The organism is Bacillus cereus group sp. MYBK79-1, from assembly GCF_051915365.1.
Taxonomy (GTDB): Bacteria; Bacillota; Bacilli; order Bacillales; family Bacillaceae_G; genus Bacillus_A.
This window is the reverse complement of the sequence record NZ_JBQAEO010000008.1, coordinates 1-210,106: the sequence shown is the minus strand read 5'-3', so window position 1 is coordinate 210,106 and position 210,106 is coordinate 1. Positions and strand designations below refer to the sequence as shown.

Genomic DNA, 210,106 nt, shown 5'->3' with positions numbered 1-210,106 from the left:
TAGGCATGAGGCAAAGTCTCCTTTCATTTTAGGTTCTGGATAAACCTAGGGGGTACTTTGCCTTATTTTTTTCCTAAAAATGTTTACACATACTTTTATACACCATCGATATCCCTTGTCGAATCGTCGATATATTCGAAAAATCGTTGATATATTGAAATTATCGTCGATATAATTTCATTTACCGTACTAATATATATTTTAAAAAGAGCAATTCAAAAAGAATTGCTCTTTTTGTGCTTATAAGTTGTGAATATTGAAAAAGATATGTTAATTTTTCATTATGAAGAGAAAAAAGGAGTGTTTTTCATGAATGAGATTATACATAAAATGGAGCAACACGTGTCAGTTCGTAAATATAAAGAAGAATCGATTCCGAAAGATGTAGTAGAAAGAATGGTGCAAGCTGCGCAGCATGCTGCTTCCTCGCATTTTGTACAGGCGTATTCTGTTATATATGTAACCGATCAAGATCTAAAGGCTAAACTAGCAGAGTTATCTGGAAATCGTCACGTGAAAGACTGCGCAGCATTCTTTGTTTGTTGTGCGGATTTAAAACGTCTTGAAATGGCATGTGAAAAACATGGTACAGAAATAAAGCATGAAGGAGTGGAAGACTTTATCGTTGCGACGGTAGATGCTTCACTTTTCACGCAAAACTTAACGCTAGCAGCAGAATCGTTAGGATACGGTATTTGTTACATTGGTGGTATTCGTAATAATCCAAGAGAAGTGAGTGAATTACTTCTTTTACCTGATAAAGTATATCCTGTATTCGGAATGACAGTCGGTGTACCAGATGAAAATCATGGAGTGAAACCACGTTTACCAGTAGCTGCAATCCTTCATGAAAATGGGTATGATGAAAAGAAATACGATGAATTATTAAACGAATACGATGAAACGATGAGTTCGTATTACAAAGAAAGATCATCAAATAAGAAGAACGTAACATGGACGGAATCAATGAGTTCGTTTATGGCTAAAGAAAAAAGAATGCATATGAAAGAATTTTTAAGTGAAAAAGGATTTAATAAGAAATGAGTAAAAGGCAGACCTGTATGCAGGTCTGCTTTTTTTGAGGTAGAAATGAAGTTTTATTGTAATACCTAAGTTCAGAAAGCCGTATATTCTTTCTGAACTTAGGTATTTTGTTTGTTATCATATACATAGAAATAAAAATTAAGAATTTTTTACAAAAGTGATAGAAAATGAGAATGAAATACCAATAGTAAGTAAAGGCAGCTGCTAAAGGGGAACTGAGGAAGGAAGATGCTTATGATTTTCAATTCTGAAGAGGATTTAATTATAGCTATGAAAAAACATGATCAAGATGCTTTGAAAGAAGTGATTGATCAATATGGAAAATTAATTTTGTACATTATTCATAAATCATTAAGTACCCCTATGGAGAAACAATATGTGGATGATTGTTATAACGATGTATTTACTGTCATTTGGTTTCATATCGACCAATTTGATACAGAAAAGGGAAACTTAAAATCTTGGATGATTGGTATTACTAAATTAAAGGCATTGGAATATAAAAAGAAAGTGTACAAAGAGAATAAAATTGATAAAGACGTAGAAATAGATGCAAGTGTCCATGATAGGTATGAAATAGAACAAGAAGAAATTATGGAAATAGTCCAAGATTTAAATAAGAAAGATCGATATATCTTTTTAAAGAGGTATATTGATGGATATTCCATTGACGATATTGCAAAAGAATTAAAAGTAACGGCGGATTATATATACAATCGAATTTCTCGTGGGAAGAAAAAACTTCAAAAACTGTGGAAAGGGAGTGTGTAATATGGATAAAAGATTATTATCGATGTTAAATGAGCTCCAATATTCAGAGGAAGAAATTGCACGCTTAGAGAAAGAAGCGAATGATTCTATAAATATAGATAAGTATTATGTCAGAAATGGAGAATTACTAAAAAAATTAACTTTACAAATGATAAAAGAATCCATTCGCAACGAATTACAAACAGGTGAAGAAATTGAGAAGGAACTGTTAGTAAATGAAGGGTATATGGCAAATAATAAAGTCATACCAAATATATATTACGTAGGAGCTACTTTTTATTATTATATCGTGTTAACAAATAAGAGAGTGATTATGAAAGGATTAGATTGCTATTTTAAAAAAACAAATGAACACAGCATGCCAATAGAAGATATACAATCCATTTCACAACATAAAAAAATGAAAAATGTCTTTGAGATTAAATATAATAACACTCATATACAATTTGGAAGTATTGAGGATGCACGTGAAGTTGCAATGATAGTTATGGAGTTAAAAAAACGAGGAGTAAAAGTAGAAAAGTATACAGATGTTGAAAAAGGTTTTTTCTTATTCTTTAATATATTTGTGATAGTAAGTGCAGGTCTTTGCTTTATAAAATATTTAATGTAAAAAGCGGCGCAATAGCCGCTTTTTATCGTTTTATTTAGTATCCGATTCAAAATATTTGTCTTATGAAAGAACGATTATTGCTAATTGTAAACTGGTAATAAAGTCATGTGAGTTTTGATATGGAATGCCCCGTCGCACTTAAAAATGCAGTAATAATTTCGTTTGAACCTATCTATTATTGCACTATCTAAAGCACCTTCTATAATAAATGCAAACTTTCAATAAGAAGATACATACCTGTACAACTCAAAAGGATGTACGTAAATATTTTAAAAATCCGTTGATTAAGCCATTTAAAAATAATTTGACCTATATACAAACCTAGAAATACGATTGGAATAGCATAAAAACTTGATTCCCAAATTGTTTTGTTTGTGCCAGTAAAGAGTATTTGAGTTAGTAGACTAATGAAATATATGAATAGATAAAAAGCTAAAGTAGTTGCTCTTAACTTCTCTTTTTTCGTATCAGTTCCTGTAAAATAAAGTAACAGTGGAGGACCTGGCATACCGATACTTGTCGTTAAAAGACCGGATAATCCGCCAACTATGAAATCTCTAGATTTTGTTGATTTAATTTTAAAGTTGCATATTAGCATCAACGTTAATAATAAGAGTAGGATGCTAATTGCTAATTTAAATGTGTTAATGTTAATGGAAATGAAAATTAAAATACCAAAAGGAACACCAACTATACTTCCGAAAATTAATCTTTTCAGTAGAATAAAATCAATGTCCATTCTTATTTTCCAGATGAGTGATATGGAAATAATTAATGATAAAATGATATTTATTTGTATAGCTTCTTGTGGTAGAAATAGCATGAGTAAGAAAGGTGTTGCCATAATAGAAAAGCCAAAACCTGTACTTGTTTGTAAAATAGAAGCTACTAAAATAATACATATGAAAATGAATGTGATTCCCAAAATAGTCCTCCTATTTAATCAAGTTTAACTAGTTGAAGTTTATCATTTAAGTGCAACCTTTCACAAGTTTATTTATATTTTAATATAAAGATTTAGTTTCTTTTCAAATAGTATTCACATATAGCGCCTTTTAACCAAATAATGAATGGAATCAAAATCTATCGACTATTAATAGATTCGTTATTGAAATCTCCGCGATAAAACAAGAACAGCCATATAAAACTAACAAAAATACAGCATATAGCTAGCAAGGTACCAATAACTTGCGGGGAAAGAATTTCTAAAAGCGCTCCTGTAAAAAACATGGATAACTGAATAAGAGATCCGTAAATGGAATAATGGAATGAAAAAACTTACCTATCATATTGTCCTTCGTGTAAGTTTGAAGTAATGTCGTATCAAGTGGAACGATGATTCCTCCTGCTATACGCATACAGAGCAATGTAATGATACCGATAATAAGTTGATCGGACAAAATGAATCCGAGAAAGAAAACTCCTTGTAGGAAGTAGGCCCAACCGAATATTTTTTTCATTTTTTCTTCATTTTTAGATATATAAAGATTAACGAGGAGGCTCCCAATCATAAGCCCACCCCCTTGAACTGTATATAAAATTCCAATATTCGTGTGGAAAATTCTTTCGGCATAGATCGTTAAAAGTAGCTGATAAGCGCCGCCAATCATGCCCCATGAAATGCCAACAAGAATTAACGTTAAAATGATTTTTGTTTGTAATATGTATGTATAACCATCTTTTATATCAGTAAAAAATGCTTTCTTTTCGTTACAAGTATCATGAGTAGGGACACTCATATTATAAATAAAATAGGCTGAAATAAAGTATGAAAGGCTATTTACTAAAAAAGCGGATTCAATATGTAAAGATTGTACAAGTATCCCGCCTAAAGAAGCCCCCATAATAGACATAAAACCATTCATTGTACTAGAAAGAGAGTTAGCGGTTACGAAATGATGTTGGTGTACGACATTTTTTAAGGTTGCTTGTTTAGCCGGCTCAAATAAGCAAGAAAGTATAGATAAACATATATTAGCAATGAAAATAATCTCAATTTTATAGCTTGCGAATAAATATGTAAGGATTAGAATGCCCCGTGTAATATCGGTAAAAATCATAATATTCTTTTTAGAAAAACGATCTACAACGCCTCCTATGAAAGGGCTAAGAAGAAGTTGGGGCAAACTTTTACTTATAAAGGTGAGTGCAATCATAAACGGAGATTCCGTTATGCTATAGACGAATGTTAATAAAGCTATTGTATGAAACCAATCTCCGAGTACACTTAACGTTTGCCCATAAAATAGTTTTTTGAAGTTAGTATTTGTTTTAAGAAGCGCGGAATAAGAAACTGACATAAAAAGATTAACCCTTATGTAATGATGATGCTTGAACTTGTTTTTTCCATTCGCTTAAATACACTTTCTCCTCTGTAGGGAGTCCAACAGGTAATTGTGCAATCAATTCTAAACTATTTCCATCAGGATCGTTAAAGTATACGGCGGCATGTGCTAATTCTGGAAAAACAATTGGCTCAATTGGTTCCATTCCAAAGTCTTTTCGTGCTGAAATTCCTTTTTGATTTAGCCAATGTATCGCATTTTCTAAATCATGTAAGCTTACTTGAAAGGCGATGTGTCGTAAAGAGGGATGATAATTAACTTTGTATTCTGTGCCTTCCCAAAGGCCGAGCCAACTTTCATTCTCTTTAATCCAAAAGAAAGCAATATCATCTCCTCTTTTATATAATTTCAGTCCGAGTGATTCATAAAAAGATATTGATATCCCTAAGTTACGGACAGGTAAATGTGCTTCGTAAAGACCTTTAATCATTGTAATCCTCCTCAGTAAAAATGTTTCTTATTTCATAGTAAACGTTTTTTTATGAGTTGAAATCACAAAAAAGAGGGATAATACTTCATACGAAAGTATGAAAAAACAGCTCAAATATGAGCTGTTTTCGTATAGTTTTTCGTTCATTTGTTAAGGATAGGATATATTAGTATCCGTATCCGCCGCCACCCCAACAGCTACATCCGATGATAATTAGAAGGATGAATAGTACGATAAGCAAAGCAAATCCACCGCCGAAACCAGCGCAACTTCCACCATAGCTCATATGTTTTCCTCCTTTTGAGTAAGTTAATCTATATAATTCATGGACTACTGTATACAGTATGTTTTTTGTATGGAAAAAGAGCCAGTCTTTTTTATAATTAGACAAACGCCTGTATGGTCATTTTGATTGTATGTTTAGCTAGGGATATGTGAATGAATCGTTACATATTTTGCGATTTGTTCATAAAAAAATATAAAAATTGTAAAAAAAACCATTTTTTTATGAGAGAATTTGTACTATAATTTTACAAGTAATATTATGGGAAAAGGGAGTTTTAGTAAAGAGATGGAGATGAGAAAATTACACAATAAAATAGAAAACAAAAAGAAAGAGCTAATCCAACTTGTTGCTAGACACGGATTGGAACATGATAAAGTTTTGTTATTTAGCAAAGATTTAGATATACTTATTAATAAGTTTATGAATGTAAAAGATAAAGTACATAAATAAATAATTTTTAGTTTTTTATATTAAGATATTTTGCGGAAAGGAGAGAAAAGTATTTGGAACATTTACAAGAAGAGCTATATAAACAAATAAAAGAAGAAAAAGGTATTGTTACAATTTTTTTAAAGAGTGGCGTTAGAATAGTAGGAGAAATTGTTGCGATAGACAAATTTACCGTTTTAATGTTAGTTGATGGAAAACAACAGCTTATTTACAAGCAGGCTATATCAACAATAATGAAATAAGACACTCATATTGAGTGTCTTTTCATTATCGTTTGCAAGCTTCAACGTCAATGCCGGCATCTAATAATTTCTTTTCTCCGTCTTGCTCGATGATTTTTTGTAATTTAGATAGGAAAGAATCAAAGTTTGTATGCTTTGCTACTTGGAATGTCATTTTATGCTCAATTGGTAGCCACGTATCAATATCAGCTTCGTTATGCTGAATTTTCACCTCAAGCTTATCAAGGGCGTTAGCTACTTTTGCTTCGTACGTTTCTTTCGCTTCAAACTCCATCCATAAATCATATAATTCCTGACCGAGAGAACCTTTTAATGTTCGTTTAATATTTAAAATGGCTTCTTGCTCATTTTTTTGTTTTTGTAATTGTAATTCATGACTATTCATTGTATCAAAAGCAGGAATATCACCAGCTTCAGCTTCGACTAGGTCGTGAATAATAACCATTTTAAGTAATTTTTCAATGTTTACTTTTTGATCTAAATAAGGCTCAACTAAAATGGCCATTAGAGACATGCGCCACGTATGTTCAGCAACACTTTCTTGACGTCCGTTAGAAAGCCAGCTATGTCGCATTTCATATTTTAGTTTTTCTGCTAGTGCAATGACTTGTAAAATGTTATGTTCCATCGTGATCCTCCTAGTATTTCCATACTATAATTCTAATATAGAAATGAAATGTGTCAATTTCATGAGTATATTGCGATAAATAGATGGTAAGCGTATAATAAACATTATATGTGAAAACGCATTATTAAAATAAAAAAATGTTTTGAAAAAATGAAAAGGGAAGGGCAGGAATATGGGAGACGAAAATCAAGGATTTGCTAGACCACACAGAAGAAAAAGGAAGTTTGACATTTCTAGCCCAGTTGGCATTATAGTAGGTTTTGCCATAGTAATAGCTGCAATTATGATTGGCGGCGGCGGAATAAAAGCTTTTAAAAACTTTTTAGATGTTTCATCTATTTTAATTGTCATAGGGGGAACTACAGCGACAATTGTTGTGGCGTATCGATTTGGAGAAATAAAAAAATATACGAAAAGTATTTTTACTGTTTTACATAGAAGAGAAGAAGATTTAGAACAGTTAACGGATTTGTTTGTTGATTTTTCGAAAAAGTCTAAAAAACACGGATTGCTTTCTTTGGAAGTTGATGGGGAGCAAGTAGACAATCCTTTTATTCAAAAAGGAATTCAACTTATGTTAAGTGGTTATGATGAAGAGGAATTAAAAGAAGTATTAATGAAAGATGTTGAAACGGAAGTGTATGAGTTAAGAAAGGGAGCGACATTATTAGATAAAATTGGTGATTTCGCTCCAGCTTGGGGCATGATAGGGACTTTAATCGGTCTTATTATTATGCTTCAAAACTTGCAAGACACATCGCAAATTGGTACAGGGATGGCAGTTGCGATGTTAACGACATTGTATGGATCAGTACTTGCAAATATGATTGCAATCCCTCTTGCTGAAAAAGTGTATCGTGGTATTGAAGATTTATATACAGAGAAGAAGTTTGTTATTGAAGCAATTTCAGAATTGTATCGTGGACAAATTCCTTCTAAATTAAAGTTGAAACTAGATACATATGTATATGAAACAAAGATGAAAAAAGTAAAACGAGCAGCCTAATATTGCAAGGAGTGTTATGGTTATGATGAAACGACCGCAAAAGGGATCGCCTCGTTGGATGACGACTTTTACAGATTTAACGATGTTATTATTAACTTTCTTTGTATTACTAGTTGCTACATCAAAGCAAGATACAGTAAAATTATCAAAGATGCTTGAAAAGTTTAGTGACGTGGAGCAAGTTGATGCAAAAGTAATGGAAAATACAATACCAGATATTTCACATGAAAAAAATGATGAAAAAATGATCTCAAAAAAGCGAATGGATGACTTGTACAAAAAGTTAAAAGCATATGTAGATAGTAAGGGTATTAGTCAAGTGAATGTATACCGAGAAGATACAGGAGTGAGCGTCGTTATAGTAGATAATTTAATATTTGATACGGGTGATGCGAACGTTAAACCTGAAGCAAAAGAGATCATTAGTCAATTAGTCGGATTTTTTCAATCTGTACCAAACCCGATTGTTGTGGAAGGGCATACAGATAGTAGGCCGATTCATAACGAGAAGTTCCCTTCTAATTGGGAATTATCTTCAGCGAGGGCGGCTAATATGATCCACCATTTAATTGAAGTGTATAATGTGGAGGATAAAAGGTTAGCTGCGGTCGGATATGCAGACACAAAACCAGTCGTACCAAATGATTCACCGCAAAATTGGGAGAAAAACCGTCGCGTTGTCATTTATATTAAAGAATAGTATATTTTTATTTTAGTAATAAAATAATAAAAATACAGAAATTCTTTTAAAAAAATATTAAATTTTATCGTTTTATTTTGTATAATGAGTGAGAATGATAAGGTGAAATATTAAGATATATTTATACATAGAAGGAGAGAACCAAATAGAATGGCACATAAAATTTTAGTTGTAGACGATGCAATGTTTATGCGAACGATGATTAAAAACTTATTAAAAAGTAATTCTGAATTTGAGGTTATCGGAGAAGCAGAGAATGGAGTAGAAGCGATTCAAAAATATAAAGAACTTCAACCTGATATTGTAACATTAGATATTACTATGCCAGAAATGGATGGACTTGAAGCGTTAAAAGAAATTATGAAAATTGATTCAAGTGCAAAGGTTGTTATTTGTTCAGCAATGGGACAACAAGGTATGGTATTAGATGCAATTAAGGGCGGAGCAAAAGACTTTATTGTAAAGCCATTCCAAGCAGATCGCGTAATCGAAGCTTTAACAAAAGTAGCAAATAGCTAATATAAAAGGGGTGCCACAAGGAATCAAAACAGTGATAACGGGTAGATGTGTGGCCCCCTTTTTTCTCGTTTTAAAACACTAAATTGTTATACATGAATGAAATGTTTGTTAGACAGGTAGGGGATGAAAATGCAAACAGATCTGTTAAATATATTTTTTGAAGAGTCGGAAGAACATTTACAGTCGCTAAATGAAAATGTGCTAATTTTAGAACAAAATCCTGCTGATATGGGTGTAGTAGGAGAGATATTCCGGTCAGCCCATACATTCAAAGGTATGTCTGCGAGTATGGAATTTACGGAAATGGCGGATTTAACGCATAAAATGGAAAACGTTTTAGATGAAATTCGTCATGGGAATATAGTAGTACATGCGGATATTATTGATGTGATTTTTGAGTGCATTGATAATTTAGAGAAAATGGTTGCAGATGTGCAGCAAGGCGGAATGGGTAATATTGATGTAGTCTCAACGAAAAATAAATTAGAAGCGCTATTGAACGGAAATGTAGAAACCAGTGCGGAACATGTAGAACAAGAGTCTATAAACAAAGATGATGCAGTTTCGCATGAAGTGCATATAACCGTTGAACAGCAAGCTATTTTAAAAGCAGTACGTGCCATTATGTGTATTGAAGCACTGCAAAATATAGGTGATATACAAAAAACGGTTCCTAGTATTGAAGAAATCGAAGCGGATGCTTTCGGATTTGAGTTCACAGTATTTATGAATACGGATTGTAGTGTAGAAGAATTAAAACAGGTAGTGCTTCACGTTTCTGAAATTGAGAAAGTAGTAGTGAAACAAGGAGAATCTTTACAGGAAGTAGATTCGAAGTTTGCTACAGAAGAAGTTGTGCAAGTAGAAGAAATGATCCAATCGGATGTAGTTACGCAGGTCGAAGCCCCTATTGAGGCAGCGAAGCAACCAGCAAGTGCTACGCCAACGAAAAGCGCTGCAAAAACGAAAAATGCTAAAGGTGAGAATCGTTCCATTCGTGTTCAATTAGAGAAAATTGAACGATTAATGAATATGTTTGAAGAAAGTGTAATTGAACGTGGGCGTATTGATGAATTGGCACAAACGATTCAAAACAAGGAGTTAATTGAGCATTTAAATCGATTAGGCGATATTTCAAAAGATATTCAAAATGTACTATTAAATATGCGTATGGTACCGATAGAAACTGTTTTCAATCGTTTCCCGCGTATGGTACGTATGTTAGCGAAAGATTTAGGGAAAAAAATCGATTTACAAATTACAGGTGAAGACACTGAAGTAGATAAAATTGTAATTGATGAAATCGGTGATCCACTCGTTCATTTAATTCGTAATGCGATTGATCATGGGGTAGAAACTGTTGAACAACGTCGTGATGCAGGAAAAAATGAGACAGGTACGATTAAATTAGAAGCGTTTCATAGTGGAAATCATGTCGTTATTCAAATTACGGATGACGGAAATGGTATTCATAAAGGAAAAGTATTAGAAAAAGCGATTAAAAATGGTGTTGTAACAGAATCTGAGGCAAATAAATTAACAGATCGTGAAGTGTATGATCTCATTTTCCAACCGGGATTCAGTACAGCTGAAGTAGTATCGGATCTTTCAGGGCGCGGGGTTGGATTAGATGTTGTAAAGCATACAATTCATAGTCTAGGTGGGCATTTAATTATTGATTCAGAGGAAGGAAAAGGAAGTACATTTAGAATTGAGCTTCCGTTAACATTATCTATTATTCAATCAATGCTTGTTCAAACAAATGACACGCGCTATGCTCTACCTCTTGGTAACATTGTCGAAGCGATTCGAATTAAGAGAGAAGACATCCAATCCGTACAAGGAAAAGACGTGTTAAACTATCGTGATCAAATTATTGAAGTGAAGCATTTAAGTACTGTATTTGGTGAAAAAACAGTAGATGAGGCGTTTGGGTCATATGATAGTCAAATGGTTCCTGTGTTAATTGTTCGTAATACACATCGTAGCTATGGACTTATTGTAAACACAATTATCGGTCAAAGAGAAATAGTTTTAAAGTCATTAGGCGACTTTTTTGCAGATAGTTCGAACTATTTCTCTGGCGCGACGATTCTCGGCGATGGACGAGTGGTCCTCATTTTAAACCCAGAAGGTTTATAATAGGAATGAAGGAAAGCTCCCCACTTGTATGCAATTGGGGAGCTTTTTGGTTAACTATACAAATATGAGAAAATTAATATATAAATGGAAACAAATGCATGTTCATGATAAGTGTAGGAAGTTTGTTAAAATTATAATGAGTTAAAGTGTATTCATTTGATAGAAAAACAAAAATGAGGAGGCAGGGAAAATGCCTGAGCAACACACAAAAGGGGATACGAGCACAATTGTGCTAGATAAAGAAAAGGAGCTTTTAACGCCTCAAGAATGTGATATTCTTGGCGAAATCGCAAATATATCATTTGGCTCAGCTTCGACAGTATTATCAACAATTTTAAATAGGCAAGTAAGTATAACTGCTCCTCATGTAGAGTTAGTGGACTTATATGATACAAGTGATGTTGAGGTTCCTCATGTTGTATTAAACATTCATTTTACAAAAGGGCTAGATATGGAGAACTTACTTGTCCTTCAGCAAGATGTTGCTTTATCGATTGCTGATTTAATGATGATGGGGACAGGTGAAGTGGAAGAAGGGAAAGAGCTTGGTGAATTAGAGTTAAGTGCTGTACAAGAAGCGATGAACCAAATGATGGGATTCGCAGCGACGTCTATGTCGGAATTCTTCCAAGATACAGTAGACATGTCTCCTCCGACAATTAAAGTTGTAAAGTTATCAGAAGAGATGGAGAAAATCTCTGGAATAACTGGAAATAATATGATTGTTAAAGTGTCGTTCGACCTTAAAATAGATAATCTTGTAAACTCTAAACTTGTACAAATTGTTTCAGTTGAACATACGAAACAGATGATAAATAAATTACTACAATTGTCTGGTGAAGTGGAAGAGCAAGAGCAAGAGCCAGCAGAAGTAGTGGAAGCTGAGATTGTAGGAAAACATGCCGAAAAAGAGCAGCTAACGCAAGAAGAGAAAGATGTACTCGGGGAAATTGCGAACATTTCAATCGGTTCAGCCTCAACGGTATTATCAACGCTTTTAAATCAACCAGTTTCGATTAGTACACCAAATGTAGAAGCAATTAATGTGCGTCATTATGACGGAGTACCGGTTCCTTTTGTTATTTTAAATGTTGATTTTGTTGAAGGTTTAAAGAATGAGAACGTATTCGTATTTACGAAAGATGTTGCTTTGACAATGGTAGATTTAATGATGATGGGAACAGGAGAGATTGACCCGGAGAAAGAGCTTAGTGAATTAGAGCTGAGCGGTATTAAAGAAATCATGAACCAAATGATGGGGCATGCTGCAACAGCGATGTCAGAAATGTTTAAAGAGAAGATGGATATGACGCCGCCAGACGTTAAATTTGTTACATTAAAAGAAGAAATGGAATATTTGGGAGAAGCGATGGAAGTGGACGAGCTTGTTCAAATTACGTTCAATCTTGAAATTGGCGACCTGCTTCAATCGAAAATGTATCAAATTTTACCGATTTCTGAAGCGAAGGAAATGGTAAGACGACTGTTATATCCAATGGTGGAAGCGGAAGAAGAGATTGCTGAGGAAGAAATAGAAGAAGAGATTGTAGAACCTGTTGTACAACCTATTGAATTTAAAGAAGTGAAACAAATTGAACCAGTGTACATGGATACATCCATCCTAAAAAATGTAGAAATGAATGTGAAATTTGTATTTGGAAGTACAGTGAAAACCATTCAAGATATATTAAGTTTACAAGAAAATGAAGCCGTTGTATTAGATGAAGACATTGATGAACCAATTCGAATTTATGTAAATGATGTATTGGTGGCGTATGGTGAACTTGTAAATGTAGATGGATTTTTCGGAGTAAAAGTGACGAAATCACTATAAGGCGTTGAAATAGTAGATGAAAAGCATAAAGTTTTTTCTAATTTGCTGGCTATGCATACATGTGTACTTGCTCTTCCCGCTGCAAAGTCAGGCGGAAGAGCAAAATGTGCCAGAGCAAAAAATAAATGAAGTGAATGTGCAAGAAGAAAACAAGGAAGTTCAAGAACAGCCAGAGCAAGTGGAAATGAAGCGAGATAAAGAGGAACAACAAGAAGCAAACAATGAACAAGAAACCGAAAAAAAGATAGAAACGGATCAAGGGGTTATTACAGTAAATAAGCCAGAATTACAGGTTGGCGAAGAAGTGCGGATTATTGTAGAGCCAAAAGAGAAAAATATTCAAAGTATAAAAGGTATGTTACGGTTGCCAAAAAACAGCAATCCGTATGAGCAAGAAAGAATGATATCTTTTAACTATGAAGAAGAAACGAAGCGATGGATTGCTAACTATAAGGTCGGGATTTTTGATTTACAAGGTGATTGGAACCTGCAGCTCGTTCAAAGTTATAAAGAAAATGAGAAAGAAGAGCTCTTAGAAAATGAAGTGAAAGTTCCTCTTATTCGTATAAATAATGAAACACCAACAATAGATACAGAGTTGCCGAAGTTGCATAAAGTTACTGTTGACGAGGCGAAGGATAACGTAATTGAACGAAAACAAGGCGATCCTATACATGTACGAGTGAAGGCGGTAGACGCAGAGTCGGTTGTGAAAGAAGTTCGAGTTACGTTAAAAGGGAAAGATAGTAAAGAGATTACAATTTTATTAGATTACAATAAGCGCGATATGGAATGGCAAAAGGTATTTGAAATAACGGATGTGTTGCCAATTGGGACATACGAACTATTTGTAGAGGTAGTAGATGCGGCCGGCAATAAATTGGTTGAGGAAAGTGGGTATATCATTTCTGTTTTGGAGCAAAAAACAGAAGAGGATAAAAAGGTAGAAGAACGAGAGAATGAAGATAAATTAGAAGATAAGAAAGAACCTGAGGAGCAGGAAGACTCCAAAGAAGAGATCCCGCTACAGGAAGAAAAACCTTCAGTTGTTCAAATTCCGAAGCAAGAGGAGAAAATAAACAATTTTATAAAAGAACCTCTAAAAGAGCCACTTGAGGACCAAAAGGAAGTAAGTGATGGGAAGGCTCAAATAGAGAAAAAAAGTAGAATTGACAATGGAGTCATTTCGAAAAAGAAAGAACAAATAGAAGAACCACAAAAGAAAAAAGAAGACAATAGCGAACAAGGAGTACAAGCTTCTAATGTGTTTGCGATTATGTCAGGGTTACTCGTACTGTTTTTAGTTTTAAAGAGTAATAAAGAATGGGGCTAATTATTTCACCGTAGTGGAGGCGCTTAAATGGAAATTAAACGTACGACAATTGAAAATAAGACGCTACAACCATTAAAACAGCCTGCAGCTATTTCCGAACATGAGATTCAGAAAGAACGAAAACGTAGTAATCTAGTGTTTACTGGGCATTCCAAAATCATTATGAAAAATAATGAAATCGGAATTTTACTTGCTAGTTTAGGTGACGGAAAGATTGTGAAAGAAATGCTTTCTAAAGAGATGGATACAGTGTTGCAACTTTTTAAAAAGTTACACACGTTATCTGGAGAAGGAAAGCAAACTGAAAAAATATATGAACAAATAATGAGAAGCTTGCAAGGGCTTGTGAAACAAGCGCATATAAAAGAACTGCCTTTGTTAGATGGAACGTATGATTTCGCTGAAGTACAACTATCATTTGGTAGAAAAGTGCAGATTCCGTTACTAGATGTAAGTGCACTCCTTTCTAGCGTGGAGAGTGATTCATCGGAAGGAAATATAAATTTAATGGTAACGGTTATTACTGCGTATATAACGAAATTGTCTAACGAAACCATTTTAATAAGCGTTACAGATCGTACGGCTAAAGAGCGGGATGTAAGTGTATGGAGAGCACTTGCAGAAATGAATATGACACAATTATCACAGGCGTTGAAACAAACGATGCAAGAACATAAATGGTCAATGACGTTTCTTTTTCTCTTTATATGGGTTGTTTGTATTATTTTAATTCGAGTTATATAAGAAAATGAACGGAACCCCGAATTGTGGACATGAAAAAAGTCACGTGATTCGGGGTTTTTATATGTTTATTAGAAAGTCATATTATTTATTTTTTTAGAACTGGTTTTAAACTATATGATAGTGTGCTCTTATAATTTTCCACTCATAGTGTAAAATTATACTATGAGTGGAATGTAATCAAAAAAGGGGGCGAAACTGTGAGGAAGTTAATCGTTACGATTCTAATAGTTTGTTTATACTGCTTTCCTTTTGTCTATTTTTCAATGTACCAAGACTTTACTAAAGGATCTATGCTCGGTTATGTAATCATGCTGATAGGGACTTCGATTCTTGCTTTTTTCTCTAAACTTTTTAGCAATACAATTCCTTTTATTATAGGGAATATACTATCTGTAATTATTTCATATTATTTTTTTATACAAGATGGAAAGTGAGTTTGGGATTAGATGGCACCGGGGGTATTTCAAACCATTTACGCCGTATCAATTATTACTATTAGTTAGTTTTTTGAATATAATCCCGCAATTCCTCATTATGATTTTGGTGAAAAAACACAAAAAAACAGGGTGAGTTCACCCTGTTTTTTCTATATTTTTTCATAAAAGAATGTATCAAAGCGCTGAAGATTGAATCGTTCGGGTGTTAAAATTTGTTCTGTGCTACCAACAAATAGTACACCGCCTTTTCGTAAAGAACGGCTAAACTTTTCATACAGTTTGACTCTTGCTTCTTCTGTGAAGTAAATCATTACATTACGACAAATAATCAAATCGTAATTTGTATCGAACGACTGCATTAACAGGTCATGTTGTTTGAACGTGACGTTTTGCTTCATGTTTTGATGCAATGAATATATATCATCCTCTTTTGTGAAATGACGCTCTTTCAAATCGCTAGGTAATTCTTTTAAAGAACGTTCCGTATATTGACCGCGTTTTGCAGTCTCTAAAATATGAAAATCAAGATCCGTTGCTAGTATTTCATAGCGAAATGGAGATAGATGTTTCGATAAGATTAAAGAGAGTGTATATGGTTCTTCACCAGCAGCGCAAGCGGCACTCCATACTTTTAATTTTCCGTTATTTTGTTCGAGTAATTTTGGAAGTGCTTTCGATTCTAACGTTTGCCAACGTTCTTTATTTCTAAAAAACTCTGAAACGTTAATTGTAATATAGTCAATAAAACTTAAAAATAAGATTTGATCGACACGTAAAGTACTTAAAAAGATAGTGTAGTTTTCAAAGCCTTTTCTTGAAATAAAAGCATCGATTCTACGGCGCATTCTATCTTGTTTATACGAAGCGATATCCATATTGAATTGTTGTTTAAAACTCGCGATAAAATGATCATAATCTTGTTCAATTATCATATTTACAATGGGCACAATAACGATATTGTGCCGCCCCCTTTACATCATACGAATTTTTTGTTCAAAGCTTTTTTTCATTTGCTTTTCATGTAAACCTGGTAAATCATAAATGACAGCATCAATCCCGGCTTCTTTTGCAATATCAACGGGAATGACAGATGTATGTTTGTCTCCGTTATAAAAACAGAGAACTAAATCGGTATCTTCAATAATTTGTTTAACAAAAAACATATAATCTGATCGGAAAATAGAGTCGGAAGGATGATCAAAAGCAACATACTCGGCTCCATGTGTTTTTAAATAATCGACGATTTCTTGAAATTCATCTGTTACAGCTTGTAACGGTTGTAGTGTGTAAAGGCATAAATTTTGAGCGAGTCGTTCGTTCTCGACGAAAAAACGAAGTACCTCATTTTCAATAGATTTGTAACATAATATGTAAATTTTATGTTTATGAGCATAGTCAGTTAAAAATTTTTTAATTTCCTCTTGATCTAATGCTGTTAGTTGATTTGAACCACAAAGAAAAATATTCATAGAATTGTGCCACCTCATGCTAAATTGTAACATATCTTCTATAAAAAATAACTGCAAAATATTAGTGTTCAGAGTATAATTATAAATAACTAGATTTTACGATTAACTTTAGGAAGAAATAAAAAAATAAATAGGTGATATATATGCTACGTTCTATCTCGCATAATCCAATTTTATCGCATATACCGCCTGCTACTCAAATGCCGAAAGAAGCAAATGTCAGGACAGGACTTGCATTTTCGGATAATTTGCATGCAGATCCGAAAAAAAATAAATTGTTAGAACAAATGGAAGCATTTGTGGATAATATTGGAGAAATTAAAGAGAAAATTGAAATGGAATTAACACTTGATAACGTAATGGAATACAAAAATACAGTAAAATCATTTTTGAATTTTTATGTTGATCATGTATTGCAATATAAAGATGTCATGTCTCGTCATCCGCGTTATGGATATTCCCAGAAAATGACGATTGTTAAACAGGCAGAAATGGGATTGAATGAGTTAGAAGATGTTATGAATTTAATTAATACAAAAACGGGACATTTAGAAATGTTAAATCAAATTGGAGAGATCCACGGTTTAATTGTAAATTTAGTCTTATAAAAGGGAAGGAATCCATATGTATATCCAATTATATGAAAAGCTCGTTATTATTCAAAAAGCATATGAAAATATTCAAATGCTTGGAGAACAAATATATGAGAATTTAAAGAATAAAAATGTAAATGCAGTTCAAAAACTGCAAGTAGAGCAATTGCAGTACATTGATGGTTTAAAGCAATTATCGAGTTCATTTGAAGAAATGGTTGTTCAGTTTTGTAAAGAACAGGGAGTGGAATCATTACGCGTAAGTGCCCTATTTTCGTATTTTTCTCAAGAAGAAATTAAAAAAATGGAAAAATTACAAAAAAACATAACTGAATTAGAAGGAAATGTAAAAATGATTCTTTTGCAAAATCAATATTACTTAAACGTACTATTAAAAACTACAGAAAGTATTGTGGATTCCGTTTCTGAATATAACTTAGAACGAAACAATAATTCGCAAATCTTTATGAACGAACTATTGTAAAGGGGAAGTGAAGCGTTATGAGATTATCTGATTATAATACCCCGTTATCGGGTATGTTAGCGGCACAAATGGGATTACAAACGACGAAACAAAACTTATCTAACATTCATACACCGGGCTATGTGCGTCAAGCAGTGAATTTCGGTTCTGTAGGAGCGAGTAATGGGCATACGCCAGGGCAGAGAATTGGTTATGGTGTACAAACGTTAGGTGTTGATCGTATTACAGATGAAGTGAAGACGAAGCAGTTTAACGACCAATTATCTCAGCTCGCTTACTATAATTATAAGAATTCAGTTTTATCACGAGTAGAGTCTATGGCAGGAACGACAGGGAAAAATTCACTATCTAGTTTAATGGACGGATTCTTTAATGCTTTTCGGGAAGTGGCAAAAAATCCGGATCAATCAAACTATTACGATACATTAATTTCTGAAACTGGGAAGTTTACAAGTCAGGTAAATAAACTTGCGAAAAATTTAGATTCAGTAGAAGCGCAGACGACAGAAGATATTGAAGCACATGTAAATGAATTTAATCGTCTTGCTGCTAGTTTAGCAGAAGCAAATAAAAAAATTGGACAAGCTGGTACACAAGTACCGAATCAACTTTTAGACGAACGTGACCGTATCATTACAGAAATGTCAAAGTACGCCAATATAGAAGTATCATACGAATCTATGAATCCTAATATGGCAAGTGTTAGAATGAATGGCGTTTTAACAGTAAATGGACAAGATGCATATCCGCTCCAATTAAATAAAACGAAAGAACCAATGTCTGTTGAAATTTACGGTTCAGAAATTTCTTTAACTAGTGGTGCAATAAAATCAGCAATTGATACGAAAGGGCAGATTGCTAGTTATAAGAAAAACTTGGAAGACTTAATGAATTCAGTGAAAAATCAAGTAAATACAGTGATGGGAAAAGATTTCTTCGTTGGAGAATATGCGAAAGAGTTGAAGTTAAATCCCCAATTTGCGAATGATTTTTCGAAAATGAAAATATCTGCTGAAACTGCAAATAAACTGGCAGGAATTACAGATGATGATTATAAAGAAGGTCTTTCATATAAAAAAGCATTAGACCAATTCATCGTTAAGGTAGCATCCGATAAAAGTGAAGTGAATGGTTATCAAAAAATTCATGGAGACTTATTAGAAGGTATTCAGCAAGAAAAGATGAGTGTCGAAGGCGTGAATATGGAAGAGGAAATGGTAAATTTAATGGCTTTCCAAAAATACTTCGTAGCAAACTCTAAAGCTATTTCTACGATGAATGAAGTGTTTGATAGTCTGTTTTCGATTATCCGATAGGGAATAGTAATTGATTGAAAATAAGTAAGGAGGAGATAGAAATGAGAGTATCTACATTTCAAAATGCAAACTGGGCAAAGAATCAGTTAATGGATTTAAATGTGCAACAGCAATATCATCGAAATCAAGTAACTTCAGGCAAGAAAAATCTTCTTATGAGTGAAGATCCACTTGCAGCAAGTAAATCATTCGCAATTCAACATTCATTGGCGAATATTGAACAAATGCAAAAAGATATAGCGGATTCTAGAAATGTGCTAAGTCAGACAGAAAATACATTGACAGGTATTGTGAAGTCTTTAACGAGAGTGGATCAATTAACAGTGCAAGCGTTAAATGGGACGAATGGTGAAAAAGAATTAAAGGCAATCGGTGCTGAAATCGATCAAATTTTAAAACAAGTTGTATATTTAGCGAATACGAAAGAGCAAGGTCGCTATCTTTTTGGTGGAGATAGTGCAGAGAAGCCTCCATTTGCGGACGATGGGACATACCAAGGTGGCGAAAAAGATGTAATGTGGAAGCTAAATGATGGTTATGAAATTAAAGCATTTCGTAATGGCGAGAACTTACTAACTCCTGCTATTCAAACGTTAGTTAAGATGAAAGACGTGATGCAAAGTGGTGATCAAAAGGCGTTACAACCGTTTTTAGCGGAAAATAAGAAAAACTTGGATAGTGTTATTAATCGTACAACAGAAGTAGGTGCAACGATGAACACTGTAGATACGTTTAAGACCATTTTAAGTGAACAAAATTTAGCTCTTCAAGAAAATCGTAAAGAAATTGAAGATGTTGATTTAGCGGTAGCAATTTCTGACTTGGCCTATATTAATGCGACGTATGAAGCGACGCTTAAAGCGGTTAGTACGATGAGTAAAACGAGTATTTTAGACTACATGTAAGTAATAAGGAGTGAGAAATATGGCAGGAACGTTAACAGGTATTGGCGGTAGACAACAGATTTGGAACCTCGGTAATAACATGATCGATACTTCTAATTTCGTTGAATTAGAAATGAATGCGCTAGATATGAGAAAAACGCCGTATACAAACGAAAAGAATAGCCTTTCACAAGATAAACTTTTATATACAAGTTTAAAATCAGAATTTAGTTCTTTCACGCAAACATTTAAAAACTTAGCGGCTTTTAAAGGGAATGAAAAAAAGGTAATAACATCACAAGACGGTTATATTAATGTAAAAGCTGATGGTGGTGCGATCGCTGGAACTTTCAATATGACGGTTACAAAGCTTGCGCAGCGTCATCAAATAGCTTCTGACCGAATTGAAAATATAGATGCCAAGATTAATAGTGATGAAACATTAAAACTAGGTGGTAAAGAACTAAAAGTAACATCTGATATGACATATAAAGATTTAATTAATAAAATTAATGATGGAGATTACGGCGTATCAGCATATACACTTGGGAATAAAATTTTTATGACCTCAAAAAAAGAAGGCGAAGATGGAGTAATTAATTTTGAGGGGAACAAATCTTCATTGTTTCAAAAAATAGGTTTAGCAAATGATGACGGCGTAGCGCTTCACGAAATCAATAGTGCGCAAAATGCTGAATATACGATTAATGGTATAGCAGGTAATAGTTCTACTAATACAATTGAAGCTCTTCCTGGTGTGAAAATCGAATTATTAAAAGTAACTGAGGAAAAAGTAGAAGAAAAGCCAGATGGAGAAAAGATAGAAATTGATCCAAAGACAACAGGGGCGAAAGCAAAAGGGATAGAACTGAAGTTTACAGTAAGTGACTCAAACGTAACAGATGCATCAAATGTTATTAAAAAGATGGTTGCGGATTATAATAAGGCTGTTTCTACAGTAGATATTTTTGCTGGGAAAGGTGGAGCTTTCCAAGGGCAAACGATTATGCAAAGTGTACGCCAAGCGATGAATAATGTCGTAACATTTTCTCAAGATGGTAATTACTTATTCTCATTCGGTATTCAGTTAAAGCAAGATGGAACGATGGAAGTTAATGACGAAAAATTAACGAAAGCGTTAAAAGAGCAACCGGATGCAGCGAAACAATTTTTCTTTGGATCGAACGGTATAGGCAAAATGATGGAAGAACCACTTGATAAATTATTCGGTGATAAAGGTATAGTTGGAGAACGTGTGAAGAACATAGATTCACGTGTAAGTGATTTAGATAAGAAGATAAAAGACATTGAGTCACAAAACTTACAAAAACAAGATGAAATCGTGAAGAAGTATCAAAAGCTAGAAAGTACATTAGCAGCGCTAGATAGCCAATTGAAAACAATTAAAGCAATGACAAAACAAAAAAGTGATGATTAATATTAATGAAAGTTGAGGAAGTGATCGTATGCAAGCATGGCAACGTTATATGCAAAATGATATTATGACGAGTAATCCGATTAAAAATACAATTTTTATTTATGAAAGATGCATTGTAGAGTTTCGTAATTTAGAAGAGCTTTTACATACTTTTAAACTACAAGAAGGTGATGCACTTCTTGAAAAGTTAGAACGTATTTTTGAAGAATTAAAGCTTCAATTAAACCCTGAGATTACGAAAGATTTATATGACAGTCTATTTGGTTTATATGATTGGATTAGTGTTCAAATTCAAACGATGAAAGTAACACGTGAAGCGAAAGATATTGATGCGATTGTGAAAGTGTTACAAGATTTAATAGACGGTTACCGCGGAGCGCTTGAAAATGAACAATGATATTTATCGAGCATTTGTCGACTGTTTTAATGAAATCGGTGAATTGCAAGTGTCAGATGGAGAGTTTGCTGAGAAAAGTGCGATGTTAAATCGCTGGATGATGACATTGGATGAAGAAACGCGCGCGAGAGTGGCGGCAGAAGTAAGCCCATTCATTATTAAGGCAGCACAGCATATTCGAGATAAGCAAAAGATTTTGGAAGAAATGATTATGACAAATGATGGGCGAATGAAAGCAAATTCATTTTACGGTAAATATTAATAATAAAGTGTGGGAACGGATTCCTCTTGTTAAAAGGGGGTCCATTCCTTCATGTAGATAAAGAGTTCCGCTGGTTGAGGTTTCATTTTATGACTGTAAAAAATATAAAAATAAGTTGCGGCTAGTCGTAAATATATTGAAATGTTATATAGATTACTACGCGTATACAGTTTTTTTATATTCTTTTTATATTTTTGTATTTTTCTAAAGACAACAATGTAAAAATGGAATAAAATATGTAAGGGTACATAATAGTTAATATTTTAATAAATACATATAAGAAATTAAATAATGAAGTGAAACTTCCATCAGTGGGTCATTATGTTCAAAATGATAAGTTAAAAAGGAAGGGTGTGGAGTATGCCAGATTTAGTGAGTGATGTAAGCCATTATATGAATTATTTAGTGACGAAACGAAATACAGTTTCTAGTAATATTGCAAATGCGAATACACCTGGCTATAAAGCACAAGACGTTACATTTGCTGAGAAAATGAATAAAAGTAGTGCATTATATAAGAGTAATGCTGCGGATTTAAAAAGCAATCCAGATTTATATCAAACGAATGAAATGCACTTACCGACAGTAAATACGAAAAATACTTATGCAAAGATTCAAACGAAATCAATGCAAACGAATAAAGATGGAAATAGTGTGGATGTAACGACAGAAATGCTAGATTTAATGAAAACAAATCAATTATATGGTGTTTCAATTAATGCGATTAATACACAATACGCAATTAACCAAGCAGCACGTGGACGTTAATAGTAGAAGGAGAGACAACGATGTTTCAGGCAATTAATGCAAGTGGATCAGGGCTAACGACAGCGAGAAAGTGGATGGAAGTTACTTCAAATAATATTGTAAATGCAAATACAACAGCAGCTCCGGGGGCAGATTTGTATGAGCGCCGTAGTGTAGTGCTTGAATCAAATAATAGTTTTGCAAATATGTTAGACAGTACACCTACTAACGGAGTGAAAATAAAAAGTATTGAAGCAGACAAAACTGAAAACTTAGTGTATGATCCGACGCATCCGCATGCAAATGAAGAAGGATATGTACGTTATCCGAATGTTGATGTGACTGCTGAAATGACGAATGTAATGGTTGCTCAAAAAATGTATGAAGCAAATGCAAGTGTATTAAATGCGAATAAAAAAATGCTGGATAAAGATTTAGAAATCGGCCGAGGATAGAGGGGGAATAGGGGAAGATGAAAATCCAACCAATGTTACATACACAGCCATTTGGCGCGATTCAGTCAATTGGTGCACCGAAAAACACGCAAACATCTGTAGTTGAGGGGAAAAAGTTTATTGATTTATTGGAAGATATGAATCAAACACAAAATAATGCGCAAACAGCGGTATATGATTTACTAACAAAAGGGGTAGGAGAAACACATGACGTTTTAATTCAGCAAAAGAAAGCTGAGTCTCAAATGAAAACGGCTGCTCTTGTACGCGATAATCTTATTGAAAATTATAAGTCACTAATTAATATGCAAATTTAGGAAAATGGACGGGTGTGTTTAAATGGAAAAGTTAAGAAATGTTTTCCAATCGTTAAAAACGTGGCATAAGTTAGTCATTGGTGCTGCGCTTTTAGCAATTGTAACAGGAGCACTTTTATACTTCACCTTGCCAGATAAATATGTTGTTGTATATCAAAATTTAAATGATGCAGACAAGCAAGAGATTACAGCAGAATTATCGAAGCTAGGTGTCGATTACCAATTAGCAGCTGATGGTTCGATTCGTGTGCAGAAGAATGATGCTCCATGGGTTCGAAAAGAAATGAATGGAATGGGCTTACCGTTTAATTCAAAAAGCGGTGAGGAAATTTTATTAGAAAGCTCGCTCGGTTCAAGTGAGCAAGATAAAAAAATGAAGCAAATTGTCGGTACGAAAAAGCAATTAGAGCAAGATATTGTAAGAAACTTCGCGGCGATAGAAACGGCAAATGTTCAAATTACATTACCTGAAAAAGAGACAATTTTTGATGAAGAGAAAGCAAAGGGGACAGCGGCGATTACGGTTGGTGTGAAACGTGGCCAACTATTAACGGCGGATCAAGTTGCGGGTATACAGCAAATGATTAGTGCGGCAGTTCCTGGTGTGAAAGCCGAAGAAGTGAGTGTTATAGATAGCAAAAAGGGTGTTATCTCAAAAGGAGCAAATGAAGCAAATTCTAGTAGTTCCTCTTCTTATGAGAAAGAAGTAGAGATGCAACACCAAATTGAAGGTAAATTAAAGCAGGACATCGATGCAACATTAATGACGATGTTTAAGCCAAATGAATATAAAGTGAATACGAAAGTATCTGTGAACTACGACGAAGTTACACGTCAGTCTGAAAAATATGGTGATAAAGGTGTACTTCGTAGTAAACAAGAGCAAGAGGAAAGCTCTACTGCGCAAGAAGGAGCAGATACGAAGCAAGGTGCTGGTATTACAGCAAACGGCGAAGTGCCAAACTACGGTACGAACAATAATCAAAATGGCAAAATCGTCTACGATAATAAAAATGGTAACAAAATCGAAAACTATGAAATAGATAAAACAGTTGAAACGATTAAGAAACACCCAGAATTAACGAAAACAAATGTTGTTGTATGGGTAGACAATGATACGTTAGTAAAACGAAGAATTGATATGACAACTTTCAAAGAAGCAATTGGTACAGCAGCTGGGCTTCAAGCTGATCCAAATGGCAACTTTACAAATGGTCAAGTTAATGTGGTAACTGTTCAGTTTGATCAACCGAAAGAAGAGAAGCCGAAGGAACCAGAAGAAAGTGGTATGAATTGGTGGTTAATCGGTGGAATTACAGGAGGCTTATTAGCGCTCACCTTGCTAATATGGTTCTTCTTAGCAAGGCGTAAGAGAAAGAAAGAAGAAGAGGAATATGAAGAATACTTAGCAGAAGATGAAGTTGCTGCAAGTAGTGAAAGTATTATGGAAATTCCTGAAGAGAAAATAGTATCAGAGCCAAAACCTGAACCAGAAAAACCGAAAGAACCGACGTTAGATGAACAAGTGCAGGATGCTACGAAGGAACATGTAGAAGGTACTGCAAAAGTAATTAAAAAATGGTTAAACGGACAGTAAGGGAGGAACAACGATGTTAGATGAAATCTCCTCCAAAGAAAAAGCTGCCATCCTCATTCGTACATTAGATGAAGAGGTGGCAGCAAAAGTCATTGAATATATGACGGCTGAGGAAAAAGAAGTATTACTTCGTGAAATCGCGAAGTTTCGTGTATATAAACCAGAAACGTTAGAGAATGTACTAGGGGAGTTCTTGTATGAACTAAATGTAAAAGAATTGAACTTAGTCACTCCAGATAAAGAGTACATTCGCCGCATATTTAAAAACATGCCAGAAGATGAGCTTGAAAAATTATTGGAAGACCTTTGGTATAACAAAGATAATCCATTTGAATTCTTAAATTCACTTACAGATTTAGAACCACTTCTTACAGTACTTAATGATGAATCACCGCAGACGATTGCAATTATTGCTTCTTATATTAAGCCACAGCTTGCTTCTCAATTAATTGAGAGATTACCAGATTATAAACGAGTAGAAACAGTAATGGGTATTGCAAAACTAGAACAAGTAGATGGCGAATTAATTAATCAAATTAGTGAATTATTAAAGGCGAAATTAAATAATATGGCATTTAGTGCGATTAATAAAACAGATGGCTTGAAAACAATTGTGAGCATTTTAAATAACGTTTCACGAGGTGTTGAAAAAACAGTCTTTCAAAAGCTGGATGAAATGGACTATGAACTATCTGAAAAGATTAAAGAAAACATGTTTGTCTTTGAAGACTTACTCGGTCTTGAAGATCTTGCGCTTCGCCGTGTGTTAGAGGAAATTACAGATAATGGTGTTATCGCAAAAGCTCTTAAAATTGCAAAAGAAGAAATTAAAGAGAAACTATTTACATGTATGTCTATGAATCGTAAAGAGATGATTTTAGAAGAATTAGATGGTTTAGGGCCACTTAAGATGACAGATGCTGAGAAAGCACAGCAAACAATTACAGGTACGGTGAAAAAGCTAGAGAAAGAAGGAAGAATTATCGTTCAAAGAGGTGAAGATGATGTCCTTATTTAAAAACAGAATTCCGAAGAATTCTGTTTCTTTTTCTGAAGAAACGTATGAATTACAATTTCCAAAACCAATATTAGCTCACGTAGAAGAAATCCAAGTAGATCATGAAGAACTTCTTGCACAGCAACAATCGTTACATGTTGAACTGAATCAACTAAGGCAAGAACAGCAAATGTTAGAACGAGAGCGTCAGCAGTTATTACATGATCAAGAACAATTTCAAATACATGTGCAGCAGCAGATGAAAGAGATAGAATCGGCACATATGCAGTTTCAAAAAGAGCAACAAGAAACAGCATACGAATGGACGGAATTATTATGGGATCAATCTTTTCAACTAGCAGAAAAAATTGTGAATCAAGCAGTAGATGCTAGATTGCTTGATGTGTTACCGATATTAACTGGCATCGTGCAAACATTGCCTACTTCGTTTGAAAAACTAGTCATTACTGTACATCCCGAAACGTTTGAACGTATTCAAGAAGAGAAGGAAAATACGAAAGAATATTGGTTACTACAATTAGTAGAATGGAAATATGATTTCTCCTTACAGTTCGGTGAATTTGTTCTAGAAGAAGAGAAAGAGTTCTTTGAATTTAAATTCGCACCTATATTTGCGAAACTTCGCCAGAAATGGGAAGAAGAGAAGTTATTCGAGGAGCAAAATGTATGAATCGACTGTTAATAAATGAAAACCAAAAATGGAATACGTTTATTGAAACGCCGTTTTATACGAAAGTCGGTAAAGTACATAGTGTACAAGAGCAGTTTTTCGTAGCGAAAGGGCCAAAGGCGAAAATTGGTGATGTTTGTATCGTTGGAGAACATAGCGTTTTATGTGAAGTAATTGCGATTGAAAAAGAAAATAATATGTTACTCCCATTTGAACAGACAGAAAAAGTATGTTATGGAGATTCCGTTACATTAATTGCAGAAGATGTCGTGATACCTCGAGGTAATCATTTACTCGGAAAAGTGTTAAGTGCAAATGGTGAAGTGCTAAATGAAAATGCTGAAAACATTCCGGTGCAAAAAATAAAGTTAGATGCTCCGCCTATTCATGCATTTGAACGGGAGGAGATTACCGATGTATTTGAAACGGGAATTAAATCTATTGATTCTATGCTAACAATTGGTATCGGTCAAAAGATTGGTATTTTCGCTGGATCAGGTGTTGGTAAATCTACTTTACTCGGAATGATTGCCAAAAACGCAAAAGCTGATATAAATGTTATTAGTTTAGTAGGAGAGCGTGGCCGGGAAGTAAAAGACTTTATTCGAAAAGAATTAGGTGAGGAAGGCATGAAGAAAAGCGTCGTTGTCGTAGCGACGTCAGATGAAAGTCACCTTATGCAACTTCGCGCAGCTAAGCTTGCAACATCTATTGCTGAATATTTCCGAGACCAAGGCAATAACGTACTACTTATGATGGATTCTGTTACTCGTTTTGCTGATGCACGTAGAAGTGTTGATATTGCCGTTAAAGAGTTACCAATCGGTGGTAAAACACTCTTAATGGAAAGTTATATGAAAAAGCTGTTAGAGCGATCCGGAAAAACGCAAAAGGGATCTATAACAGGTATTTATACTGTACTCGTTGATGGAGACGATTTAAACGGTCCTGTACCAGATTTAGCACGTGGTATTTTAGATGGACATATTGTATTAAAACGTGAGCTTGCAACGCTCAGTCATTACCCTGCTATTTCGGTGTTAGATTCAGTAAGTAGGATTATGGAAGAAATCGTGTCGCCAACGCATTGGGAACTGGCAAATGAAATGAGAAAAATTTTATCTATTTATAAAGAAAATGAATTATATTTCAAATTAGGAACGATTCAAGAAAATGAAGAAAATGCTTATGTTTTTGAATGCAAAAATAAAGTAGAAGGTATAAATTCATTCTTAAAACAAGGTCGATCAGATCGCTTCCAATTTGATGATATTGTTCAAGCGGTGCACCATATTGTATAAGACCTCGCGCCCTGCAGGTCTTATTTTTTTTGTTTTTTAATATTTCACAGATTTTTTTGTAAAAAAACTATATAATAGAAAAAGAGAGCGTTATAATAGGAAGGGGCTATGAAAACAGGTGGATAAGCAGCAGTACGACACGATAAAATTGCAAATAAATCAAGAAAAAGAACAGATTTTGAAAGAAGTATATAAATTAACAGCTGAAAAAAGAAAAATAGAACAAAAAAAAGAATATGATTTATATGTTGTGAAATCGCGTAGTAAAGTCGTACAAACTGGGCAACGTATTATGGCTGGTATGCTATCCTCACATACGTTTTCACCTGAAAGAATAGAAGAATGGAATCGAAAAATTAAAAAAACAGAAGATTTTATTCAAAAAAATGAAAGCCTTTTAGAACAAGTAAAAGAAAAAGAACGTGTCATTGATGAGATGTATCAAGAGGATTGTAGAAAGCTTGCAAAAGTACGAGAAAAGCAGGAAGAAAAAATGCTTCTTGATTTGAAAATGTGTATGAATGGATGAGGTGAATGTAGTGATACAGTCTGTATTACCGGTGCAACAAAGTTTACCTCCGCAAAAAGAAAAAGGGCTAGAAGTACAATCCAAAAGTGAAGATTCTTCATTCGATCGTGCGATGAGGATGGAAAATAAACAGCAGCCGAAAACGGAGAAAACAAAGCGAGAAGATGCACCAGAAGATAGAAAAGAACATATTCTTTCTAAAAAATCGGCAACGAAAGAAGAGCCTAGTGTAAAGAAAGAAGAAAAAAAAGAGACAGAACAGTTATTGTTAGCTGTATCTGAGCAAATGGTTGCAATTGAGCAATTACGTGTGCAGCCAGAATTGTTATATCAATACATACAAAAAATACAAGAGCTATATAAAGAATATGGAAATATAAAACTTAATGAATTACCTGCAGGTGAATTACAACAATTACAAGAACTTCTTTCCAATATGAATATCAAAAATGTTATATGTTTAGAAGATACAATGCAAATGGCATTAGACAAAGTGAAGATGCCGGAGCAAATGATGCAAGTATTGAAAGTTGTAGAAACAGAAACTTGTAATATTGCAAAGAAACAAGAAGAGTCTAAAGATGTAGACCTTCCGACAGCTGAGAGCGATGATGTAAAGATAGAGTTGCCAGAAGGCGATGTATTAAACGATTCAAATTCTGCGGGTGCGGAGTTATTAAATAAAACGACGAGTACCGATCAAATAGGAAAATCAAGTAGTGGTGCTGAGAAAATTTCATTGCCTGACTTAGGAAAGAAAATGGAAGCACAAGTAGAAGCACTGCAAAAGTTTGTAGTGAAACAAGAACGTGTTTTATTTCAGTTAAATCCAGAAAAACTTGGTACATTAACAGTGTTTATGAAAAAACATGGAGATCAAATTGATGTTCATGTGGAAATGGAAAAACACGATGCGAAAAAACGTGTGGAAATCATTTTTGATGAATTGAGACTGAAGTTAAAAGAAAAAGAAATTAATATTCAAATTAGCTATTCAGATAAAGATGAAAATCGTAAAGAGCAGCGAGAGCAAGAACAAAGGCAAAAGCAGCAATTAGCAAGTACGAAACATGAGAAACAAGAATCAAAAGAATTTGCGGGATTATTGGAGGAATAAAGCGTGCCAACAGTTGGATTAAATACAACGAGTACAAATCATATTCCGTTGCAAGCAGGAGCGCAGAATAGAAATCAATCTGTTAACGGTGCACAACCGGCAGTAGGGCAAATGAATGGAGTATCAGCAGGAGAACAAAAAACTCCTGGAGTAATGGGAAAAGATGATTTTTTGAAATTGTTTTTATCGAGTTTCCAGCACCAAGATCCATTTAATGCGATGGATATGAATCAAATGATGAACCAAACAGCGCAGTTATCTCTTATGGAACAAGTGCAGAATATGACAAAGGCAGTTGACTCTTTAAGAACGACAATGTATTCGACAGCGCTTGATGGCGGAATGAAGTTTTTAGGGAAGTACGTAAGAGGTATTGACGGTGACGGTAAAAAAGTAACTGGTCAAGTAGAGACAGTTCGCCTTGCAGAAAATAACGATGTACAGCTCGTTATTGATAATAAAATTGTATCCCTTCGTTTCGTTGAGAGAGTGTCTGATAAACCAATTGGAGAAACGAATCCAGAAGATGCGAAGAAAGACGATCAAAAAGTAACTGAAGAAGAAAAAACTACAAATTCATAAGGAGTGTCCATACAGTATGATTAAAGCGTTATATACAAGTATTACAGGAATGAATGCAACACAAAATGCATTGAGTGTAACTTCAAATAATATCGCCAATGCACAAACAGTTGGTTATAAAAAACAAAAAGCAATGTTCGATGATTTACTGTACAACAATTCAATTGGTGCGAAAGGCGACGATAGATACGCAGGGACGAATCCAAAAAGTATCGGTAACGGTGTGAAAATGAGCGGAACAGTGACTGATTATACCGATGGCACAATTACGTTAACTGGTGGTAAAACACAAGCTGCAATGGAAGGTAATGGTTTCTTCGTCGTAGGTGATTCAAAAGCAGGAAATATGGAATTTACACGTAAAGGGACATTTACAATATCTTCAGATTACTATATTACGAATATGGAAGGGCAATATGTATTCGCGTATCCAGCAGATCCATCAACTGGTAATGTTGATTTATCTGGTATCCCAGGACCATTGCAAGTTCCAATGGGATCAGCAATCGGTGGTATTCGAACGTCAAAAGGAGTAGTTGGAGGGAACATTCCAGCTGATGCAAAACAGATTACGCAAGAATTGCCTGTATACGATAATGCCGGTAATACATGGACAATGCGCGTGGAGTTTAAACAAGATGGTGAACATAATTATAAATATAAAGTATATATGCGTAACGACTCGAAAAAAGAAACAGCGTTTAACGAGGTTGATGGCGCAGGTGGTGAGGTGAAATTCGATGCGGTAGGGAAGCCGGATCCGGTAAACCCTGAAGCGAATATTCCATTTAATGGTGGAACAGTAAAAATAGATTTTAGTAAATTAACAAACCACCCGACAGAGAAAACATTAGCAGTAACAGATGTAGATGGTAGAGCAGCAGCGACTGTAAAAGATTGCTTTATTGCTGACGGTGGATATGTGATGGTAAAATACTCGGATGGAAGTATGAAAGCTGCGGGGCAATTAGCTGTTGCGATGTTCCCGAACGAAGGCGGCTTAATGAAAACTGGTAATGGTAACTATACAGCGACGAATACAACTGGTATTTTAGCAATGGGTGTATCTGGTCAAAATGGTGCAGGAAAAGTACGTGGTAGTGCACAAGAAGGTGCAAACGTAGATTTATCTGTGGAATTCGTTGACTTAATGCTATACCAACGCGGTTTCCAAGGAAATGCGAAAGTAATTAAAATTTCAGATGAAGTATTAAACGAAGTTGTAAACTTAATTCGATAATATATAATAAAGAAAAATTGTAATGTAGTAGAAAGGGTTTTATTCGTATGACAAGACAAGAACGTATTGTACAATTGCCTTTTTTCGAAAATAAACGTGAACTTGCCGAGCAAGTGTTAAAAATGGAACGAGAAGAGCATGTATATTTACCAGATCAATTTGAAATTAAGCAAGTACCTCCGTACTCATTCGGTGAAAAACAAGCAACCATTGGCCGTATTCACGAATTTTATTTCGTAAGTGTTGGTAGCGAAGGTGAGTGGAAGTATCAACTGTTTAAAGATGAGATGAAGTGTCGTGAGTTTTTTGTTACGTTGCCGGATATTGCGGATCAACAGATAGCGTTTTGGTTCAATAACATCGAGTTACTGAAAAAATCTTAAAAAAGATTTTAAAAGCTCTTTTTTAGGTTTTGAGAGAGGACCTGGCGGTGTGTGGTAGCGGTCAGTGCTTATGTGGATGCTCGACCAGTGTTTAAGACCAGGGATATGGAGAGTTACTAGGGTAGTTGAAGAAGAGGTAAGCGAAGTTTTTAAAAGCTCTTTTTTAGGTTTTGAGAGAGGACCTGGCGATGTGTGGTAGCGGTCAGTGCTTATGTGGATGCTCGACCAGTGTTTAAGACCAGGGATATGGAGAGTTACTAGGGTAGTTGAAGAAGTTGTAAGCGAAGTGTAGTTGCAAAAATGGATCTATGAAAGGTTACTGGGGTGGTTAATCTTTTTATGGTAGACCAGTGCTTTCTGGATCGTTTGTGACGATAGATTTTTATAAAAGGAGAGGTGAGGAGGATGGCGCAGAATAAGTATCGCGTTACATTCATTTCGCCGAGTGAGGTTGAGCAGCGGACTGTAATGGCAGCGAGTAGTTTGCCGGATTTAATTCGTAAAGTAGAGAGTATTATTGCAGATTCGAACGGTTATTTTGTAAATGATAAAAAAAATAATTGCTATTTTAAAGTGATTAAAGAAAATGTTACGTTTATTCAATATGAGTTACTATTTTCAGATAAAGAGATTCATATTGAAAAATTAAAACATATAGCACCGGCAGTATTAAAACGGTTATTTGAAAACATAAATGATCCGGAACTGTATGCTCTTGCGCTACTTGATGTTGATATAGCAACGAAGGATTATGTGCTAGAACAAATGAATCCTAAGCTAAGAATAAGAGTCGAAACGGAGCTTTCAAAAAAATGGGAAGCAATGCCGACAGAAATTGTAGGAGCGCAAGAAGTGTTACTAGAGGCACTTGCTTCGTTTATACAAGATTAATCGCCTTTATAAATAAAGAAATGAATCGTTCGACTATCTATATTTTTCATATAGATAGTTGACTTTTTCGTTTTAATAAAGCTTAATAATTAGATATACGGAAATAATGAAAGGGGAGCGACACCTTTATGTCACAAGCACAAAGTATTTTATTAGAAAGCGGAACAAATGAATTAGAGATTGTTACATATACTGTTGGTGAAAACCTATTTAGTATTAATGTAATGAAAGTACGTGAAATCATTAATCCATTCCCTGTTACAACTGTGCCAGAATCTCATCATGCAGTTGAAGGTGTTGTTCAAGTACGCGGTGAAATTTTACCTGTTATTAACTTAGCGACAGCTCTTAATTTAAAATCGATAAAGCCACTTGATCAAACGAAATTTATCATTTCAGAATTAAACCAAATGAAAGTTATTTTCCGTGTGGATGAAGTGCATCGTATTCAACGTATTTCTTGGGAACAAATTGATGAACCAGCTTCATTGTCTATGGGACTAGAAGAAACGACATCTGGTATTGTAAAACTAGATGGAAAAATCATCTTACTATTAGATTATGAAAAAATTGTTTGCGAAATTAGCAACACTGGTTATGACAATAAATCACTTGCAGGTTTAGAGCAAAAAACAGATCGAGCTGAAAAAGTTATTTATATTGCGGAAGATTCAGCAATGCTTCGTCAAATATTAGAAGAAACATTATCATCAGCTGGATATACGAAAATGAACTTCTTTAGCAATGGTGCAGAAGCATTAGCGCAAATTGAAAAGCTAGCAAAAGAGCAAGGAGAAAAAATGTTTGAACATATTCACTTGCTAATTACGGATATTGAAATGCCGAAAATGGATGGACACCATTTAACGAAAGTAATTAAAGATGGTGAAATAACGAATCGTTTACCAATCGTTATTTTCTCTTCATTAATTACAAATGAATTATTCCATAAAGGCGAAGCGGTAGGAGCAAATGCGCAAGTAAGTAAGCCAGATATTCAAGAGTTAATTGGCTTAGTAGATAAATTAGTGTTGTAAAAGAGTGTTAAAAGCGCTTTTTTTGCTTGAATAGAAGCTCTAGCTATGTGTGGTGGCGGTTAGTGCCTAAGAGATTCCTATGCGATGTAAGACCAGAAGTATGGAGTGATTTTAGGTATAGAGGAACTAGCCATGTGTGATGGCGGTCAGTGCTTCATAGAGCCCCATGCGATGTGAGACCAGAGGTATGGAGTAGTTTTAGGTAAATGAGGGAAGTAAATTTGCGGACTCTATTTACAACTCTATTCTTTTAGTGGAGAGAAGGGAACTAGCCATGTGTAGTATTGGTTAGTTCCTTTTTAGTGTTTTATACTCTGTACAGGTGGAAAGATGGAACGTTTTTGGAGTGTTTGTGGTTGTGTGTATGAAAAATCTTGATTTGAAGATTTTTGATTTGAAAATATAAGAAAAAGTATCTTTGGATTATTTTAGTAATTTTTTCGTGATAACGAAAACTTTTTCGGTGAAAATATATTCGGAATACCATATAATATAATTAAATGTGATTAATATGCAATTATACATATTAATCAAAAAAATACTTTTTCTATTTCTATACATTTTTGTATGTTTATTATTTGACAGACAATTTCGAAATGTTATAATATGGATATGTAAAAATTGCTATTTTCTGAGAAGACATGGGAGTCAGATGAGAATTGCGAAAGGATGAGGGGGAGTGACACAGATTATGTATCACCACACAGCAATCAATGTATTAAGTCTCTTACAAAACATGTCAAATAATAAAATGAACGATATGCAACTAGAAACGGAATTTAAAAAAATAGAGAAACAATTCCAAGTAAAGTATGAAGAACTAGTTGATTTACATAATAGAATGGTATTATTTCAAATAGATATAGAAAAACATGGCGGGATGCGAGCATATGAAAAATCAGCGATTACATGGCTGAAGTCTGAACTAGCGTTGCTATATGAAGTGTATCAATTTTGTCAACGTCACGGTTTAAACATTATTAATATTTCAAAATACGTTAGTAAAAACGAACTAAATCTTTTCCCGAAAACAGAAAGTCAATTACAAAATACGTATTACAAACTAAAAAAATGTGAAATACCTTTTGAAAATATTGAAAAACAAAAACCAGGACGAAAGCGAAAATATACACCTGTAAAAGAAACAATCATTGAAATGAAAAAAGAAAACAATTATGTATTAAAAGAGGAAGTACAACATAAAGAGAATGAAAAAAGTCTTGTAACAGTTATATCTGGTATCGTTGATAACTTTGAAACTATTAGTCAATGTAGTGAAAGAAAAGAAGACGAACTACATCAGTTTATGGAAGGTATTTATAAGCTTTCTAGCATGGCCGCAGGGCATTTTAAAGAAGAGTCAAATAGAAGTAGTCTAGAAAGTGAATTGCGAGCGTTACAATTGGAAAACGAAAGGTTAAAACGAGAAAAAGAAGAACTTGTGCAAGATGTGAAAGACATGACGCAACATTTAATTAATTTCATTAAAAGTTCGGATGTCAATCAAATTCGTAAATTACCAACCTTCGTACAAGAATGCAAAATAGAATTAAATAAACTAGGTTTATATAACGCACAAGACGGAAAAATGAAAATAAGGATCGACCGTAGAGGACAAGTTATGACGGTAGCGCCATAGAGCTATTGAGTGAAAAATAAAAGGGAAGTACATAGTTTATATGTATTTCCCTTTTGTTTTGTGTGGAAAGGTTTGAAGGAGAAAATAATAATTAGGATTTTGATCACTTTGGAAATTATTTAGGGATTTGATTAACTTGAGAAACGATATGAATCGCAATGTGAATCTCGCTTGCTTTCGTATAGAAACGAGTCATAATAGCCACATTTGCCGGAATATCTGAAACACCATTTAACCTCTCATCCGTCACAAAATACTCCATGGCGACGTGCATATACTTCTCATTCACACATAGAATGACTGCTTAGCATACATACTCAAAACACTCGTGTCAATATGCAAAATAATCACCCATATCTTAATGATTAACATATGATCTTAAAGTTAATAAATGGATATGAAAAGAAAAGGGACTTATACTTATTTTCTATTTAGGTTTTAACGCGAGAGGGGATAGAGACAGGCACTGACCGCTTCCACACATCGCGGATGCTCTCTCCTATCTAAAAAAGAAAGTTTTTACAAATAATTCATCTATATAGAAAAAATAAACCTCTCCGCTTGCGGAGAGGTTTATTAATCTCAAATGGATTATTGTAATAATTTAGAAACCATTTGTGGAGTTTGGTTTGCTTGAGAAAGCATGCTGATACCCGCTTCGTTCAAGATTTTGAACTTAGTCATTTCAGACATTTCTTTCGCCATGTCAGCGTCTTCTACTTGAGAAGCAGCAGATGCCATGCTTGATGCTTGGCTCTTCAGGTTGTTTACGTTAAAGTCTAGACGGTTTAATGTAGCACCTAAATCAGCTCGATTATTAGCAATTGTTTCAAGCGCAGCATCAATTTCTTTTACAGCAAGCAATGCATTAGGTTTTGCAGTACCAGCATTTGCTGTAGCTGCGGCAAGACCCGCATCAAAATCAGTGATTGCTGCTCCAGCATCTAGTGGATCGTAGGCTTTAATTTTATCATCAAGAGTCTTAGTGTTAGTGTAATCAGTTTTAGCTGTTGCCCAAGCATTTTTAAATGCAGTGAAGGCAGCAGTCTTTTCATCATCAGTTTTAGCAGCTGCGAAATCTTTTTTAAATGCAGCTTGAGCGTCTTGTGCTAGTTGTACACCTTTAGGTGCTGAAGTAGTTTGACCTTCAGCAATTGATAATGTATCAATTCCAAGTGCTTCACGTGTAGCACCATGTAAAGTAATAGTGATTTGTTTTTGATCGTCATCAGAGTCAAGAGTTTGAATTTTAATTTCGTTTGGTGTAGCTTTATCAGCATTTAATAAATCTTTGTCGTTGAATTGAGTATTATTTGCAATATAGTCAATTTGCTCTTTTAACGCATCAAATTCTTTGTTTAAAGCAGACTGGTTTTCTTTTGTATTTGTACCAGTTGCAGATTGGTTTGCAAGGTCACGCATACGAAGTAAGATGTTAGATACAGAACCTAATGCTGAATCAGCTGTACGGATTAAAGAAATACCGTTTTGCGTGTTATCAGCTGCAACACCTAATCCGCTTTCACGTGCACGCATACGAGTTGCGATTGCAAGACCTGCTGCATCGTCAGATGCGTTGTTGATACGTTTACCGCTTGATAAACGGTCCATAGCGTTACTCATTTTAGCTTGGTTTTGACGCATATATTCTTGCGTACGCATGCTATTAATGTTTGTATTAATTCTCATGTAAAGAACCCCCATTTTTTTATATTGATTTTTCTGCAAATTGAAAAACGGTAATATGCGAAAAAATCGATTTCGAATTTATTGTAAGCCTTGCTATAATGGGTGTCAACTGAAAATTTGAATTAATAAATATAAAAAAATAACAGTTTAACAATTTAGTCGTTTTTTTATTACAATATAATTGCAAAGGATTATTGCAAACTTTACAAAAAAACTCTAATATTAGATTATCTTTGTTTACCGAAAAGGTGATATTATGGTAGTTGGAAATATAGTAAAAGAAGTACTTGCATATAAAAAAGGACAGTTTCAACAAAAGTTGAGTAGTCCGCAGGCTTTTGTTAGTAGTAGGTTTCAAGAGAAGTTGCAAAGTGATCCTATGAAGGAGACGAAGGCTACTACGCCAACGGCAAAAGTAGAGGATATGAGTCAGCCGGTACAATCTACGAAAATAGAAGCGGTTGTGAATAAACCGGTAGAATCTATTCATAAAGTAGAGGAAGTAAGTAAGCCGGAAGAGAAGCCTGAAACGAAGAAAGTCGATGACGTACAAGTTGCACAAAAAGAGTTTGAACGACGTTTCCTGGAAACGAAAAATGAGGCTGTTGATACGTGGGGGTTAACGAAGAAGTATAATATTCAAAAAATACGTTCTTCAAATGAAGGGAAGTATGAGGATATTATTGATCGGGTGAGCCAATCTTACGGAATTCCGAAAACGTTAATTCAAAAAATGATTGAAGTAGAGTCTAATTTTAATCCGAAAACAGTGTCGCATGCAGGGGCGATGGGACTTATGCAGCTTATGCCAGCGAATGTGAAAGAGATGGGTATAAAAAATCCATTTTCACCAGCTGAAAGTATTGAAGGTGGCGTGAAAGAGTTAAGCGGTTATTTAAAGAAAAATAATGGCGACTTAGTATTAGCGCTTGCTTCTTATAATGCTGGTCCTGGTAATGTGAGAAAGTACGGAGGGGTACCTCCATTTAAAGAAACGCAAGGATATATTAAAAAAATATTAAATATCGACGTTTCGAAATAAGAAATTTCATTTATATATAGAGAGAAAATGGAATTTTCGTGAACATGATATGGGAGTGGGCTAGATTTGAAATTACAAGATGATATTCCGTTAACAATTTATTTTGAAATCGGAAATACGAAAAAGAAGATTGAAGATCTGCTTCATATTACGAAAGGTACATTGTATCGTCTTGAAAATTCAACGAAAAATACGGTGCTTATTATGCTTGAGAATGAAGAGATTGGAACCGGAAAGATTTTGACGAAGAATGGAAAGATGTACGTTGAAATCGTTGAATTGAAAAGGTAGGGAAGGGGATTTTCATGAGTGGCGATAAATTAAGCCAAGAGCAAATTGATGCCCTGCTGAAGGCGGTAAATGAAGGCGAGGAAATGCCAGCTTTCGCACAAGAAGCAGGGAAGCAAGATAAATTTCAAGAGTATGATTTTAATAGACCGGAGAAGTTCGGTGTTGAACATTTACGTAGTTTGCAAGCGATTGCTTCTACGTTTGGTAAACAGACGTCACAGTCATTGTCTGCGCGTATGCGTATTCCGATTGAATTAGAGCCTTCGACAGTGGAGCAGGTTCCATTTACGAGTGAGTATGTAGAGAAAATGCCAAAAGATTATTATTTATATTGCGTTATTGATCTCGGAATTCCAGAGCTTGGGGAAATTGTTATTGAGATTGATTTAGCCTTTGTTATTTACATTCATGAGTGCTGGCTTGGCGGAGATAGTAAACGTAATTTTACGATGCGTAGACCACTGACGGCGTTCGAGTTTTTAACGCTTGATAATATTTTTGCGCTTCTATGCAAAAATTTAGAGCAAGCATTTGAAAGTGTTGCGGCAATTAAACCGAAATTTGTAACGACAGAGACTGATCCGAATGCACTTAAGATTACGACAGCGAGTGATATTATTTCATTACTGAACGTAAATATGAAAACGGATTTTTGGAATACGACAGTTCGTATCGGTATTCCGTTCTTATCTGTGGAAGAAATTATGGATAAGTTAACGTCTGAGAATATTGTCGAACATTCTTCGGATAAGCGTAAAAAGTATACGTCTGAAGTGGAAGTGAAAGTGAATCAAGTGTTTAAACCTGTTCACGTTGCGATTGGTGAGCAGAAGATGACAATGGGTGACATTGAACAAATTGAAGAAGGCGATATTATTCCGCTTCATACGAAAGTTTCGGATGAATTACTTGGTTTTGTAGATGGAAAACATAAATTTAATTGTTTTATTGGAAAAGATGGAACGCGTAAGGCGCTCCTATTTAAAAGTTTTGTAGATTAGGAGGATCCATATGAAGCATGAAGTATCTCCTGTGTCATTAATGGGATTAGAAGAATTTGCAGGAAAGCGAAATGAAACAAGTAAAGCACATATTGATACTGTTTCGGATATTTCGATTGAACTTGGTGTAAAGCTTGGGAGATCATCTATTACGCTCGGTGATGTGAAACAGTTAAAAGTGGGCGATGTTCTTGAAGTAGAGAAAAACTTAGGACATAAAGTAGATGTGTATTTAAGTAATATGAAAGTCGGCATTGGGGAAGCGATCGTAATGGACGAGAAGTTCGGTATTATCATTTCTGAAATTGAAGCTGATAAGAAGCAAGCTGCGCTTATGAAAGCGCAAAGTCAAATGCTAGATAAAGAGTAGAGGAGGAGTCATATGTCGTATATGACGACCTTATTTCAAGTCGTTTTACTGTTTGGTGCGCTCGGCTACGGTGCATATTATATGACGAAAAAGACGCGCAAGCAGCAGTTTTTTAAACAAGGTGAAAATGGCCATATTCAAGTGAAGGACGGCGTTTATTTAAATCATCAAACGAGCGCTTTTTTATTTGAGGTTGATGGCAAGCAAGTGTTCACTGTTATTAGTAATAACGGTGTACAATCTGTGCAATTAACAGGAACAGGAAATCAGTTTCAACAAGCGCTAGAAGACGCGGTGAAGAGTGAAACGAAAAAAGTAGAGGATCCATCATGAGAATAAAGAAACAGTTATCATTATTAGCCGTTATTTTCGTATTTTCTATCGTTTTTTCAATTATTTTTGTAAATCCAGCGTATGCGGCCCAAAACGGTTTTATTAATTTCGAAAATGGAAAAGAGTTTACGAGTAATTCAAGTGTACAGCTATTTGCGCTCGTTACCCTTTTATCATTATCTTCTTCTATCGTTCTATTATTTACACATTTTACTTATTTTATGATCGTTCTCGGGATTACACGTCAAGGACTTGGAGTAATGAATTTACCACCGAACCAAGTGCTTGTTGGACTTGCATTGTTTTTATCACTCTTTACGATGCAGCCTGTACTTGGGCAACTGAAGAGCGATGTGTGGGATCCGATGACGAAAGAGAAAATAACAGTAAGCCAAGCTGCGGAGACGACAGCTCCGATTATGAAAGAGTATATGTCAAAGCATACGTATAAGCATGATTTGAAAATGATGCTGAAAGTGCGCGGAGAAGAGTTACCGAAAGATTTAAAAGATCTTTCTTTATTTACGCTCGTACCATCCTTTACGTTAACGCAAATTCAAAAAGGATTATTAACGGGGATGTTCATTTATTTAGCGTTTGTATTTATAGATTTGATTATTAGTACACTTTTAATGTACCTCGGGATGATGATGGTACCGCCGATGATTTTAAGTTTACCATTTAAAATACTCGTTTTCGTATATTTAGGTGGATATACAAAAATCGTCGATATTATGTTTAAAACGGTCGCCTGAAGCGTTTGATGCTATGTGATAGGAGTCATATAAATGAATACGTCACCAATTATAGATATTTTTCAAACCTTTTTTTATAAAGGGGTTATGATTTTAATGCCGGTTGCCGGCGTAAGTATGATTGTCGTTATTATCATCGCTGTCATTATGGCGATGATGCAAATTCAAGAGCAAACGCTGACGTTTTTACCGAAAATGGCGAGTATTGTGCTCGTTCTTATCATTTTAGGTCCGTGGATGTTTCAAGAGTTAACGATGCTTATTTTAGATTTATTTGATAAAATCCCATCGCTATTGCGTTCGTACTAAGATAGGTGGAATGAAATGAATATGGAATTATGGGCGGCGACGTTTTTTGCGTTTTGCCGTATTACTTCATTTTTATATTTTTTACCGTTTTTCTCAGGTCGATCCATTCCAGCAATGGCGAAGGTTACAGTTGGACTTGCTCTTTCCATTACAGTTGCCGATCAAGTGGATGTCTCTCACATAAAGACAGTTTGGGACGTGGCAGCTTATGCAGGTACGCAAATTGTAATTGGATTATCGCTTTCAAAAATTGTAGAAATGCTATGGAACATTCCAAAAATGGCCGGGCATATTTTAGACTTTGATATCGGTTTATCACAGGCAAGTTTGTTTGATGTAAATGCAGGCTCACAGTCTACTTTACTTTCAACCATTTTTGATATATTTTTTCTCATTATTTTTATTTCACTTGGCGGCATTAATTATTTCGTTGCCACGATTTTAAAGTCGTTTCAATATACAGAGGCGATTTCAAAATTGCTGACGACTAGTTTTTTAGATAGTCTACTCGCAACGTTATTATTTGCGATTACATCAGCGGTTGAAATTGCTCTTCCACTAATGGGGAGTTTGTTCATCATTAACTTTGTGTTGATTTTAATCGCAAAAAACGCTCCGCAATTAAATATTTTTATGAATGCATTTGTCATTAAAATTACGTGTGGTATTTTGTTTATTGCGATGAGTGTACCGATGCTCGGTTATGTGTTTAAAAATATGACGGACGTATTGCTTGAAGAATATACGAAACTATTTAACTTTTTCTTAACGAAGTAGGGGGACGCGCATGGCAAAGGATAATAAAACAGAAAAGGCCACCCCGCAGAAGCGTAAGAAATCGCGTGAAGAAGGGAATATTGCCCGAAGTAAAGATTTAAATAATTTATTTTCCATACTTGTATTAGCAGTTGTCGTTTACTTTTTCGGAGATTGGCTCGGTTATGAGATTGCAAACTCTGTAGCGGTGCTGTTTGATCAAATTGGAAAAAATACAGATTCAACTAAGTATTTTTATTTAATGGGGATTTTACTACTAAAAGTATCAGCTCCCATATTAATACTCGTATACGCTTTTCATTTATTCAATTATATGATTCAAGTCGGTTTCTTATTTTCTTCTAAAGTCATTAAGCCGAAAGCGTCACGTATTAATCCAAAAAACTATTTTACAAGATTGTTTAGTCGTAAAAGTTTAGTAGATATTTTGAAATCACTATTTTATATGGGATTAATCGGTTACGTCGCTTACATTCTCTTTAAAAAGAATTTAGAGAAAATCGTGAGTATGATTGGATTTAACTGGACTGCGTCACTTTCTGAAATTATTAGGCAAATTAAATTTATCTTTTTAGCTATTTTAATTATATTAATCGTTCTTTCTATTATTGATTTTATTTATCAAAAGTGGGAATACGAACAAGATATTAAGATGAAAAAAGAAGAAGTAAAACGAGAGCATAAAGATAATGAAGGGGACCCGCAAGTAAAGGGAAAACGAAAAAACTTTATGCATGCGATCTTGCAAGGGACAATTGCGAAAAAAATGGATGGTGCAACGTTTATTGTAAACAACCCGACTCATATTTCGGTCGTACTTCGGTACAATAAACAGGTTGATGCGGCACCAATTGTCGTTGCAAAAGGGGAAGATGAGCTCGCATTATATATACGAACGCTTGCCCGCGAACAAGAAATACCAATGGTGGAAAACCGTCCGCTTGCTCGTTCTTTATATTATCAAGTCGAGGAAGATGAGACGATTCCAGAAGATTTATACGTAGCTGTAATTGAAGTTATGCGCTATTTAATTCAAACGAATGAACTTGAAGTATAATAGCGCGGTTGGAGGAGATCTCTTGTGTTTAAGATAGATTCTGCAAGAACCTATTTTTCTATCTTTTTAGCAGCGTCATTCGTAGTGGCGCTCTTAATTCCACTTCCACCATTTATACTTGATATCGTTATCGTTTTTTTACTAAGTATGTCAGTGCTTATTTATATGCGAGCAACAAGTATTAACGAGTGGGATGAATTAAAGTCATTTCCAACGATGTTGTTATTAATCGGGATTTTCCGCGTATCGATTAACGTATCGACGACGCGAGCGATTTTGACAGACGGAAATGCGGGGCATGTTATTGAAGAGTTCGGTCAGTTTGTAATTGGCGGGAACTTATTAATTGGTATCGTTATTTTCATAGTATTAATCATATTCCAGTTTATCGTTGCAAACGGTGCATCTCGTACAGCTGAAGTTGCAGCTCGTTTCACACTTGATTCTTTACCCGGGAAACAAATGTCTATCGATGCGGATTTAAACCAGCGTATTATTACTGAAAAAGATGCACAGGCAAAACGAAAAAAATTAAATATGGAAACAGAGTTTTACGGGGCAATGGATGGTGCCGGGAAGTTCATCAAAGGGGACGTTATTTTCGGTATCGTCATTTTATTCGTAAACATTATTTTCGGTTTAATCGTCGGCATGATGCAGCAGGGCATGAGTTTTGCGGAAGCAGCTATTCACTATACACAGTTAACTGTCGGTGACGGAATCGTAAACCAAATTGGTTCGTTAATGCTTGCGATTTCAACAGGTATTATCGTAACGCGTGTATTTGATGGTTCATCTGACACAGTAACTGAAGGAATCTTTAAAGAGTTATTAGCGCATGAAGTCGTTGTATATGCGCTTGGTGGTTTATTTATTGCGATGGGTATTTTCACTCCGCTACCGTTTCTACCATTCGCGCTCGTTGGTGGAACAATTATTTTCTTAGGAATTCGTAATAAAAACCGAATAAAGAAAGAAAAAGAAGAAGAGCTTCAAAAAGAATTAGAAATGATTCAAGGCGAAGATGAGCAACTGCAACAAGTGGAAGATTCATTCGGAGTATTTACAGATAAATATCCAATTATTGTAGAACTCGGTTTAGATTTAGCGGCACTTGTAAAGCAGAAAATTAATGGGGAAACAGCTCGTGATAAAGTTGTTCTTATGAGGAAGTCGATTATTACCGACCTTGGTATTAATGTTCCTGGCATTAACTTTAAAGATAATACGAGTTTTAGACCACGCGGACGTTACATTATTCGTATTAAAGGTGCGAAGGCAGCTGAAGGTGTTTTAAAATCAGGGTACTTATTAGCACTGAAAACACCAAATGTAATGGCCGATTTAGATGCAGAACCAGCAAAAGATCCGATTTTCGGTGAAGATGGATATTGGATTTTAGAGCATATGGTACAAGATGCACAAATGAAAGGCTATCAAGTATTAGAGCCACTTAGCATATTAATTACACATTTAGATGTTGTCGTTAGACGTAATCTTCATGAGTTAATTCAGCGTCAACATGTAAAAGACTTAATTAACTCGCTTGAAAATGATAACGGTGTTTTATTAGAAGAGATTAAGAAGAAAGAAATCGACTTATCACTCGTTCAAAATGTTATTAAACAACTTCTAAAAGAAGGTATTTCTATTCGTGATTTACCAACTATTATTGAAGGTATTATTGACGGAAAAGAAATTTATCAAAACCACGTTGACGGTGTAACGTCATTCGTCCGTGAATGTATTTCAAAAGTGATTTGTGAAAATGCGAAAAATCCTGACGGTAAAATTTATGCGGCGCTCTTCTCAGATTCAATCGAGTTAGATGCGGACGTTGTAAACAATTCTTATCAAGGTTATTTATTAAACTGGGATTTAGATTTAGAATCACGAGTCGTTGAGCAAGTACAACGCGTATTTAAACAAGCACGCTTAATGGGAAGAGAACCAGTATTATTAACGCGTAGAAAAGATTTCAGATTTGCGATTGTAAGACTGCTAGAGCGGTATCAAATAGAAGCACAAGTACTTTGTATTAGTGAATTAGCTCCAGAAATTGTTGTAGATCAAATTGCTTACATTGAATAGTAGGGGGTGAAGTAATGGAAAATACAGAAAAGAAAGAAGCGTTAATGCGAATAAAAGCAGCTTCGAAAAATGAATTGTATCGAAAGTTATTTGACCAATATGGTACAGATTATTATTACGTTGTCGATGAAAGTGTAAAACGTAATATCCCGTTTTTTTGGAAAAAGAATTATGAAATGTTAGTTGCTTTTCCAGAGGAGAAACAAGAAGAAGTGAACGAGGGTACAGCTCAATTTCATGAACAATTAATGGATGTTGTGAACGATCCTTCAGAACAAATTGTGAAGGCAACCGGAATTCAATCGGTACTACACAATTTAGAAAACGTGACGACTGCTATGTCATACGCGGCGATGCAAACAGGAAATAGTGAAGAATGGACAAGAAAGAAAGAGAAACTATTAAAGTTGTTTGAAAAAGGTATCGTCGTTGTGAAACAGACGGAAGAAACGAAAAAGCAAAAAGCTGTGAAAAAAGTTGCTCCGGTTAAAAAAGAAGAAGTGGTTGTAAAGAAAGAAAAGCAAGAATCTGTACCGTTTATTATTCAAAAAGTAATTCGCATGCTAGAACAAAACGATGTAGAACAATACTTCATTCATGCATATGCTGAAAAGTTAAAAGTGAAGTTTGAGAATGCGACGATGATTACAGAAGAAGAAGTGATCGAATATATATTGGAAGATATGAGATCTCATTTCAACACAGAAAACGTATTTGAAAAAGAAGTGCAAACAATTGCATTAATCGGTCCAACTGGAGTTGGAAAAACAACGACACTTGCGAAAATGGCATGGCAGTTTCACGGTAAGAAAAAAACGGTCGGTTTTATTACGACAGATCATTCGCGCATTGGAACAGTACAGCAACTGCAAGATTACGTAAAAACAATGGGATTTGAAGTAATCGCTGTACGTGATGAAGCTGCAATGACAAGAGCGCTTACGTATTTTAAAGAAGAAGCGCGCGTCGATTATATTTTAATTGATACCGCCGGAAAAAATTATCGTGCGTCAGAAACAGTGGAAGAAATGATTGAAACGATGGGACAAGTAGAGCCAGATTATATTTGTTTAACGTTGTCAGCTTCGATGAAAAGTAAAGATATGATTGAAATCATTACGAATTTCAAAGATATTCATATTGATGGTATCGTATTTACGAAATTTGATGAAACAGCAAGTAGTGGTGAATTGTTGAAAATTCCAGCAGTATCATCGGCTCCAATTGTATTAATGACAGACGGACAAGACGTGAAGCAACATATACATATCGCTACAGCTGAACATTTAGCGAAACAAATGTTGCAAACATCATAGAAAAGAGGTGAAGGATAAGGCAACCGCCTTATTCAAACGAGTATGAACGGTCTTTATATAGGTTCTATGGGTATGATGAATTACATGCAGCGTATTAATATTCATTCGAATAATGTTGCAAATGCTCAAACGACAGGATTTAAAGCAGAAAATATGACTTCTAAAGTATTTGATGTACAAGACACATATCGCCGCGGAGATGGAGCTGTGACAAATATCGGTTCGACTGATTACGCTGTAGTACCAGCCGCAACGCATGTGAACTTAGTACAAGGAAATATACAAATGACAAATAGTGCTACAGATTTCTTTTTAGATGACGGTACGGTCGGCGCATCATCATTTTTCGTTACATCTAAAAACGATGAAACGTTTTTAACGAGAGATGGTAGTTTTACAATAAATAGTGATCGTTATCTGCAAACATCATCTGGTGCTTTTGTTATGGGAGAGAATAATGAACGTATTCGTATTCCTGAAGGAGCAAAGGTAGCTGTACAAGCAGATGGTACATTATATGATGAAGTAACACAAAATAATATTGCTCGCCTGCAAACAAAAACAGTAGATGCAGAAGCGAATGCTCGTCTCATGCAAAGAGAGAACAAAAGCTTTACACTAGCAGAAGGAAACATTGCTGATTTACCGAACGGAACAGGGATAGTAAAAAACCATATGCTAGAAAATTCAAATGTAGATTTGACGAAAGAGATGGCTGATCTTATGACAGATCAAAAAATGATTTCAGCGTCACAACGCGTTATGACTTCATTTGATAAAATTTATGAAAAAGAAGCGAATGAAATATTGAGATAAGAGACTTCCATTAGTGGGAGTCTTTTTTTTATTGCTTTTATTACAGTTACATCATAAAATGATAATGATTATCAATATCATTTTATTTATTTTCATAAGAATGGAAATTCATAATGATAGCAACATGTATTTCACTAAGTGAATTAAAAACAAGGGGATGGTGTGTATATGTCTACAAAAAAACAACTTTGCATTGGATTATGTTTAATTTCGAGAAAGAAAGAAGATTATATATTTGATTCGGGAATTGATGAACAAGTAGAGTTAGCGAAACGAGCAGAAAAATCGAAGTTAGATTTTGTTTTTAAAGCGGATTATTTAGTGGCGCACCCAGATTTAATTGCTCGTAATAAAGGAAACGTCATTTTAGATCCAACATTACTATTTACAGCTATTGCGTGTGCAACAGAAAAAATTGGAGTCGTTACGACTGCTTCAACTTCGTTTTATCCACCATATATATTAGCGAGGCAATTACAATCTTTACACTGGATTAGTAACGGCCGAGTAGGGTGGAATATTGTCACATCCATTGACGGTGCTGAAAACTTTGGTGAGGACGGGATGCCATCATCGGAGCAGCGATATGCGAAAGCGGCAGAATGTACAGCGTTAGTAAGAAAACTTTGGAGAAGTCACCCTAATGAAGTATTGAAAGTAGATAATCCTGATGTGATTAGAGAGATGGTAAAGCCTATTGAGCATAATGGTGAATACTTTAAGGTGAAAGGTCCACTTAATATTCCGCAGCATATTTCAGGAGAAATACCATTATTTCAAGCTGGTGCTTCAGAGTCAGGACGAAATTTTGCTGCTTCTGTTGCGGATGCAATTTTTGCTGCGACGCCGGATGTAGAGTCAGGGATGGAACTGCGTCAAGATTTAAGAAGAAGAGCAGAACAGCATGGCCGAAAGCAAGATGATATACGTGTATTGCCTGGGTTATATTTCTTTATAGGTGATACATATGAAGAAGCGTTAGAAATGCATAGGCAAGCACATCAACATCTCACAAAAGAGAAAAGATACTCGTTACTTGAAATGGTTCTCGGATTAGACGCTAGAGGAATTCCGCTAGAAAGTAAGATTATGGAAGAGATGTTGCCAAGCCGTGATCAAACTGTTCGCAGTAAAACACACGCTGAATTATTACGCAACTACATTATTAAAAATGAACCAACTGTTGAACAAATACTAGAACGACCAGAAGTTGTTGGTTCCGCTCATTGGGTTGCGGTTGGTACAGCGCAAGATGTTGCAAAGCAAATTATGGATAGGTTTGAGGCCGGAGCGTTAGATGGATTTATCGCTATTCCAGGAGGACCTCCAAAGTCACTAGATCTATTCTTTAGTGAAGTTATTCCTCTATTCGTGAAAGCTGGTGTATTTAGGGAAGAGTATACAGGTTCTACTTTACGGGAGCATTTGGAGGAGCATCTATCAAATACGTTGCAACTAAAATAAGTGAAATAGTATGTAGAAAAAGCCTTCTGATGAAAGGCTTTTTATTTTTGAGATTAAATTTCAGAATTATCAATTGACTTTATAGGTCTGTTTTTTTATATTAGTAGGTATACTAATAACTACTAACATACATGCATCGTTTTGAAATGAGAGTTATATAGATTGTGAGGGGTACTGATGGATGAAATTATAAAGGAATTACAAAAGTTAGGTTTTTCCCAGTATGAATGTAAAGCGTATATTGGACTACTAAAACATTCCCCAGTAACAGGCTATGAAGTGAGTAAGCAAACAGGGGTACCTCGTTCGATGATTTATGAAGTGCTCGGTAAATTGATGGATAAAGGAGCAGTGCATATCGTTCCTACTGAACCAGTAAAATATGTACCAGTACCAGCTACGGAGTTAATGAATCGAATGCGAAAAGACTTTGAGAAGTCCTTTGAATTTTTAGATGAGAAATTAAATTGTCTAGAACAAGAGCGACAAATAGATGTAATTTCGCATATTCGTTCAAATGATCGTGTTGTAAAAGAAATATGCAATATAATTAATAAGGCGAAGGAAGAGTTATGGATTTCTGTATGGGAAGATCAAGTGCATGAAATTGAGCCATATATTCATCAGAAAGAAAAGGAAGGTGTACATATATTTTCAATCTTATTTGGTGCTCCCAATACAAAAATAGGCGCGACGTTTCACCATAATTATATGACGCCCCACGTCGTTGAAAAGAGAATGGGTGGTCATTTAACTGTTATTGCGCGTGATGGAGAGGAAGTATTAATTGCAAACTTCTCAAATGATAACACTTCATGGGCCGTTACAACGTATGACCCAGCGCTAGTTCTCGTAGCTACAGAGTATGTCCGGCACGATATTATGGTTGAGGAAATCACGAAGGAGTTTGGAGCTGATAGGTTAGATACGTTATGGCGTGAAAATATAGATTTAGCTCATGTCGTGACAGGAAAACGAACGATGAAAGGAATGGAGGATGATAGGAATGAGTAAAGCTCAGGCCCATGTAGCTTTGCAGAGTGATGATACATTTCAGCAAGGAGTAAAAGATTGTTTACCAACTGTATTTGGTTATTTGAGCATCGGTATAGCAGCTGGTGTAATTGCAAAAACAGCAGGTTTCTCCATCATTGAAATTGCGTTTATGTCCACTTTAATTTATGCGGGTTCTGCCCAATTTATATTAGCTGGTATGTATGCAGCTGGTGCTCCTGCTTCGGCAATTATTTTTACCGTCTTTTTTGTTAATTTACGCCACCTTCTAATGAGTGCTGCGCTCGCGCCGTACTTTACGAAACTTCCCCTAGTAAAAAACGTAATAATCGGTTCTCAAATTACAGATGAAACGTTCGGCGTTGCAGTGCAGCATGCAGCGCAAAAAGGATATGTAGGCGAAAGGTGGATGATGGGCTTAAATGTCACAGCATATTTAAATTGGATTCTTGCTACTATTATTGGCGGGTTGTTTGGTGAGTGGATACCAGATCCGCATACGTACGGCATGGATTATGCATTACCAGCAATGTTTATCGGGTTATTTGTACTACAGCTCATAAGTAGTAAACCAAAACTAGCAATTCACCTTACTGTTGCAACTGTAGCAATTATAATTGCATACGTTTCACACTTATTTATGCCAGATAGTATAGCGGTTATTATCGCAACGTTACTAGCGGCGACGATTGGAGTTGTGATTGAAAAATGGAAATGAGATTGGACGTAATATTACTTTTACTAGCAGCTGGAGCTGTCACACTCGTGCCACGTATTTTACCTCTACTCGTATTTAGCAAACTACAAATTCCAGACTGGGGTTTAAAATGGTTAAATTACATACCAATTGCGATATTAGCAGCACTTTTAGCACAAGTATTATTTATGCATGAGACGATGCAGTGGGATTACCTTATCGCAGCAATTCCAACATTTCTTGTTGCAATATACACTCGTAGTTTATTAGGTACAGTGTTAACGGGAGTGATTGTGATTATTTTGTTACGTTTCTTTTTCTAAAAAGGATTACGCTCATATAATAGCGAAAGGTGTAATAACATGAAAGATATAGGGGTGGTGTTATGATACTTTTAACGATAGGAGCAATTTTGTTAACGTTGTTTATTTTCTTTATTATCGGCTTCATTACGTTTATGATGTTTGTTGATAAGGCGACACCTCAAATATATTATACACCTTGTGAATCAGTGACAGTGAAGACTAAAGGTAAACATAGAAGGAAGAAAAGTTGAATGTTGGCTTTTCTTCCTTTTGTTTTACATCCTCGAAAGAACTAACAACAATAACCCAAATAAAAAACTAATAAAGGAAAGAAAACCGATACATATTGAGAATACACAATTGTTTCTCCATTCGCGCCAGAAAACGATACATCCTAAAATACAAAGAAAAAACCAAATAGGCAGGAATATGAACTCGCTAACTTTCTCAGGGAGTAACGAATAAAAAGATGTTAAATATAAGATCCAATTGGTAAAAAATAAAATGCAAACGATAATAGATTGTAAGTAGGGGCGTTTGGAAAACTTCCCTTTTTTTACGGTTATAAAAATGATAGTTAGTGCTGAGAAAAAGGCAATGAATATGAAAATAAGTAAGAGTAATGTAAGTGTCATTTAGCTCTCCTCTATAAAATTGTTTTTTACAAGAAATGTATCTATTAGAGTGTATGCTTGCTTTGTAGAGTGCCTGTTATATTTTTCAATGTACGGATTTAGAAATCCATGTTCACCGCGTAGTTGTTTAATTTCTAATAAAGGATTTTTTTGTAGCTGCAACGATTGAATGAAAGAGGATACTGAAAAACTAGCTTCTTTTTCAGGGAAAATAAGTAGGGTAGCACATGTTGGTTTTATATGAATATAGTCACGTATACGGGAACCGTAACATCCGATAATAAAATCTATTTTTGGATTGTTACTGCATAGCCATGAGATGGTAGCACCAACACTAAAGCCGATAAGTCCAATATGTGTGTAACGACTAGAAAGACGAGTAATAAATTCTTCAATTTGCTTTTTTCCATCATCAAATCCAATATGATTCATAAAAAAATGATATGCTTTTTCTTCATCACTGTAATGAAATGCAGGTTGCGATTGTAGAAAATTAGGACAGAATACATCTATATGAGATGAAGTGAAGTGTTGGGTAACGTGATGCATATGGTCGTTCACACCATATATTTCATGAACAGCAACGAGAGCTAATTGTTTCTTCATCGTTACAATGTACCTCTATGAAACTTAAACTCTTTCTCAACACGGCAAATGCGTAGATGGAAGTTTTCATACCATTGCTCACGGCCCCTTTTTTTCGCTTCTTTATGTAAGGCGTTCTGTTTCCAATTTTCAATTGCCTCAAGTGATTCCCAATAAGAAATTGTGATTCCGAGTCCCGAATTACCGCGTGCACTTTCTACACCTAGAAAACCAGGTTGCTGCTTTGCAAGTTCCTCCATTTTGTCGGCAACGCTACTATAATCTGTTGTATTATTTGATAAATTAGAAGTGAATATAACTGCATAATAAGATTTGTTTTTTTCTAAATTAGATGCCATTATTTTTGCCCCCTTAATGTATAGTGTGAATAATTAATTCATAGTTTGTATTGTAGCAGGTCACAAAAAGAAAAGAAGTAGAAAATTCTTATTTTTTTAGCTCCTGTAAAATAGAAGAAATTTATAATAAGTAATCTAAAGGAAGAAAAATGCCACTTCAAAAGTCGAAGTGGCATTTTTTATATTTCCTCTAAGCTATTAACTGGAACTGTTAATTCGCGTCCTGGGTTTTTAACTTCATATATGCGGGCGGTTTCATTGCTTTCGTCGACGTGTTGAATCGTAACAGGCATGCCTTGAAAACTAACATTAGCTTGCTCCGCTGACACAGAAAGCTCTTTTGCACGTTCAATATTCATTTATATTCCTCCCATCATTATTATCTTTGCTAAAAAAGAGGGATAATATACCATTTCGAGACATTCTTAAAGTTTTTGTATTATTTGTAATGTTCCTTTAATAAATGAAGAGAAGATGGAATCAGGATAGCTATCTATCGCTTGAACTGCTTCTTTTGCTTCTTTGAGTGCAGCTGTTTTATCTTGAAGTTCTATATAGCAAAGAGCACGATAAGATCCAGCTGTTAATAACCACGATTGATCAAGTGGATGACTCATATAATCTGGTATAGTAGCGTGTTTTAATGTTTCCAAAGCGTCCTTATAACATTTTAAGCCATACAAAGATTTTCCTTTTTCAAGATAATACAGTCCATCGTCTTGAAAAATTGGTACATCTTTTAGTTTTTCTCGGAATTGTTCTAAATGTTCTAATGCAATTGTATATTCATTCGTAACGGTATTGTAGTAATAAGCTTTTAATATATGTATATTTGCAGCGGATAAAGTATCTTCTGTAAAAATGGCAAATTGCTCAGATTTTTTTATGTAATATAAATATTTTTCTTTATCAGTTGTAATGATTTTTTGATAAGATAAAATACGGTAAAATTCATCTGTTTTATAATACACTTGATGTTTTTTTGAAAATGCAAGTGCATCTAAAATGACTTTTTCACATTTTTCATAATTACCATATGCGAGTAAAATAATTGCTTCTTTTAAATATAATTGTATATGTGTAATAAGATCCATTTCTAAATTCTTCGTTTTATATTCATCGCGAATTTTGGTAATCAACTGTAAACATTCTTTATATTTTTTCCGTTTGTAGAGCATATAGTAAAAAAGTAGTTTCGTTTCAGTGCTTTCTCGATATAAAGTATATTTTTCAAATATAGAAACAGCGGTTTCAACGTAAGATTCAATATTATAATCGTTCATAATAGCTGCTCCTGTTAGGAACTGTTTATATAAACGAGCCGTATTTATAGTAGAAGGTAGCTCTTTTTGAACAATCGGTAGTAGAGTTTCATATACTTCATCACATTTATTTTCCTTTATGAGTTGCTCCATTTTTGTAATGAGTTCTACAATTTCATCATCGTCTTCCTCTAATAAAAAGCTCGTTTCACATTCAAGTTTTTCAGCAATATATTGTAATGTTTTCATGGAAGGTGTAGCTTTTCCATTTTCAATTTGACTAAGCATACTTTTTGTCAGTTCCGAACCTGCCAGCTCTGTTTGTGTAAGTTTTTTTTCTTTTCGTAATGCCTTAATTTTTTCGCCGAGAGTTGCCATATTATTGCTCCTTTATCATTAGAAAGTTAAATTGTATTTAACTTTTTGTTGTGAAAATTGGAAAGTTGATTATATAATAAGTTTAACACAATTTAACTTTTAAGGGGAGAGAGTCATTATGGGAGATATAAGTATAGGACAACATGATACAAGAATGAAAGTTGCAACGAGAAATATTATTTTGATGATGATTGGAAAGATGACGTCTTTATTAGGGGCAGGTATTTATACATTCGCAATGGGGTTATACGTATTAAAGACAACTGGTTCAGGGATGGGGTTTGCTATTACGCTCGTTTGCGGATCACTACCAAGGATGATCTGTGGTCCGATTGCAGGTGCTGTAGCTGATCGTGTGAATCGAAAATGGCTTGTCATTGGCACTGATTTATTAAGTAGTTTAACGATGCTTATTATGTTTATTATTGCTACTATATTTGGACCATCACTTCTTTTTATCTATATTTCAGCGGCATTATTATCAATTTGTGCAAGTTTTTATTCTGTTGCATTAACTTCGTCTATTCCTAATTTAGTAGATGAGGAGCGTATTCAAAAAGCGAGTGCTTTAAATCAAACCGCAGCTTCTTTATCAAATATTTTAGGGCCGATTATTGGTGGAGTTGTATTTGGTTTCTTTTCCATTAAGTCGTTCTTTTTGTTAAATAGTATTACGTTCTTTTTAGCGGTTATTGTGCAATTATTTATCGTATTTGATTTATATAAAAAAGAAATGTCTGAAAGTAAAGAGCATTTTTTGACGAGTATAAAAGAAGGTTTTTCATATGTGAAACGCCAGGATGAAATATATGGGCTAATGAAAATTGCACTATGGGTGAACTTTTTTGCGAGTGCACTGTTCGTTTCACTTCCATATATTATTGTTCAAAATTTGCATTTATCCTCGAAGCAACTCGGTGTTGTAGAGGGAATGTTAGCAGTCGGGATGCTAATGGGTGCAATTGTTTTATCAGTACGTAAAGAAGTGAATAATCCGTTTCGCTCTGTTTATATTGGGCTGTTTTTATTTGCGGGCTTGAGTTTATGTACAGTCTTTCCATTGTTAGTTACCATTCCGAAAGTAGTAAGTTTTATTTACTATATCGCTTTTATGATGTTAACGGGTATATCAATGATGATCGTAAATATACCGATGCAAGTACATATTCAAAAGACGACAGATCCAAACTATTTAGGACGTGTATTCGGTTTACTTGAAACAATTGCTACTGCAATCGCACCACTCGGTATGATTGTATATGGATTATTATTAGATATGTTGCCAACTAGTATTGTTATGATGACATTAGGCGGAGGTTTATTGTTAGTTGTAGTAGTTGGAGTAAAGCAACATATGGGGAAAAAACAAGTAGATGTGTCGGCGTGAACTACTCACCACTTAACGTCCTTACGGACTGTTTGAAGTGGGAGCTTCTTGGGAAGTAGATACTTTTATTAGCTATCTATATTTACCAAGCTATAAGGGTAGTACCTACCCCTAAAGAAAATACCAATTACATGGCTAATTTTAGTAAGTTTATACTTGCGTTTACATCTCTATCATGATGGCTATTGCATTCAGGGCAAGTCCACTCTCTAAGGCTTAGATTCTTGACTTCCTTATTTTTATAACCACAGCAAGAACACAATTGGCTACTCGCATAATTCTTAGGTGCGATTATCAAATCGCGACCTTTCCATATTGCTTTATAGTCAAGGTGCTCTCTGAATTTAGCCCAAGATACTTCACTGATTGCTTTTGCTAATTTGTGATTCTTTTGCATGTTCTTCACTTTCAAGTCCTCAATCACAATTACTTGGTTTTCGTTTGTGATTTCATTGCTTATCTTGTGAAGAAAATTATTGCGTTGATTCGCAATCTTCTCATGAAGTCTTGCAACTTGTAACCTGGCCTTGTTTCTATTGTTTGAACCTTTCTTTTTACGCGATAAAGAGCGCTGCAGAAGAGCTAATCTTCTTTCGGCTTTTCTCAACCATTTAGGGTTCTCATATTTCTTGCCATTAGACAATATTGCAAAGTCTTTTAGCCCAACATCAATACCAACTTTTGTATCAACTTTAGGAAACAATTGCTCATTTTCTTCTACTAAAATCGATACAAAGTATTTACCAGTAGGTGTTTGAGACACTGTAGTAGATTTAATTAATCCAAAGAATTGTCTGTGCTGTTTAATCTTTACCAAGGTCTTTAGTTTTGGCAGCTTGATATAACCACTCTCAATGTAGATCGTGCCTTTTTGGTTATTTGTTGTATAACTACGATGGTTATCTTTCTTGCTTTTGAATTTCGGGAATCCAACAGATTTATCACGAAAAAAGTTAGCGTATGCTTTATTCAAATTCATTTGAACATTCGCCAACGCAAGACTATCAACTTCCTTTAGGAATGGAAATTCAGCCTTATATTGTGCAGGCGTAGGATATTTAACAGATTTATCAAGTTTATCCTGTGATTCTTGATAAGATTTGATTCTATCTGCAAGCATCTTGTTGTATACAAATCGAACACATCCAAATGTTTTTGAGAAAAACATTTGTTGTTCTTTATTTGGATAGATACGATATTTGTATGATTTTAACATTTCCTACACCTCACTTTTTCCTTGATTTTCAATATATTTCTATACTACATCTATCGGTGAACCACCCGTAGTAATCAAGCAAAAGCTTCTTGACCAAAACATTTCTTTCCAAAGTTTCTTTCTCACATGGGTAAAGTCTCTCTTGATTAGTCGAGAACTTGCACTTTTATAAGCATTAATGAACTTTGTCATTTCTGTATTCGGATGTGCCTTGAATAAGATATGTACATGGTCTACATCATGATTCCATTCAACTAATGTGATGTTATAGTTTTCAGATAGTCGGACAAACATGTCTTTTGCATAGTCCGACATATCATCATCAAATACATTTCTTCTGTATTTCACGACCAATACAAGGTGATAATACAACAAGAATACTGAATGATTATTGCTATCTAACTTCATTGATATACCAACCTTTACCCTTTATAAGACTGATTATATCTGAGGTGAAAATAAAAGGTAAAGCCTTTTGGCTACGCCAAACCGAAATTCATCTCCCACCTATCGTTGGGCTACGCCCTTCACACGCTTGAGGAAGGAGAATTCTTTCGGGGGAATTCGTTAAAAATAATAAAAATTTGACTTATCATTGTAAAAATGACCGAATTAGTATTTTAGTTTTTGAAACTCTTTTTCATGTGTGTTACAGTATAGTGAGCAGACAAAGAAAAGGAGAAAACATCATGAAAAAATTAAGTTTTGTTATGCTTTTTCTGTTAGTCGTAATGGCTGGATGCAGTAATTATGACACGTATATTGATACAGGTATGCAATCATTGAAAGATGAAAAATATAGTGATGCAACGATGTGGTTTGAAAAAGCGGAAAAAGAAAAGTCAGGAAATGAAGCGAAATCATATAAAGAAGTTTCCGAGAAAATGGATCACGGAGCTACAGCATTAAAAGATGGTAAGTATTTAGAAGCGAAAGACATTGCAAATGAAGTGTTACAAATGAAAAAAGATGATGTACTTGCAACAGCAGTAACATCAAATGCAGAGAATATGCTTCAAAAAGCAAAAGATGTAGAAGAGAAAGTGAATGAAAGAGTAGCAAAGCGGAGAAAAGTAGAAGAAGAAGGAATCGATAAACTCATTAAAGCTGTCGATAGTATAGATGATGTGAAAGAAAAAGAGAAAAAAGTTTCAGAAGCATTAGATAAGGCTGAAGAGGCGCAAGCAAAAATTGAAGCGAAGAAAAATAAATAGAGTAATAGTTTAAAAGGCTGTCGTGTATAACGACAGCCTTTTAATTTTTTGTTGCATAAGAAGTGATGCTATGTAGTAAAAAAGAAATAATTTTAGAATTCCATCTGTCTTCATGATGAATTGTGTAAATGTTACGTTGAAATTCAAATCCAGGGATGGGTATGTAGCATAGTTCATTTCGTTGTACTTCTTGTTCGATAGCGAGTTTAGAAATAAAGGCAACTCCATTACCATATTTTAAAATTTGTTTCATCGTTTCTAATGAATCTAATTCAATTTCAGATTGGAACGTAATGTTATGTGCTAACGTCCATTGTGTAAGTAAATCTCTCGTTGTAGATGGATTACGATGCAATAGTATACGTTCCTTTTCGATATCTTGTAATGATACAGTTTCTTTTTTTGAAAAATGATGTTCTTTGGAGAAAGCAAGAACAAGTGTATCAGGTATTATTTTTGTTTCTTTTAAAAGTGATTCATCAAACGGTGCTGCGGAAATTACACCGAGATCAATTTCATGATTTTGTAGCATCGTTCGAATTTCAGGAGCTGTTTTTACCATGAGGGTTATTTTTATATTCGGAAATTCGCATTGAAATTGGTGAATAATTTCTGGTAAAAGATAAGTCGCTGGTACATAACTAGCGCCAATTGTTATAGCGCCTTTATGAAAATCTTTAAATTCTTGCGTGACCCGCCTAGCTTCTTTCATAAGTGCATCTATTTTACAAGCATAATGATGCAATGCCTCACCAGCCTCTGTTAGGAAATATCTTCCGGATCGTAATTCAAATAAAGAGACACCGAGTTCTTCTTCTAAGCTTTTTATATGGAATGTAATAGTAGGTTGTTTAACACCAAGTTTTTCTGCAACAATCGTAAGTTTTTTATATTTCTTAATAAGCACAACAATTTCTAATTTTAAGAGATTCATGGCAAGTTGCTCCTTTTTCTTTTAACTATAGAAAAAATCTATAGAAATAAATAGTTTATTAGAAGTTTTTTAATTTAATCTTTACAGTACATTAACATTCAGTATAAATCTTCCAGATAGAATGAAAGCAGGTTAAGAGTGAGGGGAGAGAGGTGAAACGATGGATATTAAAATTCATGGATTAGAAAAGACGTTTGGAAAAACGCAGGCGTTAAAACCGTTACAAATTGTGATGAAACAAGGTGAATTCACCACACTGTTAGGACCTTCCGGATGCGGAAAAACGACTTTACTTAGAATGATTGCAGGACTTGAAGAGCCAGATAAAGGTGAAATATATTTTGGAGATAAGTGCATGTATTCTGGTGCGAAAAAAATAAAAACATCTCCTCATGAACGGAATATCGGTATGGTCTTTCAAGATTTTGCTTTATGGCCACATATGACAGTGTTTGAAAATGTTGCATTTGGTTTAAGGGCTACAAAGCAAACGAATCAATTACGGGAAAAAGTAGAAGATGCAATAAAGCGAGTGCGCCTGCGAGGGATGGAGAAAAGATATCCGCATGAACTCTCTGGTGGACAGCAGCAACGTGTCGCATTTGCTAGAGCAATTGTAACAAAACCGCATTTTATTTTGTTTGATGAACCGCTGAGTGCACTCGATGCAATTTTACGAGAAGAAATGAGAATAGAGCTTATGGATATCGTTCGTTCAATCGGTTTAACGGCATTGTATGTCACTCACGATCAAACAGAAGCTATGTCAATGTCAGACCAAATTATTGTTATGAAACAAGGAGAAGTATTACAAAAAGGAACACCAGAAGACATTTATGTGAAGCCATCTCATGAATTTGTTGCAAAATTTGTTGGTAAAGCAAATTGGCTTGTAGAGGGGAAACAAATGGTTCGTCCAGAACATGTAAGCTGGACGAAAAATGAAGTGTGCGAAATGTATACAGGTGAAATTCAGCACGTTACATATGTAGGAGAACGGTATGAAATGAAAGTAAACATGGGGGCACTCGGAATATGGACAGCTTATCACAATAGTAAATTAAGCATCGGTAAGCCAGTATCGTTATATGTACCAAAAAAATGTATTCATCATATAGGGGGAGAATCGTATGAAGAAATTCAGTTCGCTTAAGTCTTTATTTGTATGTACTTTATTATTTTCGGCTGTAGTAACAGGGTGTAGTTCGAAGACAGGTAGTGCAGATGCCAAAAATAAAAATGCGAATGAAAAGAAAATTGTTGTATATAGTGCAGGACCAAAAGGATTAGCAGAAAAGATTCAAAAGGACTTTGAAAAGAAAACAGGTATAAAAGTAGAAATGTTTCAAGGAACAACAGGTAAGATTTTAGCGAGAATGGAAGCTGAAAAGAAAAATCCAGTTGTTGATGTAGTCGTACTTGCATCATTACCAGCGATGGAAGGATTAAAAAAGGATGGGCAAACGTTAGCTTATAAAGAAGCGAAACAAGCTGATAAGCTTCGTTCTGAATGGTCGGACGATAAAGGACATTATTTTGGATATAGTGCTTCAGCGTTAGGAATTGTGTATAACACAAAAAATGTGAAGACGGCGCCTGAAGATTGGAGTGATATAACGAAAGCGGAATGGAAAGGAAAAGTGAATCTTCCAGATCCAGCACTTTCAGGTTCAGCTTTAGACTTTGTAACAGGATATGTGAAAAAGAATGGAAAAGATGGATGGAATTTATTTGAACAGCTTAAGAAAAATGAAGTTACAGTAGCGGGGGCAAATCAAGAAGCATTAGATCCAGTAGTAACAGGTGCGAAAGACATGGTCATTGCTGGTGTTGATTATATGACGTACAGTGCAAAAGCAAAGGGTGAACCGGTTGATATTGTTTATCCAAAAAGCGGAACAGTTATTAGCCCACGAGCAGCAGGGATTATGAAAGATAGTAAAAATGTAGAAGGTGCAAAAGAGTTTATTAATTATTTATTATCAGATGATGTGCAAAAACAAGTTGCTAAAGCGTATTTATTGCCAGGTAGAACAGATATAAAAGCTGAAAATAGACCGAATGTAGAAGAGATTCCGGTATTAAATATTGATTGGAAAACAGTTGAGAAAGAACAAGATGAAATAGGAAAACAATTTAAGAAAGTATTTCAATAAGATGGTGATTACATGGTAAATCGATTCGTATCAGTAAGACAAGTTGGAATGACGGTAGCGTTGTTACTTGTGGCGATGTTAATCGTCATTCCGCTTTTTCTTATTTTATTTTCTAGTGTATATGAAAATAGTAGTTGGAATTTTTTAAAGCCTTTTGAAGTGATGCAGAGTGGTGGATTAGCTGGGATTTTTCTAAACTCGATGCTTTTAGGTGTACTCGTAGTAATAGGAGCAACCGTATTTGCATTTCCATTGGCATTCATTATGAGTAAAACAGATGTTGGAAAGTATAGTAAGTTAGATATTATTTTTATGATTCCATTTATGACACCGCCGTATATTGGATCGATGGGCTGGATTTTGTTCATGCAACCGAACGGCTATTTCGAACAATTTTTTCCGATGCTAAAGACGATTTCATCTTCGTTCTTTAGTTTAGGTGGTATGGTTTTAATTATGAGTCTGCATTTATTCCCATTCCTTTACTTTATGTTGAAAAATACGTTACTTCAAATTGGAAGTAGTAAAGAAGAAGCGGCAGCAGTTCATGGTGGAAACTTTTTCTATCGTTTAAGAAAAATAATATTGCCGTTATTAGTATCAAGTTATGTAATGGGTGCTTTACTCATTTTCGTAAAGACGATTGCTGAATTTGGAACACCGGCTACATTCGGACGAAGAATAGGATTTCATGTGTTAACATCAGAGATTCATAAATTTATTTCGAGTTGGCCGATTGATTTTAGTAGTGCAACAGCATTATCTTCTTTATTACTTAGTGCATGTATGCTCATTTGGTATATGCAAAATGTATTGAATCGAAAGTACTCATATGCAATGGTTAGTGGAAAAGGTGTGAAATCTAAAAGGTATACATTGTCTATATTTACACGGGTTATAGCATGGGCTTATGTAATTGGTTTACTTATAGTATCAATTGGAATCCCGTATTTTTCGATAATTATTGCTTCATTATCGAAATTAAGAGGCGGCGGCTTACAGTTAAACAACTTTACAACGAGCCATTATGAAGCATTATTTACAATTGGATCTCCAGGATTAGAAGCTTTATGGAACAGTTTTCTATTTTCACTTATAACAGCGATTATTGCGGTTATGATTGGAGTGTTTTTGGCGCTTATGATCCGAAAGGGGAAAAAGTCTTCTGAAAAATGGCTTGATATGTGCGGTATGTTACCGAATATGGTACCAGGAATCGTGATGGTTGTAGGGCTTATTTTATTTTGGAATTCACCCTATATGCCCCTGTCAATTTACAATACATCAGTCATGGTTATTGTAACGTACGTTGTTCTTTTTTTACCTTATACGGTGCAGTATGTAAAAGCATCGCTCGGGCAAATTGATGATTCTCTTGTACAGGCAGGAAGTATTTTTTCTGGGAATTATATTTATATTTTTAGAAAAATAATATTACCTCTTATTATCCCGGGAATTCTTGCTGGGTGGGCGATGACATTTACAATCTCGATAAGAGAGTTAGTAGCGTCGCTTCTCGTACTACCTCCATCAGTAGAAACGTCAGCAACATTTATTTTTGCTCAATTTGAACAAGGGGAAGTATCTATAGGAATGGCGATGGCTGTCGTTTCTGTTGGACTTACAACAATCTGCTTATTACTTTTGCAACATATGGAACAAAAACGAAAAGGGGTAGCATGATGAGGATGGAAGTATGGGGAGGAGCGGGAGAATACGGTCGTTCTTGCTACTTCGTAAACAATAAAGAGACGAAAATAGTATTTGATTGTGGCATTAATCGATCATATGAGGATAGTTATCCAAAAATAGAGAGGGAAGTTGTACCGTTTTTAGATGCAGTATTTTTATCGCATATTCATGAAGATCATACGATGGGTTTACCTTTATTAGCGAAGTATGGGTATAAGAAAAAAATTTGGACGACTTGTTATACGAAGGAGAAACTTCCCGCTTATTATGAAAAATGGAGAAACTACAATTTGGCACAAGGATGGAATGTACCTTATAACGACCAAAATGTTAAAGATTTAAATTATGTTTGTATTGATGAGATTAGTAATCCGAATGAATGGATACAGATTACTCCTACATTGCGGTTTCAATGGGGGTATAGTGGGCATGTATTAGGGGCTGTTTGGTTTTTAGTGGATATGAGTCATACATATGTATTTTATTCTGGTGATTATTCAGCAGAGTCTAACATATTGCGAGCTAATTTACCTGAGAAATTACGCGGCGATATAAAAGTTGCAATCGTAGATGCCGCTTATCATACTGATGATGTTTCGCAACATGAACGAGTAAACGAACTGTGTGAAGAAATTGAACGAGTTGCGCAAAAGAAAGGAATAGCGTTACTACCATTGCCACCGCTTGGTAGGGCACAAGATATCGTATTGTATTTATATGAAAAATATAAAGAACTTCCCATTATAGTAGATCAAGAAATTTTGGATGGATTTGAGGAGATGTTCGTATATAAAGATTGGATCAAAAATAATGAAGAACTTGAAGAGATTATGGAGAGTTTAAAAAGAAACATAATCGTTATGGAACATGACATCGGTACGCAAAATAGTTATGGAATAGTTGTAATGAGTGATGCGAATATGCAAACGAAGCGAGCGCAGTTATATTATGAACAACTGCGGCAGGAAGAACGAAATTCCATTATATTTACTGGACATATTGCTAAAGGAAGTTTTGCAGAAAAAGTTTTGAAAGAATGTGTAGATAAAGAATGTAGGGTGAAGCGAGTTCCATATAAAGTTCACCAAAGTATAAGAGATGTGAAAGAGATGCTAAATACATTATTACCAGAACATACGGTGTTAGTACACGCTTTGAAAGAGGATACGGACCGACTACAAGAAAAGCTTAGCATAGCAGGATATGAAAATGTGTATTCACTTGCTATGGAACGTATAGAAGTCATTTAAACTGTAAAGGAGATAGGTATATGAAAAAAGTATTTGTAGTCGTAAGCATTTTCTTTTGTTGTTTCCTTTATAACGTTAAGGAAGGGTTTACTGCCAGTCCGATGACACCTAGTTTTGAAGCGAAATTATTATTAAAACCAGAACAAGTATTAGGTTATAACAAAGAGATGAACGGAGAGGTACTAGAATATTTCAAGGCTGGTACAAATTATGAAAGAATACAAGTGCAATTTTTAGATACGGCAAATAAAAATTTAAGTAATGAAGGTTGGTTTGCGAGAATTCGAAAGAAAGAATTTAGTAAAGATTTTGAGCTAACATATAAAAAAAGATATCCTATTCAAAATGGTGTAATTCAAGATGCACTAGAAGTGGCTAAAAAGGATGGATTTGATAGTAAAACCGATAACTATGAGGCGGAAATAGATTGGGGATTTGAGAAGAAAACATTAAGTATTTCAAATAAGAAAAGCTACAGTGCTAAAGGATATGGAGTACTTGATTTACCAAAAGAACGAGCTGCTCAAAACATGTTAATAGAAAAGTTGCCAGGGAAAATGAACAAATGGTTGTATACGAACTGGGGAGAAGAAATGCTCAAGAACTCTCGTATTTACGGTCCTGTATTAATGAAACGGTATACAGGGGAGTTTGAAAATATAAAAACGAATATTGAAGTTTGGCCACTAAGTAATACAGGGAAAATAGAAGATGATTTCGTAATAGAAGTATCGTTTAAAACAAAAGAGGAAAGTATTGCAAAAGAACAAAGAGAATTATTAATGAAGAGTTTAGAACAAAAAGGATGGTTGTTACCGAAAGATAGTTTGAAGACAGAACTAATTTTTCAGTGAATAGTAAAAAGGAATCCGTAAACATATGGATTCCTTTTTCTAATATATGAGTATTAAGCTAAATCAGCTGACACGAACATAGCATTATTTTGAAGATTTTTAGAGCGTAAACTATAAGCAACTACCTTCTTTTTATATTGCTTTACAACATCAACATGCTCTTCATGACTATAAATGTAAAAGATAAAATCTTTTTTGCCACGTTTTGTATTGATAATTAAAGGCGTGCCCTCATTGTGAGGTGGTGCATAATAGCGATCTAAAAATAAACCTTCGTTAAAATCATGAATAATTTTAGATTTTTGTTCGCCTTCTAAGTTATTTCCATTGATTGTAACAGTCGAATTCTCTTCTTCAAGTTGTGGATGTGTTTCATACTTGCTAATAATGGATTCAATAACAGAGTTGGGAAGGCTAGAAACGATAATTTTAAATGCCCCAAATACAACTAACATAACAATAAACCAAGTCGTCATAGTATATCATCCCCTTTTTCCTATTAAATAATATAACTCATATGGTAATAGTACATATGGTGAAGTTTTGTATAATTTGTGAAAAATATGCCATTTTTATGAACAAAATGTTAGAAAAATCAATTTTGTTACAAAAAGTTGAAATCGAAGTATTTTAAAAGAAAAAGGTTTATAATAAAAATATAACTAATAACAACATTACTAATTATAAGGAAGTGTAACTATGAATACTGTAACAATCGTATATGGTATTATTCTTTCTACAATTATTGTTTTATTTATTGTCGGGGTTTCACGTTATATTCATAAGTGGAAAGAAGGCGTTGCGAAATTAAATCACATCGAAGAAGAACTTAGTGATTTAATGTTACATCATGGTAAGTAAAAAGTTTATTTTTTAACTAAACAATGTGAAGAATATCACAAAACATGCACTCATTATGAAGGCATGTTTTTTTTTATGTGAATGATTAGGCACATTCATACGTTTTTTCCATACGATACAGTGTGAAGATAGAAATGTTCGGAGTGGAAAAGAGGGATAAAATGAGTAGTTCAGGTTATGTTCCAGATAATAAAAATTTAAAGAAAAGCTCAGGAACCCCAAACCTTTTCTTTGATTCGAGAAAAAATGTCTTTTTCAAAAGGGATGAGAAAAACGTTGCATATGAAGTTACGTCAACACAGTTACCAGCGATGATAGGAGGAGCATTTGTTGATTTATTTATGACAAAAGGGCATATGCGGGAACCACATTGGCATCCGAATGCGTGGGAGTTAGATGTTGTAGTATCAGGAGAAGCAGTTACATCCATTTTAAATCCCGAAACGAATCAATTGCAAAATTATCATGTAAAGGCGGGGCAAACTGTCTTTATTCCAATGGGATGGTGGCATTGGATCACAGCGGTAACAGAAGAAGTACAATTACATTTGTTCTTCAATAACGATCAGTTTGAAACAGCAGAAGGATCAGACATACTTAGATTAACACCCCCAGAAGTATTTCAAGCTGCATACGGTGTAAGTGCAGAAAAATTAGGAAAGGACCTTTCGCCCATTAAGGAGTCAGTTGTAATTGGTCCCCCTAACTTAAATCGGTTAAATAGCGTCAAAGAAAATGAGGACTCAAGTATAGTCGTTACGTTAAATGGACAAATAACATCATGTGAAATAGAGTAACTCTTTCATTTTTTAGGAAGAGTTACTCTGTTTTGTATAATTTTGTATTTTGATTCGCTATAATATATTATATAGAAGGGGATTTATCCGACATTAACGGGCAATAAAACTCCCACCTCAAAATTCGACTGGAGCAAAGAAGTTAGGTGGGAGATCAACTGCCCGTAAACGTCCGATTGGTTCAACTAATAATCAGTGGGGGATGAACTAACCCCCCACTGATTATAGTTTCACTTTATAGAGGGGGTATATTGTGAACATATTAAAGATTATAGGAAGTGTTGCAGGAGTCATTATAGTAGCTGTTATAGCTTTCTTTGTTATTATGAAGCACTATTTGTCCAAAGAAGATCCAGATTACGTATTACAGTACATAAAAGAACATAAAGGTGATGAAACGTGTTCATTACTCATTAGAAAAAATGGGGAAGTATTAACATCTATAAATGAAAATAAAAAATTGCCATTAGCGAGTACGGCAAAAATCGTAATAGCAGTTGAGTTTGCTAAACAAGTGTCAGAAGGAAAGATAAGCCGTGATGAAAAAATTTCATTGCAGGAGCTAGAAAAATATTACGTTAAAAACACTGATGGTGGAGCACACCCTGACTGGTTAGAAGATGCAAAAACGAGAGAATTAGTGAAAAATGGACAAATCGCTTTAGAAGAAGTTGCTAAAGGAATGATTCATTATAGTTCTAATGCAAATACAACATATTTGCTAGATAAGCTTGGAATAGAAAGAGTAAATGATAGTTTAAAAGAATTAGAGCTTACTAATCATGACAAGTTCTCTTCGTATACTGCTTCACTATATATGAGAGGGTATGTAGAAAAAGAGCTTCATGAGCCAGAAAATCAATCGTTAGAAATGATACGTAACATGTCAAAGGATGAGTATAATAAACATGTTTTACAAATTCATGAATGGATGAAAGATGAAGCGGAATGGAAAAAACGTGAAATCCCCTTAAAAGTAGATATGGAATTTCAGCGAATTTGGTCAGATCGATTAGTGGGTGCAAACGCTAAAGATTATATGAGTATAATGGAAAAGATAAATAGTAGAAATTATTTTCCAACATCAATGCAAGAAGAAATCGAGAATATTTTCAAAGGAACAGTTAATAATAGTAAGTTAGAATTTGCTGGTCAAAAAGGTGGTTCTACTGCATTCGTATTGACAAAAAGCTTGTATAGTACAGATAAGAAGGGCAATAAGGTAGAAGTTGTCATTATGTTTAACGATATAGAAGATCAAGTTGCATATCAAAAGCTGAGAAATAATGTAGATTATTTTATTCGAGACAGTATAACAAGTGAGGAATTCAAAAATAAATTATAATAGAATAATTTCATTATGTAAACAAGATGCTATTAAAGGTAGGTGTTGAGATGAGGTTGAATGAGTATATGCTTGAAACGTTTCCAAATTTAGAACTTAGACCACCTCTATTTTATAATGGGGATATTGGTATTCGCTTTAGATTAGGTGTGAACTATGATTGCAATAACATTTATGAAAACTGCCCATATTTAGAAGGCGTTTATAATAGAGCGATTACTTTATTTCAGTCTTTACATGCAACAGAAGATGAAATTTATATCGTAGTGGATGTAAATGACTATGCAGACGGTGAAACTTTCAAACACAAATTGAATATCTTTTCTAAGTATGTAAAAGAGAAGTCCGATTTGTTTAAGTTACAGAAAAATACAATCCCTTATATTTTTCCAGAAGACGATGAAGACGGGGTATATAAAACTCATAGATATACTTTGAAATGTAAGGTTTCTGAATTGAAATACATTCCTATGCTAAAAGCAATTTGTAATCAAGATATGGGAATAAAACCGAGTATTTTTCATAGGGTGTATGTTATAAATATTAACAAGAATACTATATTTCACGTTTATGATGATAGGGGTTGTGATGTATTAGCTACCTCTCCTAATACAATTAGGGATATTTATAATACATATAATGATTGGATATTAGATTACGATAGGAATAAAATTGATAAAGTATTTAATTGAATATGGTCTATTTTAAATGAGGGAAACACCGTATTAAGGTGTTTCCCTTTCATAAATATGAAAATCAACATGTAACATTGAAAGCACCTATTATAAAAGTAAAGGGATGTGATGGTAATGTATTGAATTTGGATTAGAAAAAGAAAAGGGAGATGAATAAATGACCACAATATATTTCGTCCGTCATGCCCACTCTACATATACAAAAGAAGAACGGGAACGGCCTTTATCTGAAAAAGGGCATTGTGATGCAGAGAATGTAACGCGCTTATTAAAAGATAAACATATTGATGTTGTGATCTCTAGCCCGTATAAAAGAGCAATTCAAACTGTACAAGGAATTGCGAATATACATAATATATCGATACAAATAGAAGAAGATTTGCGTGAAAGATTATTAAGTACAGAGCCGGTACAGGATTTTGATGATGCTATGGAGAAAGTGTGGGAAGATTGGAATTATGCATACGAAGGCGGAGAATCAAATGCTGTAGCACAAAGACGCGCTGTAATATGTATGCAAAGTATATTAAAAAAATATAAAGGTAAGAATATTGTAATAGGTACCCATGGGAATATTATGGTATTACTTATGAATTATTTTGATTCGAACTATGGTTTTCAGTTTTGGAAAACTCTTCATATGCCTGACGTGTATAAATTAACTTTTGATAATAATTGTTTCAGTTTTGCTGAAAAAATACAGTCTACAGATTATAAGATAAATAATTTGTAAAAGTTTATCAAAAAAAGAGGAAAGAGAGAAGTTATTGTAGAAGTATGACTTTGTAACATAAAAAATATATGTTAAAGGAGGCTGTTTACATGTTTGAGAAAGAGAAAGAAGGGCTTATTGAAGTTCACAACGTATTTGAAATTATACCAGCAGATGGAGCAATTATTGGTATGGCAACGGAAGAAGAAATGGAAATTGCTGCTGAACTAGAGCTGCAGTACTATGCCCATTCTCGTTTGCTAGAAGCAAATATTCAGTTAGACGGTTCCTCCTACAAAGAGTTACTTCAGGAGTTCCAGGAGTACGAAAGAAAATCAATGAGCTTTTGGCGAGCAATACATAAACGTTTAGCTGTGCCATGGGCATGGGTATTACGTATTGACGTTGCGAATGGCCCTATATATGTAAGTAATGGGAATTCGTATTACGAAGAAATCGATGATGAAGAAGATTATGAATAGATAAGTAAGGAAGCAGCGTTAGTTGCTTCCTTTTTTTATTTAGAGAGATTGAATTGCTTCAAGAATAATATCTGGTCGATCATTTTCAATTCCGTGACCAGCATGTTCGGCAAGTATATAATGGCTATGTATTGAGAGTTGTAATTGTTCATGAATCAGTTCTTGCCACATTGATTCTAGTTGTGTCGCTTCGTCTTTTGGCATGCCACCCTCAGTCAACTGAGTAATAGAATAATGAGGATCTCTACCGATAACGATTAATGGTATTTCTAATGTTTTATATAACTCTTTTATTGAGTGAGCACAATTTTTCCATTCATATAATTCAGAAGCTGTCGCTTTATACAATAGAGGAGAGGTAGAAAATTCAATGTACTGTCTTGATTGGTTAGCGATTATAGGCTCTAGTTCATTAGAAAGCCTATCTACATCCATTTTGGAGTATGTATTATATTTTTCAAGCCATATATCATCCGAATCAGTCTGATCAGAAATTGGTAAATGAAGTTCATCTAGTCGGTGTAAGTTCATAGAAGTAGAATCAACTAAAATAAGTGCTCGCAGCTTATCTTCATATAGCATCGCAAAATGTTGTGCACATAAACCTCCATAAGAATGACCGATTAGAATGATTGGCTCGTGAATATCCAGTTTTTGTAGTAACATATGAAGTTCTTTTGTTGCTTGTCTTGTAGTACGTGAATGATTTCCTAGCTCGCTTTTTCCATAACCTGGGCGATGGTATGAAACGACTGTAAAATGCTGTGAAAGCTTTTCCATAATAGGGAGCCAATCATAAAATGAGCAAGTCATTCCGGTTTGAAAGACTACCGTTTGTTTACCACTTCCTTTTATATATACTTCTATCGTTTGCCCCAGTACCTCTACAAGTTTATAAATAATAACCCCTCCTAACTAAGCTTGAAATAGTTTTTGACAAGCAAAAATAATGCACCAACCCCCTATACCGAACAGGACAGATGTACTAAGTGAAAACGAATTTTTTAGACCAATATAGACGATAAATAATAGTAGTGCGGATGCAGGAAATCCATATAATACGCCTATAGCAAATTGACTTAATTCTTGTTTGTTCCCGCCTTCGAAAGAAATCCAAAATAGGCTTAGTAAACTAACGAGTGGAAGGGCAGCAATAAAGCCGCCTATCGTACTATAATGTTTGGCGACTTCAGTAATAACGCCGATAATAAGTGCGGATACGATTACTTTAACGAGGAAATGCATATTTTGCCTCCTTCGCTAATAACGAAAAGGCTTTTTCGATTAATTGTTGTTCTTCTTTTGATAATTGAAATTCTAATATTTTTATTTTTTCTTTATCTAGTAAAGTATGCTTTTCTAATACTTCAATGCCTTCTTTCGTTAAAGTAAGGTTCACAACTCTTTCATCTTGTTTGTTTCTTTCTTTCATGATAAATCCTTTTTGAATAAGGCGCTTTACGTGTTCAGACGCTGTGTTATGAGAGAGACTAAGCTCAGTAGCCACTTTCCCAATTGTTATATCTTTCTCGCGAGAAATGAGTTGTAAAATACGAATGGCTTGGTGAGAAAGGTTGTCCTCATACTCATATCGTAAATGATAATAAATGCTCTCCCAATGCTGATTGATGTCTTTCATAATGATAAATCCTCCTGTTTTTATATCGTACAGTAAGATATATTCGTGAGGATAGAAATAAAATCCTTTTATTTGGATAAAAAATGTTGAAAAAGTTTATTTTTATTGAAATATAAGGTAATCTATGTGTAAAGGTATACATTTAGCAAGAGAGAGGATGATAGCTGTGAATACATTCAAATGGATGAGTCATGAACAGATGTATGTAGATGAAATACATGTTGAAAAATGTGGTCCTCTTTCAGTCGGCGTATATGGGGGAAATCAAGAAAGTGATGCATATGAACGAGGAGATGCGGTACTTGCTTGGTGGGATCCTGAATTACAATTTGAATTTGTTATGATTTTTGATACACACCACAAAACAAAAAATATTGATTATATAATGGAAGCCATTTCAGAAAGAAAAGAGAAACTAAAAGAGCTATTCTCATACCCGATACATTTAGCTTTTCATCATACACATATGTACTTATTAGCGTTATTTACAGATGAGTTGTTTATTGAAAAATGTGATCAAGATGATGAGGAACTTGCATGCTTAATTTGTTTGCGAAAAGGCGAATTTTTATACTGGCTATCAGTTGGTGATTGCTTCGCATATTTATTCCATTCTGAGAAAACGAAGAATGGTAAAGGGCGATTAAATAAACGGAAAAATTACGAATATATTGGTAGGAAAAATATTTTTGCAGCAAATACACCTTGCTTTACGTCAGGTGTAAGAGGATTAGAAAAAGGAATGAATCACATTGTAATGGCAACGGACGGTATTTTAGAATGTGATAAACGAAGGTTTGATGATGATCAATCTTTAGTAGAAATATTGCACGACGGAAATAGCTTGCAGATTGAGCCAGTATTAACAAATGTACTACAGTGGAAAGGTAGAGATTGTGCCACTATTATTGGATGGTCTATTGATACTGAAAATAAACGATGTGCTAATTAATATAAAAGGAGTTCAAGGTTTTTATCCTTGAACTCCTTTTTGTTAAGCGATATGGATGTGATACATTTTTAACCATTCATTTACTTGAAGCATGTATTCCATAGCACTTCTTGCTTCGAAATTGTTAATTTCTTTATTGCTTTCATCGGCAATCGCAAGTAATGTGGAATGATTAATAAGTGAGAAAATAGGATTGTTTTTATTACTGCACATGTCGATTGATAAATGACGGATTGTTTGCAAATAATGTGGGTCTTGTGAAGTTGGATAAGCACTTTTTCTTCTATTGCGTACATCGTCAGGTAAAGCAGGTTTCAGTGCTCTACGTAAAATGCCTTTTTCAATATTATCAATGCTTTTTATGTTGAAAGGAACGTTCCATAAATATTCAACTAATCGATAATCGCAAAACGGTACACGAACTTCAAATCCTACAGCCATACTCATACGGTCTTTACGATCAAGCAAGAACGGGAGAAATCTCGTTAAAAATAAATAAAACATTTGACGTTGTTTCGCGGATTTTTTATTTTCACCTTCAAGAATAGGTACTTCAAGTATCGCTTCTTGGAATCGTTTATCAATATAGTTTTCTAAGTTGCATTCGTTATTTACTTCATTTAGTAGAAGGGGAGATGTATTTTTCCAATTAGTTAGCCACGGAAACTTATCTACATACAGTAATTCTTCTTGGTGAAACCAAGGATATCCACCGAATACTTCATCAGCAGATTCTCCAGATAAAGCTACAGTTGCATCTTTTTTCATTTCGCAAAATAGTAAATATAGTGAAGTTTCCATTTCGCCAGCACTCGGCAAATCTTTTGCACGAAGGGGAACGAATAAGTGATTTGCTAATTCTTCAGCATTCACAATAATGTCATGATGCGATGTCCCTACATGTTCAGAAACACGTTTTACCCAAGGAGCGTCTAAACCGGTGCGAGCAAATGTTAGCTCGAAATCTTTTGCGCTATTTACAAAGTCAACGGAATACGTATGAAGTGTTTTATTTTCAGCAGCAAATTCTTTTCCCGCTAATGCAGTAATACCGCTAGAATCTAATCCTCCTGATAACATACAGACGAGAGGAACATCGGCAATTAATTGTCTTTTTACTGTATCTTGTAAAATAGATAAAATATGTGATGATGTATCTTCAGTACAGTCTGTATGAACTTTACTTTCTAAATTCCAATATTTCTTAACTACTTTTTTATCACGTGTAAACGTTATAGAATGTCCAGCACGCACTTCTTGAATATGTTTAAAGACGCCACATCCTGGAGTTCTAAATAAGCCCAATCCAAATATTTCGTTTATGCCATTCGCATCAATTTCAGCAGGAACAGACGGATGAGCTAATAATGCTTTTATTTCAGATCCGAAAATAATACTGTCATTTCTTTCTGTATAAAAGAGTGGCTTTACGCCTAAGTGATCACGTGCTAAAAACAATTGTTGCTTCTGGTCATCCCATAAGGCGAAAGCGAAAATGCCGTTTAAATGTTGCACGCAGTCTTCTTTCCATTCTAAATAAGCATGTAGTAATACTTCTGTATCTGAATGCGTTTCAAATGCATGACCACATTGTTGAAGTTGCTCTCTAAGTTCACGGAAATTATAAATTTCTCCATTATAAGTAAGAGCATACGTATAATCACCAGCACGAAATGTCTTCGGTTGTGTCCCGCCTTCTGGATCAATAACAATTAAACGCCGGTGTGCAAAGGCAGCACGAGGTGAAAACCAAAAACCTTCAGCATCAGGCCCACGATGCTGAATACAATTTGCCATCTTTTCTAAAATAACATGTTGATTTGAAAGGTCTTCCTTCCAATCTACCCAACCTGTAATTCCACACATACACATCTCATCTCCTAATTTAAAATGTTGAAAAAGTAGATTAATGAAATAAAATGTACATTAAGTTAAAGAATGACTATATAAATAGTGTACTACATGAAATAAAGGGTAGACTTGAGAAAATTTTCTTGTAATACATAGTTATGTGAGACAATAGCTAAGGGAAAGTATTCCATAACATACAAAAAATAAAAAAAGATGAGAGAAAATATTTTGTAAGACGTTATATAGGGTGTAAAAGCTTTTACAAAAAAATAAGGGGACTCGCTACATGAAATCAAATGAGAAAAATTTTATAAAAAGATTACAACGGCAAAAAGAAGATGCGCTGGAATTCGTTGTCGATACATACTTACCACTCATAAAAGGAATCACGCACAAAGTTCTTCTTCCAGTTCAAAATGACGGACTCATTGAGGAATGTGTAAACGATATATTTCTTTCCATTTGGAATAACGCAAATAAATTTCATGGAGAGCAGAGTGACTTTAAAAAATGGATTGCGGCGATTGCGAAATTTAAAGCGATTGATTATTACCGAAAAGCAACTAGAAAAGTAGAAATTATTTCAGATGAGTTTCATATTAGTACGGAAAAGTCAGCTGAAGATGAATTAATCGTTATGGAAGATAGGGAAGAGTTATTGAAGCTTATTAATCAATTAGAACCGTTAGATCAAAAGGTGTTCATTATGAAATATCTTCTCGGTATGAAGACAGAAGAAATAGGAGACAAGTTAGGGTTAACTCGGGCAGCGATAGATAATCGTGTGTACCGTGGGAAAAAGAAACTACAACAAAATGCTACGAATATTAGTTTTGGAGGTAATGCCATATGAAAGACATTTATGAACTATTAAATGACATTGATATAGATGAAAAAGAACTTGAGGAAATTGAGGTTTCTGAAATTGAAAAAGAAAAAGTGAAGCGCAATGTAAAACAATCGATACGTACGAAGAAAAAGATGAAAAGTTGGAAAAAAGGTGTTGCTGCTGCATCTATTTTAGTAGGATTATCAGTTGCAACGCTTGGTATCGGATTTCCTACATATGCTGGGGGATTGCCAATTGTAGGTGATATATTTCGATTTTTAGATAATGGTAGAACAGGGGTGTATGAAAATTATAAAGCTGACGTAGAGAAGACGGCGGAGCTTCATAATAATTATAAACAATACGCTATAGTACTAAATATGATAAAAGAAAGCAATGGAATTAAGATAACGGTAAATGATGCGATTTTCGATGGGAAGACAGTATCAATAAACTATTCTATAGAAAGTAACAGAGATTTAGGCAAAAATCCAAGTACATTGGATTTTTTAACTATTAAAGGAGCAGGTGCCCAATCAGGAAGCAATAAAATTACTAAAGTCGCTGATAGAAAATATACAGGTTCAATAAAAACAAGCAGCGATCTAGTTAGTAGTAAAGAAACTACAGTGAACATTGAATGGAGTATAAAAAGTATAGACATTTTAGAAACAGAAGAAACGATAAAGGGGGATTGGAATTTTAATATTAATCTAAGAGGAATAGAAAATAAAGAGCAATTGATTAGAGGTAGTACAGAAAAAGATGGTGTAAAAGTAAATATGGAGAGAATGGAAATAACACCAATGTCGTTTATTTTATACTACAACCAAGAAGTATCTCAAGAAATAAGGGGTGTATGGGATGGAGTGGATATCGATTTAGAAGTGAGGGATGATTTAGGTAATCAGTATTCTGGGGAAGGAAATGGAGGCTCAGGTGAAGATTCTTATAATTTTAATTGGAGTAAAACATTCCAACAACTCAATGAGAACGCAACCAAGCTAATTATAACGCCTCACGTTAATTTAAGAATTCACACTCCTGAAAATTATGGTTCGGTAACAATAGTTGGAGGACAAGTAAAGGAGAGTTTCGTGTCTCGAAAACGGGGAGGCAATAAGGGTATTGTGTTAGATGATATTGTCATTGATTTAAAGAAATAGAAGAGAGACTGCCTAAAACCGTTAGGCAGTCTTTTTTACATCAATAACTAGTTACGAGCAACGCATGCGGATGCTGCGTTTTATATTCATCTTTCCACGGAATGTTTAGTTGTTCCCACGATTCGCCGCTATCATTGGATTGAAAGACGCCGTTGTTATTTAAAGTGTAAAACGTATGTGGTTCTGCTGGATTTGTAGCAAACATCGAAATGACTGTACCGATTGCAGATGGTAGACCTTGCTGTACTTGCTCGAAAGGAGTATCTTTCGTTTTTCGATAAATATAAGATTCATAAGGAATACGGTGATGAGCGAGATCGGCACTTGGTGCGGCAGAAACGAGAATTGTATCGCAATCAGCCGGATCGATAGCCATGCTATATAGATAATGATGTTCAAGTCCTTCACTGCATGAGATCCAGCTGTTTCCACTGTTATAACTTTCAAGATATGCACGATCAGGTCCGCCCATAAATCCGTCACCACATGATGCATAAAGGCGATTTGGAGCGTCAGGGTGCATGAGTAATTGATGAGCATCGATAGGAGCACCGAACTTTTTATCAATCCAAGTATGCCCTCTATCATTACTTTGAATAACAGCACCTGCTTCAATTGAAACATGGATTGTATTTGGAGTGTTTGGATCAACTGTAATCCAGCGTACGTGATGGGTGAAAGGTCTAGGCGGAAAAGCCCACGTATAAGAAGATAATAATGATTTCATATTTTTAAGTTCAGTCCACGTTTCACCACCATTTTCTGAACGGAATAAAGCGCTCGGCTCTGTGCCGACATAAACGACGCCGTAGCCGTTAATTTGTTCATTAGGGCTTATCGTAATGGAAGTAATCGAAGAATATAAAATACCATCCTCTTTAGGGAAATCAAAGTAACGATAGGAATCACCAATTGGTTTCCACGAATCTCCGCCATCGTCGCTTAACCATAAACCTCGTCCAAATGTTCCGCAATATACACGGTTTTGTTGGAATGGATCAACAGCGATACAGGTAGGTTGCATATTTTGTAAGTGATAAGTTGTTTCAAAGTGACCATATTGTTCTTTCACTACAACAAGTTCACGTTCCATACAGAGAAATAAACGTTTCATATTAGTAACCTCCTTCAAATTTCTTTCATTAGTAAACAATATGAAGCTGAAAAAGAAGTAGTCTTATTTTTTGTTGAGAAAAAGGAGTTGTTTGAAAAATAGCGAAGTGTATAGATAGAGGAAGCGGACGTTTATGGGCGTTAATTCGGGATAAAGATGGGGAGTTTGTTTCATACTAACATACAGATATTGCACTTAAAGGAGCATTCGTATGGGGCATTCACATGATCACGGTCATGCTAACAATAAAAAGGCGTTGCTAATTGCTTTCGTATTAACGACAAGTTTTATGATTGCTGAAGTAATTGGGGGATTTGTAACAAATAGTTTAGCACTCCTATCTGACGCGGGGCATATGTTAAGTGATGCAGTATCGTTAGCGTTAAGTTTACTTGCGTTTAAGCTTGGAGAAAAAACGGCAACAGCTGCGAAAACATATGGGTATAAGCGAGTCGAAATGTTAGCGGCATTATGTAACGGCGTCGTTCTTATAGTCATTTCAGTATACATTTTTATTGAAGCAATTCGCCGTTTTACAGAACCAGTTGAGATTGCTAGTAATGGGATGCTCATTATTGCTGTACTTGGTCTGCTTATTAATATTTTATCAGCTTGGATATTAATGAGAGGCGGAGATGTGAAGGGAAATTTAAATGTAAGAAGTGCTTTCTTACACGTATTAGGTGATCTATTAGGATCAGTCGGAGCAATTATTGCAGCGCTATGTATTAAATTTTTCGGATGGACTGCTGCAGATGCGATTGCTAGTATTCTTGTGTCTATTTTAGTCATTATTAGTGGATGGCGTGTAACACGTGATACGGTCCATATATTAATGGAAGGTGCACCGCAGCACATAAATGTTGAAGAGGTAAAAAGTACATTATTAAATATTACGGTTGTAAAAGAAGTTCATGATTTGCATATATGGTCTGTCACATCTGATTTTCAAGTATTAACTTGCCATTTGATTATTAAAGGAAATGAAACGCAAAGTGTATTAAAAGAGGCTACGGATGTATTAAAGGAGAAATTTCATGTAGAACATGTCACCATTCAAGTAGAAATAGATGGTGAATTTAATCATGGTGAGACAACTTGCAAAGTATGAAAGAAAAAGGATACGAAAATGTGTCATAACATTTTTCGCACGGAATACATATATATAATGTGGCCACAAATACTTTGTAAGGTAAATATTTCATGAAATTACTTTACTTATAAAGAGTCATCTTTTATAATCAAAAGTGGTAATTGATAAAGATTATCATTTTCAATGATCGTAGAAAGGAGTTTTTTAAAAGATGAGTAGTCAACTCCGTTTTGCTGTTGAAAATCGTAAGAGGCATTTAATCGATGAGTTAATTGGAGCAGGTGTGTTTAAGATTCGCGACCGACAATTATACGAGCTGTCTTTAGAGGAATTGGAAAAAGAGTACGAAGATATGGAAGATTATGCAGATATTCAGGCATAGCTATATAGATTAGTAAAAGGTGAGCTGGTTACGATTTTATGTAACCAGCTCTATTCTTATTTCGTAGAAATTATTTTTGATATTTCTTTCATTGGACGGAGCCAGTTTTGAGACATCATTTGTTCCATTTGTTTGTCGTCCTGCTTTTGCAATGCTTGAATGATAGAGTGATGTTCTTCAATAGATTGACTTGCTGGAACAAAGTTTTGGAAAAACAAATATTCAAGGCGTAAAACGTGAAGTTGCATATTGTCTAGAAAGGGTTCAATATATTGGTTTTTAGCGATAGAAGAAATTGTATTGTGAAATTGTATATCTAGTTGTAAAGCTTGTTTTGCGTTTTTCTTCTCTATAGAGCGCTGAAAATCATCATTTATTTCAGAAAGTAGTTTCAGATCAGCGGCTGTAATGTTTTGAAGTGCTTGCTTTCCTATAATAGAGTGAAGACCAGCCATCGTTTCATAAATGATAGGGATGTCATCTAACTTAATAGGAGCAATTTTTGTTTTTTGCCCAGGTACCATTTCCACTAATCCAGAAAGCTCTAATATTTGAAGTGCTTCTCTTACAGGTGTTCTGCTTACGCCTAGTGCTTCAGCCAATTCCCCATCATTAACTTTTTCATTAGGCTTTAGTACACCTTCAATAATCCAATCTTGTAGTTGGTTTAAAACGAGTGATTTTGCCGAAACTCTTCCTTGTTTTTTATAATTTTGAGGGATAGGCATTGTGAATTTCATCCTTTCATTGTATATTTTCCTTTTTCTCATGAACAAGCTTTAATTCTGGTTTCCCTTCATCCGGTTTTTGACTTAAGATGAGTACCATTACAATGACACAAAAAGCGCCTAATAACTGAAAAGATTGAAACGGTACATGTAATATAAGTACAGAAGAAATAATAGCTGCGAGTGGTTCAGTACATCCGAATAATGTCGTTTCTTTCGGAGTCAGGTATCGTATGCTGTCTAAGTATAAATAAAATGCAATAAGTGTACCGAAAATGACGACAAATGTGATAAGCGGTAAGGTACTTAGTTTTACATATTTCATAGTTGACAATAAAATGAATTCTTTCGTAGAAATAAAGTGTAGAATCGTTACACCAATCCCTCCAATAATCATGCCCCATCCAACGATAACAGAGGAAGACCATCTTGCTAGTAATCCCTTTGAATATAAACTATAAAAAGCAAGAGATAATCCAGATAAAATACCCCAAACAATAGCCGGTTTAGAAACAGCCAAGTTATGAACAGACCCATTTGTTAGTAAGAGAAAAGTGCCTACTAATGAAAGGGTAATGGAAATAAAATCAATTTTTGATGGACGAACGTTCCACTTGAAAAGTAAGTATACAGTAATAAATATAGGAGCTAAATATTGCAATAATGTTGCGACCGCAGCGTTCCCTTCTTTAATAGAAGCGAAGTATGTGTACTGTACAGCAAGCATACCGAATAGGCCAAACAAAATTATTTTAATAGCATCAGATTTTTGTTTCCATATGCCGAATATTTCTTCTTTTCTCGTTCCGAATGATGAAATAATAAGTAAGATAACACCAGATATAAGCAATCGAATTGTAACTAACCATTCAGTAGAAACGTGTTCATATTGGAAAAGTTGTTGTGCAGCTGTTCCGGACAATCCCCATAAACAAGCACCAATTACAACCATAATGATTCCTTTTAAACGATTTGGATCCATAATGTATATAGTCTCCTTTCAAAAAAATATATTGGATACAATATGCAATATATCACGGAGTGTATAAAAAATAAACTGAAATTTCTTTCTTAATGTAAAGTTGTTATTTAAATTAAAGAAAGTTTGTTAATTAAGAGAACGATAAAATAAAAAAGGCTTCTGTTGACGGAAGCCTTTTTATTTTAGATTATGAAGTATAAGTAAAAGACGGAATAGGGTCAACAAATGTATTCCAGTTTTGTTCCATTTCCTTTTCTGTTAATAGACAATCATCTAATGATTGTTCAATCACAGAACGATTCATATCAATACCGATAAATACGAGCTCAGTTATTCGATCTCCATATCGCTCGTCCCAGTTTTTCAATACTTCGGGTTCTTCTGTAATAATTTGATTTCTTTCAGTTTCAGGTAATGCCGCTATCCATTCACCGGCTCCTTGAATTGTAATAGAGGAACCTGCTTGAGATAGAAGCCCTATCATATTATTACGAGATGCGAGCCAGAAAAAGCCTTTCGATCTTACAACATCTACAGGCCATTTTTTTAACCAATTCATAAGGCGTTCAGGATGGAAAGGGGATTTACGACGGTACACAAAGGAATTGATACTATATTCTTCAATTTCGGGTGTATGATGTTCACTATTTAGTTCTTGCATCCAGCCCGCCGATTGACTCGCTTCCTCATAATTGAATAAATTTGTATTTAAAATTTCTTGTAATGGTACGTTGCTAAATGAAGCTTCAATAATTTTTGCACCGGGATTTAATTTTTGTAATAAATGATGAAGTTCTATCCTATCTTCTTTTTCTATTAAATCAATTTTATTAAGAATAATGACATTCGCAAATTCAATTTGGTCTATTAGTAAATCAATAACTTCTCGAGTATCATTTTCATCGATAGCCTGTTTACGGTCTAATAAACTTTCACCATCTGCAAAATCATCCCAAAATTTATTTGCATCTACAACTGTAACCATCGTATCGAGGCGACAATTTTTCGTTAAATCGATATGAAGTACTTCGTCAGTATAAGTAAATGTTTGGGCAACTGGAATCGGCTCACTTATACCTGAAGATTCAATAACTATATAGTCAATATCATCGTTTTCAACAAGCCGACTCACTTCTATCATTAAATCTTCTCGTAGTGTACAGCAGATACAACCGTTTTGAATTTCTACTAATTTCTCTTCCGTACGTGAAAACCCACCTTTTTTTATAAGTGATGCATCAATGTTTATTTCACTCATATCATTAACGATAACAGCCACTTTTAAGTTGCTCTTATTAGCCAAAATATGATGTAGTAGAGTGGTTTTTCCAGCTCCTAGAAAACCACTTAATACAGTGATAGGTACTTTTTTCATAAAATGATCTCTCCTTTAAATCGTAATGATTACGTTTTATGTTAAGCGATAAAAAAGAAAAAATCAATAATAAATCATAATGATTACGATTTAAGGATAGGAATAAACTATAAAATTTGTGGTGTAGTAGTGTAGGGCATTTGGACAAGTATACGATTTAATATGAATAAAGTGGGGGGATCATGTTGGTCTTTAATAGAGTTTCAAAAGAATTAATAGGAATAGCCCTTATTGCTATTTTTGTTTTTTTATTATTTTTTGTAGATTTTACAAGTCTAACAAATTTGCACAAAAGTATGCCAAAAGAATGGTTGAATGTGAATACCGTATTTTTAAGTATTATATTCGAAGCAATACCTTTTATTTTATTAGGGGTAATTGTTTCTTCTCTCATTCAAGTGTTTGTAACGGAAGATATGATTCATAAAGTAATGCCGAAATCACAGATTGTTGCAATGATTCCAGCGGTATTTGTCGGAATCATTTTTCCGATGTGTGAATGTGTCATTATACCAATCGTAAGAAGACTTATTCAAAAAGGACTCCCTCTTCATGTAGGAATTGTAATTTTATTGAGTGCACCTATTATGAATCCGATTGTTCTTTTATCTACCATATATGCATTTCAAAAAAATGATGTAGTTGTATATGCACGCTTTGGGATAACAATTTGTGCGGCGCTATTAGTAGGGCTAATTGTGTATTATTTCTATCGCGGGAAAAATATTTTAAAAGATATAGAGGATCCGGCTCAGAAAAAAGAAAAAAAGGGCTGGGGGAATGTTGTGAATCACACTGTAGATGAGTTTTTTGATACGGGTAAATATTTGTTGATTGGTGCTTTTTTTGCGAGTGTATTTCAAACATTTTTTGATCGAAATGTACTTGATACAGTGGCGCATAATGAAGTGATTTCCCCAATTATTATGATGGGATTGGGTTATGTTTTATCAATTTGCTCAGCAGCCGATGCATTTATAGCGGCATCTTTTGGACATGTTTTCTCTGTAAAAGCACTTCTCGCATTTCTTGTATTTGGACCTATGCTTGATATGAAAAATACGTTAATGCTATTTGCGTATTTTCAAAAGAAATTTGTATTCTTTTTGATTGGAATTATTATTTTATCAGTGTACACAATCGTGCAAATTACAACGTTATAGGAGGTGAGAAACAGTGGAGAAAAAAGAACAGAAGGCCTATCATCGCTATATTCGTGGCATTATTTTAATTGGTTTAGCAATGCTCTTATTTAAACTACTTGTAACAGGGAATATTTATAATTTTATCGCTCCAAAAATGATTAAATTTACGTATATCGCTTTTGTAGTAATTTTACTTCTGGGTTCGTTACAAGTTTGGGGAGATGGGAGAGAAAAACAGGATGATTGTAATTGTTGTAAGCATAATACAGCATTAAAATCAGGGATGAAAAGTTTCTTTGTATATGTTTTATTTGTTGTTCCAATTATTAGTGCTTTTCTATTTGGAGGTGTAACAATTGACGGAAGTTTAGCCGGAAAAAGGGGGATGAATCAAAGTGTACAGGCGAGAAGTATAGAAAAGAACGAAAAAGAGGGAATACAGGTAAATCCTGATTGGCAAGAACAAGATAAAACCTCGAATTTAAAAGTGACAGATCAAGTGGAAGAGCAATTAGAAAAAAGTATGTTAGGACAACGAAAAATAAAAGTAGAGGATAAGGATTATGTTCAAACAATGAGTATAATTGGCCAAGATGTAAAAGGGTTTAAAGGGAAAGAAATTACATTCTCAGGTTTCATATATAATGATAAGGATGTGACGGGGGATAAAGTGGTAGTGGCGCGATACGGCATAACTTGTTGTATTGCGGATGCATCAGTCTGGGGGATGATTGTTGCAGGGGAAAACGTAAAAAAGCTCCCACCGGAAACATGGGTGAAAATAACAGGTTTGTTGGACGAAACGACATATAAAGGAACACTATTTCCACTTGTAAAAGTAAGCAAAGTAGAGAAAATCAATACGCCTACAGACCCATATGTATACGATGCTTTACCTCAATGAGAAAGAGTTAATTCTTCATTTTTTTGTGAAATAAAATCATAATTACAATGATAAAAAAATAAAGATAAGAGTAATTTGGTTTGTTAAAAATATGTGTAGAAGGAGAAATGTGATGAGCTGGGTTACTCATAAACCAACATTTGAATTTGATCAATATAGTCCATATATTCGAATGAATTCTGCGTGGGTGGGACATTTAAACTTTGCTTATGATTTAGTAAGATTTGAAAAGCCAGAAATATTAGTTGAGTTAGGTACACATTTAGGAGCTTCTTTTTTCAGTTTTTGCCAAGGGGTAAAAGATGGAGGATTATCTACAAAATGCTTTGCTGTAGATACTTGGGCAGGGGATGAGCATACAGGTCCATATGGAGAAGGTGTTTTTCAAATAGTGAGTAAATACACGGACATGAGTTACCCTCATATAGGTAATTTAATTCGGTCTACTTTTGACGAGGCTGTGGATCAGTTTCAAGATGGAACGATAAATTTGTTGCATATTGATGGTTATCATACGTATGAAGCAGTTTCTCATGACTATAAAACATGGTTACCGAAACTTGCGAATAACGGTATTGTTTTATTTCATGATATTGAGGTGAAAGATCGAAACTTCGGCGTGTATAAATTTTGGGATGAGGTCAAAGCGAAGTACCCTCATTTTCAGTTTGAGCATTCATATGGACTCGGAGTATTGTTTCCGAAAGGTTGTAGCGATAAGTTTGTGGAGATACTTAAAAATAAAGAGGAAATACAAAATATGTATAAATAAAAGTGGAGCATGCATCATTTTAATGATGTGTGCTTTTTTGTGGAGAAAAATGGTACTCTTTAAAAGGTGAGGATAATAGTAAAAAGTTTTGTAGTGGCAAATATTAAAAAAGTTATTCTTGGATTGTTTTATATAAAAATGTAACATTTTTTATATTTTCCATTGCGAAAAGTAACATCTACTTTTACAATAGAAAAGGTGTTATATTATACTGGAAAAATAAATCGAAATAATATGAAAATTTTGTTTTGTCTTCGCTAATTGTATATTACATACATGTAAGACGACATACATCATGTTATCGACTTGTAAGGAGAGAAAAAAATGAAAAGTGTAAGATTACCATCGATGCTAGAAATCATAGTTCTTTTATTACTATTTCTTGCTGTTGTCTTTTCCTTCCAAACGATTTTTGATCTCCCAATTCAATTAGCGCTATTTATTTCATGGTTTTTAGTAATTGCGCTTGGATTAAGATTAGGATTTCGTTATCAAGAATTGCAAGATGCAATTACGAAAGGGATTTCTAACGGATTAGAAGCAATACTGATTTTAGTTGCAGTAGGTGCTTTAATTGGAACATGGATTGCTGGTGGCGTAGTACCAACATTAATCTATTATGGATTAGAGTTTATTCACCCTAGCATCTTCCTATTAGCAACATTAATTATTTGTTCGATAACTTCTATCGCGACAGGGACATCTTGGGGAACAGTAGGAACAGCAGGTATTGCTATGATGGCAATTGGTGAGGGACTTGGATTACCACTTCCGCTTGTTGCTGGTGCAGTTCTTTCAGGAGCTTATTTCGGCGACAAATTATCACCACTTTCTGATAGTACAGTTCTTGCAGCTTCTATGGCGAAAGTAGATGTTATTGCTCACGTTCGAGCTATGCTCGTATTAGATGTTCCGGCTTATATTATTACTAGCATTATGTTTACTGTGGCTGGTTGGATGTATGGCGGCGATAATGTAGATTTGAACCGAGTAGAGTTTTTAAAAGAAGCTTTATTAAAGGAATTTGATATTAAAATATGGATGCTTGTTCCGGCGGTCATTGTTATCGCACTATTAGCGATGAAGAAACCATCTATGCCAACAATTGCAATGGGAGCTTTAATTGGTGCAATTTGGGCAACTCTTTTCCAAGGAATGAACTTTGGAGAGGCGATTGGAACAGCGTATAACGGATTCTCAATTCAATCTGGTGTTGAATTTGTTGACAAGTTATTAAACCGTGGTGGAATTAACGGTATGCTTGGATCAGTAGCCGTTATTATTTTCGGTTTAGGATTTGGTGGATTACTTGAAAAACTGGGTGTTTTAAAAGTAATCGTATCAAAATTTGAGAAGAAATTAAATTCTGCAGGTAATGTAACATTGTCTACATTAATCGTTGCATTCTTAGCGAATATATTTGGTTGTGCGATGTACGTATCACTAATTTTAACACCGAAAATTATGGAAGATAGCTATGATAAATTAAAAATAGACCGACGTGTATTAGCACGTAACTCAGAAGTAGGTGGAACGTTAACTTCTGGTATGGTTCCGTGGTCGGATAATGGTATTTTTATGGCTGGAATTTTAGGTGTAGCAACGTTCTCATACGTTCCGTTTATGTGGTTAAGCTTTGTTTCATTAATTTTGGCGGTTATTTACGGATATACAGGCAAATTCATCTGGTATGTAGATGACGTTGAAAAAGGAAAGCAAGCATCATAAAAAAATACCTTCTGCGATGGCAGGAGGTATTTTTTTTATATATACGAGTGAGAATTCTTATCATCTGGGTAAAAGTCTGTTAATATAAGAAATGTAGGTATTTTATTTTCAAGGGGATGAAAAAATGGAGTACAGAATTGAAAGAGATACAATAGGAGAAATAAAAGTTCCAGCTGATAAATTATGGGCAGCACAAACGCAACGTAGTAAAGAAAACTTCCCGATTGGAACAGAGCAAATGCCGCTTGAAATTGTAAAAGCGTTTGCAATTTTAAAGAAGAGTGCAGCACTTAGCAATCAAAAATTAGGAAAGCTATCAGAAGAAAAAGCAGAAGCAATTGTGGCAGCAGCTGACGAAGTGATTGCAGGCAAATGGAATGAACATTTTCCACTTGTCGTATGGCAAACGGGTAGCGGTACACAGTCAAACATGAATGTGAATGAAGTAATTGCAAATCGAGGGAATCAAATTTTGAAAGAGAAGGGATCTGACGTACATATTCATCCGAACGATGATGTAAACATGTCTCAAAGTTCAAATGATACATTTCCAACGGCGCTTCATGTAGCATGTGTAATTGCAGTAGAAAATCACGTATTACCAGCAATTACGAAATTAAAAGAAACATTAGCAGAAAAAGTAACTGCATTTGAACATATTATAAAAATTGGTCGTACACACTTACAAGATGCAACACCGTTAACATTAGGACAAGAAATTAGCGGGTGGCACCGTATGCTTGAAAAAACAGAGCGTATGGTTGCAGAGAGCAATACATATATGAAAGAGTTAGCAATTGGTGGTACTGCAGTTGGAACAGGTATTAATGCTCATCCTAAATTTGGTGAGATGGTGTCAGAGGAAATTAGCCAATTTACAGGTAAGCAATTTATTTCTGCACCAAATAAATTCCACGCATTAACGAGCCACGATGAAGTTGTATATACGCATGGTGCATTAAAAGCATTAGCAGCGGATTTAATGAAAATCGCTAACGATGTGCGCTGGCTAGCCAGCGGTCCGCGTAGTGGTCTAGGAGAAATTATTATTCCGGCAAATGAGCCAGGAAGCTCTATTATGCCAGGTAAAGTAAATCCAACGCAAAGTGAAGCGTTAACGATGGTTGTTGCACAAGTGATGGGAAATGACGCAACAATCGGATTTGCTGCGAGCCAAGGTAATTTTGAGTTAAACGTATTTAAACCTGTTATTGCATATAACTTCTTACAATCTGCTCACTTATTAGCAGATGCAATTGTTTCATTTAATGATAATTGTGCAATTGGTATTGAAGCAGATGAAGAAATAATTAAAGAGAATGTGAATCGTTCATTAATGCTTGTTACAGCATTAAACCCGCATATCGGATATGAAAATGCAGCGAAAATTGCGAAGCATGCTCATAAAGATGGATTAACGCTAAAAGAAGCAGCACTGCAATCTGGACTACTAACAGAAGAGCAATTTAATGAAATTGTAGATCCGAAAAAAATGATTGCCCCGAAAGAGTAATAGAAAAAGCCAAGGTTCTTTTTAGAATCTTGGCTTTTTTGATATTCATGTTTAATTCTTTGTGAGAAATTAACTGCACTTAAAGGATAGCAATCCACTTTTTAGAAATAGTGTATGTTCGTATCGTTTGAATAAAAATAGCCTAAATTAGAAATAAGTTAGCTAAAGTAAGCGATTAATATTTAAACGCGGGTTCTGTTTGTAGATAGTATCCCTTTCTCACATGAGCAGTCCAATTCGCAAAAAATTGTCTCCAAGAAACACTACTAAAAAATGAATCGATAGATTGTGTGTCGGAATTCCAGTCTAAAATTAAGAATGGTGCATTTCCTATTTGCCAAATCCCTCTATTTATATCTGTTCCCGTTTCACGAATTAGTAAGAGGGGAAGTCCATATTGATACCCCATAGCTGGTTCGATTTGAGAAAAAGGAGTTCCTTCCCAAAATGGTGTGTCCGGTGAAAATGGACCTACATTTGTTTTCATGCCTTGTACGAAAAAACGCTGGAAATTTATAGCTACGAGTCCATAACTAGATAAAATCATTCTTCTAATGCTTGTTAAAGGTGATTCAGGATATTGATCGCTTCGTGGAATTGTACGAGGAAAAAGAAGAGCTTGCTCAAGTTCGAAAATGAGTCTGTCTAAAAATTGCTGTTGTAGTTGATTCAGTGTATTTACAGTGCTTAAAAATATAGGAACTCGAAAAGCTTGGTCCATAGCCACTTGAAGTTTTTGAGACGTAAATACGCCTTCCTCAATGTTTACAAACGGTTTGCTATTTGTATTTTCCATTGCGGTTCCTCCTTTCATTATTATTAACAATGTATGTGATAGGAAGGTAGGGGTATGGACATTATGATAAAAATTAGTAAATGTATTGACGAGCCTTAATTATAACGTTACCCCACTATGAATATTAGTGGGGTGTTCGATTCATTACTTTCATATGTGGACAGTTTTCTTTTAAGAGTGAAATGAACTTTTCTTCTTCTTGAGGTACGAAAGTTGTCATAGAATCAAATAAATTGTAATGGATTTCTAATTGCTGCCTAGTCCACTTTTCAGAGCGAAGTGTTTTACCAGAGTATTTAACGTGACGAATATCTTCAAATGGAATTTCAGTATGAAATACAAAACCATGTTTTACAACAAGGGAGGATTCCCTTACGTAGTAGTGAGAAAAATAGAATGAAGAAAGGTTCACGATATTTAACAGCATCATGAGAGTGAAAAAAATAGAATTTTCATTTTGGGAGAATAGCGAAACGAAAAAAATAATGATAAATAATGTAATAAAAATGACGTGAAATGGATTCTTTTTCGCTTTAAATTTCAAGTTAGTCACCTCGGTATACGTGTACTCTAACTAAAATAAATCACAACATCGTAATAAACCGAAAGAATATGCAGAATTGCATATTCTTTCGGTTTATTATTCCTGTAAAATTTCTTGATGGGATAAATTTAAATGGAATTTTGTAATAGTGGAGAGGTAAGAAGTGACTTACAAGAATAGAAAGTTAGCGCTAGTCATAATTAGTTGTATGATGATTATGGGTAGTTGTACTAGTAAATTTGTTGAGGATAGAAACCGAAAGCATATATTCGTGCAGGTAAGTAAGGCTTTAGTCGAGTTTATAAATAGAATATATAATGGGTAAAAGGTGTTTCCATATACGAGAATACCTTTTTTTGTAGTTAAAAGTGAATAAGGATCTTGCAGAATAATCATGTTTTGTTTCACACCCTATCTTCATTTATGTATTAAATACACTCGCTTTTTGTTACTATAAGTCCTTTTATGATTTTTTAATAGACGTTTTTATAAAAGTTTGTAAAATGGGTAAACGAAACGTTGAAATGTTTATTTGTGTTGTGTTAAGATGATGGAGTGATAGTAAACGTTATTGTGATTTGTCTTTTTTTAAGTAAACATTTTGAAGGAGTGTTTGGTATGAATGATATTTCAGAGAAGTTTTGGGATGCTTCGGTTGAGGAATTGAAGAAGGGGTATGTATTTGAAGCGGAAGCAGAGGAATATATTTGTTTAGCTTGTGGAGAAGCGTTTATTAAGGGTGTTATTTATCAAGATAATCAAGTTTTATATGAAGTAGAGAAGTTTGTACAATTGCATGTGCAAAATGAACATACGTCTATGTTTGATTATTTATTAAACCTTGATAAGAAGTACACTGGTTTAACGGATTTGCAAAAGAAAATGGTTCAGTTTTTCCATATGGGGCTGAATGATAAAGAGATTGTAAAAGAGATGGATGGTGGAAGCACTTCAACTATTCGTAATCATCGATTTACACTTCGAGAGAAAATGAAGCAAGCGAAAGTGTTTTTAGCGTTAATGGAACTATCAGAAGAAAAATCAAAAGTACAAACGAAATTTGTACCCATTCATAGAACCGCAACGATGGTAGATGATCGCTACAATATTACGGAAGAAGAAAATGAGGAAGTATTAAAAACACATTTTACAGAAGGATTAGATGGACCGCTTTCTAAATTTCCGAAAAAACAAAAGCGTAAATTAATTATATTACGTCATTTAGTGACGAAGTTTGATAGTAATAAAAAGTACACTGAAAAAGAAGTAAATACTGTCATAGAAAGCGTATACCCGGATTTTGTAACTTTAAGAAGATATTTAATTGAATATGGTTTTTTAGATAGAACAGCTGATGGAAGCGAATATTGGGTGAAGTTATAATCATACGGAAAAGAAAATGAATAGAAGCACATCATTATAACAACTATACAAAGAGATAGAAGTTTAATAAAAGGAGAAATGAAATTTGAAACCACCTACAGATAACAATCAAGAAGGTGCGGAGTCACATAAGTTAGAAAGTGAGAGTAAACCAATTTGGAAATCGATGTCCATGTTTTTAGTACCGTTACTATTAAGTAATGTACTACAATCAATTGGACAATTATTCGGTATGGTAGTAGTAGGAAGATGGCTTGGAGTGAATGATTTAGCGGCCATATCAGCATTCTTCCCGCTATTTTTCTTACTCGTTTCATTTGTAATTGGTATTGGTTCAGGAAGTTCGATTTTAATTGGTCAGGCGTTTGGTGCTAAAAACGAAGATCGTTTAAAAGCGATTGTTGGTACGACGCTGACATTTACTTTTATTATTGGAGTTGTGTTAGCTATAGTAGGTAGTATTTTTGCGATGGATATTATGCGCCTTATGGGAACGCCAGAAAATATTATTGATATAAGTGTTCATTACGCGCGTATTTTATTTATATCGATGCCAGTCTTGTTTTTATATTTTGCATACACAACATTTATGAGAGGTACAGGAGATTCTAAAACGCCATTTTACTTTTTAATTGTAAGTACAGCGCTAAATATGATCTTATTACCGATTCTTATTTTTGGTTGGTTAGGAGCTCCTAAGTTAGATGTATATGGAGCAGCCTATGCTTCTGTTATATCTACAGTTATTACGTTTATTGTTATGTTAGTGTATTTAAAGAAGAAAAATCACCCGCTACAATTAGATAGTACGGTAAGGAAATATCTTCGCATGGATGGGGATTTATTAAAGCTATTGCTACGACTCGGAATTCCAGCGAGTATTAATATGATATTAGTTTCATTATCTGAAATTGCGGTAATCGCGTTTGTAAATCGTTACGGTTCGGATGCAACAGCGGCATATGGCGTTGTGAACCAAGTTGCAAGTTATGTACAAATGCCAGCCGTTAGCCTTGGTATAACAGTTTCTATTTTTGCAGCACAATCAATTGGTGCAAATCAATTCGATCGACTGCAGAAAGTTGTGAAGGCCGGAATTATAATGAACTATGTCATCGGTGGTGTGCTAATATCTCTTATTTACTTGTTCTCAAGAGACATTCTATCACTATTTTTAACGAGTCAAACAACAATTGAAATTGCTCATAGCCTCGTTATGATTACGTTATGGAGTTATTTAATTTTCGGTCATGCACAAATTATTAGTGCGACAATGCGAGCAAGCGGTACAGTATTATGGCCAACTGTTATTGGCGTCGTATCAATTTGGCTAGTTGAAGTACCTGTAGCGTATTACCTTTCTTACCATACAAGTCTTGGCATAGAAGGGATATGGATTGGATACCCAGCAGCATTTATTGTCAGCTTAATCTTACAGTATGCATATTATAAGCTTTCATGGCAGAAGAAACGAATTACACGATTAGTGAGCTAAATCGTGTAAATGTCCCTAAGTTTGTTATACTTAGGGACATTTTTTTGTAAGTGGATGTTTATAAATAGCTTTTTAAAGTAATATCAAAATGTTGTCTAATGAGTTTATTATCACTCATATAAAACTCCCACGCTTTTTCAGGTTCACCGATAATTTCAAAAGATTCTTCTGTAATATATAGAGCGCAATTATCCTCTAGTGCAATTCCTTCTATATTACCTTGATGGTTTTGTAAAAAGGAATGGAAGGCGTTCATTCTATTTAATTGATTATAATGTGGACAAAATCTTTTGTTCACAATCCCCCATCCGTTGCTCTCTATATAATCAGAGCCTTCATAATCTGATCGGATACTAGATGTGAACCAGCACATAGCACCAGCGCTATAGCCTGCAATGAGCGCTCCTTGTTGCAAAGCAAATAATAATTTTTCATCTAGTTTATGTTCTTTCCATTGTGTAAGCATATGAATATAGTTCCCGCCACCGAGGTAAATCAAATCAGCTGATTGAATCATTTCGTCTATTTCATATTTAGAAGGTGTATCGGCTATAGTACGTAAAATTTGTACTTCACAGTGTAATTGTTTTTCGAACGTGTCTAAAAATAATTTTATATAGCTTTCATCATCATGACTAGCTGTAGGAATGAATAATACTTTTGGATATAGTTTATTTGTTAATTCTATAAGTCGCTCATTAATAGGCGAGTGGTTTGAATCTTGTAAATCACCGCCACCAATGACAGCTAATTTCATAGTAAAGCACCACCTAATCATTTTCGTTATATAAAAATTCGATAGAAGAGAGTTACATTCCTTCTCGCATGTAATGAATAAGTAGAAAATGTAGTTTCAATATATCGGAATAGTAAAGGTGATGATAGCTAAATAGAAAAAAGAATTAGAAACAGCTTATTGATATATAATATTTCATACTATTGTTTCAAAATATAGGAAAAATATGTTTAAATTAATATAACGACGCAGTAATTAATATTGAGTTAAAAAAGAATTAGAAAGAAGAGTGATTTGAAAAGTACTTTTTACTTTTAATAGGAACTTGTATCGCAATATGGTAAAATTATTTCAATATATTTATTTCGTATAGAATGAATAGAGGGAGCGTGAAAGAGTGGATTTTCGATTTGAGTTTGCAGCGAAAGTGAAAGAATACTTAGATGATGAGAAGGATGAAAAAATAATAAAAGATGGACATAGAGATATAATTTTTCACTATTTATATGCGTTAGAGGCTGAAATTGGCGTTGTTAAAAATCCTAACTTTACTTTTTTCACATCAGGAAGACGTTCACATATCGTATTAGAAAATATTGAATTTAAAACAGAGGTAAATGTCAAAAGTAACATCATTGAAATTACAAAAATAGTGGATAATGTCATTATTCCGTTAGATACTATCGTAGCGAAAGATCGGGAATTATTTGCACTTGGGCGTAATGAAACGTTTAGTGTACAAATATTAGAGCAGTATCTCTTTGAGACATTTGGAGAGAAGTTAGGTTTACAATGAATGGAATGACCTATTGATTTATAAGTATTGAATTTTAGTGTATATCATTCGCGTTTGACCTTTCATTTAATTTATACTACAATTCGTAGTGTGAAAGGAGCCATACTATGTTTACTCAAAACTATAAGTTAAATGAGCAAGGGTTAAATCATTTCTTTGGGCCACTTGAAGCGAAAATTATGGAGATTGTTTGGTCCACCGATGGTATTACGATTAAAGAAGTGCAGCAGAAATTAAGTGAAGAATCACCTGTGAATTTTAATACTGTAATGACAGTTATGAACAGGTTAGTAGAGAAATTGCACTTAGAAAAACAGACTGTGAAAAGAAGTGGCATATATCGTACTATACAAACAAAAGAAGAATTCTTATCCAATCAAACGAAGAAAATGACACAGGAATTGATGGGGGAGTTTGGAGATTTAGTTGTAAATCATATGCTAGATGAGTTAGAGCAGGCTGATCCGACTTTAATAAAAAAATTAGAAGACAAATTGAGTCAGTTAAAAAAAGAGGATCAATAAAATGAAGTGGCAAATGCGTAAAATCGTATTGTTAGCAGTGATTGTTAGTATCCTCTTTTTTAGTATGTCAGTGTACTACGTTACATATCCATTTCTGTTTCAAAATAAGGCGTTCTTTCTTTCGAATTTTTGCTTGTTCCAATTAGAACAACATATGAAGGAATTATCACTCATTCGTATTATAATTACTGGATTACTACTACTTACTGTGTTCATCGTGTGCAAAAGAATTTGGCGACAATTTTTCTATAGTAAAAAGTTACAAAAAGTACTTATCCCTTTCATTCGAAAAGGAAAACAAATATATATATTGCCGACCGAGGAAGTTGCGGCATTTACAATTGGATTATTTCGTCCGAAAGTCGTCATGTCAGAAGGGATGCTTCAAACATTTTCAGATGAAGAAATGGATGCGATTATTTTCCATGAAGAATATCATCAAACGAATCGAGATCCATTAAAATTATTTTGTTTTACGTTATTAGCAGAAGGAATGGTGTACATCCCGATATTAAAAGGGTTATTGCAGCGCTATCATGTGTATCAGGAGTTGGCTGCAGATAAGTATGCAATGCGAAAAATGAAATCTAAATTCGAGTTAGGCAGCGCATTATTAAAATTAATTAAAATAAAGACGATGGAAAATCGATGTGTTACAGCCTCATTTGCAAAAACAGCAATAAATTTACGAATCGAGCAAGTGTTAAATGAAAAAGTTGTTAAGCTTACTATTCCGTTACACACGAATTCGGTATATGTAACATTAGGTTTATTCTGTATGTCGGTTGTACTTATTGTCGGAGAGTGCATATAGCCTCTTTTTTTTAGAATTAACACTACTAATTGTAGTGTGTTAGGGGGAATTAAATGAATGCGGCAGATTTAACAATTTGGCTTGTAGCTGGAGCAGGGGTATTGTCATTTATATCACCATGTTCTTTACCGTTATATCCATCTTATTTATCATATATTACAGGTGTATCTATTCAAGATTTAAAAGATAATCGTGGAATGATGCAAAAATCAGCGATTATGCATACTGTATTTTTTATGATCGGATTTTCGGTTATTTTTTACGCGTTAGGTTTATCGGTAAGCTGGATTGGAATAACATTTTCATCTAACCAAAAATTGATTCAACAAATTGGTGGGATTTTTATTGTTTTGATGGGACTGTTTATGACAGGCTTGTTTCAACCTAAGTGGCTTATGGCAGAGAAAAAAGTGCAGTATAGAAGTAAATCGACTGGATATATTCGTTCGATTTTAGTCGGTATGACATATGCAGCGGGTTGGACGCCATGTGTGGGGCCGATATTTTCAGCTGTACTCATGCTTGGTGCGACGAATCCTGAAGGAGCACTTCTTTATATTACCGCATATACTCTTGGGTTTGCGGTTCCGTTTTTCGTGATGGCATTCTTTATTGGGAAGGTAAAATGGATCGTTACATATGCCAATGTCATGATGAAAATTGGCGGCGGAATGATGATTATAACAGGTATTTTATTATACACAAATCAAATGACGAAAATTACGGCATTTTTTATTCGTCTATTCGGTGGATTTACAGGCTTTTAATAATGGGGAGGAAGAAAAGTGAAGAAACTAATTGCGATTATATTGGCCGGGGCACTAATTTGGGCCGGAGTTAACTTTTATAATACAAAAAAAGAAGAAAAAGAAAGAAAAGCAAAACAAGCGGAGTTACAAGAAACAGAAGTATTACCACAAGTAGGATTTAAAGCGCCAAACATAACGTTAAAAGGATTAGACGGTAAGCTATATTCGTTAAATGATGCAAAAGGAAAACCATATCTGATTAATTTTTGGGCATCATGGTGTGGTCCATGTGAAATGGAGGCACCTGACTTAGTTCGTATGTATGATAAATATAAAAAGGACGTTGAAATTTTTGCGGTAAATGCAACTGTAAGTGACCCAGTGCAAGAAGCAAGTGCATTTGCGGATCGCTATGGATTTGAATTTCCGGTTCTACTAGATATGGATGGAGTAGCTGGGTTAGATTATAAAGTATTCTCGTTACCAACGACATTTTTTGTTAATAAAGATGGAATTATTGTAGAGCAAGTACGAGGCGTATTACCTCCAGATCAATTAGAAGAGAAATTTAAGAAATTAATTGAGGGTTAAAGAGGGGATTTTATATTAATGGAGTGGATCGTGAGGTTACAACCCGTATCTCTTATTATTGGAAGTCTATTTGGATTTATGTTGATGAAACGAAAGATGAAGAGCCAAAGCGTACCATATGAAAAAATGATGGATGCAGTAACGAATGCTTTTCTAATCATCGTATTTGTGTGGAAATTTGCACCGGCATTTTTAAATCCAGTATGGGCTTTTAAGTCGCCAGTGCAAGCATTATTAGCTATAGGAAGTATGAAGCATATTATAGCAGGATGCATAATTGCGAGTGTATACATTGTTTGGAAAAGTAAAAAGGAGCCATTTTCACTTCGTATTTTACTTGATACATTGCCTATTGGATTATGTATGAGTATTGTTTTTTATTTTCTATTCCACCAAAAAGTAGGTGTACAAACGACATTGCCTTGGGGTGTGAAAATATACGAATCTAAATTTTTATATCATCCCATTTTCGTATATGAAATCATCCTTGCCCTTTGCATAATAGGCTTGTTATGGATGAAAAATGAAAGACTCGGAAATGGAAAGAACATAAGTGTTTTTCTAATAGTTGAGGGTGTTGCTCATATCATTATTTCACTTATTAGTGAACAAAATTCGGTTCTAGTTGGTCTATCAGCACAGCAAATGATGAGCTTCTTTGTTATTAGTTTAGGAATTTTGTTGGTGCCGAAAAAATAAGAGGTATGCATGTATGAAATTTTCATACATGCATACCTCTTATAATTGGGATTGTGAGCTTTTTTGAAAAAAATGAATGGTCTTCTTCCATGAATCAATACTAGCAAAAGCGTTATCTTTTTTGCTCCCCTGGTTATAATTTATTCTTAAATAAGGGATGCCGATAGAATGTCCAGCCCCTTTATATATGAGTTGTTTATAAAAATGAGGAGAATGAAATGTATCCAATCTATCAATCGCTTTTTTTGATAATCTTACAATATCAGCTTCATCTTCTTCACCAGCAATTAGCAATACATCCCCATCAATTTTTTCAACTGGTATAGTAGCATTCTCTACAACTTTAGAATCTGAAGTTAAAGCGTTATACCACTTTCTATATGGCATGCCTCTATGTTCTTCAAACATTTTACGACATTCGAGTGCGACGGAGATGGGGTTTATTGGAGACGCATATGGTAATGCTTTCCCTTTAAAGGTCCAAGCAGGAGGTAATGTTGTAGCATTAGACCACGGTACAATCCCACTTAATGCAATAGATGAACCGTTTAGAGAAGTAACAGCTTTTATTTCATGGAAAAAGCATGCTGATAAAAGGGCTAGTTCACTTCCTCGAGAGGTCCCATGTATACCTAACCAATTGTTGGTGACTTCTTCTCGTTGTTTCATCCACTCAATGGCTGTTTTTATGTATTCAAGGGGAATTTCTACAAGTTGTTTTTGTAGATTATCGATTCCGAAATAAGCGAGGGCGAGTACTGAAAAATTATGTGATGCAAGTAAAGCGGAAAGGTATTCATTTAATCCACCCTCTGAACCGCCGAGTACAATAATTCCTGGATACGCTTTCTTATTTTCGTTGTAGAAATAAGTAGCGACCAACCCATTTTCTCTAATTGGATACCGAACGATTTGTTTTGATTTCCATAATCTTGATATGTTTATTTCATCAATAATAGATCCATTAATTTCAAGTGATAAAGTTAAGTTTTGAGGCGATAGTGGATTCTTATCATTTTGCGTAGACTCGTAACGTTCGCCTATTTTAATAATGTCTAAGGACCAAAATAATCCCATTCCATCAATCCCTGTATAAGAGCCAGTAATGGGCGCTTGTTCAGTAAGGTTTACATTGCCATCTTTAGTTGCAATAAAGGTAGCATTTGATTCTAAATATATATCATTTATTCCCTCGGCAATTCTGGAGGCTCTTATTGTTACTTCTTGTAAAGGTTCTAATCCAGTTATATAAATTTGAATGGGAGAATCAATTAATGAGATTGACGAACTAACATGAATACGGGGTTTCGTTTTTTTGTGAATGTTCATTTCATAACACCTCAATATAAATTATATATAACAAGTTTTCTACGAATAACAAAATAGCCCTCTACTGTAAATAGAATTTTATTAATATGAGGAGTAGTTTCCTTCGTATTAAATAAGAAGGATTATCCTGTTTTTCTTAAATGTATTAAAAAACCGGCGGAGTAACAGAAAATAAAACAATAGCATTTTTCTCGAATTGATTTACCCATTTATGTTTTAAATAAGCGGGTATTTTTACGCTATCACCCGTTTCTAAAGTGTACTCTTCTTCGTTTAAATACAATGTAATTGTTCCGTCTAACACAAATGCTAATTCTTCACCTTTATGTTCTAGTACATTTTCAGATGAAGCAGTATTCGGCGGAACGGTCATAATTGCTGTTGCTAAATTTCCTGTGAAATCAGGTGATAACAATTCATATGATAAATTATCGATAATCATTTTTTTTCGTTTATGAGAACGTACAATTAAATCGTCTGTATTTGTATCTTCAAGTAAAAAGCTAAATGTTGGAACTTCTAACGCTTTAGCGAGTACTTTTAATGTTTGTATAGAAGGGTTAGCAGACCCGCGCTCAATTTGACTTAACATAGATGGTGTAATCTCGGCCATCTTTGCTAAGTCTTTACTCGTTAGCCCTTTTTCTTTTCTTTGTTTTTCAATCTTTTTACCGATATCTATATTTTCCATAATGAAAGCTCCTTAATAATTATTAAATTATATTTAAATAAATTAAATCAAAGTTAACTAAAGTGAATGATTTGTGTTAAACTATATTAAAATTAATTTAATTATAATTTATTGAATCGTAAGCTACAAGGTTATGAGGAGGAAGAGAAATGATGGGATTAGAGAATTTAAAAGAGGAATATCCACTAATAACTAAATTAATCGAAACAGAAGAAGTGTTTTGGCTGAATCCGAACATGGAAAAGTATGAAACGGCAATAAAAGATTCCCCATTGAATGAAGAAAATGTAAAGGATGCCGAAGAGCGGTTAAAGCGTTTTGCACCATATATTGCGAAGGTTTTTCCTGAAACGGAAGAAACGGGCGGCATTATAGAATCACCTTTAGTGAAAATATCTTCTATGAAACAATCTTTAGAGAAAAATTACGGGCAACCTATATTAGGAGAATTGCTATTAAAGTGTGATAGCGGGCTTCCAATATCGGGATCCATTAAAGCTAGGGGCGGCATTTATGAAGTTTTGAAACATGCTGAGCAATTAGCTTTGCAGCATGGAATGTTAACAGAGGATGATGATTACTCCATTTTAGATAGCGATACATGTAGAGAGTTTTTTGCAAAATACGCAATTGCGGTAGGTTCTACAGGTAATTTAGGGTTAAGCATTGGGATTATGAGTGCGAAACTAGGTTTTAACGTAACTGTTCATATGTCAGCAGACGCGAAAAAATGGAAAAAAGATTTATTAAGAGGTAAAGGTGTAAACGTTATTGAATATGAAGCGGATTATAGTAAAGCAGTAGAAGAGGGGCGTCAGCAAGCTGATGCAGATCCTAGCTGTTATTTTGTAGATGACGAAAACTCTCATGATTTATTTTTAGGATACGCAGTAGCAGCATCGCGTTTACAAAAGCAATTAGAAGAGTTAGAGATTGTAGTAGATGAAGAGCATCCTTTATTCGTTTACCTTCCGTGCGGAGTAGGAGGCGGGCCTGGCGGCGTCGCATTTGGTTTAAAGTTGCTGTATAAAGACAACGTTCACTGTTTCTTTGCGGAACCTACGCACTCTCCATGCATGTTACTCGGTTTAATGACAGGGCTTCATGATAAAATTGCCGTTCAAGATATCGGGATTGATAATGTGACAGACGCGGACGGACTAGCGGTAGGAAGACCGTCTGGATTTGTCGGTAAAACGATGGAATCATTTTTGAGTGGAAATTACACAGTAAGTGATGAAGAGTTATATAGATTATTAAAAGAACTAGCAGATACAGAAAATATTTATTTAGAACCTTCTGCGTTAGCCGGTATGATAGGGCCAGTGAAAGTATGCCAAGATGATGAGTATTTACAAAAACAGCAGTTAACAGAGAAGATGAAGGAAGGTACTCATATTGTGTGGGGAACTGGCGGTAGTATGGTTCCAGAAGATGTGATGAATGGGTATTATAAAAAGGGTTTGGAATTAATAATAGCAGAGTAGCGAAAAATGAGGCGATTTAAAGCCTCATTTTTTCGTGTACATAAAATCTTTGTTATTTTCGTATTAGTTCTTTATAGTATATATAAAGGATAATTAATATTGAATAAATACAACAAAAAAGCTTTACTTTACATAATAAGAGGATGTGTATACGATGTCATTACAGACTAAATATATAGCGGGTATTTCGCTTGGGGTTATGGGAGTAGGATTTGCGGCTTCTATCCCTTTTCAAGGAACAGTAGCAGGTGAGATTATTCAAGGAGGATTTGAAGCTGGGTTAGTTGGCGGACTTGCGGATTGGTTCGCAGTTACAGCTTTATTCCGTCATCCGATGGGGATTCCAATTCCTCATACAGCGTTATTACCTAAAAATCGTAAACGAGTAACGAAAGGGCTCATCAATACGTTAGAAAATGAGTGGCTGACGAAAGAAAGTATTACGAATAAAGTAAAAGAAATGCAGCTAGCACAAATGGTGCTGCAAATTGCTGAGAGAGAAATGCAGTCTGCAGCTGTGAAAAAGGGGATTGTAACGATTGCGGAGAAAGCGATTGTTACGATAGATACGGAAAAATTAGCGGTTATTATTGAAAAAGAATTAAAAACGTATTTGCATACAATTAATACAAGTAATATCTTACAAGTACTTGTCGATCAATTAGTTGTGCAAGAATATGATGAAAAGACACTTGATTACATTTTAGTAAAAGTGAAAGATTGGACAGCGCAAGATGAAGCCCGATACCAACTTGGAAGCTTAGGTATGAAGGCGATGGAAAACATAAAAGTAGATGGATTTTTACAGTTTACTTTGAAATCGTTTATGAATATTGTAGATGAAGATAAAATTGGCGGTATTTTGCAGAAGTTTATTATTAGCAATATTAACAGCTTACAAGATGCGGAGAATAGCACAAGACAACTTATATTATCGAAAATTCGCCAAGAAATTATAAATGTAAAAGAAAATGAAGCGTTACTACAAGAATTAGAAAATTGGAAAGAAAAATGGATTGCCAATTGGGATGCTACTGACAAAATTAAAGGTATGCTGGAGCAAGTACAACAAAGGGCAATTACTTTTGTGAAAAATGAAGAATTTACGGATAAGTATGTTATTCCATTTTTACAAAAACAAATGAATAAAATAAAAGAAGATGAACAGACTGTTCAAAAAATAGAAGAGTGGTTACAAAAACAAGTTGTCACACTTGTAGAAAAGAATCATTCGAAAATCGGAAAACTTGTACAAGAAAACCTTGATAAGTTAGATGATAAAACGTTAATTGAAATGATTGAAAATAACGTTGGTAAAGATTTACAATGGATTCGAGTAAACGGGGCTGTTTGCGGATTTATGATTGGATTAGTGTTAGAAGGAATTAAAGCAATTATATGAGAAAAACCTTCCACAATTGTGGAAGGTTTTTTATTTTTCGATAATGCTCATATTTATATTATAAGCTTTCTCAATGTTTAACTTGTACGTCCCATTTCCTGTTTTAATCGAGTTTTTATACCAATGTTCTTGCTCGTTGAATTCTGGATTTTCTTCTGAAGAATTATTTTCTTTTTTCGTTAAATCTTCAACTTGTTCCCAAGGTGTGTTTCCGTGTGCTTCTTTTTTGTTTGTTACGGCGATTAAAGATACATCGCTTTCTTTCGTTAAATGAACAGATACATTTGAACTTTCTTGTACAAACCAATTATTTTGTAATTGACCTGGATAAAGGGATAGGTCGTTATTTGAAGCACGAACTTCTACATTTTTATTTTGCGGAAGAACGAGTGTCGGTTTGACCTGTGGTGCTGAATTCCATAACGTATGTTGAACTGGTAATGATTTTAAAGTGATATACATCGTTTCCCCAGCTGTTTGAACTGAAAGGAAATCTTCTTGTTTTAAATTGAGTTTTTCATTAGCTTTCGTCGTCATTTCATATGTTCCAAGAAGGTGAATTTGATTTGTATTATTTCCCTCTATTGTTAGAGGGTGCTGCCCTGCATCCACTACAATTTTTTTGATAGACTCAGGTATATCAAGTTGTTCACTTGGAATATTACTCGTTTGGCGAGTGGTATGAATAGAATGACGAACTTCATCTAGTAATCCAGTTGATAATAAACAGTAAAAAGCAATTCCGACGCTTCCTAAAACGCCGATAAAGAAAATACTAAAAATATCATATTTAATAAAGGATTGTTCCTTCTTAGAAAATAGAAGGTATAGTAAAATTTCCACGCCAAGTATAATAAGTAAAACAGGCCACCATGCTGTTAAGGAATCTAATACCTCAGTACCTTTTATAACTGAAAATAGTAAGAAGCAACCTAATGAAATAATAGAAAGCCCCATTGAAAATGTTCCAACGCGCCATGTTCTCATTCTTGTGTACCACCTTTGTTTTCTTTATTTCCAACTAACAATTTAAAGCCGCCACCAATTAAGAGGAGTGCAACGATAGATGTTTGGAAATAGCGATAATAGAGCTCGCTAAGATGAATGTTAAATATAGTTGCAAAGTAATCATTCAAAATAGGAAGGACTGTTTGATCTAATAAATAATAACCACCAAGTGTAATTAACCCAATACCGATCCATCTTTGATGATTGATAAAATAATCAATGATAGGTTCGTCATTTACACGTTCTTTTCCATACTTTGCAGTTTGCTGTAAAGCGTCAAAGAAGCTATAGAACCAAATGATTGGTACTAAAAATAAAAACGCCGAAAGTCTTAATAAGTCGAGTAAATATATTGAAAGTAAAAAGGCTGCCATAAGCTGAAGGCCACGGCGTTGTAAGCCTAAATACATATGTCCTGCTCCGGGGAACATCGCTAAAATAGAAGCGAATGTTTTATTTTTCTTTCCTTGTTCACGGTGCTCTTCAAACTCTTCGAAAATAGTACGATCATCTAGTTGCTCGCCACGTTCTTTTTTCTGGAGTTGCTGAACAACATCGAAGAAATTATAAATCCATAAAACAGGTAATGTAATAAGGAAGATTAGGAAACTTTCTTGCGATGTTAAAAGTGCAACGAATATAATCATACTTCCGATTCCTGTGCAAGCGACTAAAAATGTAAGTCCACGTTGCATGAGTCCTAATTGAAAATGACCAAGTCCAGGGATGATGGATAGGAGAATGATATAAAATCGTTCGCTTTCTTTAGAGGGATTTATCAATTCTCCAGCTTCTTGTTTTTTCGTTTGGTTTATAATGGTGATAACTAAATCTAGTAAGTTAATTATCCATAGAACAGCTAGTAAAAATAGGGGGAGAAAGACAATGGTGCGCTCTCCTAATTCTACTACGCAAAAAACTGCAAAAGAAAATAGAAATAAAGCTCCTCCGCTATATAAAATAAACCGTCCTATCTTTTTTAAATATAAATGTCCAAGCCCAGGAATTAGCCCTAATACAAGTGCTAAAAAGGGATTTTTATTCATGCTTTGAACCTCCGTCCTTTTTTGATGTGTCTACCGATTTGTTTACAATTTGTTGTGAGATAGAAGACTCGTTATGTTTTGAAGATTTCTCGAAATTTGATGTCGCTGTGAAAATATATTGGAATAAACCACTTACCATAAAAATAATTGTAGCCGCAGTCGCAATTATGTAGTGAATAATGGTGCGCTTTAGTGAGTTTGTTTTTATATTTTCATTAGGTTGTAGCGTTTCAAAATTAATTTGCATCATAACTTCGTTCGTAAATGAATCATCATTTATCATTGGAAGGTTTTCATGTTGTTCATCGATACTTTCCATATAAAGTGCTAAACAATGATCACATTCATAAAGGTGTTCTTCCATAGATTCACGTCCATTGCTTTCTATAAAATCTAAAGTATAATTGCGCCAATCCTCTTTTGAATAATGCGTCATAGAAACTCTTCCTCCTTCCAATGTTTTTTAATCCATTTTCTTGCCCGGTACAGTTTCATTTCGACTGTTTTCACTTCGATGTTTTCCTGTAAAGAAATTTCTTGATAACTTTTTTCTTCTAAGTAATGTGCGAGAACGACGTCACGGTAATTTTCGGGAAGTTCTCGCAGTTTTTGAGCAATGAGTACTTTTTGCTCTTTCGTCAATAATAAAGCCTCAATATTATGAGAGGATTTTATATTTTCCTCAGTTTCTTTACATAAGGAGAGTTCTTCGTTTTCTCTAGCTTTCTTCCTTTTATAATCAATAGCGTGATTGGTGGCAATACGTGCCATCCACGTTTTTAATCCGCGAAATTGATAATTTGGGAGAGCGGCGTGAATTTTTAAGAATACTTCTTGTGTAACATCTTTCGCATCTTCTTCATGTCTTAAAATAGAAAAGATAACTTGAAAAATATAATGACGATATGTTTGCACAAGGATACGAAAAGCATGTTCGCTTCCTTGCTGTGCTTTTTCAATTAATTGTTTTTCCTCAATGGGTCTCTCCCTCCTTTTTGACGCATTCTATTATATAGACGTAAGAAACGGCTGGTCACCCTACACATGTTGTAAAAAAAGAATAATATATTTTTAGGAAGGAAGCTATATGAAAAAAGGTGTGAAAAAATGGTAAAAAGAAGTATATAATGAGCAAGTGGGAAATGTTACGTGAAGAAAGGATGTGAATGTTAGTAGGGGAAGGTCCATACTAACAAACATGAAAATTAAAATATTAATAGCGGATGATAATTCTTTTATTAGAGAAGGCATGAAAATTATTTTAAATACATATGAAGAGTTCGAAGTAGTAGATACTGTGAATGATGGGAAGGAAGCGGTGGAATATTGTAAAAAGAACGACGTTGATATCGCTCTTTTAGATGTCCGTATGCCAAATATGAACGGGGTAGAGGCAACGAAATTTATTTGTGAAGAAACGGAAACGAAACCACTAATTTTAACGACGTTCGATGATGATGAATATATTTTGGACGCAGTGAAGAACGGGGCGAAAGGTTATTTATTAAAAAATAATGATCCAGAGCGTATTCGTGATGCAATAAAAGGAGTATATAACGGTCAAACTGTTATGCAAGATGTAGTGCTTGATAAAATTAAGAGCAATTTAATGGAGAGCAAAGAGGACGAATGTAAAATAGATAAGAATCTTTTTACAGAAAGAGAACTTAGCATTATCGCATTAATTGCGAAAGGTTTCTCGAATAAAGAAATTTCAAAGCAACTTTTCATATCAGAAGGAACGATTGCTAATTATATTACATCAGTTTTAGGGAAAACTGGACTGGAACATCGCACACAAATTGCGATTTATTATTTAACAGGGAAAGTAGATTAAAGATATGGAATTTTGGTTAATTGTAAGTAAATTAATTGTCTTTATATATATTGTGTTTAGTTACATTTATTTAAATGTTGCGAACTTACCGTGGATTATACTTACTTTACTTTTATATCTTTCTGTAAACGTGCTAATCTCTATATTTAAAAAAGGTACGCACAAAAACATATTAACTTCTCTGTCAATTGGAATAGTTATATTATTTGCATGGAAGATTCATCCGTTTTTCATTTTGTTTTTACCATTGAACTTATATGAAATTATATTTCGTTATATAGAGAATAAATGGCTGATCTTTATCATTATGATGATTCCTATTATCTTTACCGATGAAAGTATTCGAATGACATATGGATTAATTGTTGCGTTTGCCTTCATCGTATTAACTATGGCAGAACGGTATATATCGCGTGTATTAAAGCTTGAATCACAAAATGATAAGATGCGAAAAGATATGCAGCGGCTGACGAAAAGCTTACATGATAATAAAGAGTACATAAAGCAATCAGAGTACACATTTAAGTTAGAAGAAAGAAACCGGCTCTCTCAAGAAATTCATGATAAAATTGGCCACTCGATGACAGGAGCGCTAATTCAAATGGAGGCAGCAAAGAGATTAATGGAGGTAGATAAAGAAAAATCTGCGGAGTTATTACAAAATGCAATTCATATTTCAAAAGACGGGATTGAAAGCATTCGGGTTACATTAAAAAATATGAAGCCACCAACTGAGCAAATTGGTATTCATCGTATGAAATTATTCATAGAGGAATTTGCCGGTAAGCATGATATAAAAATTCCTTTCGTATATAAAGGGAATTTAGATATGATTTCACCGATTCAGTGGAAGATTATCGGTGAAAATGTTACGGAGGCATTAACAAATGCGATGAAATATGCTGATGCGACAATCATTTCAATTGATATTCATGTACTTAATAAGATGGTAAAAGTACAAGTGAAGGATAATGGAAAAGGTGCAGCTCTCGTTAAGAAAGGTCTCGGGATTATGGGGATGGAGGAGCGAACAGCATCAGTAAACGGAAAAATTATTGTAGATGGAACAAGTGGTTTTTCAGTAACAATGCTGCTGCCCATATAGGAAATATTGACGAAGATGAATCATCTCATATGAAAAAAGTGAATAATCTCATGTGAAAAGAATGAACTTCTGCACTGAGCAGGTTCATTCTTTTTGTTTATACTAAAAGCAGAGAAACCGAAATAGGGGTGAAATGATGAATACATTAGAAATTAAAAATTTAACGAAAAAATTTGGTGATTTCATCGCGGTAGATAATATGTCTTTATCTATTAAAGAAGGAGAGATATTTGGCTTTTTAGGATCAAATGGTGCTGGTAAAAGTACAACGATAAATATGATCGCTGGGTTGTTAAGAAGTAATGAAGGTGAAATTAGCATATTAGGAAAAAATATAAAGAAACATAATCGATTTGCGAAGATGAATATCGGTATTGTTCCGCAAGATATTGCGATTTATGAAGAGTTAACGGCCTATGAAAATGTGAAATTCTTTGCTGGATTGTACGGGTTAAGAGGAGCTGAGCTAAAAGCGAGAGTAGAGGAAGCACTTCAGTTTGTAGGGCTTAGCGATAAACATAAAAGTTACCCGAAAAACTTTTCAGGCGGGATGAAACGAAGACTGAATATCGCTTGTGCAATCGCTCATAGACCGAAGTTAATTATTATGGATGAGCCGACAGTTGGGATTGATCCACAGTCAAGAAACTATATTCTTCAGTCTGTTCGAAAATTAAATGAAATGGGCAGCACTATTATTTATACGAGCCACTACATGGAAGAAGTAGAAGAGATTTGTACGAAAATAGCAATTGTCGATCACGGTAAAGTAATTGCAGAAGGTACGAAAGAGCAGTTGAAAGCGATTATTACTGATACGAAAGACGTTTGGGTTGAAGTGAAGTCAGTAGAAAATTTAGATGTAGAACAGTTAAAAGAGATAAACGGTGTGAAAGCTGTTCAAATTGAAGAGAACGTAATTAAAGTAAACTCGGATGCAGGAGTAAACAATTTAAATAAAATTATTCAGCATTTCATTAATCATGACATTGAAATTCGTTCGTTAGAGGAGCAGGCTCCAAACTTAGAAACAGTATTCCTTACGTTGACTGGAAGAAACTTACGAGATAAATAAAAGGTAAATGAAGAAAAGGTAAAGGGAGGTTCATCAATTGAACATCTTCAATATTGCAATTATGCATATTAAAAGAGATTTCAGGGACGTAAGAACTTTAGTTTTTATGTTAGCATTTCCGGTCGTACTTATGCTTGTGTTAGGAACGGCATTAACGAATGCATTTAATAGTGATAGTCAATCGATTAAGGATATACAAGTGCTATATAAAGATGAAGCGAGTAGCACATTTTCTCAATCGTTTGAAGCATTTACGAAAGAAGTCGATAAATCGGGTATTCATTTTAAAAAAGCTTCCGATAGTACAGATGGGAAAGAAGAAGTGAAGCAAAATAAATATGCTGCTTATGTAGAGTTAAATAAAGATGGTGCAAAATTTTATGGAAGTGACAAAAGTAGTATCGAGGGAAGTATTGTGGAAGGCATGCTTACAACATTTGTTGATAAGTACAATGTAGCGGCCGAAGTTGCAAAAGTAGATCCTAGTAAGGTGAGCGCAGTTTTTTCAAGCGGAAATCATAATGATTATATAAAAGAAACATCTTTACAAGCTGCGAAAAAACCAGGTTCTATGGATTACTATGCGGTTGTAATGACAACAATGATTGCACTATATGCTGGGATGGGAGCGAGTTCTTTAATTCGAGGAGAACGAATACGTAAAACAGGAGATCGTCTCATTGCTGCGCCTATAAGTAAGGCTGAAATATTCATTGGAAAAGTACTAGGTAGCCTAGTAGCAAATGCCCTTTGCGTATTACTTGTCATGTTATTTAGTAAATTTGTATTTCAAGCAAATTGGGGCGACCATCTTGGAATCATATTTCTTATTTTATTAACACAAATCTTTCTAGCAATTAGCTTCGGTTTAGGTATTGGATATATTACGAAAACAGCTGAATCATCGAGAGCAATTATTCTTGTAGTTGTGCAATTAGCTTCTATTTTTGGTGGTGCATATTTCGTAGTAGAAGAAAATTTTGTTACGAATTTATCACCATTAACGTGGGCAAACACAGCTGTCATGAAAATTATTTATGCAAACGATGTAGGAGCGGCACTGCCGGTAATATGTTTAAATCTTGGGATTTCAGCACTCTTTTTATTACTTGCGATTATTGCATTACGTAGACGGGAGGGGCTATAGTATGAAAGATATTTTATGGCTCATACAAAAAACGTTATCTGTCCTTTTGAAAAATAAAAAAGGGTTATTCATTATTATTAGTTTGCCGATAGTCGGAACACTAATCTCCTTCTCGATGTATGGGAATGTGGGGAAAGGGACGTTAAATATCGGGGTTATAAATAAAGAAAATCAATCTATAGCAAATGATACGGTGAAATTTTTAGAAGGGTTAAATTATGTAAAGGTAAGTAAAATTAAAGAATCTGAAGTAGAAGATAAACTTACTTCCAAAAAACTTGATGGAGTTATTACATTACATTCTGGTTTTTCAAAAAGTGTTCGAGAAGGGAAGCCAGCTCATATTGAAATTTCATCGATTAAAGGTGATCAAGTAACAGGATTTATAAAATCATATTTATACAATTATATTGATAATGTAGCAGCTATTAGTAAAGTTGCAGGAACAGATCAAAGTGCATTTGATAGTATGTATGCAGGATATCAAAAAGGTTCATTTAAAATGGAAACTGAGACGCTAGAAGATACTTCGAAAAATAAAGATATGACAAACCAAACGATGGGTTATCTTATTATGTTTATGCTATTTTCAGCAGCGAACTTATCAGGTTATATTTTAAAAGAAAAAGAAAATAGAACGTATTTTAGACTCTTATCAACGCCGATAGATGGGAAGAAGTTCATATTATCTAATGTCGGGGTAAATATGCTGCTATTAACAGTACAAATTCTGATTACAATTTTATTCCTAACGAATATTTTTCATATAAATATCAATATGCCTTTCATAGTGATGATTGGTGTACTCATGCTATTCGCTTTAATAGCGATTGGAATATCGTTAGTTCTTGTTGCTTTTTCGAAAAACTCAGCATCAGCAAATGCAATGCAAAATATGGTTATTGTACCGACATGTTTACTTGCTGGATGTTATTTTCCGTATGACATTATGCCAAAAGCAGTGCAAAAAGTAGCTGATTTTCTTCCGCAGAGATGGCTATTAGACACAGTATCAAAACTACAACAAGGAATTCCAATTTCAGATTTGTATTTAAATATTTTAATCTTAATTGCCTTTGCGGTAGCATTCTTCTTAATTGCTATTTATAAGTTTGGAAGAAATAATGATGCGAGGAACTTTGTTTAATATGAAAAGGGTGTGACGTAAAGTCGCATCCTTTTTTGTATGAAGCATGAAATGTAAATTGGAATGACAAAATAGAAGAGTGGAAAGAAAATGAGCGGAAGGAAATCAAAATGATTAAAAAAATATTGGGAGTTACTTCTATTATTATTGCTATTGTTGTTTTTATTGTAATTTGGATGCATATCGATGTTACTTTAGGCAGGAAAATGGAAGCCGGGAAAAACATGCCGACAGAGTATGCATCTCATTATAGCGATTTTCAATTATATGTTGAAGGGAAGTCATTTTATAAACAGTTATTTACTGATATAAGAGAAGCGAAGCAATCTATTTATACGTATTTTTTTATTTTGTCGGATGATAAAAGTAGCCATACTTTTTTAAACTTATTAAAAGAGAAGGCAAAAGAAGGAGTAAACGTCTATTTATCCGTTGATCGCATTAATGATTTATCATTTGAAAGAAAGATGATAAATGAATTACGGGAAAGTGGTGTGCATTTTACATATAGTAGAAAACCTGAATTGCCATTCGGATTTTATTCACTTCACCATCGTAATCATCGCCGAATTACGACGATTGATGGGGAGATTGGCTATACAGGTGGTTTTAATATAGGAGACGAGTATTTAGGGAAAGATAAGCGATTTGGATATTGGCGTGACTATCATGTGCGGCTTAGAGGAGAAGGAGCGAAAGATTTAGAAGAACAATTCGTTTTAGATTGGAAACGAGATACGAAAGAACATATAAAAAGAAGTACGAATAAAGCGAGTAAAGGGAATACGTTACATACGATGGCTAGCTACAATGGACATCACGTTGCTGAAACATATATTGAATTAATAAAACAAGCGAAGCATTCAATCGTAATTACAACACCTTATTTTATAGCGAAAAATAAAGAATTTATGAATGCTTTAATGGAAGCGCAAAAGCGTGGTGTTACAGTAAAAATACTTTGGTCATATAAACCAGATATTCCTCTCATTAAAGAGGCGGCGTATCCGTATATTCGTCAAGCTGTTAATAACGGAATTAAAGTATATGGTTATAAAAAAGGAATGTTTCATGGGAAGTTAATGCTGATTGATAATGAATTAACTGTTATCGGTACAACGAACATAACTGCACGTAGCTTTTATATTAATGATGAGATGAATCTGTATATTCATGGTGGGACTATCGTATCAGAAGTGAATGAGGCATTAGCGCAAGATTTTCATGATTCGAAAGAAATGACGAATGAATTTTTTGAGAAGTTATCATTTTGGGAGCGTTGTAAGGAGAAAGTGGCGGGATTAGTGGATTTTTATTTATAAAGGTTAATGGAAAAGGGTGTCTTTTATAGACACCCCTTTTTTATGAGAAATAATTATTTTTCATGTACGAGCAATGAAACATCATCATTAATCAATGTCCCTACATGTTCACCTAAACAAATTCTTTTCATAACCCCAGGCTCATCAAAGTTAAAGACGTGTGCTGGTAAATTGTAATCACGGGCAAGTAATAAAGCGGCTTGATCCATGACTTGAATGTTTTGCCTAACAACATCGTTATAGTTTAGTTTTTTGTACATTTTTGCTGCTTTATTATATTTTGGATCGCTAGTAAAGACACCATCTACGCCTTGTTTTGCGACTAATATTGCGTCACTATTCATTTCAATGGCTCTTTGAACACTTGGATAATCTGTCGTAACGAACGGTTGCCCATTACCACCGCCAAAAATGACCACATAACCGTTATCTAAATGATGTACTGCTCTGAGGCGAATATAAGGCTCTGCTACTGCATTAAACGGGATGGAAGTCATAACGCGCACTTCTTTATTTGTTTTACTTGTTAAAACGCCGCGAAGCATTAAACTATTGATAATTGTACCTAGTGTACCGATATTATCAGCTTCTACACGATCAATTCCCCATTCTTCAGCTAAATGGCCTCTGAAAATGTTCCCGCCGCCGATAACGATAGATACCTCTATACCTAAATCAACGATGGATAAAATCTCATTTGCGATATGTTCTAATCGTTTGGAGTTAAAGCTATTTCCGGTTTGATCGGCAAGTGCACCGCCGCTTAATTTAATTAAGACACGTTTATATGGCCTCATAACAATTCCCCCTATATAGATCGCAATAAAAAAGGAACAAAGGCAAATGCCTTTGTTCCTTTTTAAGAAAATGAAAAAGAAAAGAAATAGATATGATGAACTTCTTTGCGTGATTTTTCATAACACCCACTCCTTTTCATTTCGATTTGTTGTAAGTATATATCTTTTTGATTATACGAAACAATCTAATTACTTATCAAGTATATTTTATTTCTTTTTAACGAAAAGGTGTCAATGAAAAAGAAAAGAAAAATTTACGAATTTTTTGTGACGAACTTGTAGGTTTTTGTATGATTTTGTAGGTTCGCCTATATGATGTGTGAGTAAGCTTTTATAAATACGAAATGAAAGCGTTCGCATAAAGGGGATGAACATAAATGAAAAAATTCGGATTGGCAACACAAATTTTTGTTGCACTTGTTTTAGGGATTGTAGTAGGGGCAATCTTCTATGGTAATAAAACGGCGATTTCTTATATCACACCAGTTGGGGATATATTTATTCACTTAATTAAAATGATTGTAGTACCGATTGTTATTTCAGCATTAATTGTTGCGGTAGCTGGTGTAGGAGATATGAAAAAGCTTGGGAAACTGGGCGGGAAGACAATTCTTTATTTCGAAATCATTACGACGATTGCTATTTTAATGGGATTACTTGCGGCAAATATATTCCAGCCAGGTACTGGCGTTGATATGAATAACTTACAACAAAGTGATATTTCTTCTTATAAACAAACAGCAGATGCTACAGAAAAGCAAGGATTCGCTGAGACGATTGTTCATATCGTACCGAAAAACGTATTTGAATCAATTGCACAAGGTGACTTATTACCAATTATTTTCTTCTCAGTATTATTCGGTTTAGGAGTTGCGGCAATTGGGGAGAAAGGGAAGCCTGTTTTTCACTTCTTTGAAGGTGTACTCGAAGCGATGTTTTGGGTTACAAATCAAGTTATGAAATTTGCGCCATTTGGTGTATTCGCATTAATTGCGGTTACGGTTGCAAAATTTGGTGTAGCAACACTACTTCCTTTAGGAAAACTAGTGCTAGCTGTATACGTAACTGTTATACTATTCGTTGTGATTGTATTAGGTATTAATGCACGAATGGTTGGCGTAAACATTTTTACATTAATGAAAATTTTAAAAGAAGAACTTATTCTTTCATTTACGACAGCAAGTTCAGAAGCTGTTTTACCTAATATAATGAGAAAAATGGAAGAGTTCGGTTGTCCAAAGGCAGTTGCCTCTTTTGTTATTCCGACAGGTTATACATTTAACTTGACTGGATCGGCTATTTATCAAGCGTTAGCGGCATTGTTTGTTGCACAAATGTACGGTGTGCACATGTCACTGACAGAGCAAATAACGTTATTATTCGTTCTCATGTTAACATCCAAGGGTATGGCGGGAGTTCCAGGTGCATCGTTCGTTGTTGTATTAGCAACGTTAGGTTCAATGGGGTTACCACTAGAAGGTATCGCATTAATTGCGGGAATTGACCGCATTTTAGATATGATTCGCTCATCTGTCAATGTATTAGGAAATGCATTAGCGGCCATTGTTATGTCGAAGTGGGAAGGCGAATTCGATAATGAGAAAGCAAAACAATATGTAGAAACAGTCAAAGAAACAAAAGCAGCATAAGAAATCGTTAAGGAGTGAATAATCATGGCAACATTAACTGAAGTTAAAAATGGTGTTCGAATTGAAAAAGATTTTTTAGGTGAAAAAGAAGTACCAAACTATGCATACTACGGCGTACAAACAATGCGTGCAGTTGAAAACTTCCCAATTACAGGATATAAAATCCATGAAGGCTTAATTAAAGCGTTCGCAATTGTAAAGAAAGCTGCAGCGCTTGCTAATGCAGATGTAGGAAGATTGGAATTGAACAAGGGCGGCGCGATCGCAGAAGCTGCTCAAGAAATTCTTGATGGAAAATGGCATGATCATTTCATCGTAGATCCAATCCAAGGCGGAGCAGGTACTTCAATGAACATGAATGCAAATGAAGTCATTGCCAACCGTGCTCTTGAATTATTAGGAATGGAAAAGGGAGACTATCATTATATTAGTCCAAATAGTCATGTAAACATGGCGCAATCCACAAACGATGCATTCCCAACGGCGATTCATATCGCAACATTAAACGCATTAGAAGGTTTATTACAAACGATGGGTTATATGCACGATGTATTTGAATTAAAAGCAGAGCAGTTTGACCATGTTATTAAAATGGGTCGTACACATTTACAAGACGCTGTGCCAATTCGTCTTGGACAAGAATTTAAAGCGTACTCTCGCGTACTTGAACGTGATATGAAACGAATTCAGCAATCACGTCAACATCTATATGAAGTAAATATGGGAGCAACAGCAGTTGGTACAGGATTAAATGCAGCTCCAGAATATATTGAAGCAGTTGTAAAACATTTAGCTACAATTAGTGAACTACCACTTGTTGGTGCAGAAGATTTAGTAGATGCAACGCAAAATACGGATGCGTATACTGAAGTATCTGCAGCACTTAAAGTATGTATGATGAACATGTCTAAAATTGCGAACGACCTTCGTCTAATGGCATCAGGTCCACGCGTTGGCTTAGCGGAAATTATGCTACCTGCTCGTCAACCAGGTTCATCTATTATGCCAGGGAAAGTAAATCCTGTTATGCCAGAAGTAATTAATCAAATTGCGTTCCAAGTAATTGGTAACGACCATACAATTTGCCTTGCTTCAGAAGCAGGACAATTAGAACTAAATGTTATGGAGCCAGTACTTGTTTTCAACTTACTTCAATCTATTAGCATTATGAATAACGGTTTCCGTGCCTTTACAGATAATTGCTTAAAAGGAATTGAAGCGAATGAAGATCGCTTAAAAGAGTATGTTGAGAAGAGTGTAGGAATTATTACAGCCGTGAACCCTCATATCGGTTATGAAGCAGCAGCTCGCGTTGCGAAAGAAGCAATTGCGACAGGGCAATCCGTTCGAGAACTTTGTGTGAAAAATGGTGTATTGTCACAAGAAGACTTAGAGTTAATTCTAGATCCATTTGAAATGACACACCCAGGGATTGCAGGAGCGACTCTTTTAAAGAAAAATTAAAAGAAGAGGGGGACAAGCCCCTCTTTTTTGTTTACAATATAGAAATGCTATATATGAATAGAGGTAGGGATGTTATGAGTAAGTTTACAGTAGGTTCTAATGGTTCATTAGAAACAACATTAAGAGGAGTAGAAGTATTATCAACACCACTTTTAAATAAAGGGGTCGCTTTCACGCAAGACGAGAGAGAAGAATTAGGTTTAAAAGGGTTATTACCGCCAGCAGTTTTAACATTAGAAGAACAAGCACGCCGAGCATATGAACAATTTTGTTCTCAGCCGGATGATTTATTAAAGAATGTATACTTAACAGCGTTACATGATCGAAATGAAGTATTATTTTATCGTATACTAACAAATCACTTACGTGAAATGTTACCAATTGTATATACACCAACAGTCGGTGTAGCAATTCAAAGGTATAGCCATGAATACCGTAAACCACGTGGTGTGTATTTATCAATTAACGATCCATCAGGTATTGAAGACGCATTTGCCAATATCGGTGCAACAGCAGAAAACATTGATTTAGTCGTTGTAACAGATGGAGAAGGTATATTAGGAATTGGTGACTGGGGTGTTGGTGGTATAAACATCGCAATTGGGAAATTAGCTGTTTATACGGCCGCAGTTGGAATCGATCCTAGCCGTGTATTACCGGTCATTTTAGATGTAGGTACAAATCGTGAGGAACTATTAAACAATCCATTTTATATTGGAAATCGTCACCCTCGTATAACTGGTGAAGCTTACGATGAATTTATTGATACATTTGTACAAGCAGTGAATAAACAATTCCCGAAAGCACTTTTACATTGGGAAGACTTTAGCTCTCGAAATGCACGAAAAATTTTAGATAAATATCGTCATGATATTTGTACATTTAATGATGATATTCAAGGTACAGGTGCAGTTTCACTTGCTGCTGTGTTATCGGCAGTGAAAGTTTCGGGTGTACCGCTAAGTGAACACCGCATTGTTGTGTTTGGTGCTGGTACGGCTGGAATCGGTATCGCAGATCAAGTTAGAGATGCAATGGTCCGCGTTGGCGTATCAGAAGAAGAATCATATAAGCGTTTCTGGTGTATTGATCGTAACGGGTTAGTGACAGATGATATGGAAGATCTTCTTGATTTCCAAATGCCATATGCAAGAAAAGAATCGGAAGTAAGTGAGTGGAAACAAAATGATGCGATCGGACTTGCTGAAGTTGTGAAGCATGTAAAACCGACAATTTTAATCGGTACATCAACTGTTGCAGGAGCATTCAAAGAAGAGATTATTAAAGAAATGGCTTCTCACGTAGAAAGACCAATTATTTTACCAATGTCGAATCCGACGCCACTTGCTGAAGCAAAACCAGCTGATTTAATTGAGTGGACAGAAGGAAGAGCGTTAGTTGCAACAGGAAGTCCATTTGAACCAGTTACATACAACGGTGTAACGTATGTGATTGGACAATCAAATAATGCACTTATTTTCCCAGGACTTGGTCTTGGAACAATTGTCGTACGTGCAAGCGTCATGACAGATGGAATGTTCGCAGCAGCAGCTGAAGCAGTTGCAAGCATGGTAGATACAAGTCAGCCAGGAGCACCTATTTTGCCAGAAGTTGAAGAGTTACGTAATATCTCGGAAATGGTTGCAATTGAAGTAGCGAAAGTTGCCGTTGCAGAAGGTGTAGCTAGAGAGAACTTAAGTGATAACGATATCAAGATTGCAGTGAAAGAAGCAATCTGGGAGCCAGAGTATCGCCAAATAAAAGCGGTAGAAAAGGTTAGAATATAGAAATAAAGCCCGTTTATATAATAAGCGGGCTTTCACTTTTACTACTGACAAAAAGTATAGGAAGTGGCACCTTTGAATTGGAATCAGTTATGGAAGAAAGATATATCCCTGTTAACTATATTAATGGTTGTTGTTCCGATTGCTGGAGAACTTAATTTTCACCCTTTTAACGATACGTTTCGCGTTAGCTTTGGGACGCCGCTTTTCTTCTTTTTATTACTATTTTTAAGAAGAATACCAGCAGCGGCTGCAGGTATTCTTGTCGGTATATGTGTAGTATTATTCCGTGTATGTCTTGACTGGGTTATGCAAGGTTCATTTCATATGACGGAATCATTTTATTTGCGCTATCCTGTGTTCTTTTATTATTTTATTTATGGAAGTCTTTTTTCACTTTGTAGGGTAAATAAGTTTCATCAGAAACCAATCGTTATTGGATGCCTTGGAATTACAATTGAAATTATCGCAAGTATGTCAGAACTAGCAATTTATCATATGGTAGTACTCGGTACAACAATAACAGTTTCTGAAGTAAATAAACTTATCATTATTGCTGTTTTCCGTAGTTTCTTTGCACTAGGCTTTTTAAATATGATGATTTTATATGAAACGAAATTAAAAGAATCACAAGTTCGAAAAGAAAATGAAAAAATGTTCATGCACCTTTCGAACTTATATGTAGAATCTGTTCATTTGAAAAAAACGTTACAAAATGCAGAATTGATTACACAAGAAGCATATCAACTATATCGAAATTTACAGGCGAAAAATGATTCTAGCAGTAAAACAGCCTTGAAAATAGCGGGAGAAGTGCACGAAATAAAAAAGGATAATCAAAGAATTTTTGCAGGATTATCTAAACTGTTATTAGATAAAAATGTGGCCGAGTATGTAGAAGGACATGAGCTTACAGAAATGATCGTAAGAATAAATGAGAAATATGCTGAAATGCTAAGGAAAGATATACGTTTTTCTAAACATATAGAAGGTGAACACGCTGCATATCACGTGTATACAGTGCTATCAATCTTTAATAACTTAGTTGCAAATGCAGTGGAAGCAATTGAAGATAGGGGTCTCATTCGTATTAAGTTATATAAACGAGATCAACATGTAATCTTTGAAGTAATTGACGATGGCCCTGGTATTGCACAAAAGTATAAGAAATTAGTATTTAAGCCCGGGTTTACCTCCAAGTATGATCAAACAGGAACACCGTCAACAGGTATTGGACTTTCTTACATACACGAAATGGTAACAGAGCTTGGCGGAGAAGTAAGGTTAGAAGACAATGAAACTGAAAAAGGGTGTAAGTTTATCGTTTGTTTACCGGAGTGCAGTTTAAAGCGGGAAGGGGAATAGGTTTGTTTTATTATATCGTAGATGATGATGAAGTTTTCCGTTCGATGCTTTCGCAAATTATTGAGGATGGCGATCTTGGGGAAGTAATTGGAGAATCCGAAGATGGAGCGTTTATTGAAGCAGAACAGCTAAATTATAAAAAAGTAGATATTTTATTTATTGATTTACTAATGCCGATGAGAGATGGCATCGAAACAGTTCGTCATATAGCGTCTTCATTTACTGGGAAAATTATTATGATTTCTCAAGTTGAATCGAAACAGCTCATTGGTGAGGCGTATACACTTGGTGTGGAATATTATATTACAAAACCACTAAACAAAATAGAAGTAGTATCGGTTGTACGAAAAGTGATAGAGCGTATTCGTTTGGAACGTTCTATATATGACATTCAAAAATCATTAAATAATGTATTTCAGTGGGAAAAGCCGCAAATGCGTAGTGAAACAGTGCAAGAAGGAAAAAAGATATCAGATTCAGGACGCTTCTTACTAGCAGAACTCGGTATTGCGGGAGAGAACGGAAGTAAAGATTTACTTAATATGCTGGAATATTTATACGGACAAGAAAAGGCGCAAACATTTGAATTTGGATTTCCGGCATTAAAAGATATTTTTCACCAAATAACATTAAAAAAATTAGATCATATAGCTTCGGATACAGATATAGATAAGGAGAGAAAAGCATCTGAACAACGTGTAAGAAGAACGATTTATCAATCATTGAATCATTTAGCTTCCCTCGGACTAACAGACTTTTCAAATCCGAAATTTGAAAGCTATGCTCCGAAATTTTTTGATTTCACTGTAGTGAGAAAACGGATGACAGAAATGACAAAGGATGAAATAGCAACTTCTGGCCATATACGAATTAATACGAAGAAATTTATTCAAGTGTTGTATTTTGAGGCGAAACGGTTGATGGAGATAGAGTGAAGAAGATGCTTATAAATAAGCATCTTTTTTGTTGAATCAACATTTTATATTTTCTCGTTGAGCATGTAAAATGTTAAGTAAGAGAAAATGGTTTCACATTAAGGAAGTGTCAAAACAATGGGTTTTACATTAAATAAATCGATTATAAAAGAAGTATGCGGAGAGACCTCTTATAAAAGAGGCGAAGCTTATTATAAAGCAAATAAAGTAATCGTGAATCAGTATGATGAAACGAAAGAAATTTGTGAGGCGACGGTAAAAGGGAATGAAGATTTTCATGTTACAGTAGAAAAAGCTAAAAAAGGGGATGTAGTTGCGAGATGTAGTTGTCCTTCATTAGCGTCTTTTCAAACGTACTGTCAACATGTTGCAGCCGTACTAATACAAATAAATTATAATCAGCAAACGGGCGGCACGGCCGAAAATATGAGCGGAAATGATCAATTAACGAGCGGGATGTTTCAGTTGTTTGCAGACAAACCACTGCGGCCAAAAAGTAAACAACACCGTTTTGATACACGTGAAATATTAGATGTTGCGTTTATATGTTCACCAGTAGCGACGAAAAGTGGCGGGGCCCTTCTTGGAATTCAGTTAAAACTTGCGAAAACTTATTTTATAAAGCATATTAGAGAATTTCTATCTAAAGTGGAGAAAAGAGAGGCTTTTCATTGTTCCAATGAATTTACATACACACCAGATGTACATAGCTTCAGGCAAGAAACGGATGCGGTTATTCAACAGCTTATTAAAATGTATCATAATGAAAAAATGTATGAAGATGCATTAGAAGTACATGCGCAACAAGATGAAAGTATGATGTTTATACCACCAGCTTCGTGGAAAGATATGCTCTTTTCACTTTCTAAAGTGGAGTATGTACATCTGAAGCAAAATGAGCAACTGTTTCATGGCTTACAAATTTCAAAAGGTTTATTGCCATTACATTTTGAGTTTACGAAAGGAAATAATGGTGGATTCACACTTCATATAGACGGCCTAAATCGTGTTCAAGTTATGGAAATGTATAACAATGCTCTTTACGGTGGGAAATTATATCATTTACCTATGGAAGATTGTATGCGACTTATTGAGCTGCAAAAGATGATGAGTCGTTCAAATAGTAATCAGTTTTATATTCCTGAAAGTAAGATGGAACATTTCGTAGCGAAAGTTGTGCCAGGATTAATGAAACTTGGAACGGTACGAATTGATGAAGTAATATCGGATCGTGTTGAAACGCCGTCGCTAAAAGCAAAACTGTATTTAGATCGTGTGAAAAATCGTTTGTTAGCAGGCCTGGAATTTCATTATGGAAACGTCATGATCAATCCGCTAGAAGAAGATGGACAGCCTTCTGTTTTTAATCGTGATGAGAAAAAGGAAAAAGAGATTTTAGACATTATGAGTGAAAGTGCCTTCGCGAAAACAGAAGGTGGTTACTTTATGCATAATGAAGATGCTGAGTATAACTTTTTATATCATGTCGTTCCAACGTTAAAAGGCTTAGTTGATATTTACGCGACAACAGCAATCAAATTACGCATTCATAAAGGGGATACAGCACCCCTTATTAGGGTGAGAAGAAAAGAAAGAATTGATTGGTTGTCATTTCGGTTTGATATAAAAGGAATACCAGAAGGGGAAATTAAAGGTGTATTAGTGGCTCTTGAAGAGAAACGTAAATATTACCGATTAGCGAATGGTTCTTTATTATCACTAGAGAGCAAAGAGTTTAATGAAATTAATCAGTTTGTAAAAGAATCAGGTATTCGAAAAGAGTTTTTACACGGGGAAGAAGTGAATGTTCCGCTTATTCGGAGTGTGAAATGGATGAACGGACTTCACGAAGGTAATGTTTTAAGTTTAGATGAATCTGTTCAAGATTTAGTTGAAAGTATTCAAAATCCGAAAAAATTAAAGTTTACAGTACCGCAAACTTTACATGCTGTAATGAGAGAGTATCAAGTATACGGATTCGAGTGGATGAAAACACTCGCCCATTACCGTTTCGGCGGCATTTTAGCAGATGATATGGGACTTGGAAAGACGCTGCAAAGTATTGCTTTTATAGATTCTGTTTTGCCTGAAATTCGGGAGAAAAAGCTGCCTATATTAGTCGTTTCACCGTCCTCTCTCGTCTACAATTGGTTTAGTGAATTGAAAAAATTCGCCCCGCATATTAGAGCAGTTATTGCAGATGGAAATCAAGCAGAGCGGCGAAAAATCTTAAAAGACATAGCGGAATTTGATGTCGTAATTACGTCATATCCACTACTGAGAAGAGATATAAGATCGTATGCGAGGCCATTTCATACACTATTTCTTGATGAAGCACAGGCGTTTAAAAATCCTACAACGCAAACTGCAAGAGCGGTGAAAACAATCCAAGCTGAGTATCGTTTCGGACTAACGGGAACGCCTGTAGAAAATTCATTAGAAGAGCTATGGTCTATTTTCCACGTTGTATTTCCAGAATTATTACCAGGAAGAAAAGAATTCGGTGATTTAAGGCGCGAAGATATAGCGAAGCGCGTAAAACCTTTCGTATTAAGACGATTAAAAAAAGACGTATTACAGGAGCTTCCAGATAAAATAGAGCACTTACAATCGTCGGAGTTATTACCAGATCAAAAGAGACTATATGCTGCTTATTTAGCGAAATTAAGGGAAGAAACGTTAAAACATTTAGATAAAGATACGTTACGTAAAAATAAAATTAGAATTTTAGCTGGCTTAACGAGATTACGACAAATTTGTAATCATCCCGCTTTATTCGTGGATGATTACAAGGGCAGTTCCGCTAAATTTGAACAACTGCTAGAGATACTAGAGGAATGCAGGAGTACTGGTAAGAGAATTTTAATTTTTTCTCAATTTACGAAGATGCTGTCCATTATTGGTCGTGAGTTAAATCGTCAAGCGATTCCATACTTTTATTTAGACGGAAATACACCTTCGCAGGACCGTGTAGAGCTATGTGACCGGTTTAACGAAGGAGAAGGGGATCTGTTTCTCATTTCTTTAAAAGCTGGTGGTACAGGTCTTAACTTAACGGGTGCTGATACGGTTATATTGTACGATTTATGGTGGAATCCAGCTGTTGAACAACAAGCAGCAGATAGAGCATATCGAATGGGACAAAAAAATACGGTACAAGTTATTAAATTAGTGGCTCACGGAACAATTGAGGAAAAAATGCATGAACTGCAAGAGAGTAAGAAAAATTTAATCGCTGAAGTGATTGAGCCGGGAGAAGAGAAATTGTCCTCAATTACTGAGGAAGAAATTCGAGATATTTTAATGATCTAATGTAAAAAGCTATGCCTTCAAATGTATGAGGGCATAGCTTTTTTAGTGTAATAATTATAATTTGTTTTGAACAAAGTAAAGAGATAATCCAGAATTTACTTTTTAGTCCCTTTACTTTTATATGGCTTGGCAGCTGCCTTTTTCTTTGCACTTGATTGCCAACGATTCCATCCTTTACTTCCTGTACCTTGTCCGACACCTTTTTTCGGTTTTGCTTTCGTTTTACTCATATGATCACTCCGTTATATAAAAATCTTATTTGATAATAGTCAATGATTTAGAACATACTCTTTATAAATGACTATGATTGCTTTAAGTAAAAATAAACTGCTTGAATGCTATAGTATAACACGAATTTGCACGTAAACTGAAAGGAATTACAAAGAAAATGAAAATAATACGAAATACTGCGGATTCTATATTTCGAACGATTACATTACTTGTTGTGTATATGTTAGTCTCGGTTAGTGAAACGTTTTTTGGACTGACAAGGCAAAAGAAGTGAAGATGTTATATTGAAAACAATTAATAAAGCCGTAAAATAAAGAATTGAAAAACATTTTTAAATTTTTGTTGACTTTCTTTATTTTTTGTATAGAATAATCATTAATAAAATGTTTCAGAGATGTGACAACAAAACGACTATGAAAGGACGAGTAGTAGTGGGACGTAGTCTAAGCGAGTCAGGGGTGGTGTGAGCCTGATACGAAGCCTATTATGAAGAACCTCCTGGAGTTGCTAACCGAAATCCTTTACTGGAAAGTAGACTTAGCCGGGAACTTCGCCGTTACAAGAAGAACAGTATCGAGATATTTCATCTCCGTATTGTATAAGTGAGCAACCTCTGTTGCTAATTTGGGTGGTACCGCGGAACCAAAGTCTTTCGTCCCAGTTTTTTGGGAAAGAAGGGCTTTTTTTGTTGGCTTCTTTTCACAACATCCAAACATTTTAGGAGGAAACCAGCATGTATCAATCATTAATGACAGTAAGAGAGACTCAAATCGCAATTAAGGAAGTTAAAACATTTTTCGAGGATCAATTAGCAAAACGCCTTGAACTATTCCGCGTATCTGCACCATTATTTGTAACGAAAAAATCAGGATTAAACGATCACTTAAACGGTGTAGAACGTCCAATTGAATTTGATATGTTACATTCAGGAGAAGAATTAGAAATCGTTCACTCACTAGCGAAGTGGAAAAGATTCGCATTACATGAATACGGATATGAAGCTGGTGAAGGTTTATATACAAACATGAACGCAATTCGTCGTGATGAAGAACTTGATGCAACACATTCCATTTACGTTGACCAATGGGATTGGGAAAAAATTGTTCAAAAAGAATGGCGCACTGTAGACTACTTGCAAGAAACAGTACAAACAATTTATGGAATATTCAAAGATTTAGAAGATCACTTGTTTGAAAAATATCCGTTCCTTGGAAAGTATTTACCAGAAGAAGTTGTTTTCATCACTTCCCAAGAATTAGAAGATAAATATCCAGAATTAACGCCGAAAGATCGTGAACACGCAATTGCGAAAGAGCATGGTGCAGTCTTCATTATCGGAATTGGTGATGCACTTCGTTCAGGTGAAAAGCATGACGGACGCGCAGCTGATTATGATGATTGGAAATTAAACGGTGACATTTTATTCTGGCACCCAGTACTACAATCTTCATTCGAATTATCATCAATGGGAATTCGTGTTGATAGTAAATCATTAGATGAGCAGTTAACGAAAACAGGTGAAGATTTAAAACGTGAGTATGATTTCCATAAAGGTATTTTAGAAGACGTACTACCATTAACAATTGGCGGTGGTATCGGACAATCGAGAATGTGCATGTACTTCTTACGTAAAGCACATATCGGTGAAGTTCAATCTTCTGTATGGCCTGACGATTTACGTGAAGCTTGCAAGAAAGAAAACATTCATCTGTTTTAATAGAAGGGAGAGAGTAACTCAAGGAGTTATTCTCTCTTTTTTTATTGTGTAAACGAATGGTTTACAGTGAGTTTTACTAATGGTTTCTTTCTTTTGCATCGCTTATTATGTCATAATTTGTTAAAGGAGGGGACGTTATGAGCTTAGGACAACAACTTAAAAGATTACGAGAGTCAAAAGGGTTTTCACAGGAAGATGTTGCTAAAAAGATTGGTATAACGAGGCAAGCAGTGTACAAGTGGGAAAATGATAAAAGTTACCCTGATATTGAAAATTTGATTTTATTGAGCGAAATGTATAATGTTACGCTCGATGAGTTAATAAAAGGGAACCAAAATTTAAAAGAGAAAATACATATTGATGAAGATGAAGATTTTGAGAAAGAGAATGAGTTTGGTTTTTATATTGGGTTTGGTTTGCTAATAATGAGTGCTTTCGTTGATTATGAAGGAATGCAAGAGATCTTATTAGGAATTGCACTATTCATGATGGTTTTTTACTCTGACGTGAAGAAAGTTATTTTGAATGAGTTCAGATCGTTTTTCAAAAGAAACGATATATATGATAAGAAGTGAGAAGCGTAAGTTATATTTCCTAGGAAAGAGTATAACATGCAATTGAATTGTTTTATAATAATTTTGAGATATTAATAGTATGTTAAAAAGTCCAAACAAGCATAACCCCGTTCTAAAGCTAGGACGGGGTTCAAAATCTAAGTTTTATTAAGCGTAAAGTTCTTTCAAATATTTTTAATTCAGTAAAACATTACTTATTTGTTACCGAGTTCTTCCGCTAAACCAATTAAAATTCCTTCCGTTCCACGAATGTAGCAGAGTCGATACGAGTCCTCGTACTGAACTATTTCGCCAACGAGCTGAGCACCATGCTTAGTCAGTCTCGATACCATTTCATCAATGGCCTCAACGGTGAACATGACGCGTAAATAACCGAGGGCATTTACAGGAGCTGTCCGGTGATCTGCGACAGTAGGTGGTGTGAGAAATCGTGAAAGTTCAATTCGGCTATGGCCATCTGGGGTTACCATCATAGCAATTTCTACGCACTGAGAACCGAGTCCTGTTACGCGACCAGCCCATTCACCTTCGACAGTAGCTCGCCCTTCGAGTTTTAATCCAATCTCCTCGAAGAAAGAGATTGCGTTATCAAGGGATTCTACAACGATGCTGACATTGTCCATTCTTAGTAATCTGTTGCTTGCCATAGTCTTTATCTCCTTTATATGTATAAATTTATTATCTAACGATCCTCATAATTATACTAAAATCTCCTATAAACAAAAAACACCCTGTCACAGTGTGGGGAAATATGACAAGGTGTTTTCGGGTATAGAATAAACATTTTATTAACGAACAAAACTTCGGAAACCTTCTACTATTGAAATACGCGTGAATTTTCTTTCGTGAATGCTATCATTTTAAGAATTTGATAATGTAGTTTCTATTTGATAATATAACTTCGACTTCCCCGCAAAATATTCTCACCCTAATTCTATTTATATAGGAAGGAAATAGATTTATATAATTTATTTTAAGTTTTACAGGTGGAAATTAACTCATCTGCACTAAAGGCTCAATTTTTGCCATAAATGATTGATGCAGTGCCTCAACACCTGTTACTAAATGAAGGCGGTCAATAACGACAGACACTTTAATTTCTGATGTACTTACCATTTTAATATGAATATTTTCTTCTTTTAAAGTAGTGAACATATTCGCAGCAACACCTGGATTAGAGACCATACCAGATCCTACAATTGATACTTTTGCTAAATGATTTTCATATTCTACAGATTCATAGTGAAGTGTTTCTTGATTTTGTTTTAATACTTCTAATGTTTCTTTTAAATCATTAGAATGGATTGAGAAGGAGAGGTGAACAGTTCCTTCATTTGTAATACTTTGGATGATGATATCTACATTAATATGTGCCGCTGCTAATGTAGAGAAAATCGTTGAAAGTGCACCTTGTTCTAATCCTTTCATTGTGACGCGTGTAATATTATCTTCAAATGCAATACCTTTAACGATTGATTGTTGTTCCATGTTACATTCTCCTTTTACAATTGTTCCATTTTCTTGTTCCATACTTGAGCGAACTTCTAAAATGACATTATGATTTTTAGCAAACTCAACAGCACGCGGATGTAATACACCAGCACCGAGGTTTGCAAGTTCTAACATTTCGTCATAAGAAATTTCATCTAATTTATAAGTACTTTTTACAACTCGTGGGTCCGTCGAATAAACACCGGTCACATCTGTGTAAATATCACATTTTTTTGCTTTCAGTGCAGCAGCTAATGCAACGGCAGTTGTATCAGAACCACCGCGGCCAAGCGTTGTAATTTCATGGTTTTCACTAACTCCTTGGAAGCCAGCTATAATAACAATCGTACCTTCAGTAAGATAAGATTGAATTCGATCTGTATGAATGTCAGTAATCCGTGCACTACTATGTACAGATTCTGTCGTAATACCAGCTTGCCATCCTGTTAATGAAATCGCGTTATAACCTTTTGCTTGGAGTGCCATCGTTAATAATGAAATAGTCACTTGCTCACCTGTTGATAGAAGCATATCCATTTCACGTTTACTTGGATTTTCTGTAATAGCGTTAGCGAGTGCTACAAGTTCATCTGTGCTTTTTCCCATTGCTGAAACGACAGAGACGATACTATGCCCTCGTTCATATTCTTCAATAATTAAATTTGCTACATGTTGAATGCGCTCAACACTTCCGACAGAAGTGCCACCAAATTTTTGTACAATCGTTTCCATTACGAATTCCTTCTTTCATCCATTTTTAAGAATAGATTAGGACATATATAAATCCCAATATTCCTGTAGTTACCAGAGAAAAACAAAAAACACCATCTCAAATAAGTGAGGATGGTGCTGTTACAGGAAAAGGGAAACAGAAAACGGAGCTAATAAAAAAACCGCCAAAAAAGGAATACCATAAAAATGATATCTCTTTTTTGTAGATAGCTCTTCATACATACACTTCTGTACATATGACAGTTCTGTTTCTATTCGAAAACAGCCCCAATCGATAAATGCAGAGAAAATTATCGATTTCGGCAATACTTCCTTTCATCTAATTTCATAGACATCTCTGTGTCTCCATTAGAATAATCATAAGTATCGCAACCTCTATCTCACGTTTTAGGCGAGAGTGTTTGATTTATGAAGTTGTTGGTAACATTTGTTTTATAATAATTTAAATTTTTCGGGGAATCAAGTGTTTTATATAAATTTTAAAAATTCTTTCTTTTCTTAAGAGAGTTTGTGAAAAGTGTAGCAAAATAAATTCATAGCATGTACATTAAATTTATAGTGTATTGGAGGCGGAAGAATGAAGAGGAAAAAGCCTATTTATGTTTCGGCAGAAATGAACACAACAATGGAGAGGTTATGGAAGTATACGCAAGAACCAGATATACATACAGAATGGGATGCTCGTTTTACTGAAATTTCGTATGTAGAGAAAAAAGAAGGAGAACCGCAGAAGTTTTTATATAAAACAAAGATCGGATTTGGACTTGAAATAGCTGGTGAAGGGGAATCGATAGGTGAAATAAGAAAAGAAACAGGTGAAAGAATTTCTTCTTTAAAATTTTGGACGGATAATAAACTCTCACTTATTCAAATAGGGCGTGGTTATTGGAAGTATACACCGTGTGAAGAACATATTCATTTTGAAACACAATATGATTATGATACGAGATTTGGTCGTATAGGGAATGTAATAGATTTCTATATTTTTCGGCCTTTATTAGGCTGGGCGACTGCTTGGAGTTTTGATGCGTTAAAATTATGGATAGAAAAGGGACTGCATCCTAAGTTACTAATTAGAAGAACAATGACATATTGGCTCGTATGTTTTTTATTTGCATTTGTATGGATGTATCAAGGAATAGTGCCGAAACTAGTGTTTACTCATTCGGAAGAAGTAAAAATGTTATCGGTAATGATTGGTTCAACTGAACATAGTATTTTTGTACTTAAAATAATTGGATTATTAGAAATTATTTTCGGTGTCATATGGCTGTTGTCATTTCAAAAACGAAAAGTATTTATCGTACATATTTTTATGTTAATAGCCTTAACGATAGCGGCGGGTTTTACGAATATCATAAGCTTTACAGAGCCGTTTAATCCAGTTGCATTAAACGTTCTACTTATGGGGTTATCGATTGTCGGTTATATAAATAGTTCTGATTTACCGAGTGCAAAAAATTGCAAGAGGAAGAGAAAGGAATAATGTATGGCTAATATGTATGAAAGACTATTAGGGGATTCTTATAAAAAACTTCATCCCAAATTACAGAAACGCTATGAAATTACAGAAGAAAATAGTTTTACTGGAGAAGGAAAGATGGATGAAATTTACGGAGGTTCTATTTTCGTAAAATTAATATTAAAAATTGCATCGAAGTTCCATATGTTTTTCTCTGAGCGGGGGAAGGAAGTGCCATTTATAATACATAATACTGCTGAGCGAGATGAACATGGACATGAATTTGTGCGATGGAATCGTACTTTTTATTTTCATAATAAGAAAAGATATTTTAACGCCGTTATGCAGTTGGATGAAGAGAATAATGAAATTGTAGATTATTTTGGTGAACCACACATACTTGTTTCTACGTTGGATTTTCATATTGATGAGGTGGGGGCAATGCATATTTCTTCAAAGAAACAATGGTTTTATATGTTTGGAAGAAAAGTCCCGTTACCTAGATTTTTATATGGAGAGGCCAACATTGTAGAAAGTTATGATGAAACACTACAATGTTTTCGAATTCATGTACAAGTACGCAATCCGTTAATTGGTTCATTATTTTCATATAAGGGGACATTTGTCGAAAGGAAATAAATAATATGAAAAATATAATAGTTGGACTTGCTTGTTATATTATTTTTTTAATATGTGAGTGGTCAAATATAAACCCAGTTGAAGCAATTATTTTATTATCTATTTTGTTATTTATACCGATGTCATTTCGCATTCTTGATAAGAAAACAAGAAATGGATCATATGTATCCTTTTATAAATTAGTATCGTTTTTATATCCAATTGCAGCAATTAGTGCAATACTAGCTTTCGTAACAAATCATTATTTCTTTGCGCTACTTTGGTTTGTATATACTGGAATTATTGCGTTATTTGGTGTAAGTAGATTACTAGAAAGAGGATGGAAACCGTTAGAAGAGACGGCTATCGATAGTGCGTTTATATATTTGTTTTTAGGTGGTTTTTGGTTTTTAGCTTCTGTAGCAAAACTCTCCATTATGCACTTTAGTTCTGACATTGTTTTGCTTACTGCTGCACATTTTCATTATTCGGCATTTCTATTGCCGTTATCAGCTGGTTTAATTGGGAGAAAAAGAGGAAAGAGAAGTAAAGTATATGATGCTATTATGTTTGTCATCGTTATTTCACCTATGACAGTTGCAATAGGAATTACGTACTCAAGGGTATTTGAATTTTTTGCAGTGTTCCTATATTTATGTGCTATTTATAGTTATGGTATTTATGTTTGGCGCACGAAATTTAATGCTATTAGTGCAAAGATTCTCCTAATCATATCGTCTAGCACACTCATGGTAACAATTATGTTTTCACTTATATATTCGTATGGGAATTTGAAACATGTAATGACGATTACAATTGCTCAAATGGTTTGGATTCACGGTGTTGTCAATGGACTTGGAGTAGCGTTACCAGCATTTGTCGGCTGGATGATTGAAAAGAGTGCTCCGAATTATAAATATTATGGGAAACCAATGAGCAGGTTAAGAGGAAATACGACAGTTGGGGAAGCATTTTTACATAACAGAAATTTAATCGATAGTAAGGCATACAAAGGTTTAGTTGATAATATGAATGATTTTCATAGTGAGGCATTTGACGTGGCGAAGATTCCTTTAAGTATTATTCGCTTTTATGAGGATACAAAAGAGTATGAGTTACAATCACATATTAAATGGGCTCGCTGGTTCCGCCCGGTAGCATTTTGCTATGAGAAAATGAGTAAACGTGTAGGACAAATACATTTAGGAATGGGCGGCAAGTCGGAAACGATGCACGGCTCTATCGTCGGGATAATAGATGAGAAGGATGGAAGAGAGAATGTAAGGGCTTGGTTAAGAAAAAATGAAGCAGGAGAATCTATATTTGTAGCTCTTTACTCAAAGCATACATATGAGAACGAGACGTATATGAATATTGCATTACCTTTGCCATATTCGAATATGACGGGAGTTTTGAAAGTATATAATAAGAGTAATGATTTAATCATTACTAGTAAGTTGAGAAAAAATGGTAAGGGGGATGAGGGGATTTATTTACATACTCGTTTCTTTACAATACGTTTACCGTTAGCAGAGACTTTTATTATTAAAGAGAACACGGATCACATATTAGAAGCTAATCATAGAATGTGGATATTTGGGGTTAAGTTTTTAGCAATTGATTATGAGATTACGAAAATAGAGGAGAAATAAGAAAAGCTTGGAGAGATTCCAAGCTTTTCTTACGTATGCGTAATTGTCATAGCAACTTGTTTATCTAAGTCTCGGTCCCAAACGCGTTGAATTTCAAACGTACCTTTTTCAAAAAATAATGGGAATCTCTCTTTAAACCAATTTTGCATAGGAAGATTTAATGCTGTATCAATTGTCACCCATAATAATTCGCCCTCAGGAGGATTCATAAGAAGTTCGCCTTCAAATGAGTCTGCCCAATAATTAAATACCATATATCGAACATTTTCTTTCGGATTTACGTATTCATCTAATCCCTTAAAAGTTAAATTTGAAACAAGTAATCCAGTTTCTTCTTTTACTTCTCGTTTAGCAGCGTGAACGATACTTTCTGGGAAATCTACTTTTCCGCCAGGAGCGATGTAGCCAGGGAAGCCTAGATGATCGGGGCGCTGTATTAGTAATACTTCATTATTCCGCTGAATCATACACATTGTATAAATACGGTGTTCTATATCTTTCCAATTGTTGCTCATATGAATCTCTCCCTTATAAAACCTTATAGTTTTTAACTATAGTTATATATGACAAAAAATACAATAATAATACAAAAATATACAAATTTCAATTGACTAGTACCAATTTTCAGAACTATAATTAGTCTGTTACATAAATACATTGTACTTGAGAGGGGAATATATTCTATGAAAAATAGAATAATCGCAGCAGGAGTAATCGCAGCTAGTATATTATCTTATTCATCTAGTAGTTTCGCACAAACAAAAAAATTTCCAGATGTCGTAGCTAAACATTGGGCAGAAGATTCTATTTACTATTTAGTAGATAAAGGTGCAGTTACAGGTAACGATAAAGGAATGTTCGAGCCTGGAAAAGAAATCACTCGTGCAGAAGCAGCTACAATGATGGCTAAAATTTTAAACTTACCAATCGATAAAAATGCTAAACCATCTTTCGGTGATTCTCAAAAACATTGGGCTACTCCAGTCATCGCAGCTGTAGAAAAAGCTGGTGTGGTTAAAGGTACAGGCAATGGATTCGAGCCAGACGGGAAAATCGACCGTGTTTCAATGGCATCTCTTCTTGTAGAAGCTTATAAATTAGAGTCTAAAGTAAACGGTACTCCAGCAACTAAATTCAAAGATTTAGAAACATTAAATTGGGGTAAAGAAAAAGCTAACATCCTAGTTGAATTAGGCATCTCTCTTGGTACTGGTGAGAAGTGGGAGCCTAAGAAAACTGTAACGAAAGCAGAAGCTGCACAATTTATTGCAAAGGCTGACTCACTTAAAGTAGGTAATCCTTTAGTAGAAAAGGTAGTTATTATTGATCCTGGTCATGGAGGATTTGATCCAGGGAATCCAGGACAAGGTGTAGAGGAAAGTAAAATTGTATTTGATACATCTTTAAGATTACAGAAGTTATTAGAAAAAAATACACCTTTAAAAGCCTTGTTAACACGTGAAGAGAACGGAAATCCAGGAAGTAACAAAAATGAATCTCTTGCGAATCGAGTGAAATTTGGTCAAGAGAACAATGCAGATATATTTGTAAGTATTCATGCAAATTCTTCTGAAAAACATGATGGTCATGGAACGGAAACATATTATTATAAAAAATCCAAGCGTGGAGAAGAGACACAGATTGAAAAGGATAGCGAAGTATTAGCGAAGAAAATTCAAAATAGAGTAGTAGAAGCACTACATACAAGAGATAGAAAGATAAAAGACGATCACTCACTTTATGTAGTAAATAATAATACAGTACCAGCAGTTTTAACTGAGCTTGCTTTTATTGATAATGATATAGATAATGGTAAATTAGCTACTGAATCAGGAAGACAAATTGCTGCTGAGGCAGTTTATGCTGGTATTTTAGATTATTATGAATGGAAAGGTTTCGATGTTTCCAAATATCATTTAGCTAAATAATAATGTTGATTGATGAGCCCATCGTCTATATAGACGGTGGGATTTTTATGTAAGTTTTTGTAATTTTATATCGGAATAAAAAGATATATCGTATTATGCTAATTATGAATAAAATAATGGTAGATTAGTTTATTTTTATCACGTATACTTTTACTGTTGACTAATTAAGAGTTTGTTAGTTTAATAGGGAAAATTATACGATAAAGGGAGGCAAGTTAACACGGGACAAGCATATACAAAACGTGTTAAAAATTTTATGAAAAAAGTTATTTCTAATGTGTTAGCAGTGACAGTCGCACTTCAAGTAGTGATGGCTCCAGTAACTTCATTTGCATCTACAAAAGAATTTCCAGACGTTCCGAAAAATCATTGGGCACTTGAAGCAATTACTGATTTAACGTCAAAAGGGGTTATTGCAGGTTACGATAATGGTAAATTTGGCTTTGGAGATGTTGTAACTCGTGAGCAAGTAGCAGCATTAATGTATCGCGCATTAAAACTAGAAGCAAAAAGCGATTATAAAAATCCATACTCTGATATTAGCGCAGGAACCACGATGTTCCCAAAAGAAATTTTGGCATTAACAGATATGGGGATTTTTGTAGGTGATGGTAAAGGGACATTTAGACCGAAAGAATCATTAACTCGTGCTGAAATGTCTGTTATTTTGCAAAGAGCATTTAAATTAGAAGTAAAAGCACCACATACATTTAATGATATAGATGCAACACATTGGTGGGCAAAAGAAGCAATTAGTGCATTGCAATCCAATGGTGTATCGGTAGGGAATGGGCTTGGAGGATTTGATCCAACAGGTGTATTAACACGTGAAAGCTATGCACAGCTATTATATAAAGCGATGCAAATTAAAAAGGATGTTCCTGCTGAACAGCCGTCATATATTAATCTAGATGTGACATTACCATCTAACGTAACGGCACTAGAGATTGATAATTTTATTAAAAAATGGCACCCTGACAGTCCTCTTATTGGAACTGGTAAAGATTTTGTTCAAGCACAAAATGAGTACGGTGTGAGCGCACTATATTTAGCAGCACATGCAATCTTAGAATCTGCTTACGGTAAATCAGAAATTGCATATCGTAAACATAATTTATTTGGCTTAAGAGCATACGATCGTGACCCATTTGCATATGCAAAATATTTACCGTCATACAAGGAAAGTATTTCTTACAATGCTGATTATGTAAGAAAGAACTACTTAGAAAAAGGTGCTGATCATTTTAATGGTTACACATTACCTGCTATGAACGTTAAGTATGCAACAGATAAAGAATGGGCTGGCAAAATCGCTAATATTATGGAGCGTATTAAACCATTTAACAAGAAAGATTATGAAAATGTAAAACGATTACCGAAAAATCCTAATACATTAAATGTAAATGCATTAGGCGAAGCGATTCCATATAAAGATTATGAAAAAGATGCAACAGCTACTGTTCAGTTAGTAGGCTCTTACTATCAAGTACCGTATCCATTTAGCTATACAATTAAGAGTGTACCAAATGTTACACAAAATGAAGTTGGAAAATTAGAAAATGGTATGAAAGTAAATGTATATCGTGAAGATCCAAACGGTTGGGTAGAATTTTCATTTGAAAATGCTCAAGAAAAGTATTGGACATTGAAGAAGAACTTAAAATTATAAATAAAAAAGGTGTTTTCATTTATGAAAACACCTTTTTATATTTTTACCAATAATTTAACAGTTTCATATATAATTATAAGTATTAAAGATTGAATTTTCTGTTTTATATTTAATGTTAACTTAGTTTGAAAAGAGGAGAAATACTGACAGAGAAAAAATTAAATTATATCGATAAATTGTTATTGCAAGTTAAAGGGTCACCACATTTTAAATTTTTATGGATTGGGCAATTGCTTTCGACTTTAGGTAGTTCGATAACGATTATAACACTAGCTATTTTAGTACTTGTAACAATTGGAATAGCGTTATGTGTACCAAGTATTCGACGATTTAATTGATGATATAAGAGAAAGGGAATGACTTATATGATTATAGAAAACTTGAAAGTTATAGTTGAAAAGGAATTGGACAACCAATACAATTTGCAGCAAAAGATTTTTGAAGCAAAAAATTTCACAGTTTATATTGCTACCCAAAGAGAAAATACGCTAACGTATAATTCACTAGTATTAATAAAACACCTTTGTAACGAAAAGCCTTCCGTACATATTTGGCATAAGAAAATTAGTACCGAAGCAACAAAGCTGGACATTACAAAAGAAGTGACAGAAGCAATTCAATCTGGTTTTATAAATAAAGAGTAAGCCCTAATCAAATTAGGGCTTACTCTTCATTAAATACAAATGTTTGTTTCATTTGTTTACTCTCATTTACCGGATGTCCGTTGTAAGAGAAATTCTTTTCTTCCCAAGTAATGACGACTTTGAAATTATGGCTGTTAAAATCTAAAGGGAATACGATATAGTCAAAGCTTGTCTGACTTTTTGAAACGTTGTTATGTAATGTAGTAGGATTAAAAGTAGCTTTAGAGGGAGTGTTATCAACTATTTCTACAGCTACGTTTGACACATCATTACCGATGTTTTTTATGAGTAAACGATATGTATCATACACACCTTGTTTTGGCTGCACTGCTTGCTTGTTTGCGTTATGAGATTTGTCAATTTCGATATGCCACTGTTTAGAATTTGAAGCAATTGGTAGTGATTGGAATGTGTACGCACTAGCTTGTATTGGTAGTGCTAAACAGATTAGTGCAAAGAGAGAAAATATTTTTCGGTTCATCTTTAGAGTGCTCCCATTCTTTAATGAATTTATATATTATTATCTTCTCTTTATGTGAGGATATACCATATAATGTAAGGGAGATTGTTATGAATATCGGGCTAGGAATCAGTATTTTTTGCAAATGTTATTTTTGTATATATTTATTTCTGAAATGTTATTAGATTTGAATCCGTGGAATGCAGTAATTGTGTATATAAGTATTGGGGTACTAAGCCTTATCGTTGGAATAGATTTAGTTACGAATAATTAAGTCACTCTTACTGTTATAAGGGGGCTATTTTTTAGTTATAAAAAGAATATACTAAAAATTCTATATAAAACATTTATTTAATATGGTTAAATATGCTAAAATAAATCGAAAACGCTTTCTTATATAGGAATAAGAAAGCGTTTTCTAACAGGGGAGGGATAGTCATGATTACATTTTTAGTATCAATCGTCGTATTGATAATTGGTTATTTTACATACGGAAAGTTTATTGAAAAGATATTTGGAGTCAATTACAAAAGAAAGACACCGGCCTATGTAAATCAAGATGGAGTAGATTATGTACCTATGGATAGGCGAAAGAATTCTATGATTCAATTATTAAATATTGCAGGTACTGGACCTATATTTGGACCAATATTAGGTGCTTTATATGGACCGGTTGCATTTGTTTGGATCGTAATTGGGGCTATTTTTGCAGGGGCTGTTCATGATTATCTTACAGGTATGATTTCTATTCGAAATAAAGGGGCGCATATTCCTGAATTAGCAGGGAAGTTTTTAGGAACTGCCATGAGACATATTGTAAATGTTTTTTCACTGTTGCTTTTAGTATTAGTAGGAACTGTGTTTATTACAACACCAGCATCGTTACTTGATATCGTATTGCAAGGAACAGTGCCAATCACTATTATCTTATCCGTAATTTTTATATATTACATTTTATCTACGATCTTGCCGATTGATAAAATTATAGGGAAAATTTATCCGGTATTGGGTGCATTATTGCTAATAAGTGCTATTGGCATAGGGGGAATGATGATAATAAAAGGTTCTCCTATCCCAGAATTAACGTTTGAAAATATGCATCCAGATCATGCACCTATTTTTCCACTATTAATGCTGACAATTACATGTGGTGCTTTATCCGGATTTCATGCAACACAATCACCAATTATTTCAAGAACACTTCAAACTGAAAAACACGGTCGATATGTATTTTTCGGCATGATGATTGCAGAAGCGATTATTGCAATGATATGGGCAGCAGCTGCGATGAGTATTTTCTCATATGGTGAATTAAATGAGTTAATTAAATCAGGTACACCAGCTGCGGTTGTAAGTGAAATTTCGAAGACAATGCTAGGTGCTGTCGGCGGAACAATCGCTGTTATCGGAGTAATTGTATTACCGATTACATCTGGTGATACAGCATTCCGTGCGGCACGTTCTATCATTGCGGACTATTTCAATTTTAAGCAAACAAAATTAAAAAACCGCTTAATTATTGCTATTCCATTGTTTGTTATTGCATATGGTTTAACGAAAATTGACTTTACACTATTATGGAGATATTTCTCTTGGGCTAACCAATCGACTGCAGCAATTGCACTATGGATTGGAACGATGTATTTATTCATAAAAGGAAAACCATATATCGTTTCTTTAATTCCAGCAATCTTTATGACGCTCATGACAGTAGTGTATATTTTAAATGCAAAAATTGGTTTTAATATTCCGTTAAACACATCTTATATTGTAGGTGCAGTTATTACAGTTATATTAACTGCTGTATTCTTTATGAAAGCTGTGAAAAATAAAAATGAGAATATTGAAGTAGATGTGCAATTAGAGAAGGAAGCTGTGTAGAGATTTTTCTACACAGTTTTTTTGCAATAAGAAAAAATTACCAAAAATATGTTAAAATAACATTGTCATACAACAAGGGGGATTTGTTTTATGGAAAATGGACATCTTGCTAAAGTAGATGTAACGAAAAGAATCGAATCGAAATCTAAGTACAATAAGAAACTAGAAAAATATCAAAGGCGCTTATTAGCGTTGCAGCAAATAGTAAAAGAAGAAAAAATCGCAGTTATGCTCGTTATGGAAGGCTGGGATGCGGCTGGAAAAGGCGGAGCGATTAAGCGAGTGACAGAACACCTTGATCCACGTGGGTTCCAAGTAAATCCAATTGGAGCACCAGCACCTCATGAAAAACGGTACCATTACTTGCAACGTTTCTGGCGGAAACTACCTCAGTACGGGCAAATTACTATTTTTGATCGTTCATGGTACGGCCGTGTGTTAGTTGAGCGTGTTGAAAGTTTTGCTACAAAGGAAGAGTGGACGAGAGCGTATGATGAGATTAATGATTTTGAAAAACTATTAACAGATGATCATTATATAATCGGGAAGTTCTTCTATCATATTAGTAAAGATGAACAATTAAAGAGGTTTAAAGATAGAGAGAATAATCCTTTGAAGAGATGGAAAATTACAGACGAAGATTGGCGTAATCGTGAAAAATGGGACGAGTATGTTGAAGCAATGGAAGACATGTTTGAAAAAACAAATAAGCCAAATGCAAAATGGCAAATTATCGCGAGTAACGATAAATTATATGCTCGATTGAAAACGTTGAAAGTGATTATTTCATTAATTGAGGATTATCTCTTAGAACATAATATAGAATTACCTTCGTATTATTATGAAATAAAAGAGGGAAAGACAGAAGAAATTGAATCCGTGCATAAATAGTAAAAGACGTGTATATACAGTATGAATAGGGCTATCCCATAAGTATATTTATGGGATAGTTTTTTTACTTATACTAGAGTGGATTTATGATCTTTGTTTAATTCATTAAACTTATGACTATAATGCCTTTTATTATTAAAGCCAACGAAATCAATTCCAACGCAAGGTTCTAAATTGCCGTCTACAATCGTAGAATCCACGAAGCTTAAAAGCTTTAATTTAGGTAGCTCTTTAACGAATTGTAGATTTTGTATGTTACCACAACCTGATAGAATAACTGTTTCTAACTCTGTTAAATAACGTAAATAGTCGTGGTTTTTCATTTTGCTGCAATGATCGAATTCGATGTATGTTAAAGTTGAAGCGTTGTTTTCAATTTCATCAATATGTTCTAAATTTCTTAAATAATTGATTTCTAAGTGCTTTAATTTTGAGAATGCTCTACATCCCTTTAATGAGTTAATATTCCCATATGTAATGCTTAGTTTTTCAAGTTTTTGTAAAGACATTAATTCTTCAAGATTTTTTTGTTTCGGTTTGTATTTCCAAATGTATAGTTCTTTTAAGTTGGGACAAGATTCGAATCCTGTAATGTTATTATTCCACTGTATGTGAAGTTCCTCCAAATTTGTATAGCTTTCTAGCGCTGTTACGTTTAGTGGAACTTGTGGTTCTTCTAGTGCTAAAGATTTTAATTTTTTTAATTTATATAAAGCTGAGTAATCAGTAATATATGTACTACTAATGTGTAAGCTTTCAATTTGCGGGCAGCGTTCTAGAAAGTAAACTATACCTTAGATCATTAATGTAAACATCGGTAAAGTTGTTTGTATTAATGAAGTCTACGTATTCATCCAGTCTATTTTCATGGATTTGTACGCTGCCATTCATAACTAAAAAGTTTTGTGGTTGATTTGCTTCATTGGATTCTTCTATTTTATGTACTGGGTTTTGTTTGCAAGCCTCACATAATTCTAGATTTTTTTTCATTGTTTTCTCCTTGCATATTGTAAATAGTAGTATTTTTAATATAGCATGAGATAAGTAGTCTATGGTTAGTAAGTTTTTAGAATGAAAAGAACGAATAGAAAATGCCGTTGAATATGTAATGTAAAACATAGTACATTAACAAGGGGATTTTATTTCAAAGGGAGGATGAGAACTTGTTAGATGAGGCGGGGGCTTTAAAAAGTAATTATATATATACAGAAGAAGAACAACAAACATTATACAAACGAACATTACTAATCGTAAGTATTTCACAAATGTTCGGCGGGGCAGGGTTAGCTGCTGGGATTACAGTAGGTGCACTTCTTGCGCAGCAAATGCTCGGGACAGATGCATATGCAGGATTGCCGGCAGCTATGTTTACAATGGGATCTGCGGTAGCAGCTTTCTTTGTTGGGAAGTTATCGCAAAAGTATGGTCGCCGTATAGGGCTTGCAGGAGGTTTTATAGTAGGCGGGTTAGGGGCTATTGGAGTTGTGATGGCAGCTTTAACAAATAGTATTATTCTTTTACTAGTTTCTTTACTTATATATGGCGCGGGCACAGCTACGAATTTACAAGCGCGTTATGCGGGAACGGATTTAGCGAATAAGAAGCAAAGAGCAACTGCTATTAGTATTACGATGGTAATGACGACTTTTGGTGCAGTCGCAGGTCCAAATTTAGTCGGAGTAATGGGAAGATTCGCTCATTCAATTGGAATTCCTGAACTTGCTGGTCCGTTCATATTATCAGCAGCTGCATTTATACTGGCGGGTATTGTCCTATTTGTTATGCTTCGTCCAGATCCGTTACTTATTGCAAATATGATAGAAACATATAAACAAGAACATACATATAAAGGGCAAGCAGTAACAGAAGAAGCGACAGAAAACAAACGAGGTATTACTGTTGGAGCTATCGTAATGATACTTACTCAAATTGTGATGGTTGCGATTATGACGATGACGCCAGTTCATATGGGACACCACGGTCATGGATTAAGTGCAGTAGGTATTGTGATAGGTTTTCATGTGGGTGCAATGTATCTTCCGTCTCTCGTTACAGGAATGCTAATTGATAAAATTGGTAGAACGACGATGAGTATAGCTGGTGGAGTAATTTTACTAGCCGCAGGTGTCATAGCTGCGATAGCGCCGAGTGATTCTTTAATACTATTAATTGTGGCTTTATCTTTACTTGGATTAGGATGGAACCTCGGTTTAATAAGTGGTACGGCTCAAATTGTTGATGCAACTATACCTTCTACACGTGCAAAAACACAAGGAAAGATAGATGTATTTATTGCGCTAGCTGGAGCGTCAGGAGGAGCAATGTCAGGTATGGTAGTAGCAAATTCAAGTTATGCGGCATTGTCATTAGCTGGAGGAGTTATAGCTTTCATGCTCATTCCTGTTGTGATATGGGCTCGGGCAGGTAAAGTGAAACTTTAATTAGTGGGGGTCTTACTGCCCATTAAAGCGGGATAAATAAAATTAAGATAAAAGAAGCTGCGTTCAAAGGAAGGTAACCAATCTTTGCATGCAGCTTTTTTGTAGTTAGTTGTATAAAAGAAAAATGTTAGTTTAAATCCCACTTTATAATAAGTCCTAAATGTGTAAGGCCACCACTAAATCCATATAGTAAAAGTGTGTCGCTATTCATCATTCGTATCAATCATTTTCTCTAAATCGTTAGTAGATAATATTTGATTTGGAACATAATTGCAGTAATACGAGATTTATTCATTAATAAATTAATATATTATAATTAAAATAAAAGGTATTTAAAAAGGAATGTCCAAATAATATACGGAAAGCTTCTAAAATTGATCATGAAGGGGTTTGAGATTCTTGAAAAGAATCGTATATGTATTGTCTTTTGTTTTAATTTGTAGCTTTACTTTTTTTATTTTACCAGAGAGGTCTTACGCTTGTGAGTGTATGAAAGCATCACCAGAAGAGAGGTTACAAAAAACAGATGTAGTGTTTGAAGGTAAGGTATTAGAAGTTCAAGAGAAGGACGGAAAAATGGAAATATTATTTGAAGTGAAGAGAATTTGGAAAGGGACAAGCTCTTCGCAAATTATTATATATACAAGTTTTGGTAGCTGTACGTTTCCTTTTGGGGAGGGAGGAGAGTATTTAGTCTTTGCTTTTAATAGAGGAGAAGGAAAGTTAGAGACATCTATGTGCAGTGGAACGAAGAGATTAGATGAGGCAGGGGCGGACAAAGTGGCTTTAAGTCAAATTGCAAAAGAATCTGTTCCGACGAAGAAAGTTGATTTAACAGGTGGCAAGTTGAACGGTTTCAGTTGGTGGCAAGTTGTTACTCTTTCTATAGGTCTATTACTGATAGTAGTTCTTGTGATTTTTAGTGTAAGAAGAACGCGCAAAAAATGACGATTAAAGTAAATATATAAGGATTTTCTTTCTGTTTCTATAGGTGGTTTAATCTTGTGAAAGCGAATTACTTATGCTACACTTTATGTAACTTAAAATGAACGGAGGGGCTTCCTTTGATCTTAATCAGATTACGTCTCAATACTTTGTGCCAATAATTGAATAGCGCTCAAAGGCTCTGTCTGTGTACAGAGTGAACGGGATTGGTCTGCCTATTTTAAAGGAACCCTTTATTAAGCTTATATGTGAAAAAGAGGGAGGGACGAATACGCCCTCTTTTTGTTTTGCCTTTATAAATAGAATGGGATCGTATAGGTGAACACTTATTGTGGATACGTATATGATTTTGGGACTTTTTGACTATGAGATAGGATGAAAGTGTAGCTTTCTCCTGTTTCTTTGGTGAACCCTTATCCGTTTACGAAAACACAGGCAGTGATCTGTGTTTTTTATTTTATGTAATCGAAATGGAGGAATAAATATATGGAAGAATTATTACAAAGAGCAGTTTTAGTGGGAGTAAATTTAGGTAATGAAGATGATTTTGCATATTCGATGGAAGAGTTAACGAATCTTACAGAAGCTTGTGATGTAGAGGTAATTGGGCAAGTGACGCAAAATTTACAACGAGTAAATCCGTCCCATTATATCGGAAAAGGAAAGATTGAAGAAGTAGCGGCCTATGTAAATGAAGTAGATGCGAATATGGTAATCTTTAATGACGAATTATCCCCTTCACAAATTCGAAATTTAGAAGCGGATTTAGATTGTAAAGTAATTGACCGTACCATATTAATTTTAGATATTTTTGCGCAACGTGCGAAAACGAAAGAAGCGCAGTTGCAAGTAGAGGTAGCGCATCTTCAGTATATGATGCCACGTTTAATCGGTCTTCGTGAATCGTTAGGAAGACAGAGCGGCGGAGTTGGTACGAAAAATAAAGGTGTCGGTGAGAAGAAATTAGAGTTAGATCGTCGTAAAATTGAAGAACAGATTTCAGTTTTAAATAAAGATTTAGAAGCACTTGTTGCCCAGCGTCAAACGCAGCGAAAGCAACGTAAGAAAAATGAAGTGCCAGTTGTAGCACTAGTAGGCTATACGAACGCTGGAAAGTCAACGACGATGAATGCAATGCTTGAAATTTATAATGGTACTGAAGAAAAACAAGTATTCGAAAAAGATATGTTATTCGCGACGCTAGAAACATCTGTGCGAAATATTGATTTGCCAGATAACAAATCATTCTTATTAACGGATACAGTTGGATTTGTAAGCAAATTACCGCATCACCTTGTGAAAGCATTCCGTTCAACGTTAGAAGAAGTAGCGGAAGCGGACCTACTTATTCATGTTGTAGATTACGCAAATCCAAATTATGAACAGTTAATTGATATTACAAATGAAACGTTAAAGAAAATTGGAGTAGAAAATATTCCAACCATTTATGCTTATAACAAATCAGATATGATAGATGTTGAAATTCCGAAAGTACAAGAAGACCGCGTTTATTTATCAGCGAAGAAACATGTTGGGATAGAAGAGCTTGTCGAAATGATTCGATCGCACATTTATAAAGAGTATACAAAGTGTGAAATGTTAATTCCGTATGATCAAGGACAGGTAGTTTCTTATTTCAATAATCATGCGCACGTTTTATCTACAAGTTATGAAAACGAAGGTACGAAACTAGAAGTAGAATGTAAGACGAGTGATTACGAAAAGTATAAGCGTTTTGCGATTTAATAAAAAAAGGCGATCCTAATGTTAGGATCGCTTTTTTTATTAATAGTTACAAGTAATTCCTTTGTCCTATTATAAAAGAAAATACAGAACGTTTATAAAAAATCCAATAAAACAGATAGAAAAAATATATTATTTAAAAAGTGATATTTCTGGAAAAAGAAATGAAACCAGTATAGAATAGAAATGTTTCAAAAGTCAGAATTTATTACACCTACTGTAATAAATATATATTTTGTACAGGAAGGAGAAATACACGTATGCAGGCAGTTTCGCAAAAAAACACTGTTGAAACACCGACGATATATCGAATACTATTTGCGATTAGTTTCGGTCACTTTTTAAATGACTCGATGCAAGCAGTCGTGCCGGCATTGTTTCCTATTTTGGAAAAAACGATGAATTTATCCTATATGCAAGTAGGGTGGATTGCGTTTGCATTAAATATGACGTCATCGATCATGCAGCCGGTCTTTGGTATGTATTCAGATAAGAAGCCATCACCATTTTTATTACCGCTCGGTATGTTTTCGAGTATGCTTGGAATGATTGGACTTGCATTTGCACTGAACTTTATTATTGTCATTATTTCTGTTTTATTTATCGGATTAGGTTCCGCAGTCTTTCATCCAGAAGGTGCTCGTGTTGCTTATATGGCAGCAGGGGCCAAACGAGGTTTAGCGCAAGCGATTTATCAAGTGGGAGGAAATACAGGGAATTCTCTAGCTCCTATTTTTACAGCGTTAATTTTCGTTCCGCTTGGCCAAATTGGTTCTTTAGGTTTTACCGCATTTGCAGCAGTAGGAATTGTATTATTAATTTTCGTATCAAATTGGTATAGGAATGAATTAGCGACTGGCGCTGTAAGAAGAAAAAAGAGGGCTGCGCTTGAGGCGGAAAATGCGATTGTAAGTACACATATTAAATTTGTTATTCTACTTCTTGTTTTTCTTACTTTTGTACGTTCTTGGTACGGTGCTGGTATCGGGAATTTTTATCAATTTTACTTAATTGAACATTACGGTTTATCTATAAAAAATGCTCAGTATTTCGTATTCGCATTTATGATTGCCGGTGTATTAGGAACTTTCTTTGGTGGACCGTTAGCAGATCGATTTGGAAAGAAAACAATTATTGTATTTTCAATGATAGGTTCGGCGCCACTTGCCCTTTTATTGCCTCACGTTTCGCTCGTGTGGGTCGTACCGCTATTTTTATGTATCGGTTTTATTAGTTCAAGTAGTTTTAGTGTAATTGTTGTTTATGCGCAAGAGCTTGTTCCTGGAAAAGTAGGGATGGTATCTGGGTTAATTGTAGGGCTTGCGTTTGGACTCGGAGCTTTAGGATCTGTAGTTCTTGGGAAATTGGCGGACATATATAGTCTACAATTCATTATGTTACTATGTAGTTGTCTACCATTAATTGGACTTACTTCTTGGTTATTACCAAGTGATAAGAAAACGATAGAATAGGGGATGCACTATGAAATTATGTGAAAGTGTTACAGAATTAATAGGAGATACACCTGTCGTCCGATTATCTAAATTTATTCCAGAAGACGCAGCAGATGTGTATGTAAAACTAGAAATGTTTAATCCGTCACGCAGTGTGAAAGACCGTGCTGCCTATAATTTACTGCATGTTGCAGAAGAGAATGGTCTCATCAAACCAGGAGATACAATTATTGAACCGACAAGTGGAAATACAGGAATAGGCTTAGCGATGAATGCAGCTGCGAAAGGGTATAAAGCGATTTTAATTATGCCAGACAATATGTCAAAAGAGCGTATAAATTTATTAAAAGCATACGGCGCAGAAGTAGTTTTAACACCGGCAGAACAAAGAATGCCAGGAGCAATTGCGAAGGCGTTAGAACTGCAAAAGCAAATTACGAATAGTTTTATTCCGCAACAATTTGAAAATCCAGCAAATCCGAATATTCATCGTTATACGACTGCACTTGAAATTTATGAACAAATGGATGGGGAGCTTGATGCATTTGTAGCAACGGCTGGAACTGGCGGGACTATTACAGGGACTGGGGGAACGTTAAAAGAGAAACTACCAAACTTATATATTGCAGTAGTAGAACCGAAAGGATCTCCCGTTTTATCAGGCGGTGTTCCAGGTCCTCATAAACTAGTAGGAACAAGTCCAGGATTTATCCCGAAAAACTTAAATACAGAAGTGTATAACGAAATTATTCAAATTGCAGACGAAGAGGCTTTAACGACAATGAGAAACCTAGCAAGACAAGAAGGATTATTAGTTGGGCCATCGTCTGGAGCATCTGTTTATGCAGCAATTATGATAGCAAAACGATTAGGCGCTGGTAAAAAAGTTTTATGTATTGCACCTGATACGGGAGAACGGTATTTGAGTATGGGATTATTTGAATGAAAATGATAAAAACACCTTAATCGTGAAATTGTTACGATTAAGGTGTTTGTTTTAGGTTGTAAAGAGGGGGAGAATGACAATGAAACTAGTAAAACCGACAAATGTATTTAGCGAACAAATCTTGGAGTATCGAGAGGCATTTTTACATGTGGATGAACAACCACATGGCAGTAGTTCTTTACAAAATTTTGATTCACTTGATAAATGGTTTGAAAAAGTGAGTAAACAGGAACTTGGAGAAAACTTAGAAGGTAATCGAGTACCTTCTAGTCAATTTTTAAGTGTTGAAAAAGGGGAACTTATAGGTTTTGTGAATATTAGACAACGATTAAACGAAGAATTATTGCGGGAAAGTGGTCATATTGGATATAGTATTCATCCGAATAAACGTCGCCAAGGTTACGCGACGAAACAATTGAAACTCGCATTATATGAAGCGCAAAAGTTAGGGTTGCAGAAAGTGTTAATAACTTGCGATAAAGCTAATATCGCTTCGGCTAAAACGATTCAAAGGGTTGGCGGTGTGTTAGAGAATGAAGTGGTTTCTTCTCATACAGGGGAAATTGTTCAGCGTTATTGGGTAGAAATATGATTTAGTGGAACATTGAAAAGGGAATACAATGGGTAATATCGAAATAGATAAATGAAAAAGTAAGGGTGTACTGCAATTTTAGGGGGAAATGAAGTGGGATTAAAAGAGAAAGCAATAGAAATGTCGGAGATTTATAGGCAAAACCCGAAAGTGGAGGCTATTATTTTAGCGGGTTCAGTAGCTAGAAAGTTAGAAGATGAACATTCAGATATAGAATTACATATTTTATGGTCAATGCCACCAGAGGATGAGGATCGTAAAGGGCCTATTAACTATATTGGTGGAACAATTTTGTCATATCATCCTTACGAGGAAGAAGAATGGTCGGAAACATATTTGACAAAAGAGGGAATTAAATTAGAGATTAGTAACTTTTTAACAGAAACAGTAGAGAAAGTGATTTCGGATGTGGTGGATCAATATGATATAAGTTATGAAAAACAATGTATCGTATCATCCGTTCATGATGGTGTTAGTTTGTATGGAGAAGAGAAAGTACATGAATTAAAAGATAGGGTGGTAGCATATCCAGAAGATTTAGCAGAACAGATGATTTCAGAAAATCTTTGGTTAAGCAATCGCTGGCATAATCGAGAGGCACTTTTAAAACGAAAAGACTGGCTTATGTTATATGATGTTATTTGTGAAGTACAAAGAAATATATTTGGGGTCTTATTTGGTCTGAATAAAATGTATGTACATCACCCAGCGTTTAAATGGATGTCATATAATGTGGATCGAATGAGTATTAAGCCGGAAAATCTATACGAGCGTATGGTGAATACGTTAATAGGGAAACCAGAGTATAATGTACAGGAGTTAGAAGTGTTAATGGAAGAGCTATTACATTTAGTAGAACACCATGCGCCACAATTACATATTGCTGAACAACAAAAACATATTCAATATGCGAAGTAGAAAAGAAGGGATGTAACAATGCGTTACATCCCTTCTTTTTATTTGACTAATTTACCTAGTACGGGCAATCGCTGAATTCTATCACCGAGAATATGTGAAGCAAGTCCGCTCGTTAGGACGAATAAAAGGTAAACAATTCCTCCTACAGCGCCGCATATAACAACAATGAGAAGTGATTCCATATAAGATTGTCCAGGAATTAACCATTTTAAAATTACTTTTAATGCAATTACTACAGCAGACATTGCTGCGGAGTAAATTGTAATAAGAAGTACTGTTTTTGCTGTTTCGCCAATTTTAAATTTCGCAAACTTAACGATGCAGTACAACATAATAACATTGGAAACGAGGTATCCAAGAATTGTTCCAAGTACAGCACCGTGCCCGCCAAATAAATGTAAGAGCGGTGTATTTACTAAAACTTTAACGAGAATACCGACTGAGAAAGCGATCATCGTTTTTCTTTGATAATCGATTCCTTGTAATATAGCTGCTGAAACTGTGAAAATCGCACTTAATATAGCAGAAGGTGCAAATGAAATTAAATATTGTGATCCACCAAGTGCAATTTCAGGATTTACATAAACCATACGGAATGCATCGTAAGCGATGCTAGCAAGACCAAATGCAGCTGGGATAGTGAAGAATAACAAGACTTGAAATATCTTTGCAATTTGTTCTTGTAATTCTTCTAGTTTCCCGCTTGTATAAGATTTTGTTATAGCCGGAATGATCGTTAACGAAAATCCAGTAGCAAGTGAAGCTGGAATCATAATTAACTTTTGGGCATAGTTCGTTATATAAGCGAACACTGCATTCGCTGTTTCTAAAGGCTCTCCCATCGCTCTAAGGACATCAGCAACAGTATATTGATCTACTAACGTATAGAGCGGAATGGCAATACCGACAAATACAATTGGGATTGCATATCGAAGTAATTCCATATAAATATTTTTTAATGGGATATTCGAAGCCCTTGACTTTAATTCTCCTTCGGGAGGCTTTAATCTATTATATTTTTTCCAGTACAGCATTAAAATCGAAACGCTGGCAAGTGCCCCGATAACAGCGCCAAACGTAGCAACTGCAACAGAAGAGGCGACTGAACCCCCTAATAGTTTTGAGACGATAAAACTACCAACTAAAATGAAAACAACGCGCGCAATTTGTTCTACGACTTGAGAAACGGCACTTGGTTTCATATGTTGAAAACCTTGGAAATAACCGCGTGTGACACTCATAGCTGGTACGATAATAAGTGCGAAACTTAATGCTCGCATCGTAAGTGTTACATCGGCGATAAATTGTGGATCTGGCGTTTTTGAACGAATAATAAATTGTGATATGTACGGTGCTCCAATAAATAAAGTTAAAAACCCTAAAAAGCCCATAAACAACATTAATTTTACGCTAGAGTTGTATAATTTTTTGCTTGTACTATAATCACCAAGCGCATTATGTTTTGCAACAAATTTGGAAACGGCAATAGGAATACCAGCTGTTGAGAAGCTTAATAAAATACCGTACCAAGAGTATGCATATCCATATAAAGCGACCCCTTGTGTTCCGACTAGTAATTGAAAAGGGAAGAAGTATATAAAACCTAATATACGTGAAATCATTGTTGCACCGCTTAATAAAGCAGTACCTTTTAAAACTTTTGAAGTAGACAAAATTCTATCCTCCTACTCGTGCTGTCTTGCATTCATCGTATACTACTATAAACCCGTTAGTGAAGTTAATACAGTATAAACCATAAATGTTCTAATACTATTCATTTAAAAGTCATATTTCGAATTTAAAAAAGAAAGTAATACATAAAAATTCAAAATATAAGTTGACACTATTTTTAATGTGTGATAAAAATGATAGTAATCAATTCGGAAAATAATATTTGGGCAATGAAAGGGTATAGTAGTGAATATCTCCCTATTTCAGAGAGCTGATGGTTGGTGTGAATCAGTATATAGATTATTCATGAAGTTCGTCCTGGAGCATCTTTCATAAATCTCACATTATGAGGAAATGAAAGACGGTAGTTTATACCGTTATCAAATAAAGTGGTGAAGATTGTTTCACAACTAGGGTGGTACCGCGATATTTATCGTCCCTACGTATTTACGTAGGGACGTTTTTTATTTAGGTCTTACTTTGTTGTGGCTTCATAACTAGGGTGGTACCGCGATATTTTTGTCGTCCCTACGTATTTGCGTAGGGACGTTTTTTATTTAGGTCCTAACTTTGGTGTATCTTCATAACTAGGGTGGTACCGCGATATTTTTGTCGTCCCTACGTATTTACGTAGGGGCGTTTTTTATTATTAGGGAGGAAGTGAACGTATTAGAAAAGAGTATGGATAGAACAATATAAATACCAGATTGTAAAACAGACACAGATAAAGAGAGGAGATTAACAGATGAATTCACAGCAATGGACATCGAAATTAGGTTTCGTATTAGCTGCAGCAGGTTCAGCAATTGGTCTAGGGGCAATTTGGAAGTTCCCGTATATGGCCGGAATTGGAGGGGGCGGCGCGTTCTTCCTTATTTTCATCGGTTTCACATTATTAATTGGTTTACCGCTATTATTAGCTGAATTCGTTATTGGAAGAAGTACACAAAAAGAGGCCGTTGATGCATATAGAGAAATCGCACCAAAAACATTATGGCCATGGTTAGGGAAATTAGGGATTGTAACTTGTTTCATACTACTTTCTTTCTACAGTGTTGTAGGAGGCTGGATTTTATTATACTTATGGAATGCAATTACAGGTAGACTATGGGAAGGGAATGGGGCATACGAAGCTACGTTTGGTGAAATCATTTCCAATCCGTATTTAGCAGTTGGCTCACAGCTATTATTCATCCTTATTACTATTTTCATCGTAAGTAAAGGTGTACAAAATGGTGTTGAAAAAGTAAATAAATATTTCATGCCAGCATTATTCGTTTTATTCTTTGTTTTAATCGTTCGTGCACTTACGTTAGATGGTGCTGGAGAAGGAGTTCGTTTCTTCTTACAACCTGATTTCTCAAACGTAACATCAGAAGTCATATTATATGCAATGGGACAATCGTTCTTCTCTCTATCTGTCGGGGTAGCTGTTATGGTAACGTATAGCTCATACTTACCGAAAGAAGAAAGCTTACCACGTTCAGCATTTTCTATCGTAGCTTTAACGCTTGTGATTACATTACTTGCAGGACTAGCGATCTTCCCAGTTGTGTTCGCATTTGGAATGGAACCATCACAAGGACCGGGACTATTATTCATCGTACTGCCAGCTATTTTCAGTAAAATGGCATTCGGAAAATTATTCTTCATCGTTTTCTTATTACTATTCTTCTTTGCTACTGTTACATCAGCAATTTCGATGTTGGAAATTAGCGTTGCATCTTTAACTGCAAAAGGTAAAGGGAAACGTGAAAAAATGGCTTTAATCGTAGGGTTATTAATCTTCGTTGTTGGCGTACCGTCAGCATTATCATTTGGTATATTAAGTGATCTGAAGATTTTCGGAAAGACAGTATTTGATTTAGCGGACTATGCAGTTAGTAACGTACTAATGCCACTTGGTGTTTTATTAGTTTCTATCTTCGTTCCTTTAAAAATGAAGAAAGATGTATTAATGAAAGAGCTTGGTGTAAGTAAAAATAAAGGCTATAAATTATTCGTATTATGGTTATTCTTACTTCGCTTTATCGCACCAATTGCGATTATTATCGTATTCTTAAATGTACTTGGCATTATTTAATAAAGAAAGGTAGCGTATCATTTTATGATACGCTACCTTTTTATTTTGCTCTTTTTTGCAGTTCGTTTACTGTTACGAACTGATAGCCCTTCTTAGATAAAGAGTCTAAAATACCTTCGATGGTCTGTAAATTTTCATTAGACTCATCATACATAGGGTGCAGTAAAATGATAGAACCTGGTTTTACATTTTTATTAACATATTCAATTTTATCAGCAGCAGATGTATAAAAAGTATCAGGTTCAAGGTCCCATGTAATTGTTTCGATATTGTTTGTATTTAAATAATAGGGCAGGCCAATTAGCTTTTTCCCGTTAGGTGGTCTAAAATCAATTTCGTCTGTAAATCCTGTTTGGCGGATTAATGAATTCGTTTTTTCTATTTCTTCTTTAATAAAAGAAGGTGTTTTAAAAACCATTCTGTTATGAGAATATGTATGGTTTCCAAGTTGGTGTCCAGATTGTACGAGAGCTTCTCCTAACGACAGGTTTTTCTCTAATTCATTTCCGATTAAAAAGAAAGTAGCTTTTGCATTGTATGTATCTAGTAGCGGTAATATTTGTTTTACATTGTTCGTAGGGCCATCATCAAAAGTTAAAGCAATCACTTTTTGATTTGTTTCTACTCGGTTTGTTAAATCTCCAAACAATTGAAAACTTCTTGCGTTCATTAATTTGTATGTTCCAAATAATGCTACAGTAATAATGAATAATGTAACGATTGTAATGATTATTTTCTTTTTCATAAAGCAACCTCACTATATTTTTGGATTGGACTAAAAAGTATTATATCAAACTAAGTAATTTCATGCTTTAAAAAGGATGTGGATGCAAGGGGAAGGAATTTATCATATAATAAAATGCAAAAGGTATATTAGGAGGTGTTTATATGGCGATTACAATTCAATTGCCGGACACTGCAGCGTCTCATGCAAAGCCAAGTATGGAAATGGCGATACTTTGCGTGAGGTAGACAAGTAATATACAATCGCCTAAATGAGCTCGTATCATTTTTTATATTTGGCTTTGCACCTTATTGAAATGCACCATAAAAAATAAGGGGCGAGCAGAAATGAAATACGTAAAAGCTAAAACCGTTTTACCAGAAAGTTTAATTACTGAAATTCAAAAGTATATACAAGGTGAAACAATTTATATTCCAAAACAAGAAACGGAACATTATAAATGGGGTACACGATCTGGAGGAAGAAAACAATTAGATGAAAGAAACAAAGCGATTAAAGAATCGTTTAAAAGCGGGATTTCCATTCATCAACTTGCAGAGGAGTATTTTCTTTCCGGAGAAACGATTAAAAAGATTGTGTATTCTAAATGAAGATAAAAGAGTCTAGTTCAATTATTAAATTGAACTAGACTCTTTTTACTTTGCCCGTATTGGATATATGGGGTATGAATGGGCATGATAATAGAAAAAATGATCACAATTGTATCGTATAGAAATGTGAATAGAAATAAAAATGTTATATTTCATATTACAGAAAGGTGAACGCTTATGAATCATCTTGGGCAAATAACGATAGAACTTTTTGTTGGTTTTTTTGTTTTATTAATTGCTACTAAAATATTAGGGAAAACACAAATATCGCAGCTAACACCTTTTGACTTTATTTCCGCCATTGTAATCGGAGAACTAGTTGGAAACACTGTATATGATCCTGAGGTGAGAGTATGGTCTATTTTATATGCTGTTTTTGTATGGGTAATATTAATTTATACAATAGAAGCAATAACACAAAAATTTAGAAGGACAAGAAAGTTTTTTGAAGGATCCCCTTCTATTATCATTCGTAATGGGCATATTGACAGAGAGCAATTAAAATCGAATCATTTGGATATTAACCAATTACAACAAATGCTGAGGCAACAAAAAGATATATTTTCAATCCGAGAAGTTGAGTATATGATATTGGAACCTAACGGAAACATAAGCGTATTGAAAAAAAATAAATATGAATTTCCGACTATAAATGACTTGAATTTAAAACATAAGCCTGTTTACTTACCTATTTCATTAATTAGCGATGGGAAAGTAGTTAAGGATAATTTGAGGGAAGCAGGTTTTGATGAAGGATGGCTTTATAAACAAATAAAGAAAAAAGGAATTACTAAATTTGAAGACGTATTATATGCAGAATGGAAAACAGATGATGGTTTCTTTTGTCAGGAAATGAAGCGGTAGAATATAATCGATGTATGTAATATTCGTTTCTAAGTTATCTTTTACATATCAAAAAGCTGAATCATTGTATACAATAACACTAGATCAACAATTTGTATGGAGTGATAAAGATGGAAGCTTTTATTAGAAGTGATCAATACAATTTTATAAAATCACAAGCTTATATTTTAGCAAATGGGCATGCAATGGCAAATGATAGAGGTGTCATTCAAGCGTTAAAATCACTTGCGATTGAAAAGATAATACATGTATTTGAGAATTTAAAAGATGAACAGAAAGAGTTAATTAATACGGTATTAACAGTTCAAAATAGAGAAGATGCAGAAGTGTTTTTAATGAAAATAAATCCGTATGTCATTCCGTTTCAGGAAGTTACAGCGCAAACATTAAAAAAATTATTTCCTAAAGCAAAAAAATTAAAACTTCCTGATATGGAAGAACTGGATATGAAAGAATTATCTTATTTAAGCTGGATTGATAAAGGGTCAAGCAGGAAATTTATTATAGCGAAAAATGATAAAAATAAGTTTGTTGGTCTGCAAGGAACGTTCCAAAGCTTAAATAAAAAGAGTATTTGTTCATTATGTCATGGGCATGAAGAAGTTGGAATGTTTTTAGTTGAAATTAAAGGTGATGTACAAGGAACTTTCGTCAAAAAAGGAAACTATATTTGCAAAGATGGTGTAGCTTGTAATCAAAATATGAAATCACTTGATAAATTACAGGATTTTATTGAGCGATTAAAGAAATAAATAAATTAAAGGTCTCTAGTGCTTAAACTAGAGGCCTTTTGTTAAAAAATGGTGATAGATCTCCTTTTTAAAAAATATAATTTATAAATAAAACAAAGGAGAAGTAAAGCATTGGTTAAAAAACTTTTACTTTCTTTGCCAGATATTTTACTTGTGTGTATCGTTCTATACATAACATATACAAAATCTTTTAGTTTTGGAAAGACGTTAGTAATTTCAATTGCAATCGGAATCATTGGTGGTCTTATTATAAGAATTTGTAAGGATGTATTCACGTATATAAGGTGGACAATTAAACAGAGGAAATCTTGAATATGCTGTATTCCTATTAGGAGGAGAGGAAATGAATAAGAAAAAGAGTAGAGTGAAAAATGAAATCGCACTTTGGACATTGACAGCGGTTGTTCTCATTATTGCATGGTACTTTTTTCAAAGATAAAAATGCATCGTACTTAAAAGTACGATGCATTTTTATCCCGCTTTAATGGGCAGTAAGACCCCCAACTTAAAATTCAGCGAAAGCAAAGAAGTTAGGTGGGGGATCAACTGCCCATAAAAGTCCGATTGGTTCAACTAATAATCAGTGGGGGATGAAGAAAACCCCCACTGATTAAAGTTTCACTTTATTATTTTTTTTGCCAATTTTCTTTTATAAAGTCTTCACGACCAGATTCCTTGTGCTCAGTAGCATATTTTTCTGGGTTCTTTTTATAGAAATGTTGATGGTATTCTTCAGCCTCATAAAAGGGTGCAGCCGGGCGAATTTCAGTTACGATTGGATCTTTAAACATACCGCTTTCTGCAAGAGCTTGTTTTGATTTTTCAGCAAGCTCTTTTTGCGTTTCATTATGATAAAAAATAGCAGTGCGATAAGATGGACCACGGTCAAAGAATTGTCCACCATCATCAGTTGGATCGATTTGTGGCCAATATAAATCTAGTAATTTTTCATATGGAAAAATAGAAGGATCGAATGTAATTTGTACAACTTCTAAATGACCAGATGTACCAGCTTTTACTTGTTCATATGTTGGGTTTTCTACATGACCACCTGCATAGCCAGAAAGTACTTTATGAATACCAGGAAGTTCATCAAATGGCTTTACCATGCACCAAAAGCAACCGCCTGCGAAGGTCGCGAGTTCGTATGTTTTTTCGGACATTGTTGTAATCCTCCTAAATGTATTTGTTTTATATAGTATTATACAATCTTTTTTATTGCGCAATAAAAAAGATTTAGAAGTAAAGAAAAATTGAAATATATTTCTTTATAAAGTCTTTAAAATTCCTTCAAAGTTTCTTTTTTTCTGAGTGTTATGATGTAAATCGAAGTGAATATGTGAGGTGATAGGCAATGAATCCACGTATGAAAATTAATAGTTTACAACAAAAAATGAAAGAGAGACTAATATGAAAAAGGAATTTATACAAAGCGATTTAAGAAATATATTGATTGCGGCATGCTTACTATTAGGGTTAGTTATTTTTGGATATTTTTTAATAAATAATTACCCAGGTACAAATGAAAAAAAGAAGTTAACAGATGCAACCTCTACTTCAGAATCAATTACATCTGTTGCTAATTTAGATGCCAAAAAAAGGGTTACAAAAACTTTTCATATTACGGCGAAAGTAGCAAGTTTAGATTTGGGAGATGGGAAAAAGGTAGATGCATGGACCTTTGATGGAACATCACCGGGTACTCAAATTCGAGTTAAACAAGGTGAACGTATTGTTGTAAATTTGAAAAATGAATTGCCAGAACCCGTTACAATCCATTGGCACGGATTAGATGTTCCTGCGGCGGTAGACGGTGTTCCAGGTGTTACGCAAAATGCTATAAAACCAGGTGAAACATATACATACGCATTTAATGCTGATCAGGTGGGGACATATTGGTATCATTCACATCAAAAGAGTGCAAAACAAACGGAGCGGGGACTATTTGGGACCATTGTTATCGAACCGAATAAACCAGCTGTAAAATATGAAAAGGATTATACAGTGGCGATCCATGAATGGAAAACAGGAGCCATAAAAAACGGTAAGCATAATGGCGAACAAGATAAAGATTGGGATAGCTATCCTAGTAATTATATTCGAAATGAAAAGGCACAAACTTTAGAAGGACCGCTTATGATACCAAGTAATGATCAACTCAAAGATTTATCTGATGGAGATGATTACGATGTATTTACATTAAATGATACAAGTGAGGGACTACGATTGGATGCAAAACCAGGTGAAACAGTACGCCTTCGCTTAATTAATGCTGGGAATAATACGCATTTAATGACTTTAGTTGGGGCGCCATTTCAAATTATCGCATTAGATGGTCGTGATATAAAAGGAGGAGATGAGCTAGATAAAGCAATTCTTCCGTTGGGAGCTGCACAACGTTTTGACCTTGTTTTTAAAATGCCGGAAACAACGAGTGTAAAACTTATTAATGTTGATCCCTCTAAGAAAATGAATCGAATGTTAACAGCAACTATTGGGAACGGTTATTTGCCGAAAAAACCTATTGATATAAAGAGTTATCCATGGTTTGACTTTACGAAATATGGAGAAAAAGGAGTGGGCAAGTTTACGATAGATTCAAAGTTTACAAAGGTCTATGATATGGATTTGGCAGAAGGTGTGAAAGATGTAAATGGACAAGAAAAATGGGTGTATACGATTAATGGAAAGACATCACCTGATATTCCGCCAATTAAAGTAGAGAAAGGAGATAAAGTTAAGATTCGCTTTAAAAATAAGGGGGAAGAAATTCATCCAATGCATTTGCATGGACATACATTCCAGGTTATTTCTAAAAATGGTAAACCAATGGAGGGAAGTCCGATTTATTTAGATACAGTTAATGTTTTTCCGGGAGAAGAATATGAAATTGCTCTAGAGGCAAATAATAGTGGACTATGGATGGTTCATTGTCATCATCTCGTTCATGCGGAAAAAGGAATGCATACGATGATGAACTATGAAGGGGTAACTACTCCATTTTCTACCGGAGATCACTCAGGTAATCATCCAGAATAATAATGCGGAGGTTTTCATGCTTTATAGAATGGTAGTATTTATTGTAACAAGTGTAAGTATATTTTTATTTTCTCATAGTAGTGTATTTGCTCATACAAGTGTTGTAGGAACCACCCCTAAAGAGGGGGAGGTTCTTACAGTACAACCGGAACAGATTATTCTTGAATTTAGTGAACCAGTTACAGAAAATGTAGTTAATATTGAACTGCTAGATTCAAGTGCAAGGAGAGTGCAAGTATCGAAGGTTGAAATATTAGATAGCCCAACAAAAATAAAGGTGAAAATACCAAACTTAAATAATGGTACTTACACAGTAAGGTGGTCTATGATATCTGCAGACGGACATCTGAGTGAAGGAGGCTATCCTTTTTCGATTGGAGAAGAAGCACAAACTAATGTAGTGGCAGAGGGAAATGCGAGTGGTTCAGTTTTTTCGTATGTTATGATGATAACGTTACGCTATATTGTCGAGGGAATGGTCTTAATTGGAGCAGGAGTAAAGTGGTTCGATATGTATGTAAAACGTTATAGTTTACCTTCCGTATTGCAAAGAATGGAGAAAATAAAAAAGATTTTCTTCTCTATACTTATAGTAGGATTGATAGCGGAATTAATAGTGTATCAGTCAATTATTCCGAAGGGGAGTTTACTTATTCATTCGCCATTTTCAGTTATTATTATGATTCAACTGCTATTATTAGTTCTTATGTCTTTGCAGCATATGGGGAACGAATGGTATGCGCTAATTTGGGGATTTCTTGTTGCGAGTTTTTCTTTCACAGGCCATGTATGGATTACGAATCCAAATTGGGCAGCAGTTATAATTAGAATGATCCACGTTATGAGTATTGCAGTGTGGCTAGGAGCGCTTATTTATTTAGCTCTTGTTATAGCGTGGACAACATTATACAAAATTACATTTGATCAAAAGCGTTTCCGTAAACATTTTAGTATTATTGCTGGTACATCATTTATTCTAGCATTTCTTTCTGGGGAATTAATTGTGTTTTTACAGACGAGGAATTGGGTATTTTTTAATTTCAATTCAATATGGACGAACCTTTTAAATATAAAGATTTTAACTGTATGTATAATTACAATTGTAGCATGGAGACAAACGAAAACATGGGGTAACGATATCGGAACCATTAATCGTCGTTTATTGCTCTTAGAAATTGTTCTAGCTATACTCGTATTATTAGCTGGTATTTGGATGAGTCAAGTTTCGTTTCCGGTGAATTCTGTAACAAGCTAAAATTATAATGTTCATAGGAGTTCTGCAATGTCAATCCGTATTAGGTTGCTGTTGTCGTATGTTGCGATGGTAATTATTCCAATCGTTTTTTGCGGTATAGCAGTTATGTTAATTAGTGTTACTTTATTTGGTGATATTCGTATTGCAAAAGCAATCATTGGTCTTAATCAAAATAGTCATTCTCTCATTGATAAAGAGCAGGAGGGTGCTATTCGTACAAAAGAAGATGAGGATGATATTTTTAGTAGGTTGAAAATTCTTTCATCGTATGCTCCAGATAAATTGGAAGATATAAATTTTTTAAAGGAAACTGATAAAGAATTAAACGATAATCAAGCAGGATTACTAATTCGAAAAAATGATGAGCTTACATATGCATCTCCATATTTTAATATTTCTTCGTTTGATAAATATCTACCCGCATTTGAAACTGAAGGACAAAGAAAAGGAATGGCTGTGAAAATAGAGGGTAATTCTTTTTACTATAAGCAGTTTGATTACTACGATGCAGAGAGAGAGAAGGTTAGTATTTTTGTATTTGAGTATGTAAACCCTTTAGAAGAATTGATTAGAGAATTTTTCCCGTATTTCGTATTCTCTTTAATACTGGGGTTAATTATTACGAATGGAATATTAACATATTTTATATCACGGAGTATTATTAAACCATTGCATTCATTAAAGCAGGCAACGGAAAGAATTCAAAAGGGTGATTTAGAATTTCAAGTAAAGCCACTTGCGAAAGATGAAATAGGTGAATTAAGTTTATCGTTTGAAGAGATGCGTGGCAGGTTGAAGGAATCGGTCGAGTTGCAAATGCAATATGAAAAAAATCGTAAAGAGTTGCTTTCAAATATTTCTCATGATTTACGGACGCCAATTACGGCTATTAAAGGTTATGTACAAGGAATTAAAGAGGGTATCGCTCGAACTCCCGAACAATTAGATAAATATTTAACGATTATTTATCATAAAGTGTTTGATATGGATCAATTAATTGACGAGCTTTTTCTCTTTTCAAAACTTGATTTAAAAGAGGAACCGTTTCAATTTGAAGAGGTTGAAATTAATCAATACTTATCTGATTGTATAGAAGAACTACAGCTTGAATTACAAGATAAGGGAATTGCAGTGAGATGGGATGCTCAAAAGGATACTTCTATTTTGGTAAAAGGTGATCGTGAAAAATTACGTCGTGTTATTACAAATATCATTTGGAATAGTGTGAAGTATATGGATAAAGAAGAAGGATATATCGGAATTCGTATGACTGAATCTATTGATTATGTAACGATTTACATAAAAGATAATGGGATAGGAATAGAAGATAAGGCGTTGCCTCATATATTTGAAAGGTTTTATCGTGCAGATCATTCTAGAAATTCTAAAACAGGTGGAAGCGGACTTGGTTTGTCAATTGCACATCAGATTATCACACAACATGGTGGTGATATTTGGGTAGAAAGCAAAAAAGGTAAAGGAACGACTCTGGCATTTACATTACAAAAAATCAATTAGAAAAAGGAGAGCATCTTGAAAAGAATTTTAATTATTGAAGATGAAGCAATTATAGCAGAGTTAGAAAAGGATTATTTAGAGGTTGCCGGGTATACAGTAGATATTGATTACTCTGGCGAAACAGGTTTACGAAGAGTTCTTCTGGAGGATTATGACTTATTAATTTTAGACATAATGTTACCGGGAATAGATGGATATGAAATTTGTAAACAAGTTCGATTGAAAAAGGACATACCAATACTTATGGTATCCGCAAAACAAGAGGAAATCGATAAAATTAAAGGGTTAGGTTTTGGAGCAGATGATTATATTATAAAACCGTTTAGCCCGAGTGAAATGGTGGCACGTGTAAATGCTCATCTAGCTCGTTATGATCGTTTAACAGGAAAACGAGAACAAATAAAAGATGAAATTCGTATTCGAGGATTGCTTATTGATAAATCGGCCCGACGTGTATTTGTAAATGGAACTGAGGTCATGTTAACAGGAAAAGAATTTGATTTATTAACTTGTATGGCAGAACATCCAAATCAAGTATTTAGTAAAGATCGTCTCTTTGAAACTGTATGGGGGATGGATGTAATTGGTGATGCAGCAACGGTTGCTGTACATGTGAAAAATATTCGTCAAAAAATTGAACTCGATCCATTCGATAAATCCTACATTGAAACAATTTGGGGAGTAGGATATCGTTTTACACAGTGAAAAAGGCCAGCAAAAATGCTGGCTTTTTTTGCGTAAGTAGATTAAGAAATTACAAACAAGATCCTCCGCTAACATCAATTAATTGTCCAGTAATCCAGCGGCTGTCTGGAGAAGCGAGAAATGCCGCGGTATCGGCAATATCTTCTACTTCACCTAAGCGATTAAAAGCGGAGATGGTAGTAGCGTACTGTTTCATCATTGGGTCGCTCAAGAGTTCTGCATTCATATCTGTTTTAATAAATCCAGGAAGTATTGCATTCACTGTTATTCCTCGTGCTCCGAGCTGTTTTGCTAGCGTGAAAGTCATTGTATTAATAGCACCTTTCGTCATACTATAGGCAACGAAATCAGGTAAGGAAATGCGAGTGGCAGCGGATGAAATATTAATAATTCGGCTATTGTCAGGTAAACGAGATAGAGCTTGTTGGATGATAAAGAATGGTGCTTTTGCATTAACTGAAACCATTCTATCAAAAAATTGTTCAGTCGTTTCTTCAATAAAAGCACCAGGACCAATTCCAGCGTTGTTTATTAAAATATCAAATTTAGTACTACCAGTTCTTTTTTGTAATTCGCTATCTAAAGAACTATAAAGGGTTTCTACACCATGTAAAGATTCAAGATTTGCACAGATAGAAAAAGCAGATCCGCCATTTGATTGAATTTCATACACCGTTTCTTCAGCATCTTCTTTTCGATTTCCATAATGGATAGCAACTAATACACCGTCGTTTGCTAAACGTTTTGCAATAGCACGTCCAATTCCTCGGCTTGCTCCTGTAACTAATGCCACTTTTCCTTTTAACATAGTTTTCTCATCCCCTCAAAAAATTTTATATGTTATTAAGTTGTTTTTCTTTATGTAGTAATGCGAACATACTTAAGTAATATATGAGTATGTGTAAGAAGTTCATTCCGATTTTGTATTGAGAAAAAATAAATAGACTTCTCTTAAATTGATTGAATTTTATTTTTTTTAGAAAAACATGTTGACAATGAAAAGAACAACGTCCTATAATACGTTTAACAAATGAAAGTGAATTAAGAATTTTCTAACTTCATATATTGCATATGCAAAGAAGAGGAAAGTAGATGGTTATGATCGTTTCAGAGAGCTACTCCTAGGCTGTGAGAGTAGTAACAATCGAATCATTGAAGATCACCTCGGAGCATCGCTTGCGAAAGGGAAACTGAGTAGAGGGCGACGGCATCGTCTCCGGTAAAAGGACGGGGGTCTAATTGGACCTACAAAGCTTATATTTCGCGAGAAGTATAAGGAAGCTGAGTGGTACCGCGAAACTCTCGCCTCAGCAATCAAAGCTACTAAATTGTAGTAGTTGATTGCTGAGGCGAGAGTTTTTATTTTAAAAAATCGAATAAGAGAATGCGTAGAAGAGGAGAGTAAATGATAAATATTGTTTCAGAGAGCCGCCTAGAAGCTGTGAGGGTGGTAACAATTTAATCATTGAAGATCACCTTGGAGCACTACTTTTGAAACTAGTAAAAAGTAGCGGAGTTGTTTCCGATAGAAAAAACAAAAGTCTAATTGGACTTGCAGAGCTTATATTTCGTGAGAAGTGTAAGGAAGCTGAGTGGTACCGCGATTCCCTCGTCTCAGCAATGGGTTGCTACAAGTATGTAAGTAATCGATTGTTGAGACGAGTATATTTTTAATATCTATATACTGAATATTCTGTTTAAAATACTCATCTCAGCAATCGATATAGAAATAGATTGCAAAAATAGAGAGAAAAAAGAGGAGCGATGTGAGATGGGAAACCAGTACATTTATATGAATGGGGAATTTGTAGAAAAAGAAAAGGCAGTTGTTTCAGTATATGATCACGGTTTTTTATACGGAGACGGTGTATTTGAAGGGATTCGTAGTTACGGTGGAAATGTATTTTGTTTAAAAGAACATGTAAAACGATTATATGAATCAGCAAAATCTATTTTACTTACAATCCCGCTGGCGGTTGAAGAAATGGAAGAAGCAGTTTTACAAACGTTGCAAAAAAATGAGTATGCGGATGCCTACATTCGGTTAATTGTTTCACGAGGAAAAGGTGATTTAGGGCTCGACCCTAGAAGTTGTGTGAAACCGAGCGTTATTATCATTGCAGAACAATTAAAGTTATTCCCGCAGGAATTTTACGATAATGGATTAAGTGTTGTATCTGTTGCATCAAGACGCAACACGCCAGATGCATTGGACCCACGCATTAAGTCAATGAACTACTTAAATAACGTACTTGTAAAAATTGAAGCGGCGCAAGCAGGAGTGCTAGAGGCCCTTATGTTAAATCAACAAGGATATGTTTGTGAAGGATCTGGAGATAATGTTTTCGTTGTGAAAGATGGAAAGGTGTTAACACCTCCTTCTTATTTAGGAGCGTTAGAAGGTATTACGAGAAATAGTGTTATTGAGCTATGTGAGCGACTTCATATTCCGTGTGAGGAAAGGCCCTTTACTCGCCATGACGTATATGTAGCAGATGAAGTGTTTTTAACAGGAACGGCAGCAGAATTAATTCCAGTTGTAAAAGTTGATTCAAGAGAAATTGGAGATGGAAAACCAGGAAGTGTAACGAAACAATTAACAGAGGAATTTAAAAAGTTAACGAGAGAAAGAGGAGTACGTGTTCCAGGACTGGCGGAAAGCTTACTGTAGGTAGGGAGAGGAGTTAATTAAAATGGAGCAGCAGTATACAACACGTGAGAAATTGCAGTGTGAAGAAGTGACAGGCGCCGGACACGTTATTCAATGTTTGAAAAAATTAGGCGTAACGACTGTTTTTGGTTATCCGGGAGGAGCGATTTTGCCAGTATACGATGCGCTATACGGAAGTGGATTGAAGCATGTTTTAACTCGTCATGAACAAGCTGCTATTCATGCGGCAGAAGGATATGCGAGAGCTTCTGGAAAGGTCGGGGTAGTCTTTGCTACCTCTGGCCCAGGGGCGACAAATTTAGTTACGGGTTTAGCAGATGCTTATATGGATTCGATTCCTTTAGTTGTCATTACAGGGCAAGTTGCAAAACCTCTCATCGGAAAAGAAGGATTTCAAGAAGCAGATGTTGTCGGGATTACAGTACCTGTTACGAAGCATAATTACCAAGTTCGTGATGTGAATCATTTATCACGCATTGTACAAGAAGCTTTTTACATCGCCGAAAGCGGGCGGCCGGGACCAGTATTAATTGACATTCCAAAAGATGTTCAAAATGAAAAGGTAACAAGTTTTTATAATGAAGTAATTGAGATTCCAGGATATAAATTAGAGCCTATGCCAGACAATATGAAGCTGAAAGAGGTAGCTAAAGCAGTTTCAGAAGCAAAACGCCCACTTCTTTATATTGGAGGAGGGGTCATTCATGCAGACGGATCTGATGAACTTATTCAGTTTGCGAGGGAAAATTGTATTCCTGTCGTTTCTACTTTAATGGGACTTGGTGCATATCCGCCGGGAGATTCGTTATTTTTAGGAATGCTCGGCATGCATGGAACGTATGCTGCAAATATGGCAGTAACAGAATGTGATTTACTCCTTGCTTTGGGTGTTCGCTTTGATGATCGTGTAACAGGAAAATTAGAACTCTTTTCTCCGCATTCGAAAAAGGTACATATTGATATAGATCCTTCGGAGTTCCATAAAAATGTAAATGTGGAATATCCGGTTGTTGGAGATGTGAAAAAAGCGTTACACATGTTGTTACATATGCCGATTCGTACACAAACAAATGAATGGCTTACGAAAATAGAGGAATGGAAGGAGGAATATCCTCTTTCCTACAATCAAAAAGAAGGTGAGTTAAAACCACAGCATGTTATTAGTCTAGTAAGTGAATTAACGAATGGTGAAGCGATTGTTACGACAGAAGTAGGACAACATCAAATGTGGGCTGCGCATTTTTATAAAGCGAAAAACCCACGGACTTTTCTAACATCTGGCGGACTAGGAACGATGGGGTTTGGTTTCCCGGCGGCAGTTGGTGCTCAGCTTGCGAAAGAAGAAGAACTCGTCATTTGTATTGCAGGCGATGCTTCTTTTCAAATGAACATTCAAGAATTACAAACAATTGCTGAAAATAATATTCCTGTAAAAGTATTTATTATAAATAACAAATTTTTAGGGATGGTAAGGCAATGGCAAGAAATGTTTTATGAAAATCGTTTGTCAGAATCAAAAATTGGATCGCCAGATTTTGTGAAAGTGGCAGAAGCATATGGAGTGAAAGGATTAAGAGCGACAAATTCAACCGAGGCGAAACAAATGATGTTAGAAGCATTTGCTCATGAAGGTCCTGTCGTAGTTGATTTTTGTGTAGAAGAAGGTGAAAACGTATTTCCGATGGTTCCGCCAAACAAAGGGAATAACGAAATGATTATGAAGAGGTGGGAAGAATGAGTCATACTTTTTCACTCGTTATTCATAACGAGCCAAGCGTCTTATTACGTATAAGTGGGATTTTTGCTCGGCGTGGTTATTATATTTCTTCTTTACATTTAAACGAAAGAGATACTAGTGGTGTTTCTGAAATGAAACTCACAGCAGTTTGTACTGAAAATGAAGCGACATTACTTGTTGGTCAGTTGAAAAAATTAATTGATGTACTGCAAGTAAATAAAGTGAAACTTTAATCAGTGGGGGTTTTCTTCATCCCCCACTGATTATTAGTTGAACCAATCGGACTTTTATGGGCAGTTGATCCTCCACCTAACTTCTTTGCTTTCGCTGAATTTTGAGGTGGGGGTCTTACTGCACATTAAAGCGGGATAAATTATAGGGAGTGTATGGGATATGAAAACGTATTATGAGAAAGATGCAAATTTAGAGTTATTACAAGGGAAAACAATTGCGGTAATTGGTTATGGATCTCAAGGTCATGCGCAGGCACAAAATTTACGTAATTCTGGTGTGGAAGTTGTAGTTGGTGTTCGACCTGGTAAGTCTTTTGAAGTAGCAAAAGCAGATGGATTTGAAGTAATGTCTGTTTCAGAAGCAGTTCGAACCGCACAAGTTGTACAAATGTTATTGCCAGATGAACAGCAAGCACATGTGTATAAAGCAGAAGTAGAAGAGAATCTTCGTGACGGGCAAATGTTACTTTTCTCACATGGATTTAATATTCACTTCGGACAAATTAACCCGCCAAGTTACGTAGATGTAGCGATGGTCGCGCCAAAAAGTCCAGGTCATCTCGTTCGTCGTGTATTTCAAGAAGGAAATGGTGTTCCGGCATTAGTGGCAGTACATCAAGATGCAACAGGAACCGCATTAAGTTTAGCTCTTGCGTATGCAAAAGGTGTAGGTTGTACACGTGCAGGCGTAATTGAAACGACATTCCAAGAAGAAACAGAGACGGATTTATTTGGAGAGCAAGCAGTGCTTTGCGGCGGGGTAACGGCACTTGTGAAAGCTGGTTTTGAAACATTAACAGAAGGTGGATATCGTCCTGAAATTGCATACTTTGAATGTTTACATGAATTAAAGTTAATTGTTGATTTAATGTACGAAGGTGGTTTAACGAACATGCGCCATTCTATTTCCGATACGGCAGAGTTCGGAGATTATGTAACAGGATCGAGAATTGTTACAGATGAAACGAAGAAAGAAATGAAACGAGTACTTACAGAAATTCAGCAAGGTGAATTCGCGAAGAAGTGGATTTTAGAAAATCAAGCTGGGCGTCCAACATATAATGCGATGAAAAAAGCAGAGCAAAATCATCAGTTAGAAAAAGTAGGAGCAGAGCTTCGTGAAATGATGAGCTGGATTCATGCACCGAAAGAATTAGTAAAGAAATAGAGTAAGAGATTATAATTGAAAAATACGTAAGAGGGGATTTGACAAGATGAGAAGTGACATGATTAAAAAAGGGTTTGATAAAGCACCGCATCGTAGTTTATTAAAAGCAACTGGTTTGAAAGATGAAGATTTTGATAAACCATTTATAGCGATCTGTAATTCTTTTATTGAAATTATTCCAGGTCATAAGCACTTAAATGAGTTTGGAAAACTTGTTAAAGAAGCTGTGCGTGCAGCGGGTATGGTTCCATTTGAATTTAATACAATTGGAGTAGATGACGGTATTGCGATGGGGCATATCGGTATGCGTTATTCGCTTCCGAGTCGTGAAATCATTGCAGATTCAGTAGAGACGGTTGTAAATGCACATTGGTTTGATGGCATGATTTGTATTCCGAACTGTGACAAAATCACACCTGGTATGATGATGGCTGCACTTCGTATTAATATTCCAACTGTTTTTGTTTCAGGTGGTCCGATGGCGGCTGGAAAAACATCTAAAGGAGAAGTTGTTGATTTAAGCTCTGTTTTCGAAGGAGTAGGAGCTTATCAATCTGGTAAAATTTCAGAAGAAGAATTAAAGGATATTGAAGATCATGGCTGTCCATCTTGTGGTTCTTGTTCTGGTATGTTTACAGCGAACTCTATGAACTGTTTATGTGAAGTGTTAGGTTTAGCTCTTCCAGGTAACGGAAGTATTTTAGCCATCGATCCAAGACGCGAAGAATTAATTAAACAAGCAGCAGAGAAATTAAAAATTTTAATTGAAAGAGATATTAAACCGCGAGACATTGTAACGGAAGAAGCAATTGATGATGCGTTCGCACTTGATATGGCGATGGGCGGTTCAACAAATACAGTGTTGCACACATTGGCACTCGCGCAAGAGGCAGGACTAGATTATGATATGAACCGTATTGATGCTGTTTCAAGACGTGTACCACATTTATGTAAAGTAAGCCCTGCTTCCAATTGGCATATGGAAGATATTGATCGAGCGGGCGGGATTAGTGCAATTTTGAAAGAGATGAGCCGGAAAGAAGGGGTACTTCATTTAGACCGTATTACTGCTACTGGACAAACATTAAGAGAAAACATTGCTCATGCAGAGATTAAAGATAAGGAAGTTATTCATTCTCTCGAAAACCCTCATAGTGAAGAAGGGGGATTACGTATATTAAAAGGAAACCTTGCGAAAGATGGGGCAGTTATTAAAAGCGGAGCAACTGAAGTAAAACGATTTGAAGGACCTTGCGTTATTTTTAATTCACAAGATGAGGCGCTTGCGGGCATTATGCTTGGGAAGGTTAAAAAAGGGGATGTAGTTGTTATTCGCTATGAAGGACCAAGAGGTGGCCCTGGTATGCCGGAAATGTTGGCACCAACGTCAGCGATTGCGGGTATGGGATTAGGTGCAGATGTTGCACTATTAACAGATGGACGTTTCTCGGGTGCTTCACGTGGTATTTCGGTAGGGCATATTTCACCCGAAGCAGCTGCGGGCGGAACGATTGCACTTTTAAAACAAGGCGATATCGTTTGTATCGATGTTGAGGAGAGATTGTTAGAAGTAAGAGTTAGTGATGAAGAATTAGACCAGCGTAAAAAAGAATGGAAACGACCAGAACCGAAAGTGAAAACTGGCTGGCTTGGGCGTTATGCACAGATGGTAACATCCGCGAATACAGGTGCAGTCCTTAAAATCCCGGATTTTGATTGAGCCAATTTAAAAGAGATAAGGATGATATATAATGGTGCAGAAGGTAAAGGAGAGAGTGAAAATTGAAGATATCTTAATGGCTCATAATTGCATGAAAGATATCGTTATTAAAACACCGTTACAACGTGATACAGTTTTATCTGAGAAATATGGTTGTGACGTTTATGTAAAACGAGAAGACTTACAATTGATTCGCTCTTTCAAAATTCGTGGTGCGTACAATTTAATTCAAAGTTTATCGGAAGAACAATTACAAAACGGTGTTGTATGCGCGAGCGCTGGTAATCATGCGCAAGGCGTTGCTTATACGTGTAATTTATTGAAGATTCCGTCAAAAATATTCATGCCGACGACAACGCCTAAACAAAAAGTATCACAAGTACAATTTTTTGGTGGTGATTTTGCAGAAATTGTATTAGTTGGTGATACATTTGATAGCTCTTTCCAAGAAGCGCAGCGCTATTGTGAGGAAAATAGAATGACGTTCGTTCATCCGTTCGATGATCCATATGTAGTTGCTGGTCAAGGGACAGTTGCAGTTGAAATTATGCATGATATGGAGAAACCAGTGGATTATATCTTTACAGCAATCGGCGGCGGTGGGTTAGCATCAGGTGTTGGTACATATGTGAAAGGTGTTAGTCCTACTACAAAGGTCATTGGTGTAGAGCCGATGGGAGCTGCATCTATGAAAGAGGCCTTTCTTCAAAATGAAAATGTCGCATTAGAGAAAATAGATAGTTTTGTTGATGGGGCAGCTGTTAAAAAGGTAGGAAAGTTAACATTTGAAACTTGTAAAGATGTAATTGATGACATTGTTTTAGTACCAGAGGGAAAGGTTTGTACGACGATTTTAGAACTGTATAAGAAAAATGCAATTGTAGCTGAACCGGCTGGTGCACTATCTATTGCAGCGCTTGATTTATATAGAGATGAAATAAAAGGTAAAACAGTTGTATGCATGCTAAGTGGTGGAAATAACGATATTGATAGAATGCAAGAAATGAAAGAACGTTCGCTCATTTATGAAAGATTAAAACATTACTTCATCATTGAATTCCCGCAGCGTTCAGGTGCGCTAAGAGAATTTCTTGATAAAGGATTAGGGCCAGAAGATGATATTACTCGCTTTGAATACATTAAGAAACATAATAAAGAAAATGGTCCAGCACTAGTCGGAGTAGAGTTGAAACATAAAGAAGATTATGAGCAATTAATTACTCGTTTTAAAGAAAATAATATTCAATTTATGGAGCTTAATAAAAATCCTGTTTTGTTTGATTTGCTTATTTAATAGAAGGAAAGGGGGAAACATACAGTTGTACCTGAAATAAAAAAGATAGATACAAACAGCGGAAATGCTGCTTGTATCTATCTTTTTATAATTAAACAATATATTTTCCATATTCAAGAAGGACAAAGCTAGTTAACCAAAAGAATATCGCAATACGAATGATTACATACATAGTAAATTCAAAGGTAGTAAGCTTTCGTTCACGTTTTATTTTTTTTAGGAGTCTAACAGAAAAAAATGAACATAAAAGTAGAACGGCTATAGATATTTTATAAATGTTCTCTAACAAACTTATATTTTCTAATAAGTCTTTCAGCATGATCATCACCTATTCTGTAAAGTATGTTACAGAGAAATAGATCTTGCGTTGTCTAGTTTCGTTTGTTTTTTATGTTCCCTGCACCATCAATTTCTACGTCAGTTGAAATTGTTTGTAAATATTGTAGAGCTTTTTTCTTTTCGTCCTCATTTACAGGAGAGATTTGGTTGTTACGAATGATGTAAGGATTGAATGACATTTGGACATCCTTTCCTTTAAAAGTTAAAGTTAATACGCCAGTTTCGGCGCTTTTCCCGCTCACATAACTTGGGAATAAAAAGTTTCCTAATGAGTAAGCGATAGGAACTTTATTATAATACTCAAATCCTTGTAACCAATGCGGGTGACTCCCGACAATTGCGTCAGCTCCTGCTTCAACCATTTTAGGTACATATTGTTTTTGGTATTCTACCGGACGATTTGATTTTTCAACGCCCCAATGCATATAGACAATTAAATAGTCTGCATCTTTCTTTTGCTCTTTAATTGTTTTTGTTACGAGATTTAAATCATATCCGTTCGCAACACCAGGTTTATTGTCACCAGCTACCCAATTCGTATCAGGCATAAATCGAACGAAGGAAAGAAATTTGAACTTTTTCCCTTTTACGGTCATTTCTCTTGCTGTATATGCATCTTTTGCATTTTTCCCGGCTCCAATGTAAGGGAACTTTAATTTTTCTACGTGAGAAATCGTGTCTAATAATCCATCTTGCCCATAATCAAGTGTATGGTTATTCCCAATATTTACGATGTCATATCCAGTGTTTTTTATCGCTTGAAGCGTGGATGGATCGCTTTTAATCCAAAACAGTTGTCCAGGAGCTTTCTTTTCTCTCGTTGTAAATGCTGACTCTAAATTAACGAAAGAAATATCAGCTTTTGTTATTTCTTCTTTTACATGCTGGAATGGATAATCAGCCCCGTTTTTTTCGATTACAGGACGTAATTGCCAATCAAACATTGTATCACCAGAGAAGGTGAGTGTAATTTCCGGATTTTCTATTTTCTTTTCATTTGTTGAAGCGGTTTTACTAGATTTGTTTTGCAAATCGGGTTTGTCTTTCGCTTTTGAAGTAAAAGAGTAGTTAATTAATAAAACAATTGGTGTAATGCAAAAGGCTATTAACAGAAATCGTTTTAGTAAAGTTTTCATAAATACCGTCCCTTTTGAATTTATATCGCAATTTGTGGGCAATAAAACTCACGTTAAGTAAAGTTTCACATTATGTATAACTACAAAAAATTGCGGTTTATGTTGTGAAAACATTTGTTAATATTCTCAATATTAAGTTAACATATAGATAACCTGTAAATCAATGAATAAACCAAAATATAGAAATAAAGAATTCGAAGGGTGAAGAATGAGAAATGGTTATATTAGGAGCAGTTGTAAATGGAGTTTGTATAATACTTGGTACTTTACTAGGTAAATTATTTAGTAGGATTCCAGAAAGTATGAAGGGAACAATTATGCATGCAATCGGTTTAGCGGTTACTGCACTTGGACTTCAAATGGCATTGAAAAGTGAAAATTTTCTTGTTGTCATACTAAGTTTAGTAATTGGTACCGTCATCGGGGAATGGCTACAATTAGAGGGAAAGTTAAAACTGTTAGGAGATTGGCTAGAAAATAAAGTTGGATCGAAAGGGAAAGGGAGCATATCAGAAGGCTTTGTAACAGCTACATTAATTTTTGCAATTGGCGCAATGGGCATACTTGGTGCACTCGATAGCGGGATTCGCGGCAATCATGATATTTTATTTACAAAGGCGATTATCGATGGATTTATTTCTATTATATTAACGACAACTTTAGGAATTGGTGTAGTATTTTCGGCGATCCCAGTTATTTTATACGAAGGAGGTATTGCGGTTTTTGCAACACAAATTAATAATTTGGTCCCGAAAGTATTAATGAATCAATTTATAGTGGAAATGACAGCTACAGGTGGTATTATGATAGCCGCTATTGGATTGAACTTACTTGGTATTATTAAAATTAAAGTGGCAAATTTACTGCCAGGTATATTGGTAGTTGGAATAATTGTTTCACTTATTTATGGTTACAGCTTAATAGTAAAGTAATAGGGGGTGAAGATACATATGGAGGAATTTCAATTTACAAAACGTGTTCATAACATATTGAAGATTGCAGCAGAAGAGGCGGGAAATAATATTATTCAACCAGTTCATTTGTTTATAGGCATGTGTAAAGAAGGTACTGGAGTTTGCAGCGAGTTGTATATGTATTTGTTTCGTAACGTGGGTACAAATTTTTTAGAAAAACTTTCATTACGAAAACAAGACGATTTAACGGATCAAGAGTATAAAAAAATAGGCCAATACAAGGTATCTAATAAGGTGTTAGAAATTTTACAAATAGCGAAGAAACGTATGGAACGTTTTCAGCAAGTAATGATGAATGAAGGACATGTTATGTATGCACTATTTCGCGTGGATACGTTTAGTGAAAGTGCACAAATACAAAAAGATATATTACATATTATAGCTGAGCCAAGAGATTTAGCGGTCGATTTAAAATGTTTTGTTCCTACGCATAATGATTTAACTTGTACTGTTAGAATGGCTAACCTTTCTGATTTTAAAAAATTAGCAAGTTTTGTTAATGAGCAATTTGATGAACGTTGGTTACGTTCAATAGAATATGGATTTCGTACATATAAAGAAAACTTACCTATTTATATAGCAGAACAAGAAGAAGTGATAGTAGGTTTCGCTTGCTATGATGTAGTGAGAGGGAAGAAAGGATTGTTTGGTCCAATGGGCACAGCGAAACAAAATCGTGTGAAAGGTGTAGGGAAGCAATTGTTACATCGTTGTTTACAGAGTATGAAGCAAGATGGATATGGATACGCAATTATTGGACAAGCAGGTCCGATTGAGTTTTATGAAAGAAATTGTAATGCTCGTTTAATACCGATAGAGAATAAGTAACCAACTCCATATAGGGGAGTTGGTTTTTTTATGAAAAAGATGTAGAGATGTAGTGATTTTTACTAGAAAATAGCGGGTTTTGTAGTAAATCTTACAAATAAAGCAAATTACTAAACTTTTTACAAGAAAGGGTGTAGAATGGGTATCTAAAGAAAGAAGGTGTGAAAATGGCCAGCTGGAAACGAAATTTGATGATTTGTTGGCTAGGTTGTTTTACCACTGCAGCCGGTATGAGTTTAGTAATTCCTTTTTTATCTTTTTATATTGAGGAGTTAGGAGTGACTGGCACTTCTAGTATTGCACAGTGGTCGGGACTTGCATTTGGTATTACATTTTTAATGGGTGCGATCGTATCACCAATATGGGGAAAACTTGGTGATATACATGGACGGAAATTGATGCTTATTCGTGCGAGCCTAGGTATGGCGATTATTATGACGCTTATGGGATTTGTAACGGATGTGTATCAACTAGTTGCACTAAGATTTTTAATGGGAGCAGTATCTGGTTTCCTTTCAACGGCGATGACATTTATTGCGGCAGAAACTCCGAAAGAACATTCAGGTTGGGCAATCTCCACAATTTCAACAGGTGGAGTGAGCGGTTCTTTACTTGGCCCATTACTTGGTGGTTATTTGTCAGAATTAATTGGAATGCGCCATGTTTTTCTTGTTACAGGAGCATTTTTATTCCTTTCTTTTCTCATCGTTTTTTTCTTCCTACATGAAGAGAATCACTCCGCTCAAGCAAAAAAAGTACAAACGAAAAAAGTATGGACGATGGTTCCAGCGAAGCATTTAATTATTAGTTTGTTTGTAACAACATTTATTATTCAACTTGCGAACATGTCAATTCAACCTATTATTACATTGTATGTAAAAAATTTAGAAGGCCCAGGAACAGCTCATATTGAAATGATTGCGGGTGCAGTTATGTCAGCGACAGGGTTAGCAGTTATTTTGGCAGCACCAAGACTCGGACGACTATCAGATCAAATTGGTCCTCAAAAAACGTTAGTTGTAGCGTTGTTTGCTGCTGGAATTATTTTTATTCCGCAAGCATTTGTAACCTCAGCTTGGCAACTATTAATTCTTCGATTTTTATTAGGTATCGCACAAGCAGGACTATTACCTTCTGTACAAACTCTACTAAAACAACATACACCAACTCATGTAACGGGACGAATATTTGGATATAATCAATCGTTTCAGTTTTTAGGAAATATGATTGGACCAGTACTTGGTGGACAAATTGCAGCACAAGCAGGATTCCAATATGTTTTCTTCTCTACTTCATCATTATTATTTATTGCGTGCATTTGGGTTTATTTTCATAATAAGAACGAAGAGGTATCAGAGAAACGACATTTGGAAGTTAGTTAACTAAGTGAATAAAAAAGAAAAGGATGAAGCGACGATTGCTTCATCCTTTTCTTTAAAATTGAAGACAAAGATAACTTAATGTACCAAGCTCGTAACTGCGGTGAATGATTTCACCGTTATTTTCACCACTACCCATAGCGATAAATAAAGGAACGAAATGCTCTGCTCTTGGTACTGCTAATTGTGCATGAGGGGCATTGTTCGCCCAATTAAATAATGCATCTTTATCAGTAATCTGCATATGTTTAATAATCCAATCATCAAATTCAATTGCCCATTGTTCGGGTGTCGTTTGATTCCATTTCAAAGCTCGTAAGTTATGAACGGTAACGCCGCTACCGATTATTAAAATATCTTCTTGGCCAAGTCCTTTAAGTGCTTCTCCAATCTTACATTGCTCTTTTGCAGGAAGGAATGGATTGACTGAAATTTGGACGACAGGAATATTTGCTTCTGGATACATACGGTGCAAGAGTGTCCATGAGCCATGATCTAAACCTCTCGTCATATTATGATGGACTGGAATACCTTTGTTTTTAAATTTCGTTTCTAACATAGATGCAATGTTAGAAGAGCCTTTCGCACGATATTTGATTTCATATAACTCAGGAGGAAAACCTCCAAAATCATAAATTGTTTCATATTCGTTATCTGATGAGGAAATTGTTAATACTTCACTTTCCCAGTGAGCAGTGAAAATAACAATTGCTTTCGGTTTATATGTTTCTCCAAGTGTTTTTAAAAACCTTGTATAGTCTGTATCTTGAATAGCGAGCATCGGTGATCCGTGTGCTAAAAATAATGATGGCATCATAATAGAAACCTCCCAAAAATAAAATTATATAGTTACTTTATGTAAGTTACTATATAATTTTATTTTTGATTCGTCAACATATTAGTGTAAGAGTTAATTGGACAAGTGCGACATTTGTCATAATGAAAGCAATTGCATATAATACATAATAAGAATAATGAATGATATTCATTTTTTGAGATACATAATAGAGTTGGGGGCTGACGAAATGAACGTACAGGAAAGTTTCGTTACGGCAATGGATGGATCGGAAATTTATTTACGTAAGTGGTTACCAAAAGGAAATCCGCGAGGGATTATTCAAATTGCGCATGGTATGACAGAACATGCAGGTGTTTATACAGACTTTATTGCTGCTTTATTAGAAGCAGGGTATGGTGTTTATGGGCATGATCATAAAGGTCATGGGAAAACAGTGAAAAGAGAAGAAGATTATGGTCATTTTGAACCAAATGTAGGTTGGAATGAGGCTGTATCTGATGTTACCTTTGTATCAGAAACGATAAGAAAAGAGCAGACATGCCCGTTATTTTTACTTGGACATAGTATGGGTTCTTTTTTATCAAGACGTGCTGTACAACTGAAAGGTGAATTATATGATGGATTCCTTATTTCAGGAACTGGTGGGAACCCGGGATTCTTAGGAGTCATTGGTCATAAAATAGCGACAATCGAGATGAAACTACGCGGAGCGAAAACGAAAAGTCCGATGCTAAACTTTTTATCTTTCGGAAATTTTAATTCAAACTTTAAGCCAAATCGTACGAAATTTGATTGGTTATCTTCAGATAATAATCAAGTTGATAAGTATATTCAAGATCCGTTATGTGGATTCATTTGTACGACGAGTTTTTATCGAGAATTATTTTCTGGTGTATTAGAGGTAAATAAACTAGAAGAGTTCAAGAAAACACCGAAAAACCTTCCAATACATATTTTTTCAGGAGATCGTGATCCTGTTGGGGATATGGGGAAAGGTGTAAAAGAAGTATATGAGAACTATAAAAAATGTGGCGTGAAAGATGTAACACTGCGTTTATATGAAAATGGAAGACATGAAATGTTCCACGAAGTAAATAGAGATGAAGTATTTCAAGATTTGATTTCTTGGTTAGATGGACATATCGTATGAGAAGAAACCTCACTTTTTGAAGTGAGGTTTCTTTGAGGAAGTGGAGGAATAGTTATGAGTGAATTTGTAAATAAAGAATATGTAGAAATAGATTTTCAAGATGTTTTGATTAAAGAAGAGGAATTGAAGAATTGTACGTTCATAAAATGCCGTTTTAGAGGGATAGATGCATCGGAAGTTTCTACTGAAAATTGTAATTTCATAGAATGTGATTTTACCGGTGCTCTTTTTAATGCTTCTATCCATCAAGGAACTACATTTGCGAATTGTAAGTTTGTTGGTGCGAATTTATTTGTATCGAAGTTTGAAGAATGTAAAATGACTGGCTCTGATTTTGAAGAAGCGAATTTAGACGGAATAACTATACTATCGGGCGATTGGTCCTATACGAATCTAAGGTTCGCGAACTTAAGTAAACAAATGTTAAAAGGTATACGTTTAAATGAAGCTGACCTATATGAATGTAATTTAGAAAAAGCAGATTTACGTGAAGCGGATTTAACCGGTGCACAATTAGGTAAGGCGAAACTTAGCGGTGCAAATTTAAAAGGGGCGATAGTTGATAGAATTGATTTTACAAGTTTTGATTTAAAAAATGTGAAATTAGATATAGCGCAGGCAGTTGCAGTAGCAAGATGTTATGGGGCTAAGGTGAACTAAATTGTTTGTAAAACCGTTCAAAATGCTGAACGGTTTTACAAATCATAATAGTTTTAAAAATTACTTTCTATATAAGAAGCTATTTCATTAGCAAGAGTCGATGTTAATAATGTAGATATATTGCTCAAAATGATGATTGTAGCCTCTTTGTCAATTAATCGTAAATAGGAAGACGTAAAGCCGTTAATTCCGCCGTGATGGAATATAAGTTTATTATTTTTTTCAGTCATAGCAATATTCCAACCGTAACCATATCCGTAAGATTCTGCAGTAAACATGCGAGACGTCATCCTGCTTGATAATAAGTGATTTTCTTTTAGCGCCTTATCAAATGTATATAAATCTTCGGCTGTAGAAACTAATCCACCAGCTGAATATGAATTAGACATATGAATAAATGATGCGTTCTGAAGGCCATGGTTTGGATGTAACTCATACCCAGTTGCTTTATGTTTTTGAATGAAATGATTCAAATCAACACCTGTGTTTATTATAGAGAGTGGGTAGAAAATCCTCTTTTTAAGAAATTCCTCATAAGACATTCCACTTATAACTTCAATAATTTTTCCTAATATAATGTAACCTGAATTCGAATAATTGAATTTTTCACCAGGACTAGATTCAAAGGGACACGCAATAATCCACTGTATTAATTCATCCGGTGTTCGAGGCTGTAAAGACTGTAATAAAAAGTCTTGTTGAGCAGTAATATTACCAACTCCAGCAGTATGATTTAATAAATGCTTGATCATAATTTGATTTCCTTTTGGGAAATTTGGAATGAATTGATCTAAAGTATCATGTAGCTGTAATTTTTCCTCTTCCACCAGCATTAAAATTGAAACTGCTGTGAAGATTTTAGTTATTGATCCAATACGAAACTTTGTTGTAGATGTATTAGGTATGTCCCAATTATAATTAGCTTTTCCAAATGACTGCTTATAAAGAGTCTCTTCTTTATGGACTATTAAAATTGTTCCGTTAAATTTTTCGGTATTTTTATATAATAATGAATTGATATATGAGTTTAGCAAATTTCAGGCACTCCTTTAAATATTGGAATATTCGTTACCTGAAATGGAATCCAACGGCATAGGCAATTCCCCCTAAATGAAATATTTTTACATTACTTTTTTATTTTATAATGCAAGTAATATAAGAAGCAAGTTGGTTTAAAGTTTATAAAAATAAAGGTTTTTTTATTGCTTGGGGCGATACTTTAGTAGTTCATATTTTGAAGGTGGAGGGAAACAATTATGGAAGTAAGAAAATTGATAGTAATTGAAGCTAGTGAATTAAGTGAACTTGCACTACATGTAAAAGCAGCAGTTGCCCGTTCATAATAGTAGTATAATAGTAAATGAGGTGTTAATAATATGGAAGATAAAACATTAGGTATACTACTAGATGTTGTTGGGGAATTATTTTCAGATGAAATATCAATCGCTGTTTCGAATACGAAAGAATATATTTATTATCGGCCAAGTAAACGAATTGATTTAAAGATTAGTGCTGGGGACCCTATTAAGGAAGGGACGATTGCTCATAAAGCAATGGTAACGAAGCAAAAAGCCTCTGAGTTTATTAACCGGGATGTTTTCGGTATTCCTTATCATGGAATGGCCGTACCGTTTTCAAATAATGGGAAGATTGAAGGGTGCGTGACGGCAATTTATCCAGCTTTAACGGATGGAAAATCAGTCGTTACTTTAAAAACAACAGACGGATGGGTTCCGGTTCCTTTTTCAAAGGTCATGTATTTAGAGGCTAAAGATAAAAAAACGTATGTGAATTCAGAAGAGTTAACAGGCACACATAAATACTCTCTACAAGAATTTGAATACTTGCTTCCGAAAGATTCGTTTATTAGATGCCACCGTTCCTTTATTGTAAATGTTAATTATATTAAAGCGATTTATCCTGATACGCATTCTACTTTTGTACTTTCTATGGATAGTGGAGAGAGGGTACCAGTAAGTCAATCATACGCCAGTTATTTTCGTAAGCTTTTAGGATTCTAAATCTTTCTGCTTTAGAACCTAGACTCACTCTTTTATCTGAATTTTCGGTATTGTGTACGAAAATCCCTATTTTGATGGTGTTAATGTGTAAAATAATTATGAATATTCATTGGGAGAGGGATTACATATGGAGAATAATTTGGATAGAATTAGGGATCAACGATTAAAGGATCGAGTAGTTACACCTGAAGAGGCAGCTTCATGGATTGAAAGTGGAATGACTTTGGGTTTAAGTGGATTTACACGTGCTGGGGATGTAAAAGCAGTCCCGTTTGCCCTTGTAAACCGAGTTAAGAATGATAAATCTTTTAAAGTAAATGTTTATACAGGGGCTTCCTTAGGTTCGGATGTAGATAAATTATTTGCTGAGGCAGGAATTTTAGGGAAAAGGTTGCCTTTCCAAGCCGATGCTACTATGCGAAAAGGAATTAATAACGGAGACTTTTTATTTGTAGATCAGCACTTATCTCATACAGCAGAGTTACTTCGTGCTGACGTTATGGATATAGATTTCGCTATTTTGGAAGCGGTTGCGATTACTGAAGACGGAATGATTATTCCAACCACTTCAATTGGAAATTCCTTAGCGTTCTCTTTAAATGCTAAGTCCATTATTATTGAAATGAATATGGCTCAATCTATGCAACTAGAAGGGCTGCATGATTTATATGAACCAGGTAAACAAGGGGAAAGACTTCCAATTCCGCTCGTAAAAACGGATGATCGAATTGGAACAATCGGTATCCCAATTGATGCTGAAAAAGTGAAGGGAATTGTGTTTACGAATCAACTGGATTCACCATCGACAATTGTTCCTCCAGATGAAGAAACTGTTATTATGGCACAACATTTAATAGAGTTCCTTCAAGAAGAAGTTAAAGTAGGCCGATTAACAAAGCGTTTAGCACCGTTACAATCGGGAATTGGTTCAGTTGCTAATGCAGTATTGCACGGCATGCTAGATTCTGAGTTTGAAGATTTAGAAGTGTATTCTGAAGTTTTACAAGATGCGGTCTTTGATCTAATGGACGCTGGGAAAGTTAATTTTGCTTCCTGCTGCTCCATCACGCTTTCAGAAGAGAAAATGCAACAAGTATTTTCTAACTTTGAAAAATATCGTGATAAATTAATGATGCGCCCGCAAGAGATTTCTAATCATCCTGAAATCATTCGTCGCCTTGGATTAATCTCGATTAATACTGCTTTAGAATTAGATATATACGGAAATGTTAACTCTACTCACGTTTTAGGTACAAAGATGATGAATGGTATTGGTGGTTCTGGTGATTTTGCGAGAAATGCACGTCTAGCTATATTTGTTACTAAATCAATAGCAAAAGGTGGTAACATTTCAAGTATCGTTCCTTTCGTTTCGCATGTAGACCATACGGAACACGATGTAGATGTTATCGTTACTGAACAAGGCTATGCTGATTTAAGGGGACTAGCGCCAAGAGAAAGAGTGGAACTAATTATTGAGAATTGCGCACATCCAATGTATCGTGACCAGCTAAGAGCTTATTACGAAGAAGCACAAACAAGAGGTGGACAAACGCCTCATGTTTTAGAAAAAGCTTTTTCTTGGCATACGAATTATGCTAAAAATGGAACAATGATTGAAGCAGTAGTAGAAACTGTTTAGAAGTACAAAAATGATTTTTAATATAATATGCCATAAAGGTTAAAAGAAAAAGAACGCTAATTTTCAGGAATGGCGTTCTTTTTCTTTTAAAAAATTGTTACCTATTATGAAGAATTATAAAAGGTTTTTTAAATTACTTTTTCGAATCAGTTTAATAGTTTACATATTGAAGGTGAGGAGAAAGGATCATGAAGATAAGAAAAGCGTTATTAAGCGAAGCAGATGAACTAAGTGAACTCGCACTACATTCAGAAGCAACGTGGAACTATAGTGAAGAATTCATACTTGCTTGTAAGGAAGATTTAACAATTACCGTTGAGTACATAAAATATAATTTTGTATATGTTTTAGAAAACGATAATACGAAGATTGGGTTTTTCTCATTTTTACGTAACGATAAAGCTCTCGATTTCCTATACATTCATCCTCGTTACAAAGGAAAGGGGTATGGGAAAATAATGTGGAAGTTTGTAATAGAGTAAGCAAATGAACTAGGAATAAAAAGCTTTACAATTGATAGTGATCCGAATGCAAAAGGATATTACTTGAAGATGGGAGCGAAGTTAATAGGAGAGACACCATCAACGGTTTTTAAGGAGCGTTTACTGCTTCTTTTGAAATATGATGTGTAAAACAATTAATAGTAGGAGAAGCTGAAAATGGATAATGTAAAGGCAAAAAGAATATATGAAGAACTAATAAAATCGTGGTCGATTGAAACAAGTTCAAAGTGGACTCTTGAAAATCCAGTAAAGGGACAGTGTGGTGTAACGGCTCTAGTTATTCAAGATATATACGGAGGGAAAATCAAAAAGACAAAAGTTGGAGAGGAGTGGCACTTTTATAACTGTATAGCTGGACAGAGGTTTGATTTTACAGAGACTCAATTCAGTGGAAAATTGAATTATTTGGATGTGGAATCAAATCGGGAAGAAGCGTTTGCGGATACAAATGGAAAACAATATAGCATTTTGAAGGAAAAGATAATGAAAGAATTGAAATTATCTTTTGACTCTTAATCTTTAATAAGTTACTATAATGGTGGTAACTTATTAAAGGGAACTTCATAGAGTTGAAAGGGGAAATACTTTTGAAAACAACTTATGTAAACGCTACAATCGTAACGATGAATGAGCAAAAAGAAGTGATAGAAAATGGATATATCATTGTAGAAAATGATCAAATTATAGATGTAAAGAGAGGAAAATTCGCTAATGATTTTGAAGTAAATGAAGTAATTGATATGAAAGGAAAGTGGGTTTTACCAGGTCTTGTAAATACACATACACACGTTGTAATGAGTCTCTTAAGAGGTATTGGCGATGATATGTTATTACAACCATGGCTGGAGACGAGAATTTGGCCACTTGAAAGTCAGTTTACTCCAGAGCTTGCGGTCGCTAGTACGGAATTAGGATTACTTGAAATGGTGAAAAGTGGTACAACATCATTCTCTGACATGTTTAATCCAATTGGAGTAGATCAAGATGCCATTATGGAAACGGTATCAAGGAGTGGAATGCGAGCTGCTGTTTCAAGAACTTTATTTAGCTTCGGAACGAAAGACGATGAAAAGAAAGCAATTGAAGAAGCTGAGAAATATGTAAAGCGTTACTATAACGAAAGTGGCATGTTAACTACGATGGTTGCACCGCATAGTCCATATACATGTTCCACAGAACTATTAGAAGAATGCGCACGTATTGCAGTAGAAAATCAGACAATGGTTCATATTCATCTTTCGGAAACAGAGCGTGAAGTACGTGATATTGAAGCACAGTACGGAAAACGTCCAGTAGAATATGCAGCAAGTTGCGGGTTATTTAAACGCCCAACAGTTATTGCACACGGTGTAGTATTAAATGAAAATGAGCGTGCATTTTTAGCAGAACATGATGTTCGAGTAGCTCATAACCCGAATAGTAATTTAAAACTAGGTTCTGGTATAGCAAATGTAAAAGCGATGCTAGAAGCAGGAATGAAAGTAGGAATTGCAACAGATAGTGTGGCATCTAACAATAATTTAGACATGTTTGAAGAAATGCGCATCGCAACATTATTACAAAAAGGTATTCATCAAGATGCAACAGCATTACCAGTTGAAACAGCTCTTACACTTGCGACTAAAGGAGCTGCTGAAGTAATCGGAATGAAACAAACAGGATCACTTGAGGTCGGAAAATGTGCTGATTTTATTACGATTGACCCATCTAATAAGCCGCATTTACAACCAGCAGATGAAGTGTTATCGCACCTTGTATATGCTGCTAGTGGAAAAGATGTAAGTGATGTTATTATTAACGGAAAACGTGTCGTTTGGAATGGCGAATGCAAAACGTTAGATGAAGAGCGTATTATATTTGAAGCTAGTCGTTATAAGCGAGGTTTACAAAGATAGGTATTTGAGAAAGCGATCCTTTTTAAAAAGGATCGCTTTTTTCTTGAACGAATAAATATTCAAAAGAATGTCGCATCTTTCTGTTCATATTTCTGCTATAATATATAACGCTTTATAATATTTTATACTTAAGGAGAACAACTCATGAAGCAAAAAAAGAGCCATTTAATGGTAATGGCACTTGTTACATCTTTATTATTAACAGCTTGTAATAATAAAGAGAATAAAAGTGACACAGAGGCAAAAAAACAAGTATTAAATGTAACTGTATCAGAAGAAATTCCTTCTCTTGATACTGCGAAAACGATGGATGGTACATCAGCACACGTTATGCAAAACATATTTGAAGGGTTGTATGTATTAGATGATCAAGATCAGCCTATTCCAGCAGTAGCAAAATCGTTTAAAAGAAGTGAAGATGGTAAAAAATATACATTTGATTTGCGTAAAGATGCAAAATGGTCAAATGGAGACAGTGTAACAGCAAATGATTTTATGTTTGCATGGAAACGTGCAATTAATCCTGAAACAGCGTCTCAATATGCTTACATGCTCTTTTACATGAAAAATGCGAAAGAGATAAATAAGGGAACAATGCCTCTTAATGAACTTGGAGTTAAAGCAATAAATGATTATACGTTAGAAGTGGAACTAGAACAGCCAATTCCGTATTTTTTACAGTTGTTAGCACTGCCGATTTACTTACCGCAGCATGAATCATTTTTGAAAGAGCAAGGAAAGAATTATGCATTGGAATCTAGTAATCTCATATATAATGGGCCATTTGTATTAGAGAAGTGGAAGCATGAACAAGAGTTTCAATTAAAGAAGAATGCTACATATTGGGATCAAAAGAAAGTGAAATTAGACGAGATAAACTTTCAAATTGTAAAGGATACAATGACGGTTGTTAATTTATACGAAGCTGGTGATTTAGACCGGGTATCTATTAATTCTCAATTTGTAGACAAGTATAAAGGGAATAAGGAATTACATATGTCGAGCGATCCTGGAATCGCTATGCTACGTTTTAATGAGAAAAATAGTGTGTTAGCAAATAAAAAGGTGCGTCAATCTATTTCATTAGCGTTAAATAAAGAAGATTTCGTTGCTCACTTTATAAATAACGGGGCAAAATCTGCAAGTGGACTTGTACCGGCTGGTCATATAAATGAAGAGACTGGTAAAGATTTTAGAAAAGAAAACGGAGATCTTTCTCCATATGATTTGCAAAATGCGAAAAAGATTTGGGAAGAAGCGAAAAAAGAGCTTGGAGTAGAGCTAGTAAACCTCGAGTTTTTAACATATGAACAAGATAATGCAATACGTATGGCGGAATATATAAAAGGTGACTTAGAAAAGCATTTGCAAGGAATCGCGATACAAATTAAACAACAGCCATTTAAGCAAAAATTACAGTTAGAACAAACAGGGGATTACGATATATCTATGGCAAATTGGGGACCTGATTATAAAGACCCAATTAGTTATTTAGAACTATTCACGACGGGTAATCCGAATAATAAAATGAATTATTCTAACCGTCACTACGATGAATTAATAAAGAAAGCGAAAAGCGATTTAGTACTAGATCAGAAGAAAAGATGGGAAGCATTGCAAGAGGCCGAGCGTATTTTATTAGAGGATGCTGCGGTTGCGCCGCTTTATCAAATGGGCTCAGCATACGTACAAAAGGATTATGTAAAAGGGATTGAGAAGCATCAATTTGGTGGCGTTTATACTTATAAGAATGCTTATATTGATAAGAAGTAAATAAAAAAACTTACTTTTTGAAGTGAACCCGAATAGTGGTACATGAAAAAACATCTCCTGAATTCGCATACTAAGTATGCAATTTTAATGGAGGTGTTTTTGTTTTGAAAACAAAATATGTGGATTTTAATGTTTGTTATTGGAACAAGTGTAGGAGTAAAGAAAGAATAAGATAAAAAGGACGATACACATTATGCATGCATAATGTGTATCGTCCTTTATTTTTTATGATTTTTTACTATTTAGGTCTTAATAATAAAAAAAGATTTGATATGTTGAAGAAAGCCTCGATGTTTATAAAAGGTTGTATAGCTTTGCCTTTTAGATAATTTAGTCTAAAGGGGTGTTTATATTAAAAAAGAGGTTCTATGATTATTGAAGAGGAAGGTAAAAACATTCGATCACCAGCAGTATAAGAGCATTATTATGCTGAACCGAGTTTTCACACATAATTTCTATTAAACCGATTTTAATAAAGAATAAAAATTCGTATCATATGGGATATCATCTTGATACATATAATTTCTTAGAACGCCTTCTTTTTCAAATCCTAATTTTAATAGTACTTTATTGGAAGCTTCATTTTCAAGAAAGACAATTGCCCCGATCCGTTTTAGATGAAGTGTGTGGAAACCGTATGATATAACGTCAGAAACCGCTTCAGTCGCATATCCATTTCCCCAGTGTTCAGGGAGAAAGGCATAACTTATATTGGCTCGTTTATGCTCAGAAGACCAATCATGAAACCCAATTGTTCCAATAAGTTCTTTCTTGTCTTTTAATTCAATTCCCCATTTTATACCGCTTCTTGCATTGTAACTGAGCTTAAAGTTATGAATGACTTGTTTCACTTGATCAGCATCCTGTAATGGTTTTTGGCCATAATAGCGCAGTACGTCAGTGTTAGAAAAGCATTGTAGTACACTCGGTGCATCTTCTTCGGTAAGTTCTCGTAAAATGAGTCGGTCGGTTTTTAATATAGGAAACATGCTGTCACTCCATTTCTTCTGAAACTAGAATGTGTTGTTATTATATAATTTAGTCTGAAAATAAAGATTATTCAAGAGGTAAGTACGGTTTTGATTTATGATAAAATTGATTGTGGAATATATTTCAAAAAGAGGTTTGTATATGGAGAAAAACTCAATTTTAATTGTAGATGATGATCAAGATATTATTCGATTTGTGAAAGTGAATTTAATGCAAGAAGGTTTTAAAGTTTTTAGTGCTCATAATGGAGAAAAGGCTTTAGAAATAATAAATAATAACAGTATTCAACTTGCTATTTTGGATATTATGATGCCACAAATGGATGGGATAGAATTGTGTAGAAGAATTAGAGAGAAACATAGTTTACCAATTATGTTTTTAAGCGCAAAATCATCGGATGTAGATAAGGTAATAGGATTTAGTACTGGAGCAGATGATTATATTGTGAAGCCGTTCAGTACAATTGAATTTATAGCAAGAGTGAAAGCTCAATTAAGAAGGTATACATATTTTAATCAAAATGCTGTCCAAGTAATAGAAAAGAAAATAAACATTAGAGGGTTAGGAATAGATGAAGTGTCGAGATCAGTAATGTTATATGGAGAAACAATCAATCTTACGAAAACTGAATATGATATTTTGTACTTAATGGCAGCTGCAAAGAATCGTGTGTTTACTATTGAAGAAATATATGAGAGCGTTTGGAAAGAAAGAGCCTATGAAAGTAATAATACAGTAATGGTTCATATTGCAAGATTAAGAAATAAAATTGAAGAGAATCCAAAAGAACCGAAGTTTATTCAAAATGTTTGGGGAGTCGGATATAAAATTGAAGATTAAATCATTACAAGGTATTAGAGCTAAGTTTTTTATCGCATTCATATGTAGCATTTTGTTAGCAACTGTAAGTATAATAGTGTTTCAAATTTTAATTGGAAATATATATAGTCATGTTACTGCATTAGAAGAAAAATATTCATTTTTATATTTTATAGTTTTTTTGATTTTTACTACAACATATTTTGCATTCATGACAAAAACAATGATGAAAAGATTATTTGAAATTAATAAGAACGTGAAGGAAATAAGTAATGGTAATTTGGAAATACATATACCTATTTCAAAAAATGACGAGATTGGTGAATTGGCGATGAATGTTAATAGAATGGCTAAAAGTTTAAAAGAGTCTATCGAAAATGAAAAAAAATCGCAGGAAACGAAAAATGAAATGATTAGCAATATTTCTCATGACTTACGAACACCTGTAACATCTCTAATCGGTTACGCGGACCTGTTAGGAAATCAGCTTCATTCAAATAGAGAAGAATGTGAACAGTATGTAAGTATATTAAAGCGAAAAAGTTATGAATTAAAAAATCAAGTAGATGATTTATTAGAATATTGTCAAATAAATTATAGGGAGATCGAATTACATAAAAGTGTAGTAAATATGAAAGCGTTCATTGAACAAATCATGATTGATTTTGTACCACAACTAGATGATGCCGATATGAGCTTTTGTATTAATGGTGATAAGGAGTTACATGTGGAAATGGATGTAGCGCTTATGGTAAGGCTGTTCGAAAATGTAATTAGTAATAGTATTATATACGGGAAAGACGGAAAACAGATTTTGATTCAAATTTCTAAAAGAGACATGAATGTTGAAATAGAAATTAAAAATTTTGGACAATGTATTCCGAATGAGAACCTTCCTTACGTTTTTGAGAAGTTTTATCGTGGTGAAAAATCACGTAGCTCTCATACGGGTGGAAAAGGAATGGGACTTGCAATTGCGAGAAGTATAGCAGAGCTTCATAAAGGGGAGATCACTGTGTGCAGTAACGAGAAAGAAACTGTTTTCACTATCGTTTTACCACAGTATAAAGAATTGTAAGAAAGTCGTAAGTATTTCTTTTATATGTCGTAATGTTCACTTCGTATCATATAGAAAAAAGATATGAGAGTGGGGATACAACATGTGGAAAAAATATGTATTAGTAATTTTAGTTGTGTTTTTAATTTTAAGTTGGAGTGTAGTTTATTTAGCTAAAGGCGTTATATCAGTCATTGTTTGGTGGAGTATACAAGCCTTTAGTATAGTATCAATCGTTATTTTGATAGGGTCAGTATTACTATTTTTGTGGAAAGTCATTTTTAGAAAACGAATAGATAGAACACTATTATTCATAGTTCTTTTTTCTATAATTGGAGCTTGGCCCTTAGGATGGTTCGCTAACATAGGTGGACTTGCTTACCCAGCAGATATACAGTCTATGAGTCCTAAAGCAGTAGTTCGTTTTCCTTTGAATGAACGAGCATTAGTGGGATGGGGCGGTGATCGATTAGAAACGAACTATCATGTTATAAAACCAAATGAACGCTGGGCATATGATATTCTTATTCCGCCTGCTGAAGTAAAAAGTAGTAAGTTAGAGGATTATGGAATATATGGAGCGGAAGTAATGGCACCAGCTTCTGGAACAGTTGTATCTATCAATAATGATGAAAAAGATGTAGTTCCAGGAGAGGATGATTTTGAGTCAATGGCGGGGAATCATATTTATTTACGACTAGATGAATCAGGGACTTTTTTGATTCTTGCCCATTTAAAAAAAGGGTCAATTAAGGTGAAGGAAGGACAACATGTAAATGAAGGAGAATTTCTTGCTCAGGTCGGTAACTCAGGAAGTTCAAGTGAGCCGCATTTACATATTCATCATCAAAGGCAGGATCCATCAAAGGTGAGTATATTTTTCTCGGAAGGATTACCACTTTACTTTCGAACTGAAAAAGGTGCGACGATGCCAAAAAGAGGTACATACATAAGTGGTAAGTAGAAGAGAATTACTTCGCTAAAAAAGGTATTCCCGTCTTATTGGAATACCTTTTCTTATTACCCTACAAAAGTTTGATACAGTAAGAAAATATTTAAAATGATAACAAGTGCAGCAATAATCCAAGCGATAAAGGTTGTTATGCGGTGGTTAACGAGTGCACCCATAATTTTTTTACTGCTTGTAAACATAATGAGTGGTACTAATGCAAAGGCAATACCGAATGATAAGACGACTTGGCTCATGACTAGAGCGTAAGTTGGATTTACACCTAAAGCGATAATAACTAATGGTGGAATCATTGTAATAAAGCGGCGTAAGTATAACGGAATATGCATTCGAATGAAACCTTGCATGATTATATCGCCTGACATTGTACCGACAGAAGAGCTAGATAGTCCTGCTGATAAGAGCCCAATTCCAAATAACGCAGCGGATGCAGGACCGACTAAATTACTAAAATGATTAAAAGCAACGTCAAGGTCTTCAACGTGTAAACCGTTTTTAAAGAATAGTGCCGCTGCTACAATTAACATACTTGCATTAATTGCTCCAGCGATAACCATTGCGATAATAATATCAATAAACTCGAAACGGAAAATCTTTTTCTTTTGTTCATCATTTGTTCCGACTACGCGGCGCTGCGTTAAGGCGGAATGTAAATAGATTGCATGTGGCATAACTGTCGCACCTAAAATTCCGGCTGCAAGTAATATACTGTCTACACCTTGGAATTTTGGAATGAAAAGTCCTGAAAGTAGAGGACTTAATTCTGGTTTTGCATAGAAGACTTGTACACCAAAAGCGATAACAACGATAAAAATCATTCCTGTTATGATAGCTTCTAATGGACGAAAGCCTCTACGTTGAAATTCAAGAATAATAAATGAACCGACTGCTGTAATTAAAGCGGCAGGGAGCATCGGAATTCCGAATAATAAATACAATCCGAGTGCTGCCCCAATAAACTCAGCTAAATCAGTAGCCATAATAACGAGTTCACCTTGTATCCATAAGCCGATGGAAACAGGTTTTGGGAAGTTTTCTCGAGCTATTTCAGGAAGGTTTCTGCCTGTAGCGATTCCTAATTTAGCTGATAAAGTTTGGATTAATACAGCCATTAAATTAGAAGCGAGAATTACCCAGAGTAATAAATATCCATATTGTGATCCAGCGGCAATATTTGTTGCGAAATTGCCAGGATCAATATAAGCGACTGAAGCGATGAAAGCAGGACCTAAAAAGGGTAATAGTCTTTTTAAACCTTTCGTTTGTCCGCTTAATGCTAAATGCGCTGATTGAACAGTTGTACTTTGAGAAGGGACTTGTTCATCTTTTGATATATCTTTATTCATATTCGTTTTCCCCTTTGAAATGTTAACTTGATGAAATTATTGTAAGTATTCTTATTGCTTATTTCAATACATTTAAATGTATTGGTGATATTTTTATTTGAACATAAATGTTTCCTTAGTGCAAATTATATGCCTTTATGCAATTGATGGTGTGGTGTTATGAGAAATTGGGAGTTTATGGTGTGCTGACGAGGGGAAACATAATAAATTAAAGGGCTGTTTTTGAAATTTATGTGAACATAAAGCCTATAATACAGTATATTAATTGATGGAATTGCATTTGTATGATATATAATATATTGGGATTACAACTTAACCATAGTGTTTTGATGTGTAATCTTGTTTTTTATTTTTGTTAACTGATAGAAAATAGTATAAAGAGAAGAAAATGTGAATTCATTTTCTTATTATATATGTTTTGATATGAACGTTAACTTATACATGATTTTAAAAATTAGATAGGTGGTAGAAATACATTGGCAACTACAAAACCATACAGAGTATTACTATATTACATGTACACAACAATTGAAAACCCTGAAGAATTCGCTGCAGAGCATTTAGCATTTTGTAATTCACTTGAATTAAAAGGTAGAATTCTTGTAGCAAAAGAAGGTATTAACGGAACTTGTTCTGGTACTGTAGAACAAACAGAGAAATACATGGAAGCGATGAACAATGATCCACGTTTTGACGGTATCGTATTTAAAATAGATGAAGAAGAGGGGCATGCATTCAAGAAAATGCACGTACGTCCTCGTCCAGAGTTAGTGACACTTCGTCTAGAAGATGACATTAATCCAAAAGAGATTACTGGTAAGTATTTAGAGCCAAAAGATTTTTATGAGGCAATGAAACAAGAAGACACAGTTATCATTGATGCACGAAATGATTATGAATTTGATCTAGGTCACTTCAAAGGCGCGATCAAACCTGATATTGAATCATTCCGTGAGTTGCCAGATTGGATTCGAGAAAACAAAGAAACACTTGAAGGCAAAAAGATTTTAACGTACTGTACAGGTGGAATTCGTTGTGAGAAGTTCTCTGGTTGGTTAGTTCGTGAAGGTTACGAAGATGTAGGACAGCTTCATGGCGGTATTGTAACGTACGGAAAAGACCCAGAAGTACAAGGTGAGCTTTGGGACGGACAATGTTACGTATTCGATGAGCGTATCTCTGTACCAGTAAACCAAAAAGAGCATGTTATCGTTGGTAAAGACCACTTTACAGGTGAACCTTGTGAGCGCTATGTAAACTGTGCAAATCCAGAATGTAATAAGAAAATTTTATGTTCTGAAGAAAACGAAGCGAAACATTTACGTGCATGTTCTCATGAGTGTCGTGTAAGCCCACGTAACCGCTACGTAATACAACATGAATTAACAGAAGAACAAGTAGCTGCTGCATTAGAGAAAATCGAGGCAGGGAAGTAAGCTAAATTATTGTAAAAAAGTACTCCAAATTTTATTTTGGAGTACTTTTTTATGATGTGTTTTTTGTCAGTTTTTGTCGGTAAGTCGATATATTTGAAAAATCGCTGATATATTTTGAGTTGCGCCGATATATTTCGAGTTGCGCTGATATAATCGAAAAACCGCTGATATAAATTTCACTCACTGAAATGCACCACGCATTTTTAATTTTTATCACATTTCTCTTTCACAGCAGAAAGTACAGTTTGTTTTACCCATGCGTTTCTTCGTTTATGTTGTATACTCCATTGGTATAAACTTTGCGCACCTAAAATAAGTGAAATGACGATGCCGCTAATTGCTATTAAAAGTGCGAAAAATTCAAGTGGGGATGATATTTTGTTTGAATCGGTGTTTCTTAACAGATCAATCATAGTAAACCCTAACATTTGGCCTACTACAGAGTAGAGCGTTAAAATTAATAATAAAAGGCTATCTTTTTTAGCGGCGACGTTTTCTTGATATTTAAACAAGCTATCAAGATTTTGTTTTGCATTTGAGTAAAGTATCTCAATGTTAAATAGCTTTCTTAAGCGGAAGAAAATATCTTCACTTTGTGACTGGGATACTAGCTCTAAAGAAAAGTAATTCGCCGTAAACGAATTGATTGAGTAAATTAATTTTTCTATTTCATTTGTATCTTGTTCAATGTTTAGTTCAGCATAAGCGTTTGCCATTTTTAATAAAACAATTTTATGAAATAGATTTAATAATAAAGCGTAATAAAACTCCCCATACATTTGACTTGCAAGTTTAGTAATTTCGCGTTCTCCTTCATTTGTTACACATGTGAATATATGTTCTTCCATAATGAAATAGCGATTCGGAGCCCATCTTTGGTAAGCGTGTTGTTTTAAATAATCATGAATATAAGGTAGATTATTTGCACTCACATATGCCTTGCCATCACTTGTTAACCCGGAAAGGCTGGAAGTACGATAAACATCCACTTCACTTAGTTCCATATCTTCTTTTATAGATAATAAAGTTTGAACGTACATTCTTTGGTCTTCAAAGAAAGGAAAGGTTTGAAAGTAAGAGCTTCTTAATCTCTTCTTCTCAAAGAAATCTGTTACGCCATGAAATAAATAACCAAAAATGAATCTTTCCACTTGGGAATACTTTTTTCCATTACATTCAATACAAATAGTCTCGTTTGTATTATTTTTAGTTTCAAGTACACGGAAACGGGCGGCGAATTCAATTGCTTCCGATAATGTCATGTTTGGATCGGTTTCTACTTCTGTCCGAATTGTTAAGAAGCCAAGCTCATAAGGACAAAGTGTTACGTCAATAGAATGAATGGTGAATGGAACGGAAATAAGATTTGTTGTTAAATGTCCAGTTAAGTTAAGGTCTTTAGAATAGCGCTGCAATCCTTTTTGATGCTCTGAGTGAGGGAAGAGTATTTTATTTGTAAATGAAAGATAATATGCTTCCATATTTTGATGTGAAACTTGAAACTTTCCGTAGTATGTATTTTCATTTTCAAGATGATCGAGTCGAAAAGGGTGAAAATCATTTTTCTGTAAGAAAGGGAACATATTTTGTTCATATCCAGTTTTAAAAGAAAAAGGGAATATGAATTGAAATATGACTGTTGTTACATCTTTTTCCTCGATTGTTTGTATTGCCTCCATTTACATTGTTTCCTTTCCATATATGCTATAAAAACAACATGCCCAAATTTATTTGAAAATAACCACTGTTTTATACTTGATTGAGTATGAAAATTCAGCTTATTTAGCAGGGGACATGTATAATGTTATGTATACTAAAAGTTATAAAATTGTATTTTGAAAAGGGGGATGTTGTATGCGTATTTTAGTATTAGGAGCTGGTGGCGTTGGAGGCTTTTTTGGAGGTCGCTTAGTAGAAAAGGGAGAAGATGTTACGTTTCTTGTTCGTAGTAAACGGAAAAAACAATTGGAGGAAAGAGGACTTGTAATCCGAAGCATTAACGGAGATTTTTCCTTCCAACCGAAATTAATAACGAAGGAAAATCGAACTGCTCCATTTGATGTCATTTTATTTTCAACAAAAGCGTATCACTTAAACGAGGCAATTCAAGATGTAAAGCCGTTTGTTGGTGAAAATACGGTCATCATTCCATTGCTAAATGGTATTGCCCATGTATCACTATTACAAAAGGAGTTTGGCGAAGAAAAAGTAATTGGCGGTTTATGCTTTATCGAGACGACGTTAAACGATCAAGGGGAAATTGTACAAACGAGTGCTGCCAACAGGCTTGTATTTGGAGAAATTAAGTCTCATGATTCAGAGAGAATACAGCATATTTCTAAAGCATTTGCAGGTACGAAATCTAGTTTTGTATTAAGTGAAAATATTACGCAAGATATGTGGCATAAATATTTATTCATTACTGTAATGTCGGGTGTGACGACATTAATGCGTGCAACGATAGGACCGATTCGTGAAAGCGAAGGTGGACGTGATTTTATCCAAAACTTATTTGAAGAATGTGTGCAAATCATGAGATTTATAGGAGCACCAATTAAGGAAGATATTGCCCAGGAACATATGAAAACAATTGATAAAATTTCGTATAATATGAAGTCATCGATGCAGCGTGATATGGAAAAAGGTTCGTCCGTTGAAGGGACGCACTTGCAAGGATACTTACTAGATTTAGCGGAACAATTTTCTGTAGAAGCACCATTATTGGGTGCGGTATATCAAAATTTGAAAGTGTATGAAAAAATGATTTTAACTAAAGAAAGGGTATGAAAAAGAGTAAAGGATAGCAACATATAAATGTTGCTATCTTTTTTATTTTTGACAACTTATTCGTTTCTTTTTGTATTTTCTGTCGTATTTCTTTCGTTATCACGGTTACCATATAACTGATTAATTTCATTTGCTAATGCATCTAAATAGGAATCGGAAAAAATAGGCTTCTTTTCTTTAGACATGTGGATCTCCTTTATCGGTTTTTTAGTATTCATTATGTATATTTACCGGCGGATTATGCGCAATCGTCTTAAGTTTTTACTTTTTCAAAATTTTTGTTTACATTTTGAAAATAAAGGAGTATTATAATCCACAGTTTCAATTTTCTAAATCGCTGAAACCGCATGGTGCGGGGGACCCGTTCTTATGGATTAGTACTTAATCCGATGGGGTGAATCCTTGAAAAAGGTAGGGCTACTCATAGGCCCGAATCCGACAGCTAACCTCGTAAGCGTTATATTGAGAAGGAAGGTGGAGCTTGTGCGACAAAAAATTTAATGTCTACAAGTCTATTTCGTTATGGCTTGTAGGCATTTTTTGTGTTCTGAAGAAATAGTTTATCCGCTGTAACTAGCAGAAAAGTTCGTACAAAATTATTGGAGAGTGGACAGCAGTGGTTTCATCTATCAAAAGGTTTTTAATTGGAAGACCGTTAAAATCAACTGAGTTAGGAGAGCAAAAGCTTAATAAAACGAAGGCGTTAGCCATTTTATCTTCTGACGCATTATCATCAGTTGCATACGGACCAGAGCAAATATTAATCGCACTAGCAGGTCTAGGAGCAATAGCTTATTGGTATTCCATTCCAATCGCTGTTGGGGTATTAGTATTATTGACAGCTCTTATTTTATCTTATCGACAAATTATTTTTGCTTATCCGCATGGCGGAGGAGCGTATGTTGTATCAAAAGAAAACTTAGGGATGAATCCAGGGTTAATAGCTGGAGGATCTTTATTAGTCGATTATATTTTAACTGTGGCGGTAAGTGTGTCTGCAGGTACAGATGCGCTTACATCAGCTTTTCCTACTTTACATGCACATAATGTAATCATTGCGATTATATTTGTTATATTTATTACGATATTAAATTTAAGAGGGGTAACGGAATCAGCTTCCGTTTTAGCATATCCTGTTTATTTATTTGTTCTAGCACTATTTATATTAATTGGTGTAGGTATTTATAATATTATAACTGGTCACGTTTCACCGACTTTGCACACGCCGATTGGAACACCGGTTGCAGGAATTAGTTTGTTTTTACTGCTACGAGCATTTGCATCGGGTAGTTCAGCTTTAACAGGTGTTGAGGCGATCTCTAACGCAATTCCAAACTTTAAAGATCCTGCACCAAACAATGCAGCTAAAACGTTGCTTGCAATGGGAGCATTACTTGCGGTTTTATTTTCAGGAATTGTATTTTTAGCTTATTATTATGGGGTTACCCCAAGTAAGGAAGTAACAGTTGTTTCACAAATTGCTGAACAAACATTTGGACGTAATTTCATGTACTATTTCATACAAGGTACAACAGCTTTAATATTAATCCTTGCTGCTAACACAGGATATTCTGCATTTCCGTTATTAGCAGTAAACCTTGCAAAAGACAAATTTATACCGAGAATGTTTACGATTAGAGGAGACCGCTTAGGTTATTCAAACGGTATTATTATACTTGGAATCGCATCGATTATTTTAATTATAGCTTTCCAAGGGCAAACAGAACATTTAATTCCGTTATATGCAGTAGGTGTATTTATTCCATTTACACTTTCTCAAAGTGGTATGGTATTAAAATGGCTTCGTGAAAAACCTGAAGGATGGGCTTTAAGATTAACGGTCAATTTAATTGGTGCAGTCATTAGTTTTATCGTAATGAGCATGTTCTTTTTAACTAAATTTGCACAAGTTTGGTCAATTCTTATTTTCTTACCTGCCATCATCTTCTTGTTCCACCGAATTAAGAAGCATTATGATGCAGTAGGAGACCAACTAAGTTTAAAAACTTGTGAGCGAATTATTCCGATTGAAGGAAATGTAATTGTCGTTCCTGTAGCTGGTATGACACATGTAGTAGAAAATTCATTAAACTATGCGAAATCTCTTTCTGCAGATCAAGTTATCGCTGTATATGTTGCTTTTGATAGAGAAGAGGAAAAGAAATTTGAAGAAAAATGGAAGAAGTGGCAACCTGAAGTAAGGCTTGTTACATTACATTCTCATTATAGAAGTATTATTCAGCCGTTAACTAAATTTATTGATACAGTACAATATAAAGCGAGTGAATCAAATTACCGAGTTACTGTAGTTATACCACAGTTCATTCCGAAAAAAGGTTGGCATAACATTCTTCATAATCAGTCTAGTTTACTCATTCGTGCGTATTTACTTTATAAAAGAAATGTTGTTATTACGACAGTTCCATATCATTTGAAAAAGTAAGAAGGTTTTTTAAGGATAGCTTCATGAAAATGGAGCTATCCTTTTTGTGTATGCACTATGCATAATTGCATACGAACCCAAAAGATATATTAATATAATTTTCATATCTATAAGTGAGTAGAGGTTTTTGTTGTGATATATGGATATTTCAATTGGAGAATTGAAGCGGATCATATTTTGGAATAAGGACAGGGAAGCTTGAAAATAAAGGGAATGAAAATACTTCTTTACGTTATATAAATAGCTGTGTTTAAATGATCTTACAGTACAAAACTTACATGAAAACAAAACGAAATTTCATACTTCTGTACGAAAAATATTTTAAAATGAATAATATTTTTGTGTAATATATTCACTGTACGAATGTGGGAATTTTGGTGAAAGAGAAATTTTATACAATCTTATTCATACTAACCACATATGAAAAGTTATGAAACGTTTTATCGCAATAAGTAAGTACTGTAGCAATAACAGTTGGGAGAGATGGTTCGTACAGGAATCACGTTGAGAACGTTCTCTATTTTAACCATCTCAAACTATATGCAAGAAAATAGAATAATAAAATGCGATAGTAATAGTTGCTAATACATAGGAGGAGTTAAAGTGAAAAAGACTTTAATTACAGGGTTATTGGTTACAGCAGTATCTACGAGTTGTTTTATTCCTGTAAGCGCTTACGCTAAGGAGGGGCAAACAGAAGTGAAAGCAGTATATGCACAAAATGTAATTGCTCCAAATACATTATCCAATTCAATTAGAATGTTAGGATCACAATCACCGCTTATACAAGCATACGGATTAGTTATTTTACAACAGCCAGATATTAAGGTGAATGCGATGAGTAGTTTGACGAATCATCAAAAGTTTGCGAAGGCAAATGTAAGAGAGTGGATCGATGAATATAATCCGAAATTAATCGACTTAAATCAAGAGATGATGAGATATAGCACTCGATTTAATAGCTATTATAGTAAGCTCTATGAACTAGCAGGAAACGTAAATGAAGATGAACAAGCAAAAGCAGATTTTACAGGCGCATATGGAAAATTACAACTGCAAGTACAAAGCATCCAAGAGAGTATGGAGCAAGATTTATTAGAGTTAAATCGATTTAAAACGGTATTAGACAAAGATAGTAGCAACTTATCAATTAAAGCCGATGAAGCAATAAAAACACTACAAGGATCAAGTGGAGATATTGTGAAGTTAAGAGAAGATATTAAAAGAATTCAAGGGGAGATTCAAGCTGAACTAACTACTATTTTGAATAGACCTCAAGAAATTATTAAAGGTTCTATTAATATCGGTAAACAAGTATTTACAATCACAAATCAAACTGCTCAGACGAAAACTATCGATTTTGTTTCTATCGGTACTTTAAGTAATGAAATTGTAAATGCTGCAGATAGTCAAACGAGGGAAGCAGCTCTTCGCATTCAGCAAAAGCAAAAAGAGCTACTACCACTTATTCAAAAATTATCACAAACTGAAGCAGAGGCGACACAAATTACATTCGTTGAAGATCAAGTAAGTAGTTTCACAGAACTAATCGATCGTCAAATTACAACTTTAGAAACGTTATTAACAGATTGGAAAGTTTTAAATAATAATATGATCCAAATTCAAAAGAATGTTGAAGAAGGTACATATACAGATAGTAGTTTACTTCAAAAACATTTCAATCAAATTAAAAAAGTAAGTGATGAAATGAATAAGCAAACAAATCAATTTGAAGATTACGTTACAAACGTTGAAGTACATTAAAAATAAGTAACGATATAGGGAGAGAAGAAAAATGACAAAAAAACCTTATAAAGTAATGGCTCTATCAGCACTTATGGCAGTATTTGCAGCAGGAAACATTATGCCAGCCCATACGTATGCAGCTGAAAGTACAGTGAAACAAGCTCCAATTCATGCGGTAGCAAAAGCTTATAATGATTATGAGGAATATTCATTAGGACCAGAAGGCTTAAAAGATGCAATGGAAAGAACGGGTTCAAACGCTTTAGTAATGGATCTGTACGCTTTAACAATTATTAAACAAGGGAATGTTAACTTTGGAAATGTATCGTCTGTTGATGCGGCTTTAAAAGGGAAAGTAATTCAGCACCAAGATACAGCTAGAGGAAATGCGAAGCAATGGTTAGATGTATTAAAACCACAGCTTATTTCAACGAATCAAAATATCATTAACTACAATACGAAATTCCAAAACTATTATGATACTTTAGTTACTGCGGTAGATGCAAAGGATACAGCGACTCTTACGAAAGGCTTAACTAGATTATCAAGTAGTATTAATGAAAATAAAGCGCAAGTAGATCAGTTAGTAGAAGACTTGAAAAAATTCCGAAATAAAATGACGTCAGATACGCAAAACTTTAAGGGAGACGCGAATCAAATTACATCTATATTAGCTAGTCAAGATGCAGGAATCCCGCTTCTACAAAATCAAATTACAACGTACAATGAAGCAATTAGTAAATATAACGCAATTATAATCGGTTCATCAGTTGCCACAGCACTAGGCCCGATTGCAATTATCGGTGGTGCAGTAGTTATTGCTACAGGAGCAGGAACACCGCTAGGAGTCGCGTTAATCGCAGGTGGTGCAGCAGCTGTAGGCGGTGGTACAGCTGGTATCGTATTAGCCAAGAAAGAACTTGATAATGCACAGGCTGAAATTCAAAAAATAACAGGACAAGTTACAACTGCGCAATTAGAAGTAGCAGGATTAACGAACATTAAAACACAAACGGAGTATTTAACAAATACAATTGATACTGCAATTACAGCGTTGCAAAATATTTCAAACCAATGGTACACAATGGGATCAAAATACAATTCTTTACTTCAAAATGTAGATTCAATTAGTCCAAATGACCTTGTTTTCATTAAAGAAGATTTAAACATTGCGAAAGATAGTTGGAAAAATATTAAAGACTATGCAGAAAAGATTTATGCTGAAGATATTAAAGTAGTAGATACGAAAAAAGCATAATCGAATACGAATCGTTAGAGCGTTAAGTATTGATGAATGGTTTGAAGCTCCTGTTCAGTTGTGAGCAGGAGCTTTTTATCCCACTTTAATGGACAGTAAGACCCCCAACTCAAAATGCAGCGAAAGCAAAGAATTTAGGTGGGGATCAACTGCCCCTAAAAGTCCGATTGGTTCAACTAATAATCAGTGGGGGATGAAGAACCCCCACTGATTAAAGTTTCACTTTATACCCTTATAAAGAAAATAGGTGAAAAGTATGCAGAAACGATTTTATAAAAAATGTCTTTTAACGTTAATGATTGCTGGGGTGGCAACGAGTAATGCATTTCCTTTACATCCTTTTGCAGCAGAACAAAACGTAAAAACATTGCAAGAAAGTGTGAAAAGTTATTCTCTCGGGCCGGCGGGCTTCCAAGATGTAATGGCACAAACGACATCGAGCATATTTGCAATGGATTCATATGCAAAATTAATTCAAAATCAGCAAGAGACTGATTTAAGTAAAATAAGTTCGATTAATAGTGAGTTTAAAGGAAATATGATTCAGCATCAAAGAGATGCAAAAATTAACGCGGCTTATTGGTTAAATTATATGAAGCCTCAAATTATGAAAACAGATCAAAATATTATTAATTACAATAATACTTTTCAAGCGTATTATAATAGCATGCTAATAGCGATTGATCAAAAAGATAGCGTAAAGTTAAAAGCGGATATAGAAAAATTGTATGCGGATATTGTAAAGAATCAAAATGAGGTAGATGTATTATTAGGGGATTTGAAAGCTTTTCGCGATAGAATGGCGAAAGACACAAATAGTTTTAAAGAGGATACAAATCAATTAACAGCAATTTTAGCAAGTACGAATGCTGGTATTCCAGCTCTAGAGCAACAAATCAATACATATAACGATTCAATCAAAAAGAGTAATGATATGGTCATTGCTGGTGGCGTACTTTGCGTAGCGTTAATAACATGCCTTGCTGGCGGACCGATGATTGCCGTTGCGAAAAAAGATATCGCAAATGCAGAAAGAGAAATCGCTAATTTAAAGGATAGAATTTCTGGCGCACAAGCAGAAGTCGCAATTTTGACTGATGTAAAAAATAAAACAACAAACATGACTGAAACAATTGATGCAGCCATTACAGCACTGCAAAATATATCAAATCAATGGTATACAGTAGGGGCAAAATATAATAACTTATTACAAAACGTAAAGGGAATCACCCCTGAAGAATTTACGTTTATAAAAGAAGACTTACATACAGCGAAAGATAGCTGGAAAGATGTAAAAGATTATACAGAAAAATTACATGAAGGCGTGGCGAAGTAAACAGTGGACTAGTTCCACTGTTTATTTTTTTATCCTGTTTTTTGTGAGAGATGGGCTTGTTATTTAATATATAAATTTGCCATGTGTTTTATCAATGGGGTTTTGGGATAATGTTTAGATAAATTGATACTAATAACATAAATAAACTTCTGATTAAGCTTTTTATATGTAATGTTTTAATGAAAAAAGCTATACTGTAAGCAAAACTAAAAATTGGAAAGGGAATGCTAGAACATGGAAAATTATTTATTGTTTATCCTTACAGCAATGCTAATTATAATAATGCCTGGTCCTGGTTTCGCACTAGTTACAAAAAATACTATCTCGTATGGCACAAATGGTGGAATAAAGACTGTCTTAGGAACGATATCTGGAATGATGATTCATACAATAATGGCTACGCTAGGACTCTCGGCCATTCTAATGAAATTTTCTATGTTATTTATATTTATTAAATATGCTGGGGCTTTGTATTTAATTTACTTAGCTGTAAAGTCAATTAAAAGTGCTTTTTCTAAAAAAGAAGATATGCAAGTTTCGGTGGAAATGAACGCTAAGGATATTGGGACGATTAAAAGTTTTAGACAAGGATTTACAACGGCAATTTTAAACCCAAAAACTGCTGTGTTTTTTCTTAGTTTTCTACCCCAATTTATTGTGAGTAATCAAAATCATTTCCTCCAATTTCTTTTATTAGGAGTCATCTTTACGACTTTGACAGCAATATGGTATTTACTTTATATCTCACTCATACGTCAATTAAGAACTTTTTTAAGAAAAGAACGAGTGAACCGTACAATTGAGGGTATTACGGGCGCAGTATTATTAGTATTTGGAGTTAGGTTGTTTTTCCAAAAATAAATATGTAAATGAAATGAGAGATAAATAATGGTGGTTATTTCTCTTTTCTTGTATTCTAAAGCTACTATTTTATAATTGATTTTACATCTTCATACCAATTTTCTTATCTCAGGGTATCTGCTTTTCTTAGCTTGCTTGTGATATGGTGTATCCCTATATAAAAGAAACCACAGTTTACATCCAAACTGTGGTTTTTTGAAGTGCAAGGAATTATATAAATCATTAGTCACTATCTAAATTGTAATCCCCATTTATTAATATCTGTTTTTTTACTCTACAACAGAAACAAGTCTAGTTTAGAATGAAAGTAATGCAATTGTTTAACATATGTATCGCCATAACATATGCAAGGGATCTGTTAGAAATAAGATAAGCCGCAGTAAGTATCACCGCGCCAGGTAAATAAAGAGCAAAATCCGAAAGCTGGTTCGTATGCAGCACTGTAAAAATTATAATTGAAATGATGGATGCAATAGCAGTACCAATATAATGCGAAAAACGATTTAATATTATATAACGAAATATAAGTTCTTCAAGTATTGGACCGAGAATACCAAATACAAGCAATGTAAGTATAAGAGGTATCTCCGCGCCCGTTTCAAGGAGCTGTTCTTGGTTCTCTGGCTGACCAGTTGCTAGAAAACGCATAACAATCTGTTCTACAATTACCGTAAATAAAACCACCATAGGAATACTTACTATTTTCAAAATTGTCTTCTCTTTAAAATAAGTAAAACTTTCAATAATCTCTTTCCTAAAGAAAATGATTCCTACAAGAGCAGGTATAGTCAAACCGATGGCACTAAGAGCAAATTCTGATTCAACTAAATTACTGTTAGTTAAAAGTGATAGGCCAAATAATATGAACAAGCCAATTTGAAATGGTACAAACAGTGTATAAATTATTAGCATAATAAGTTCTTTTTGATTCATTTTAATAAAGTTCAATTCATTACCTCCATAATTAAATTACTTAGCATCTTTGATTTTTCTTTCTGCATTCGGTTCTCCTTCATTTATATTAGTTTTCGAACCGAACCGTTCGGTTCGAAAACTAATAATACTACAAGTTTCTAGTTTTTAAAACCCCCTTTACAAATTATTAATAAAATTAACATGGTAAAAATCAAATGTAATTATATGTTAGTTGCTTATTTACAATCAAATTACAGCGATCATTAATGATTAACCTTTTATAGAATGAAATGAAGGTGGGAGTAGCTTAAGCCCCTTAGCTAAACATATTAATAAAAATTATATATAATAGTTATATGTCTATACATTATAATTAACTATATATTTTTACTTCTTCTATGATTTTAGATAGAATTAGTTATATAATATGACTGAATTAACCAATTGGTCATGTTGTTATTAACAGAAAATTCATTCGAATGTTATAGATAAAATAATTTAATGAACCTCAAACTGTATTGTTTTAGGTTCCTATAAGATAGGGATTGATAAGATATTTTTGCTTCAAACTTATTTATACTTACAATAAAAATTCAAAAAAATTATAGTAACAATCAGCTTAAATATTAAGTTCGTTTTATTAGGAGGACCACAAAGCATGACTAAAGTTGATAAGGTGAAAGAAAAGATTATTGAAACATCTTTATATTTATTTAATACTAATGGGATAACTTACACATCCATCCAGGATATAATGACAGCTACTGAACTATCTAAAGGAGCTATTTATCGTAGATTCAAAAATAAAGAAGAAATTGTCCTTGCTGCCTACGACAAAAGTGGTGAGATTATGTGGGGGCATTTTCATAAAGCAATGGAAAATAAAAAGACAGCAATCGATAAAATCTTTGCAATTTTCCTTATATATCAGGATGCAGCTAACAATCCACCTATTGCTGGAGGCTGTCCATTGCTTAATAGTGCAATTGAAAGTACGGGAGTATTTCCAGAATTACAAAAAGCAGCAGCAAAAGGCTATGATGATACAGTAATGTTAATGGCCTCTCTCATAAAGGAAGGAATAGAGGAACAAGAACTTAAAGAAGATATAGACATTATATCGCTTGCTTCTTTTCTTGCATCTTCAATGGAGGGAGCCATTATGGCAAGTCGCGTATCTAACGATAATATACACCATCAATATTTTATTGAACAAATAAAGCATCATCTTTTCACTTATTCTAAATAAGTGGGAACTTGCATTGTTTCCATCCAATTTATTTATACTTAAATTGAATAAATACCCCTCATAAAATGTATCTTCTGTTTATGAGGGGTATTTGAATAGCTTTTAGACGATGTTTCATGTTTCTTATTGGAAGGCTTTGTTATCGTTACTAAAGAAAAAGAAAAAGAAAAAGAAAAAGAAAAAGAAAAAGAAAAAGAAAAAGAAAAAGAAAAAAGAATGAATTACATATAAATCGATTTACGTGTTCAAGTGTATCTATATTGAGTTTGTAAATCTATACAATAAGGTTTCCTTGTATGTAATAAATGTAATAGAAGTTCAGGTGGATAAAATTCAGTAGTCGAAATTTCTTGCATAAAGCTGTATAATGCTTGTAATGAAAAGGAAATACAGGAAAGGATATGTAACGAGTTACTATGGATAAAGATAAACAACAATTAAGCGTTGAAGTTGCAAGATTATATTATCAATCAGATTATAGTCAGCAAGAAATTGCTAACAAATTAAATATTTCAAGACCGACGATTTCTAGACTATTAAAGTACGCGAAAGAAAAAGGGTTTGTTCAAATTAGCATAGCCGATCCATTTGCTGATTTAGATAACGTTGGAAATTTACTGAAAGAAAAGTACAACTTGTTAGAGGCACATGTCGTATTTTCTCCAGTGCCAGAATATGCAACGATTACAGAATATATTAGTAAATATGCAGCTGAGTATATGGAAAAGACGGTTAAAACTGGTGATATTGTTGGTGTAAGCTGGGGAATGACGATGTATGAAATCGCTAGAAAAATTGTACCACAACATGTAAAAGGTGTAGAAGTTGTTCAGTTAAAAGGTGGTATTAGTCATTCGAGCGTAAATACATATGCGAATGAAACGATTGCTTTATTTGCAGATGCTTTTCAAACGACGCCAAGAAATCTACCCCTTCCAGTTATATTTGATAATGCAGTGACAAAAGAATTAGTAGAGCAGGATCGACATATCCATCACATTATCGAAATGGGGAAACAAGCGAATATTGCAATTTTCACTGTAGGAACAGTGCGAGACGAAGCGCTTTTATTCCGATTAGGTTATTTTGATAAGGATGAAACGAGTTTACTCAAAAAACAATCGGTCGGTGACATTTGTTCAAGATTCTTTGATGGGAACGGAAAGATTAGTAGTGAAGAAATTAATAAGCGGACTATTGGAATTGAGTTAGAAGAACTGAAATTAAAGAAACGCTCTATTTTAGTTGCCGGTGGTAATAGAAAAATAAAATCAATTGATGGTGCGTTACGTGGCGGGTATGCAAATGTATTAATTATTGATCAGCATACGGCGAAGGAATTGTTACATTATCAAAAAGATTAAAAATAAAAGGCTTTCTCAAGATGTTAATTTTGAGAAAGCCTTTTATTTTACTATGCATGAATTATGGGAGTGTTTTTTGAATGCAAATTGCCTTTTTAAAAATAATTATGGATATTGAGATACATACTACCATTGTTAATATAAAAGTTTTGATTTTAAATATGAATTGTTTTTTAGTTAGAAAGCGCTTTATTTACTACAAGAAAATTACTTTTTGAAAAGAATGAACAAAATTTCAAAAGTATATTTACATTTGTTCAACTAAGAGTTAGAATGAAGTTGTTAAAAGATATGAGGAGTGAAGATAATGAATATTGCAAAGTTAATTGACCATACAATTTTAAAAGCTAATACTACAAAAGAAGATGTTATGAAAGTAATCGAAGAAGCAAAGGAATATAAATTCGCTTCTGTTTGTATTAACCCTACATGGGTGAAGCTAGCTGCTGAAGAATTAGCTGGACATGATGTAGATGTTTGTACTGTAATCGGTTTCCCATTAGGAGCAAGCACTACTGAAACAAAAGCTTTCGAAACAAAAGATGCTATCGCAAAAGGTGCAACTGAAGTTGATATGGTAATCAACGTAGGCGCTCTAAAAGATGGCGATAACGAGTTCGTTGAAAAAGATATTTATGAAGTAGTACAAGCAGCAAAAGGAAAAGCTCTTGTAAAAGTAATCATTGAAACTTGCCTATTAACAGACGAAGAGAAAGTACGCGCTTGTGAATTATCAGTAAAAGCTGGTGCGGACTTCGTAAAAACTTCAACTGGATTCTCAACTGGCGGAGCAACTGCTGAAGATATCGCATTAATGCGTAAAACAGTAGGACCAAACGTTGGTGTAAAAGCATCTGGTGGCGTTCGTACACGTGAAGATGCAGACAAAATGGTAGCTGCTGGAGCTTCTCGCGTAGGAGCAAGTGCTAGTGTTGCAATCGTATTAAATGATGCAAAAGGTGCTACAGATAACTACTAATCATTAATGAAGTTAAGAGCAATAGATACACAAAGTAAAGTGTATCTATTGCTTTAACAATTGAAAAAAATGTAAGCGGATACGAATGGGAGGAAACGGCTTATGAAATACTTAATTGGTATTTTTGGCCTCGTATTGATTTTAGGTATCGCTTGGCTTGCTAGTAATGATAGAAAAAAAGTCAAATATCGCCCAATCATAACGATGGTTATATTACAATTCATTTTGGGGTTTTTATTATTAAATACAAGTGTAGGGAATGTATTAATTAGCGGAATAGCAGATGGTTTTGGAGAGCTATTAAAATATGCCGCTGACGGTGTGAATTTCGTATTTGGTGGATTAGTAAATCAAAAAGAGTTTTCGTTCTTTTTAAGTGTATTAATGCCAATCGTATTTATCTCAGCTTTAATAGGTATTTTGCAACACATTAAAGTATTACCTATTATTGTGAAATCTATCGGTCTAGCATTAAGTAAAGTAAACGGAATGGGGAAACTAGAATCATATAACGCTGTTGCTTCTGCGATTTTAGGACAATCTGAAGTGTTTATTTCAGTTAAGAAACAACTAGGATTATTGCCAGAGAAAAGAATGTATACATTATGTGCATCTGCAATGTCTACCGTTTCAATGTCTATCGTTGGATCGTATATGGTGTTATTAAAACCACAATATGTTGTAACCGCTTTAGTGCTTAACTTATTCGGTGGTTTTATTATCGCTTCTATCATTAACCCTTATGAAGTTACTGAAGAAGAAGATATGTTAGAAGTACAAGAAGAAGAGAAAAAGACTTTCTTTGAAGTATTAGGGGAATATATTATAGACGGATTTAAAGTTGCGATTACAGTAGCAGCTATGTTAGTCGGCTTCGTTGCTTTGATCGCATTCATTAATGCCGTATTTAAAGGTGTAATCGGTATTTCATTCCAAGAAATTCTTGGTTATGTATTTGCACCATTTGCATTTATTATGGGTGTACCTTGGCATGAAGCAGTTAATGCCGGAAATATTATGGCAACAAAATTAGTATCAAATGAATTTGTCGCTATGACAGATTTAGCACAAGGAAACTTTAATTTCTCAGATAGAACGACAGCGATTATATCTGTATTCTTAGTTTCGTTTGCAAACTTCTCTTCAATTGGAATTATTGCAGGGGCAGTTAAGAGTTTAAATGAAAAGCAAGGGAATGTAGTCGCAAGATTTGGTTTGAAATTACTTTTCGGTGCAACGTTAGTAAGTTTCTTATCAGCAACAATTGTTGGCTTATTATTTTAACAGATTCATATCATATAAAAAGGAATGGTGATTGTAATGAGAATGGTAGATATTATTGCAAAAAAACGTGACGGCAAAGAATTAACGACTGAAGAAATCAAATTCTTTATTAATGGATATACAGACGGAAGTATTCCGGATTATCAAGTGAGTGCACTTGCAATGGCAATCTTCTTTAAAGATATGACAGATCGTGAACGTGCAGATTTAACGATGGCGATGGTTGAGTCTGGAGAAACAATCGACTTATCAGCAATTGAAGGAATTAAAGTAGACAAGCATTCAACTGGCGGTGTTGGTGATACAACAACATTAGTATTAGGGCCATTAGTAGCTGCTTTAGATGTACCAGTAGCAAAAATGTCTGGTCGTGGTTTAGGACATACAGGCGGAACAATTGATAAATTAGAAGCGGTAGAAGGATTCCACGTTGAAATTACGAAAGAGCAGTTCATTGATATTGTAAACCGTGACAAAGTAGCTGTTATTGGACAAACAGGAAACTTAACACCTGCTGATAAAAAGATTTATGCATTACGCGACGTAACAGGAACTGTTAACTCAATTCCTTTAATCGCAAGTTCAATTATGAGTAAAAAAATTGCAGCTGGTGCTGACGCAATCGTACTTGATGTAAAAACAGGTGCTGGCGCATTTATGAAGACAGAAGAAGATGCAAAAGAATTAGCACATGCAATGGTACGTATCGGAAATAATGTAGGACGTCAAACTATGGCTGTTATTTCAGATATGTCACAACCTCTTGGATTCGCGATTGGTAATGCTCTAGAAGTGAAAGAAGCGATTGATACGTTAAAAGGTGAAGGTCCAGAAGATTTAACAGAATTAGTACTTGTATTAGGAAGTCAAATGGTCGTACTTGCGAAAAAAGCAAATACATTAGAAGAAGCTCGTGAAATGCTAATTGAAGTTATGAAAAACGGAAAAGCAACTGATAAGTTTAAAGAGTTCTTAAGCAATCAAGGCGGAGATAGCTCAATCGTAGACAATCCAGAAAAAATGCCACAGGCGAAGTATGTAATTGATGTACCTGCTAAAACTTCAGGTGTTATTTCTAACATTGTTGCAGATGAGATTGGTATCGCAGCTATGTTATTAGGTGCTGGCCGCGCGACAAAAGAAGATGAAATCGATTTAGCAGTAGGATTAATGTTACGTAAAAAAGTTGGCGATGCAGTAAAAGAAGGCGAGCCATTCGTAACAATCTATGCAAATCGTGAAAATGTAGAAGATGTAAAAGCAAAAATCTATGAGAACATTTCTATCGCTGAAACAGCAGTGGCTCCTAAATTGGTTCATACAGTTATTACTGACTAATCATAATTACACTTACTTTGAGGAGGAAATAATATGGATAAGAAAAAATATATTGAAGAAGCAAATAAGATGTTATCGAAAGCATATATTCCGTATTCGAAATTTCCTGTTGGTGCAGCGTTAGTTACGAAAGAAGGTAAAATCTATACTGGTTGTAATATAGAAAATGCGTCTTACGGTTTATGTAACTGTGCAGAAAGAACGGCAATCTTTAAAGCAGTATCAGAAGGTGAGCGCGACTTTAGTTACTTAGTCATTACAGGAGAAACGGACGGACCGATTTCACCCTGTGGTGCTTGTAGACAAGTAATTGCTGAATTCTGTGAACCGAAAATGCCTGTTTTACTAACAAATGTAAAAGGCGATGAAAAAGAAGTAACTGTTGAGCAATTACTTCCAGGTGCTTTCTCAATAGAAGATTTAAAATAAATTGAAAAGCCATTCCGCAATGAAGTGACCCCTAAAAGTTAGACACGGTTATTTCATTAGGCTACTTGATCCAAACGAGTCCGGTATTGCACCGGGCTCATTTTTAATTTTGCCTTTATCCGTTTTTTATT

General features: G+C 34.7%; 207 protein-coding genes, 6 pseudogenes, 2 riboswitches and 4 other annotated features. Of the genes and pseudogenes, 158 read left to right on the top strand and 55 right to left on the bottom strand.

Annotated elements, in window-relative coordinates:
- The first annotated feature begins 309 nt into the window (after positions 1-309).
- From nfsA to ACTFOB_RS15495, 3 genes are all read left to right on the top strand, one after another.
- Positions 310-1,044 (top strand): oxygen-insensitive NADPH nitroreductase, encoded by a 735-nt coding sequence (nfsA, locus tag ACTFOB_RS15505; RefSeq protein WP_440027042.1) that lies wholly within the window; start codon positions 310-312, stop codon positions 1,042-1,044.
- 228 nt (positions 1,045-1,272) lie between these two features.
- Entirely contained in the window at positions 1,273-1,815 is a 543-nt protein-coding gene (locus ACTFOB_RS15500; RefSeq protein ID WP_440027044.1) for a sigma-70 family RNA polymerase sigma factor, read from the top strand.
- Between the two features lies 1 nt (position 1,816).
- Positions 1,817-2,428, top strand: a complete 612-nt coding sequence (locus ACTFOB_RS15495) for a PH domain-containing protein (RefSeq protein ID WP_440027045.1) — start codon at positions 1,817-1,819, stop codon at positions 2,426-2,428.
- A 199-nt stretch (positions 2,429-2,627) separates the two neighbouring features.
- On the opposite strand, the gene ACTFOB_RS15490 is transcribed toward ACTFOB_RS15495, so the two are convergent.
- The 4 genes and pseudogenes from ACTFOB_RS15490 to ACTFOB_RS15475 form a co-directional block, all read right to left on the bottom strand.
- Positions 2,628-3,353 carry a sulfite exporter TauE/SafE family protein gene (locus tag ACTFOB_RS15490; RefSeq protein WP_440027046.1) on the bottom strand — a complete coding sequence of 242 codons (726 nt, stop codon included), beginning with the start codon at positions 3,351-3,353 and terminating at the stop codon, positions 2,628-2,630.
- Positions 3,354-3,511: 158 nt separating this feature from the next.
- Positions 3,512-4,728 (bottom strand): annotated as a pseudogene (locus tag ACTFOB_RS15485) (MFS transporter).
- A 7-nt stretch (positions 4,729-4,735) separates the two neighbouring features.
- Positions 4,736-5,203, bottom strand: a complete 468-nt coding sequence (locus ACTFOB_RS15480; protein WP_440027048.1) for a VOC family protein — start codon at positions 5,201-5,203, stop codon at positions 4,736-4,738.
- Positions 5,204-5,369: 166 nt separating this feature from the next.
- On the bottom strand, positions 5,370-5,489 hold the full coding sequence (locus ACTFOB_RS15475) for a YjcZ family sporulation protein (protein WP_000120179.1): 120 nt from the start codon (positions 5,487-5,489) through the stop codon (positions 5,370-5,372).
- A 231-nt stretch (positions 5,490-5,720) separates the two neighbouring features.
- On the opposite strand from ACTFOB_RS15475, the gene ACTFOB_RS15470 reads away from it, so the two are divergent.
- Positions 5,721-5,939, top strand: coding sequence for an aspartyl-phosphate phosphatase Spo0E family protein (locus ACTFOB_RS15470; protein ID WP_440027050.1), 219 nt, complete (start codon positions 5,721-5,723; stop codon positions 5,937-5,939).
- Positions 5,940-5,992: 53 nt separating this feature from the next.
- Positions 5,993-6,181: an RNA chaperone Hfq gene (gene hfq / locus ACTFOB_RS15465; protein ID WP_098093065.1), complete on the top strand. Its 189-nt coding sequence runs from the start codon at positions 5,993-5,995 to the stop codon at positions 6,179-6,181.
- A gap of 25 nt (positions 6,182-6,206) precedes the next feature.
- Here the strand turns inward: hfq and ACTFOB_RS15460 are convergent, their stop codons facing one another.
- Positions 6,207-6,809 (bottom strand): HD domain-containing protein, encoded by a 603-nt coding sequence (locus tag ACTFOB_RS15460; RefSeq protein ID WP_440027052.1) that lies wholly within the window; start codon positions 6,807-6,809, stop codon positions 6,207-6,209.
- 172 nt (positions 6,810-6,981) lie between these two features.
- Between ACTFOB_RS15460 and ACTFOB_RS15455 the strand changes: the two genes are divergently transcribed.
- From ACTFOB_RS15455 to ACTFOB_RS15425, 7 genes are all read left to right on the top strand, one after another.
- The gene (locus ACTFOB_RS15455; protein WP_440027054.1) at positions 6,982-7,815 is read left to right on the top strand and encodes a flagellar motor protein MotP; all 834 of its coding nucleotides are present in this window, start codon (positions 6,982-6,984) and stop codon (positions 7,813-7,815) included.
- 22 nt (positions 7,816-7,837) lie between these two features.
- Positions 7,838-8,515: an OmpA family protein gene (locus ACTFOB_RS15450; RefSeq protein WP_440027056.1), complete on the top strand. Its 678-nt coding sequence runs from the start codon at positions 7,838-7,840 to the stop codon at positions 8,513-8,515.
- Positions 8,516-8,665: 150 nt separating this feature from the next.
- Positions 8,666-9,034 (top strand): response regulator, encoded by a 369-nt coding sequence (locus tag ACTFOB_RS15445; protein ID WP_000940577.1) that lies wholly within the window; start codon positions 8,666-8,668, stop codon positions 9,032-9,034.
- Positions 9,035-9,163: 129 nt separating this feature from the next.
- Entirely contained in the window at positions 9,164-11,176 is a 2,013-nt protein-coding gene (locus ACTFOB_RS15440; protein WP_440027058.1) for a chemotaxis protein CheW, read from the top strand.
- Positions 11,177-11,366: 190 nt separating this feature from the next.
- A complete protein-coding gene (locus tag ACTFOB_RS15435; protein ID WP_440027060.1) occupies positions 11,367-13,010 on the top strand; it encodes a flagellar motor switch protein in 1,644 nt (547 codons plus the stop codon).
- A gap of 16 nt (positions 13,011-13,026) precedes the next feature.
- The gene (locus ACTFOB_RS15430) at positions 13,027-14,343 is read left to right on the top strand and encodes a transglycosylase (RefSeq protein ID WP_440027062.1); all 1,317 of its coding nucleotides are present in this window, start codon (positions 13,027-13,029) and stop codon (positions 14,341-14,343) included.
- Positions 14,344-14,370: 27 nt separating this feature from the next.
- Positions 14,371-15,087 (top strand): hypothetical protein, encoded by a 717-nt coding sequence (locus ACTFOB_RS15425; protein WP_440027063.1) that lies wholly within the window; start codon positions 14,371-14,373, stop codon positions 15,085-15,087.
- A 586-nt stretch (positions 15,088-15,673) separates the two neighbouring features.
- Here ACTFOB_RS15425 and ACTFOB_RS15420 read toward each other — a convergent pair.
- The gene (locus tag ACTFOB_RS15420) at positions 15,674-16,456 is read right to left on the bottom strand and encodes a CheR family methyltransferase (RefSeq protein WP_440027065.1); all 783 of its coding nucleotides are present in this window, start codon (positions 16,454-16,456) and stop codon (positions 15,674-15,676) included.
- 39 nt (positions 16,457-16,495) lie between these two features.
- Entirely contained in the window at positions 16,496-16,993 is a 498-nt protein-coding gene (locus ACTFOB_RS15415) for a flagellar motor switch protein FliG (RefSeq protein WP_440027067.1), read from the bottom strand.
- 143 nt (positions 16,994-17,136) lie between these two features.
- Between ACTFOB_RS15415 and ACTFOB_RS15410 the strand changes: the two genes are divergently transcribed.
- From ACTFOB_RS15410 to ACTFOB_RS15305, 22 genes and pseudogenes are all read left to right on the top strand, one after another.
- Positions 17,137-17,601: a YaaR family protein gene (locus ACTFOB_RS15410; RefSeq protein WP_440027069.1), complete on the top strand. Its 465-nt coding sequence runs from the start codon at positions 17,137-17,139 to the stop codon at positions 17,599-17,601.
- A 16-nt stretch (positions 17,602-17,617) separates the two neighbouring features.
- Positions 17,618-18,070, top strand: a complete 453-nt coding sequence (locus ACTFOB_RS15405; protein WP_440027071.1) for a hypothetical protein — start codon at positions 17,618-17,620, stop codon at positions 18,068-18,070.
- Positions 18,071-18,087: 17 nt separating this feature from the next.
- Positions 18,088-19,386 (top strand): flagellar hook-associated protein FlgK, encoded by a 1,299-nt coding sequence (flgK, locus tag ACTFOB_RS15400; protein WP_440027073.1) that lies wholly within the window; start codon positions 18,088-18,090, stop codon positions 19,384-19,386.
- Positions 19,387-19,427: 41 nt separating this feature from the next.
- Positions 19,428-20,291 carry a flagellar hook-associated protein 3 gene (locus ACTFOB_RS15395; RefSeq protein ID WP_440027075.1) on the top strand — a complete coding sequence of 288 codons (864 nt, stop codon included), beginning with the start codon at positions 19,428-19,430 and terminating at the stop codon, positions 20,289-20,291.
- 19 nt (positions 20,292-20,310) lie between these two features.
- Positions 20,311-21,708, top strand: a complete 1,398-nt coding sequence (locus ACTFOB_RS15390) for a flagellar hook-associated protein 2 (RefSeq protein ID WP_440027077.1) — start codon at positions 20,311-20,313, stop codon at positions 21,706-21,708.
- A 28-nt stretch (positions 21,709-21,736) separates the two neighbouring features.
- Positions 21,737-22,105, top strand: coding sequence for a flagellar export chaperone FliS (locus ACTFOB_RS15385; RefSeq protein ID WP_088231118.1), 369 nt, complete (start codon positions 21,737-21,739; stop codon positions 22,103-22,105).
- Positions 22,095-22,367: a flagellar biosynthesis protein FlgG gene (locus ACTFOB_RS15380; RefSeq protein ID WP_440027080.1), complete on the top strand. Its 273-nt coding sequence runs from the start codon at positions 22,095-22,097 to the stop codon at positions 22,365-22,367. The genes ACTFOB_RS15385 and ACTFOB_RS15380 overlap by 11 nt, the downstream gene beginning before the upstream one ends.
- A gap of 296 nt (positions 22,368-22,663) precedes the next feature.
- Positions 22,664-23,135: pseudogene (gene flgB / locus ACTFOB_RS15375) on the top strand (flagellar basal body rod protein FlgB).
- Between the two features lie 20 nt (positions 23,136-23,155).
- Positions 23,156-23,569, top strand: coding sequence for a flagellar basal body rod protein FlgC (gene flgC, locus ACTFOB_RS15370; protein ID WP_440027082.1), 414 nt, complete (start codon positions 23,156-23,158; stop codon positions 23,567-23,569).
- A gap of 17 nt (positions 23,570-23,586) precedes the next feature.
- Entirely contained in the window at positions 23,587-23,886 is a 300-nt protein-coding gene (gene fliE, locus ACTFOB_RS15365; RefSeq protein WP_000701666.1) for a flagellar hook-basal body complex protein FliE, read from the top strand.
- 22 nt (positions 23,887-23,908) lie between these two features.
- Entirely contained in the window at positions 23,909-25,483 is a 1,575-nt protein-coding gene (gene fliF, locus ACTFOB_RS15360) for a flagellar basal-body MS-ring/collar protein FliF (protein ID WP_440027084.1), read from the top strand.
- A gap of 13 nt (positions 25,484-25,496) precedes the next feature.
- Positions 25,497-26,501 (top strand): flagellar motor switch protein FliG, encoded by a 1,005-nt coding sequence (locus ACTFOB_RS15355; protein ID WP_440027085.1) that lies wholly within the window; start codon positions 25,497-25,499, stop codon positions 26,499-26,501.
- Complete coding sequence (locus ACTFOB_RS15350) at positions 26,488-27,171, top strand: FliH/SctL family protein (RefSeq protein WP_440027087.1); 684 nt, start codon at positions 26,488-26,490, stop codon at positions 27,169-27,171. The genes ACTFOB_RS15355 and ACTFOB_RS15350 overlap by 14 nt, the downstream gene beginning before the upstream one ends.
- On the top strand, positions 27,168-28,472 hold the full coding sequence (locus ACTFOB_RS15345; RefSeq protein WP_440027089.1) for a flagellar protein export ATPase FliI: 1,305 nt from the start codon (positions 27,168-27,170) through the stop codon (positions 28,470-28,472). The genes ACTFOB_RS15350 and ACTFOB_RS15345 overlap by 4 nt, the downstream gene beginning before the upstream one ends.
- 118 nt (positions 28,473-28,590) lie before the next feature.
- The gene (locus ACTFOB_RS15340) at positions 28,591-29,001 is read left to right on the top strand and encodes a cytoplasmic protein (RefSeq protein ID WP_440027091.1); all 411 of its coding nucleotides are present in this window, start codon (positions 28,591-28,593) and stop codon (positions 28,999-29,001) included.
- Positions 29,002-29,011: 10 nt separating this feature from the next.
- Positions 29,012-30,118, top strand: a complete 1,107-nt coding sequence (locus ACTFOB_RS15335) for a flagellar hook-length control protein FliK (protein ID WP_440027362.1) — start codon at positions 29,012-29,014, stop codon at positions 30,116-30,118.
- A gap of 3 nt (positions 30,119-30,121) precedes the next feature.
- Complete coding sequence (locus ACTFOB_RS15330) at positions 30,122-30,700, top strand: flagellar hook assembly protein FlgD (RefSeq protein WP_440027093.1); 579 nt, start codon at positions 30,122-30,124, stop codon at positions 30,698-30,700.
- Between the two features lie 16 nt (positions 30,701-30,716).
- A complete protein-coding gene (locus ACTFOB_RS15325; RefSeq protein ID WP_440027094.1) occupies positions 30,717-31,940 on the top strand; it encodes a flagellar hook protein FlgE in 1,224 nt (407 codons plus the stop codon).
- 47 nt (positions 31,941-31,987) lie between these two features.
- A complete protein-coding gene (locus tag ACTFOB_RS15320; RefSeq protein ID WP_440027096.1) occupies positions 31,988-32,323 on the top strand; it encodes a DUF3964 family protein in 336 nt (111 codons plus the stop codon).
- A gap of 405 nt (positions 32,324-32,728) precedes the next feature.
- The gene (locus ACTFOB_RS15315; RefSeq protein ID WP_440027098.1) at positions 32,729-33,214 is read left to right on the top strand and encodes a LysR family transcriptional regulator; all 486 of its coding nucleotides are present in this window, start codon (positions 32,729-32,731) and stop codon (positions 33,212-33,214) included.
- Positions 33,215-33,342: 128 nt separating this feature from the next.
- Entirely contained in the window at positions 33,343-34,251 is a 909-nt protein-coding gene (locus ACTFOB_RS15310; RefSeq protein ID WP_440027100.1) for a chemotaxis protein, read from the top strand.
- A gap of 691 nt (positions 34,252-34,942) precedes the next feature.
- A complete protein-coding gene (locus ACTFOB_RS15305) occupies positions 34,943-35,890 on the top strand; it encodes a DNA-binding domain-containing protein (protein WP_440027363.1) in 948 nt (315 codons plus the stop codon).
- Positions 35,891-36,005: 115 nt separating this feature from the next.
- Here ACTFOB_RS15305 and ACTFOB_RS15300 read toward each other — a convergent pair whose 3' ends face one another.
- Together ACTFOB_RS15300 and ACTFOB_RS15295 are read right to left on the bottom strand one after the other, a co-directional pair.
- Positions 36,006-36,164, bottom strand: a complete 159-nt coding sequence (locus ACTFOB_RS15300; protein ID WP_440027102.1) for a hypothetical protein — start codon at positions 36,162-36,164, stop codon at positions 36,006-36,008.
- A 317-nt stretch (positions 36,165-36,481) separates the two neighbouring features.
- Positions 36,482-37,579 (bottom strand): flagellin N-terminal helical domain-containing protein, encoded by a 1,098-nt coding sequence (locus ACTFOB_RS15295; RefSeq protein WP_440027365.1) that lies wholly within the window; start codon positions 37,577-37,579, stop codon positions 36,482-36,484.
- Between the two features lie 256 nt (positions 37,580-37,835).
- On the opposite strand from ACTFOB_RS15295, the pseudogene ACTFOB_RS15290 reads away from it, so the two are divergent.
- From ACTFOB_RS15290 to ACTFOB_RS15210, 17 genes and pseudogenes are all read left to right on the top strand, one after another.
- Positions 37,836-38,600: pseudogene (locus ACTFOB_RS15290) on the top strand (lytic transglycosylase domain-containing protein); the annotation flags it as partial.
- An 87-nt stretch (positions 38,601-38,687) separates the two neighbouring features.
- On the top strand, positions 38,688-38,912 hold the full coding sequence (locus ACTFOB_RS15285; protein WP_002189074.1) for a flagellar motor switch protein FliN: 225 nt from the start codon (positions 38,688-38,690) through the stop codon (positions 38,910-38,912).
- A gap of 14 nt (positions 38,913-38,926) precedes the next feature.
- Positions 38,927-39,913 carry a flagellar motor switch protein FliM gene (gene fliM, locus ACTFOB_RS15280; RefSeq protein ID WP_440027104.1) on the top strand — a complete coding sequence of 329 codons (987 nt, stop codon included), beginning with the start codon at positions 38,927-38,929 and terminating at the stop codon, positions 39,911-39,913.
- 10 nt (positions 39,914-39,923) lie between these two features.
- Entirely contained in the window at positions 39,924-40,283 is a 360-nt protein-coding gene (gene fliN, locus ACTFOB_RS15275) for a flagellar motor switch protein FliN (RefSeq protein WP_440027106.1), read from the top strand.
- A 12-nt stretch (positions 40,284-40,295) separates the two neighbouring features.
- The gene (locus ACTFOB_RS15270) at positions 40,296-40,616 is read left to right on the top strand and encodes a hypothetical protein (RefSeq protein WP_000121176.1); all 321 of its coding nucleotides are present in this window, start codon (positions 40,296-40,298) and stop codon (positions 40,614-40,616) included.
- Positions 40,613-41,371: a flagellar type III secretion system pore protein FliP gene (locus ACTFOB_RS15265; RefSeq protein ID WP_001220586.1), complete on the top strand. Its 759-nt coding sequence runs from the start codon at positions 40,613-40,615 to the stop codon at positions 41,369-41,371. Before ACTFOB_RS15270 ends, ACTFOB_RS15265 begins: the two co-directional genes overlap by 4 nt.
- A 33-nt stretch (positions 41,372-41,404) precedes the next feature.
- Positions 41,405-41,680 (top strand): flagellar biosynthetic protein FliQ, encoded by a 276-nt coding sequence (locus tag ACTFOB_RS15260; protein ID WP_440027108.1) that lies wholly within the window; start codon positions 41,405-41,407, stop codon positions 41,678-41,680.
- Between the two features lie 15 nt (positions 41,681-41,695).
- Positions 41,696-42,457 carry a flagellar biosynthetic protein FliR gene (locus ACTFOB_RS15255; protein WP_071757438.1) on the top strand — a complete coding sequence of 254 codons (762 nt, stop codon included), beginning with the start codon at positions 41,696-41,698 and terminating at the stop codon, positions 42,455-42,457.
- A gap of 10 nt (positions 42,458-42,467) precedes the next feature.
- A complete protein-coding gene (gene flhB / locus ACTFOB_RS15250; protein WP_440027111.1) occupies positions 42,468-43,514 on the top strand; it encodes a flagellar type III secretion system protein FlhB in 1,047 nt (348 codons plus the stop codon).
- 24 nt (positions 43,515-43,538) lie between these two features.
- Positions 43,539-45,605, top strand: coding sequence for a flagellar biosynthesis protein FlhA (gene flhA, locus ACTFOB_RS15245; RefSeq protein WP_440027112.1), 2,067 nt, complete (start codon positions 43,539-43,541; stop codon positions 45,603-45,605).
- Between the two features lie 14 nt (positions 45,606-45,619).
- Positions 45,620-46,921, top strand: a complete 1,302-nt coding sequence (flhF, locus tag ACTFOB_RS15240; RefSeq protein ID WP_440027115.1) for a flagellar biosynthesis protein FlhF — start codon at positions 45,620-45,622, stop codon at positions 46,919-46,921.
- 42 nt (positions 46,922-46,963) lie between these two features.
- Positions 46,964-47,737 carry a flagellar basal-body rod protein FlgG gene (locus ACTFOB_RS15235; protein ID WP_440027117.1) on the top strand — a complete coding sequence of 258 codons (774 nt, stop codon included), beginning with the start codon at positions 46,964-46,966 and terminating at the stop codon, positions 47,735-47,737.
- 168 nt (positions 47,738-47,905) lie between these two features.
- The gene (locus ACTFOB_RS15230; protein WP_440027119.1) at positions 47,906-49,201 is read left to right on the top strand and encodes an NtaA/DmoA family FMN-dependent monooxygenase; all 1,296 of its coding nucleotides are present in this window, start codon (positions 47,906-47,908) and stop codon (positions 49,199-49,201) included.
- A gap of 177 nt (positions 49,202-49,378) precedes the next feature.
- Complete coding sequence (locus tag ACTFOB_RS15225) at positions 49,379-50,215, top strand: TrmB family transcriptional regulator (protein WP_440027121.1); 837 nt, start codon at positions 49,379-49,381, stop codon at positions 50,213-50,215.
- Entirely contained in the window at positions 50,208-50,933 is a 726-nt protein-coding gene (locus ACTFOB_RS15220; protein WP_440027123.1) for an AzlC family ABC transporter permease, read from the top strand. The genes ACTFOB_RS15225 and ACTFOB_RS15220 overlap by 8 nt, the downstream gene beginning before the upstream one ends.
- Positions 50,924-51,235: an AzlD domain-containing protein gene (locus ACTFOB_RS15215; RefSeq protein WP_000425935.1), complete on the top strand. Its 312-nt coding sequence runs from the start codon at positions 50,924-50,926 to the stop codon at positions 51,233-51,235. Before ACTFOB_RS15220 ends, ACTFOB_RS15215 begins: the two co-directional genes overlap by 10 nt.
- 62 nt (positions 51,236-51,297) lie before the next feature.
- Positions 51,298-51,468, top strand: coding sequence for a DUF3951 domain-containing protein (locus tag ACTFOB_RS15210; RefSeq protein WP_000602236.1), 171 nt, complete (start codon positions 51,298-51,300; stop codon positions 51,466-51,468).
- A gap of 24 nt (positions 51,469-51,492) precedes the next feature.
- Here the strand turns inward: ACTFOB_RS15210 and ACTFOB_RS15205 are convergent, their stop codons facing one another.
- The 5 genes from ACTFOB_RS15205 to ACTFOB_RS15185 all read right to left on the bottom strand — a co-directional run bounded on the left by ACTFOB_RS15205 (position 51,493) and on the right by ACTFOB_RS15185 (position 54,436).
- Positions 51,493-51,852, bottom strand: coding sequence for a hypothetical protein (locus tag ACTFOB_RS15205; RefSeq protein WP_440027125.1), 360 nt, complete (start codon positions 51,850-51,852; stop codon positions 51,493-51,495).
- Positions 51,853-52,458 carry a dienelactone hydrolase family protein gene (locus ACTFOB_RS15200; protein WP_440027126.1) on the bottom strand — a complete coding sequence of 202 codons (606 nt, stop codon included), beginning with the start codon at positions 52,456-52,458 and terminating at the stop codon, positions 51,853-51,855.
- Positions 52,459-52,460: 2 nt separating this feature from the next.
- Positions 52,461-52,796, bottom strand: a complete 336-nt coding sequence (locus ACTFOB_RS15195; protein WP_440027128.1) for an antibiotic biosynthesis monooxygenase family protein — start codon at positions 52,794-52,796, stop codon at positions 52,461-52,463.
- 179 nt (positions 52,797-52,975) lie between these two features.
- A complete protein-coding gene (locus ACTFOB_RS15190; protein WP_440027130.1) occupies positions 52,976-53,155 on the bottom strand; it encodes an H-type small acid-soluble spore protein in 180 nt (59 codons plus the stop codon).
- A gap of 66 nt (positions 53,156-53,221) precedes the next feature.
- The gene (locus ACTFOB_RS15185) at positions 53,222-54,436 is read right to left on the bottom strand and encodes a helix-turn-helix domain-containing protein (RefSeq protein WP_440027132.1); all 1,215 of its coding nucleotides are present in this window, start codon (positions 54,434-54,436) and stop codon (positions 53,222-53,224) included.
- Positions 54,437-54,554: 118 nt separating this feature from the next.
- On the opposite strand from ACTFOB_RS15185, the gene ACTFOB_RS15180 reads away from it, so the two are divergent.
- On the top strand, positions 54,555-55,823 hold the full coding sequence (locus tag ACTFOB_RS15180; RefSeq protein WP_440027134.1) for an MFS transporter: 1,269 nt from the start codon (positions 54,555-54,557) through the stop codon (positions 55,821-55,823).
- Between the two features lie 127 nt (positions 55,824-55,950).
- Here ACTFOB_RS15180 and tnpB read toward each other — a convergent pair whose 3' ends face one another.
- Together tnpB and tnpA are read right to left on the bottom strand one after the other, a co-directional pair.
- The gene (gene tnpB / locus ACTFOB_RS15175) at positions 55,951-57,039 is read right to left on the bottom strand and encodes an IS200/IS605 family element RNA-guided endonuclease TnpB (protein ID WP_440027135.1); all 1,089 of its coding nucleotides are present in this window, start codon (positions 57,037-57,039) and stop codon (positions 55,951-55,953) included.
- Positions 57,040-57,078: 39 nt separating this feature from the next.
- Positions 57,079-57,447 (bottom strand): IS200/IS605 family transposase, encoded by a 369-nt coding sequence (gene tnpA / locus ACTFOB_RS15170; protein WP_440027137.1) that lies wholly within the window; start codon positions 57,445-57,447, stop codon positions 57,079-57,081.
- A gap of 281 nt (positions 57,448-57,728) precedes the next feature.
- On the opposite strand from tnpA, the gene ACTFOB_RS15165 reads away from it, so the two are divergent.
- On the top strand, positions 57,729-58,253 hold the full coding sequence (locus tag ACTFOB_RS15165) for a hypothetical protein (protein ID WP_440027139.1): 525 nt from the start codon (positions 57,729-57,731) through the stop codon (positions 58,251-58,253).
- Between the two features lie 40 nt (positions 58,254-58,293).
- Here ACTFOB_RS15165 and ACTFOB_RS15160 read toward each other — a convergent pair whose 3' ends face one another.
- Entirely contained in the window at positions 58,294-59,187 is an 894-nt protein-coding gene (locus ACTFOB_RS15160; protein WP_440027141.1) for a LysR substrate-binding domain-containing protein, read from the bottom strand.
- A gap of 160 nt (positions 59,188-59,347) precedes the next feature.
- Here ACTFOB_RS15160 and ACTFOB_RS15155 point away from each other — a divergent pair, with 160 nt between their 5' ends.
- From ACTFOB_RS15155 to ACTFOB_RS15135, 5 genes are read left to right on the top strand one after another with little or no spacing between them, the layout of a single operon-like run.
- The gene (locus tag ACTFOB_RS15155; RefSeq protein WP_440027143.1) at positions 59,348-60,340 is read left to right on the top strand and encodes an ABC transporter ATP-binding protein; all 993 of its coding nucleotides are present in this window, start codon (positions 59,348-59,350) and stop codon (positions 60,338-60,340) included.
- Entirely contained in the window at positions 60,318-61,343 is a 1,026-nt protein-coding gene (locus ACTFOB_RS15150; RefSeq protein WP_440027145.1) for an extracellular solute-binding protein, read from the top strand. The genes ACTFOB_RS15155 and ACTFOB_RS15150 overlap by 23 nt, the downstream gene beginning before the upstream one ends.
- Before the next feature lie 12 nt (positions 61,344-61,355).
- Positions 61,356-63,026 carry an ABC transporter permease gene (locus tag ACTFOB_RS15145; protein WP_440027147.1) on the top strand — a complete coding sequence of 557 codons (1,671 nt, stop codon included), beginning with the start codon at positions 61,356-61,358 and terminating at the stop codon, positions 63,024-63,026.
- Positions 63,023-64,285 (top strand): MBL fold metallo-hydrolase, encoded by a 1,263-nt coding sequence (locus ACTFOB_RS15140; protein WP_440027149.1) that lies wholly within the window; start codon positions 63,023-63,025, stop codon positions 64,283-64,285. Before ACTFOB_RS15145 ends, ACTFOB_RS15140 begins: the two co-directional genes overlap by 4 nt.
- A 20-nt stretch (positions 64,286-64,305) precedes the next feature.
- Entirely contained in the window at positions 64,306-65,139 is an 834-nt protein-coding gene (locus tag ACTFOB_RS15135; RefSeq protein WP_440027151.1) for a hypothetical protein, read from the top strand.
- Positions 65,140-65,192: 53 nt separating this feature from the next.
- On the opposite strand, the gene ACTFOB_RS15130 is transcribed toward ACTFOB_RS15135, so the two are convergent.
- Positions 65,193-65,615, bottom strand: coding sequence for a YfmQ family protein (locus tag ACTFOB_RS15130; RefSeq protein ID WP_440027153.1), 423 nt, complete (start codon positions 65,613-65,615; stop codon positions 65,193-65,195).
- A 41-nt stretch (positions 65,616-65,656) separates the two neighbouring features.
- Here ACTFOB_RS15130 and ACTFOB_RS15125 point away from each other — a divergent pair, with 41 nt between their 5' ends.
- From ACTFOB_RS15125 to ACTFOB_RS15095, 7 genes are all read left to right on the top strand, one after another.
- Positions 65,657-65,773, top strand: a complete 117-nt coding sequence (locus ACTFOB_RS15125; protein WP_080685354.1) for a multidrug transporter MatE — start codon at positions 65,657-65,659, stop codon at positions 65,771-65,773.
- Positions 65,774-65,838: 65 nt separating this feature from the next.
- On the top strand, positions 65,839-66,000 hold the full coding sequence (locus ACTFOB_RS15120; protein ID WP_440027155.1) for a peptidase: 162 nt from the start codon (positions 65,839-65,841) through the stop codon (positions 65,998-66,000).
- A 161-nt stretch (positions 66,001-66,161) separates the two neighbouring features.
- Positions 66,162-66,797, top strand: coding sequence for a cupin domain-containing protein (locus tag ACTFOB_RS15115; protein WP_440027157.1), 636 nt, complete (start codon positions 66,162-66,164; stop codon positions 66,795-66,797).
- Positions 66,798-67,050: 253 nt separating this feature from the next.
- Positions 67,051-68,142, top strand: coding sequence for a serine hydrolase (locus ACTFOB_RS15110; RefSeq protein WP_440027159.1), 1,092 nt, complete (start codon positions 67,051-67,053; stop codon positions 68,140-68,142).
- 50 nt (positions 68,143-68,192) lie between these two features.
- Positions 68,193-68,834: a DUF3885 domain-containing protein gene (locus ACTFOB_RS15105; RefSeq protein WP_440027367.1), complete on the top strand. Its 642-nt coding sequence runs from the start codon at positions 68,193-68,195 to the stop codon at positions 68,832-68,834.
- A 160-nt stretch (positions 68,835-68,994) separates the two neighbouring features.
- Complete coding sequence (locus ACTFOB_RS15100; protein ID WP_440027161.1) at positions 68,995-69,570, top strand: histidine phosphatase family protein; 576 nt, start codon at positions 68,995-68,997, stop codon at positions 69,568-69,570.
- Between the two features lie 89 nt (positions 69,571-69,659).
- On the top strand, positions 69,660-70,031 hold the full coding sequence (locus ACTFOB_RS15095) for a hypothetical protein (protein ID WP_440027163.1): 372 nt from the start codon (positions 69,660-69,662) through the stop codon (positions 70,029-70,031).
- Positions 70,032-70,070: 39 nt separating this feature from the next.
- Here ACTFOB_RS15095 and ACTFOB_RS15090 read toward each other — a convergent pair whose 3' ends face one another.
- From ACTFOB_RS15090 to ACTFOB_RS15080, 3 genes are read right to left on the bottom strand one after another with little or no spacing between them, the layout of a single operon-like run.
- On the bottom strand, positions 70,071-70,886 hold the full coding sequence (locus tag ACTFOB_RS15090; RefSeq protein WP_440027368.1) for an alpha/beta fold hydrolase: 816 nt from the start codon (positions 70,884-70,886) through the stop codon (positions 70,071-70,073).
- Between the two features lie 60 nt (positions 70,887-70,946).
- A complete protein-coding gene (locus ACTFOB_RS15085; protein ID WP_098130823.1) occupies positions 70,947-71,276 on the bottom strand; it encodes a DUF3147 family protein in 330 nt (109 codons plus the stop codon).
- A complete protein-coding gene (locus ACTFOB_RS15080) occupies positions 71,260-71,670 on the bottom strand; it encodes a MarR family winged helix-turn-helix transcriptional regulator (protein WP_440027164.1) in 411 nt (136 codons plus the stop codon). Before ACTFOB_RS15080 ends, ACTFOB_RS15085 begins: the two co-directional genes overlap by 17 nt.
- 124 nt (positions 71,671-71,794) lie before the next feature.
- Here ACTFOB_RS15080 and ACTFOB_RS15075 point away from each other — a divergent pair, with 124 nt between their 5' ends.
- On the top strand, positions 71,795-72,622 hold the full coding sequence (locus ACTFOB_RS15075; RefSeq protein WP_440027166.1) for a protein phosphatase 2C domain-containing protein: 828 nt from the start codon (positions 71,795-71,797) through the stop codon (positions 72,620-72,622).
- 42 nt (positions 72,623-72,664) lie between these two features.
- Here the strand turns inward: ACTFOB_RS15075 and asnB are convergent, their stop codons facing one another.
- Positions 72,665-74,488, bottom strand: coding sequence for an asparagine synthase (glutamine-hydrolyzing) (gene asnB / locus ACTFOB_RS15070; protein WP_440027168.1), 1,824 nt, complete (start codon positions 74,486-74,488; stop codon positions 72,665-72,667).
- Positions 74,489-74,759: 271 nt separating this feature from the next.
- On the opposite strand from asnB, the gene ACTFOB_RS15065 reads away from it, so the two are divergent.
- Both ACTFOB_RS15065 and ACTFOB_RS15060 read left to right on the top strand, forming a co-directional pair.
- The gene (locus tag ACTFOB_RS15065; RefSeq protein WP_440027170.1) at positions 74,760-75,326 is read left to right on the top strand and encodes a sigma-70 family RNA polymerase sigma factor; all 567 of its coding nucleotides are present in this window, start codon (positions 74,760-74,762) and stop codon (positions 75,324-75,326) included.
- A complete protein-coding gene (locus ACTFOB_RS15060; protein WP_440027172.1) occupies positions 75,323-76,468 on the top strand; it encodes a DUF4179 domain-containing protein in 1,146 nt (381 codons plus the stop codon). Before ACTFOB_RS15065 ends, ACTFOB_RS15060 begins: the two co-directional genes overlap by 4 nt.
- A 40-nt stretch (positions 76,469-76,508) precedes the next feature.
- Here the strand turns inward: ACTFOB_RS15060 and ACTFOB_RS15055 are convergent, their stop codons facing one another.
- On the bottom strand, positions 76,509-77,582 hold the full coding sequence (locus ACTFOB_RS15055) for a glycosyl hydrolase (protein ID WP_440027175.1): 1,074 nt from the start codon (positions 77,580-77,582) through the stop codon (positions 76,509-76,511).
- A 211-nt stretch (positions 77,583-77,793) separates the two neighbouring features.
- Between ACTFOB_RS15055 and ACTFOB_RS15050 the strand changes: the two genes are divergently transcribed.
- Entirely contained in the window at positions 77,794-78,693 is a 900-nt protein-coding gene (locus ACTFOB_RS15050) for a cation diffusion facilitator family transporter (protein ID WP_440027177.1), read from the top strand.
- A 193-nt stretch (positions 78,694-78,886) separates the two neighbouring features.
- Complete coding sequence (gene fbpA / locus ACTFOB_RS15045; RefSeq protein ID WP_000098301.1) at positions 78,887-79,057, top strand: Fur-regulated basic protein FbpA; 171 nt, start codon at positions 78,887-78,889, stop codon at positions 79,055-79,057.
- A gap of 56 nt (positions 79,058-79,113) precedes the next feature.
- Here fbpA and ACTFOB_RS15040 read toward each other — a convergent pair whose 3' ends face one another.
- From ACTFOB_RS15040 to ACTFOB_RS15030, 3 genes are all read right to left on the bottom strand, one after another.
- Positions 79,114-79,785 (bottom strand): GntR family transcriptional regulator, encoded by a 672-nt coding sequence (locus tag ACTFOB_RS15040; RefSeq protein ID WP_440027179.1) that lies wholly within the window; start codon positions 79,783-79,785, stop codon positions 79,114-79,116.
- A gap of 16 nt (positions 79,786-79,801) precedes the next feature.
- Positions 79,802-80,767, bottom strand: coding sequence for a DMT family transporter (locus ACTFOB_RS15035; RefSeq protein ID WP_440027181.1), 966 nt, complete (start codon positions 80,765-80,767; stop codon positions 79,802-79,804).
- Between the two features lie 187 nt (positions 80,768-80,954).
- Positions 80,955-82,142, bottom strand: a complete 1,188-nt coding sequence (locus tag ACTFOB_RS15030; protein WP_440027183.1) for a GTP-binding protein — start codon at positions 82,140-82,142, stop codon at positions 80,955-80,957.
- 185 nt (positions 82,143-82,327) lie between these two features.
- Here ACTFOB_RS15030 and ACTFOB_RS15025 point away from each other — a divergent pair, with 185 nt between their 5' ends.
- The 5 genes from ACTFOB_RS15025 to fumC all read left to right on the top strand — a co-directional run bounded on the left by ACTFOB_RS15025 (position 82,328) and on the right by fumC (position 88,204).
- Entirely contained in the window at positions 82,328-83,305 is a 978-nt protein-coding gene (locus ACTFOB_RS15025; protein WP_440027185.1) for a permease, read from the top strand.
- Between the two features lie 13 nt (positions 83,306-83,318).
- Entirely contained in the window at positions 83,319-84,191 is an 873-nt protein-coding gene (locus ACTFOB_RS15020) for a TIGR03943 family putative permease subunit (RefSeq protein ID WP_440027187.1), read from the top strand.
- Positions 84,192-84,303: 112 nt separating this feature from the next.
- Entirely contained in the window at positions 84,304-84,963 is a 660-nt protein-coding gene (locus ACTFOB_RS15015; protein ID WP_073517896.1) for a class I SAM-dependent methyltransferase, read from the top strand.
- A 324-nt stretch (positions 84,964-85,287) separates the two neighbouring features.
- A complete protein-coding gene (gene nhaC, locus ACTFOB_RS15010; protein ID WP_000843982.1) occupies positions 85,288-86,691 on the top strand; it encodes a Na+/H+ antiporter NhaC in 1,404 nt (467 codons plus the stop codon).
- A gap of 124 nt (positions 86,692-86,815) precedes the next feature.
- Positions 86,816-88,204 (top strand): class II fumarate hydratase, encoded by a 1,389-nt coding sequence (gene fumC / locus ACTFOB_RS15005; protein WP_440027191.1) that lies wholly within the window; start codon positions 86,816-86,818, stop codon positions 88,202-88,204.
- Positions 88,205-88,379: 175 nt separating this feature from the next.
- Here the strand turns inward: fumC and ACTFOB_RS15000 are convergent, their stop codons facing one another.
- Both ACTFOB_RS15000 and ACTFOB_RS14995 read right to left on the bottom strand, forming a co-directional pair.
- Positions 88,380-89,000, bottom strand: coding sequence for a hypothetical protein (locus ACTFOB_RS15000; RefSeq protein ID WP_440027193.1), 621 nt, complete (start codon positions 88,998-89,000; stop codon positions 88,380-88,382).
- Between the two features lie 124 nt (positions 89,001-89,124).
- Positions 89,125-89,544, bottom strand: a complete 420-nt coding sequence (locus ACTFOB_RS14995) for a PH domain-containing protein (RefSeq protein ID WP_440027195.1) — start codon at positions 89,542-89,544, stop codon at positions 89,125-89,127.
- 618 nt (positions 89,545-90,162) lie between these two features.
- Between ACTFOB_RS14995 and ACTFOB_RS14990 the strand changes: the two genes are divergently transcribed.
- Both ACTFOB_RS14990 and ACTFOB_RS14985 read left to right on the top strand, forming a co-directional pair.
- Complete coding sequence (locus ACTFOB_RS14990) at positions 90,163-90,927, top strand: DUF2087 domain-containing protein (RefSeq protein WP_440027197.1); 765 nt, start codon at positions 90,163-90,165, stop codon at positions 90,925-90,927.
- 85 nt (positions 90,928-91,012) lie between these two features.
- Positions 91,013-92,422 carry an MATE family efflux transporter gene (locus tag ACTFOB_RS14985; RefSeq protein ID WP_440027199.1) on the top strand — a complete coding sequence of 470 codons (1,410 nt, stop codon included), beginning with the start codon at positions 91,013-91,015 and terminating at the stop codon, positions 92,420-92,422.
- A gap of 58 nt (positions 92,423-92,480) precedes the next feature.
- Here the strand turns inward: ACTFOB_RS14985 and ACTFOB_RS14980 are convergent, their stop codons facing one another.
- Positions 92,481-93,179: a peptidase E gene (locus ACTFOB_RS14980; protein WP_440027201.1), complete on the bottom strand. Its 699-nt coding sequence runs from the start codon at positions 93,177-93,179 to the stop codon at positions 92,481-92,483.
- 376 nt (positions 93,180-93,555) lie between these two features.
- Between ACTFOB_RS14980 and ACTFOB_RS14975 the strand changes: the two genes are divergently transcribed.
- From ACTFOB_RS14975 to ACTFOB_RS14950, 6 genes are all read left to right on the top strand, one after another.
- Positions 93,556-93,954 carry a DUF3942 family protein gene (locus tag ACTFOB_RS14975; protein WP_151630908.1) on the top strand — a complete coding sequence of 133 codons (399 nt, stop codon included), beginning with the start codon at positions 93,556-93,558 and terminating at the stop codon, positions 93,952-93,954.
- A 107-nt stretch (positions 93,955-94,061) separates the two neighbouring features.
- Positions 94,062-94,478: a BlaI/MecI/CopY family transcriptional regulator gene (locus ACTFOB_RS14970; protein ID WP_440027202.1), complete on the top strand. Its 417-nt coding sequence runs from the start codon at positions 94,062-94,064 to the stop codon at positions 94,476-94,478.
- 1 nt (position 94,479) lies between these two features.
- Entirely contained in the window at positions 94,480-95,292 is an 813-nt protein-coding gene (locus ACTFOB_RS14965; RefSeq protein WP_440027204.1) for a M56 family metallopeptidase, read from the top strand.
- A 53-nt stretch (positions 95,293-95,345) separates the two neighbouring features.
- Positions 95,346-96,059 carry a cytochrome c-type biogenesis protein CcdA gene (gene ccdA, locus ACTFOB_RS14960; protein WP_061676592.1) on the top strand — a complete coding sequence of 238 codons (714 nt, stop codon included), beginning with the start codon at positions 95,346-95,348 and terminating at the stop codon, positions 96,057-96,059.
- 18 nt (positions 96,060-96,077) lie between these two features.
- Positions 96,078-96,632, top strand: a complete 555-nt coding sequence (locus ACTFOB_RS14955) for a TlpA family protein disulfide reductase (RefSeq protein ID WP_440027205.1) — start codon at positions 96,078-96,080, stop codon at positions 96,630-96,632.
- Positions 96,633-96,650: 18 nt separating this feature from the next.
- Positions 96,651-97,331 (top strand): prolipoprotein diacylglyceryl transferase family protein, encoded by a 681-nt coding sequence (locus ACTFOB_RS14950; RefSeq protein WP_440027206.1) that lies wholly within the window; start codon positions 96,651-96,653, stop codon positions 97,329-97,331.
- 39 nt (positions 97,332-97,370) lie between these two features.
- Here the strand turns inward: ACTFOB_RS14950 and ACTFOB_RS14945 are convergent, their stop codons facing one another.
- Together ACTFOB_RS14945 and ACTFOB_RS14940 are read right to left on the bottom strand one after the other, a co-directional pair.
- On the bottom strand, positions 97,371-98,660 hold the full coding sequence (locus ACTFOB_RS14945) for an acyl-CoA thioesterase/bile acid-CoA:amino acid N-acyltransferase family protein (RefSeq protein WP_440027208.1): 1,290 nt from the start codon (positions 98,658-98,660) through the stop codon (positions 97,371-97,373).
- A gap of 145 nt (positions 98,661-98,805) precedes the next feature.
- Entirely contained in the window at positions 98,806-99,351 is a 546-nt protein-coding gene (locus ACTFOB_RS14940; protein ID WP_440027210.1) for a helix-turn-helix domain-containing protein, read from the bottom strand.
- Between the two features lie 149 nt (positions 99,352-99,500).
- Between ACTFOB_RS14940 and ACTFOB_RS14935 the strand changes: the two genes are divergently transcribed.
- A complete protein-coding gene (locus ACTFOB_RS14935; RefSeq protein WP_440027211.1) occupies positions 99,501-100,838 on the top strand; it encodes a D-serine ammonia-lyase in 1,338 nt (445 codons plus the stop codon).
- A 154-nt stretch (positions 100,839-100,992) separates the two neighbouring features.
- Positions 100,993-102,240, top strand: a complete 1,248-nt coding sequence (locus ACTFOB_RS14930; protein WP_440027213.1) for a DUF445 domain-containing protein — start codon at positions 100,993-100,995, stop codon at positions 102,238-102,240.
- Between the two features lie 30 nt (positions 102,241-102,270).
- Here ACTFOB_RS14930 and exsE read toward each other — a convergent pair whose 3' ends face one another.
- The 4 genes from exsE to ACTFOB_RS14910 are packed head-to-tail and all read right to left on the bottom strand — an operon-like array spanning position 102,271 to position 105,209.
- Positions 102,271-103,227 carry an exosporium protein ExsE gene (gene exsE / locus ACTFOB_RS14925; protein WP_440027215.1) on the bottom strand — a complete coding sequence of 319 codons (957 nt, stop codon included), beginning with the start codon at positions 103,225-103,227 and terminating at the stop codon, positions 102,271-102,273.
- Complete coding sequence (locus tag ACTFOB_RS14920) at positions 103,224-104,294, bottom strand: hypothetical protein (RefSeq protein WP_440027217.1); 1,071 nt, start codon at positions 104,292-104,294, stop codon at positions 103,224-103,226. The genes exsE and ACTFOB_RS14920 overlap by 4 nt, the downstream gene beginning before the upstream one ends.
- Positions 104,287-104,730 (bottom strand): hypothetical protein, encoded by a 444-nt coding sequence (locus ACTFOB_RS14915; protein ID WP_151630897.1) that lies wholly within the window; start codon positions 104,728-104,730, stop codon positions 104,287-104,289. Before ACTFOB_RS14915 ends, ACTFOB_RS14920 begins: the two co-directional genes overlap by 8 nt.
- Positions 104,727-105,209, bottom strand: coding sequence for an RNA polymerase sigma factor (locus ACTFOB_RS14910; RefSeq protein WP_254848183.1), 483 nt, complete (start codon positions 105,207-105,209; stop codon positions 104,727-104,729). Before ACTFOB_RS14910 ends, ACTFOB_RS14915 begins: the two co-directional genes overlap by 4 nt.
- Positions 105,210-105,492: 283 nt before the next feature.
- Between ACTFOB_RS14910 and ACTFOB_RS14905 the strand changes: the two genes are divergently transcribed.
- From ACTFOB_RS14905 to cls, 6 genes are all read left to right on the top strand, one after another.
- Entirely contained in the window at positions 105,493-106,131 is a 639-nt protein-coding gene (locus ACTFOB_RS14905; RefSeq protein WP_151630896.1) for a response regulator transcription factor, read from the top strand.
- A 4-nt stretch (positions 106,132-106,135) separates the two neighbouring features.
- Positions 106,136-107,236, top strand: coding sequence for a sensor histidine kinase (locus tag ACTFOB_RS14900; RefSeq protein WP_440027219.1), 1,101 nt, complete (start codon positions 106,136-106,138; stop codon positions 107,234-107,236).
- A 136-nt stretch (positions 107,237-107,372) separates the two neighbouring features.
- Positions 107,373-108,311, top strand: coding sequence for an ABC transporter ATP-binding protein (locus ACTFOB_RS14895; protein WP_144610894.1), 939 nt, complete (start codon positions 107,373-107,375; stop codon positions 108,309-108,311).
- A 37-nt stretch (positions 108,312-108,348) separates the two neighbouring features.
- On the top strand, positions 108,349-109,458 hold the full coding sequence (locus tag ACTFOB_RS14890; RefSeq protein ID WP_440027222.1) for an ABC transporter permease: 1,110 nt from the start codon (positions 108,349-108,351) through the stop codon (positions 109,456-109,458).
- Between the two features lies 1 nt (position 109,459).
- Entirely contained in the window at positions 109,460-110,605 is a 1,146-nt protein-coding gene (locus ACTFOB_RS14885; RefSeq protein WP_440027224.1) for an ABC transporter permease, read from the top strand.
- Positions 110,606-110,715: 110 nt separating this feature from the next.
- Positions 110,716-111,927 (top strand): cardiolipin synthase, encoded by a 1,212-nt coding sequence (gene cls, locus ACTFOB_RS14880; protein WP_440027225.1) that lies wholly within the window; start codon positions 110,716-110,718, stop codon positions 111,925-111,927.
- A gap of 53 nt (positions 111,928-111,980) precedes the next feature.
- On the opposite strand, the gene pyrH is transcribed toward cls, so the two are convergent.
- Entirely contained in the window at positions 111,981-112,724 is a 744-nt protein-coding gene (pyrH, locus tag ACTFOB_RS14875; RefSeq protein WP_440027227.1) for a UMP kinase, read from the bottom strand.
- A 377-nt stretch (positions 112,725-113,101) separates the two neighbouring features.
- On the opposite strand from pyrH, the gene ACTFOB_RS14870 reads away from it, so the two are divergent.
- The 6 genes from ACTFOB_RS14870 to ACTFOB_RS14845 all read left to right on the top strand — a co-directional run bounded on the left by ACTFOB_RS14870 (position 113,102) and on the right by ACTFOB_RS14845 (position 123,233).
- The gene (locus tag ACTFOB_RS14870) at positions 113,102-114,373 is read left to right on the top strand and encodes a cation:dicarboxylate symporter family transporter (RefSeq protein ID WP_000713281.1); all 1,272 of its coding nucleotides are present in this window, start codon (positions 113,102-113,104) and stop codon (positions 114,371-114,373) included.
- Between the two features lie 24 nt (positions 114,374-114,397).
- Positions 114,398-115,837, top strand: a complete 1,440-nt coding sequence (aspA, locus tag ACTFOB_RS14865) for an aspartate ammonia-lyase (protein ID WP_151630890.1) — start codon at positions 114,398-114,400, stop codon at positions 115,835-115,837.
- A 74-nt stretch (positions 115,838-115,911) separates the two neighbouring features.
- Positions 115,912-117,624 (top strand): oxaloacetate-decarboxylating malate dehydrogenase, encoded by a 1,713-nt coding sequence (malS, locus tag ACTFOB_RS14860; protein ID WP_440027230.1) that lies wholly within the window; start codon positions 115,912-115,914, stop codon positions 117,622-117,624.
- Between the two features lie 63 nt (positions 117,625-117,687).
- Positions 117,688-118,986: a sensor histidine kinase gene (locus ACTFOB_RS14855; RefSeq protein WP_192797669.1), complete on the top strand. Its 1,299-nt coding sequence runs from the start codon at positions 117,688-117,690 to the stop codon at positions 118,984-118,986.
- A 2-nt stretch (positions 118,987-118,988) separates the two neighbouring features.
- The gene (locus tag ACTFOB_RS14850; RefSeq protein WP_440027232.1) at positions 118,989-119,921 is read left to right on the top strand and encodes a response regulator; all 933 of its coding nucleotides are present in this window, start codon (positions 118,989-118,991) and stop codon (positions 119,919-119,921) included.
- A 117-nt stretch (positions 119,922-120,038) separates the two neighbouring features.
- Positions 120,039-123,233 carry an SNF2 helicase associated domain-containing protein gene (locus tag ACTFOB_RS14845; RefSeq protein WP_440027234.1) on the top strand — a complete coding sequence of 1,065 codons (3,195 nt, stop codon included), beginning with the start codon at positions 120,039-120,041 and terminating at the stop codon, positions 123,231-123,233.
- Positions 123,234-123,328: 95 nt separating this feature from the next.
- Here ACTFOB_RS14845 and ACTFOB_RS14840 read toward each other — a convergent pair whose 3' ends face one another.
- The gene (locus ACTFOB_RS14840; RefSeq protein ID WP_000047588.1) at positions 123,329-123,463 is read right to left on the bottom strand and encodes a DUF3934 domain-containing protein; all 135 of its coding nucleotides are present in this window, start codon (positions 123,461-123,463) and stop codon (positions 123,329-123,331) included.
- Positions 123,464-123,868: 405 nt separating this feature from the next.
- Positions 123,869-124,127: a binding site (T-box leader), on the top strand.
- Positions 124,128-124,197: 70 nt separating this feature from the next.
- On the opposite strand from ACTFOB_RS14840, the gene asnA reads away from it, so the two are divergent.
- Positions 124,198-125,181, top strand: coding sequence for an aspartate--ammonia ligase (asnA, locus tag ACTFOB_RS14835; RefSeq protein ID WP_426833131.1), 984 nt, complete (start codon positions 124,198-124,200; stop codon positions 125,179-125,181).
- A gap of 137 nt (positions 125,182-125,318) precedes the next feature.
- Entirely contained in the window at positions 125,319-125,756 is a 438-nt protein-coding gene (locus tag ACTFOB_RS14830; protein WP_440027236.1) for a helix-turn-helix domain-containing protein, read from the top strand.
- 194 nt (positions 125,757-125,950) lie between these two features.
- Here ACTFOB_RS14830 and ACTFOB_RS14825 read toward each other — a convergent pair whose 3' ends face one another.
- Both ACTFOB_RS14825 and ACTFOB_RS14820 read right to left on the bottom strand, forming a co-directional pair.
- Positions 125,951-126,403, bottom strand: a complete 453-nt coding sequence (locus tag ACTFOB_RS14825) for a VOC family protein (RefSeq protein ID WP_440027238.1) — start codon at positions 126,401-126,403, stop codon at positions 125,951-125,953.
- Positions 126,404-126,749: 346 nt separating this feature from the next.
- Positions 126,750-127,979, bottom strand: a complete 1,230-nt coding sequence (locus ACTFOB_RS14820) for an aspartate kinase (RefSeq protein WP_440027240.1) — start codon at positions 127,977-127,979, stop codon at positions 126,750-126,752.
- A gap of 199 nt (positions 127,980-128,178) precedes the next feature.
- Positions 128,179-128,365: riboswitch (Lysine riboswitch) on the bottom strand.
- A gap of 191 nt (positions 128,366-128,556) precedes the next feature.
- On the opposite strand from ACTFOB_RS14820, the gene ACTFOB_RS14815 reads away from it, so the two are divergent.
- Genes ACTFOB_RS14815 through ACTFOB_RS14805 form a run of 3 tightly spaced genes read left to right on the top strand, consistent with a single transcriptional unit; the run spans position 128,557 to position 131,711 of the window.
- Positions 128,557-129,465: a DoxX-like family protein gene (locus ACTFOB_RS14815; RefSeq protein ID WP_440027242.1), complete on the top strand. Its 909-nt coding sequence runs from the start codon at positions 128,557-128,559 to the stop codon at positions 129,463-129,465.
- Between the two features lie 3 nt (positions 129,466-129,468).
- Entirely contained in the window at positions 129,469-130,080 is a 612-nt protein-coding gene (locus ACTFOB_RS14810) for a DUF4166 domain-containing protein (RefSeq protein WP_440027243.1), read from the top strand.
- A gap of 5 nt (positions 130,081-130,085) precedes the next feature.
- Positions 130,086-131,711: a YndJ family protein gene (locus ACTFOB_RS14805; protein ID WP_440027245.1), complete on the top strand. Its 1,626-nt coding sequence runs from the start codon at positions 130,086-130,088 to the stop codon at positions 131,709-131,711.
- A 29-nt stretch (positions 131,712-131,740) separates the two neighbouring features.
- Here ACTFOB_RS14805 and ACTFOB_RS14800 read toward each other — a convergent pair whose 3' ends face one another.
- On the bottom strand, positions 131,741-132,226 hold the full coding sequence (locus ACTFOB_RS14800; protein WP_440027247.1) for an 8-oxo-dGTP diphosphatase: 486 nt from the start codon (positions 132,224-132,226) through the stop codon (positions 131,741-131,743).
- Positions 132,227-132,394: 168 nt separating this feature from the next.
- Between ACTFOB_RS14800 and ACTFOB_RS14795 the strand changes: the two genes are divergently transcribed.
- From ACTFOB_RS14795 to ACTFOB_RS14780, 4 genes and pseudogenes are all read left to right on the top strand, one after another.
- The gene (locus ACTFOB_RS14795) at positions 132,395-133,639 is read left to right on the top strand and encodes an N-acetylmuramoyl-L-alanine amidase (RefSeq protein ID WP_440027249.1); all 1,245 of its coding nucleotides are present in this window, start codon (positions 132,395-132,397) and stop codon (positions 133,637-133,639) included.
- 256 nt (positions 133,640-133,895) lie between these two features.
- Entirely contained in the window at positions 133,896-135,308 is a 1,413-nt protein-coding gene (locus tag ACTFOB_RS14790; RefSeq protein ID WP_440027251.1) for an S-layer homology domain-containing protein, read from the top strand.
- Positions 135,309-135,433: 125 nt separating this feature from the next.
- Positions 135,434-135,607: pseudogene (locus ACTFOB_RS14785) on the top strand (tetracycline resistance protein); the annotation flags it as partial.
- Between the two features lie 66 nt (positions 135,608-135,673).
- Positions 135,674-135,952 (top strand): hypothetical protein, encoded by a 279-nt coding sequence (locus tag ACTFOB_RS14780; protein WP_440027252.1) that lies wholly within the window; start codon positions 135,674-135,676, stop codon positions 135,950-135,952.
- A 19-nt stretch (positions 135,953-135,971) separates the two neighbouring features.
- Here ACTFOB_RS14780 and ACTFOB_RS14775 read toward each other — a convergent pair whose 3' ends face one another.
- Positions 135,972-136,433 carry a hypothetical protein gene (locus ACTFOB_RS14775; RefSeq protein WP_440027254.1) on the bottom strand — a complete coding sequence of 154 codons (462 nt, stop codon included), beginning with the start codon at positions 136,431-136,433 and terminating at the stop codon, positions 135,972-135,974.
- A 118-nt stretch (positions 136,434-136,551) separates the two neighbouring features.
- Between ACTFOB_RS14775 and ACTFOB_RS14770 the strand changes: the two genes are divergently transcribed.
- The 3 genes from ACTFOB_RS14770 to ACTFOB_RS14760 all read left to right on the top strand — a co-directional run bounded on the left by ACTFOB_RS14770 (position 136,552) and on the right by ACTFOB_RS14760 (position 139,184).
- Positions 136,552-136,686, top strand: coding sequence for a hypothetical protein (locus ACTFOB_RS14770; protein WP_440027370.1), 135 nt, complete (start codon positions 136,552-136,554; stop codon positions 136,684-136,686).
- Positions 136,687-136,850: 164 nt separating this feature from the next.
- Positions 136,851-138,293, top strand: coding sequence for a carbon starvation CstA family protein (locus ACTFOB_RS14765; RefSeq protein WP_440027256.1), 1,443 nt, complete (start codon positions 136,851-136,853; stop codon positions 138,291-138,293).
- A 90-nt stretch (positions 138,294-138,383) separates the two neighbouring features.
- Positions 138,384-139,184 (top strand): polyphosphate kinase 2 family protein, encoded by an 801-nt coding sequence (locus ACTFOB_RS14760; protein ID WP_440027258.1) that lies wholly within the window; start codon positions 138,384-138,386, stop codon positions 139,182-139,184.
- 68 nt (positions 139,185-139,252) lie between these two features.
- On the opposite strand, the pseudogene ACTFOB_RS14755 reads toward ACTFOB_RS14760, so the two are convergent.
- A pseudogene (locus ACTFOB_RS14755) lies at positions 139,253-140,096 on the bottom strand (hypothetical protein); the annotation flags it as partial.
- Positions 140,097-140,347: 251 nt separating this feature from the next.
- Here ACTFOB_RS14755 and ACTFOB_RS14750 point away from each other — a divergent pair.
- From ACTFOB_RS14750 to ACTFOB_RS14720, 7 genes are all read left to right on the top strand, one after another.
- The gene (locus ACTFOB_RS14750; RefSeq protein ID WP_440027260.1) at positions 140,348-141,625 is read left to right on the top strand and encodes an MFS transporter; all 1,278 of its coding nucleotides are present in this window, start codon (positions 140,348-140,350) and stop codon (positions 141,623-141,625) included.
- Positions 141,626-142,024: 399 nt separating this feature from the next.
- Positions 142,025-142,573 (top strand): cobalamin biosynthesis protein CbiN, encoded by a 549-nt coding sequence (locus tag ACTFOB_RS14745; protein WP_440027262.1) that lies wholly within the window; start codon positions 142,025-142,027, stop codon positions 142,571-142,573.
- Positions 142,574-143,056: 483 nt separating this feature from the next.
- Positions 143,057-144,316, top strand: a complete 1,260-nt coding sequence (gene hflX, locus ACTFOB_RS14740) for a GTPase HflX (RefSeq protein WP_440027264.1) — start codon at positions 143,057-143,059, stop codon at positions 144,314-144,316.
- A 257-nt stretch (positions 144,317-144,573) separates the two neighbouring features.
- Entirely contained in the window at positions 144,574-145,785 is a 1,212-nt protein-coding gene (locus ACTFOB_RS14735) for an MFS transporter (protein ID WP_440027266.1), read from the top strand.
- Between the two features lie 10 nt (positions 145,786-145,795).
- Positions 145,796-146,713 (top strand): cysteine synthase A, encoded by a 918-nt coding sequence (gene cysK, locus ACTFOB_RS14730; RefSeq protein WP_440027268.1) that lies wholly within the window; start codon positions 145,796-145,798, stop codon positions 146,711-146,713.
- Between the two features lie 79 nt (positions 146,714-146,792).
- Positions 146,793-147,305: a GNAT family N-acetyltransferase gene (locus tag ACTFOB_RS14725; protein WP_440027270.1), complete on the top strand. Its 513-nt coding sequence runs from the start codon at positions 146,793-146,795 to the stop codon at positions 147,303-147,305.
- 93 nt (positions 147,306-147,398) lie between these two features.
- On the top strand, positions 147,399-148,223 hold the full coding sequence (locus ACTFOB_RS14720) for a DUF4037 domain-containing protein (RefSeq protein ID WP_440027272.1): 825 nt from the start codon (positions 147,399-147,401) through the stop codon (positions 148,221-148,223).
- A 38-nt stretch (positions 148,224-148,261) separates the two neighbouring features.
- On the opposite strand, the gene ACTFOB_RS14715 is transcribed toward ACTFOB_RS14720, so the two are convergent.
- Complete coding sequence (locus tag ACTFOB_RS14715) at positions 148,262-149,896, bottom strand: putative polysaccharide biosynthesis protein (protein ID WP_440027275.1); 1,635 nt, start codon at positions 149,894-149,896, stop codon at positions 148,262-148,264.
- 219 nt (positions 149,897-150,115) lie between these two features.
- Positions 150,116-150,338: a binding site (T-box leader), on the top strand.
- 301 nt (positions 150,339-150,639) lie between these two features.
- Between ACTFOB_RS14715 and ACTFOB_RS14710 the strand changes: the two genes are divergently transcribed.
- Complete coding sequence (locus tag ACTFOB_RS14710) at positions 150,640-151,977, top strand: sodium-dependent transporter (protein WP_440027277.1); 1,338 nt, start codon at positions 150,640-150,642, stop codon at positions 151,975-151,977.
- Positions 151,978-152,017: 40 nt separating this feature from the next.
- Here the strand turns inward: ACTFOB_RS14710 and ACTFOB_RS14705 are convergent, their stop codons facing one another.
- Positions 152,018-152,722, bottom strand: a complete 705-nt coding sequence (locus ACTFOB_RS14705) for a polysaccharide deacetylase family protein (RefSeq protein ID WP_440027279.1) — start codon at positions 152,720-152,722, stop codon at positions 152,018-152,020.
- 326 nt (positions 152,723-153,048) lie between these two features.
- On the opposite strand from ACTFOB_RS14705, the gene ACTFOB_RS14700 reads away from it, so the two are divergent.
- The 4 genes from ACTFOB_RS14700 to ACTFOB_RS14685 all read left to right on the top strand — a co-directional run bounded on the left by ACTFOB_RS14700 (position 153,049) and on the right by ACTFOB_RS14685 (position 155,240).
- Positions 153,049-153,312, top strand: a complete 264-nt coding sequence (locus ACTFOB_RS14700) for a CD3324 family protein (protein ID WP_151630860.1) — start codon at positions 153,049-153,051, stop codon at positions 153,310-153,312.
- 177 nt (positions 153,313-153,489) lie between these two features.
- Positions 153,490-154,176: a DUF421 domain-containing protein gene (locus ACTFOB_RS14695; RefSeq protein WP_440027281.1), complete on the top strand. Its 687-nt coding sequence runs from the start codon at positions 153,490-153,492 to the stop codon at positions 154,174-154,176.
- A 110-nt stretch (positions 154,177-154,286) separates the two neighbouring features.
- Positions 154,287-154,928 (top strand): FusB/FusC family EF-G-binding protein, encoded by a 642-nt coding sequence (locus tag ACTFOB_RS14690; RefSeq protein WP_440027283.1) that lies wholly within the window; start codon positions 154,287-154,289, stop codon positions 154,926-154,928.
- A 111-nt stretch (positions 154,929-155,039) separates the two neighbouring features.
- Positions 155,040-155,240 (top strand): hypothetical protein, encoded by a 201-nt coding sequence (locus ACTFOB_RS14685; RefSeq protein ID WP_440027284.1) that lies wholly within the window; start codon positions 155,040-155,042, stop codon positions 155,238-155,240.
- A 314-nt stretch (positions 155,241-155,554) separates the two neighbouring features.
- Here the strand turns inward: ACTFOB_RS14685 and msrA are convergent, their stop codons facing one another.
- Positions 155,555-156,091, bottom strand: coding sequence for a peptide-methionine (S)-S-oxide reductase MsrA (gene msrA, locus ACTFOB_RS14680; RefSeq protein WP_440027285.1), 537 nt, complete (start codon positions 156,089-156,091; stop codon positions 155,555-155,557).
- 247 nt (positions 156,092-156,338) lie between these two features.
- On the opposite strand from msrA, the gene ACTFOB_RS14675 reads away from it, so the two are divergent.
- The 4 genes from ACTFOB_RS14675 to ACTFOB_RS14660 are packed head-to-tail and all read left to right on the top strand — an operon-like array spanning position 156,339 to position 161,445.
- Positions 156,339-157,967 (top strand): multicopper oxidase family protein, encoded by a 1,629-nt coding sequence (locus ACTFOB_RS14675; protein WP_440027287.1) that lies wholly within the window; start codon positions 156,339-156,341, stop codon positions 157,965-157,967.
- A gap of 16 nt (positions 157,968-157,983) precedes the next feature.
- On the top strand, positions 157,984-159,222 hold the full coding sequence (locus tag ACTFOB_RS14670; RefSeq protein WP_440027289.1) for a copper resistance CopC/CopD family protein: 1,239 nt from the start codon (positions 157,984-157,986) through the stop codon (positions 159,220-159,222).
- Between the two features lie 27 nt (positions 159,223-159,249).
- Positions 159,250-160,740, top strand: a complete 1,491-nt coding sequence (locus tag ACTFOB_RS14665) for an ATP-binding protein (RefSeq protein WP_440027291.1) — start codon at positions 159,250-159,252, stop codon at positions 160,738-160,740.
- A 15-nt stretch (positions 160,741-160,755) separates the two neighbouring features.
- A complete protein-coding gene (locus ACTFOB_RS14660; protein WP_440027293.1) occupies positions 160,756-161,445 on the top strand; it encodes a response regulator transcription factor in 690 nt (229 codons plus the stop codon).
- 49 nt (positions 161,446-161,494) lie between these two features.
- Here the strand turns inward: ACTFOB_RS14660 and ACTFOB_RS14655 are convergent, their stop codons facing one another.
- Positions 161,495-162,253 (bottom strand): SDR family oxidoreductase, encoded by a 759-nt coding sequence (locus ACTFOB_RS14655; protein ID WP_440027295.1) that lies wholly within the window; start codon positions 162,251-162,253, stop codon positions 161,495-161,497.
- A 259-nt stretch (positions 162,254-162,512) separates the two neighbouring features.
- Positions 162,513-162,758, top strand: a binding site (T-box leader).
- Positions 162,759-162,825: 67 nt separating this feature from the next.
- Positions 162,826-163,065, top strand: a binding site (T-box leader).
- Positions 163,066-163,216: 151 nt separating this feature from the next.
- Here ACTFOB_RS14655 and ilvE point away from each other — a divergent pair.
- The 6 genes from ilvE (at position 163,217) to ilvA (ending at position 170,269) form a co-directional block, all read left to right on the top strand.
- Complete coding sequence (ilvE, locus tag ACTFOB_RS14650) at positions 163,217-164,116, top strand: branched-chain-amino-acid transaminase (RefSeq protein ID WP_151630847.1); 900 nt, start codon at positions 163,217-163,219, stop codon at positions 164,114-164,116.
- A 22-nt stretch (positions 164,117-164,138) separates the two neighbouring features.
- Complete coding sequence (gene ilvB / locus ACTFOB_RS14645) at positions 164,139-165,854, top strand: acetolactate synthase large subunit (RefSeq protein WP_440027297.1); 1,716 nt, start codon at positions 164,139-164,141, stop codon at positions 165,852-165,854.
- Positions 165,851-166,087, top strand: coding sequence for an ACT domain-containing protein (locus ACTFOB_RS14640; RefSeq protein WP_137014588.1), 237 nt, complete (start codon positions 165,851-165,853; stop codon positions 166,085-166,087). Before ilvB ends, ACTFOB_RS14640 begins: the two co-directional genes overlap by 4 nt.
- Positions 166,088-166,247: 160 nt before the next feature.
- Positions 166,248-167,255, top strand: a complete 1,008-nt coding sequence (gene ilvC / locus ACTFOB_RS14635) for a ketol-acid reductoisomerase (RefSeq protein ID WP_440027300.1) — start codon at positions 166,248-166,250, stop codon at positions 167,253-167,255.
- A gap of 46 nt (positions 167,256-167,301) precedes the next feature.
- Positions 167,302-168,975, top strand: coding sequence for a dihydroxy-acid dehydratase (ilvD, locus tag ACTFOB_RS14630; protein ID WP_440027301.1), 1,674 nt, complete (start codon positions 167,302-167,304; stop codon positions 168,973-168,975).
- A gap of 31 nt (positions 168,976-169,006) precedes the next feature.
- The gene (gene ilvA, locus ACTFOB_RS14625; protein ID WP_440027303.1) at positions 169,007-170,269 is read left to right on the top strand and encodes a threonine ammonia-lyase IlvA; all 1,263 of its coding nucleotides are present in this window, start codon (positions 169,007-169,009) and stop codon (positions 170,267-170,269) included.
- A 91-nt stretch (positions 170,270-170,360) separates the two neighbouring features.
- Here ilvA and ACTFOB_RS14620 read toward each other — a convergent pair whose 3' ends face one another.
- Positions 170,361-170,588: a hypothetical protein gene (locus tag ACTFOB_RS14620; protein ID WP_151630841.1), complete on the bottom strand. Its 228-nt coding sequence runs from the start codon at positions 170,586-170,588 to the stop codon at positions 170,361-170,363.
- Between the two features lie 52 nt (positions 170,589-170,640).
- The gene (locus ACTFOB_RS14615) at positions 170,641-171,744 is read right to left on the bottom strand and encodes a CapA family protein (protein ID WP_440027305.1); all 1,104 of its coding nucleotides are present in this window, start codon (positions 171,742-171,744) and stop codon (positions 170,641-170,643) included.
- A gap of 215 nt (positions 171,745-171,959) precedes the next feature.
- Between ACTFOB_RS14615 and ACTFOB_RS14610 the strand changes: the two genes are divergently transcribed.
- From ACTFOB_RS14610 to ACTFOB_RS14600, 3 genes are all read left to right on the top strand, one after another.
- Positions 171,960-172,676 (top strand): DUF554 domain-containing protein, encoded by a 717-nt coding sequence (locus ACTFOB_RS14610; protein ID WP_440027306.1) that lies wholly within the window; start codon positions 171,960-171,962, stop codon positions 172,674-172,676.
- 18 nt (positions 172,677-172,694) lie between these two features.
- A complete protein-coding gene (locus tag ACTFOB_RS14605) occupies positions 172,695-173,546 on the top strand; it encodes a GNAT family N-acetyltransferase (protein ID WP_440027307.1) in 852 nt (283 codons plus the stop codon).
- 167 nt (positions 173,547-173,713) lie between these two features.
- Positions 173,714-174,928 (top strand): multidrug efflux MFS transporter, encoded by a 1,215-nt coding sequence (locus ACTFOB_RS14600; protein ID WP_440027309.1) that lies wholly within the window; start codon positions 173,714-173,716, stop codon positions 174,926-174,928.
- 52 nt (positions 174,929-174,980) lie between these two features.
- On the opposite strand, the gene ACTFOB_RS14595 is transcribed toward ACTFOB_RS14600, so the two are convergent.
- Positions 174,981-175,742 (bottom strand): DODA-type extradiol aromatic ring-opening family dioxygenase, encoded by a 762-nt coding sequence (locus ACTFOB_RS14595; RefSeq protein WP_440027311.1) that lies wholly within the window; start codon positions 175,740-175,742, stop codon positions 174,981-174,983.
- 208 nt (positions 175,743-175,950) lie between these two features.
- Here ACTFOB_RS14595 and ACTFOB_RS14590 point away from each other — a divergent pair, with 208 nt between their 5' ends.
- The gene (locus ACTFOB_RS14590; protein ID WP_440027313.1) at positions 175,951-176,874 is read left to right on the top strand and encodes an alpha/beta hydrolase; all 924 of its coding nucleotides are present in this window, start codon (positions 175,951-175,953) and stop codon (positions 176,872-176,874) included.
- A gap of 54 nt (positions 176,875-176,928) precedes the next feature.
- On the top strand, positions 176,929-177,534 hold the full coding sequence (locus ACTFOB_RS14585; protein ID WP_440027315.1) for a pentapeptide repeat-containing protein: 606 nt from the start codon (positions 176,929-176,931) through the stop codon (positions 177,532-177,534).
- Between the two features lie 53 nt (positions 177,535-177,587).
- On the opposite strand, the gene ACTFOB_RS14580 is transcribed toward ACTFOB_RS14585, so the two are convergent.
- Positions 177,588-178,568 (bottom strand): serine hydrolase domain-containing protein, encoded by a 981-nt coding sequence (locus ACTFOB_RS14580; protein WP_440027317.1) that lies wholly within the window; start codon positions 178,566-178,568, stop codon positions 177,588-177,590.
- Positions 178,569-178,910: 342 nt separating this feature from the next.
- Between ACTFOB_RS14580 and ACTFOB_RS14575 the strand changes: the two genes are divergently transcribed.
- From ACTFOB_RS14575 to ACTFOB_RS14550, 6 genes and pseudogenes are all read left to right on the top strand, one after another.
- Positions 178,911-179,555 carry a LytTR family DNA-binding domain-containing protein gene (locus ACTFOB_RS14575; RefSeq protein WP_098501045.1) on the top strand — a complete coding sequence of 215 codons (645 nt, stop codon included), beginning with the start codon at positions 178,911-178,913 and terminating at the stop codon, positions 179,553-179,555.
- A gap of 127 nt (positions 179,556-179,682) precedes the next feature.
- Complete coding sequence (locus ACTFOB_RS14570) at positions 179,683-181,197, top strand: acetyl-CoA hydrolase/transferase family protein (protein WP_440027320.1); 1,515 nt, start codon at positions 179,683-179,685, stop codon at positions 181,195-181,197.
- A 188-nt stretch (positions 181,198-181,385) separates the two neighbouring features.
- Positions 181,386-181,829: pseudogene (locus ACTFOB_RS14565) on the top strand (GNAT family N-acetyltransferase).
- Between the two features lie 27 nt (positions 181,830-181,856).
- Complete coding sequence (locus ACTFOB_RS14560) at positions 181,857-182,216, top strand: YunG family protein (protein ID WP_440027322.1); 360 nt, start codon at positions 181,857-181,859, stop codon at positions 182,214-182,216.
- A gap of 53 nt (positions 182,217-182,269) precedes the next feature.
- Positions 182,270-183,595 carry a bifunctional S-methyl-5'-thioadenosine deaminase/S-adenosylhomocysteine deaminase gene (locus ACTFOB_RS14555; protein WP_440027325.1) on the top strand — a complete coding sequence of 442 codons (1,326 nt, stop codon included), beginning with the start codon at positions 182,270-182,272 and terminating at the stop codon, positions 183,593-183,595.
- Between the two features lie 144 nt (positions 183,596-183,739).
- Entirely contained in the window at positions 183,740-185,368 is a 1,629-nt protein-coding gene (locus tag ACTFOB_RS14550; protein WP_440027327.1) for a peptide ABC transporter substrate-binding protein, read from the top strand.
- Between the two features lie 458 nt (positions 185,369-185,826).
- Here ACTFOB_RS14550 and ACTFOB_RS14545 read toward each other — a convergent pair whose 3' ends face one another.
- Positions 185,827-186,357, bottom strand: a complete 531-nt coding sequence (locus tag ACTFOB_RS14545; RefSeq protein WP_440027328.1) for a GNAT family N-acetyltransferase — start codon at positions 186,355-186,357, stop codon at positions 185,827-185,829.
- A gap of 142 nt (positions 186,358-186,499) precedes the next feature.
- On the opposite strand from ACTFOB_RS14545, the gene ACTFOB_RS14540 reads away from it, so the two are divergent.
- From ACTFOB_RS14540 to ACTFOB_RS14530, 3 genes are all read left to right on the top strand, one after another.
- Positions 186,500-187,198, top strand: a complete 699-nt coding sequence (locus ACTFOB_RS14540; protein ID WP_440027330.1) for a response regulator transcription factor — start codon at positions 186,500-186,502, stop codon at positions 187,196-187,198.
- Positions 187,188-188,255, top strand: coding sequence for a sensor histidine kinase (locus tag ACTFOB_RS14535; RefSeq protein ID WP_440027333.1), 1,068 nt, complete (start codon positions 187,188-187,190; stop codon positions 188,253-188,255). The genes ACTFOB_RS14540 and ACTFOB_RS14535 overlap by 11 nt, the downstream gene beginning before the upstream one ends.
- A gap of 82 nt (positions 188,256-188,337) precedes the next feature.
- Complete coding sequence (locus ACTFOB_RS14530) at positions 188,338-189,198, top strand: M23 family metallopeptidase (RefSeq protein WP_440027335.1); 861 nt, start codon at positions 188,338-188,340, stop codon at positions 189,196-189,198.
- A 56-nt stretch (positions 189,199-189,254) separates the two neighbouring features.
- Here ACTFOB_RS14530 and ACTFOB_RS14525 read toward each other — a convergent pair whose 3' ends face one another.
- The gene (locus ACTFOB_RS14525) at positions 189,255-190,550 is read right to left on the bottom strand and encodes an Nramp family divalent metal transporter (protein WP_440027337.1); all 1,296 of its coding nucleotides are present in this window, start codon (positions 190,548-190,550) and stop codon (positions 189,255-189,257) included.
- A 476-nt stretch (positions 190,551-191,026) separates the two neighbouring features.
- On the opposite strand from ACTFOB_RS14525, the gene trhO reads away from it, so the two are divergent.
- The gene (gene trhO / locus ACTFOB_RS14520; RefSeq protein ID WP_440027338.1) at positions 191,027-191,986 is read left to right on the top strand and encodes an oxygen-dependent tRNA uridine(34) hydroxylase TrhO; all 960 of its coding nucleotides are present in this window, start codon (positions 191,027-191,029) and stop codon (positions 191,984-191,986) included.
- 203 nt (positions 191,987-192,189) lie between these two features.
- Here trhO and ACTFOB_RS14515 read toward each other — a convergent pair whose 3' ends face one another.
- The gene (locus ACTFOB_RS14515; protein WP_440027339.1) at positions 192,190-193,665 is read right to left on the bottom strand and encodes a hypothetical protein; all 1,476 of its coding nucleotides are present in this window, start codon (positions 193,663-193,665) and stop codon (positions 192,190-192,192) included.
- A gap of 175 nt (positions 193,666-193,840) precedes the next feature.
- Here ACTFOB_RS14515 and panE point away from each other — a divergent pair, with 175 nt between their 5' ends.
- Positions 193,841-194,773, top strand: coding sequence for a 2-dehydropantoate 2-reductase (panE, locus tag ACTFOB_RS14510; RefSeq protein WP_440027341.1), 933 nt, complete (start codon positions 193,841-193,843; stop codon positions 194,771-194,773).
- A gap of 56 nt (positions 194,774-194,829) precedes the next feature.
- Here the strand turns inward: panE and ACTFOB_RS14505 are convergent, their stop codons facing one another.
- A complete protein-coding gene (locus ACTFOB_RS14505; RefSeq protein ID WP_264158327.1) occupies positions 194,830-194,958 on the bottom strand; it encodes a hypothetical protein in 129 nt (42 codons plus the stop codon).
- Positions 194,959-195,098: 140 nt separating this feature from the next.
- Positions 195,099-195,245: riboswitch (cyclic di-AMP (ydaO/yuaA leader) on the top strand.
- 144 nt (positions 195,246-195,389) lie between these two features.
- Between ACTFOB_RS14505 and ACTFOB_RS14500 the strand changes: the two genes are divergently transcribed.
- The 5 genes from ACTFOB_RS14500 (at position 195,390) to ACTFOB_RS14480 (ending at position 202,417) form a co-directional block, all read left to right on the top strand.
- A complete protein-coding gene (locus ACTFOB_RS14500) occupies positions 195,390-197,216 on the top strand; it encodes an APC family permease (RefSeq protein WP_440027343.1) in 1,827 nt (608 codons plus the stop codon).
- Between the two features lie 603 nt (positions 197,217-197,819).
- Positions 197,820-198,980 carry a non-hemolytic enterotoxin NHE subunit A gene (nheA, locus tag ACTFOB_RS14495; RefSeq protein ID WP_440027345.1) on the top strand — a complete coding sequence of 387 codons (1,161 nt, stop codon included), beginning with the start codon at positions 197,820-197,822 and terminating at the stop codon, positions 198,978-198,980.
- A gap of 31 nt (positions 198,981-199,011) precedes the next feature.
- Positions 199,012-200,220, top strand: coding sequence for a non-hemolytic enterotoxin NHE subunit B (nheB, locus tag ACTFOB_RS14490; protein ID WP_440027347.1), 1,209 nt, complete (start codon positions 199,012-199,014; stop codon positions 200,218-200,220).
- Positions 200,221-200,476: 256 nt separating this feature from the next.
- A complete protein-coding gene (gene nheC, locus ACTFOB_RS14485) occupies positions 200,477-201,556 on the top strand; it encodes a non-hemolytic enterotoxin NHE subunit C (RefSeq protein ID WP_440027349.1) in 1,080 nt (359 codons plus the stop codon).
- A gap of 234 nt (positions 201,557-201,790) precedes the next feature.
- Positions 201,791-202,417 (top strand): LysE family translocator, encoded by a 627-nt coding sequence (locus tag ACTFOB_RS14480; protein ID WP_440027351.1) that lies wholly within the window; start codon positions 201,791-201,793, stop codon positions 202,415-202,417.
- 291 nt (positions 202,418-202,708) lie between these two features.
- Here ACTFOB_RS14480 and ACTFOB_RS14475 read toward each other — a convergent pair whose 3' ends face one another.
- Positions 202,709-203,365, bottom strand: coding sequence for a lysostaphin resistance A-like protein (locus ACTFOB_RS14475; protein WP_440027353.1), 657 nt, complete (start codon positions 203,363-203,365; stop codon positions 202,709-202,711).
- 625 nt (positions 203,366-203,990) lie between these two features.
- Between ACTFOB_RS14475 and ACTFOB_RS14470 the strand changes: the two genes are divergently transcribed.
- The 6 genes from ACTFOB_RS14470 to ACTFOB_RS14445 all read left to right on the top strand — a co-directional run bounded on the left by ACTFOB_RS14470 (position 203,991) and on the right by ACTFOB_RS14445 (position 209,975).
- Complete coding sequence (locus ACTFOB_RS14470) at positions 203,991-204,581, top strand: TetR/AcrR family transcriptional regulator (protein WP_440027355.1); 591 nt, start codon at positions 203,991-203,993, stop codon at positions 204,579-204,581.
- A 416-nt stretch (positions 204,582-204,997) separates the two neighbouring features.
- Positions 204,998-205,945: a sugar-binding transcriptional regulator gene (locus ACTFOB_RS14465; RefSeq protein WP_440027357.1), complete on the top strand. Its 948-nt coding sequence runs from the start codon at positions 204,998-205,000 to the stop codon at positions 205,943-205,945.
- Positions 205,946-206,252: 307 nt separating this feature from the next.
- The gene (deoC, locus tag ACTFOB_RS14460; protein ID WP_001017444.1) at positions 206,253-206,924 is read left to right on the top strand and encodes a deoxyribose-phosphate aldolase; all 672 of its coding nucleotides are present in this window, start codon (positions 206,253-206,255) and stop codon (positions 206,922-206,924) included.
- A 102-nt stretch (positions 206,925-207,026) separates the two neighbouring features.
- The gene (locus ACTFOB_RS14455; protein ID WP_098221743.1) at positions 207,027-208,208 is read left to right on the top strand and encodes a NupC/NupG family nucleoside CNT transporter; all 1,182 of its coding nucleotides are present in this window, start codon (positions 207,027-207,029) and stop codon (positions 208,206-208,208) included.
- Between the two features lie 36 nt (positions 208,209-208,244).
- Positions 208,245-209,546 carry a pyrimidine-nucleoside phosphorylase gene (locus ACTFOB_RS14450; protein WP_440027360.1) on the top strand — a complete coding sequence of 434 codons (1,302 nt, stop codon included), beginning with the start codon at positions 208,245-208,247 and terminating at the stop codon, positions 209,544-209,546.
- Between the two features lie 33 nt (positions 209,547-209,579).
- On the top strand, positions 209,580-209,975 hold the full coding sequence (locus ACTFOB_RS14445; RefSeq protein ID WP_000358539.1) for a cytidine deaminase: 396 nt from the start codon (positions 209,580-209,582) through the stop codon (positions 209,973-209,975).
- Positions 209,976-210,106: the final 131 nt, after the last annotated feature.

Coding starts and splice junctions, on each gene's coding strand:
- flgC (WP_440027082.1), top strand. CDS start 23,156: ATGTTTCAGGCAATTAATGCAAGTGGATCAGGGCTAACGACAGCGAGA.
- ACTFOB_RS15180 (WP_440027134.1), top strand. CDS start 54,555: ATGGGAGATATAAGTATAGGACAACATGATACAAGAATGAAAGTTGCA.
- fliF (WP_440027084.1), top strand. CDS start 23,909: ATGGAAAAGTTAAGAAATGTTTTCCAATCGTTAAAAACGTGGCATAAG.
- ACTFOB_RS15345 (WP_440027089.1), top strand. CDS start 27,168: ATGAATCGACTGTTAATAAATGAAAACCAAAAATGGAATACGTTTATT.
- ACTFOB_RS15315 (WP_440027098.1), top strand. CDS start 32,729: ATGGCGCAGAATAAGTATCGCGTTACATTCATTTCGCCGAGTGAGGTT.
- ACTFOB_RS15080 (WP_440027164.1), bottom strand. CDS start 71,670: ATGAAAGACATCAATCAGCATTGGGAGAGCATTTATTATCATTTACGA.
- ACTFOB_RS15160 (WP_440027141.1), bottom strand. CDS start 59,187: ATGAATCTCTTAAAATTAGAAATTGTTGTGCTTATTAAGAAATATAAA.
- ACTFOB_RS15420 (WP_440027065.1), bottom strand. CDS start 16,456: ATGATAATTGAACAAGATTATGATCATTTTATCGCGAGTTTTAAACAA.
- ACTFOB_RS14705 (WP_440027279.1), bottom strand. CDS start 152,722: ATGAAAAAGAAAATAATCATTACAATCGTTACATTATTCATTATTACT.
- panE (WP_440027341.1), top strand. CDS start 193,841: ATGCGTATTTTAGTATTAGGAGCTGGTGGCGTTGGAGGCTTTTTTGGA.
- pyrH (WP_440027227.1), bottom strand. CDS start 112,724: ATGAGGCCATATAAACGTGTCTTAATTAAATTAAGCGGCGGTGCACTT.
- ACTFOB_RS15235 (WP_440027117.1), top strand. CDS start 46,964: ATGAACGGTCTTTATATAGGTTCTATGGGTATGATGAATTACATGCAG.
- ACTFOB_RS15325 (WP_440027094.1), top strand. CDS start 30,717: ATGATTAAAGCGTTATATACAAGTATTACAGGAATGAATGCAACACAA.
- ACTFOB_RS14825 (WP_440027238.1), bottom strand. CDS start 126,403: ATGGCAAGCAACAGATTACTAAGAATGGACAATGTCAGCATCGTTGTA.
- ACTFOB_RS15460 (WP_440027052.1), bottom strand. CDS start 6,809: ATGGAACATAACATTTTACAAGTCATTGCACTAGCAGAAAAACTAAAA.
- ACTFOB_RS15130 (WP_440027153.1), bottom strand. CDS start 65,615: ATGACGACTTGGTTTATTGTTATGTTAGTTGTATTTGGGGCATTTAAA.
- ACTFOB_RS15230 (WP_440027119.1), top strand. CDS start 47,906: ATGTCTACAAAAAAACAACTTTGCATTGGATTATGTTTAATTTCGAGA.
- ACTFOB_RS14845 (WP_440027234.1), top strand. CDS start 120,039: ATGGGTTTTACATTAAATAAATCGATTATAAAAGAAGTATGCGGAGAG.
- ACTFOB_RS14540 (WP_440027330.1), top strand. CDS start 186,500: ATGGAGAAAAACTCAATTTTAATTGTAGATGATGATCAAGATATTATT.
- ACTFOB_RS14895 (WP_144610894.1), top strand. CDS start 107,373: ATGAATACATTAGAAATTAAAAATTTAACGAAAAAATTTGGTGATTTC.
- tnpB (WP_440027135.1), bottom strand. CDS start 57,039: ATGTTAAAATCATACAAATATCGTATCTATCCAAATAAAGAACAACAA.
- ACTFOB_RS15295 (WP_440027365.1), bottom strand. CDS start 37,579: ATGAGAATTAATACAAACATTAATAGCATGCGTACGCAAGAATATATG.
- ACTFOB_RS14575 (WP_098501045.1), top strand. CDS start 178,911: ATGGAAGATAAAACATTAGGTATACTACTAGATGTTGTTGGGGAATTA.
- flhF (WP_440027115.1), top strand. CDS start 45,620: ATGGAAAATACAGAAAAGAAAGAAGCGTTAATGCGAATAAAAGCAGCT.
- ACTFOB_RS15030 (WP_440027183.1), bottom strand. CDS start 82,142: ATGAAAAAAGTACCTATCACTGTATTAAGTGGTTTTCTAGGAGCTGGA.
- tnpA (WP_440027137.1), bottom strand. CDS start 57,447: ATGAAGTTAGATAGCAATAATCATTCAGTATTCTTGTTGTATTATCAC.
- ACTFOB_RS15225 (WP_440027121.1), top strand. CDS start 49,379: ATGGATGAAATTATAAAGGAATTACAAAAGTTAGGTTTTTCCCAGTAT.
- ACTFOB_RS15000 (WP_440027193.1), bottom strand. CDS start 89,000: ATGGAAAATACAAATAGCAAACCGTTTGTAAACATTGAGGAAGGCGTA.
- ACTFOB_RS14480 (WP_440027351.1), top strand. CDS start 201,791: ATGGAAAATTATTTATTGTTTATCCTTACAGCAATGCTAATTATAATA.
- ACTFOB_RS14595 (WP_440027311.1), bottom strand. CDS start 175,742: ATGATGCCATCATTATTTTTAGCACACGGATCACCGATGCTCGCTATT.
- ilvA (WP_440027303.1), top strand. CDS start 169,007: ATGGTGCAGAAGGTAAAGGAGAGAGTGAAAATTGAAGATATCTTAATG.
- ACTFOB_RS14830 (WP_440027236.1), top strand. CDS start 125,319: ATGAGCTTAGGACAACAACTTAAAAGATTACGAGAGTCAAAAGGGTTT.
- ACTFOB_RS14670 (WP_440027289.1), top strand. CDS start 157,984: ATGCTTTATAGAATGGTAGTATTTATTGTAACAAGTGTAAGTATATTT.
- ACTFOB_RS14690 (WP_440027283.1), top strand. CDS start 154,287: ATGGAAGCTTTTATTAGAAGTGATCAATACAATTTTATAAAATCACAA.
- ACTFOB_RS15475 (WP_000120179.1), bottom strand. CDS start 5,489: ATGAGCTATGGTGGAAGTTGCGCTGGTTTCGGCGGTGGATTTGCTTTG.
- ACTFOB_RS14530 (WP_440027335.1), top strand. CDS start 188,338: ATGTGGAAAAAATATGTATTAGTAATTTTAGTTGTGTTTTTAATTTTA.
- ACTFOB_RS15185 (WP_440027132.1), bottom strand. CDS start 54,436: ATGGCAACTCTCGGCGAAAAAATTAAGGCATTACGAAAAGAAAAAAAA.
- ilvE (WP_151630847.1), top strand. CDS start 163,217: ATGGGAAACCAGTACATTTATATGAATGGGGAATTTGTAGAAAAAGAA.
- msrA (WP_440027285.1), bottom strand. CDS start 156,091: ATGTCCGAAAAAACATACGAACTCGCGACCTTCGCAGGCGGTTGCTTT.
- ACTFOB_RS15190 (WP_440027130.1), bottom strand. CDS start 53,155: ATGAATATTGAACGTGCAAAAGAGCTTTCTGTGTCAGCGGAGCAAGCT.
- ACTFOB_RS15055 (WP_440027175.1), bottom strand. CDS start 77,582: ATGAAACGTTTATTTCTCTGTATGGAACGTGAACTTGTTGTAGTGAAA.
- ACTFOB_RS14725 (WP_440027270.1), top strand. CDS start 146,793: ATGAAACTAGTAAAACCGACAAATGTATTTAGCGAACAAATCTTGGAG.
- ACTFOB_RS14505 (WP_264158327.1), bottom strand. CDS start 194,958: ATGTCTAAAGAAAAGAAGCCTATTTTTTCCGATTCCTATTTAGATGCA.
- cysK (WP_440027268.1), top strand. CDS start 145,796: ATGAAATTATGTGAAAGTGTTACAGAATTAATAGGAGATACACCTGTC.
- ACTFOB_RS14905 (WP_151630896.1), top strand. CDS start 105,493: ATGAAAATTAAAATATTAATAGCGGATGATAATTCTTTTATTAGAGAA.
- ACTFOB_RS14640 (WP_137014588.1), top strand. CDS start 165,851: ATGAGTCATACTTTTTCACTCGTTATTCATAACGAGCCAAGCGTCTTA.
- flhB (WP_440027111.1), top strand. CDS start 42,468: ATGGCAAAGGATAATAAAACAGAAAAGGCCACCCCGCAGAAGCGTAAG.
- ACTFOB_RS15265 (WP_001220586.1), top strand. CDS start 40,613: ATGAGAATAAAGAAACAGTTATCATTATTAGCCGTTATTTTCGTATTT.
- ACTFOB_RS15500 (WP_440027044.1), top strand. CDS start 1,273: ATGCTTATGATTTTCAATTCTGAAGAGGATTTAATTATAGCTATGAAA.
- ACTFOB_RS14775 (WP_440027254.1), bottom strand. CDS start 136,433: ATGAACCGAAAAATATTTTCTCTCTTTGCACTAATCTGTTTAGCACTA.
- ACTFOB_RS14810 (WP_440027243.1), top strand. CDS start 129,469: ATGGCTAATATGTATGAAAGACTATTAGGGGATTCTTATAAAAAACTT.
- ACTFOB_RS15255 (WP_071757438.1), top strand. CDS start 41,696: ATGAATATGGAATTATGGGCGGCGACGTTTTTTGCGTTTTGCCGTATT.
- ACTFOB_RS14930 (WP_440027213.1), top strand. CDS start 100,993: ATGTCATTACAGACTAAATATATAGCGGGTATTTCGCTTGGGGTTATG.
- ACTFOB_RS15390 (WP_440027077.1), top strand. CDS start 20,311: ATGGCAGGAACGTTAACAGGTATTGGCGGTAGACAACAGATTTGGAAC.
- ACTFOB_RS14465 (WP_440027357.1), top strand. CDS start 204,998: ATGGATAAAGATAAACAACAATTAAGCGTTGAAGTTGCAAGATTATAT.
- ACTFOB_RS15165 (WP_440027139.1), top strand. CDS start 57,729: ATGAAAAAATTAAGTTTTGTTATGCTTTTTCTGTTAGTCGTAATGGCT.
- ACTFOB_RS15355 (WP_440027085.1), top strand. CDS start 25,497: ATGTTAGATGAAATCTCCTCCAAAGAAAAAGCTGCCATCCTCATTCGT.
- ACTFOB_RS14710 (WP_440027277.1), top strand. CDS start 150,640: ATGAATTCACAGCAATGGACATCGAAATTAGGTTTCGTATTAGCTGCA.
- ACTFOB_RS15155 (WP_440027143.1), top strand. CDS start 59,348: ATGGATATTAAAATTCATGGATTAGAAAAGACGTTTGGAAAAACGCAG.
- ACTFOB_RS15120 (WP_440027155.1), top strand. CDS start 65,839: ATGAATACTGTAACAATCGTATATGGTATTATTCTTTCTACAATTATT.
- ACTFOB_RS14445 (WP_000358539.1), top strand. CDS start 209,580: ATGGATAAGAAAAAATATATTGAAGAAGCAAATAAGATGTTATCGAAA.
- ACTFOB_RS14735 (WP_440027266.1), top strand. CDS start 144,574: ATGCAGGCAGTTTCGCAAAAAAACACTGTTGAAACACCGACGATATAT.
- ACTFOB_RS15445 (WP_000940577.1), top strand. CDS start 8,666: ATGGCACATAAAATTTTAGTTGTAGACGATGCAATGTTTATGCGAACG.
- ACTFOB_RS15300 (WP_440027102.1), bottom strand. CDS start 36,164: ATGCACGTCGCCATGGAGTATTTTGTGACGGATGAGAGGTTAAATGGT.
- ACTFOB_RS14950 (WP_440027206.1), top strand. CDS start 96,651: ATGGAGTGGATCGTGAGGTTACAACCCGTATCTCTTATTATTGGAAGT.
- ACTFOB_RS15135 (WP_440027151.1), top strand. CDS start 64,306: ATGAAAAAAGTATTTGTAGTCGTAAGCATTTTCTTTTGTTGTTTCCTT.
- ACTFOB_RS15480 (WP_440027048.1), bottom strand. CDS start 5,203: ATGATTAAAGGTCTTTACGAAGCACATTTACCTGTCCGTAACTTAGGG.
- ACTFOB_RS14610 (WP_440027306.1), top strand. CDS start 171,960: ATGGTTATATTAGGAGCAGTTGTAAATGGAGTTTGTATAATACTTGGT.
- ACTFOB_RS15435 (WP_440027060.1), top strand. CDS start 11,367: ATGCCTGAGCAACACACAAAAGGGGATACGAGCACAATTGTGCTAGAT.
- ACTFOB_RS15105 (WP_440027367.1), top strand. CDS start 68,193: ATGAGGTTGAATGAGTATATGCTTGAAACGTTTCCAAATTTAGAACTT.
- ACTFOB_RS15200 (WP_440027126.1), bottom strand. CDS start 52,458: ATGAAGAAACAATTAGCTCTCGTTGCTGTTCATGAAATATATGGTGTG.
- ACTFOB_RS15210 (WP_000602236.1), top strand. CDS start 51,298: ATGATACTTTTAACGATAGGAGCAATTTTGTTAACGTTGTTTATTTTC.
- ACTFOB_RS14470 (WP_440027355.1), top strand. CDS start 203,991: ATGACTAAAGTTGATAAGGTGAAAGAAAAGATTATTGAAACATCTTTA.
- cls (WP_440027225.1), top strand. CDS start 110,716: ATGATTAAAAAAATATTGGGAGTTACTTCTATTATTATTGCTATTGTT.
- ACTFOB_RS15425 (WP_440027063.1), top strand. CDS start 14,371: ATGGAAATTAAACGTACGACAATTGAAAATAAGACGCTACAACCATTA.
- ACTFOB_RS14560 (WP_440027322.1), top strand. CDS start 181,857: ATGGATAATGTAAAGGCAAAAAGAATATATGAAGAACTAATAAAATCG.
- ACTFOB_RS15140 (WP_440027149.1), top strand. CDS start 63,023: ATGATGAGGATGGAAGTATGGGGAGGAGCGGGAGAATACGGTCGTTCT.
- ACTFOB_RS15100 (WP_440027161.1), top strand. CDS start 68,995: ATGACCACAATATATTTCGTCCGTCATGCCCACTCTACATATACAAAA.
- ACTFOB_RS15150 (WP_440027145.1), top strand. CDS start 60,318: ATGAAGAAATTCAGTTCGCTTAAGTCTTTATTTGTATGTACTTTATTA.
- ACTFOB_RS14920 (WP_440027217.1), bottom strand. CDS start 104,294: ATGAATAAAAATCCCTTTTTAGCACTTGTATTAGGGCTAATTCCTGGG.
- ACTFOB_RS15035 (WP_440027181.1), bottom strand. CDS start 80,767: ATGGATCCAAATCGTTTAAAAGGAATCATTATGGTTGTAATTGGTGCT.
- ACTFOB_RS15145 (WP_440027147.1), top strand. CDS start 61,356: ATGGTAAATCGATTCGTATCAGTAAGACAAGTTGGAATGACGGTAGCG.
- ACTFOB_RS14615 (WP_440027305.1), bottom strand. CDS start 171,744: ATGAAAACTTTACTAAAACGATTTCTGTTAATAGCCTTTTGCATTACA.
- ACTFOB_RS14600 (WP_440027309.1), top strand. CDS start 173,714: ATGGCCAGCTGGAAACGAAATTTGATGATTTGTTGGCTAGGTTGTTTT.
- ACTFOB_RS14765 (WP_440027256.1), top strand. CDS start 136,851: ATGATTACATTTTTAGTATCAATCGTCGTATTGATAATTGGTTATTTT.
- ACTFOB_RS14590 (WP_440027313.1), top strand. CDS start 175,951: ATGAACGTACAGGAAAGTTTCGTTACGGCAATGGATGGATCGGAAATT.
- ACTFOB_RS14605 (WP_440027307.1), top strand. CDS start 172,695: ATGGAGGAATTTCAATTTACAAAACGTGTTCATAACATATTGAAGATT.
- ACTFOB_RS14585 (WP_440027315.1), top strand. CDS start 176,929: ATGAGTGAATTTGTAAATAAAGAATATGTAGAAATAGATTTTCAAGAT.
- ACTFOB_RS14915 (WP_151630897.1), bottom strand. CDS start 104,730: ATGACGCATTATTCAAAAGAGGATTGGCGCAATTATACTTTAGATTTT.
- nheC (WP_440027349.1), top strand. CDS start 200,477: ATGCAGAAACGATTTTATAAAAAATGTCTTTTAACGTTAATGATTGCT.
- ACTFOB_RS15430 (WP_440027062.1), top strand. CDS start 13,027: ATGAAAAGCATAAAGTTTTTTCTAATTTGCTGGCTATGCATACATGTG.
- asnB (WP_440027168.1), bottom strand. CDS start 74,488: ATGTGTGGAATTACAGGTTGGGTAGATTGGAAGGAAGACCTTTCAAAT.
- ACTFOB_RS14795 (WP_440027249.1), top strand. CDS start 132,395: ATGAAAAATAGAATAATCGCAGCAGGAGTAATCGCAGCTAGTATATTA.
- deoC (WP_001017444.1), top strand. CDS start 206,253: ATGAATATTGCAAAGTTAATTGACCATACAATTTTAAAAGCTAATACT.
- aspA (WP_151630890.1), top strand. CDS start 114,398: ATGGCAACATTAACTGAAGTTAAAAATGGTGTTCGAATTGAAAAAGAT.
- ACTFOB_RS14980 (WP_440027201.1), bottom strand. CDS start 93,179: ATGAAATTAGCTGTCATTGGTGGCGGTGATTTACAAGATTCAAACCAC.
- ilvB (WP_440027297.1), top strand. CDS start 164,139: ATGGAGCAGCAGTATACAACACGTGAGAAATTGCAGTGTGAAGAAGTG.
- ACTFOB_RS15495 (WP_440027045.1), top strand. CDS start 1,817: ATGGATAAAAGATTATTATCGATGTTAAATGAGCTCCAATATTCAGAG.
- ACTFOB_RS15215 (WP_000425935.1), top strand. CDS start 50,924: ATGGAAATGAGATTGGACGTAATATTACTTTTACTAGCAGCTGGAGCT.
- ACTFOB_RS14620 (WP_151630841.1), bottom strand. CDS start 170,588: ATGCTGAAAGACTTATTAGAAAATATAAGTTTGTTAGAGAACATTTAT.
- ACTFOB_RS14665 (WP_440027291.1), top strand. CDS start 159,250: ATGTCAATCCGTATTAGGTTGCTGTTGTCGTATGTTGCGATGGTAATT.
- ACTFOB_RS14840 (WP_000047588.1), bottom strand. CDS start 123,463: ATGAGTAAAACGAAAGCAAAACCGAAAAAAGGTGTCGGACAAGGTACA.
- fliN (WP_440027106.1), top strand. CDS start 39,924: ATGAAGCATGAAGTATCTCCTGTGTCATTAATGGGATTAGAAGAATTT.
- ACTFOB_RS15380 (WP_440027080.1), top strand. CDS start 22,095: ATGAACAATGATATTTATCGAGCATTTGTCGACTGTTTTAATGAAATC.
- ACTFOB_RS15220 (WP_440027123.1), top strand. CDS start 50,208: ATGAGTAAAGCTCAGGCCCATGTAGCTTTGCAGAGTGATGATACATTT.
- asnA (WP_426833131.1), top strand. CDS start 124,198: ATGTATCAATCATTAATGACAGTAAGAGAGACTCAAATCGCAATTAAG.
- nfsA (WP_440027042.1), top strand. CDS start 310: ATGAATGAGATTATACATAAAATGGAGCAACACGTGTCAGTTCGTAAA.
- ACTFOB_RS15085 (WP_098130823.1), bottom strand. CDS start 71,276: ATGCATTTCCTCGTTAAAGTAATCGTATCCGCACTTATTATCGGCGTT.
- ACTFOB_RS14900 (WP_440027219.1), top strand. CDS start 106,136: ATGGAATTTTGGTTAATTGTAAGTAAATTAATTGTCTTTATATATATT.
- ACTFOB_RS15305 (WP_440027363.1), top strand. CDS start 34,943: ATGTATCACCACACAGCAATCAATGTATTAAGTCTCTTACAAAACATG.
- ACTFOB_RS14965 (WP_440027204.1), top strand. CDS start 94,480: ATGAAGTGGCAAATGCGTAAAATCGTATTGTTAGCAGTGATTGTTAGT.
- ACTFOB_RS15015 (WP_073517896.1), top strand. CDS start 84,304: ATGAGCTGGGTTACTCATAAACCAACATTTGAATTTGATCAATATAGT.
- ACTFOB_RS15395 (WP_440027075.1), top strand. CDS start 19,428: ATGAGAGTATCTACATTTCAAAATGCAAACTGGGCAAAGAATCAGTTA.
- ACTFOB_RS15455 (WP_440027054.1), top strand. CDS start 6,982: ATGGGAGACGAAAATCAAGGATTTGCTAGACCACACAGAAGAAAAAGG.
- ACTFOB_RS14790 (WP_440027251.1), top strand. CDS start 133,896: ATGAAAAAAGTTATTTCTAATGTGTTAGCAGTGACAGTCGCACTTCAA.
- ilvD (WP_440027301.1), top strand. CDS start 167,302: ATGAGAAGTGACATGATTAAAAAAGGGTTTGATAAAGCACCGCATCGT.
- fumC (WP_440027191.1), top strand. CDS start 86,816: ATGGAGTACAGAATTGAAAGAGATACAATAGGAGAAATAAAAGTTCCA.
- ACTFOB_RS15260 (WP_440027108.1), top strand. CDS start 41,405: ATGAATACGTCACCAATTATAGATATTTTTCAAACCTTTTTTTATAAA.
- ACTFOB_RS15040 (WP_440027179.1), bottom strand. CDS start 79,785: ATGCCTATCCCTCAAAATTATAAAAAACAAGGAAGAGTTTCGGCAAAA.
- nhaC (WP_000843982.1), top strand. CDS start 85,288: ATGAAAAGTGTAAGATTACCATCGATGCTAGAAATCATAGTTCTTTTA.
- ACTFOB_RS14815 (WP_440027242.1), top strand. CDS start 128,557: ATGAAGAGGAAAAAGCCTATTTATGTTTCGGCAGAAATGAACACAACA.
- ACTFOB_RS14885 (WP_440027224.1), top strand. CDS start 109,460: ATGAAAGATATTTTATGGCTCATACAAAAAACGTTATCTGTCCTTTTG.
- ACTFOB_RS15060 (WP_440027172.1), top strand. CDS start 75,323: ATGAAAGACATTTATGAACTATTAAATGACATTGATATAGATGAAAAA.
- ACTFOB_RS15350 (WP_440027087.1), top strand. CDS start 26,488: ATGTCCTTATTTAAAAACAGAATTCCGAAGAATTCTGTTTCTTTTTCT.
- ACTFOB_RS14655 (WP_440027295.1), bottom strand. CDS start 162,253: ATGTTAAAAGGAAAAGTGGCATTAGTTACAGGAGCAAGCCGAGGAATT.
- ACTFOB_RS15115 (WP_440027157.1), top strand. CDS start 66,162: ATGAGTAGTTCAGGTTATGTTCCAGATAATAAAAATTTAAAGAAAAGC.
- ACTFOB_RS14935 (WP_440027211.1), top strand. CDS start 99,501: ATGATGGGATTAGAGAATTTAAAAGAGGAATATCCACTAATAACTAAA.
- nheB (WP_440027347.1), top strand. CDS start 199,012: ATGACAAAAAAACCTTATAAAGTAATGGCTCTATCAGCACTTATGGCA.
- ACTFOB_RS14805 (WP_440027245.1), top strand. CDS start 130,086: ATGAAAAATATAATAGTTGGACTTGCTTGTTATATTATTTTTTTAATA.
- ACTFOB_RS14820 (WP_440027240.1), bottom strand. CDS start 127,979: ATGGAAACGATTGTACAAAAATTTGGTGGCACTTCTGTCGGAAGTGTT.
- ACTFOB_RS15440 (WP_440027058.1), top strand. CDS start 9,164: ATGCAAACAGATCTGTTAAATATATTTTTTGAAGAGTCGGAAGAACAT.
- flgK (WP_440027073.1), top strand. CDS start 18,088: ATGAGATTATCTGATTATAATACCCCGTTATCGGGTATGTTAGCGGCA.
- ACTFOB_RS15410 (WP_440027069.1), top strand. CDS start 17,137: ATGCTACGTTCTATCTCGCATAATCCAATTTTATCGCATATACCGCCT.
- ACTFOB_RS15405 (WP_440027071.1), top strand. CDS start 17,618: ATGTATATCCAATTATATGAAAAGCTCGTTATTATTCAAAAAGCATAT.
- ACTFOB_RS15125 (WP_080685354.1), top strand. CDS start 65,657: ATGGTAATAGTACATATGGTGAAGTTTTGTATAATTTGTGAAAAATAT.
- ccdA (WP_061676592.1), top strand. CDS start 95,346: ATGAATGCGGCAGATTTAACAATTTGGCTTGTAGCTGGAGCAGGGGTA.
- ACTFOB_RS14455 (WP_098221743.1), top strand. CDS start 207,027: ATGAAATACTTAATTGGTATTTTTGGCCTCGTATTGATTTTAGGTATC.
- ACTFOB_RS14515 (WP_440027339.1), bottom strand. CDS start 193,665: ATGGAGGCAATACAAACAATCGAGGAAAAAGATGTAACAACAGTCATA.
- fliM (WP_440027104.1), top strand. CDS start 38,927: ATGAGTGGCGATAAATTAAGCCAAGAGCAAATTGATGCCCTGCTGAAG.
- ACTFOB_RS14695 (WP_440027281.1), top strand. CDS start 153,490: ATGAATCATCTTGGGCAAATAACGATAGAACTTTTTGTTGGTTTTTTT.
- malS (WP_440027230.1), top strand. CDS start 115,912: ATGAGTAAGTTTACAGTAGGTTCTAATGGTTCATTAGAAACAACATTA.
- ACTFOB_RS15385 (WP_088231118.1), top strand. CDS start 21,737: ATGCAAGCATGGCAACGTTATATGCAAAATGATATTATGACGAGTAAT.
- ACTFOB_RS14675 (WP_440027287.1), top strand. CDS start 156,339: ATGAAAAAGGAATTTATACAAAGCGATTTAAGAAATATATTGATTGCG.
- ACTFOB_RS14570 (WP_440027320.1), top strand. CDS start 179,683: ATGGAGAATAATTTGGATAGAATTAGGGATCAACGATTAAAGGATCGA.
- ilvC (WP_440027300.1), top strand. CDS start 166,248: ATGAAAACGTATTATGAGAAAGATGCAAATTTAGAGTTATTACAAGGG.
- ACTFOB_RS15075 (WP_440027166.1), top strand. CDS start 71,795: ATGTGTAAAGGTATACATTTAGCAAGAGAGAGGATGATAGCTGTGAAT.
- ACTFOB_RS14450 (WP_440027360.1), top strand. CDS start 208,245: ATGAGAATGGTAGATATTATTGCAAAAAAACGTGACGGCAAAGAATTA.
- ACTFOB_RS14940 (WP_440027210.1), bottom strand. CDS start 99,351: ATGGAAAATATAGATATCGGTAAAAAGATTGAAAAACAAAGAAAAGAA.
- fbpA (WP_000098301.1), top strand. CDS start 78,887: ATGAGTAGTCAACTCCGTTTTGCTGTTGAAAATCGTAAGAGGCATTTA.
- ACTFOB_RS14870 (WP_000713281.1), top strand. CDS start 113,102: ATGAAAAAATTCGGATTGGCAACACAAATTTTTGTTGCACTTGTTTTA.
- ACTFOB_RS14760 (WP_440027258.1), top strand. CDS start 138,384: ATGGAAAATGGACATCTTGCTAAAGTAGATGTAACGAAAAGAATCGAA.
- ACTFOB_RS14545 (WP_440027328.1), bottom strand. CDS start 186,357: ATGTTTCCTATATTAAAAACCGACCGACTCATTTTACGAGAACTTACC.
- ACTFOB_RS14550 (WP_440027327.1), top strand. CDS start 183,740: ATGAAGCAAAAAAAGAGCCATTTAATGGTAATGGCACTTGTTACATCT.
- ACTFOB_RS15195 (WP_440027128.1), bottom strand. CDS start 52,796: ATGGCATCTAATTTAGAAAAAAACAAATCTTATTATGCAGTTATATTC.
- ACTFOB_RS15095 (WP_440027163.1), top strand. CDS start 69,660: ATGTTTGAGAAAGAGAAAGAAGGGCTTATTGAAGTTCACAACGTATTT.
- ACTFOB_RS15320 (WP_440027096.1), top strand. CDS start 31,988: ATGACAAGACAAGAACGTATTGTACAATTGCCTTTTTTCGAAAATAAA.
- hflX (WP_440027264.1), top strand. CDS start 143,057: ATGGAAGAATTATTACAAAGAGCAGTTTTAGTGGGAGTAAATTTAGGT.
- ACTFOB_RS14800 (WP_440027247.1), bottom strand. CDS start 132,226: ATGAGCAACAATTGGAAAGATATAGAACACCGTATTTATACAATGTGT.
- ACTFOB_RS15050 (WP_440027177.1), top strand. CDS start 77,794: ATGGGGCATTCACATGATCACGGTCATGCTAACAATAAAAAGGCGTTG.
- ACTFOB_RS15415 (WP_440027067.1), bottom strand. CDS start 16,993: ATGAATATTTTTCTTTGTGGTTCAAATCAACTAACAGCATTAGATCAA.
- ACTFOB_RS14990 (WP_440027197.1), top strand. CDS start 90,163: ATGAATGATATTTCAGAGAAGTTTTGGGATGCTTCGGTTGAGGAATTG.
- exsE (WP_440027215.1), bottom strand. CDS start 103,227: ATGAGAACATGGCGCGTTGGAACATTTTCAATGGGGCTTTCTATTATT.
- ACTFOB_RS15065 (WP_440027170.1), top strand. CDS start 74,760: ATGAAATCAAATGAGAAAAATTTTATAAAAAGATTACAACGGCAAAAA.
- ACTFOB_RS15450 (WP_440027056.1), top strand. CDS start 7,838: ATGATGAAACGACCGCAAAAGGGATCGCCTCGTTGGATGACGACTTTT.
- ACTFOB_RS14945 (WP_440027208.1), bottom strand. CDS start 98,660: ATGAACATTCACAAAAAAACGAAACCCCGTATTCATGTTAGTTCGTCA.
- ACTFOB_RS15270 (WP_000121176.1), top strand. CDS start 40,296: ATGTCGTATATGACGACCTTATTTCAAGTCGTTTTACTGTTTGGTGCG.
- fliE (WP_000701666.1), top strand. CDS start 23,587: ATGAAAATCCAACCAATGTTACATACACAGCCATTTGGCGCGATTCAG.
- ACTFOB_RS15205 (WP_440027125.1), bottom strand. CDS start 51,852: ATGACACTTACATTACTCTTACTTATTTTCATATTCATTGCCTTTTTC.
- ACTFOB_RS14525 (WP_440027337.1), bottom strand. CDS start 190,550: ATGAATAAAGATATATCAAAAGATGAACAAGTCCCTTCTCAAAGTACA.
- ACTFOB_RS14970 (WP_440027202.1), top strand. CDS start 94,062: ATGTTTACTCAAAACTATAAGTTAAATGAGCAAGGGTTAAATCATTTC.
- ACTFOB_RS14700 (WP_151630860.1), top strand. CDS start 153,049: ATGAAATACGTAAAAGCTAAAACCGTTTTACCAGAAAGTTTAATTACT.
- ACTFOB_RS15310 (WP_440027100.1), top strand. CDS start 33,343: ATGTCACAAGCACAAAGTATTTTATTAGAAAGCGGAACAAATGAATTA.
- ACTFOB_RS14780 (WP_440027252.1), top strand. CDS start 135,674: ATGATTATAGAAAACTTGAAAGTTATAGTTGAAAAGGAATTGGACAAC.